The sequence below is a fragment of the Caulobacter sp. GW821-FHT12D05 genome, from assembly GCF_058807295.1.
Window position 1 is genome coordinate 377,717 of record NZ_JBXAQO010000001.1, and the last position, 229,830, is coordinate 607,546.

The 229,830-nt window shown below is 67.4% G+C and carries 188 protein-coding genes, 6 tRNA genes and 2 riboswitches (1 of these 196 running past the window's edge); of the genes, 124 read left to right on the top strand and 70 right to left on the bottom strand.

Going from position 1 to position 229,830, the window contains the following annotated elements:
* Positions 1–232 precede the first annotated feature (232 nt).
* Positions 233–307, top strand: a tRNA-Asn gene (locus AC1RRR_RS01680).
* Positions 308–337: 30 nt separating this feature from the next.
* On the opposite strand, the gene AC1RRR_RS01685 is transcribed toward AC1RRR_RS01680, so the two are convergent.
* The 3 genes from AC1RRR_RS01685 to AC1RRR_RS01695 all read right to left on the bottom strand — a co-directional run bounded on the left by AC1RRR_RS01685 (position 338) and on the right by AC1RRR_RS01695 (position 3,876).
* On the bottom strand, positions 338–2,500 hold the full coding sequence (locus AC1RRR_RS01685) for an amylo-alpha-1,6-glucosidase (protein ID WP_492810012.1): 2,163 nt from the start codon (positions 2,498–2,500) through the stop codon (positions 338–340).
* Between the two features lie 21 nt (positions 2,501–2,521).
* Positions 2,522–3,595, bottom strand: coding sequence for a glycosyltransferase family 4 protein (locus tag AC1RRR_RS01690; protein ID WP_492810014.1), 1,074 nt, complete (start codon positions 3,593–3,595; stop codon positions 2,522–2,524).
* A gap of 101 nt (positions 3,596–3,696) precedes the next feature.
* Positions 3,697–3,876: a hypothetical protein gene (locus AC1RRR_RS01695; protein WP_492810016.1), complete on the bottom strand. Its 180-nt coding sequence runs from the start codon at positions 3,874–3,876 to the stop codon at positions 3,697–3,699.
* 296 nt (positions 3,877–4,172) lie between these two features.
* Here AC1RRR_RS01695 and AC1RRR_RS01700 point away from each other — a divergent pair, with 296 nt between their 5' ends.
* From AC1RRR_RS01700 to AC1RRR_RS01715, 4 genes are all read left to right on the top strand, one after another.
* On the top strand, positions 4,173–4,745 hold the full coding sequence (locus AC1RRR_RS01700) for a protein-L-isoaspartate O-methyltransferase family protein (protein WP_492810018.1): 573 nt from the start codon (positions 4,173–4,175) through the stop codon (positions 4,743–4,745).
* Positions 4,746–4,878: 133 nt separating this feature from the next.
* A complete protein-coding gene (locus tag AC1RRR_RS01705; RefSeq protein WP_492810020.1) occupies positions 4,879–6,360 on the top strand; it encodes a TolC family outer membrane protein in 1,482 nt (493 codons plus the stop codon).
* A gap of 131 nt (positions 6,361–6,491) precedes the next feature.
* Complete coding sequence (gene popZ / locus AC1RRR_RS01710; protein WP_492810022.1) at positions 6,492–7,028, top strand: pole-organizing protein PopZ; 537 nt, start codon at positions 6,492–6,494, stop codon at positions 7,026–7,028.
* A 124-nt stretch (positions 7,029–7,152) separates the two neighbouring features.
* On the top strand, positions 7,153–9,873 hold the full coding sequence (locus AC1RRR_RS01715) for a valine--tRNA ligase (protein ID WP_492810024.1): 2,721 nt from the start codon (positions 7,153–7,155) through the stop codon (positions 9,871–9,873).
* Here AC1RRR_RS01715 and AC1RRR_RS01720 read toward each other — a convergent pair.
* A complete protein-coding gene (locus AC1RRR_RS01720; RefSeq protein ID WP_492810025.1) occupies positions 9,870–10,523 on the bottom strand; it encodes an HAD-IA family hydrolase in 654 nt (217 codons plus the stop codon). The genes AC1RRR_RS01715 and AC1RRR_RS01720 overlap by 4 nt on opposite strands.
* An 87-nt stretch (positions 10,524–10,610) precedes the next feature.
* On the opposite strand from AC1RRR_RS01720, the gene AC1RRR_RS01725 reads away from it, so the two are divergent.
* The 3 genes from AC1RRR_RS01725 to AC1RRR_RS01735 all read left to right on the top strand — a co-directional run bounded on the left by AC1RRR_RS01725 (position 10,611) and on the right by AC1RRR_RS01735 (position 14,255).
* Complete coding sequence (locus AC1RRR_RS01725) at positions 10,611–12,014, top strand: serine hydrolase (RefSeq protein WP_492810027.1); 1,404 nt, start codon at positions 10,611–10,613, stop codon at positions 12,012–12,014.
* A gap of 127 nt (positions 12,015–12,141) precedes the next feature.
* Complete coding sequence (locus AC1RRR_RS01730; protein WP_492810028.1) at positions 12,142–13,893, top strand: class I adenylate-forming enzyme family protein; 1,752 nt, start codon at positions 12,142–12,144, stop codon at positions 13,891–13,893.
* A 5-nt stretch (positions 13,894–13,898) separates the two neighbouring features.
* Positions 13,899–14,255: an iron chaperone gene (locus AC1RRR_RS01735; protein WP_492810030.1), complete on the top strand. Its 357-nt coding sequence runs from the start codon at positions 13,899–13,901 to the stop codon at positions 14,253–14,255.
* On the opposite strand, the gene AC1RRR_RS01740 is transcribed toward AC1RRR_RS01735, so the two are convergent.
* Positions 14,252–15,739 (bottom strand): amidase, encoded by a 1,488-nt coding sequence (locus AC1RRR_RS01740; protein WP_492810032.1) that lies wholly within the window; start codon positions 15,737–15,739, stop codon positions 14,252–14,254. The genes AC1RRR_RS01735 and AC1RRR_RS01740 overlap by 4 nt on opposite strands.
* A 158-nt stretch (positions 15,740–15,897) precedes the next feature.
* On the opposite strand from AC1RRR_RS01740, the gene AC1RRR_RS01745 reads away from it, so the two are divergent.
* Positions 15,898–16,629, top strand: a complete 732-nt coding sequence (locus tag AC1RRR_RS01745) for a TlyA family RNA methyltransferase (protein ID WP_492810034.1) — start codon at positions 15,898–15,900, stop codon at positions 16,627–16,629.
* A 61-nt stretch (positions 16,630–16,690) separates the two neighbouring features.
* On the opposite strand, the gene AC1RRR_RS01750 is transcribed toward AC1RRR_RS01745, so the two are convergent.
* Positions 16,691–17,335, bottom strand: a complete 645-nt coding sequence (locus AC1RRR_RS01750) for a hypothetical protein (RefSeq protein ID WP_492810036.1) — start codon at positions 17,333–17,335, stop codon at positions 16,691–16,693.
* Positions 17,336–17,502: 167 nt separating this feature from the next.
* Here AC1RRR_RS01750 and AC1RRR_RS01755 point away from each other — a divergent pair, with 167 nt between their 5' ends.
* The 6 genes from AC1RRR_RS01755 to AC1RRR_RS01780 all read left to right on the top strand — a co-directional run bounded on the left by AC1RRR_RS01755 (position 17,503) and on the right by AC1RRR_RS01780 (position 23,090).
* Positions 17,503–18,750: a class I SAM-dependent RNA methyltransferase gene (locus AC1RRR_RS01755; protein WP_492810038.1), complete on the top strand. Its 1,248-nt coding sequence runs from the start codon at positions 17,503–17,505 to the stop codon at positions 18,748–18,750.
* Positions 18,751–18,758: 8 nt separating this feature from the next.
* Positions 18,759–19,817, top strand: a complete 1,059-nt coding sequence (locus AC1RRR_RS01760) for a class I SAM-dependent methyltransferase (protein ID WP_492810040.1) — start codon at positions 18,759–18,761, stop codon at positions 19,815–19,817.
* Between the two features lie 28 nt (positions 19,818–19,845).
* The gene (locus AC1RRR_RS01765; protein WP_492810042.1) at positions 19,846–20,847 is read left to right on the top strand and encodes an acyltransferase family protein; all 1,002 of its coding nucleotides are present in this window, start codon (positions 19,846–19,848) and stop codon (positions 20,845–20,847) included.
* A gap of 69 nt (positions 20,848–20,916) precedes the next feature.
* On the top strand, positions 20,917–21,300 hold the full coding sequence (locus AC1RRR_RS01770) for a YciI family protein (protein ID WP_454715703.1): 384 nt from the start codon (positions 20,917–20,919) through the stop codon (positions 21,298–21,300).
* The gene (locus AC1RRR_RS01775) at positions 21,297–22,550 is read left to right on the top strand and encodes an RNA polymerase sigma factor (RefSeq protein ID WP_492810044.1); all 1,254 of its coding nucleotides are present in this window, start codon (positions 21,297–21,299) and stop codon (positions 22,548–22,550) included. The genes AC1RRR_RS01770 and AC1RRR_RS01775 overlap by 4 nt, the downstream gene beginning before the upstream one ends.
* Before the next feature lie 12 nt (positions 22,551–22,562).
* On the top strand, positions 22,563–23,090 hold the full coding sequence (locus AC1RRR_RS01780) for an SRPBCC family protein (RefSeq protein ID WP_492810045.1): 528 nt from the start codon (positions 22,563–22,565) through the stop codon (positions 23,088–23,090).
* 2 nt (positions 23,091–23,092) lie between these two features.
* Here AC1RRR_RS01780 and AC1RRR_RS01785 read toward each other — a convergent pair whose 3' ends face one another.
* Both AC1RRR_RS01785 and AC1RRR_RS01790 read right to left on the bottom strand, forming a co-directional pair.
* A complete protein-coding gene (locus AC1RRR_RS01785) occupies positions 23,093–23,506 on the bottom strand; it encodes a response regulator transcription factor (RefSeq protein ID WP_492810047.1) in 414 nt (137 codons plus the stop codon).
* Positions 23,506–26,697 (bottom strand): PAS domain S-box protein, encoded by a 3,192-nt coding sequence (locus AC1RRR_RS01790; protein WP_492810049.1) that lies wholly within the window; start codon positions 26,695–26,697, stop codon positions 23,506–23,508. Before AC1RRR_RS01790 ends, AC1RRR_RS01785 begins: the two co-directional genes overlap by 1 nt.
* Before the next feature lie 173 nt (positions 26,698–26,870).
* Here AC1RRR_RS01790 and AC1RRR_RS01795 point away from each other — a divergent pair, with 173 nt between their 5' ends.
* Positions 26,871–27,956 (top strand): PA0069 family radical SAM protein, encoded by a 1,086-nt coding sequence (locus AC1RRR_RS01795; protein ID WP_492810051.1) that lies wholly within the window; start codon positions 26,871–26,873, stop codon positions 27,954–27,956.
* Positions 27,957–28,096: 140 nt separating this feature from the next.
* Positions 28,097–28,552 carry a cell wall biosynthesis glycosyltransferase gene (locus tag AC1RRR_RS01800; RefSeq protein ID WP_492810053.1) on the top strand — a complete coding sequence of 152 codons (456 nt, stop codon included), beginning with the start codon at positions 28,097–28,099 and terminating at the stop codon, positions 28,550–28,552.
* Between the two features lie 132 nt (positions 28,553–28,684).
* On the opposite strand, the gene AC1RRR_RS01805 is transcribed toward AC1RRR_RS01800, so the two are convergent.
* Positions 28,685–30,358 carry a lytic transglycosylase domain-containing protein gene (locus AC1RRR_RS01805; protein ID WP_492811740.1) on the bottom strand — a complete coding sequence of 558 codons (1,674 nt, stop codon included), beginning with the start codon at positions 30,356–30,358 and terminating at the stop codon, positions 28,685–28,687.
* Position 30,359: 1 nt separating this feature from the next.
* The gene (locus AC1RRR_RS01810) at positions 30,360–31,172 is read right to left on the bottom strand and encodes a uracil-DNA glycosylase (protein ID WP_492810055.1); all 813 of its coding nucleotides are present in this window, start codon (positions 31,170–31,172) and stop codon (positions 30,360–30,362) included.
* 152 nt (positions 31,173–31,324) lie between these two features.
* Here AC1RRR_RS01810 and AC1RRR_RS01815 point away from each other — a divergent pair, with 152 nt between their 5' ends.
* From AC1RRR_RS01815 to AC1RRR_RS01830, 4 genes are all read left to right on the top strand, one after another.
* Positions 31,325–32,998, top strand: a complete 1,674-nt coding sequence (locus tag AC1RRR_RS01815) for an electron transfer flavoprotein-ubiquinone oxidoreductase (protein WP_492810057.1) — start codon at positions 31,325–31,327, stop codon at positions 32,996–32,998.
* A gap of 75 nt (positions 32,999–33,073) precedes the next feature.
* Positions 33,074–34,807: a tetratricopeptide repeat protein gene (locus AC1RRR_RS01820; RefSeq protein WP_492810059.1), complete on the top strand. Its 1,734-nt coding sequence runs from the start codon at positions 33,074–33,076 to the stop codon at positions 34,805–34,807.
* A gap of 41 nt (positions 34,808–34,848) precedes the next feature.
* Positions 34,849–35,721 (top strand): 4-(cytidine 5'-diphospho)-2-C-methyl-D-erythritol kinase, encoded by an 873-nt coding sequence (locus AC1RRR_RS01825; protein WP_492810061.1) that lies wholly within the window; start codon positions 34,849–34,851, stop codon positions 35,719–35,721.
* 10 nt (positions 35,722–35,731) lie between these two features.
* The gene (locus AC1RRR_RS01830; protein WP_492810063.1) at positions 35,732–36,361 is read left to right on the top strand and encodes a peptidylprolyl isomerase; all 630 of its coding nucleotides are present in this window, start codon (positions 35,732–35,734) and stop codon (positions 36,359–36,361) included.
* Between the two features lie 13 nt (positions 36,362–36,374).
* On the opposite strand, the gene AC1RRR_RS01835 is transcribed toward AC1RRR_RS01830, so the two are convergent.
* The 3 genes from AC1RRR_RS01835 to AC1RRR_RS01845 form a co-directional block, all read right to left on the bottom strand.
* Positions 36,375–37,100, bottom strand: a complete 726-nt coding sequence (locus AC1RRR_RS01835) for a hypothetical protein (protein WP_492810065.1) — start codon at positions 37,098–37,100, stop codon at positions 36,375–36,377.
* 132 nt (positions 37,101–37,232) lie between these two features.
* Entirely contained in the window at positions 37,233–38,768 is a 1,536-nt protein-coding gene (locus AC1RRR_RS01840) for an ammonium transporter (RefSeq protein WP_492810067.1), read from the bottom strand.
* A gap of 25 nt (positions 38,769–38,793) precedes the next feature.
* Entirely contained in the window at positions 38,794–39,132 is a 339-nt protein-coding gene (locus AC1RRR_RS01845) for a P-II family nitrogen regulator (protein ID WP_291879143.1), read from the bottom strand.
* A gap of 330 nt (positions 39,133–39,462) precedes the next feature.
* Between AC1RRR_RS01845 and AC1RRR_RS01850 the strand changes: the two genes are divergently transcribed.
* From AC1RRR_RS01850 to glyS, 4 genes are all read left to right on the top strand, one after another.
* Entirely contained in the window at positions 39,463–39,813 is a 351-nt protein-coding gene (locus tag AC1RRR_RS01850; protein WP_492810069.1) for a DMT family protein, read from the top strand.
* Positions 39,814–39,898: 85 nt separating this feature from the next.
* Positions 39,899–40,810: a fasciclin domain-containing protein gene (locus AC1RRR_RS01855; RefSeq protein WP_492810071.1), complete on the top strand. Its 912-nt coding sequence runs from the start codon at positions 39,899–39,901 to the stop codon at positions 40,808–40,810.
* Between the two features lie 85 nt (positions 40,811–40,895).
* On the top strand, positions 40,896–41,795 hold the full coding sequence (locus tag AC1RRR_RS01860; RefSeq protein WP_223395069.1) for a glycine--tRNA ligase subunit alpha: 900 nt from the start codon (positions 40,896–40,898) through the stop codon (positions 41,793–41,795).
* Between the two features lie 5 nt (positions 41,796–41,800).
* Positions 41,801–43,795, top strand: a complete 1,995-nt coding sequence (gene glyS, locus AC1RRR_RS01865) for a glycine--tRNA ligase subunit beta (protein ID WP_492810074.1) — start codon at positions 41,801–41,803, stop codon at positions 43,793–43,795.
* Positions 43,796–43,836: 41 nt separating this feature from the next.
* On the opposite strand, the gene AC1RRR_RS01870 is transcribed toward glyS, so the two are convergent.
* A complete protein-coding gene (locus AC1RRR_RS01870; protein WP_492810076.1) occupies positions 43,837–44,679 on the bottom strand; it encodes a metal-dependent hydrolase in 843 nt (280 codons plus the stop codon).
* Positions 44,680–44,752: 73 nt separating this feature from the next.
* Between AC1RRR_RS01870 and AC1RRR_RS01875 the strand changes: the two genes are divergently transcribed.
* Both AC1RRR_RS01875 and AC1RRR_RS01880 read left to right on the top strand, forming a co-directional pair.
* Positions 44,753–45,352, top strand: a complete 600-nt coding sequence (locus AC1RRR_RS01875; protein WP_492810078.1) for a TetR/AcrR family transcriptional regulator — start codon at positions 44,753–44,755, stop codon at positions 45,350–45,352.
* A gap of 14 nt (positions 45,353–45,366) precedes the next feature.
* Positions 45,367–46,383 (top strand): proline iminopeptidase-family hydrolase, encoded by a 1,017-nt coding sequence (locus AC1RRR_RS01880; RefSeq protein ID WP_492810080.1) that lies wholly within the window; start codon positions 45,367–45,369, stop codon positions 46,381–46,383.
* Here the strand turns inward: AC1RRR_RS01880 and AC1RRR_RS01885 are convergent.
* From AC1RRR_RS01885 to AC1RRR_RS01905, 5 genes are all read right to left on the bottom strand, one after another.
* A complete protein-coding gene (locus AC1RRR_RS01885; RefSeq protein WP_492810082.1) occupies positions 46,367–46,765 on the bottom strand; it encodes an NUDIX hydrolase in 399 nt (132 codons plus the stop codon). The two genes, AC1RRR_RS01880 and AC1RRR_RS01885, sit on opposite strands and share 17 nt — an antisense overlap.
* A gap of 21 nt (positions 46,766–46,786) precedes the next feature.
* Positions 46,787–47,860 (bottom strand): serine hydrolase domain-containing protein, encoded by a 1,074-nt coding sequence (locus AC1RRR_RS01890; protein ID WP_492810084.1) that lies wholly within the window; start codon positions 47,858–47,860, stop codon positions 46,787–46,789.
* Positions 47,861–47,891: 31 nt separating this feature from the next.
* On the bottom strand, positions 47,892–48,755 hold the full coding sequence (locus AC1RRR_RS01895; RefSeq protein WP_492810085.1) for a helix-turn-helix transcriptional regulator: 864 nt from the start codon (positions 48,753–48,755) through the stop codon (positions 47,892–47,894).
* A gap of 1 nt (position 48,756) precedes the next feature.
* Positions 48,757–49,758, bottom strand: coding sequence for a porphobilinogen synthase (hemB, locus tag AC1RRR_RS01900; RefSeq protein WP_492810087.1), 1,002 nt, complete (start codon positions 49,756–49,758; stop codon positions 48,757–48,759).
* Positions 49,759–49,819: 61 nt separating this feature from the next.
* Entirely contained in the window at positions 49,820–50,278 is a 459-nt protein-coding gene (locus tag AC1RRR_RS01905; RefSeq protein ID WP_492810089.1) for a DUF2147 domain-containing protein, read from the bottom strand.
* Between the two features lie 231 nt (positions 50,279–50,509).
* On the opposite strand from AC1RRR_RS01905, the gene AC1RRR_RS01910 reads away from it, so the two are divergent.
* The 7 genes from AC1RRR_RS01910 (at position 50,510) to hemA (ending at position 56,907) form a co-directional block, all read left to right on the top strand.
* Positions 50,510–51,655: an isobutyryl-CoA dehydrogenase gene (locus tag AC1RRR_RS01910; protein WP_492810091.1), complete on the top strand. Its 1,146-nt coding sequence runs from the start codon at positions 50,510–50,512 to the stop codon at positions 51,653–51,655.
* Positions 51,652–52,014, top strand: a complete 363-nt coding sequence (locus AC1RRR_RS01915; RefSeq protein WP_492810093.1) for a DUF6968 family protein — start codon at positions 51,652–51,654, stop codon at positions 52,012–52,014. Before AC1RRR_RS01910 ends, AC1RRR_RS01915 begins: the two co-directional genes overlap by 4 nt.
* On the top strand, positions 52,011–52,610 hold the full coding sequence (locus tag AC1RRR_RS01920) for a histidine phosphatase family protein (protein WP_492810095.1): 600 nt from the start codon (positions 52,011–52,013) through the stop codon (positions 52,608–52,610). Before AC1RRR_RS01915 ends, AC1RRR_RS01920 begins: the two co-directional genes overlap by 4 nt.
* A gap of 7 nt (positions 52,611–52,617) precedes the next feature.
* Positions 52,618–53,670 carry an enoyl-CoA hydratase/isomerase family protein gene (locus AC1RRR_RS01925; RefSeq protein WP_492810097.1) on the top strand — a complete coding sequence of 351 codons (1,053 nt, stop codon included), beginning with the start codon at positions 52,618–52,620 and terminating at the stop codon, positions 53,668–53,670.
* Between the two features lie 58 nt (positions 53,671–53,728).
* Positions 53,729–54,532 carry a class I SAM-dependent methyltransferase gene (locus tag AC1RRR_RS01930; protein WP_492810099.1) on the top strand — a complete coding sequence of 268 codons (804 nt, stop codon included), beginning with the start codon at positions 53,729–53,731 and terminating at the stop codon, positions 54,530–54,532.
* Positions 54,533–54,543: 11 nt separating this feature from the next.
* Entirely contained in the window at positions 54,544–55,503 is a 960-nt protein-coding gene (gene mmsB, locus AC1RRR_RS01935) for a 3-hydroxyisobutyrate dehydrogenase (protein WP_492811742.1), read from the top strand.
* Positions 55,504–55,680: 177 nt separating this feature from the next.
* The gene (hemA, locus tag AC1RRR_RS01940) at positions 55,681–56,907 is read left to right on the top strand and encodes a 5-aminolevulinate synthase (protein WP_454715736.1); all 1,227 of its coding nucleotides are present in this window, start codon (positions 55,681–55,683) and stop codon (positions 56,905–56,907) included.
* Positions 56,908–57,008: 101 nt separating this feature from the next.
* Here hemA and AC1RRR_RS01945 read toward each other — a convergent pair whose 3' ends face one another.
* On the bottom strand, positions 57,009–57,452 hold the full coding sequence (locus tag AC1RRR_RS01945) for a Ros/MucR family transcriptional regulator (RefSeq protein WP_492810101.1): 444 nt from the start codon (positions 57,450–57,452) through the stop codon (positions 57,009–57,011).
* Between the two features lie 164 nt (positions 57,453–57,616).
* On the opposite strand from AC1RRR_RS01945, the gene glyA reads away from it, so the two are divergent.
* The 7 genes from glyA (at position 57,617) to AC1RRR_RS01980 (ending at position 64,351) form a co-directional block, all read left to right on the top strand.
* Positions 57,617–58,903: a serine hydroxymethyltransferase gene (gene glyA / locus AC1RRR_RS01950; protein WP_492810103.1), complete on the top strand. Its 1,287-nt coding sequence runs from the start codon at positions 57,617–57,619 to the stop codon at positions 58,901–58,903.
* A gap of 31 nt (positions 58,904–58,934) precedes the next feature.
* Complete coding sequence (gene nrdR / locus AC1RRR_RS01955) at positions 58,935–59,408, top strand: transcriptional regulator NrdR (protein ID WP_454715741.1); 474 nt, start codon at positions 58,935–58,937, stop codon at positions 59,406–59,408.
* Between the two features lie 64 nt (positions 59,409–59,472).
* Positions 59,473–59,937 (top strand): 6,7-dimethyl-8-ribityllumazine synthase, encoded by a 465-nt coding sequence (locus AC1RRR_RS01960; RefSeq protein ID WP_454715742.1) that lies wholly within the window; start codon positions 59,473–59,475, stop codon positions 59,935–59,937.
* Positions 59,934–60,383: a transcription antitermination factor NusB gene (nusB, locus tag AC1RRR_RS01965; protein WP_454715743.1), complete on the top strand. Its 450-nt coding sequence runs from the start codon at positions 59,934–59,936 to the stop codon at positions 60,381–60,383. The genes AC1RRR_RS01960 and nusB overlap by 4 nt, the downstream gene beginning before the upstream one ends.
* Positions 60,370–61,401, top strand: coding sequence for a thiamine-phosphate kinase (thiL, locus tag AC1RRR_RS01970; protein ID WP_492810105.1), 1,032 nt, complete (start codon positions 60,370–60,372; stop codon positions 61,399–61,401). Before nusB ends, thiL begins: the two co-directional genes overlap by 14 nt.
* Positions 61,402–61,441: 40 nt before the next feature.
* Entirely contained in the window at positions 61,442–61,936 is a 495-nt protein-coding gene (locus AC1RRR_RS01975; RefSeq protein ID WP_492810106.1) for a hypothetical protein, read from the top strand.
* Positions 61,937–62,197: 261 nt separating this feature from the next.
* A complete protein-coding gene (locus AC1RRR_RS01980; protein ID WP_492810108.1) occupies positions 62,198–64,351 on the top strand; it encodes a sodium-translocating pyrophosphatase in 2,154 nt (717 codons plus the stop codon).
* Between the two features lie 89 nt (positions 64,352–64,440).
* On the opposite strand, the gene AC1RRR_RS01985 is transcribed toward AC1RRR_RS01980, so the two are convergent.
* Positions 64,441–64,983 (bottom strand): response regulator, encoded by a 543-nt coding sequence (locus AC1RRR_RS01985; protein ID WP_492810110.1) that lies wholly within the window; start codon positions 64,981–64,983, stop codon positions 64,441–64,443.
* Between the two features lie 272 nt (positions 64,984–65,255).
* The gene (locus AC1RRR_RS01990; protein ID WP_492810111.1) at positions 65,256–65,741 is read right to left on the bottom strand and encodes an outer membrane protein assembly factor BamE; all 486 of its coding nucleotides are present in this window, start codon (positions 65,739–65,741) and stop codon (positions 65,256–65,258) included.
* Between the two features lie 120 nt (positions 65,742–65,861).
* Here AC1RRR_RS01990 and AC1RRR_RS01995 point away from each other — a divergent pair, with 120 nt between their 5' ends.
* From AC1RRR_RS01995 to AC1RRR_RS02025, 7 genes are all read left to right on the top strand, one after another.
* Positions 65,862–66,392, top strand: coding sequence for a ubiquinol-cytochrome C chaperone family protein (locus AC1RRR_RS01995; protein WP_492810113.1), 531 nt, complete (start codon positions 65,862–65,864; stop codon positions 66,390–66,392).
* On the top strand, positions 66,377–66,919 hold the full coding sequence (locus tag AC1RRR_RS02000; RefSeq protein WP_492810115.1) for a YceD family protein: 543 nt from the start codon (positions 66,377–66,379) through the stop codon (positions 66,917–66,919). The genes AC1RRR_RS01995 and AC1RRR_RS02000 overlap by 16 nt, the downstream gene beginning before the upstream one ends.
* Before the next feature lie 95 nt (positions 66,920–67,014).
* Positions 67,015–68,079, top strand: coding sequence for a phosphate acyltransferase PlsX (gene plsX, locus AC1RRR_RS02005; RefSeq protein ID WP_492810116.1), 1,065 nt, complete (start codon positions 67,015–67,017; stop codon positions 68,077–68,079).
* On the top strand, positions 68,076–69,053 hold the full coding sequence (locus AC1RRR_RS02010) for a beta-ketoacyl-ACP synthase III (protein WP_492810118.1): 978 nt from the start codon (positions 68,076–68,078) through the stop codon (positions 69,051–69,053). The genes plsX and AC1RRR_RS02010 overlap by 4 nt, the downstream gene beginning before the upstream one ends.
* Before the next feature lie 199 nt (positions 69,054–69,252).
* Entirely contained in the window at positions 69,253–69,555 is a 303-nt protein-coding gene (locus AC1RRR_RS02015) for an integration host factor subunit alpha (protein ID WP_291879223.1), read from the top strand.
* A 12-nt stretch (positions 69,556–69,567) separates the two neighbouring features.
* Positions 69,568–69,990 (top strand): MerR family transcriptional regulator, encoded by a 423-nt coding sequence (locus AC1RRR_RS02020; RefSeq protein WP_492810120.1) that lies wholly within the window; start codon positions 69,568–69,570, stop codon positions 69,988–69,990.
* A 61-nt stretch (positions 69,991–70,051) separates the two neighbouring features.
* Positions 70,052–70,128: transfer RNA gene (locus AC1RRR_RS02025), tRNA-Pro, on the top strand.
* Positions 70,129–70,193: 65 nt separating this feature from the next.
* Here the strand turns inward: AC1RRR_RS02025 and AC1RRR_RS02030 are convergent.
* Positions 70,194–70,418 (bottom strand): DUF2842 domain-containing protein, encoded by a 225-nt coding sequence (locus AC1RRR_RS02030; RefSeq protein WP_492811743.1) that lies wholly within the window; start codon positions 70,416–70,418, stop codon positions 70,194–70,196.
* A gap of 8 nt (positions 70,419–70,426) precedes the next feature.
* Positions 70,427–70,678, bottom strand: coding sequence for a GlsB/YeaQ/YmgE family stress response membrane protein (locus tag AC1RRR_RS02035; protein ID WP_492810122.1), 252 nt, complete (start codon positions 70,676–70,678; stop codon positions 70,427–70,429).
* Positions 70,679–70,826: 148 nt separating this feature from the next.
* Here AC1RRR_RS02035 and AC1RRR_RS02040 point away from each other — a divergent pair, with 148 nt between their 5' ends.
* The 5 genes from AC1RRR_RS02040 (at position 70,827) to argC (ending at position 76,319) form a co-directional block, all read left to right on the top strand.
* Positions 70,827–71,858: a COX15/CtaA family protein gene (locus AC1RRR_RS02040; RefSeq protein WP_492810124.1), complete on the top strand. Its 1,032-nt coding sequence runs from the start codon at positions 70,827–70,829 to the stop codon at positions 71,856–71,858.
* Between the two features lie 84 nt (positions 71,859–71,942).
* The gene (locus AC1RRR_RS02045; RefSeq protein WP_492810126.1) at positions 71,943–73,457 is read left to right on the top strand and encodes an alkaline phosphatase; all 1,515 of its coding nucleotides are present in this window, start codon (positions 71,943–71,945) and stop codon (positions 73,455–73,457) included.
* An 839-nt stretch (positions 73,458–74,296) separates the two neighbouring features.
* Positions 74,297–74,770, top strand: coding sequence for a 50S ribosomal protein L13 (rplM, locus tag AC1RRR_RS02050; RefSeq protein ID WP_492810128.1), 474 nt, complete (start codon positions 74,297–74,299; stop codon positions 74,768–74,770).
* A gap of 3 nt (positions 74,771–74,773) precedes the next feature.
* Entirely contained in the window at positions 74,774–75,247 is a 474-nt protein-coding gene (rpsI, locus tag AC1RRR_RS02055; protein ID WP_492810130.1) for a 30S ribosomal protein S9, read from the top strand.
* A gap of 118 nt (positions 75,248–75,365) precedes the next feature.
* Positions 75,366–76,319, top strand: coding sequence for an N-acetyl-gamma-glutamyl-phosphate reductase (gene argC, locus AC1RRR_RS02060; RefSeq protein ID WP_492810132.1), 954 nt, complete (start codon positions 75,366–75,368; stop codon positions 76,317–76,319).
* Between the two features lie 7 nt (positions 76,320–76,326).
* Here the strand turns inward: argC and AC1RRR_RS02065 are convergent, their stop codons facing one another.
* Positions 76,327–76,962 carry a DUF1287 domain-containing protein gene (locus AC1RRR_RS02065; RefSeq protein ID WP_492810134.1) on the bottom strand — a complete coding sequence of 212 codons (636 nt, stop codon included), beginning with the start codon at positions 76,960–76,962 and terminating at the stop codon, positions 76,327–76,329.
* A 60-nt stretch (positions 76,963–77,022) separates the two neighbouring features.
* Positions 77,023–77,475, bottom strand: a complete 453-nt coding sequence (soxR, locus tag AC1RRR_RS02070) for a redox-sensitive transcriptional activator SoxR (RefSeq protein WP_492810136.1) — start codon at positions 77,473–77,475, stop codon at positions 77,023–77,025.
* Positions 77,476–77,550: 75 nt separating this feature from the next.
* Here soxR and AC1RRR_RS02075 point away from each other — a divergent pair, with 75 nt between their 5' ends.
* On the top strand, positions 77,551–77,856 hold the full coding sequence (locus AC1RRR_RS02075) for a putative quinol monooxygenase (protein ID WP_492810138.1): 306 nt from the start codon (positions 77,551–77,553) through the stop codon (positions 77,854–77,856).
* Entirely contained in the window at positions 77,856–78,203 is a 348-nt protein-coding gene (locus AC1RRR_RS02080) for a hypothetical protein (protein WP_492810140.1), read from the top strand. The genes AC1RRR_RS02075 and AC1RRR_RS02080 overlap by 1 nt, the downstream gene beginning before the upstream one ends.
* Before the next feature lie 52 nt (positions 78,204–78,255).
* On the opposite strand, the gene AC1RRR_RS02085 is transcribed toward AC1RRR_RS02080, so the two are convergent.
* Complete coding sequence (locus AC1RRR_RS02085; protein WP_492810142.1) at positions 78,256–80,244, bottom strand: class I poly(R)-hydroxyalkanoic acid synthase; 1,989 nt, start codon at positions 80,242–80,244, stop codon at positions 78,256–78,258.
* Between the two features lie 82 nt (positions 80,245–80,326).
* Here AC1RRR_RS02085 and AC1RRR_RS02090 point away from each other — a divergent pair, with 82 nt between their 5' ends.
* The 13 genes from AC1RRR_RS02090 to AC1RRR_RS02150 all read left to right on the top strand — a co-directional run bounded on the left by AC1RRR_RS02090 (position 80,327) and on the right by AC1RRR_RS02150 (position 89,523).
* Complete coding sequence (locus tag AC1RRR_RS02090) at positions 80,327–80,770, top strand: hypothetical protein (RefSeq protein ID WP_492810144.1); 444 nt, start codon at positions 80,327–80,329, stop codon at positions 80,768–80,770.
* Between the two features lie 109 nt (positions 80,771–80,879).
* Positions 80,880–82,100, top strand: coding sequence for an LL-diaminopimelate aminotransferase (locus AC1RRR_RS02095; protein ID WP_184720050.1), 1,221 nt, complete (start codon positions 80,880–80,882; stop codon positions 82,098–82,100).
* Positions 82,101–82,127: 27 nt separating this feature from the next.
* Positions 82,128–83,417: a homoserine dehydrogenase gene (locus tag AC1RRR_RS02100; protein ID WP_492810146.1), complete on the top strand. Its 1,290-nt coding sequence runs from the start codon at positions 82,128–82,130 to the stop codon at positions 83,415–83,417.
* Between the two features lie 77 nt (positions 83,418–83,494).
* Positions 83,495–84,448 carry a class II fructose-bisphosphatase gene (glpX, locus tag AC1RRR_RS02105; protein WP_492810148.1) on the top strand — a complete coding sequence of 318 codons (954 nt, stop codon included), beginning with the start codon at positions 83,495–83,497 and terminating at the stop codon, positions 84,446–84,448.
* A gap of 62 nt (positions 84,449–84,510) precedes the next feature.
* A complete protein-coding gene (locus AC1RRR_RS02110; RefSeq protein ID WP_492810150.1) occupies positions 84,511–85,488 on the top strand; it encodes a class 1 fructose-bisphosphatase in 978 nt (325 codons plus the stop codon).
* Between the two features lie 67 nt (positions 85,489–85,555).
* Complete coding sequence (gene recJ, locus AC1RRR_RS02115) at positions 85,556–87,376, top strand: single-stranded-DNA-specific exonuclease RecJ (RefSeq protein WP_492810152.1); 1,821 nt, start codon at positions 85,556–85,558, stop codon at positions 87,374–87,376.
* 93 nt (positions 87,377–87,469) lie between these two features.
* Positions 87,470–87,544 (top strand) — tRNA-Glu (locus AC1RRR_RS02120).
* Between the two features lie 46 nt (positions 87,545–87,590).
* A tRNA-Glu gene (locus AC1RRR_RS02125) sits at positions 87,591–87,665 on the top strand.
* Between the two features lie 172 nt (positions 87,666–87,837).
* Positions 87,838–88,428 (top strand): stationary phase survival cold shock domain protein CspD, encoded by a 591-nt coding sequence (cspD, locus tag AC1RRR_RS02130; protein ID WP_492810154.1) that lies wholly within the window; start codon positions 87,838–87,840, stop codon positions 88,426–88,428.
* Positions 88,429–88,500: 72 nt separating this feature from the next.
* Entirely contained in the window at positions 88,501–88,956 is a 456-nt protein-coding gene (locus tag AC1RRR_RS02135; protein WP_492810156.1) for a DUF192 domain-containing protein, read from the top strand.
* Between the two features lie 55 nt (positions 88,957–89,011).
* A tRNA-Pro gene (locus AC1RRR_RS02140) sits at positions 89,012–89,088 on the top strand.
* 26 nt (positions 89,089–89,114) lie between these two features.
* Positions 89,115–89,420 carry an ETC complex I subunit gene (locus AC1RRR_RS02145; protein ID WP_295111623.1) on the top strand — a complete coding sequence of 102 codons (306 nt, stop codon included), beginning with the start codon at positions 89,115–89,117 and terminating at the stop codon, positions 89,418–89,420.
* Positions 89,421–89,446: 26 nt separating this feature from the next.
* A tRNA-Arg gene (locus AC1RRR_RS02150) sits at positions 89,447–89,523 on the top strand.
* Between the two features lie 249 nt (positions 89,524–89,772).
* Here AC1RRR_RS02150 and AC1RRR_RS02155 read toward each other — a convergent pair.
* The 7 genes from AC1RRR_RS02155 to AC1RRR_RS02185 form a co-directional block, all read right to left on the bottom strand.
* Positions 89,773–89,955 (bottom strand): LysR family transcriptional regulator, encoded by a 183-nt coding sequence (locus tag AC1RRR_RS02155; RefSeq protein WP_492810158.1) that lies wholly within the window; start codon positions 89,953–89,955, stop codon positions 89,773–89,775.
* Positions 89,956–90,177: 222 nt separating this feature from the next.
* Positions 90,178–90,702: a DUF6932 family protein gene (locus AC1RRR_RS02160; RefSeq protein ID WP_492810160.1), complete on the bottom strand. Its 525-nt coding sequence runs from the start codon at positions 90,700–90,702 to the stop codon at positions 90,178–90,180.
* Positions 90,699–92,807: a peptidase domain-containing ABC transporter gene (locus tag AC1RRR_RS02165; RefSeq protein ID WP_492810162.1), complete on the bottom strand. Its 2,109-nt coding sequence runs from the start codon at positions 92,805–92,807 to the stop codon at positions 90,699–90,701. Before AC1RRR_RS02165 ends, AC1RRR_RS02160 begins: the two co-directional genes overlap by 4 nt.
* The gene (locus tag AC1RRR_RS02170) at positions 92,807–94,009 is read right to left on the bottom strand and encodes a beta-barrel domain-containing protein (protein WP_492810164.1); all 1,203 of its coding nucleotides are present in this window, start codon (positions 94,007–94,009) and stop codon (positions 92,807–92,809) included. The genes AC1RRR_RS02165 and AC1RRR_RS02170 overlap by 1 nt, the downstream gene beginning before the upstream one ends.
* A 109-nt stretch (positions 94,010–94,118) precedes the next feature.
* Positions 94,119–94,994: a GNAT family N-acetyltransferase gene (locus AC1RRR_RS02175; RefSeq protein WP_492810166.1), complete on the bottom strand. Its 876-nt coding sequence runs from the start codon at positions 94,992–94,994 to the stop codon at positions 94,119–94,121.
* Complete coding sequence (locus AC1RRR_RS02180) at positions 94,991–96,454, bottom strand: radical SAM protein (RefSeq protein WP_492810168.1); 1,464 nt, start codon at positions 96,452–96,454, stop codon at positions 94,991–94,993. Before AC1RRR_RS02180 ends, AC1RRR_RS02175 begins: the two co-directional genes overlap by 4 nt.
* A gap of 45 nt (positions 96,455–96,499) precedes the next feature.
* Entirely contained in the window at positions 96,500–97,408 is a 909-nt protein-coding gene (locus AC1RRR_RS02185; RefSeq protein ID WP_492810170.1) for a hypothetical protein, read from the bottom strand.
* A 396-nt stretch (positions 97,409–97,804) separates the two neighbouring features.
* Between AC1RRR_RS02185 and AC1RRR_RS02190 the strand changes: the two genes are divergently transcribed.
* From AC1RRR_RS02190 to AC1RRR_RS02210, 5 genes are all read left to right on the top strand, one after another.
* A complete protein-coding gene (locus tag AC1RRR_RS02190; protein WP_492810172.1) occupies positions 97,805–98,167 on the top strand; it encodes an Ig-like domain-containing domain in 363 nt (120 codons plus the stop codon).
* Between the two features lie 109 nt (positions 98,168–98,276).
* Positions 98,277–98,546, top strand: coding sequence for a hypothetical protein (locus AC1RRR_RS02195; protein WP_492810174.1), 270 nt, complete (start codon positions 98,277–98,279; stop codon positions 98,544–98,546).
* Positions 98,547–98,645: 99 nt separating this feature from the next.
* A complete protein-coding gene (locus AC1RRR_RS02200; RefSeq protein WP_492810176.1) occupies positions 98,646–99,245 on the top strand; it encodes a hypothetical protein in 600 nt (199 codons plus the stop codon).
* 217 nt (positions 99,246–99,462) lie between these two features.
* On the top strand, positions 99,463–100,500 hold the full coding sequence (locus AC1RRR_RS02205) for a hypothetical protein (protein ID WP_492810178.1): 1,038 nt from the start codon (positions 99,463–99,465) through the stop codon (positions 100,498–100,500).
* Positions 100,501–100,631: 131 nt separating this feature from the next.
* Positions 100,632–101,369 (top strand): hypothetical protein, encoded by a 738-nt coding sequence (locus tag AC1RRR_RS02210; protein ID WP_492810180.1) that lies wholly within the window; start codon positions 100,632–100,634, stop codon positions 101,367–101,369.
* A 246-nt stretch (positions 101,370–101,615) separates the two neighbouring features.
* Here the strand turns inward: AC1RRR_RS02210 and pdxR (AC1RRR_RS02215) are convergent, their stop codons facing one another.
* Entirely contained in the window at positions 101,616–103,103 is a 1,488-nt protein-coding gene (pdxR, locus tag AC1RRR_RS02215) for a MocR-like pyridoxine biosynthesis transcription factor PdxR (protein ID WP_492810182.1), read from the bottom strand.
* 144 nt (positions 103,104–103,247) lie between these two features.
* Here pdxR (AC1RRR_RS02215) and AC1RRR_RS02220 point away from each other — a divergent pair, with 144 nt between their 5' ends.
* The gene (locus AC1RRR_RS02220; protein ID WP_492810184.1) at positions 103,248–103,907 is read left to right on the top strand and encodes a peroxiredoxin; all 660 of its coding nucleotides are present in this window, start codon (positions 103,248–103,250) and stop codon (positions 103,905–103,907) included.
* Positions 103,908–103,931: 24 nt separating this feature from the next.
* On the top strand, positions 103,932–104,966 hold the full coding sequence (locus AC1RRR_RS02225) for an MBL fold metallo-hydrolase (RefSeq protein WP_492810186.1): 1,035 nt from the start codon (positions 103,932–103,934) through the stop codon (positions 104,964–104,966).
* Between the two features lie 147 nt (positions 104,967–105,113).
* On the opposite strand, the gene AC1RRR_RS02230 is transcribed toward AC1RRR_RS02225, so the two are convergent.
* Positions 105,114–108,269, bottom strand: coding sequence for a hypothetical protein (locus tag AC1RRR_RS02230; protein WP_492810188.1), 3,156 nt, complete (start codon positions 108,267–108,269; stop codon positions 105,114–105,116).
* A gap of 595 nt (positions 108,270–108,864) precedes the next feature.
* Between AC1RRR_RS02230 and AC1RRR_RS02235 the strand changes: the two genes are divergently transcribed.
* The 9 genes from AC1RRR_RS02235 (at position 108,865) to AC1RRR_RS02275 (ending at position 122,251) form a co-directional block, all read left to right on the top strand.
* The gene (locus AC1RRR_RS02235; RefSeq protein WP_492810190.1) at positions 108,865–109,455 is read left to right on the top strand and encodes an RNA polymerase sigma factor; all 591 of its coding nucleotides are present in this window, start codon (positions 108,865–108,867) and stop codon (positions 109,453–109,455) included.
* Complete coding sequence (locus AC1RRR_RS02240) at positions 109,419–110,381, top strand: FecR family protein (protein ID WP_492810192.1); 963 nt, start codon at positions 109,419–109,421, stop codon at positions 110,379–110,381. Before AC1RRR_RS02235 ends, AC1RRR_RS02240 begins: the two co-directional genes overlap by 37 nt.
* Positions 110,382–110,473: 92 nt before the next feature.
* On the top strand, positions 110,474–113,581 hold the full coding sequence (locus AC1RRR_RS02245) for a TonB-dependent receptor (RefSeq protein WP_492810194.1): 3,108 nt from the start codon (positions 110,474–110,476) through the stop codon (positions 113,579–113,581).
* 8 nt (positions 113,582–113,589) lie between these two features.
* Positions 113,590–115,488 (top strand): PhoX family protein, encoded by a 1,899-nt coding sequence (locus AC1RRR_RS02250; protein WP_492810196.1) that lies wholly within the window; start codon positions 113,590–113,592, stop codon positions 115,486–115,488.
* A 58-nt stretch (positions 115,489–115,546) separates the two neighbouring features.
* The gene (locus tag AC1RRR_RS02255; protein ID WP_492810198.1) at positions 115,547–116,092 is read left to right on the top strand and encodes an RNA polymerase sigma factor; all 546 of its coding nucleotides are present in this window, start codon (positions 115,547–115,549) and stop codon (positions 116,090–116,092) included.
* On the top strand, positions 116,092–117,036 hold the full coding sequence (locus AC1RRR_RS02260) for a FecR family protein (RefSeq protein ID WP_492810200.1): 945 nt from the start codon (positions 116,092–116,094) through the stop codon (positions 117,034–117,036). Before AC1RRR_RS02255 ends, AC1RRR_RS02260 begins: the two co-directional genes overlap by 1 nt.
* A 118-nt stretch (positions 117,037–117,154) precedes the next feature.
* Entirely contained in the window at positions 117,155–119,653 is a 2,499-nt protein-coding gene (locus AC1RRR_RS02265; RefSeq protein WP_492810202.1) for a TonB-dependent receptor, read from the top strand.
* Between the two features lie 61 nt (positions 119,654–119,714).
* Positions 119,715–121,238: an alkaline phosphatase D family protein gene (locus AC1RRR_RS02270; protein ID WP_492810204.1), complete on the top strand. Its 1,524-nt coding sequence runs from the start codon at positions 119,715–119,717 to the stop codon at positions 121,236–121,238.
* 95 nt (positions 121,239–121,333) lie between these two features.
* The gene (locus AC1RRR_RS02275; RefSeq protein ID WP_492810206.1) at positions 121,334–122,251 is read left to right on the top strand and encodes a LysR substrate-binding domain-containing protein; all 918 of its coding nucleotides are present in this window, start codon (positions 121,334–121,336) and stop codon (positions 122,249–122,251) included.
* Positions 122,252–122,257: 6 nt separating this feature from the next.
* Here AC1RRR_RS02275 and AC1RRR_RS02280 read toward each other — a convergent pair whose 3' ends face one another.
* From AC1RRR_RS02280 to AC1RRR_RS02295, 4 genes are all read right to left on the bottom strand, one after another.
* Positions 122,258–123,226 carry a S1/P1 nuclease gene (locus AC1RRR_RS02280; protein WP_492810208.1) on the bottom strand — a complete coding sequence of 323 codons (969 nt, stop codon included), beginning with the start codon at positions 123,224–123,226 and terminating at the stop codon, positions 122,258–122,260.
* A 2-nt stretch (positions 123,227–123,228) separates the two neighbouring features.
* Positions 123,229–125,376 carry a TonB-dependent receptor plug domain-containing protein gene (locus tag AC1RRR_RS02285; protein WP_492810210.1) on the bottom strand — a complete coding sequence of 716 codons (2,148 nt, stop codon included), beginning with the start codon at positions 125,374–125,376 and terminating at the stop codon, positions 123,229–123,231.
* Positions 125,377–125,692: 316 nt separating this feature from the next.
* The gene (locus tag AC1RRR_RS02290; RefSeq protein WP_492810212.1) at positions 125,693–127,060 is read right to left on the bottom strand and encodes a sensor histidine kinase; all 1,368 of its coding nucleotides are present in this window, start codon (positions 127,058–127,060) and stop codon (positions 125,693–125,695) included.
* On the bottom strand, positions 127,057–127,719 hold the full coding sequence (locus tag AC1RRR_RS02295; RefSeq protein ID WP_492810214.1) for a response regulator transcription factor: 663 nt from the start codon (positions 127,717–127,719) through the stop codon (positions 127,057–127,059). The genes AC1RRR_RS02290 and AC1RRR_RS02295 overlap by 4 nt, the downstream gene beginning before the upstream one ends.
* A gap of 96 nt (positions 127,720–127,815) precedes the next feature.
* On the opposite strand from AC1RRR_RS02295, the gene AC1RRR_RS02300 reads away from it, so the two are divergent.
* The 4 genes from AC1RRR_RS02300 (at position 127,816) to AC1RRR_RS02315 (ending at position 135,189) form a co-directional block, all read left to right on the top strand.
* Positions 127,816–128,838 carry an ABC transporter substrate-binding protein gene (locus AC1RRR_RS02300; RefSeq protein WP_492810216.1) on the top strand — a complete coding sequence of 341 codons (1,023 nt, stop codon included), beginning with the start codon at positions 127,816–127,818 and terminating at the stop codon, positions 128,836–128,838.
* Between the two features lie 267 nt (positions 128,839–129,105).
* Positions 129,106–129,196: riboswitch (glycine riboswitch) on the top strand.
* Positions 129,197–129,199: 3 nt separating this feature from the next.
* Positions 129,200–129,291, top strand: a riboswitch (glycine riboswitch).
* Between the two features lie 126 nt (positions 129,292–129,417).
* Positions 129,418–132,123, top strand: coding sequence for a TonB-dependent receptor domain-containing protein (locus AC1RRR_RS02305; RefSeq protein ID WP_492810218.1), 2,706 nt, complete (start codon positions 129,418–129,420; stop codon positions 132,121–132,123).
* Positions 132,124–132,209: 86 nt separating this feature from the next.
* Positions 132,210–134,150, top strand: a complete 1,941-nt coding sequence (locus AC1RRR_RS02310) for a S9 family peptidase (RefSeq protein WP_492810220.1) — start codon at positions 132,210–132,212, stop codon at positions 134,148–134,150.
* A gap of 73 nt (positions 134,151–134,223) precedes the next feature.
* The gene (locus AC1RRR_RS02315; protein ID WP_492810222.1) at positions 134,224–135,189 is read left to right on the top strand and encodes an amidohydrolase family protein; all 966 of its coding nucleotides are present in this window, start codon (positions 134,224–134,226) and stop codon (positions 135,187–135,189) included.
* 31 nt (positions 135,190–135,220) lie between these two features.
* On the opposite strand, the gene AC1RRR_RS02320 is transcribed toward AC1RRR_RS02315, so the two are convergent.
* The 4 genes from AC1RRR_RS02320 to AC1RRR_RS02335 all read right to left on the bottom strand — a co-directional run bounded on the left by AC1RRR_RS02320 (position 135,221) and on the right by AC1RRR_RS02335 (position 140,829).
* A complete protein-coding gene (locus tag AC1RRR_RS02320; RefSeq protein ID WP_492810224.1) occupies positions 135,221–135,841 on the bottom strand; it encodes a TetR/AcrR family transcriptional regulator in 621 nt (206 codons plus the stop codon).
* 97 nt (positions 135,842–135,938) lie between these two features.
* Positions 135,939–139,034, bottom strand: coding sequence for an efflux RND transporter permease subunit (locus tag AC1RRR_RS02325; protein WP_492810226.1), 3,096 nt, complete (start codon positions 139,032–139,034; stop codon positions 135,939–135,941).
* Entirely contained in the window at positions 139,031–140,113 is a 1,083-nt protein-coding gene (locus AC1RRR_RS02330; RefSeq protein WP_492810228.1) for an efflux RND transporter periplasmic adaptor subunit, read from the bottom strand. Before AC1RRR_RS02330 ends, AC1RRR_RS02325 begins: the two co-directional genes overlap by 4 nt.
* Before the next feature lie 89 nt (positions 140,114–140,202).
* A complete protein-coding gene (locus tag AC1RRR_RS02335; RefSeq protein ID WP_492810230.1) occupies positions 140,203–140,829 on the bottom strand; it encodes a TetR/AcrR family transcriptional regulator in 627 nt (208 codons plus the stop codon).
* Between the two features lie 85 nt (positions 140,830–140,914).
* Between AC1RRR_RS02335 and AC1RRR_RS02340 the strand changes: the two genes are divergently transcribed.
* Positions 140,915–142,363 carry an efflux transporter outer membrane subunit gene (locus AC1RRR_RS02340; RefSeq protein ID WP_492810232.1) on the top strand — a complete coding sequence of 483 codons (1,449 nt, stop codon included), beginning with the start codon at positions 140,915–140,917 and terminating at the stop codon, positions 142,361–142,363.
* Between the two features lie 5 nt (positions 142,364–142,368).
* Here AC1RRR_RS02340 and AC1RRR_RS02345 read toward each other — a convergent pair whose 3' ends face one another.
* The gene (locus AC1RRR_RS02345; protein ID WP_492811745.1) at positions 142,369–144,435 is read right to left on the bottom strand and encodes an ATP-binding protein; all 2,067 of its coding nucleotides are present in this window, start codon (positions 144,433–144,435) and stop codon (positions 142,369–142,371) included.
* Positions 144,436–144,719: 284 nt separating this feature from the next.
* On the opposite strand from AC1RRR_RS02345, the gene AC1RRR_RS02350 reads away from it, so the two are divergent.
* From AC1RRR_RS02350 to AC1RRR_RS02360, 3 genes are all read left to right on the top strand, one after another.
* Positions 144,720–145,304 carry an RNA polymerase sigma factor gene (locus AC1RRR_RS02350; protein ID WP_492810234.1) on the top strand — a complete coding sequence of 195 codons (585 nt, stop codon included), beginning with the start codon at positions 144,720–144,722 and terminating at the stop codon, positions 145,302–145,304.
* Positions 145,270–146,229: a FecR family protein gene (locus tag AC1RRR_RS02355; RefSeq protein ID WP_492810236.1), complete on the top strand. Its 960-nt coding sequence runs from the start codon at positions 145,270–145,272 to the stop codon at positions 146,227–146,229. Before AC1RRR_RS02350 ends, AC1RRR_RS02355 begins: the two co-directional genes overlap by 35 nt.
* A 103-nt stretch (positions 146,230–146,332) precedes the next feature.
* A complete protein-coding gene (locus AC1RRR_RS02360) occupies positions 146,333–149,449 on the top strand; it encodes a TonB-dependent receptor (RefSeq protein WP_492810238.1) in 3,117 nt (1,038 codons plus the stop codon).
* Positions 149,450–149,491: 42 nt separating this feature from the next.
* Here the strand turns inward: AC1RRR_RS02360 and AC1RRR_RS02365 are convergent, their stop codons facing one another.
* Together AC1RRR_RS02365 and AC1RRR_RS02370 are read right to left on the bottom strand one after the other, a co-directional pair.
* Positions 149,492–153,328: a LamG-like jellyroll fold domain-containing protein gene (locus AC1RRR_RS02365; protein WP_492810240.1), complete on the bottom strand. Its 3,837-nt coding sequence runs from the start codon at positions 153,326–153,328 to the stop codon at positions 149,492–149,494.
* An 84-nt stretch (positions 153,329–153,412) separates the two neighbouring features.
* Positions 153,413–156,334 carry a TonB-dependent receptor gene (locus AC1RRR_RS02370; protein WP_492810242.1) on the bottom strand — a complete coding sequence of 974 codons (2,922 nt, stop codon included), beginning with the start codon at positions 156,332–156,334 and terminating at the stop codon, positions 153,413–153,415.
* 434 nt (positions 156,335–156,768) lie between these two features.
* On the opposite strand from AC1RRR_RS02370, the gene AC1RRR_RS02375 reads away from it, so the two are divergent.
* From AC1RRR_RS02375 to AC1RRR_RS02410, 8 genes are all read left to right on the top strand, one after another.
* Positions 156,769–159,186 (top strand): TonB-dependent siderophore receptor, encoded by a 2,418-nt coding sequence (locus tag AC1RRR_RS02375; RefSeq protein ID WP_492810244.1) that lies wholly within the window; start codon positions 156,769–156,771, stop codon positions 159,184–159,186.
* 62 nt (positions 159,187–159,248) lie between these two features.
* On the top strand, positions 159,249–160,553 hold the full coding sequence (locus AC1RRR_RS02380) for an MFS transporter (protein WP_492810246.1): 1,305 nt from the start codon (positions 159,249–159,251) through the stop codon (positions 160,551–160,553).
* A gap of 21 nt (positions 160,554–160,574) precedes the next feature.
* Positions 160,575–161,639, top strand: a complete 1,065-nt coding sequence (locus tag AC1RRR_RS02385) for an LLM class flavin-dependent oxidoreductase (RefSeq protein WP_492810248.1) — start codon at positions 160,575–160,577, stop codon at positions 161,637–161,639.
* A 5-nt stretch (positions 161,640–161,644) separates the two neighbouring features.
* Complete coding sequence (locus AC1RRR_RS02390) at positions 161,645–162,289, top strand: cysteine hydrolase family protein (RefSeq protein WP_492810250.1); 645 nt, start codon at positions 161,645–161,647, stop codon at positions 162,287–162,289.
* A 2-nt stretch (positions 162,290–162,291) separates the two neighbouring features.
* Positions 162,292–163,677: a zinc-binding metallopeptidase family protein gene (locus AC1RRR_RS02395; protein ID WP_492810252.1), complete on the top strand. Its 1,386-nt coding sequence runs from the start codon at positions 162,292–162,294 to the stop codon at positions 163,675–163,677.
* Complete coding sequence (locus AC1RRR_RS02400) at positions 163,677–164,171, top strand: flavin reductase family protein (protein ID WP_492810254.1); 495 nt, start codon at positions 163,677–163,679, stop codon at positions 164,169–164,171. The genes AC1RRR_RS02395 and AC1RRR_RS02400 overlap by 1 nt, the downstream gene beginning before the upstream one ends.
* Before the next feature lie 15 nt (positions 164,172–164,186).
* Positions 164,187–164,999, top strand: a complete 813-nt coding sequence (locus tag AC1RRR_RS02405; protein WP_492810256.1) for a TauD/TfdA dioxygenase family protein — start codon at positions 164,187–164,189, stop codon at positions 164,997–164,999.
* Positions 164,996–165,802: an NAD-dependent epimerase/dehydratase family protein gene (locus AC1RRR_RS02410; protein ID WP_492810258.1), complete on the top strand. Its 807-nt coding sequence runs from the start codon at positions 164,996–164,998 to the stop codon at positions 165,800–165,802. Before AC1RRR_RS02405 ends, AC1RRR_RS02410 begins: the two co-directional genes overlap by 4 nt.
* Here the strand turns inward: AC1RRR_RS02410 and AC1RRR_RS02415 are convergent, their stop codons facing one another.
* From AC1RRR_RS02415 to AC1RRR_RS02425, 3 genes are read right to left on the bottom strand one after another with little or no spacing between them, the layout of a single operon-like run.
* A complete protein-coding gene (locus AC1RRR_RS02415; RefSeq protein WP_492810260.1) occupies positions 165,803–166,288 on the bottom strand; it encodes a VOC family protein in 486 nt (161 codons plus the stop codon). It lies immediately after the preceding gene.
* 17 nt (positions 166,289–166,305) lie between these two features.
* A complete protein-coding gene (locus AC1RRR_RS02420) occupies positions 166,306–167,124 on the bottom strand; it encodes an oxidoreductase (protein ID WP_492810262.1) in 819 nt (272 codons plus the stop codon).
* A gap of 7 nt (positions 167,125–167,131) precedes the next feature.
* Positions 167,132–167,989 (bottom strand): TauD/TfdA dioxygenase family protein, encoded by an 858-nt coding sequence (locus AC1RRR_RS02425; protein WP_492810264.1) that lies wholly within the window; start codon positions 167,987–167,989, stop codon positions 167,132–167,134.
* A 264-nt stretch (positions 167,990–168,253) separates the two neighbouring features.
* On the opposite strand from AC1RRR_RS02425, the gene AC1RRR_RS02430 reads away from it, so the two are divergent.
* From AC1RRR_RS02430 to AC1RRR_RS02445, 4 genes are read left to right on the top strand one after another with little or no spacing between them, the layout of a single operon-like run.
* Positions 168,254–169,477, top strand: a complete 1,224-nt coding sequence (locus AC1RRR_RS02430; RefSeq protein WP_492810265.1) for an aromatic ring-hydroxylating oxygenase subunit alpha — start codon at positions 168,254–168,256, stop codon at positions 169,475–169,477.
* Positions 169,474–170,262, top strand: a complete 789-nt coding sequence (ygiD, locus tag AC1RRR_RS02435; RefSeq protein WP_492810267.1) for a 4,5-DOPA-extradiol-dioxygenase — start codon at positions 169,474–169,476, stop codon at positions 170,260–170,262. Before AC1RRR_RS02430 ends, ygiD begins: the two co-directional genes overlap by 4 nt.
* An 8-nt stretch (positions 170,263–170,270) precedes the next feature.
* The gene (locus AC1RRR_RS02440) at positions 170,271–171,347 is read left to right on the top strand and encodes an acetamidase/formamidase family protein (protein WP_492810268.1); all 1,077 of its coding nucleotides are present in this window, start codon (positions 170,271–170,273) and stop codon (positions 171,345–171,347) included.
* 3 nt (positions 171,348–171,350) lie between these two features.
* Positions 171,351–172,319 carry an AraC family transcriptional regulator gene (locus AC1RRR_RS02445; protein WP_492810270.1) on the top strand — a complete coding sequence of 323 codons (969 nt, stop codon included), beginning with the start codon at positions 171,351–171,353 and terminating at the stop codon, positions 172,317–172,319.
* A gap of 7 nt (positions 172,320–172,326) precedes the next feature.
* Here AC1RRR_RS02445 and AC1RRR_RS02450 read toward each other — a convergent pair whose 3' ends face one another.
* Together AC1RRR_RS02450 and AC1RRR_RS02455 are read right to left on the bottom strand one after the other, a co-directional pair.
* Entirely contained in the window at positions 172,327–172,953 is a 627-nt protein-coding gene (locus AC1RRR_RS02450) for a response regulator (RefSeq protein WP_492810272.1), read from the bottom strand.
* Positions 172,950–176,063, bottom strand: a complete 3,114-nt coding sequence (locus AC1RRR_RS02455; protein ID WP_492810273.1) for a sensor histidine kinase — start codon at positions 176,061–176,063, stop codon at positions 172,950–172,952. Before AC1RRR_RS02455 ends, AC1RRR_RS02450 begins: the two co-directional genes overlap by 4 nt.
* Before the next feature lie 51 nt (positions 176,064–176,114).
* Between AC1RRR_RS02455 and AC1RRR_RS02460 the strand changes: the two genes are divergently transcribed.
* From AC1RRR_RS02460 to AC1RRR_RS02480, 5 genes are all read left to right on the top strand, one after another.
* Positions 176,115–176,468: a hypothetical protein gene (locus AC1RRR_RS02460; protein WP_492810275.1), complete on the top strand. Its 354-nt coding sequence runs from the start codon at positions 176,115–176,117 to the stop codon at positions 176,466–176,468.
* Positions 176,469–176,608: 140 nt separating this feature from the next.
* Positions 176,609–177,421 carry an alpha/beta hydrolase gene (locus AC1RRR_RS02465; protein ID WP_492810277.1) on the top strand — a complete coding sequence of 271 codons (813 nt, stop codon included), beginning with the start codon at positions 176,609–176,611 and terminating at the stop codon, positions 177,419–177,421.
* A 148-nt stretch (positions 177,422–177,569) separates the two neighbouring features.
* A complete protein-coding gene (locus AC1RRR_RS02470; RefSeq protein ID WP_492810279.1) occupies positions 177,570–178,583 on the top strand; it encodes an aldo/keto reductase in 1,014 nt (337 codons plus the stop codon).
* A gap of 87 nt (positions 178,584–178,670) precedes the next feature.
* Positions 178,671–179,519 (top strand): VOC family protein, encoded by an 849-nt coding sequence (locus AC1RRR_RS02475; protein ID WP_492810281.1) that lies wholly within the window; start codon positions 178,671–178,673, stop codon positions 179,517–179,519.
* Positions 179,520–179,545: 26 nt separating this feature from the next.
* A complete protein-coding gene (locus AC1RRR_RS02480) occupies positions 179,546–179,962 on the top strand; it encodes a putative quinol monooxygenase (RefSeq protein WP_492810282.1) in 417 nt (138 codons plus the stop codon).
* 22 nt (positions 179,963–179,984) lie between these two features.
* Here the strand turns inward: AC1RRR_RS02480 and AC1RRR_RS02485 are convergent, their stop codons facing one another.
* The 4 genes from AC1RRR_RS02485 to AC1RRR_RS02500 form a co-directional block, all read right to left on the bottom strand.
* Entirely contained in the window at positions 179,985–180,890 is a 906-nt protein-coding gene (locus AC1RRR_RS02485) for a LysR family transcriptional regulator (protein WP_492810284.1), read from the bottom strand.
* A gap of 106 nt (positions 180,891–180,996) precedes the next feature.
* On the bottom strand, positions 180,997–182,670 hold the full coding sequence (locus tag AC1RRR_RS02490) for a dipeptidase (RefSeq protein WP_492810286.1): 1,674 nt from the start codon (positions 182,668–182,670) through the stop codon (positions 180,997–180,999).
* 15 nt (positions 182,671–182,685) lie between these two features.
* The gene (locus AC1RRR_RS02495) at positions 182,686–184,050 is read right to left on the bottom strand and encodes a phophatidylserine decarboxylase associated domain-containing protein (protein ID WP_492810288.1); all 1,365 of its coding nucleotides are present in this window, start codon (positions 184,048–184,050) and stop codon (positions 182,686–182,688) included.
* A 177-nt stretch (positions 184,051–184,227) separates the two neighbouring features.
* Positions 184,228–184,860 (bottom strand): FMN-binding negative transcriptional regulator, encoded by a 633-nt coding sequence (locus tag AC1RRR_RS02500; protein ID WP_492810289.1) that lies wholly within the window; start codon positions 184,858–184,860, stop codon positions 184,228–184,230.
* A gap of 193 nt (positions 184,861–185,053) precedes the next feature.
* On the opposite strand from AC1RRR_RS02500, the gene pdxR (AC1RRR_RS02505) reads away from it, so the two are divergent.
* The gene (gene pdxR, locus AC1RRR_RS02505) at positions 185,054–186,532 is read left to right on the top strand and encodes a MocR-like pyridoxine biosynthesis transcription factor PdxR (RefSeq protein WP_492810291.1); all 1,479 of its coding nucleotides are present in this window, start codon (positions 185,054–185,056) and stop codon (positions 186,530–186,532) included.
* Here pdxR (AC1RRR_RS02505) and AC1RRR_RS02510 read toward each other — a convergent pair.
* A complete protein-coding gene (locus AC1RRR_RS02510) occupies positions 186,529–188,190 on the bottom strand; it encodes an amidohydrolase (protein WP_492810293.1) in 1,662 nt (553 codons plus the stop codon). The two genes, pdxR (AC1RRR_RS02505) and AC1RRR_RS02510, sit on opposite strands and share 4 nt — an antisense overlap.
* Before the next feature lie 297 nt (positions 188,191–188,487).
* Between AC1RRR_RS02510 and AC1RRR_RS02515 the strand changes: the two genes are divergently transcribed.
* Both AC1RRR_RS02515 and AC1RRR_RS02520 read left to right on the top strand, forming a co-directional pair.
* Complete coding sequence (locus tag AC1RRR_RS02515) at positions 188,488–190,716, top strand: TonB-dependent receptor (protein ID WP_492810295.1); 2,229 nt, start codon at positions 188,488–188,490, stop codon at positions 190,714–190,716.
* A gap of 13 nt (positions 190,717–190,729) precedes the next feature.
* On the top strand, positions 190,730–193,954 hold the full coding sequence (locus tag AC1RRR_RS02520; protein ID WP_492810297.1) for an amidohydrolase family protein: 3,225 nt from the start codon (positions 190,730–190,732) through the stop codon (positions 193,952–193,954).
* On the opposite strand, the gene AC1RRR_RS02525 is transcribed toward AC1RRR_RS02520, so the two are convergent.
* A complete protein-coding gene (locus tag AC1RRR_RS02525) occupies positions 193,951–195,330 on the bottom strand; it encodes a sensor histidine kinase (RefSeq protein ID WP_492810299.1) in 1,380 nt (459 codons plus the stop codon). The two genes, AC1RRR_RS02520 and AC1RRR_RS02525, sit on opposite strands and share 4 nt — an antisense overlap.
* Positions 195,330–195,989, bottom strand: coding sequence for a response regulator transcription factor (locus tag AC1RRR_RS02530; RefSeq protein ID WP_492810300.1), 660 nt, complete (start codon positions 195,987–195,989; stop codon positions 195,330–195,332). Before AC1RRR_RS02530 ends, AC1RRR_RS02525 begins: the two co-directional genes overlap by 1 nt.
* Before the next feature lie 70 nt (positions 195,990–196,059).
* Between AC1RRR_RS02530 and AC1RRR_RS02535 the strand changes: the two genes are divergently transcribed.
* The 4 genes from AC1RRR_RS02535 to AC1RRR_RS02550 all read left to right on the top strand — a co-directional run bounded on the left by AC1RRR_RS02535 (position 196,060) and on the right by AC1RRR_RS02550 (position 203,397).
* Positions 196,060–197,193, top strand: a complete 1,134-nt coding sequence (locus AC1RRR_RS02535) for an ABC transporter substrate-binding protein (protein ID WP_492810302.1) — start codon at positions 196,060–196,062, stop codon at positions 197,191–197,193.
* A 93-nt stretch (positions 197,194–197,286) separates the two neighbouring features.
* Positions 197,287–200,118 carry a TonB-dependent receptor domain-containing protein gene (locus AC1RRR_RS02540; RefSeq protein WP_492810304.1) on the top strand — a complete coding sequence of 944 codons (2,832 nt, stop codon included), beginning with the start codon at positions 197,287–197,289 and terminating at the stop codon, positions 200,116–200,118.
* A gap of 16 nt (positions 200,119–200,134) precedes the next feature.
* A complete protein-coding gene (locus AC1RRR_RS02545) occupies positions 200,135–202,078 on the top strand; it encodes a CocE/NonD family hydrolase (protein ID WP_492810305.1) in 1,944 nt (647 codons plus the stop codon).
* Complete coding sequence (locus tag AC1RRR_RS02550; protein ID WP_492810307.1) at positions 202,075–203,397, top strand: 2-hydroxycarboxylate transporter family protein; 1,323 nt, start codon at positions 202,075–202,077, stop codon at positions 203,395–203,397. The genes AC1RRR_RS02545 and AC1RRR_RS02550 overlap by 4 nt, the downstream gene beginning before the upstream one ends.
* Position 203,398: 1 nt before the next feature.
* Here the strand turns inward: AC1RRR_RS02550 and AC1RRR_RS02555 are convergent, their stop codons facing one another.
* Together AC1RRR_RS02555 and AC1RRR_RS02560 are read right to left on the bottom strand one after the other, a co-directional pair.
* Entirely contained in the window at positions 203,399–204,592 is a 1,194-nt protein-coding gene (locus tag AC1RRR_RS02555; protein WP_492810309.1) for a dipeptidase, read from the bottom strand.
* Entirely contained in the window at positions 204,589–205,932 is a 1,344-nt protein-coding gene (locus AC1RRR_RS02560; protein WP_492810311.1) for an LLM class flavin-dependent oxidoreductase, read from the bottom strand. The genes AC1RRR_RS02555 and AC1RRR_RS02560 overlap by 4 nt, the downstream gene beginning before the upstream one ends.
* Before the next feature lie 86 nt (positions 205,933–206,018).
* Here AC1RRR_RS02560 and AC1RRR_RS02565 point away from each other — a divergent pair, with 86 nt between their 5' ends.
* A complete protein-coding gene (locus AC1RRR_RS02565; protein ID WP_492810313.1) occupies positions 206,019–206,288 on the top strand; it encodes a hypothetical protein in 270 nt (89 codons plus the stop codon).
* A gap of 132 nt (positions 206,289–206,420) precedes the next feature.
* On the opposite strand, the gene AC1RRR_RS02570 is transcribed toward AC1RRR_RS02565, so the two are convergent.
* The 9 genes from AC1RRR_RS02570 to AC1RRR_RS02610 form a co-directional block, all read right to left on the bottom strand.
* Positions 206,421–208,595, bottom strand: a complete 2,175-nt coding sequence (locus tag AC1RRR_RS02570; protein ID WP_492810315.1) for a TonB-dependent receptor — start codon at positions 208,593–208,595, stop codon at positions 206,421–206,423.
* A 131-nt stretch (positions 208,596–208,726) separates the two neighbouring features.
* Positions 208,727–209,710 carry an ABC transporter substrate-binding protein gene (locus AC1RRR_RS02575; protein ID WP_492810317.1) on the bottom strand — a complete coding sequence of 328 codons (984 nt, stop codon included), beginning with the start codon at positions 209,708–209,710 and terminating at the stop codon, positions 208,727–208,729.
* Positions 209,710–210,546 (bottom strand): class II aldolase/adducin family protein, encoded by an 837-nt coding sequence (locus AC1RRR_RS02580; protein ID WP_492810318.1) that lies wholly within the window; start codon positions 210,544–210,546, stop codon positions 209,710–209,712. The genes AC1RRR_RS02575 and AC1RRR_RS02580 overlap by 1 nt, the downstream gene beginning before the upstream one ends.
* A gap of 12 nt (positions 210,547–210,558) precedes the next feature.
* On the bottom strand, positions 210,559–211,509 hold the full coding sequence (locus tag AC1RRR_RS02585; protein WP_492810319.1) for a D-isomer specific 2-hydroxyacid dehydrogenase family protein: 951 nt from the start codon (positions 211,507–211,509) through the stop codon (positions 210,559–210,561).
* On the bottom strand, positions 211,506–212,669 hold the full coding sequence (locus tag AC1RRR_RS02590; RefSeq protein ID WP_492810321.1) for an acyl-CoA dehydrogenase family protein: 1,164 nt from the start codon (positions 212,667–212,669) through the stop codon (positions 211,506–211,508). The genes AC1RRR_RS02585 and AC1RRR_RS02590 overlap by 4 nt, the downstream gene beginning before the upstream one ends.
* A gap of 206 nt (positions 212,670–212,875) precedes the next feature.
* On the bottom strand, positions 212,876–215,914 hold the full coding sequence (locus AC1RRR_RS02595) for a TonB-dependent receptor plug domain-containing protein (RefSeq protein WP_492810323.1): 3,039 nt from the start codon (positions 215,912–215,914) through the stop codon (positions 212,876–212,878).
* A gap of 154 nt (positions 215,915–216,068) precedes the next feature.
* Positions 216,069–217,865 (bottom strand): CIA30 family protein, encoded by a 1,797-nt coding sequence (locus AC1RRR_RS02600; protein WP_492810325.1) that lies wholly within the window; start codon positions 217,863–217,865, stop codon positions 216,069–216,071.
* Between the two features lie 144 nt (positions 217,866–218,009).
* Positions 218,010–220,310 (bottom strand): TonB-dependent receptor, encoded by a 2,301-nt coding sequence (locus tag AC1RRR_RS02605; RefSeq protein ID WP_492810327.1) that lies wholly within the window; start codon positions 220,308–220,310, stop codon positions 218,010–218,012.
* 102 nt (positions 220,311–220,412) lie between these two features.
* Positions 220,413–222,923: a TonB-dependent receptor gene (locus tag AC1RRR_RS02610; protein ID WP_492810329.1), complete on the bottom strand. Its 2,511-nt coding sequence runs from the start codon at positions 222,921–222,923 to the stop codon at positions 220,413–220,415.
* 284 nt (positions 222,924–223,207) lie between these two features.
* Between AC1RRR_RS02610 and AC1RRR_RS02615 the strand changes: the two genes are divergently transcribed.
* The 7 genes from AC1RRR_RS02615 to AC1RRR_RS02645 all read left to right on the top strand — a co-directional run.
* Positions 223,208–223,783 carry an RNA polymerase sigma factor gene (locus AC1RRR_RS02615; RefSeq protein WP_492810331.1) on the top strand — a complete coding sequence of 192 codons (576 nt, stop codon included), beginning with the start codon at positions 223,208–223,210 and terminating at the stop codon, positions 223,781–223,783.
* Positions 223,737–224,774 (top strand): FecR family protein, encoded by a 1,038-nt coding sequence (locus AC1RRR_RS02620; RefSeq protein WP_492810333.1) that lies wholly within the window; start codon positions 223,737–223,739, stop codon positions 224,772–224,774. Before AC1RRR_RS02615 ends, AC1RRR_RS02620 begins: the two co-directional genes overlap by 47 nt.
* A 94-nt stretch (positions 224,775–224,868) precedes the next feature.
* Positions 224,869–226,353, top strand: coding sequence for an amidohydrolase (locus AC1RRR_RS02625; RefSeq protein WP_492810335.1), 1,485 nt, complete (start codon positions 224,869–224,871; stop codon positions 226,351–226,353).
* Between the two features lie 94 nt (positions 226,354–226,447).
* Positions 226,448–226,651, top strand: coding sequence for a hypothetical protein (locus tag AC1RRR_RS02630; protein WP_492810336.1), 204 nt, complete (start codon positions 226,448–226,450; stop codon positions 226,649–226,651).
* A gap of 39 nt (positions 226,652–226,690) precedes the next feature.
* Positions 226,691–228,319, top strand: coding sequence for an ABC-F family ATP-binding cassette domain-containing protein (locus tag AC1RRR_RS02635; RefSeq protein ID WP_492810338.1), 1,629 nt, complete (start codon positions 226,691–226,693; stop codon positions 228,317–228,319).
* 208 nt (positions 228,320–228,527) lie between these two features.
* On the top strand, positions 228,528–229,211 hold the full coding sequence (locus AC1RRR_RS02640; RefSeq protein ID WP_252631712.1) for a heavy metal response regulator transcription factor: 684 nt from the start codon (positions 228,528–228,530) through the stop codon (positions 229,209–229,211).
* On the top strand, positions 229,208–229,830 hold the beginning of the coding sequence (locus AC1RRR_RS02645) for a heavy metal sensor histidine kinase (RefSeq protein WP_492810340.1). The gene runs 808 nt beyond the window's last position; only the first 623 of its 1,431 coding nucleotides appear in the window; its start codon is at positions 229,208–229,210; its stop codon lies off the right edge, out of view. The genes AC1RRR_RS02640 and AC1RRR_RS02645 overlap by 4 nt, the downstream gene beginning before the upstream one ends.

Sequence of the window (229,830 nt, forward strand, 5' to 3'; positions counted from 1 at the left end):
CGGTAGCTCAGTGGTAGAGCAGCCGGCTGTTAACCGGCTGGTCGTAGGTTCGAATCCTACCCGCGGAGCCACTCTTCTTCTCGAGGAATTTCCCAGACTTTTTATGAGTTTGAACGCCCTCGCGGGCGCGCATCCTCGTGCATCGCGGCGTTTCGTCCAAGGCCGATGATCGCCGCTTGCATCGACTCGAGTCGGCGGCTATCACCCGGCCTCTTCTGAAAGAGCGACCTGTTCCGCGGTAGCTCAGTGGTAGAGCAGCCGGCTGTTAACCGGCTGGTCGTAGGTTCGAATCCTACCCGCGGAGCCACTCTTCCCCAGGCGGGGATTCCCCAAAAAATTAGTCCCAGGACGGTCTCGATCGGATCGTCAGCGGCACGCCGCCATCGGCGTGGACCGAGATCTTGTCGCCTTGGCGCTCGAAGGTCAGGTCGACCGTCTCGTCGCCGACCCGGAAGCGATCGACGCGCAGGCGATCGATGCCGATGGGCAGGCGCGGGTCGACCAGCTCGATCTCGCCGCGATTGGCGTCGACGCTGATCCCCAAGCACGCCTGCAGCAGCATGAACACCGAGCCGGCGGCCCAGGCCTGGGGCAGGCAGGCGACCGGATAGGCCACGGGCGGCTCGCCGGGCGAGCGCGGGAAGCCGCAGAACAGCTCGGGCAGGCGCATGCCCATGCGGCTGGCGGTTTCGAACATGTCGGCCGTCAGCTTCACCACCCCGTCACGCTCGCCGTAGCGCGACAGGCCCATGACGCACAGCGCCGAGTCGTGGGGCCAGACCGAGCCGTTGTGATAGCTGATCGGGTTGAAGCGGGCTTCGCCCGTCGCCAGCGTCCGTAGCCCCCAGCCGGAGTTGAACGGGGCCGACAGCAACTGGTCGGTGACCTTGCGGGCCCGTTCGGGCGTGGGCAGGCCGCAGAACAGCAGGTGGCCGGGATTGGACGACAACGGCCGACACAGCTGGCCCTGGCCGTCGACGGCGATGCCGTAGAAGCCGCGCTCCTCCATCCAGAAGAGCTGCTCGACCTTCTCGCGCAGCGTGGCGGCCTTCTGTTTCCAGATGGTCGCCTGGCCGATCTCGCCGCGACGCTCGGCCAGGCGAGCCATGCCGCGATAGGCGGCGAAAGCGTAGCCCTGCACCTCCACGAGGGCGATGGGGCCGGACGGATAGCGGCCGTCGGTGTGGAAGACGCTGTCTTCGCTGTCCTTCCAGCCCTGGTTGGACAGGCCGCTGTCCTGGCCGCGGGCGTAGTCGATCAGGCCATCGCCGTCGCTGTCGCCGTCGTGCTCGATCCAGTGCATCGCGGCGGTCAGGGCTGGCCACAGCTCGTCGATCAGCTTGTCGTCGCCGGTGCGCTGCTGGTAGGCGCCGGCCAAGGCCACGAACAGCGGCGTGGTGTCGACCCCGCCGTAATAGCGGCCGAACGGCACCTCGCCCATGGCCGGCATCTCGCCCTTGCGGGTCTCGTGCATGATCTTGCCGGGCGCGCTGTCGCGGAACGCCGAGCGCTCCGTGGCCTGGTGGGCGGCCAGGTAGCGCAACACGCCCTTGGCCAGGGAGGGTTCGAACCACAGGATCTGCCAGGCGGTGATGATCGCGTCGCGCCCGAAGGCGGTCGAGAACCACGGGATGCCGGCATAGGGGTAGGGCCCGGTCTCCATCTTGGTGGTCAGCAAGGCCAGGTCCGAGCGGGACTTGCCCAGCCACTCGTTGAACAGGCGGCCCGAGCTGTTCAGCCGCGCGCCGTGCCGGCGGCGCGAGCGCATGTCCCAGCGGGCGCGGGCGGCGGCGTCGCGGAAGCGCTCGCGGCTGGGCGTGTGGCCGTCGACGACGCCGATCTCGATATAAAGCTCGGTCTCGCCCTCGGCATGCAGCGAGAACATGAACTCGGCCTTGTGCGCGCTCAGGCGATAGGGCGCGTCCGAGAAGGCGATGAACGAGGCGCGCTCGACGCCGTCCAGGCCGATATAGCTGTAGGCCACGCGGCGGCCGTCGACATGCGGCGGGCCTTTGACGCCGCGTTTGGCGCGATGGCTGCCGCGCACCTCGAACATGTCGCGGAAGTCGGCGTCGAACTCGATCGCCATCGGCAGCAGCACGGTGTCGCGGCTGTAGTTGACGAAGCGGACGCGCTCGAACAATCGCTCGCCCCACAGGAAGCGCTTGCGCTCGATGTGCAGGACGCCCGGCGGCCCCATGCGCTCACCCGGATAGGGCAGGGCCTGGTTGGTGCCGTTGCAGGTGAAGAACACGTTGTCGTGCGCCACGGCCGCTGACAGCAACGACATGGGACGACCGCCCAAGGTCATCCGGTAGAACGACAGGATGCGGGTGTCGTTGTGGAACAGCCCGTCGCCCTGGCCGGCGATATCGCCGAACTCATCGGCGACAATGAACGTGTCCTTGTCCTTCAGGGCATAGAGATTCTGTGGCGCGCGGACCTCCGCCGTCACACCGTAGTCGACGGGGGCGTCCAACGCCGGCGCCAGATTCTCCATGGCCCCTCCTAAAAGCTGTTTCTAAGCACTGGCGGCCAAGTCGACGAGGGATGGGTAGACGGCGGCGCCGTCGCATAGCTTTTCGTAAAGCGCGACGTAGCGTCGGGCCATCGCCTCGGACGAGAACCTTGTGTCGAAACGCCGACGTACGAGGTTCCGATCCAGAGCCGACGCACGAATGATGGCTTCGGCCGCCTGATCGTCATTGTCGACGATGAAGCCGGTCACGCCGTCGTCGATGACTTCCGGCACGGAGCCGCAGCGATAGGCGACGACGGGCGTGCCGCAGGCCATGGCCTCGATCATCACGAGGCCAAAGGGCTCGGGCCAGTCGATCGGGAAGAGCAGGGCGTCCGCCCCGCCCAGGAAGTCCGACTTCTGGTGGTCGCCGATCTCGCCGATGAATTCGATCAGCGGGTCGCCGTTGATCATCGGTTCGATCTTGTCCTCGAAATAGGCGCGGTCGGCGGCGTCGACCTTGGCGGCGATCTTGAGCTTCTTGCCCAGGCGCTTGGCCAGCATGATCGCGCGGTCGGGGCGCTTCTCGGGCGAGATGCGGCCCAGGAACGCCAGGTAGCCCTCGCTCTTTTCCGAGAAGGTATAGAGCTCGGCATTCATGCCGTGATGCACGGTGCCGGCCCAGTTGGCGAAGGGCAGGGGACGGCGCTGGTCGTCGCTGATCGAGACCAGCGGAAACTGCGGGTAGCGCTTGTAGACCGCCGGCAGGTCCTTGAGGTCCAGGCGACCATGCAGGGTGGTGATCGTGCGATCGGCCCGGTCGGCGAAGAACGGGAACTGCACCATGTCGGTGTGGAAGTGGACGACGTCGAACTGGTCGGCCAGGGCGCGGACCTCGGCGATCTGGGCCAGGTGGGCGGCCAGGTCGGACTTCAGCGGCGCGGGATCGAGGCGGATGGCCTGGTCGCGGACGGCGATGAGCTTGGCCTTGGTCTGGGCCTCGGCGCTGGCGAACAGCGTGACCTCATGGCCAAGGTCGACCAGGGCGTCCGTCAGGTGGGCGACGACGCGTTCTGTGCCGCCATACAGGCGCGGCGGGACGGCCTCGTAGAGAGGAGTGACCTGAGCGATCTTCATGGACGGACCTTGGGGACGGGAGGAACTGAAACGCGGCACTGGTCCGCGAGAAATCAGTTCCGTCGGTCGTGTTTGGTTCCGCCGATTGCCCTTTTACGGCCTTATTGGCCTTGGGTGCGTCGTTCCAGTTGTTCCTGGCGCTCGCGCTCCTGCCGCTGGTTGCGCTGGCGGCGGCGGTAACGGCCATAGAACTTGCGGGCCACGCCATCGAGACGGGGCAGGAAATAGATGACGATCAGGGCGCAGATCGCTCCCGCGATCACAACTGGCGCACTCAACATGGCAATTTCCCCACGAAGCCTACAGTTCCGGCTTCCTCCCCCGTCGGCGGCTTTGCCGCCTAAGGCTGCTTATTTACCATAGGTCGAACTTGATCAATCGATGTTCCGTGACATCGACCGTCACTACTTCTGATGACCGTCCTTTGGTCTTTTTTCAGCATGCCAGGGGAAGTCGATGACGCTTTTAAGGCCGTCAGGGGGCGATAGGCGGGCGAGCGCGGCCTCGGATCGCATTGCGTTTCGGCCGGACGCGGACCTATAAGCCTGCTCGAAAGTCCAGTCCTTCGAGGGATTCCATGAGCACCGACTTCGCCGCCGCGCGGCTGAACATGGTCGAGAGCCAAATTCGCACCGCCGACGTCACCGACCTGCCGCTGCAGGACGCCTTGCGGGTGGTGGCGCGCGAAGCCGTCGTGCCGGCGTCGAAGGCCTATCTGGCCTATGCCGACGCCGACATCGAATATGCGCCGGGTCGCTGGCTGCTGCGCCCGCGCGAAGTGGGCAAGCTGCTGCAAGTCCTGAAGCCGCGCGAAGGCGAGAAGGCCCTGGCCATCGCCGCGCCGTACGCGGCCGCCGTGCTGGAAAAGATGGGCCTGGCGGTCACCCGCCTGGACGGCGACGACCTGAAGAGCGTCCCGGCCGGCTCGTACGATGTGATCATCTGCGAAGGCGCCGTGGCCGTGGCCCCGAAGGCCTGGCAGGACGCCCTGGCCGCCGGCGGTCGCCTGGGCGTGATCGAGCGCACCGGCCCGGTGGGTCGCGCGGCCATCTATCTGCGTGCGGAAGACGGCGTGGGCCATCGCCAGGCGTTCGACGCCTCGCCGCCGGTCCTGGCGGGCTTCGAGACGGAGACCGGGTTCAGCTTCTAGATCGCCGACCACCCCGGCCGCCTGCCGCAACGTCTGCGTGAAAAAAGCTTAACTGGCGACGGCTGGCGGTCCGACTTACACGCGATCATATTGTGCAGGGCGCGATCTTCGCGTGATTGGGGATAGAATCTTGATGTCGAACCGTCGACGGGCCGGATTGCTGGCCGCCGCTTGCAGCGCCGGCCTGATGGCCGGGGTGTTTTCAGCGGCTCACGCCGAGTCCCTGGCCGACGCCGCCGCCCTGGCGTATCAGACCAATCCGACGCTGCAGCAGCAGCGCGCCGTCCAGCGCGCGACCGACGAGAGCGTCGTCCGGGCCCGCACGGGCTTTCGCCCGACGGTCAACGCCACGGCTGGCCTGACCAACTCGCGCACCGACCTGGCGCACCCGTCCACCACCCTGGTCGGCGGCGTGCTGGTCACCGGTTCGGACGTCAACAAGGTCGGCACCAGCAGCGCCCAGATCCAGCTGTCGCAGCCGCTCTTTACGGGCGGGCAGGCGACCGCCAACCTCTCGGCCGCCGAGGCCGACGTGCTGGCCGGTCGCGAAGACCTGCGCCGCGTCGAACAGAGCGTGCTGGCCAGTGTGGTCGCCGCCTATGTCGACGTGCGCCGCGGCCAGGAAACCCTGCGCATCGCCAACGAGAACGTCGCGGTGCTGACGCGCCAGCTCGACGAATCGAACGCCCGCTTCGAGGTCGGCGAAATCACCCGCACCGACGTCGCCCAGTCGCAGGCCCGCCTGGCCGCCGCCAAGGCCAGCCAGTCGTCGGCCCAGGGCAACCTGGCCATCGCCCGCGCCACCTACGCCCAGATCGTCGGCCAGAACCCGACCGACCTGGCGCCCGAGCCGTCGCTGGCCAGCGTGCTGCCGGTTTCGGTCGAGCAGGCTTTCGACGCCGCCGAGGGCAGCAATCCAGCCGTGCTGGCCGCCCGCTATGCCGAGCAGGCCGCTACGGCCCGCGTGGCCCTGGCCAAGTCGGCCTATCTGCCGACCGTCTCTGCCGGCGCCAGCCTGGGCTATGACGCCGCCGAGGCCAACGGCAACGGCAAGCAGTTTGGCCAGTACGACCGCCAGATCGCCGGTTCGCTGACCGCCCGCGTGCCGCTGTTCACCGGCGGCCTGAACGCCTCGAACGTCCGCGCCGCCCGCGAGCGCGAGAACGCCGCCCGCGTGGCGGTTGATGGCGCCAAGCGTCAGGTCATCCAGCAGGTCTCGGCCGCCTGGAGCACCTTGTTGGCCACCCGCGCCAACCTGGGCTCCAACGAAGAGCAGGTGCGGGCGACCCGCATCGCCTTCGAAGGCGTGCGCCAGGAACAGCAGGTCGGCCTGCGCACCACGCTGGACGTGCTGAACGCCCAGCTGGAACTGTCGAACGCCGAACTGGCCCTGGTGACGGCTCGCCGCGACGAATACGTCGCCAGCACCTCGCTGCTGCAGGCCATGGGCCAACTGGACGTGACCAAGCTGGCCTCGGGCGCGACCGCCTACGATCCCAAGACCTCGTACGACCGCGTGACGCACAGCGCCGGCTGGGTGCCGTGGGAACCGGTGGTTCAGGCGATCGATAAAGTCGGTGCGCCCTCGACCAAGTCGCAGCCTGCCTCTAAGTAGGTTTCGCGCCCGCGTCGATTCCGCCCAGGCGCGGACTTACGCTTGCTTAACACGCGTAAGTCTGCACCATCGCGGCGAAGCGTGTCCTAGAGCGCGCAAGGATTCGTACCTCTTTACGACGGCCCCGCATCATGTCCGATCAGAGCTCTCAAGAACCGACGATGGAGGAGATCCTCGCCTCCATCCGACGCATCATCTCGGAGGATGACGCGCCGGCGGAGCCTGCGGCCGAGGCGGCTCCGCCTCCGCCGCCCGAGCCCGAGCCCGAGCCGGTCATCGAGGATGATATCCTCGAGCTGACCGACCCGATCGCGCCGGAGCCCGAGCCCGAGCCGCTGGAAACCGTCGGCGACATCGACGTCTATTCGCCGGAGCCCGAGCCGGAGCCGGTGTACACGCCGCCGCCGGCCGCGCCGTCGCCGGTCTTCGATCGTGACGAAGTGGCCGAGACCCTGGTCGGCGCCACCGCATCCTCGGCGGCCGCTAGCGCCTTCGGCAGCCTGAGCTCGGCCCTGCTGATGCCCAAGGACGCTCGCACCCTGGAAGACGTCGTACGCGAGCTGCTGCGCCCGCTGCTGAAAGAGTGGCTGGACCAGAACCTGCCGCGCATCGTCGAGACCAAAGTCGAGGAAGAAGTGCAACGGATCGCCCGCGGTCGCGGCGTCTAAGCTTCTTCCAGCACCTGGAAAATCGAGGCGGTCGCTCCGGCGGCCGCCTTTTTTCGTTTCCAACCGTCAGAAAACCCAGGCCCGCCGGTTTCCCGACCGGGCCGCAGATGGCATATCCCCCGCCATGCTCGAAAAGACCTTCGATCCCAAATCCGTCGAACCCCGCCTGTACGCCGCCTGGGAGGCCTCCGGGGCCTTCAAGCCCAGCGAGGATCCGAACGCCGAGCCGTTCGTCATCGTGATCCCGCCGCCGAACGTGACGGGCAGCTTGCACATCGGCCACGCGCTGAACAACACGCTGCAGGACGTGCTGACCCGCTTCCACCGCATGCGCGGCAAGGCCGCCCTGTGGCTGCCGGGCACTGACCACGCGGGCATCGCTACCCAGATGGTGGTCGAGCGTCAGCTGGCCGCCGCCGGCAACATCGGCCGCCGCGACATGGGCCGGGAAGCCTTCGTCGACAAGGTCTGGGAATGGAAGGCCGAGAGCGGCGGGACCATCACCAACCAGCTGCGCCGCCTGGGCGCCTCGTGCGACTGGTCGCGTGAGCGCTTCACCCTTGATGAAGGCCTGTCAGCCGCCGTCCGCAAGGTGTTCGTCCAGCTCTACAAGCAGAACCTGCTTTATCGCGACAAGCGCCTGGTCAACTGGGACCCGCAGTTCCAGACCGCCATCTCCGACCTCGAGGTCGAGCAGAAGGAAGTCGACGGCGCCTATTGGCACTTCGCCTATCCGCTGGCCGACGGCGTCACCTACCAGCATCCGATCGCCTTCGATGACGACGGCGAGGCGACCGAGTTCGAGACCCGCGACTACATTGTTGTCGCGACGACGCGACCCGAGACCATGCTGGGCGACACCGGCGTCGCGGTTCACCCCGACGACGAGCGCTACAAGGGCCTGGTCGGCAAGTTCGTGACCCTGCCGATCGTCGGCCGCCGTATCCCGATCGTCGCCGACGACTACGCCGACCCGACCAAGGGCTCGGGCGCGGTGAAGATCACCCCGGCCCACGACTTCAACGACTTCGGCGTCGGCAAGCGCGCGGGGCTGGAAGCGATCAACATCCTGACGCCGGAAGCCAAGCTGAACGACAGCGTCCCGGCCGAGTATGTCGGCAAGGACCGCTTCGTCGCGCGCAAGGAGATCGTCGCCCGCGCCGAGGAAGAGGGCTGGCTGAAGGAAATCGAGAAGACCAAGCACATGGTCCCGCACGGCGACCGTTCGGGCGTGGTCATCGAGCCTTTCCTGACCGACCAGTGGTACGTCGACGCCAAGACCTTGGCCCAGCCGGCCCTGAAGGCCGTCGAGACCGGCGAGACGGTCTTCGAGCCCAAGCACTGGGAAAAGACCTACTTCGAATGGCTGCGCAACATCGAGCCGTGGTGCGTCTCGCGCCAGCTCTGGTGGGGCCACCGCATCCCGGCCTGGTTCGGCCCGGACGGTTCGATCTTCGTCGAGGAGACCGAGGAGGAGGCCTATGCCGCCGCCAAGGCTCAGTTCGGCGCCGACGTCGAGCTGAAGCGCGACGAAGACGTCCTCGACACCTGGTTCAGCTCGGCCCTGTGGCCATTTTCGACCCTGGGCTGGCCGGAAAAGACCCCGGACGTCGCGCGCTTCTACCCGACCAGCACCCTGGTCACCGGCTTCGACATCATCTTCTTCTGGGTCGCCCGGATGATGATGATGGGCATCCACTTCATGGGTGAGGCCCCGTTCAAGCAGGTGTTCATCAACGCCCTCGTCCGTGACGAGAAGGGCGCCAAGATGAGCAAGTCCAAGGGCAACGTGATGGATCCGCTGATCCTGATCGACGAACTGGGCTGCGACGCGGTGCGCTTCACCATGACGGCGATGTCTGGCCAGGCGCGCGACATCAAGCTCAGCAAGCAGCGCATCGAGGGCTATCGCAACTTCGGCACCAAGCTGTGGAACGCCTCGCGCTTCGCCCAGATGAACGAGTGCGTCCGCGTCGAGGGCTTCGATCCCGCGACCGTGCAGCAGCCGATCAACAAGTGGATCCGCGGCGAGACGGTCAAGACCGTGGCCGAGGTCACCAAGGCCCTGGAAGGCCCGGCGTTCGACGAGGCCGCCGGCGCCCTGTACCGCTTCGTCTGGAACGTGTTCTGCGACTGGTACCTGGAGCTGGCCAAGCCGATCCTGAACGGCGATGACGCGGCGGCCAAGGCCGAGACCCGCGCTACCGCCGCCTGGGCGCTGGACGTGATCCTCAAGCTCCTGCACCCGGTGATGCCGTTCATCACCGAGGAGCTGTGGGAAAAGACCGCCGAGTTCGGTCCGGCCCGCGACAGCATGCTGATCTCGGCCCAGTGGCCCGAGCTGCCGGAAAGCTGGATCGACGCGGAGGCCGAGGCCGAGATCGGCTGGCTGGTCGGTACGGTCGGCGAGATCCGCTCGATCCGCGCCGAGATGAACGTGCCGCCGTCGGCCAAGCCGGCGCTCAGCATCGTCGGCGCGAGCGCGGAGACTAAGGCCCGTATCGCCCGTCACCGCGACCTGCTGCTGACCCTGGCTCGCCTGGACAGCGCGCGTGAAGCCGATGCGGCCCCGGCCGGCTCGGTTCCGATCGTCATGGGCGAGGCCACCGGCGCGCTCGGCATCGCAGACTTCATCGACCTGGCCGCCGAGAAGGCTCGCCTGACCAAGGAAATCGCCGGCCACGTCGGCGAGATCGAGAAAGTCGGCAAGAAGCTCGGCAATCCGGACTTCCTGGCCCGCGCCAAGGAAGAGGTCATCGAGGAAAACCGCGAACGCCTCGCCGAAGCCGAAGCCGCCAAGGCCAAGCTCGAGGCGGCGCTGAGCCGGCTGGAGTCGGTGGGCTAGAAGCTCAGCACGCCTTCGGGCGTAGCTTTGAGAAGACCATAGCTGGAGACGCCCGGATGCGGTGTCTCCAGCGGATGGCTGTGGGTGGCGGTGATCACCACCACCTTGGCCCCGGCCGCTTCGCCCGCGGCGATGCCGAACGGGGCGTCTTCGAACACCAGGCAGTCTTCGATCGGATGGCCCAGGCGTTGGGCCGCCAGCAGGAAGCAGTCCGGCGCGGGCTTGCCGCGCTCGACGTCCTCGGCCGTGACCAGCACGGCGGGGATGGGCAGGCCGGCCGCTGCTAGGCGGACCTTGGCCAACTCGCGCGGGGCCGAGGTGACGACCGCCCAGCGGTCGGCGGGCAGGGCGTTCAGGAAGGTGGCCGCGCCTTCGATGGCGTCGATGCCGTCCGTGTCGGCGATCTCAGCATTCATCAGCCATTGGACCTCGGCGTCCTCGTCGACATCGGGGATGTTGAAGCTGCGCACCGTCTCGACCGCGCGGCGGCCGTGGATGCATTTGCACACCGCCTCGACATCCAGGCCGTGTTTCCGCGCCCAGGCGCCCCAGACTCGCTCGCTGGCGACGATTGAGGTCAGGACCGTGCCGTCCATGTCGAACAGGAAGGCGGCGAACTGGCGATCGGGGAACAGCAGGGACAGGGACAACGCTACGCTCCGGTTCATGACCAAGGATTAACTGGGCCGGGACAGGCCAGGCTGTTCTCTTGCCGCCCTCGACGAGGGAGTGCGGCGATGAGAGTTCTGAGTCTGGGATTGCTTATACTGGGCTTGGCTGGTGGCAGCGTCCAGGCCGCGCCGGATCCGGTCGAACGCGCCGATGCGATCGTCCGCCGGGCCATGGCCGAGCAGCACATCCCTGGCCTCCAGATCGCCGTCGTCAAGGACGGCAAGATCGTCATGTCCCGCGCCTATGGCGTCGCCGACCTCGCCAAGCAGACGCCGGTGACGCCGGGAACTGTCTTCCCGATCAACTCGATCACCAAGGCCTTCACCGGTGTGGCCGCCATGCGGGAGGTCGAGGCCGGGCGGCTGGACCTGACCAAGCCGATCGGAAGCTATGTCGCCGACTTGCCGGAAGCTTGGCGCGGCATCGAGGTGCGCCGCCTGCTGAGCCACACTTCCGGCTTGCCGGATTTCAAGGACGACGACGGTGACGGCGACGCCGCCTGGACGGCGACCCTGGCCAAGCCGATCCGCTTCCAGCCCGGCCAGCGGTTCGAGTACAACCAGACCAACTACGCCCTGGTGCAGATGGCCATCAACGGCCTGCGCGGGCGCCCGCGCGATGCGACCCTGGCCGGCGAGCAGTTCAGCCTGGCAGGCATGGCCCACAGCGGCTTCGGGGACACCCGCGACCAGGACCCGAACAAGGTGACCTCCTACGGCTATCGGAAGGCCACGCCTGACCAGCCGATCGTGCGGACCGAGATCTTCTCAGCCCTGCACCGCGCCGCGGCGGGCATGAACAGCACCGCTGGCGACATGGCCAAGTGGCTGATCGCCCTGCAGGACGGCAAGCTGCTGAAGCCCGCTGCGCGCGCGAGCATGTGGACCCCGGTCGCCTTCAACGACGGCAAGAAGGGCCAGTGGGGCCTGGGCTGGCTGGTCATGGAACGGCCGACGCACCGCGCCGTGGCCATGACCGGCGGCAGCCGTTCGGCCATGTACCTCTATCCCGACGACAAGGCCGGCGTGGTCATCCTGACCAACCTGGCCGGCTCGACGCCCGAGGATCTGGTCGACGAGATCGCCCAGGGCTTCATCCCCGGCATGACCCTGACAGGCGTCGCCGCGTTGCGCGAAGCGCTGACGGGGCAGGAGAGGGCGGACCCAGCCGCGACCGTCGCCGCTTTCCTCAAGGCCAACCCCGGCTTCGCCGCCGACGAGCACGAGCTGAACGACTGGGGGTATCGCCTTATGGGCTTCGGCAAGCCGCGCTCGGCCCTGGCGGTGTTGAAGCTGACCGCCGATCTTTATCCGGCCAGCGGCAACGCCTTCGACAGCCTGGGCGAGGCCTATGCGGCCAATGGCGACACGGCCTCGGCGATCGTCGCCTACGAACGATCGCTGGCCCTGGATCCCGCCAACAAGAACGCGGCCCAATGGCTGGAGAAGCTGAAAAAGTCGCCCGGCTAGGGTTGTAACTTATCAATGTTCTCCTAGCGTCAAACGGACGTTTGCATCCCGCTTCCGGCTGTGCTCTCTGGTCGTCGAACGTGCTCGATCAAACAGGGCGCGACACCGATACCGAGGGAGTTTCCGTATGACCCAGGCCGCCTCCAAGCCCGCGCCGTGGCCCGCGATGTCCGTCCAGCAGGCCTATGCGCTGATCACCGCGCCCGGCACGCCCGGCGAGATGGAGGAGGTGGAGATCCGGGGCGTGAAGACCCGGACCTGGAAGAACGCTCCCCCCACGCTGCGCGACACCGTCGCCTTCGGCCGCTCGCACGGCGAGAAGATCTTCCTGGTCCACGAGGACGAGCGGGTCAGCTTCGAGGCCTTCTACCGCGCCGTGACCCACATGGCCGCCGAGCTGGAAGCGGCCGGAATCCAGAAGGGCGACCGCGTCGCCATCGTCATGCGCAACCTGCCCGAATGGCCGGTGGCCTTCTATGGCGCGCTGTCGATCGGCGCGATCGTCACGCCGCTGAACGCCTGGTGGACCGGCGCGGAGCTGGAATACGGCCTGGTCGATTCCGGGGCCAAGGTCGCCATCGTGGACGTCGAGCGCTTCGAGCGCCTGGCCGAACACTTCGACCACTGCCCGGCGCTGGAGCGCGTCTATGTCAGCCGCTCGAAGGAAGAGATCGCCCACCCGTATGTGAAGCGCCTGGAGAAGGCGATCGGCTGCCCCAACGACTGGATCAAGCTGGACGAGAAGCCGCTACCGACGGTGGCCATCGCCCCCGATGACGACGCCACGATCTTCTACACCTCGGGCACCACGGGTAAGCCCAAGGGCGCCATCGGCACCCATCGCAACGTCAACAGCAACATCTTCGCCGCCGCCGCCGCCGGCGCTCGCAGCTTCCTGCGCCGAGGCGAGGCGCCGCCCCAGCCCGATCCCAGCCTGCCGCAGAAGGGTTCGCTGATCTCGGTGCCGTTCTTCCACGCCACGGGCTGTTTCGCGGTCCTGAACCCCTCGCTGTTCGGCGGCGCCAAGCTGGCCATGATCCGCAAGTGGGATCCCGACAAGGCCATGCAGCTGATCCAGGACGAGCGCCTGACCCAGATGGGCGGCGTGCCGACCATCGCTTGGCAGATCATCGAGCATCCCAACCGCGAGAAGTACGACCTCTCTTCGATCGAAGCCGTGGCCTATGGCGGCGCGCCGTCGGCTCCGGAGCTGGTGCGCAAGATCAAAGAAATCTGGCCCAAGGCGTCGCCCGGCAACGGCTGGGGCATGACCGAGACCTCGGCGACGGCGACCAGCAACTCAGCCGAGGACTACGAGAACCGCCCCGACAGCTGCGGCCCCGCCGTGCCGGTGACGGACCTCAAGATCATGACCGTCGAGGCCCCGTACCGCGAATTGCCGATCGGCGACGTCGGCGAGCTGTGGTGCAAAGGCCCGCAGGTCGTGCGCGGCTACTGGAACAAGCCCGAGGCCAGCGCCGACACCTTCGTCGACGGCTGGGTGCGCACGGGCGACCTGGCGCGCCTGGACGCCGAAGGCTTCTGCTTCATCATCGACCGCGCCAAGGACATGCTGATCCGCGGCGGCGAGAACATCTACTGCATCGAGGTCGAGAACTGTCTCTACGACCACCCGGCGGTGATGGACGCGGCCCTGGTCGGCATCCCGCACAAGACCCTGGGCGAAGAGCCGGCGGCGGTCGTGACCCTCAAGCCCGGCGCGGAAGCCACCGAGGCCGAGCTGCGCGCCTTCGTCGCTGATCGCCTTGCGGCCTTCAAGGTGCCGGTGAAGGTGGTGTTCTGGCCCGAGACCTTGCCGCGCAACGCCAATGGCAAGATCATGAAGAACGAACTCAAGAAGGTGTTCGTCGAGGGGTAACCGAGATGGTCCAGTCGAAGGCGGCGACGGTCGATGACTTCATGCAGGAGGTTGCGCCCGAGCGCCGCCCGGCGCTGGACCAACTCAGAGCGCTCTGCCTTCAGACCTTCGGGGCCGAGCACGAGCTGATGGCCTTCGGCATGCCGGCCTACGGCCCGCCGAAGCTGCCGTGGATCGCCTTCAATAGCCAGAAGCAGCACATCGCCTTCTATGTCGGACAGACCGCGATGGACGCCTTCGACGCGCGCCTGGTCGGCATCGATCACGGCAAGGGCTGCATCCGCTGGCGCAAGCCGGACAAGATGGACTTCGCGCTGATCGCGGACATGCTGGAGCATGTCCGCGATCGGACGCAGGGCTAGGCGCTGACCGGCGGCTTGCGGTGCGCCCAAGGCTGGGCGGCTTCAAGCTGGTAGGCCAGCTGGAACAGCAGCGCCTCGCCGCCCGCGCGGCCGGCGATCTGGACGCCCACCGGCAGGCCGTCGGCGGTCCAGTGCAGCGGCACGCTCATCGACGGCGCGCCGGCGACGTTGTGCAGCGGGGTGTAGCCGACATAGGTCAGCAGCCGCGCCTGCAGCTCTTGGAACGGAACCCAGCCGGCGACATAACCCAACTCGACCGGCGGCTTGCCCAGCACCGGCGAGAGGATGACATCGTACTTCGTCAGCCAGGCGTCATAGGCCTTGGTGTCGGCGTTCAAGCGCTCGATGGCGGCGGGCAGGGCGCCTGGCGGCAGCTGTCCGACCAGCTCGGCCATCCCCAGGCTGAACGGCTCCAGCACATTGGCGTCGGGCTTGCGGCCCATGGCCTTGCCGACCCCGGCGACCAGCTCGGCCGCGCCGCTGGCCCACAGCACCGTGAAGTCCATGCCGAACTGCCCGCCGTCCATCGGCCAGGTCGTGGGCTCGACCTTGTGGCCCAGGCTTTCCAGCAGCTTGGCGGCGTTGTTGACGGCGGCCTGCACCTCGGGACCGGGCGTCACGCCGGTGCCGGTCTGCATGACCAGGCCGACCTTCAGCTTCTTCTTGAGCGGCTCGGTGACCACGCCCACCGGCTTGAACACCTGATCAGCGCCCGTGCGCTCGGTGGCGGCGAACAGGGCGGCTGAGTCACGAACGCTGTGGCTCAGGGCGTGCGAGACCGAGATGTCGAGGCCACGCGTGCTGGGCCGGCCTTGCAGCATACGGCCGCGCGAAGGCTTCAGGCCAAACAGGCCGCAGTTGGAAGCCGGGATGCGGATCGAGCCGCCGCCGTCGCTAGCGTGGGCGATCGGGACCATGCCCGAAGCCACGGCCGCCGCCGCGCCACCCGAGGAACCGCCCGACGAGTGCGCCGTGTTCCAGGGATTGCGCGTGGGCTGGAAGCCCATCGGCTCGGTGGTCGGCAGGAAGCCGTATTCCGGCGTCGCCGACTTGCCGATGACCACGAAGCCGGCGGCGTCAAAGGCGTCGACATACGGGGTCTGGGTGGTCTCGGGCGGGCTGCGCAGGCCGCTGCGCGAGCCGTTGCGGGTGGGCAGGCCCTTATAGGGGTCCAGGTCCTTGACCATGAACGGCACGCCCGCGAACGGACCTGACAGTTGGCCGGCCTTGGCCTTGTCCAGGGCGCGGTCGAAGTCGGAGGTGACGATCGCGCCGACCTGCGGCTGCAGGGCCTCGGCCTTGCGGATGGCGTCCTCGACCACCTCGGCGGCGCTGACCTCCTTGCGACGGATGCGGCCGGCCAGTTCGGTGGCGTCGGGAGTCCAGGGCGCGGGTGCGGACATGGTCTTGGGCTTTGCCTCCACTGAGGATGCGGCCGCCACGGCGGCGGATGCGGCCATGAGGCCACGACGAGTGAATCGCATCGGTTGTTTCCCCCTCCCGAGCGTGGCGTCGCCACGCTCAGACCTAAAAGTATTTTGGCCGGCGTCTTGCGCGCCGGTGATCGCTGTTCAGTTGATCCCGAAGAGACCTGCGCCGCAACCCCGTGCTAGACGGCGGTTTGAACTTTCGAGGAGGCCGCGTGGCCCGCAAGCGTATCGATCTGTTGCTCGTCGAGCGGGGCGTCGTCGACAGCCGCGCCAAGGCCCGTGCGGCCGTCGAGGCTGGGCTGGTCACGGTCAATGGCAAAGTGATCACCAAGCCCGCCGATACCTTCGACTCGGACGCGGAGATCGTCGCTCAAGCCGCCCATCCGTGGGTCGGGCGCGGCGCACTGAAATTGATCCACGCGCTGGACTTGTGGCCGGTCGCGGTCGAGGGGCGGGTGGCGCTGGACGTTGGCGCGTCGACGGGCGGCTTCACCGAGGTGCTGCTGTCGCGTGGAGCGGAGACGGTGTTCGCGGTCGATGTCGGCCGCGATCAGCTGCACGCCAAGCTCAGGGACGATCCGCGTGTCGTCGACCTGTCCGGCGTCGACGCCCGGGCGCTGGACGAGGATGTGATCCCGACCGCGCCGACCCTGGTGGTCAGCGACGTCAGCTTCATCGCCCTGACCAAGGCCCTGCCGGCGGCCTTGGGTCTGGCCGAGCAGGGCGCGGACCTCGTTGCGCTGATCAAGCCGCAGTTCGAGGCCGGCCGCGACTTCGTCGGCAAGGGCGGTCTGGTGAAGGACCCCGAGATCATCGCCCGCGTCGAGCGCGAGGTGGTCGAGTTCCTGGAAAGCTCGGGCTGGTCGGTGAAGGGCCTGACCGAGAGCCCGATCACCGGCGGTGACGGCCAGGTCGAGCGCCTGGTCTGGGCGATCAAGCGGTAGAAACGAAAACGGCCGCCCGATTAGGGGCGGCCGATCCGTCTTCCACAAGAAAGGTCGGGACCTAGTCGACGACCTGGTACTTGCCGTTGGCGTCCGGGCAGACGCGCACGAAGCGCTTCTGGGTGCGGCCGTCCGGCAGGTAGATCGGGCTCTCGGCCAGGGTGCAGCCGTTGACGTCGGCCTGGCCGCTGCGGTCGTTCACCCGATAGCCTTCGCGACGCTCGTACGAACGCTCGTAGTAGCTGTCGCGATCGGCGTCGCGGCGGGCGTCTTCATACGAGCTGGAGCGGTAGCCGCGGTCGTAGTCGTACGAGTCGTTGTAGGCGGCCGGCGGGGGAGGCGGCGGGGGCGGAGCGCGACCCGAGGTGCAGGCGGCCGAGTTCTTGCCGATGTTCGAGCCGATCACCGCGCCCAGCAGGCCGCCCAGGACCGCGCCCTCGGTCTTGGCGCCGCGCGCGGCGACGCCGCCGCCGATGCCCGCACCGATGGCCGCGCCAGCCAGACCGCCGCCCGTGCCGCGCTGCGTCGTCGAGCGCTGGCAAGGATCGTAGTAGCCTTGGCTGTAGGCGCCGCCGCCATAGGGCGTCGTGCCATAGGCTTGCGCCGAGGCCAGGGTCGGCGTCAGCACGCCACAGACGAGGGCGGCGGTGACGCCCAGAACGGTCTTCATCTTGGAGGTCCTGCTCTTGGAGGCGGTCATGGTCATGAGAGAAGCTTGTCTATTTAAGGGGCGGCCTTTTTGTGACCGCCACGCCCATCCGTTGATCTAGGTATGCGACGGCCAAGATGAATGGCGGCTGACAGCTTTCTTCACCGAACAGAAAATCGTCCGAAGGCCGCGCTCAAGCCCCGGTTTTGGGGTATGGACGGCAGATGCAAGAACTGATGATCAACGCCATCGGCGCCCAGGGCGACGGTCTCGCCCGCTTTGCCGACGGCAAGCCGGCCTTCGTGCCCCTGACCCTGCCGGGCGAAACGATCCTGGCCAAGATGGAGGGCGCACGCGGCGAGGTCGCCGAAATCGTGAAGGCCAGCGCCGAGCGTGTCGCCGCGCCGTGCAAGCACTTTGGCCATTGCGGCGGCTGCGCCCTGCAGCACTGGGCAGCCGCGCCCTACCTCGGCTGGAAGGCCGAGCAGGTCCGTGTGCAGCTGTCGATGGAAGGTCTGGAGACCGAAATCCTGCCGGCCTTCGCCGCGCCGCCGGCTTCGCGTCGCCGCGTGGCGCTGCACGCTCGACGGGGCAGCAAGGGGCAGGGGGCGCTGCTGGGCTTCAAGGAGCGCCGCTCCTGGAACCTGGTGCCGCTCACCGAGTGTCCGGTCACTGACCCGCGCCTGATCGCGGCTCTGCCGGCCCTCGCGCGCCTGGCCGAGCCGTTCCTGGAGCACCCGAAGTCGGCTCCGACTTTGCACGTGACCCTGACCGCCACGGGCCTGGACATCGACGTCACCGGCGTCGAGCGCAAGAGTGGGGGCCTGTCGGCCGACGCCCGCATGCGCGCGGCCATGGCGGCCAGCGACGGCGACTTCGCTCGCGTCACCCTGGCCGGCGAGACCGTCTATGGCGCGCGCCAGCCGATGGTGAAGCTGGGCCCCGCCGTGGTGGCTCTACCGCCGGGCAGCTTCCTGCAGGCCGTGCCGGCCGCCGAGCGGGCCATGGTCGAGTTCGCCGTGGCGGAGTCCCAGGGCGCCAGCCGCATCGCTGACCTCTATTGCGGCGTTGGCACCTTCACCTTCCGCCTGGCCGAGGTCGCGGCGGTGCACGCCGCCGAGATGAGCCCGCAGGCCGTCGCCGCCTTGAAATCCGCGATCGGCGCCGCGCCGGGCCTGAAACCGATCAACGCCGAGGCCCGCGACCTAGTCAAACGTCCGGTGCTCAGCACCGAACTGGCCAAGACCGACGTGGTCCTCATTGACCCGCCACGCGCGGGCGCCGCCGAGCAGACGGTCGAGATCGCCAAGTCCAAGGTCGCCAAGGTGGTCAGCGTCTCGTGCAATCCGGCGACCTTCGCCAAGGACGCCCGCATCCTGGTCGACGCCGGCTTCCGCCTGGAGAAGGTGCTGCCCGTGGACCAGTTCGTCTGGTCGCCGCATATTGAGCTGGTCGGGGTGTTCACGCGCTAGGAGCGGGCATGGACGAACGTCGGTCGAGGGCGGCTTTCACGGTCGACGCCGCCAGCCAGCGCGCCAGGGCGATGGTCAAGGCGGCCTGGTGGACGGCCACCGGTTCGCTGGCCCGCTCGCTGACCCGGCCGACTCAGGGCGAGCAGGTCCGCAGCTTCTCACCCAAGTCCGCACCGGCCGTGAAGGGCAGCCTGCGGAAGGCCTATCTGGAGGCGTTCGAGAAGGACGCCCGCGACGTCGCCGCTGGGCTTTATCCCGTCGTCGAGGATGGTCTGGTCCGCCCCTCGGCCGCCCTGCGCGAGGCCGCTGACTTCATCGCCGACGCCTTCGAGGTCGACCAGCGCCGTCGCCGAGGCGATGGCGTCGAGGTGCGTGACGCGGTCAATAGTTCAGCCTATCCAAATTACTATCGCCAAAACTTCCACTATCAGTCGGGCGGCTGGTTCACCGAAGAAAGCGCCCGGCGCTACGACGCCCAGGTCGAGGCGCTGTTCTCCGGCACGGCCGGAGCGATGCGTCGGCGGGGGCTGTCGCTGCTGGCCAGGCACTGGCGCGGCCGGGATCATCGCGACGCGAAAATCCTCGACGTGGCGTGTGGTTCGGGCGCGTTCCTCAAGGACCTGAAGGCGGCGTTCCCCCGCGCGGCGATCGCCGGCCTGGACCTGTCGGAAGCCTATCTGGCCCAAGCTCGCAAGCGGACGGGCGCGGGCGGTGTCAAAGCTAATGCAGAAGCTTTGCCTTTCGCGAATTCTTCTTTGGACGCGGTGAGTTGCGTCTATCTCTTCCACGAATTGCCGCCGCGCGTTCGACCCGTCGTGGCGGCCAGCCTGGCCCGGGTGCTCAAGCCTGGCGGCGTGCTGGTCTTCGTCGACTCGGTGCAGCCGACCGACACCCCGGATCTGGCCCGGCTGCTCGAAGCCTTCCCGGTCTATTTCCACGAGCCGTACTATGGCAGCTATGCGCAGACCGATCTGGTAGCCCTGTTCTCCGAAGCCGGCCTTCGGGTGGTTGGCGAAGACCGCGCCTTCCTGACCAAGGCCTTGCTGCTGGAGAAACCCGTCGGCTAAGCAAGGGCGGGGCGCGGGGGCGGACAGTTTGCAAGCGTACGAAGCGGGGCGACGATACGAGACGCTGGACGGCCTGCGCGGCGTCGCGGCGGTCGGCGTCATGCTCTACCACATCGGCAGCTGGACCGGTCGACCTTGGGTGGTGGCGCACGGCTATCTGGCCGTCGACTTCTTCTTCTGCCTGTCGGGCTTCGTCCTGGCCCACGCCTATGGGCGACGCGAGATCGGCTGGCTGGGCTTCATGCGTCAGCGCCTGGTGCGGCTGTGGCCGCTGATCGCCGTGACCATGCTGGCCGGCGCGACGGTGATCATTCAGCACCGCGAGCACGTGCCGGGATGGCTGGGCCTGGGCCTGCTGATGATCCCGCGCGTGTGGGTGGACGACACCGGCTTCTCGCCGCTTTTTCCTTTGAATCCGCCGGCCTGGTCGCTGTTCTTCGAGCTGGTCGTCGGCGCGGCCTGGTTCCCGCTGCGGCGGCTGGGCGTGATGGGCCACGTGCTGATGGTCGTGCTGCTGATCCCGGTCATGGCCTATGTCGCGCACGGCATGGGCGGGGTGTTGACCGGCTGGGATCGCGGCACCTTCGTGATCAGTTTCCTACGCACGATCTTCGCCTTCCTGTTGGGCTGGGGCTGCTATCGGGTCCAGCCGTTCACGAGCCTGGCGGTCCCGGCCTGGGTGCTGGCGGTCGTGCTGGCCGTGGTGATGTGCTTGCCGTGGACACCGCTGAACTGGCTCTACGACTTCGCCTGCGTGAGCGTGGTCTTCCCGCTGATGGTGCTGGCCGGACGGCAGGATCCGGAGGGTTTCCAGGGCGCGCTCTGCCGCGTCTCGGGCGTGATCTCATATCCGCTTTACGTCCTGCACTGGCTGGGCTGGGAGCTGATGCTGCGGCTGTTTCGGGCCATCGGCGGCAAAGGGTATCCGCTGGGCTTCGCGGCGGTCGCCATCCCGGTGATCCTGGTCTTCGCCTGGGCGGTGTTGAAGCTCTACGACGAGCCCGTTCGCCGCCGGCTGAGGCGTCTCTAAAAAATTCTCGAGGCGATGTCGGATATGGGCATAGTCCGCCGTCCTAGGGACGGAAGCAAAGGACTGCCCATGCTCTACGCCATACTCTGCTACAATCAGGAAGACGTGATCTGTGGCTGGTCCAAGGACCACGAGGACGAGGTCATGGGCAAGCTGATCGCTGTCCAGGAGAACCTGGCCAAGCAAGGTCGCCTGGGTCCCGTCGCCCGCCTGATGCCGACCACGGCCGCCACGACCCTGCGCAAGGACCGCGAGCCGCCGCTGGTGCTGGACGGCCCGTTCGCCGAGACCAAGGAGCAACTGCTGGGCTTCTACGTCGTCGACTGTGACGACCTAGAAGGCGCGCTCGACATCGCCAAGGACCTGGGCAAGGCCAATCCAGGCGGCTCGTACGAGATCCGTCCGATCGCGCTATTTAACCCGGCGCCCACCCCGGAGGTGGCCCCGGCGTGACCGACCTCGGTTGGATCGAGGGCGCGATCACCGCCGCCCGGCCCCAGGCCATGGCGGCGCTGCTGCGCTACTTCCGCGACATGGACGCGGCGGAAGAGGCGTTCCAGGACGCCTGCCTGCGCGCCCTGAAGAGCTGGCCCAAGAACGGTCCGCCCCGCGATCCGACCGCCTGGCTGATCATGGTCGGTCGCAACGCCGCCATCGACTCGATCCGCAAGACCAGCCGCAACACCGTCCTGCCGCCCGAGGAACTGCTCTCCGACCTCGAAGACGCCGAGGCCGAGGCGGCCGAGCGGCTGGACGGCTCGCACTATCGCGACGACGTCCTGCGGCTGCTGTTCATCTGCTGCCATCCGGACCTGCCGGCGACCCAGCAGATCGCCCTGGCTCTGCGCATCGTCTCCGGCCTGTCGGTCCGCGAGATCGCTCGCGCCTTCGTGGTCGGCGAGGCGGCCATGGAGCAGCGGATCACCCGCGCCAAGGCCCGCATCGGCGCGGGCGACGCGCCGTTCGAGGCGCCAGGGCCGATCGAGCGCGCCGAGCGCTTCGCGGCCGTGGCGGCGATGATCTACCTGGTCTTCAACGAGGGCTATTCGGCCAGCGGCAAGGCGGTCGAGGCCCGGGGCGGCCTGTGCGACGAGGCCATCCGCCTGGCGCGCCTGCTGCTGCGCCTGTTCCCGGCCGAGCCGGAGATGATGGGGCTGACCGCGCTGCTGCTGATCCAGCATGCCCGCTCGGAGGCTCGGTTCACCGCTGACGGTCAGGCGATCCTGCTGGAAGATCAGGACCGAAGCCTCTGGAATCGCGCGATGATCGGGGAGGGGCTGGCGCTGATCGACAAGGCGATGCTGAAGCGCGATCCGGGGCCCTACCAGGTGCAGTCCGCCATCGCCGCCCTGCATGCCCGCGCCGAGACGGCGGCGGACACCGACTGGGCCGGCATCGACGCCCTCTACGCCACGCTGGAGATCATGCAGCCGTCGCCGGTGATCACTCTGAACCGCGCGGTGGCGACGGCTAAGGTGCGTGGGCCCGAGGCGGCGCTGGCGATGATCGAGCCGCTGGGCGCGCGGCTGGAAGGCTACTTCCACTATCACGGCGCGCGGGGCGCCTTCCTGCTGCAGGCGGGCTGCAAGGCCGAGGCCCGCCAGGCGTTCGACCGCGCGATTTCGCTGGCCAACACCGCCGCCGAGGCGGCCAATATCCGGCAATACCTCGATCGGGTGACCGCCGAGGCGGAAAAGAACTAGGGGGAGAGACTCATGCTGAAGACCATTCTGATCGTGATCGTCGTCGCCATCTTGGCGGTGCTGGCCTTCGCCGCCACGCGGCCGGGCGACTTCGTCGTCACGCGCACGGCGCAGATCAACGCGCCGCCGGAAAAGCTGGAGGCCATGGTCTCGGACTTCCACCAGTGGGGTGCCTGGTCGCCGTGGGAGAAGATCGATCCGGGCATGAAGCGCACCTATGGCGGCCCGGCCAGCGGTGTCGGCTCGACCTATGCCTGGGTGGGCAATGACAAGGTCGGTACGGGCGGCATGGAGATCACCAAGGTCACGCCGGCCCGCGAGGTGATCTTCGACCTGCACTTCATCAAGCCGTTCAAGGCCGACAATGTCGGCCGCTTCACCTTCGAGCCGCAGGGCGCGGGCACGAAGGTCACCTGGTCGATGTCGGGCAAGAACCCCTATGTCGCCAAGCTGATGGGGCTAGTCTTCAACATGGACCAGATGATCGGCAAGGACTTCGAGACCGGCCTGGCCAACATGAAGGCCGCCGCCGAAAAGTAGGCCTAGTCCAGGATCAGCTCGTCGTTCGAGGGCTCCGGCGTCTTGGCCGGCGCGGGGCCCTTCAGGACGGTCTCGATGCGCTTGAGCAGGTCCTGCGGCTTGAACGGCTTGGCCAGGTAGCCATCGGCGCCTTGCTCCAGGGCCTTCATGATCGTGGCCGGATCGCGATGGGCGGTCATCATCAGGATCTTCGGCCGGCCGGGGCGGACGCGCATCAGGCGCAGGACGTCCAGGCCGCTCATGCCGGGCATGTTAATGTCCAGCAGCACCAAGGCGAAGCCTTCGCGGCCCAGTAGCTGCATGGCCGTGTCGGACGAGGCGGCGGTGACCACCTTGAAGCCCTGCTGCGTCAGCACCAGGTCGACAAAGTGCCGGATCATGGGGTCGTCGTCGACGATGAGGATCCTGTTCGGCATCAGGCGGCGACCTCGTGCGGAAGAGAGCCCTCCAGCCGGGCGATCCAGGTCGCCAGAACCCGTTCGGCCGCATCCGCCGCCGCGCGGGCCGCGGCGAAGGCGTTGGCGGAGGGCTCGCCGGCGCGCAGACAATCCTCCAGCGCCCGAGCCGCGCCCGACAGTCGCATGAAGCCCAAGAGGCCCGCCGAGCCGGCGGTGGTGTGGGCTTCCTCGCTCAGCGTCCGCGAGGCGGGATCGTGCAGGACAGCGCCCAGCTGGCCGCGCAGCAGGCGGGCCATCTTCAGGCTGGCCTCGGCGCCCATCAGGGCTTCCAGGGCGTCGCGGGCCTGGCGTTCGTCATCGAGCTCGTCGGCCGGCGAGGGGGCGGGCGCGTCGTCGCCCAGCAGGTGCTGGGCCAGGGCCTGTTCCAGCTGCTGCTCCGACAGGGGCTTGAGCAGATAGTCCGTCATGCCGGCGGCCTTGCACGCGGCGATCTGGTCGGGCGTGCCGCCGGCGGTCAGGGCCAGGATCGGCGCGTCGGTCAGGCCGCGGCGGCGGATCTCGCGGGTGGCGGCGCGGCCGTCCATCACCGGCATGTGCACGTCCATCAGGACGAGGTCGTAGCGGGCGGTCTCGAGGGCGGCGACGGCCTCGGCGCCGTCGGCGGCCAGGCCGACCACGCAGCCGCGCCGCTCCAGCAGCGCCTTGAACAGCTCGCGGTTCAGCTCGGTGTCGTCGACCAGCAGGACGCGGCGACCTTCGAACCGGCGCAGGGCCTTGGGCGCACCCACCGACACGATCGGGGCGGCGATCGCGAAGTCGATCTCGAACCAGAAAGTCGAGCCCTCGCCCAGCGTGCTCTCGACGCCGATCACCCCGCCCATCAGCTCGACCAGCTCGCGCGAGATGGCCAGGCCCAGACCCGTGCCGCCGAACTTGCGCGAGATCGAGTCGTCGGCCTGCGAGAAGCGGGTGAACAGGCGGCCCAGGGCGTCGGGCGCGATGCCGACCCCTTCGTCGATCACCGAGACGCGCAGGCGACGACGGCCGGCCGTCGCGTCCAACGGCGTGACCTCGACGCTGACCGCGGCGTCCTTGGTGAACTTCACCGCGTTGGACAGCAGGTTCAGCAGCACCTGGCGCAGGCGGAAGGCGTCGCCCTCGACCCAGCCGGCGGTGCGGCCCGCGCGGCGCAGGGACACGCCGCGTTCCGAGGCCTGAGGCTCGACCATGGCCAGGGTGTCGGAAACCAGGTCGTCCAGGCTGAAGGGCTTGGCCTCCAGCGCCACGGCGCCGGCGTCCAGCTTAGAGTAGTCGAGGATGTCGTTGATCAGGACGTTCAAGCCCTCGCCGGCCGAACGGACCCGCTCGGCGTTGCGGCGATCGGCCGAGGTCAGCTCACGGCTGTCGGTCAGCAGGCGGGCGAAGCCAATGACGCTGTTCAGCGGGGTGCGCAGCTCGTGGCTCATGGTGGCCAGGAACTCGGCCTTGGCGCGGGCGGCGTCCTCGGCGACGTCCTTGGCCACGGCCAGTTGCTCGGCCATGGCCGCTAGGGAGAGGGTCTGGCGCTCTAGGGCGTCCTGGGCCTCGATGCGGGCGGTCTGGTCCTGGACCTGGGCAATGAAGTGCTTGGGCGTACCGTCCGGCCCACGCACCAGCGACACTGACAGGTGCACCCAGACCAGGCGGCCATCCTTGTGCAGGTAGCGCTTGTCCATGCCGTAGGTCGAGATCTCGCCGGCCAGCAGCTGCTGCAGCAGGGTGAGATCCTTCTCCAGGTCGTCCGGATGGGTGATGGTCTGGAAGTCGGTCGCCAGCAGTTCCTCGGCCGAGTAGCCGACGATGCCGCAGAAGGCGTCGTTGATCTTGTGGAAGCCGCCTTCCAGCGTGACCAGGGCCATGCCGACGGCGGCATGGTCGAACGAGGTCTCGAAGATCTCCATCTGCGCCTTGCGGGCCGAGATGTCGTGCATCAGGGCGGTGAAGGCCCAGCCGTCCGGACCCTCGGCGCCGCTGATCGCCAGCTCGATCGGGAAGGCCTCGCCCGACTTGCGCAGGGCCGGCACCTCGATGCGCTGGTCAATGACCGCGCTTTCGCCGGTGCGCAGGAAGCGGGCCATGCCCCGGTTGTGGGCGTTGCGGTGCTCCTCGGGGATGATGAAGTCACTGAGGCGCTTGCCGATCGCTTCCTCGGCCGTCCAGCCGAAGGTCTGCTCGGCGAAGCGGTTCCAGCCGGTGACCTGTCCGGCCTCGTCGATGGTGACGATGGCCTGGTAGGCGTTGGCCACCACCTTGCGGGCATGGGCCTCGCTGGCGCGCAGCTGGTTCTCGCTGCGACGCAGGGCCTCGAAGGCGGCGTTGCGGGCGGTGACATCCTCCAGCACGCCGAAGACGGCCACGACCTTGCCGGTCTCGTCATACTCGCAGGTGGCGCGGCCCAAGCCCTGGCGGACCTCGCCGTCGGCGCGCATCAGGCGCAGCTGGTGCTCGACCAGTGGCTCGCCCTTCACGACCCGGCCGAAGGCGGCGCGCGCGGCGGCGCGATCGTCGGGGTGATAGAGATCCAGCCAGTTGTCGGAGGACGGGGTGAAGGTCTCCGGCGTCAGGCCGTAGATCTTGTAGACCTCGTCCGACCAGTGGATGGCCCCGGTCAGCAGGTTGGCGCGCCAGTGCCCGACACCCGAGATGGTCTCGGTCATCTGCAGCAGGCGGCTTTCCTCCTGCAGGCGGCGCTCGTAGCGGGTCTTTTCCAACTGGGCGACGACGGCGCTGGCCAGGACCCTCAGCTGGGTCTTCTGGGCATCGGTGATGGCCGGGCGAGGCTTGTCGTCGATCACGCACAGCGTGCCCAGATTGTAGCCGTCGGCGGTGGTCAGCACCGCCCCGGCATAGAACCGCACCTTGGGATCACCGGTGACCAGCGGATTGTCGGCGAAGCGGGGGTCCTGGGTCGCGTTCTCGACCACCATGATCTCGTGCGGCGGCAGGCGGATCGCGTGGTCGCAGAAGGCCTGGTCACGCGGGGTCGAGCAGCCGTCCAGGCCGTGCTTGGACTTGAACCACTGCCGCTCACGATCGATCAGCGAGACGGTGGCCATCGGGGTGTCGAACAGCTGGGCGGCCAGGCGCGTGATGTCGTCAAACACCGGCTCGGGCGCGGTATCCAGAACCCGGTAGGAGACGAGCGCGGCGAGGCGTTCGGCTTCAGACATTCGACGCTTCCAACTGGGCCGCGCAAACCTTTGCGCAGTCTGGCTTTCAGGATCGCCCGGAGGAGCTTTCCAAAGGTTGAGCCGGGTGGTGAACGGGCTGCGACGGATTGGCGCAGTTCTGCTTGCTGAAATGAAGTTCTTGTTTTGTTCTGAATGGCGCGCATAATCGCGTCATGGCCGAGGCAGTGAAATCGGCGCCGGCTCCCAGGGGGCGAGGCGCCAAGTCCAATCGAACCGGGCGTTTCGAGGCCCAGGAACGCGAGTCGTTCGACGACGGCTGGGGCGAGGAGGAAGAGCCCAAGCAGCTCAAGACCGAGCTGCAGGCCATGAAATCGCGGACGATCATCGCCCGCAACCAGAGCCCGGACGTCGGCTTCGACCGCTCGATCAATCCGTATCGTGGCTGCAGCCATGGCTGCATCTACTGCTACGCCCGGCCGGCGCATGCGTATCTGGGTCTGTCGCCGGGTCTGGATTTCGAGAGCAAGATCTTCTTCAAGCCGCACGCGGGCGAGTTGCTGGAAAAGGAGCTGGCCAAGCCCAGCTACAAGCCGGCGACGATCCATATCGGCGGCGACACCGATCCTTATCAGCCCGACGAAAAGCACCTGCGGGTGACGCGGCAGGTGATCGAGGTGCTGGAGCGCTACAGCCACCCGTTCACGATCATCACCAAGTCGGCCCTGGTGCTGCGCGACCTCGACATCTACAGCCGGCTGGCCGAGCGCAAGCTGGCGCGGGTGGCGATCTCGATCACCACGTTGGACCGGGCGCTGGCGCGCAGCATGGAGCCGCGCGCGGCCACACCCGGCAAGCGGATCGAGGCGGTGCGGCGACTGACCGAGGCGGGCGTGCCCGTGACGGTGATGTTCGCGCCAGCCATTCCGGGTCTCAACGACCACGAGGTCGAGGCCGTTCTGGAAGCCGCCGCCAAGGCCGGGGCGCGCGGGGCGGGCTATGTGGCCCTGCGCCTGCCGCGCGAGATCGCCCAGCTGTTCGAGGAGTGGCTCCAGACGGATCACCCCGACCGGGCGCGACGGGTGATATCCCTGGTGAGGCAGATCCGTAAGGGCGAGGTGAACAACTCGACCTGGGGCGAGCGGATGGTCGGCGACGGGCCGGTGGCGGAGGTGCTGCGGCAGAGGTTTCATCTGGCGGTGAAGAAGTTCGGGCTGGACCAGCCGTGGACGCCGCTCGATGCGAGCCAGTTCACGCCGCCGCGGTTGGGGGGGAGTGGGCAGATGGATTTGTTCGGCTGAGGGGCCGCAACCTCGTCCTTCGACAGGCTCAGGATGAGGTTTCTACTGAGAGGCTGAATTGGTCCTCATCCTGAGCCTGTCGAAGGACGAGGGCCACGCGAGGCCTTGACCGCATCGCCGCCGCTAGCCCAAGCAGGGCCATGATCTCCGTCGTCCTAATCGCTTCCGAAGACCTGACCGGCCTCGCCGCCCAGATGGCCATGCTGGTGCCCGCCGCCGTGGACGGTCTGGTCAAGGAGGTGATCCTGGTCGCCGATGGCGAGCCTGGCGTGGACGCCCTGGCCGAGGACAGCGGGGCGCGGCTGGTGACGGCCTCTGGCGACCGCCTGGCCGCCGGCGCGGCCGTCGCGCGGGGCGACTGGGTCCTGACGTTGCGGTCGGCTCCAGCGCTGCGCGAGGGATGGCGCGAGCCGATCGAGAAGCACCTGGCCGGCGGGGCAGGGGCGCCGGCGGTTCTGACCGTTCCCGGCGGGATGCTGAGCAAGCTGTCGCCGCGTCTGCACGGGGTGCTGGTGCGGCGGCTGGATTGGCCCACGAGCGGTGGTGACGAGAAGGCGATCGCGAAGGCTCTGCGGGCCAAGCGGTTGGACTACTGAGGCTTTACCCCAATCCGATCATCCCCGCGAAAGCGGGGATCCAAGCTGAGCGGGGGGATGAATTCGAAGCCGTGCCGCTAGGCTGAGAAGCCGCATGGATCCCCGCTTTCGCGGGGATAGTCGGTTAGGGTTTTAAGGCTGAGCCGACGCCAGCGACGTCATCAGCTGATCAATGCTCGTCGGCGCCGCCACCTGCGGATCCAGCCGGAAATCCACCGTCCGGGCCCCCGATGCCACGGCGTCCAGGGTCTTGTTCTCCGCGCCCATCAGCCGGCGATAGGTCCAGTAGCTGGCCATCACCTTCTCGACGTAGTTGCGGGTTTCCTTGAACGGCAGGCTCTCGATCAGCAGCAGGGTGTCGCAATCGGCGCCCAGTTGGGCGGCCGTGCGGTTCAGCGTGGCCGGGCCGCCGTTATAGGCCGCCACGGCGCGCAGCAGGTCGGGACTCTTGACGCCCCGGTCCATCAGCCAGGTGAAGTAGTCCTGGCCGGCCCGCAGGTTGTAGGCCGGGTCGAACAGCGGGCTGTTGTCGGCCAAGAGCTTGTCGTCGCCCACCACGTCGGCGGCCGAGGACGGGCGCACCTGCATCAGGCCCATGGCCCCGGCGGCCGAGACGGCCATGGGGTCGAAGCGGCTTTCCTGGCGGACCAGGGCGTAGACCATGGCCTTGTCGATCGTGAAGCCGCCGACCGGATCCAGCGGGGGCAGGGGATAGTCCTCGCCGCCGACCCGGCGCACGGGGCGGCCGGCGTTCAGCGGGGCGTTGGCGTTCAGGGCCAGGGCCAGGGCGGTCCAGTCGTCGCGCAGTTCCGGGGTGTCGGCCAGCGACAGGCCGGCGCGCAGCTCCATGCCGGCCTCGCGCCAGCGGCCGACCTGGGCCAGGGCGGTGGCGCGGCGGGCGCGGGGATCGTTGCTGACCAGGCGGTCCAGCGAGGCGGTGTCCGGGCCGGCATAGCTGGCGCGGGTCAGCAGGCTGGCGATCGGGTCGAAGCTCTCTTCGGTCGGCGTGACCCCGGCCAGGGCCAACTGGCGCAGAGCGATCATGCCGTAGAAGGTGTGGGGCGAGCGGGCGGCTTCGCTGAGCAGGGTCTGGGCGTCACGGCCGTGACCGGCCTGGCTGGCGGTGCGGGCGGCCCAGAAGGCGCCGGCGGCGCGCAGCCACTCGTCCTCGTTCTGGTCGTGGGCGACCTGCTCGAAATAGGCCTGGGCGGCGCGATAGTCGCCCAGGCGATAGGCCGAAAGACCAGCGATCCAGGTCTCGCCGCCGGCGATGGCCAGGCTCAGCGCCTTCTGGACATCGCCGGAGTAGTACGCCTCACGCGAGGCGCGGCCCTTGTCGGCGGGCGGCGGCGCGGTGTCGTCGCCGATGAACAGCTCGGGGATCGGCGCGGCGGCGATGCGCTTGCCAGCCGGCTTGCGCTTGATAGCCAGGGCATAGACGCGGTCGGCGCCAGCCTCGTCGCTGTAGCGCTTCAGCCAGCCCGTCAGGTCGTCATAGCTGGCCGAGTAGCGGCTCGGGTGCATGACCTTGGCGAAGGCCAGGCGGCCGACCAGGCTGTGGTCACGGGCGTTGGCCAGGGCGGCTTCGGCGGCGTCGAAGTCACCCCGGTCGGTGGCGGCGAAGGCGGCGCGATAGGCGCGAACGTCTTCCGGAGTCAAGGGGTCGAGGACGCCGGCGCGCGTGACCGAAGCGGTCGCGCACAGCAGAACGGCCGACAAAACGGCCAGAGGGCGAGCCCAAAGCTTCAAAAGTGATCCGCGCTCCCCCGCAGGCGCGCGTCCCCCATTCCCACCAACTGGCGTTATTTTAGTGCGGACGCTCGGGACGATCAAGTCGCTCGGTCAGCGTCAGAAGGTCCTGCCAGGCCTTCTTCTTCTGCGCGGGCGTGCGTAGCAGGAAGGCGGGGTGCAGGGTCGGCATGGCCGGAAGCTCGATCGACTTGTCGTCCGAGACCCATTCGAACCAGCGGCCGCGCATCGACAGGATGCCTTCCTCGCGCTTCAGGACCGACTTGGCCGAGGCCCCGCCGGCCAGCATCAGCATCTTGGGTTTGACCAGGGCAATGGCGCGCTCGACGAACGGGGCGCAGGCGGCCTGCTCCTGAGGCGTGGGCGTGCGGTTGCCGGGCGGACGCCAGAAGACGGTGTTGGTGATGAAAACGCGGTCTTCCAGGCCGGCGGCCTTGAGCATGCGGTCCAGGAGCTTGCCGGCGCGGCCCACGAACGGCTGCCCCTGGGCGTCCTCGTCGGCGCCGGGGCCTTCGCCGATGATCATCAGCGGCGCGTCGGCGGCGCCGCGCGAGAACACGGCCTGCTTGGCGCCCTGGGTTTTCAGCGGGCAGCCGTCGAAGGCGGCGATGGCGGCGGCCAGGGATTCGAGATCGTCACAGGCGGCCGCGGCGGCCTTGGCCATGGCGACGGCCGAGCCGACGTCGGGACCACGCACCATCACCGGCCGGGCGACGGCGACCGGAGGCGGCGGCTGGCTCTTGGCGCGCAGCATGGCCGCGCCCTCGGCCAGGCGGTCGATCGGAGCGTCCGCGTACAGGGCGTCAACGCCCGCATCGGCCCAGAAGGCCAGCAGGCTTTCGACAGCGCGTTGATCGGCGGCGAGGCTCATGAGACCGTCTTAGCGCGGAAAGTTCGTGGCCTCCAACGCTGCGTCGCAGCAAAAAATGCGGATCAGGTGCTTGACCGCCACTGCGTCACGTTTGGATAAGCTGTGATTCAAACAGTCATAAGACAGGCGGCCGAGCCTGATCGGGAGACCCCATGAGCGAAGACCTCGAACGCGAGTCGATGGAGTACGACGTCGTCATCGTCGGCGGCGGTCCCGCCGGGCTCTCCGCCGCGATCCGTCTGAAGCAGCTGGCCGAAAAGGCCGGGACCGAGATTTCGGTGGCCTTGCTGGAGAAGGGCTCGGAAGTCGGCGCCCATATCCTGTCGGGCGCGGTGATCGATCCCAAGGGCCTGGCCGAGCTGTTCCCGAGCTGGAAGGAACTGGGCGCGCCGCTGGAGACCCCGGTCACCAAAGACCGCTTCAAGCTGCTGGGGCCGCAGGGCGAGATGTCCCTGCCGATGTTCGCCATGCCGCCGTTCATGCACAACCACGGCTGCTACATCGCCTCGCTGGGCAACCTGACCCGCTGGCTGGCCGGCAAGGCCGAGGAGCTGGGCGTCGAGATCTATCCGGGCTTCGCGGCCTCGGATCTGGTCTGGAACGAGGACGGTTCGGTGAAGGGCGTCGTCGTCGGCGTGGTCGGCATCGCCAAGGACGGGCACCACAAGCCCGACTTCCAGCCGGGCATGGAACTGCACGGCAAGTACGTCTTCATCGCCGAGGGCGTGCGCGGCTCGCTGGCCAAGCAGCTGATCGAGAAGTTCGACCTGTCGGCCGGCAAGTCGCCGCAGAAGTACGGCATCGGCATCAAGGAGCTGTGGCAGGTCCCGCCCGAGCAGCACCAGCCGGGCCTGGCCGAGCACACCACCGGCTGGCCGCTGGACAACAACACCGGCGGCGGCAGCTTCATGTACCACTTCGGGGACAACTACGTGGCCATCGGCTACGTCGTGCACCTGAACTACAAGAACCCGTGGATCTCGCCCTTCGACGAGTTCCAGCGCTTCAAGCAGCATCCGGGCGTGCGTCCGTACCTGGAAGGCGGCAAGCGGATCGCCTATGGCGCGCGGGCCATCACCGAGGGCGGCTACCAGTCGGTGCCGAAGCTGACCTTCCCGGGCGGCGTGCTGATCGGCTGCTCGGCCGGCTTCGTCAACGTGCCGCGCATCAAGGGCAGCCACAACGCCGTCAAGACCGGCATGCTGGCCGCCGAGGCCGCCTATGAGGCCTTGCAGGCCGGCCGGACCAGCGATGAGCTGACCGCCTACCAGACGGCCTACGACAACTCGTGGGTGGCCAAGGAGCTGAAGGTCGTTCGCAACGCCAAGCCGATGCTGGGCAAGTTCGGCACCGCCCTGGGCGGCGCGGTCAGCATGTTCGACATGTGGTGCACGCACCTCTTCGGCGGCTTCTCGTTCTTCGGCACCATGAAGCACGAGAAGACCGACGCGGCCTCGACGGGCCTGGCCAAAGACTTCGAGCCGATCGTCTATCCCAAGCCCGACGGCGTGATCAGCTTCGATAAGCTGAGCTCGGTGTTCCTGTCGGCCACCAACCACGAGGAAGACCAGCCGGCTCACCTGAAGCTGAAGGATCCGTCGATCCCGATCTCGGTCAACCTGCCCAAGTACGGCGAGCCGGCCCGTCTCTACTGCCCGGCCGGCGTCTACGAGGTGCTCTACAACGAGCAGGGCCAGGACCCGCGCTTCCAGATCAACGCCCAGAACTGCGTCCACTGCAAAACCTGCGACATCAAGGACCCGTCGCAGAACATCGTCTGGACCACGCCGGAAGGCGGCGGCGGACCCAACTATCCGAACATGTAAGAGTCAAGAGCCTCCCGCCCCCAGGTCGGGAGGCTTTTTCTTGCGAGGCGCATCGAAAGCGTCGAGGGTAGGCGGATGACGCGTATCCAAGTCCTTCTCGCCTGCGTTTCCGTCTCGGTCCTGACGGCCTGCTCGACCGCGCCCAGCTCGGTCACCTTGCGCGGCCCGGCCAGCATGAACTCTTCGCTGTTCGACACCCGCAGCTCGTATGGCCAGTTCCTGGCGGGGCAGGCGGCGCTGCGTGACGGCAAGAGCAAGGAAGCCGCTGGCTACTTCGGCACGGCCGCGGTGCTGGGCGAGGATCCGGGCGTGCTGGGCGAGCGCTCGTTCACGGCGCTGCTGCTGGCCGGTGAGATCACCCGCGCCGCCGCCGTCGCCCCGACCGACCCGGACGCCACCGAGGCGGTCAAGCGCCTGGGCGTGCTGACCCGCGTCGTCGAGAACCTCGCCATCGGCAAGGGCAAGGACGCCCAGGTCCTGTTGAAGACCCAGGCTCCGGGCTTCCCGCACCAGCAGGCCGCCGCCCTCCTGGGGCCGTGGGCCGCCGCCGCGGCCGGCGATAGCGAAGGCGCGATCGTCCAGCCGACCCTGCGCACCGACAAGCTGGTCCAATATTTCGGCCAACAGGGCCAGGCCCGCCTGTTCGAGCGCGCCAAGCGCTATGACGAGGCCGAGACCGACTACAAGGCCCTGGTCGCCAACGCCGCCACGGCCAGCATCTTCACCCTGGACTACGGGGCGTTCCTGGAGCGCCGCAAGCGTCACGCCGACGCCTTGGCCCTGTACGACAACGCTCTCCGTACGGCTCCGAGCGACACCGGCCTGCTGCGGGCCCGCGCCCGCGCGGCCGCCAAGGGCGCGCCGCCGGCGCTGCCGACCATCCGCCAGGGCGCGGCCGAGGGCCTGGTGGCCTGCGCCGCCACCTTCGCGGGCGAGCGCCAGACCCAGTTCGCCTTGGCCTATCTGCGCCTGGCCCTGCGCCTGGACCCGGCCCGCGACGAGGCCTGGGTGCTGGTCGGCGACCTGCTGAACCAGGGCGAGGATCCGCAGGGCGCGATCGAGGCCTATGCCCACGTCCAGCCGGGCTCGCCGCACTACGCCTCGGCCCAGAGCAAGACCGCCTGGGCCTGGAACGACATCGGCGACAAGGCCAAGGCGCTGGAGGTGGCCAAGGCCGCCTCGGCCGCCGCCCCCAACGACCGCGACGCCAGCGTGGCCCTGGCCGACCTGTTGCGCGCCGGCGGCCAGTGGAACGAGTCGGTGGCCGTCCTTGACCCGATCATCGCCCGCGAGACCGAGACGCCTGACTGGCGCTTGCTGTATCTGCGCGCCGTGGCCCTGGAGCAGGCCAAGCGCTGGCCCGAGGCCGAGCGCGACCTGAAGTCGGCGCTGAAGGCCAATCCGGACGAGCCGGAGCTCTTGAACTTCCTCGGCTACAGCTGGATCGATCGCAACGAGAACCTGGCCGAGGCTCTGGGCATGGTCCAGAAGGCCGTTGCGGCGCGTCCGCAGTCGGGCGCCATGCTCGACTCTCTCGGCTGGGCCTATTACCGCCTGGGCGACTACAAGACCGCCGTCCAGAAGCTGGAAGCCGCCGTCGAGATGGAGCCGGGCGATCCGGACGTGAACGGCCACCTTGGCGACGCCTACTGGAAGGTCGGGCGCCAGACCGAGGCGCGGTTCCAGTGGCAGCGCGTGCTCAGCCTGGAGCCCGACGACAAGCAGAAGGTCGAGTCCGAGGCCAAGCTGAAGAACGGCCTGGGTCCGACGGGCGCGGCGGCGACCAAGTCGACGGTGGCGCACAACTAGGCTATCCGGCGGTGGTCCTTCGCCATCGAGTTTGAGAGATCATGCGGCTGTCCGCCTTCGCCCCGGCCAAGGTCAATCTGTTCCTGCACGTGGGCGGGCCGGACGCCGAGGGCTATCACCCGATCTCAAGCCTGATGGTCTTCGCCGACGTCGGCGACCAGGTGGCGATCCAGCCCAGCGATGCGCCGGCTTTCGAGACCTCGGGACCGTTCGGCGGGGCGATCCCGGCCGATGGCGACAACCTGGTGATCCGCGCAGCGCGAGCCTTCCACGCCAAGCTGGGCGGGCCGGTTCCGCCGTACCGGCTGATCCTGGACAAGCGCCTGCCGATCGCGGCGGGCCTGGGCGGCGGTTCCAGCGACGCCGGCGCGGCCCTGAAGCTGCTACGTGACGCCCTTGCGCCGCATTTCACTGACGACGAACTGGAGCCCCTGGCCGCCGGCCTCGGCGCGGACGGCGCGGCGTGCCTGCGGGCCACCGCGCTGATGGCGGAGGGGCGAGGGGAGATCCTGTCGCCCGCGCCGGTGCTACCCGAGCTGAACGCCGTGCTGGTCAATCCGGGCGTCCCGTCGCCGACGGGCGCGGTCTATCGCGCCTATGACGCCGCCGTGCATCCGGACGGCGCCGAGCGGCCGTTCATGCCAGTGGACCTGGAGAGCGCCGAAGAAGTCGCCGCCTGGCTCTCCGTGGCGACCCGCAACGACCTGGAGGCGCCGGCCGTGGCGCTGGAGCCCCGCATCGGCGAGGTGCTGGACGTGCTGCGCGAGGAGTCCGAAAGTCTGCTGGTCCGCATGTCCGGTTCGGGGGCGACCTGTTTCGCGCTCTGCGCCAGCGACATCGAGGCCGAGGGCCTGGCCGAGCGCCTGGAAACGATGCGACCCGACTGGTGGGTGCGGCGCTGCCGCCTGAGCTGAGGAGCTACGAATGAAGCGCCGTGACGTTCTCGCCGCCCTTGGAAGTCTCGCCGCCGCGCCGGCGTCCGCCCAGGTGCTAAGCCTGCCGCCGACGCCGATCGTGCCGGGTGCTGGCGATGTCCTAGTCAGCCTGGAGACCAGCCTGGGCGCGATCATCATCGCCCTGAAGGTCAAGCAGGCCCCGCTGACCACGGCCAACTTCCTGCGGTATGTCGACGGCAAGCTCTACGACGGCTCCAGCTTCTGGCGCGCGGCCAAGGCGCCCAGTTCGATCGACTACGGCCTGATCGAAGGCGGCCTGGCTGGTGACCCGAAGAAGGTCCTCAAGCCCGTGGCCCACGAGCCGACCACCCAGACCGGCCTGCGCCATGTCGACGGCACCTTGTCTCTGGCCCGCCGCGAACCCGGCAGCGGCGACAGCGACTTCTTCATCTGCGTGGGCGAAGCGCCTTACCTCGACGCCAATCCGGCGGCGGAAGGCGACAACCTGGGCTTCGCGGCCTTTGGTCAGGTGATCAAGGGCATGGAGATCGTCCGCAAGATCCTGAACCTACCCACGCCCGGCGAGGCGACCAATCCGGTGATGAAGGGCCAGATGCTGATGCCCGTGGTGCCGATCGTCACCGCGCGGCGGATCTAGCCAGTCGATATCTTCAGCGCGCTGGAGATCGAGAACTGGCCGGATCAAAAGCGGACGATTCGATAAGCGCTCTTAGGTTTTCTTTGCGCCGCAACATGTATGAAATCAGTGTGTTGTGCTCAGTGTTGACGGCTTTTTCCCAAAACATGAGTGTGACGCCGCTCGTATCGTCGAAGCGCGTGGCAGCCGTACTACCCATGTTGCGGTCAATCCAACCGCCCGTACGGGTAGCCCACGCATCTGCGGCTTGCTTGTAGGCCGGGAGATCTGCCTCAGTCTTTGGAGGGGAAGCCAGTAGGGCTATTAGTTCAGCATAGAAATTCCCAAGAGGGACGGTGAATTTGGATCGGTCTATGCTGGCCTGAGGTGAACTCTTTGTCTTCGGTGGCGGGGAGGGTTGTGATGTCTTCAGTGAGCTTTCCAGCTGCCTCTTTAGGTTGGCAGCTTCCTCCTTCCAGTATGACTTTTGGCCCAACATGATGCCTGCTGACTGTTCGGCCATGAGCCTAGCTTTGTGCTCCACCTTCCAGGTGTCGTAGCCAGCCCAAAAGATGGCGATAACGAGGAAGGCGATTTCTAGTGCTCGTCTCCGAGATGTCGTCAGCCCGAAGCGATCGGCGTGGTCCTTCCATTTAGGTACGATCTTGTCGGATAAATCAGATGCCATCAAAAGCACGCCGCCGACGATCGCGATCCAATAAAGCCCTACGGTTTTGCTGTATGAGAAGAGCTCTTCCATAGGAGCATCTTGGCCTCAAGCGAAGCTATGCCGCAATACTTGGCTTTTGGGGTCTTTAAGCGCCCAAAGAGAAAGGGCGTGGAGATTGCTCTCCACGCCCTTCCGGTCTTCGACGAGGACCTATCCCCAGCCTTAGCTGTGGTAGGCGCGTTCGCCGTGTTCCGAGATGTCCAGGCCTTCTTCTTCGGCTTCCGGCGAAGCCTTCAGGCCGATGACCAGCTTGATCACGAAGAAGACGATCAGCGAGGCGACCAGCGACCAGACGATGGTGACACCAACGCCCTTCAGCTGGGCCAGCACTTGCGTGCCCATGTTGTAGACGGCGTTGTCGCAGGTCGAGATGTCACCGTCCTTGGCGCAGCTGGTGTAGTCGACGATGCCGGCGCCGCCCCAGGCGGGGTTGACCAGGAAGCCGGTGCCGATGGCGCCGACGATGCCGCCGATGCCGTGGATGCCGAAGGCGTCCAGGCTGTCGTCATACTTCAGGGCGTTCTTCACGACCGAGCAGAAGAAGATGCAGATCGGCGAGACGATCAGGCCCAGGATCACCGAACCCATCGGGCCGGCGAAGCCGGCGGCCGGGGTGACGGCGACGAGGCCGGCCACGATGCCCGAAGCCAGGCCCAGGGCCGACGGCTTCTTGCGGGTGACCCACTCGACGACGATCCACGACAGGCCAGCGGCCGCGGTGGCGACGAAGGTGTTGATCATGGCCAGCGAGGCGTAGCCGTTCGATTCCAGGTTCGAGCCGGCGTTGAAGCCGAACCAGCCCACCCACAGCAGGCCAGCGCCAACCAGGGTCAGGGTCAGCGAGTGCGGGGGCATCGGCTCCTTGCCGTAGCCTTGGCGCTTGCCGAGGATCAGGGCGCCGACCAGGGCGGCGATACCGGCGTTGATGTGGACGACGGTGCCGCCGGCGAAGTCCAGGGCGCCGAAGCTCCAGATCAGGCCCGACTTGACCGGCGCGGTCGGAGCCAGCGCGATCGCGTCAGGACCCGGCCACCACCAGACCATGTGCGCCATCGGATAGTACGACAGCAGCGGCCACAGGACGGCGAAGGCGACGATGGCGGCGAACTTCATGCGCTCGACCAGCGAACCGACCACGAGGGCGGCGGTGATGGCCGCGAAGGTCGCCTGGAACGAGATGAAGGTGAACTCGGGGATCACCACGCCGGTCGAGAACGTCGCGACGTTGCTGGCCGGGGTGACGTCCTTGAGGAACAGGCGGCCAAGACCGCCCACGAAGCTGTCCCAGCTGCCGCCGTCGGTGAAGGCGAAGCTGTAGCCCCACAGCACCCAGGCGACGAAGCCGATCAGGGCGACGGTCGAGACCTGCATCATGACCGACAGCATGTTCTTCGAACGGACCAGGCCGCCGTAGAACAGGGCCAGACCCGGCAGGATCATCAGCAGGACGAGCAGCGCGGAGGTGAGCATCCAAGCGTTGTCGCCCTTGTCGTTCTTGTCGACGATGGCGGGAGCCGGAGCTTCAGCGGCAGCAGGCGCGGCGGCCGGGGCCGGCGCAGCCTCGGCGGGCGCGGCGGTGGCGGCAGCGGCGGCCGGCGCGGGCGCGGCCTCCTGGGCGAAGGCGGTTGCGCCCAGCGGCGCCCCCGCGAGCGTCGCGGCGAGCATGAGCCCGGCCAGCGGTTTGAAGGTGAGTTTCATCGTCGGTATCCCCTTTTCCCGATGCTTACAGAGCGGCCGAGCCGGTTTCGCCGGTGCGGATGCGGACGGCTTCTTCGACGTTCAGGACGAAGATCTTGCCGTCGCCGATCTTGCCGGTGGCCGCGGCGGCCTTGACCGCCTCGACGGCCTTCGCGGCGGACGCGTCGTCCACGACCGCTTCGAGCTTAACTTTCGGCACGAAGTTCACTTGGTACTCCGCGCCACGATAGATCTCGGTCTGGCCCTTCTGGCGGCCGTAGCCCTTCACTTCCGAAACCGTCAGGCCTTCGACGCCGGCGGCGACGAGCGACTCGCGCACCTCGTCCAGCTTGAAGGGTTTGACGACCGCTATGATCAGTTTCATCCGCCTTGCTCCGACCCGCGTCGCCACGGGCTTTCTTTGCTTGGTTGTCGGAAGCGTTAGAGAGATCGCCCCCAGTTTGATCACCGCCGACGCCGCCACTACGCGCTGCATCGTTTCCCCGGCTTGGCCACGCTATCGGCGACGGTTCCGTGACGTGTCTCGCGCACAAGGTTTTGGAAACGAATTGGGCGAGGCGCCTAAATTATGAGCGCTAGACGCTTCATTTGCGTCAGAAACTGGCGATTTTGCCTGACGGGAGGGTGGTGGCGCAGGGGGCGCCCCTTGTCCTAGTTTGCCGGAATCCTACCGCCCAGCTCCGGAGCCCGCGCCATGCCGCCCCTCGTTATGAAGATCGCGCCCTGGGTGCTGCTGGTGATGTCCAACGTCTTCATGACCTACGCCTGGTACGGTCACCTGAAGGGCAAGCCGATGGCGCTGCCGATCGCGATCCTGTCCAGCTGGCTGATCGCGCTGCCAGAATACATGCTGGCGGTTCCGGCCAATCGTATCGGCCATAACGTGTATTCGACAGCGCAGTTGAAGGTGGGACAGGAAGTCATCACCTTATTGGTCTTCATCCTGTTTTCGTATTTCTATCTGGGTGAAGCCATTAAATGGTCGACCCTTGCCGGCTTCTCATTGATCGTCGCCGGGGTGGCGGTCGTGTTCTTCTTCAGGTGAAGCTTTGATGTGATCACGAGCCCGTGATCACGGAACCGAGTCCCTTGTCCGGGCGTACACCGCTCGAACCGAGAGGAACTCGACCATGAACACCAAGCGTCTCCTGACCGCCGCCGCGGCTATCGCCCTGCTGGCCGGCGCCGCCCAAGCTCAAGACATGGCTGCTCCGGCGCCCGCCGCGCAGGCGCCGGCCGCCGCTTCGCCCGTCGTGGCCAAGGGCGACCTGATCGACACCGCCACGGCGTCGGGCCAGTTCACCACCTTCCTGAAGGCCGTCGGGGCGGTGAACCTGACCAGCGTCCTGAAAACCAACCAGAACCTGACCCTTTTCGCCCCGACCGACGCGGCCTTCGCGGCCCTGCCGGCCGGCGAGCTGGACAAGCTGATGCTGCCCGAGAACGGGCCGATGCTTCAAAAGGTGCTCACGTACCACCTGATCAACGCCAAGGTGGACTCCACCAAGATCAAGGGCGCCAAGGGTGAAGTGAAGAGCGTCGAGGGCTCGTCGCTGCTGCTGGACGGCTCGGGGACGACCCCGATGGTCGACAGCGCCACGATTACCCAGACCGACGTCATGGCCAGCAACGGCGTGCTGCACGTGGTCGACAAGGTGCTGATCCCCAAGGACGTGCCCGGCCTGCAGGCCGCCGCCTCGGCGACCGACGCCGGCGCGACCATGAACGTGGCGGCTAACGAGCAGATGGCCCCGGCCGCGCCGCAGACCATGCCGGCCGATCCGAATGCCCCGTCGGCGCCGACCTCGGCCACCGACATGGCCGCCGATCCGGCCGCGTCGCCGACCGCGACCTCGGCGGCCGTGAACACCTCGGGCGTCGTGCCGGTGTCGTCGCAATCGCCGGAAGCCCAGGCCTCGCTGAAGGCCGGCGATCCCAATGTCGTCTCCAACCCGCCGGTGGCCGACACCCCGGAAAACCGCGCCAAGTACGGCAAGCCGATGTCGAACGCCGGCAAGCGCACGGCGCCGAAGGGCAACTAAGCCCTTCTACGCTTCGGACATCGCTTGAAGCAGCAGTCGGCGGGCCCTATGGTCCGCCGACTTTTTTCTAGGCCTGCTTCGATTGATGTCGCGCGAAAAACCCAAGTCCTTCCAAAGCCTGATCCTGACGCTCCATGACTATTGGAGCCGGCAGGGCTGTATCATCCTGCAGCCGCACGACGTGGAAGTGGGGGCGGGCACCCTGCACCCGGCCACCGTGCTGCGCGCCCTGGGCCCCAAGCCCTGGAACGCGGCCTATGTGCAGCCCTCGCGCCGTCCGGGCGATGGTCGATATGGTGAGAACCCCAACCGCCTGCAGCACTATTACCAGTACCAGGTGATCCTGAAGCCGAACCCCGAGAACATGCAGGACCTGTACCTGGGTTCGCTGGAAGCGATCGGTCTGGATCTGCGCACCCACGACATCCGCTTCGTGGAAGATGACTGGGAAAACCCGACTGTCGGCGCCTGGGGCCTGGGGTGGGAAGTCTGGTGCGACGGCATGGAAGTCAGCCAGTACACCTACTTCCAGCAGGTGGGCGGCCTGGACGTCTCGCCGGTCGCCGGCGAGCTGACCTACGGCCTGGAACGCCTGGCCATGTACGTGTTCGGCGTCGACAACGTCTATGACCTGCCGTTCAACGACCCGGACTCGCCGCTGGGCGCGACGACCTATGGCGACGTGTTCCTGGAGAACGAGCGTCAGCAGTCGGAAGCCAATTTCCACGGCTATGACGTCAGCGTGCTCAAGCAGCAGTTCGAGCAGATGGAGGAGCAGGTGCCGCTGATGCTGGCCCGCTCGTACCAGAACAAGGCCCTGGTGCTGCCCGCCTACGACATGGTCCTCAAGGCCAGCCACCTCTTCAACCTGATGAACGCCCGCGGCGCGATCGCCGTCGCCGAGCGCGCCAGCTACATCGGCCGCATCCGCGACCTTTGTAAGATGTGCGCCAGCGCCTGGGTCGATCAGCAGGAAGCCGCGTAAGTACGATGCCCCAACTTCTCCTCGAACTGTTCTCGGAAGAGATCCCCGCCCGCATGCAGGCCCAGGCCGCCAAGGACCTGGAGCGCATGGCGCGCGAGCACCTGGCCGCCGCCGGCTTCCTGCCCGAGGCCCTGAAGACCTTCGCCGGCCCGCGCCGCCTGACCCTGGTGGCCGAAGGCCTGCCGCTGGCCCAGGCCGACCGCAAGGAAGAGCTGAAGGGCCCGCGCGTCGGCGCCCCGCCGCAAGCCATGGAAGGCTTCCTGCGCAAGGCCGGCCTGACGCAAGACCAGCTGGTCGAGCGCGACGGCGTCTACATGGCCTTCATCGAGAAGAAGGGCCGTCCGACCCCGGAGATCGTCGCCGAGATGGTCGAAGCCATCGTGCGGGGCTTCCCGTGGCCCAAGTCGATGATCTGGGGGACCAAGAAGCTGCGCTGGGTGCGTCCGCTGAAGCGGATCCTCTGCGTGCTGGACCGCGAGGTCGTGCCGTTCGCCATCGAGGGCATCCCGAGCGGCGACGTCACCGAGGGTCACCGCTTCATGGGTGACGCCCAGCCGTTCACGGCCAAGGACTTCGACGAGTATGCGGCGGGCCTGGAAGCCCACTTCGTCGTGCTCGACGTCGAGGAACGCAAGGAGCGTATCCTCGAAGGCTGCAAGACCCTGTGCTTCGCCCGTCACCTGGAACTGGTCGAGGACCAGGGCCTGCTGGAGGAAGTCGCCGGTCTCGCCGAATGGCCGACGCCGGTGCTGGGCGACATGGACCCGGTGTTCCTCAGCCTGCCGCCCGAGGTCATCCGCACCTCGATGCGCACGCACCAGAAGTACTTCGCCGTCCGCAAGGCCGGTGAGACGGGCCTGGCTCCGCACTTCATCACCATCGCCAACATCCAGGCGGCCGACGGCGGCGCGGTGATCGCGGCCGGCAACGCCAAGGTGCTGTCCTCGCGCCTGTCCGACGCCCGTTTCTTCTGGGACGAGGACGTCAAGGTCGGCTTCGAGCCGTGGCTGGAAAAGCTGAACGGCGTCACCTTCCACGCCAAGCTGGGCACCATGGCCCAGCGCGTCGAGCGCATCGTCGCCCTGGCCGGCGAGATCGCCCCGCTGGTCGGCGCGGACGTCGCCAAGACCCAGGAAGCCGCGCGCCTGGCCAAGGCGGACCTTGCTTCGCAGATGGTCGGCGAGTTCCCTGAGCTGCAAGGCGTCATGGGCGGCTACTACGCCCGCCAGTTCGGCCTGGACGCCGAGGTCGCCGCCGCGATCGAAGGCCACTACAAGCCGCAAGGCCCCTCGGACGCCGTGCCGACCGCGCCAGTCAGCATCGCCGTGGCGCTGGCCGATAAGCTCGACACCCTGGTGGGCTTCTTCGCCATCGACGAGAAGCCGACGGGTTCCAAGGATCCTTATGCTCTGCGCCGTGCCGCGCTGGGCGTGATCCGGATCATCCTGGAAAATAACCTGCGCCTGTCGCTGGCCAAGTTCGGCAAGGACGACCTGATCGCTTTCTTCGCCGACCGCCTGAAGGTCACCCTGCGCGATCAAGGCAAGCGCCACGACCTCGTCGACGCCGTCTTCGCTCTGGGTGACGACGACCTGGCGCGCATCGTCGCGCGGGTCGAGGCTCTGGACGGCTTCCTGAAGACCGACGACGGCAAGACCCTGATGGCCGGATACAAGCGCGCCTCGAACATCCTCAAGGCCGAGGAGAAGAAGGGCGCTCTGCCGGTCGGAGCTCCCGAGGCGCCGACCGCCGACAGCGATGCGGAGGTGGGGCTCTACAACGCCCTGCGCCTGCTGGATAAGCCGCTGAAGGAAGCCCTCGCCAAGGAAGACTTCACCGGCGCCATGACCCAGCTGGCCGAGCTGCGCGGTCCGGTCGACGCCTATCTGGACGGCGTCTTCGTCAACGAGCCCGAGCATCGCGACAACCGCCTGAAGACCCTGGCCGCCGTGCGTGACGCCATGGGGCAGGTGGCGGACTTCGGTCTCATCGGGGGCTAAACGAAAACGGCGGCCGAGAGGCCGCCGTTCTTGTTTCTGGACTAAGCCACCGCCGCGTCGAACTCGGCCTTCCAGCCGGCGAACGCCTCCCGGTCGTCCTGGTCCCAGGGATGGAAGCCGGGGCGGTACCAGGCGAAATAGGTCTTCCAGCCGCGGCGGAAGAGGCCGGGATTGCCCCACACGAACGCGTTCACCGCCTTCAGCGCCGCCTTGGGCGTGTAGCCGTCGGTCTCCAACAGGCGGGCGGCGTAGCGGCAGATGTTGCGGGTGAACATGATGGTCACGAAGAACATCGCCCGGCAGCGCATGAAATAGCGGCGGCGCGCCGTCCAATCCTTGGTCGCGACCATGAAGACGTCATAGGCGACGGCCTTGTGCTCGGTCTCCTCCATGGCGTGCCAGCGCCACAGCTTCTCGACCTCGGGATGGGCGCGATCGAACAGGTCCTGATGACGCACGTGCATCTCGGCCATCATCGCCGTGAAGTGCTCCAGCGCGATGGTCGACAGCAGCATGCCCATCTTGCCGCGCTCGCGGGCCATCTTCACGCGGCCCTTCACCGTCTCCTCGATCTCGGCGACCGGATAGCGCTCGCGGTCGATCAGGCTGTTCAGCTGATGATGCTCGCGCGAGTGGATGGCTTCCTGGGCGATGAAGTTCTTGGCGTCGTCCAAGAGCTTGCCAGTCAGCAGGTGGCGGTAGTTGCGCACCGCGTCCATGAACAGGCGCTCGCCGTCGGGGAAGGTCAGGGACAGGGCGTTGAACACCGCCGTGCCAACGGGATCGCCGCCCAGCCAGTGACCCTTTTGGGCGTCGGCCAGGTCGAAGCGGATGTCGCGCGGGGTGACATCGAGGTCCGCCGGCGTGGTTTTGGTGTCGATCATGGCGTTCTGCGCTCCGCCGGTTTAGGGCTGTCTCAGCCTCTTGATAGGCGCAGAGTGAGTTGTACTGACAAAAATGTCAATAGCGCCAACCGTCGCTCCGAAGACCCGTGTCCGCCGCACGCCCGAGGCCGCGCGAGAGAACATCCTGGCCGCCGCTGAGGCGCTGCTGGTCGAGCACGGCCCGCAGGCCATCAAGCTGGCCGATGTGGCCAAGGCCGCGGGTGTCGTCCACGCCAACGTCATCCACCACTTCGGCTCGATCGCCGGGGTCGAGACGGCGCTGATGGAGCGGATGATCCGGCAGCTGACCGACAAGGTGCTGGCGGCGCTGGACCGACCCGATGCGGTGCTGGGCGTCGGGGCCCAGGCCCTGTTCGACGCCTTCGAGGCCAAGGGCGCGGCAAGGCTGGCGGCCTGGCTGGAGCTGACGGGCGAGGGCGCGCGCATGACCCTGGTGCGCGAGGTGGTCGACGAGATCGTCCAGACCCGCCTGGCGCGCGACAGCGGCGTCGACCGTGAGGCGGCGGTGGACTTCATCCTGCTGAACATCATTCTGGCGGTGGGGGTGGGCCTGTTTGGCCCGACGCTCAGCGCCCTGCTGGGCCGTCCGCCGGAGCGGGCGCGGGAACTGGCGCTGGAACTGATCGAAGGCCGGCTGACCGGCGCGCGTTGATCCTGGAGGGGACCATGAAAGCTCTGTTCGCTTGCGTCGCGGCGGCCTTGACGCTGATCGCCGCGCCGGCCCTGGCGCAACAAGCGCCGCCGGCCAGCTACTACGACAACACCGGCCATCCGGACGCCTGGGCGGGCGGTGTGAAGATGGTCGACATCGACACGCCCAAGGGCAAGTTCCGGGTCTGGACCAAGCGCGTCGGCAATAATCCGAAGCTGAAGCTGCTGTTGCTGCACGGCGGGCCGGGCGCGACGCACGACTATTTCGAGGCGTTCGACAGCTACCTGCCGCGCGAGGGCGTCGAGTACATCTATTACGACCAGCTGGGCTCGGGAAACAGCGACAAGCCGACCGACACCGACCTCTGGACCACCGAGCGTTTCGTGGAAGAGGTGGAGCAGGTCCGCAAGAGCCTGGGCCTGACCAAGGACGACTTCTGCCTGCTGGGCCACAGCTGGGGCGGCATCCTGGCGATCGAGTACGCGCTGAAATACCAGGCCAACGTCAAATGTCTGGTCATCTCGAACATGATGGCCTCGATCCCGGCCTACAACGCCTACGCTCAGAAGACCCTGATGCCGGCCATGGACCAGAAGCTGCTGGCCGAGGTCAAGGCGCTGGAGGCGGCGGGCAAGACCAGCGACCCCCGCTACATGGAGATCCTGGTGCCGCTGCACTACGAAAAGCACATCCTGCGGCGGCCGCAGGCGCAGTGGCCCGAGCCGGTCGTGCGCTCGTTCGCGCACCTGAACGGCGAGCTCTACACCCTAATGCAGGGCCCCAGCGAACTGGGCGCCAGCGGGCGGCTGGAAAAGTGGGATCGGTTCGAGGACCTGGGCAAGATCAACGTCCCGACCCTGGTGATCGCCGGGACGTACGACACCATGGATCCGGCCTATATGGCGTCGATGGCCAAGAAGCTGCCCAAGGGCCAGTACGCCCTGATGCCGAACGGCTCGCACATGTCGATGTACGACGACCAAGCCAACTACTTCACGGCGCTGACCAAGTTCCTCAAGCCGCTCGATTGAGCAGGGCGGGCAGCACCTGCTCGGTCAGCAGCGGCGCCAGGCGCAGGTCGCCCGGCGCTGCCGGATCGATCCAGGCCAGTTCCTCGATCTCGGCGCGGGCGGCGATCTCGCCCTCGACGGTGGCGAGGTAGGTCGCCGACTGCACCGTGAACCCGGCCTCGTTGGCGGCCGGAGCCGAGAAGTTGCCCAGCAGCTCGGCGTGGACCAGCCGGCAGCCCAGCTCTTCGTCGAGCTCACGGGTGAGGGTGGTCAGGTCGTCCTCGCCGCCGTCGCGCTTGCCGCCAGGTTTCATGAAGGTCGTCGTCCCACGCTTGCGGACCAGCAGCATGCGGCCGTCCGCGTCGCGGATCACGGCGGTGACGATGTCGAGGACGCGGCTCATGCGGGGAGGGTAGCCGAGTCGCTACTTCTCGACCGCCGCCAGGATGTGCTCGGCCAGCAGCTTCTCGGAGATGGCGTGCGGCTGGCGGACGCCGAAGTTGGTCGTGGTGATCACCGCCACCAGATCCAGGTCCGGGACGATCGCCACCTTCTGGCCGCCCGAACCGCTCATCAGCCAGGCCTTGTGACCGGCCAAGCTCTGCAGCCAGACCAGATAGCCGTAGTCGGTGTTCTCCCGCGCATTGGCGTGCGGCGTGACCGAGGCCTTGACGAAGTCGGCCGGCAGGACCTGCTTGCCCTTCCACTGGCCGCCATTGGCGTACAGCTGACCCAGCTTCAGCAGGTCGCGGCTACGCAGGCCCAGGCCGCCGCCGCCCATGGCCAGGCCGGTGGGCGACATCTGCCACTTCGGGTTCTCGATGCCGAGCGGCTTGAACAGCACCTCGTCGGCGAAGGCGGGCAGGGGCGTCTTCACCGCGTTCTGGACGACCTGGCCCAGGGTCACGACGCCGGCGGTGCAGTAGCTGAAGCTGCGGCCATAGGGCGAAGCCTCGGGCTTGGGGCTCCAGTCCGGGAAGCCGCGCACCGGCAGGTCCAGATAGAAGCCGACCCAATCCTCGATCAGATACATCCGCTCCTCGTTGCCGCGCGAGAAGGTGTTGTCGTCATCGCACTCGGCGATGGAGCTCATGGTCAGCAGGTCCTTGACCGTGACCTTGTCCTTGCGCGGATCGGGATTGGCGGCCGGCGGGCGGCCCTTGAGGTAGGTCTTGATCGGCGCGTCAACGCTAGGCAGGGCGCCACGGGCGATCGCGGCTCCGGCCAGCATGGCGGTGACGGTTTTGGTGGCCGAGCGGGTGTTGCGGCGGGCCTCGGCGCCGTCCTGGTCGTAATAGGCCTCGAACACCAGCTTGCCGTGGCGGGCGACCAGGACGCTGGTGATCTTCTGGAACTCGCCGGCCTTGATGGCGGCCGACATCGCGTCGAGCTTGGCGGCCGAAACGCCTTCGGTGGCCGGCGCGGCGGTGGTCCAGTCGGCGGCCTGGGCGGAGAGCGGGGCGAGCACGAGGGCGGCGGCGAACGCGAAGGCTTTCAAGGCGAAAACTCCAGGGGCTGAGCTTGGCCGTCTAGGCCGCGCTGGCAGCCTCGTCTTGGACGCTTGCAACAATCGGCCGGCGGCCGCACAGGCGCACGAACTCGCCGGGGGTGACGCCATAAGCCTTCACGAACTGGCGATTGAGGTGGCTCTGGTCGCAGAAGCCCGAGGCCAGGGCGATCTCGCCGATCGGGTCGCGGCCACGCATCAGCAAGTCGGCGGCGCGCTCCAGCCGGCGCGTGCGCAGGCGATCACCCGGCGCCGCGCCCAGCCAGCGGCGATAGCCGCGCGCCAGGTGGACCGGATGGACGCCGGCGATCTGCGCGAGATCCGCGACATTGATCGGCTGGTCGAACGTGTCGGCCAGATAGGTCTCGGCGCGATCCAGCCAGGACGGGCGCTTGTCGCCATCCGATACGGGGGTGATCGCTTGCGAGGCCAACTCCAGGCTCAGGCCTTCTAGCGACAGCGCCTCGTTGTCCTGAGCCAGCAGCGAGCGGGTCAGGCGAAGGGCCGCGCGACGGGCGGGCGGACCGGTCAGCCGCAAGGCGTCGATCGCCGCGCCCCTCCCGGCGTCGGCCAGGGCGCGCCAGTCGGTGGGGCTGAAGCTGACGGCCAGGAAAAAGCCGCCGCCGTCTACGAAGCGATCGCGGTGCACGACGCCGGGCGGGTTGTAGACCAGCACCGGGCCTTCGGTTTCAGGCCCTGCGGCGGTGGTGATGTAGCGGCCATGGGTGGCCAGCACAAAGTGGGTGTCGTCGTGGCTGTGCTCGTCGACATCGTCGGCGCGCTTGGTGGCTTCCAGGTGCGCCAGGCGTACGCCCGTCAGCTGGCGCTCGACGGTCGGCGCGCCGTAGAACCGGCCCTGGCTGAAGGCGGTCCTCGGCGCGGCCATGTCAGCCCAGCTTCTCGGCGGCCCAGGGCGCGAAATAGGTGATGATCCCCGCCGCGCCGGCCCGCTTGAAGGCGGTCAGGCTTTCCAGGATGGCGCGATCCTGGTCGATCCAGCCGTTCTGGGCGGCGGCCATGATCATCGCGTACTCGCCCGACACCTGGAAGGCGTAGGTGGGCATGCGGAATTCGTCGACCAGGCGGCGCAGGATGTCCAGGTAGGGCATGCCCGGCTTGACCATGACCATGTCGGCGCCCTCGGCGATGTCGAGCGCGACCTCGCGGATGGCCTCTTCCGTGTTGGCCGGGTCCATCTGGTAGGTCTTCTTGTCACCCTGGCCGCCGGCCAGCTTGGCCGAGCCGATGGCGTCGCGGTACGGGCCGTAGAAGGCCGAGGCGTATTTGGCGGCGTAGGACATGATCATCACGTCCTGGTGGTTGGCGCCCTCCAGCGCGGCCCGCAGCTTGCCGATGCGGCCGTCCATCATGTCGGACGGGGCCAGGATGTCGGCGCCGGCCTCGGCTTGCATGATGCCTTGTTCGATCAGGCGCTCGATGGTCGGGTCGTTGAGGATCTTGCCGCCCTCGATCACGCCGTCGTGGCCATGGTCGGTGAAGGGGTCCAGGGCGACGTCGCACATGATGCCGACTTCGGGGGCGGCGTCCTTCATGGCCTTCACGGCGCGGGGGATGACGCCGTCCGGATCGGCGGCGATCGAGCCGGTGGCGTCTTTGCGGCTGCCGTCGATGTGCGGGAAGATGGCGATGGCCGGGATGCCCAGGTCACGGGCGCGGACGGCGGCCTTGGCGGCTTCTTTCACCGACAGGCGTTCGACGCCCGGCATCGAAGCCACCGGGATCACGCCTTCGCCCTCGTGCACCACCATCGACCAGATCAGGTCGGACGGTCGGACTTCGCTCTCGCGGACGAGGCGGCGGGTCCAGTCGGCCTGGCGCACGCGGCGCAGACGGGTGTGCGGATAGGGGGCGAGGGGCGGAACGGTCATGCGCCTGATGTCGCGCGGGAGGCCGCGCGAGGCAAGACGCATGCGTCCTTAAGTGGGTGGATTAGGGGGCAGCCCGCGAGGCCAGCACCGACGGACCTTCGATACGGGTCCACAGCTGCGACTTGCACAGGAAGTTGCCCAGCACGCAGCCCTTGGCGCGCATGGTGCGGGTGTCGACGATGTCGGCCGAGCCCACCAGGGTGACCTTCAGGGTCGGAACCCAGACGCGCCCCTTCAGGGTGCCGTTGTCCTGGGCCTCGAAGTCACGCAGCAGCTGCTTGCCGATCAGGGTGTCCGTGCCGGACTTGCGCGCATCGGCCTCGGCCTTGGCGCTCGCCCACACCACGACACCGCAGGTGCTGGGGCCGCAGTCCTTGATCTCCAGATGCACGGAGTTCTTCGGATTGCGCCAGACGCCATACGAGCGCGAGATATCGCCGCCGGCATAGGCCGGTGCGGTGGCCGCAGCCATTCCAAGAGCCACCGTGACGGCGGCAAGAGCAAGTTTCAGGAAACGCATAGTCGTTGATGCAGTTTTTTGTGTTTGAGAACGCCCAGACTCGAGACTGGCCATTTGGAGTGAAAGACGATGGTTATCAAGGGGGAGCGGGGTCACAGACGGTACACACCGTGTAACGGAGGATTTCAGGTCACACTAAACGGCGGCTGTGACACGCGTTGACAGCAGGCTTTAGGCGCGGCACGTCAGCGGCTAAGAAGCTGAGGGCGGTTCTGCCCCAAACGGGAGGAAGTGCGCATGGATTTCGCGCTGAATGAAGATCAAGTCGCAATCCAGGATGCGGCCCGTTCGTTCGCCGAGGGACAGCTTGCCCCGTTCTCGGCGCAGTGGGACGAGCAGAAACACTTCCCCGTCGACACGCTGCGCCAGGCCGCCGAGCTGGGCTTCGCCGGTATTTATGTAACAGAAGACGTCGGCGGCAGTGGCCTGTCGCGCCTGGACGCTTCGATCATCTTTGAAGCCCTGAGCTACGGCGACGTGCCGACGGCGGCCTACCTGACCATCCACAACATGGCCTCGTGGATGATCGATCGGTTCGGCTCCGATGAGCTGCGCCAGCGCTATCTGCCCCGCCTGACCACGATGCAGCTGATCGCCAGCTACTGCCTGACCGAGCCGGGCTCGGGCTCGGACGCGGCCAACATGCGCACCACGGCCAAGCTGGACGGCGACCACTATGTCCTGAACGGCGGCAAGGCCTTCATCTCGGGCGGCGGCGTGTCGGATGTCTATGTCGTCATGGCCCGCACGGGCGGCGACGGCGCCAAGGGCGTGTCGGCCTTCGTGATCGAGAAGGGGACGGAAGGGCTCAGCTTCGGGGCCAATGAGCGCAAGATGGGCTGGAACGCTCAGCCGACCGCCCAGGTGAACTTCGACAACTGCCGCGTGCCGGTCGCCAATCGCATTGGCCAGGAAGGCGAGGGCTTCCGCTTCGCCATGATGGGCCTGGACGGCGGGCGCCTGAACATCGCCTCGTGCTCGCTGGGCGGCGCGCAGTTCGCCCTCGACACGGCCAAGGCCTACATGGAAACGCGCAACCAGTTCGGCAAAGCGCTGAAGGACTTCCAGGCGCTGCAGTTCAAGCTGGCCGACATGGCCACCGAGCTGGAGGCCGCCCGCCTGATGGTGCGCCGCGCCGCCCACGCGCTGGACAACAAGCACCCCGAAGCGACCAAGCTGTGCGCCATGGCCAAGCGTTTCGCGACCGACGCCGGCTTCCAGGTGGCCAATGACGCCTTGCAGCTGCACGGCGGCTACGGCTACCTCCAGGACTATCCGCTGGAGCGCATCGTGCGCGACCTGCGGGTGCACCAGATCCTGGAAGGGACCAACGAAATCATGCGTGTCATCATCGCCCGCGAGATGTTCCGGCAGTGAGTGACGCACCGGAGGTTCCGCTGGCCGAGCGCGTCGCCTGCGAGCGGAGCTTCTGGATCGTCGTCGACGACAAGCCGCAACCCCTGTTGATCCGCTGGTTCCAGCCCGAGCCGATAGACGTAGGTTGGGAGTGCCCGGTCGAGACCGTCTGGTCCGACGGCCGAAAGCGGATACGGCGGGTGGGCCGCGGAGATTCTACGCAGGCCCTGTTCCTGGCGCTCTCGATAGTCGGCTCCGAGCTTCTCGCATCGCAGAGCCCGGTCTATTGGTTCGCGCCGGAAGACGATCTGGGGTTGCCGGTCCTGCCGGCGATGGCGGACATCGCCGCCGAGCGAAAAGCGCGTTTCGAGGCCAAATGATTTATCTCTGTCGCCACGGCCAGACCTTCCATAACCGCGAAGGCCGCATGCAGGGCCAGACCGAGTCCGATCTGACCCCGTTGGGCCGCGCCCAGGCGGCGGCGATGGGCGATCTGCTGTTCGACCTGATCCAGCGCGATCCGCCGGCGGACTGGCGCATCGTCGCCAGCCCGCTGCGCCGGGCGCGCGACACGGCGCAGACGATCGGCGCGCGCCTGGGCCTGCCGGTGGCCTTCGAGGATCGCCTGATGGAGATCAGCGTCGGCGACTGGTCCAACCGCCTGCGCGACGAGGTCAAGGCCGAGAACCCCGCGCTGCTCACCGACCCGGAATGGGCGTTCAAGTCGCCGAATGGCGAGACCTATGACGACATCATGGGCCGCATCTCCGGCTGGCTGGCCGAGCAGGCCGCGGAGCCCGAACGCAAGCTAATCGTGGTCAGCCATGGCATCGCCGGCTGGATGCTGCGCGGCGCCTATGCGGGCTTGCCCCGCGAGCAGGTGATCCGCCTGGATACGCCGCAAGACGCCATCTTCCGTCTCAGCAACGGCCAGATCGATCGCCTGGCCTGCGCGCCTGTCGTCGAGCCCGTCTAGGATTCCCATGACCGACGAACCCGAAGTCCTGATCAGCGTCGAGAAGAACGTCGGTCGCATCACCCTGAACCGTCCCAAGGCCCTGCATGCCCTGACCCAGGGCATGTGCGAGACCATGATCGGCGCGTTGCTGGACTGGCAGGAGGACCCCGAGATCTACATGGTCATGATCGACCATGCGGGCGAGCGGGGCTTCTGCGCCGGCGGCGACATCCGCATGCTGGCCGAGAGCGGGGCCAAGGACGGCGTCGAGGCGCGGGCCTTCTTCCACACCGAGTACCAACTGAACCACCTGCTGTTCACTTATGACACCCCGGTGGTGGCGGTGATGGACGGCATCGTCATGGGCGGCGGCGTCGGCATCTCGATGCCGGCCCACGTGCGCATCGCCACCGAGCGCACGACCTTCGCCATGCCCGAGACGGGCATCGGCCTGTTTCCGGATGTCGGCGGCGGCTGGTACCTGCCGCGCCTGCCGGGCAAGGCGGGGCTGTGGCTGGCCCTGACCGGCGCGCGGATCAAAGGCGCGGACTGCATGCGCTTAGGGATCGCCACCCACCACGTGGAGTTCGGCGCCATCGCGGGGCTGAAGAAGGCGATCATCGCCGATCCGCGCCGCATCGAGGAGATCCTGAAAAAGTACCGCGCCGACGCCGGCAAGGCTGCGCTGCTGGGCTTCGAGCAGGACCTGAACCGCCTGTTCGTCGGCGAGACTGTCGAGGAGATCTTCGAGTTCCTGACCCTCGACTCCAGCGACTGGGGCAAGGCTCAACTGGAAGTCCTGAAGACCAAGTCGCCCCAGACGCTGAAGGTGGCCTTCGAACAATTGAAGCGCGGCGAGGCCATGACCGACTTCGCCGAGAACATGGCCATGGAATACCGGATCGGCTCGCGGGTGGTGATGAAGCACGACTTCATCGAGGGCGTTCGGGCCGTGATCGTCGACAAGGACAACGCGCCCAAGTGGAACCCGGCGACCCTGGAAGAGGTCACCGACGCGATGATCGAAGAGATTTTCGCGCCGCTTCCCGCAGCGGAAGAATGGGTACCGCTGACGTAACCGATTGCGTAGGCTAACGTCGCTTCAATTAAGAACACGTCGGTTCGGAAGGATTGCCATGCGTAAGCCGCTTCTCAGTCTCATCGCGGTGCTGGGCCTCGCCGCCTGCGCCACGCAACCGATGCTGGGCCCGCCGCCTCCGCCGCCTTCGGGCCCCGTCGCCGCCAGCATTCCGGCTAACATCGCCGCCGCCACGAGCGATCCGTCGCGTCCGGCCGCCGACATGATCCGGGACAACGATCGCCGTCCGGCCGAAGTGCTGGCCTTCGCCGGCGTGCGCCAGGGCGCCAAGGTCGCCGACCTGATTCCCGGCGGCGGCTACTTCACCCGCATTCTCTCCAAGGCCGTCGGCCCGCGCGGGGCTGTCTACGCCTATGTGCCCGACGAGCTGACCAAGCTGGCCAAGCGCGAGCCGGCGGTGAGCGCCATCGCCCGCGATCCGGAATATTCGAACGTGAAGGTAGTCCTGAACACGCTGCCCAACTTCTCGGCCCCCGAGAAGCTGGACCTAGTGTTCACGGCGCTGAACTATCACGACATGCACGACAAGTTCATGGGCCCGGCCGACCTGTCGGTCGTGAACCGCCAGATCTTCCGCTCGCTAAAGCCGGGCGGCGTCTACATGGTCATCGACCACTCGGCGGAAGCGGGTTCGGGCCTGCGCAACACCGAGGACCTGCACCGCATCGACGCCGCCGTCGTCCGCGCCGAGGTCACGGCCGCCGGCTTCATCTTCGAGGGCGAAAGCAAGGTCCTGCGTCACCCCGCCGACAACCGCAAGACCAACGTCTACGACGCCTCGATCCGCGGCAAGACCGACCAGTTCGTCTACAAGTTCCGCAAGCCGTCGACGGCGCGCTAAGCGGAAAACGCATAAAATACAACGATAAGAACCGCGCCCATGAGGCGCGGTTCGCATTTGCAGGGAGCTTCACGATGACGCGCATCGCCTTTATCGGCCTGGGCAACATGGGCGGCGGCATGGCCGCAAACCAGGCCAAGGCCCAGAACCATGTCCGCGCCTTCGACCTGTCCTCGGCGGCGGTCGAGCGGGCCGTGGCGGCCGGCTGTCACGCGGCGACGTCGGTGGCCGAGGCGGTGACCGACGCCGAGGTGGTGATCACCATGCTGCCGGCCGGTCCGCACGTCCGTTCGGTCTATGCCGAGCAGGTGTTGGCCCATGCGCCGAAGTCGGCCCTGCTGATCGACTGCTCGACCATCGACGTCGAGAGCGCCCGCGTCGTGGCCAAGCAGGCCGCCGAGGCGGGTTTCCGCTTCGCCGACGCGCCGGTGTCGGGCGGGATCATGGCCGCCGAGGCCGGAACCCTGGCCTTCATGGTCGGCTGCGACACCGCCGATTTCCCGGCCATCGAGGCCGCGCTGGCGCCGATGTCGCGGGTGACGATCCACGCCGGCGACCACGGGGCAGGGCAGGCGGCCAAGATCTGCAACAACATGCTACTGGGCGTCTCGATGCTGGGGACGTGTGAAGCCTTCGCCCTGGCCGAGAAGTTGGGCCTCGGCGCCGACCGGTTCTTCGAGATCGCCAGCAAGTCGTCGGGCCAGTGCTGGTCGGTGACCAGCTATTGCCCGGTGCCGGACGTCGGGCCGCAGACCCCGGCCGACCGCCACTATGAGGGCGGTTTCGCTACGGCCATGATGCTGAAGGACCTGAAACTGGCCCAGGACGCGGCGGCCAAGGCCGGGGCCTCCACGCCGATGGGCGCCCAGGCCGAGGCGCTTTATGCCCTGTTCGACGGCAACGGCTTTGGGGGCAAGGACTTCTCGGCCGTGATCCAGATGTTGCGCGGCAGGCTGGCGGACTTGAACTGAATCGACCAAAACGCTGCGTTCGTCGCAGAGCTATCGGTTTCGTCTATGCGTCCAATCGCGCAATTCTATTTGCTAGGTAAACGCCCTTAGATGGACACTAACGATGCTTGGTGCGAAAAGCCGAGCCTGGAATTAAGGGGACCGTCGGACGATCGCCCGGCGGTTTGAAAGATCGACATGGACTACAAAGCCGCGTTCCGCAGCGCCGTCGACCAGATCCGCGAAGAAGGCCGTTACCGCGTCTTCGCCGACCTGAAGCGTCAGCGTGGGCAGTTCCCGCGGGCCACCTGGACCCGCCAGGACGGCTCGGAACGCGAAGTCGTGGTCTGGTGCAGCAACGACTATCTGGGCCAAGGCCAGAACCCGATCGTGCTGGACGCCATGAAGGCGGCCGTCGACGAACACGGCTCGGGCTCGGGCGGCACCCGCAACATCTCGGGCACCAATCACGACCACGTCCTGCTGGAGCAGGAACTGGCTGATCTGCACGGCAAGGAAGCCGGCCTGCTGTTCACCTCGGGCTATGTCTCGAACGAGGCGACCCTGTCGGTGGTGCAGAAGATCCTGCCCGGCCTGATCATCTTCTCGGACGAGCTGAACCACGCCTCGATGATCGCCGGCATCCGCAACGGCGGTGGTCCGCGCAAGGTGTTCCGTCACAACGACCTTGAGCACCTCGAGGAACTGCTGGCGGCCGCTCCGGCCGACGCGCCCAAGATGGTCGCGTTCGAGAGCGTCTATTCGATGGATGGCGACATCGCCGACATCCGCGCCACGGCCGCCCTGGCCAAGAAATACGGCGCCATGACCTATCTGGACGAGGTCCACGCGGTCGGCATGTATGGCCCGCGCGGCGGCGGCGTCGCCGAGCGCGAAGGCCTGATGGGCGAGATCGACATCATCGAGGGCACGCTGGGCAAGGCGTTCGGCGTGATGGGCGGCTACATCACCGGCGACGCCGTGGTGATCGACGCTATCCGCCTGATGGCCTCGGGCTTCATCTTCACGACCTCGCTGCCGCCCGCCCTGGTGGCCGGCGCCCTGGCCAGCGTCCGCTGGCTGAAGCAGCACCCGGAAGTGCGCGAGATCCATCAGGAGCGCGCCGCGACCCTGAAGGCCATGTTCAAGGCCGCCGGTCTGCCGGTCATGGACAACGAGAGCCACATCGTCCCCGTGCTGGTCGGCGATCCGGTCCACACCAAGCTGATCAGCGACATGCTGCTGGCCGATCACGGCGTCTATGTGCAGCCGATCAACTACCCGACCGTGCCGCGCGGCACCGAGCGTCTGCGCTTCACGCCCACGCCGTTCCACTCCGACGACATGATGCGCAAGCTGGTGTCGGCGATGGAAAAGCTGTGGGCTCACTGCAACGTCGCCCGCATGGGCGGCCACGCGGCCTAAGGAACAGTCCAGACTTCTACTTCGACCGAACCCCACAACGTCGAAACGAAAAACGCCGCCGGAGCCCGGCGGCGTTCGCGTGCCTGGTAGGCGGAGTGCAGCTAGCTGCCGCGCCGCACGCCCTTGCCCAGGCCGATCTTCTTGGCGAAGTCCGAGCGACGGGCCGCATAGGCCGGCGCCACCATCGGATAGTCCGGCGGCAAGCCCCACTTGCGGCGGTATTCCTCGGGGCTCATGTCGTAGTGCGAGCGCAGGTAGCGCTTCAGCATCTTCAGCTTCTTGCCGTCTTCCAGGCAGATGATGAAGTCGTGCTGCACCGAGCGGCCCACCGGCACGGCCGGCTTGGCCTTCTCGACCGGGCGCGGAGCCTCGCCGCCATTGTTCAGCGAGGTCAGGGCCTCGTGAACCGTGCGGATAAGGTCGGGAATGGCCGTCTGGGACACTGTGTTCTGGCCGACATAGGCCGCTACGATCTCGGCGCTGAGCCCCAGGATGTCGACGTCGTTGTCGTTCGCCGTGTCCGTGCCGCCGCCCTGAGACGCCATGAGAAACCCCACTACTGTTGTTGCAGATGTTTTGTCGCGGGCGGTCAGCGCCGCCCTACGCGACTGCAACGCACAGCTTTGCATGTGGTTCCGAGATTGATCGCCGCGCCTTACCCGTTAAAGAGGGCGCCTCTGCTGACTCCCCCAAACGCCTGGAGAGCGTCATGACCCAATCCACCACCAGCGCCTTTTTCGGCGCGGACCTCGCCACCGCGGACCGTGATATCTTCGACCGCATCGGTCGCGAGCTGGACCGTCAGCAGAACCAGATCGAACTGATCGCTTCGGAAAACATCGTCTCGAAGGCGGTGCTGGAAGCTCAGGGCTCGATCCTGACCAACAAGTACGCCGAGGGTTATCCCGGCAAGCGCTACTACGGTGGCTGCGAGTTCGTCGACGAGATCGAGACGATCGCCATCGAGCGCGCCAAGAAGCTGTTCGGCGCGGCTTTCGCCAACGTCCAGCCGCACTCGGGCTCGCAGGCCAACCAGTCGGTGTTCATGTCGCTGCTGCAGCCGGGCGACACCTTCCTGGGCATGGACCTGGCCGCCGGCGGTCACCTGACCCACGGCTCGCCCGCCAACCAGTCGGGCAAGTGGTTCAAGCCGATCAGCTACACCGTCCGCCAACAGGACCAGCTGATCGACTATGACGGCGTGGCCGAGATCGCCCAGCGCGAGAAGCCCAAGCTGATCATCGCCGGCGGCAGCGCCTACAGCCGCGAGATCGACTTCGCCAAGTTCCGCGAGATCGCCGACTCGATCGGCGCCTATCTGATGGTCGACATGGCCCACTTCGCGGGCCTGGTGGCCGGCGGCGTGTTCCCCAACCCCGTCCCGCACGCCCACGTCGTCACCACCACCACCCACAAGACCCTGCGTGGTCCGCGTGGCGGCATGGTGCTGACCAATGACGAGGCGATCATCAAGAAGGTCAACTCGGCGGTCTTCCCGGGCCTGCAAGGCGGTCCGCTTGAGCATGTCATCGCCGCCAAGGCAGTGGCCTTCGGTGAGGCGCTGCAGCCGTCCTTCCAGGAATACGCCAAGCAGATCATCGCCAACGCCAAAGCGCTGTCGGAAGCCCTGCTGAAGTCGGGCGTCAACATCGTCTCGGGCGGCACCGACAGCCACCTGATGCTGGTCGACCTGCGTCCCAAGGGCGTGACCGGCCGCGACGCCGAGCACAGCCTCGAGCGCGCCCACATGACCTGCAACAAGAACGGCGTGCCGTTCGACACCGCGCCGTTCACGATCACCTCGGGCATCCGCCTGGGCACGCCGGCCGGCACGACCCGTGGCTTCAAGGAAGCCGAGTTCACCCGCGTGGGCGAACTGATCGGCGAAGTGATCAACGGCCTGGCCGCCAATGGCCCGGACGGCAACGCCGATGCCGAAGCCAAGGTGCGCGAGGAAGTGCTGGCCTTGACGGCCCGGTTCCCGATCTACAACTAATGGCATCAGGCGCCGCGGGAGGGGCCACATCATGCGTTGTCCCTTCTGCGGCCATGCCGAAAGCCAGGTCAAGGACAGCCGCCCGTCGGAAGACGGCGCGGCTATCCGCCGTCGTCGCATGTGCCCCGAATGCGGTGGCCGGTTCACGACCTTCGAACGGGTCCAGCTGCGCGAGCTGATCATCCTGAAGCGTTCGGGCCGTCGTTCGCCGTTCGATCGTGACAAGCTGGTCCGCTCGATCGCCCTGGCGACTCAGAAGCGGCCGGTCGAGGCCGAGCGGATCGATCGGATGATCAACGGCATCGTCCGCCAGCTGGAAAGCATGGGCGAGACCGAGCTTCCGTCGTCGGCGGTGGGCGAAATGGTCATGAAGGCGCTGAAATCGCTCGATGACGTGGCCTATGTCCGCTACGCCTCGGTCTACCGGGATTTCAAGGAAACGAGCGACTTCGCGAAATTCCTGACCGAAGAAGGTCTGAGCGACGTCGCCGAAGACGAGCTATAGTTCGTTAATCCCTGATGTGTGCTTTTGGTCGCGCGGCGAGCGTGGCCGTGGAGATTCGAGCTAGATGGTTGAAGACAACATCCGCCTGTTGATCGTGGAGGGCCGAAGCCATTCGGGGATCTCCGACGAACTGCTGCGCGGAGCCGCCCAGGCCATCGAGGCTCAGGGCGCCGAATATGACGTGATCACGGTCTCCAGCGCGCTGCAGATTCCGACCGCCATCGCCATGGCCGAAGAGGCCGGTCACCGGCCCGTCGGCGTGCGCTATGACGGCTATGTCGCCCTGGGCCTGGTCATTCGCGGCGAGACCTATCATTTCGAGCTTGTGGCTCACGAGACCGCTCGCGGCCTGCAGGACCTGGGCGTGGGCAAGCGTCTGCCGATCGGTTTCGGCGTGCTGGCCGTCGACGACGAGGCTCAGGCCTGGACCCGCGCGCGGGTCAGCGAAGGCGACCGGGGCGGCGCGGCCGCCAAGGCGTGCCTCGAAACCATCGCTCTGAAGCGTCAACTGCTGGGACAGGCCCGATGAGCGGCAACCGCATCCAACCGCGCTCGGTGGCGCGCCTCGCCGCCGTCCAGGCCCTGTACCAGATGGAAGTCTCGGGCGCCGGCGTCGACTCCGTGGTTCGCGAGTTCGGCGAGCACCGCTTCGACCGCGACGTCGAGGGCGAGCGCCTGGCCGCCGCCGACGAAAAGTTCTTCGAAGAGCTGGCCAAGGGCGTGGTGAGCAACCAGGCCAAGGTCGACCAGGGCATCGTCAAGCGTCTGGCCTCGGGCTGGCGACTGGAGCGCCTGGACGCCACGGCCCGCGCCGTCCTGCGCGCCGGGGCCTTCGAACTGATGTTCCGGCCGGATGTTCCGACCGAAGTCGTCATCAATGAGTACGTCGAGATCGCGAAATCCTTTTTCGAAGGACCCGAGTCAGGCTTCATCAATGGCGCCCTCGACGCGATAGCCCGTGATGCACGAGACTGACGAAGACGACTGGTTCGCAGAAGACGACGCTCCGCCCACGGCGGCAGCGCCTGCGACCGAATTCGACCATATCGAACGCCTTCTTCGTCCGCTGACGCGCGGCGATCCCGTGGCGCTGGACCTGCTGGACGACGCGGCCGTGCTGCCGTCACGTCCGGGCTACGACCTGGTGGTCACCAAGGACGCCATGGTCGCCGGCGTGCACTTCCTGGCCGACGAGGCCCTGGACGTCGTCGCGCGCAAGCTGCTGCGCACCAATCTCTCGGACCTGGCCGCCAAGGCCGCCGAGCCCTACGGCTATTTCCTGGCCGTCGGCTGGCCTTCGGGCTCCGACGTCGCCTCGCGCGAGACCTTCGCCCGAGGCCTGGCCGAGGACGGGGCCGCCTTCGACATCTCGCTGCTGGGCGGCGACACCGTCACCACCTCGGGTCCGCTGGTCGTTTCGGCGACCCTGCTGGGCTGGGTGCCGCAAGGCGCGGCCGTCCTGCGCCGGGGCGCCAAGCCGGGTGACCGCCTGATGGTCTCGGGCACCATCGGCGACGGCTGGCTGGGCCTGCTGGCCCAGTGGGGCGAGGTCATGGACGCCGACGGCGCCATGCTGCGTCGTTATCGCCAGCCCGAGCCCCGCGTGACCCTGCGCGACGCCATGCGTGTCCACGCCAAGGCCGCCGCCGACGTCTCCGACGGCCTGCTGGCCGACAGCGCCCACATCGCCAAGGCCAGTGGTTGCCGCGTCCGGGTCGACCTGGAGCGCCTGCCGCTGTCGCCCGGCGGTCAGGCCTGGCTGGACCAGCAGCCCGAGCAGGTCGAGGGTCGCATCTCCCTGGCCTCCGGTGGCGACGACTACGAAATCATCTGCGCCGTCGATCCCAACGAAGCCTGGAACTTCCGCATCGCCGCCGCCGCCGCGGGCGTGAAGGTCAGCGAGATCGGCGAGTTCGTGGAAGGCGAGGGGGTCTCGGCCTACTATAAGGGCCGCGACGTCACGCCATCCCGCCTGGGCTGGTTGCACGGCTAGTTAGGTTAATCTCAAGGCCTGTCGGTTATGGGAAAGACCCATGACCCGTCTCGTCACGCCCTCGCGCCGCCTCCTGCTCGCCGCCGCCTTCAGCGTTGTGGCCGCCCCTGCCTTCGCCAGCAGCGGTAAGAAGGAAAAGAAGGAAGGCGAGGGCCAGGCGCTCGATCCCACCTACAAGCTGGGTTCGATGACCATTCCGCTGATCGCCAACGGCCGGATCGTCAACTACGTCTTCGTGGCCATGACCCTGAAGCTGACCTCCGGAACCGAGGTCGAGTCCTTCAAGGACCAGGAGCCGGTGCTGCGCGACGCCATCGTCCGCGCGGCCTACAAGACCCCCTTCACCCGCACCGATACCTGGAAGGAAGTCGACGGTCCGCGCCTGACCGGCTTCGTCCTCAGCCAGTGCAATACCTTGTTCGGCAAGGGCAAGGTCGCCTCGGTCGAGATCGTCAAGCAGATCCCCCGTCAGCAGCTGATGCCGCCCAAGGCTGGCGCCGCCTCGGCGAGCAATACGGGCCCTTTGAACCCCTGATTCCGCCGCAGCGGCCAAGCTTTGCCTCGCCAAACGCTTGCGCCGACACGGGTTGCGCGCCCCCCGGCCATCTGACAGTCTCATTTGGATGACGCCGTTCGGCGGTCATTCAGGGAGCATCGAGGGGGCACGAGGCCAAAGGCCCGCCCGTCGATCCGGGCGGCGGTTTAGCGTTCGTCATATTTGGCGCTCGCTTTAGCCTCCAGCCGCCGGGATTGGCGCACCCCTCGTGATTGGAAGCGCGAAGGGGCGAAGAACCTAATGAGTCTTTGGCTTAATCTGGCCATCGGGGCCGGGCTGCTGGCGGTGCTTTACGGCGCCGTACAATCAGCCAGTCTGATGCGGGCCTCGGCCGGCAATGCACGAATGCAGGAGATCGCCGCGGCGATCCAGGAAGGGGCCCAGGCCTATCTGAACCGCCAATACACGACGATCGGCATCGTCGGCGTGGTGGTGATCGCCATTCTGGCGTTCTTCTTCAAATCTTGGGAGCAGCCCGTCGGCTTCGCTCTGGGCGCCATCCTGTCGGGCGCCGCCGGTTTCGCCGGCATGCTGATCTCGGTCCGCGCCAACGTCCGCACGGCACAGGCCTCGTCCGAGAGCCTGGCCAAGGGCCTGTCGATGGCCTTCACCTCCGGCGCCGTCACCGGCATGCTGGTGGCCGGCTTCGCCCTGATCGGCGTAGCGGGCTACTACGCCCTGCTGCTGTCGACTGGCCACGCCGGCACCGACCGCGTGGTGGTCGACTCGCTGGTGGCCCTGGGCTTCGGCGCCTCGCTGATCTCGATCTTCGCCCGTCTGGGCGGCGGCATCTTCACCAAGGGCGCTGACGTTGGCGGCGACCTGGTGGGCAAGGTGGAAGCTGGCATCCCGGAAGATGACCCCCGCAACGCCGCGACCATCGCCGACAACGTCGGCGACAATGTCGGCGACTGCGCCGGCATGGCCGCCGACCTGTTCGAGACCTACGCGGTGACCACGGTCGCCACCATGGTCCTGGCGGCGATCTTCTTCCGCGGCACCGAAGCGGTGTCGTCGATGATGCTGCTGCCGCTGGCGATCTGCGCCATCTGCATCGTGACCTCGATCATCGGCTCGTTCGCCGTGCGTCTGGGCAAGAGCCAGAACATCATGGGCGCCCTGTATCAGGGCCTGATCGTCACCGGCGTCCTGTCGATCCCGGCCGTCTGGTATGTGATCCACCAGCTGGTGCCGGCCGCCGTCACCGTCGGCCTGGGCACCGCGACCGAAAAGACCTTCGACGCCGACAGCCTGTTCTATTGCGGTCTGGCCGGTCTGGCCGTCACCGCGCTGATCGTGGTGATCACCGAGTACTACACCGGCACCAACTTCCGCCCGGTGAAGTCGGTGGCTCAGGCCAGCGTCTCGGGTCACGGCACCAACGTGATCCAGGGCCTGGCCATGTCGCTGGAATCCACGGCCCTGCCGGCCCTGACCATCATCGTCGGCATCGTGGTGACCTATAACCTGGCGGGCCTGTTCGGCATCGCCATCGCCACCACGACCATGCTGTCGCTGGCCGGTTTCATCGTCGCCCTGGACGCCTTCGGTCCGGTCACCGACAACGCCGGCGGCATCGCCGAGATGGCCGGCCTGCCGCCGGAAGTCCGCGTCACCACCGACGCCCTGGACGCGGTTGGCAACACCACCAAGGCCGTCACCAAGGGCTACGCCATCGGTTCGGCGGGCCTAGGCGCCCTGGTGCTGTTCGCCGCCTATACCGAGGACCTGAAGTTCTTCTCGGCCAACGCTGCGCCGGGCAGCTTCTTCGACGGCATGGGCGCGGTGACCTTTGACCTGTCGAACCCGTACGTCGTGGTCGGTCTGCTGTTCGGCGGCCTGCTGCCGTTCCTGTTCGGCGGCCTGTCGATGACCGCCGTCGGTCGCGCGGCCGAGTCGGTCGTCGCCGAGGTGCGTCGCCAGTTCCGTGAGAACCCGGGCATCATGACCGGCGAGGTCAAGCCCGAGTACGGCAAGGCCGTCGACATCCTGACCAAGGCCGCCATCCGCGAGATGATCGTGCCCAGCCTGCTGCCGGTCGTTTCGCCGGTGGTGCTGTTCTTCGTGATCAACGCCATCGCCGGCAAGGTCGACGCGTTCGCCGCGCTCGGCGCCATGCTGATGGGCGTGATCGTCACCGGCCTGTTCGTCGCCATCTCGATGACCAGCGGCGGCGGCGCCTGGGACAACGCCAAGAAGGTGATCGAGGAAGGCTTCACCGACAAGAACGGCGTCCTGCACAAGAAGGGCGGCGAGACCCACAAGGCCGCCGTCACCGGCGACACCGTCGGCGACCCCTACAAGGACACGTCCGGTCCGGCCGTGAACCCGATGATCAAGATCACCAACATCGTGGCCCTGCTGCTGCTGGCGGTGCTGGCCCACGGCGTCTGATCTTTAGTCAGAGCCTGAAAAAGGAAACGCCCCGGAGGAAACTCCGGGGCGTTTTGCTGAGGACGGTGTTTTCGGGGACTGAGAAGAACTCAGTAGACGTCCTCATGGTCCATCTCGGCCAGGGCGTCCTGAACCTCGACCTGCGGCGCGCCACGGCGGTCCACGCCCTGGAAGTCGTGGTCGATCCGCCGACGCCGGCAGGGGCCGAAATATTCGCTCGCCCGGATGAAGGGGCGAGGGTTGTTCACGATCTCATTGATCCGGTGCATGACCCCGCGCGCCGTCAGCGGCTTGGCCAGGAACTCGGTGACGCCCGCCATCCGCGCGTCGTTCAGCGAGCGCTGCGTCGCGTGCCCCGTCATCATGATGACCGGCACATAAGGGTTGGGGCTGGCCGTCGATGTACGGATCCAGCGGATGAACGCCAGGCCATCGACCGGCGACATCATCAGGTCGGTGAAGATCAGGTCGATCTCTTGCGACTGAAAGATTTTCAGCGCTTCGAGGCCATCGCTGGCTTCACGAATTTTGCGCACGCCGGCAGCCTTCAGAATCTGGCTGATCACCTTGCGCATGTTGGCGTTGTCGTCGACCAGCAGAATGGCGACGTCACGAAGATCCATGCCCTCCATAGTGCGCCTCCCACCGCCGCTATGAATTCGTTCTCCAAAACCTTGGAGATCAGAGGCCGCAGTTGACCCGTTTCGGGTTTATGAAGTGTTGAGAGCGCGGTTACTTACTTGAATTAAGAAGGTGAACACCGAATTCAGAATGAATGGCGCTCTTCTACTCACGCCTGTGAGTAGGTCGTGGCGGCGCGCCACACTCCACGCGCGAAAAAGCCGTCCACCTTGCGGTGAACGGCTTTTCTAATCTGTCGAGTTGTCGACTTTTTCTGGAACGTCTAGCGGCGGTCGCCCGGACGCTGGCCCGGAGCCTCGTCGTCCTGCGGGAGCATGCCGCCACGGCCGACGTTGCCCAGCAGCTGTTCCAGGATGGTCATCTCGCGGCCGCGGGTCGGGGTCTCACGGCCGTTATAGGCGATGACCTTGCCGTCCTTCAGCGTGTAGGTGTTCACCGAGGCGACCTTTTCGTCGGCCGCGTTGAACTTGATGGCCACGACGTCGCGCTTGATCACGCGCGGCATGTAGAAGGCCACGCGGTCGGTGGTCTGCGAGATGTAGTACCAGGTGTTCTGGTCGAAGGTCGAAACGACCGACGGCGAACCCAGCTTTTCCATCAGCGTCGACTTGGAGTCCTCGCCGACCTTCATGTCGGCCGGACGGGCCTCGATGGCCTGGAAGCCGGAGTAGCTGGTCAGCGGCGTGCAGGCCGAAGTGGCGATCGCCAGGCCGAGAATAGCGGCGGCGAAAACGGCGGGGCGAGACATCAAGGCTCCGAACCGGAAAAATGCAGACTTTGACCTATCGCCCGCGGGAGCTTAGTTCAATGCCCGCGTGAAAGCGGACCCCGCGTCTAGCGGGATGTCGCGGCGAAATCGAGGCGTTTCATGTTTCTGGATCGGTGGCTCAAGCCCAGGCCCGCCAAGGCGGCGGGGGCCAAGCTCTATGCTGGCGCTGTGGCGCAGGCCCGTTCCGCGGCTTTTTATCGTGACTTCGGCGTTCGCGACTCGATGGAGGGCCGTTTCGAGCTTTTCAGCCTGCACGTCATCTTCCTGGTCGAGCGACTGAAGGGGCAGGGCGACGCCGCGGCCGAGACCTCGCAGGCCGTGTTTGATTCTTACGTGAAGGGCCTGGACGACGCCTTCCGCCAGATCGGGGTGTCGGACACCTCGGTCGGCAAGAAGATGAAGAAGCTGGCCGGCGCCTTCTATGGCCGGCTGAAGGCCTATGACGATGCGGTCGCGACCCTGCCGGACGAGGCCGCCGTGAGCGCCTTCCTGGCCCGCAACGCTTTCGAAGAGCGCGGGGAGGGTGATGTCGCCGCCCTGACCGCCTATGTGATCAAGACGCGCGCGGCGCTGGCGGAACAGCCGCTGGAGACCGTGCTGCAAGGAGACGTGACTTGGCCGAACCCGTGACCGCTGCCTGGCCTTGCGAAATTCCGCTGGCCCAGGTCGACCGTGGCGCCGTGAAGCTGAAGCTCGAGCCCTCGGCCGACCAGCGCAAGGCGATCGCCAAGCAGCTGGACCTGGTCAGCCTGGAAGCATTGACCGCCGAGGTGTTCCTGACTTCGTGGCTGGACGGGGCCGAGATCTCCGGGGTCCTGCGCGCCCGTGTCGTCCAGACCTGCAGCGCCACGGCCGACGACTTCGAAACGCCGATCGATGCGCGCTTTGACCTGCGCGTGCTGCCGGCCAACAGCAAGAACGCGCCGCAGGGCGAAGACAGCGGTGACCTGGGCGTCGATCCGGACGCCGACGATCCGCCGGACGTGCTGGAAGGCGAGAAGGTCGACGTCTCGGGCTATGTGATCGAGCACCTGGCGCTGGAGCTGGATCCGTTCCCCCGCAAGCCGGGTGCGGTCTTCGTTCAACCGCCCGAACCGGTCGAACTTTCTCCGTTCGCGGCGCTCAAGAGCCTCAAATCAACGGATGACGAGGCCTAAACAGCCCGACTCGACCGCTTGCGTGATATTCACGCGGATGTATCGTCCGCCGCCTTGAGGGCGGCCGGGCCGCCTGCCGGAGCTCTAAGCGCCACGTGTCCCAATCCGTAGTCATCTCCGTCGACGCCATGGGCGGCGACCATGGCCCTTCCATCGTCGTGCCCGGCATCGCCCAGGCGAGCCAGGCCCTGCCGGGCGTGCGGTTCCTGCTGCACGGCGACGGGGCGGCGATCGAGGCGGAGCTGGCCAAGAACCCTGCGGCCAAGGCGGTCAGCGAAGTCCGTCACTGCGACAAGGCCATCGGCATGGACGAAAAGCCCGCCCAGGCCATGCGCCGGGGCAAGGGCTCGTCGATGTGGAATGCGGTCGAGGCGCTCAAGTCCGGTGACGCCCACGCTTGCGTCTCGGCCGGTAACACCGGCGCGCTGATGGCGATCTCCAAGCTGATCCTGCGCATGGGCGCGGACCTAGAGCGTCCGGCCATCGTCGCCAACTGGCCCAACATGAAGGGCGTGACCACGGTCCTGGACGTCGGGGCCAATGTCGAGAGCGACGCCGAGCAGCTGGTCGAGTTCGCCATCATGGGCGCGGCCTACCACCACGCCGTGCACGGGGCCAAGCGCCCGACTGTGGGCCTGTTGAACGTCGGTTCCGAGGACCAGAAGGGCCACGAGGAAGTCCGCGAGGCCCACGCCATCCTACGCGAGACCAAGCTGGACTTCGACTATCACGGCTTCGTCGAGGGCAACGACATCGCCTATGGCACGGTGGACGTCGTGGTCACCGACGGCTTCACCGGCAATGTGGCCTTGAAGACCGCCGAGGGCCTGGCGCGGTTCTTCACCAACGAGATCAAGTCCACCCTGACCTCGGGCCCGCTGGCCATGCTGGGCGCGGTGATCGCTTCGGGCGCGCTCTCCAAGATGCGCAAGCGCCTGGACCCCAGCCGGGTGAACGGCGCGCCGCTGCTGGGCCTGAACGGCATCGTGGTCAAGAGCCACGGGGGCGCGGACGCCAACGGCTTCGACTCGGCCATCCGGGTCGCCACCAACCTCGCGCGCAGCGACTTCCGCGCCGAGATCGACAGAAATCTGAAGCGTCTGACCGCTGTCGCGGCCAAGGACGAAGCTCCGGCTTCGGAGCAGGGAGCGGCCGAGTGAGCGTAGTTCGCAGCGTAGTGACCGGCGTCGGCGCGTATCTGCCGCCCAAGGTCGTGACCAATGACGACCTGGCCAAGTTCGTCGACACCAGCGACGAGTGGATCGTCGAGCGCACCGGCATCCGCCAGCGCCACCAGGCGGCCGACGACCAACCGGTCTCGGACCTGGCCGCCGAGGCCGCCAAGGAAGCGCTGGCCGCGGCCGGCAAGACCGCCGCCGATGTCGACCTGATCATCGTCGCCACCACCACGGCGGACCTGACCTTTCCGGCCGTCGCCACCATCGTGCAGCGCAAGCTGGGCGCGCCGGTCGGCATCGCCTTCGACGTCCAGGCCGTGTGCTCGGGCTTCGTCTACGCCTTGAGCGTCGCCGACGGTTTCGTTGCGCGTGGTCATGCCAAGTGCGCGCTGGTCATCGGCGCCGAGACCATGACCCGCCTGATGGACTGGAGCGATCGCGGCACCTGCGTGCTGTTCGGCGACGGCGCCGGCGCGATCGTGCTGGAGCCGAAGAAAGGCGAGGGGACCACGGCCGACCAAGGCATGCTGGGCTTCGCTCTGCGCGCCGACGGGACCAAGCAGGACCTGCTGTACGTGGACGGCGGCGTCTCGACGACCGGCACGGTCGGCAAGCTGCGCATGCTGGGCAACCAGGTCTTCAAGCACGCCGTGGTCAATATCTCCGAAGCCATCCACGCGTCGGCGGCCAATGCGGGCGTTCAGGTGGCCGATGTCGACTGGTTCATTCCGCACCAGGCCAACCAGCGCATCCTGGCCGGCGTGGCCCATCGCTGCGGCATCGACGAGGAGAAGGTGATCTCGACGGTCGCCATCCACGCCAACACCTCGGCCGCCTCGATCCCGCTGGCCTTCGCGCACGGCGTGAAGGACGGTCGAATCAAGAAGGGTGACCTTCTGCTGCTCGAAGCCATGGGCGGCGGCCTGACCTGGGGCGCCTGCGTTCTGCGCCTTTAACGGCAAAGCTGCGCATGGTTGCGCACGGGCATGAACTCCTGACGTTGAGCCTTTGACTTCATGCGATAATCACGGCATGAGGTCGTCGGTGAATTTGGGCGCGGTCCGTTGAGGGCGGTCGCGACAAGCCTGGATTTACCGCGAGTGCACCATCGTAGGTGGTTCTTCGAACCGCCAGGATACGCGTGAAGGGGGTTGCATGAAGGGCGCTACTTTGACCCGGGCCGACCTGTGCGAGGCGGTCCATGAAGAGGTCGGATTGACCCGTCAGGACTGCGCCGGCCTCGTCGAGCGCACCCTGGATCTCGTGGCCGAGGCGCTCGAAGAGGGCGAGACGGTCAAGCTTTCCGGATTCGGCGTCTTCCAGGTCCGCGCCAAGCGGGCGCGCATGGGACGTAATCCCAAGACCGGCGAGCCGGCCGAGATCGAACCCCGTCGGGTGATCGGCTTCCGCGCCTCCCAGGTCATGAAGGCGCGAATCGACCGCGCGCTCGGCGGCTAGGGAATCAATGCGGTGGCGAAGGGGCCCAACGCCTTCCGCACGATTTCCGAGGCAGCCGACGAGCTGGGCGTGCCGCAGCACGTCCTGCGTTTCTGGGAAACCAAGTTCTCCTTCATTCGCCCGATGAAACGGGCGGGCGGGCGGCGCTTCTATCGCCCGCAGGATGTGGCCGTGCTGAACGGCGTCCGCACGCTGCTGCACAGCGAAGGCTTGACCATCAAGGGCGTGCAGAAACTGCATCGCGACCAGGGCCTGGCGCAGGTGATCGCCGCCGGCATCGGCTCGAATGGCTCGGCCACGCTTGATCCCGACTTCGACTACGACGCCCCTGTCGCGCAGCGGCTGGACGGCGAGGCGCGCGATCGCCTGGCCTTCGCGCTGGACGATCTGACGGCCATCAAGTCCCGCCTCGACGGGCTTTTGACCCGCGCTTAAATTCGTCCGAAATCGCTGTTGCCCAACGGGGGAGCGGCGCCTATAAGAGCGCCTCTTCCGTCGGAGCGTGGCGCAGCCTGGTAGCGCACTTGACTGGGGGTCAAGGGGTCGCAGGTTCGAATCCTGTCGCTCCGACCATTTCCTTCGGGGAATAAACGGAAGACGAAAGGCCGCCCTTCGGGGCGGCCTTTTTCATTTCCGGCTCAGCGCTGACCGACATCCAGCGGCTTGTCGGCCTTGCCCATCCACGAGATCAGCGGGATCACCGGCAGGATCCAGCCCATGCCCAGCGCCACGAAATAGATCAGGTGCACGAAGCGGTTCGACGGCAGGCGGTCGTACAGGCTGGTGAAGGCCCAGATCCAGGCGAACAGGACGACCATCACGGCCAGCGAACCGAGCAGCTTGCGCAGGCGCGCCGGAATCATAGGAGCGCTCACGCGGTTCTCCGGAATAGGCCCAGAACGGCCAGGAACAGGATCGCGCCCACGCTGGACACCAGCAGCTCACCGGCGAAGCCGTCCAGGTGCAGATCGATGCGCGAGGCGATGAACGCTCCGATGAACGAGCCGATCACGCCGATCAAGAGCTTGATGAACAGCGAGTGCCGGCGGCCCAGCACGATGTCGGCGATCCAGCCGGCCAGGATGCCGATCACCGCCGCCGCGAATACGCCCATGCCGCTCATCGTCTTCTCCGCCCCCGTAAGACCAGCGTTTCTCGCATGAACGCGCGGCGCCGTCATGCTGAGCCACAGAAACATTGATGCGGGCAAGCGGCGGGCGTAGGGAAGTCTCGCCGCATTTCGGCCCACTAGTGACGCTTTTCAGGCCCGTATGACGTCTTTCCTGCGTTCCGACCGTTCGCGCCCCGTCGCGATCTGGCTTTTCATCGTCGCCGCCATGGTCTTCGGCATGGTCGTCGTCGGCGGCGCGACCCGCCTGACCGACTCGGGCCTCTCGATCACCCAATGGAAGCCGATCATGGGCGCGCTGCCGCCCCTGTCCGAGCAGGCCTGGCGCGAGAGTTTCGAGCTCTACAAGAAGATCCCCCAGTTCCAGCTGGTGAACCCCGACATGACCCTGGAAGGGTACAAGGGCATCTTCTGGTGGGAGTGGGCGCACCGCCTGCTGGGCCGCACGGTGGGCGTGGTCTTCGCCATTCCCTTCATCGTCTTCCTGATCCGCCGCGACATCCCGCGCCGCCTGATCGCGCGCTGCGCCGTCATGCTGGGCTTAGGCGGCCTGCAGGGCCTGGTCGGCTGGTGGATGGTGTCCAGCGGCCTCTCGGAGCGCGTCTCGGTCGCGCCTGAGCGGCTGATGATCCACCTGGGCCTGGCCCTGGCCTTGTTCGTCGTCCTGATCTGGACCGCGCTGGACGCCTGGAGCGGCTCGCCGCGGGTCGAGGAGCGTTCGGCCTGGCGCGGCTGGGCCCTGGCCTTCCTGGGCGCGGTGTTCTTCCAGAGCCTGCTGGGCGCCCTGGTGGCCGGCAACGACGCGGGCCTCGTCTATAACGACTGGCCGCTGATGAACGGGGCCTTCTTCCCCGCCGAGTATGTCGGCAAGGGCTTCTGGGGCACGCTGGCCCACAGCCAGGGCGCGGTGCAGCTGCATCACCGCCTGGTGGCCTACGCCCTGTTCGCCGCCGGCATCGCCATCGGCATCCTGGCGCGCCGCGACCGTCCGCTGGCGGAGGGCAGCAAGGCCACGGGCCTGGCGGTGGCGATCGTCGTCACCCTGCAGGCGGGCCTGGGCATCTGGACCCTGATGGCCTCGGTGCCGATCGCCCTGGGCGTGCTGCACCAGGCCGGGGCGGCGCTGCTGCTGGCCACGGCCACGGCCTTCGCCTGGCGCGTGCGCAGGCCCTGATTTTCCAGAGGACTGCAACAAAGAGCCGGAACAACTGTCACACGCCGGGCGCAAACGAAGGCCGATTCCTCATGGAGCTTGGCCTTGATCCGCTCGCTTGTTCTCGCCCTTGTCGCGACCGCCGCCGTTCCCGCCATCGCCTTGGCCCAGACGCCGGCCTCGGCTAGCGCCAACGACCCGTACTACAAGGCCGGCGAGGCCGCTCTGGCGCGCCAGATCGCCGTGGTCCCGAACACCGGCAAGGCCAAGAACGTCATCCTGTTCCTGGGCGACGGCATGGGCATTTCGACGGTCACGGCCGGCCGCATCTATGACGGCCAGCTGAAGGGCGTGGACGGCGAGTCGAACTCGCTGGCCTTCGAGAAGCTGTCCTATTCGGCGCTCTCCAAGACCTACAGCCACGACACCCAGGTCACCGATAGCGCCGCCGGCATCACGGCGATCATGAGCGGCGTGAAGACCCGGAACAAGATCATCGGCCTGACCGGCGCGGCGCTGGGCGAGAAGTGCGAGACCGAGAAGGGCAATAGCGTCGCGTCGGTCGCCGAGCTGGCCAAGGCCAACGGCCGCGCCGCCGGCGTCGTCACCACCACCCGCGTCACCCACGCCACTCCGGCCGGCGCCTACGCCCACACCGCCTATCGCGACTGGGAAGGCGACGGCGACATGCCGGTCGAGGCCCTGCAGGCCGGCTGCAAGGACATCGCCCGCCAGCTGATCGAGGCTCCCGACGCCCTGCGCCTGGACGTCGTCATGGGCGGCGGCCGTTCGCGCTTCCTGCCGGACGGCAAGGACGTGGGCAAGCGCGCCGACGGCCGCGACCTGACCGCCGAGTGGCTGAAGGCCGAAGGCGCAGGTTCGGCCTACGTCACCACGGTGGATCAGCTGAAGGCGATCCCGGCCGACACCAAGCATGTGCTGGGCCTCTTCGCCGGCGAGCACCTGCCGTACGAGGTGGAGCGTCCGGTGCTGGGGCAGGGCGTCCCGACCCTGTCGCAAATGGCCCTGTCGGCCATCGACGTGCTGTCCAAGAACCCGAACGGCTACTTCCTGCTGGTCGAGGGCGGCAAGATCGACATGGGCAGCCATCTGGGCAACGCCAAGCGCACCCTGACCGAGACCGTCGAGTTCTCGAAGGCGATCGAGGCGGTGCTGGGCAAGGTCGATCTGAAGGACACCCTGGTCGTCGTCACCGCCGACCACAGCCACGGGCTGGTGATCTCGGGCTACGCCGCCCGCAACGCGCCGATCCTGGGCCTGGCCGGTAACGAGGGCGAACCGATCCTGGCCGGCGACGGCAAGGCCTATACGACCCTGACGTTCGCCACGGGGCCCGGCGGTCCGGAAGGCAACGACACTCGCAAGGACCCGGCCAAGGAAGACACCGACGACATCGACTACCACCAGCAGGCCACGATCAACCTGGGCAGCGCCGCACACGCCGGCGAGGACGTGGGCGTCTTCGCCGACGGCCCGCAGGCCTTCCTGCTGCGCGGCGTGGTGGAAGAGAGCTACATCTTCCAGGTCATGCGTCATGCGTTCGGGTTTGACGCGAAGGCGGACGCGGCGGCGGCGACCAAAGAAACGAAGAAGCGCTAGATCCTCCCTCGCGATGCGGGGGAGGTGGCCCAGAGGGCCGGAGGGGGCTAGCACTGCCGCCTTCCAGCTAGCCCCCTCAGTCGCTCCGCGACAGCTCCCCCGCAACGCGGGGGAGCATCTTATGGGCATTGAGCCGCCTCAATCCCCGGCATTCGCAAGATCGACCTCAGCGAAATCAATCGCTTGTCGATTTTACACACCCCTGAATGATCCGCGTTCAAATCCACCCCCATACTCTTCCTCACCCGATGGCGCGGAAGGGACGTCCGGCCGGCGATCGTGACGGCTGTCGGGTGTGGTCGAGCGGGTAGCGCTCGCCGGTCTTCTTTCGGGAAGGCGTCTTCGCGGCGGATCCAGGCGCAGGCTCCCTGAAACATCGGGACGAAGCTCTGGCGGCGAAGGCTTGGCGAGCGCAACAGGCATGGGCTGAAATCGCCCGAGCATTCCGGAGGGGAGCCAATCCCTCCGCCCGTCGGGGGCCTCTTTCGGAAGCGGGTTAAAACCCCGCGCGCTGAAGGCTCACCGGATAACGGCTGCGCGGAGCGTGCGGCCCTCGTCGAAACGGTACTTCCAAACTCACACTCCGGACGTTGTCCGGCGCTCCGCAGTCCCCTCCAACCTTCAGCGGCTGACCGCATGAAGGCGACGACGCATGACCTTGATTTCAAAAATGCGGTATTATAATACCGCAACATCTATATCATTGTATTCTATAGCTTTTGTAACTTTCTCGCCTCGCCATCGTTGACACCGCGCGAACCCTCCCGTACATGCCGCGCCTCATACGGACGAAACCGGGTTTCTCGGGTTCGAACGCCCAGAAATTACGGATCAATCCCATGCAGAAGATCACGGCTTCCTTGAAGCCAGCCGAGGTCGAGAAGAAGTGGATCGTGGTCGACGCCGAGAACGCCGTTGTCGGTCGTCTGGCGACGTTCATCGCCATGCGTCTTCGCGGCAAGCATCGCCCTGACTACACCCCGCACGTCGATTGCGGCGACTTCGTCGTCGTCATCAACGCCGACAAGGTGAAGTTCACCGGCAAGAAGATGGACGACAAGGTTTACTATCGCCACACCGGTCACCCGGGCGGCATCAAGGAAACCACCCCGCGCAAGGTTCTGGGCGGCAAGTTCCCGGAACGCGTCCTGGAAAAGGCCGTCGAGCGCATGCTGCCCAAGGAGAGCCCGCTGGCTCGCAAGCAGCTGACCCACCTGCTCATCTACAACGCCGGTGAGCACCCGCACCAAGCGCAAAACCCCGAAGTCGTCGACTTCGCGGCGCGCAACACCAAGAACACCCGGAGCCTCTAAGTCATGACCGACGCACAAGGCTTTGAAGCGCTGGCCTCGCTGTCCAGCAACCCGGAAACCGCCGTTCCGGCGGAACCGAAGATCGACGCCCAAGGCCGCGCCTACGCGACCGGCAAGCGCAAGAACGCGATCGCTCGCGTCTGGATCAAGCCGGGCAAGGGCTCGATCACCATCAACGGCCGCGACCAAGAAGTTTACTTCGCCCGTCCGGTGCTGCGCATGATGATCGCCCAGCCGCTGGAAGTGACCGACCGTCTGGGCCAATTCGACGTCATCGTGACCGTCGAAGGCTCGGGTCTGTCGGGTCAAGCCGGCGCCATCCGCCACGGCCTGTCCAAGGCCCTGACGCACTACGAGCCCGGCCTGCGCCCGGTCCTGAAGCCGCACGGCTTCCTGACCCGCGACAGCCGCGTCGTTGAGCGTAAGAAGTACGGCAAGGCCAAGGCCCGCCGCAGCTTCCAGTTCTCGAAGCGCTAATCGCGACGATTACGTTTTTGGGAAAGGGCGCTTCGGTCAGGCCGAAGCGCCCTTTTTCATTTCTGTCTCTGTTTTCTGCTTCTTCTACTGGCGTTCGTAGCCAGGTTCGGAGTCCGCCATGTCCAGCGCCCCCAAGGTCTTCATCGACGGCGAAGCCGGCACCACCGGCCTGCAGATCCGCGAGCGCCTGGTCGACCGCAAGGACCTGCAGCTGGTCTCGATCGATCCGGACAAGCGCAAGGACGCCGACGCCCGCGCCGAGATGCTGAACGGCGCAGACGCCGTGATCCTATGCCTGCCCGATGACGCGGCCAAGGAAGCCGTGTCGCTGGTGACCAATCCGAACACGGTGATCATCGACGCCTCGACCGCCTATCGCACCGCCGAGGGTTGGGCCTATGGCTTCGCCGAGCTGGACAAGGAACAGCGCGGCAAGATCGCCGCGTCCAAGCGCATCTCGAACCCGGGCTGCTATCCGACCGGCGCCATCGCCCTGACGCGGCCGCTGGTCTCGGCGGGCATCCTGCCGGCCGAGCTGCCGGTCTCGTACAACGCCGTCTCGGGCTACACCGGCGGCGGCAAGGCCATGATCGCCGAGTTCGAGGACGAGAGCGCGGCGAACTTCACCAAGGTCCCGTACCGGATCTACGGCCTGTCGCTGACCCACAAGCACGTGGCCGAGATGCAGAAGCACGGCGGCCTGCTGACCCGTCCTATCTTCATGCCAGCCGTGGGTCGCTACGCTCAGGGCATGCTCGTCGAGATGCCGCTGCACTTCTCGACCCTGGACGGCGCGCCGTCGCTGGGCGACATCCACGCAGCCCTGGCCAAGCACTACAAGGGCGAGAAGTTCGTCGAGGTTGCTTCGCTGGACGAGGCCAAGAGCCTGACGACCCTGGACCCGGAAGGCCTGAACGGCACCAACCGCCTGAAGCTGTTCGTGTTTGGCTCCGACACCAGCGGCCAGGCCCGCCTGGTGGCGCTGCTGGACAACCTGGGCAAGGGCGCTTCGGGCGCGGCGGTCCAGAACATGAATATCGCCCTGGGCCTCAAGGAAGACGCGGGCCTCTAAGGCCCCGTCACACCCGCCAGCGATAGTGGCCGGCGGGCTTGTGCAGCTTGAACATCCACAGCGGCTCCTCGCGGACGCCGGCGCCGATGTTGTGCGCCACCCGCACGGTGCCGAAGTCGTCGACCACGACGCCCAGGTGCGGACGACTGCCGCCGGCCAGCCGCCAGGTCAGCACGTCGCCGGCCTGCGGGCTCTTGAAGGCGTCGCCGCCCAGCAGGCCGGCCGAGGGCAGGGCGAGGCTGGCGCTCTGGCGGGCCAGGAAAGTCTCGAGGTTCAGCACCCGCCGGTGGTCGATATTGGCGTCCGGCTTCTTCAGGCCCCAGGTGCGGCGCGAGGGATAGGCCTCGAAGGCGCGGACCATGTCCTCGTGCACTCGCCGCTGCAGGTCGATGTCCCAGGCGTCGCGGGCGGCGCGGATCAGCACGTCCGAGCAGACGCCGCTGGTGCGCAACACGTCGCCGTTGGGATAGCCGATCGCGCGATAGCTGGGATCGTAGTCGACCGTGACGCCGATCTGCTCGCGGGCGGCGGCGGCCAGCTTCACGCCGGCATTCTGGATCAGGGCAAGGCTCGACCCCGCACCCGCCATCAGGGGCGAGGCGGCGAACATCCCCAGGGCTGTCCGGCGGTCGAGCGTGAGCATGGCGCGGAAGCTCCGCCGTGCTGGTGGCGGGATTTGGGCGAACGTGGGTCGCTCGTGTGTTCAGTCGTCGATAAGCACCCGCGGACCGGCGCCGGCGCTGGCCATGACGTCGCCGGGATTGCGCAATGGGCATTCCTTGAGCGACAGGCAGCCGCAGCCGATGCAACTGTCGATCTGGTCGCGCAGGCCGGTCAGGTGGCGGATGCGCTGGTCCAGCTCGGCTCGCCACGACTCTGACAGGGCGCGCCAGTCGTCGGCGCTGGGCGCGCGATCCTGGGGCAGGTGATCCAGGGCGGTCTTGATCTCGACCAGCGAGATGCCTGTGCGCTGGGCGATCCGGATCAGCGCCACGCGGCGTAGCACCGCGCGGGGATAACGCCGCTGGTTGCCTTCGGTCCGCAGGCTGCGGATCAGGCCCTTGGCCTCGTAGAAGTGCAGGGTGGAGACCGCCACGCCGCTGCGCTTGGCCACCTCGCCGACGCTCAAGGTCGGAGGCGAAGGAGATGTCGACATCGGTGCTTGACCTCAACTTTGGTTGAGGTTGTACGGGGAAGGCTCCCTTACAGGCAACAGCGCTAAGGAGCCCGCATGGATACCGCCCCCGTCATCAGCATCAGCGTCATCCGCCCCAAGGCCGGACGGCTGGAGGACTTCATGGCGCTGCAGCTGGAGCAACACCAGCGTGTGCGGGGCAAGGTCGACGGCCTGCGCGGCGCGCGGCTGTTCCGCTCGGACGACGGCGTGGTGCTGATCTCGGTGTTCGACAGCGCCGAGCAGGCTGACGCCTTCCGCCGCGATCCGATGTTCACCGACCACATCGCCCGCGTCCGACCGCTGATCGAGACCTCCGAGGCCGGCGCCTTCACGCAGGCCTATGCGGTGGGGGAAATCTGATGGCGGCGCGCGCTTCCGCCATCCGCCTGGTCGAGGTGCTGGAGCCGGCCGCGCCGGCCGTCTCCATCAGCGTGATCCATCCCAGGCCGGGCATGTTCGACGCGTTGCTGGCGGCGCAGGCGGCCCAGCATCACCGCCTGGAGGGCCGTGTCGCCGGCCTGCGCGGCGTGCGCTGTCTGCGGGCCGGGGAGGTCGTCGTGGTGATCACCACCTTCGACGACCCGCTGGACGTGCTGGCGTTTGCCCGCGACCCCCGCCGGCTGGCCCACCTGGAGCGTATCCGGCCGCTGGTCGAGCGGGTCGAGACCGACGTCTTTGAGGAGGTCTATGCCAGCGGGACGCTCTAGAGCGCGTTAGGCGAAGTGTGTGCGGTTCGCCGCCCGAACGCGCTCCTAAGCATTAAGCCTGCGACTTGACCATCACGAAGCTGCCGGGGGCGTTCTCCAGCGGCTTCAGCTTGCCCTTGGCTGGATCGCGCGCCGGGACCTCGTCGCCCGAGCGCGAGCGCAGCCATTCGGCCCAGTGCGGCCACCACGAGCCCGGATGCTCGGTCGCGCCGGCGATCCACTGGCCGACGTCCGACGGCAGGCCCTCGTTGGTCCAGTGCTGGTACTTCTTGGCGTCCGGATGGTTGATCACCCCGGCGATGTGGCCCGAGCCGGCCATGGTGAAGGTCACCGGCCCGCCGAACGCCTTGGCCCCGCGATAAACGCTGCGGAACGGGGCGATGTGGTCGTCCTTGGACGACTGGACATAGATCGGCGTCTTGACCTTCGACAGGTCCAGATGCTCGCCGCCCAGGCTGAGCTGGCCCGTGGTCAGGGCGTTGTCCTTGTAGAAATTGCGCAGATAGAACAGGTGCAGCGACTTGGGCATACGGGTCTGGTCGGCGTTCCAGAACAGCAGGTCGAAGGGGCGGGGCTCCTTGCCCATCAGGTAGTTGCTGACGAAGAACGACCAGATCAGGTCGTTGCCGCGCAGGGCGTTGAAGGTGTCGGCCATCGACTGGCTGGGCAGGAAACCGCCGGCGGCGTCCATCTGCTGCTCGATCGACTGCAGCCATTCCTCATTGGTGAACAGCAGCAGGTCGCCGGCCTCGGCGAAGTCCTGCTGGGCGGCGAAGAAGGTGGCCGAGTTGATCCGCTTGTCGCCGCGCGCGGCCATATGGGCCAGGGCGACCGACAGCAGGGTGCCGCCGATGCAGTAGCCGACCGTGTTGACCCGATCGACGCCGCACTGGGTCATGACCTGCTGGGTGGCGTCATAGATGCCTTCGAGCATGTAGTCTTCGAAGGTCTTGGCCGCGAGCTTCTGGTCCGGATTGACCCACGAGGCGACGAACACCGTGAAGCCCTGACCCGTCAGCCAGCGGATCATCGAGTTCTCGGGCCGCAGGTCCATGATGTAGAACTTGTTGATCCACGGCGGGAAGATCAGCAGCGGGATCTCGCTGACCTTGTCGGTGCTGGGATCAAACTGCAGCAGCTGCAGGATGTCGTTCTGGTAGACGACCTTGCCCGGCGCGGTGGCGACGTTCTCGCCGACCTTGAACTTGGCGAGATCCGTCTGGCTGATCGCCAGCTGGCCGCCGCCGCGCTCCAGGTCGGCGGCGAAGTTCTCCATGCCGCGCACCAGGCTCTGGCCCTGGGTCTGCACCACCTCGCGCAGGGCGGCGGGGTTGGAGATCAGGAAGTTCGACGGCGAGAAGGCGTCGGTCAGCATCTTGGTGAAGAACTCGACCCGGCGCTTGGCGCCCGGATCGACGCCGTCGACCTCGGCGATCAAGCCGTTCAGCCAGTTGGACGACAGCAGGTACGACTGCTTCATCAGGTCGAACATCGGGTTCGACGCCCAGTCCGGATCATTGAAGCGCTTGTCGCCGGCGGCCGGGGCGACCACGGGCGTGACCTCTTCGCCGGCGGCGCGGCGGGCGGTCGACTGCCACAGCTCCATGTACTGGCTGAAGAGATCGGCCTGGGCCCGCATTAACCGATCGGGCTGGGCGGCCAGGCGGGTCATCACCTCGTTCAGGGCCGGGGCGACGTGGAAGGGATCCGGGGTGAGGGCGGCCGGGCGGTCGGCCTGGCGCAGCGCCGCCTCGGCGATCGCGCCCTGGGCGGTGACAGCCGCGCGGGCCAGGTTCGCCGACAAGGTCTCGACCATCTTCAGTTGGTCGGTCGACAGCACGCTCTCGAACGGCGGGAAGGGCGGGGGCGTCTGGCCGCCGCCTTTCGAGCCTGCCGATTCGGTCTTCGGCGGCGGCTCGACGGTTTCAGGCTTGGGCTCGGCCTTCGCCTTCTTGGGCGCGCTCTTGGCCTTCGCTTCGGCAGTCTCGACCTTGGGGGAAGCCTTCTTCCGGGCCTTGGGAGCCGCCTTCGCCGTGGCCATGAGTTCCTCCGCCTAATGTGTTCGCGAAAAGCGGCGTCGAACGCCTTTCGCTCGCCGCGATCATCGCATAAGACCAGAACCAATGAACGGCGAAACCCGCAAAATCGTACGTGTCGCTCTGATCGTCGGCCTGGCCGCCGGTGCGGCCGCATGCGTGGCCAGTCCGTTCACGACCGCGCAGGTCGATCCCAGTTCGCCGATCGCGGCGCGGGCGACCGCCGCCGCCAAGGCCAAGGCGCCTAGCCGCAAGTTCTCGGACATTCCGGTGATCCCGACCGACGTGCCGAACGCCGACCAGGTTCGCGCCGCCGTCGTCGACCAGCAACGCGCCGGCGACGCCCTGACCAAGGCCGTCGCGCCGGGCACCTGGGAACTCAAGGACACCGAAGGCTACGCCGACAAGGCGCGCCGCGACGTCAAGCCGGGCGACTTCCAAGCGCCGACCGACGCCGACCGCGCCGCAACCGAAGCCTTCGCCCGCGCAGCCCGCGGCCGAGCTAGCGCGCCTCCGTCCCAGCCCCAATAGGGCGACGGAGGCATAATCTTCCTTGAACTGGCTTGGCTTGACCCCGCTCGGGGTCTATCCATGCCCGACTTTTCGCTCCCAGAGCGCCGAAGCGGCGCACAGAGCCCTCATGAGCACCGATTTTCACCGTATCCGCCGTCTGCCGCCCTACGTTTTCGAAGAGGTCAACAAGATCAAGGCGCGCCTCCGCGCCGAGGGGACCGACATCATCGACTTCGGCATGGGCAATCCGGACATGCCCACGCCCCAGCACATCGTCGACAAGCTGATCGAGACGGCGCGTGACCCCAAGGCGGGGCGCTACTCCGCCTCCAAGGGCGTGCCCGGCCTGCGCAAGGCCATGGCCAATTACTATGGCCGCCGTTTCGGCGTGAAGCTGAACCCTGACACCGAGGTCATCGCGACCCTGGGTTCGAAGGAAGGCTTCGCCAACCTGGCCCAGGCCCTGACCGGTCCCGGCGACGTCATCATCTGCCCGAACCCGGCTTATCCGATCCACGCGTTCGGCTTCATCATGGCCGGCGGCATCATCCGCCACGTGCCGGCCCTGTCGCCGGAAGAGTACCTGTCCAACATCAGCCGCGCGGTGAAGCACTCGGTGCCGCCGCCCTCGGTGCTGATCCTCTCCTATCCGTCGAACCCGACGGCGCAGTGGGTGGACCTGGACTTCTACAAGGACGCCGTGGCGCTCGCGAAGAAGCACGATCTGCTGGTCATCAGCGACGTGGCCTATGGCGAGATCTATTTCGACAACAACCCGCCGCCGTCGATCCTGCAGGTCGATGGCGCCAAGGACATCGCCGTCGAGGTCAACTCGCTGTCGAAGACCTACGCCATGGCCGGCTGGCGCGTGGGCATGGTGGTCGGCAACGCCCGCATCTGCGCGGCCCTGGCCCGCGTGAAGTCGTATCTGGACTACGGCGCCTACACCCCGGTGCAGGTGGCAGCGGCCGCGGCGCTGAACGGTCCGCAGGACTGCGTCGACGAGATCCGCGGCATCTACAAGAGCCGCCGCGACACCCTGATCAAGTCGATGAAGGGCGCGGGCTGGGACATCCCCAACCCGCCGGCCTCGATGTTCGCCTGGGCCAAGATCCCGGAACAGTACCGCGAGGCTGGCTCGATGCTGTTCTCGCGCCTGCTGATCGAGGAGGCCGGCGTCGCCGTGGCTCCGGGCATCGGCTTCGGCGAGTACGGCGAGGGCTATGTGCGGATCGGTCTGGTCGAGAACGAGCACCGCATCCGCCAGGCGGCGCGCAACGTGAAGAAATTCATCGCCAACGCCGACTCCATCCTGGCCAAGGCCCACAACAAGATGGAACAGGCCTGAGGGCTGAGTTCGACTAAGGATTCGAAGATGACGAACAAGACCTGGCGCGTCGGCGTCGCGGGCCTGGGCACCGTTGGCGGTGGCCTCCTGCAGTTCCTGGCCGACCGTCCGGACTTCGCGCCGGCCGGCGACAAGGCGGTCGTCACGGCTGTCTCGGCTCGGTCGAAGTCGCGTCCGCGCACGGTCGACATCTCGAACCTGGCCTGGTTCGACGATCCGGTGGCCCTGGCCGCCTCGCCGGACATCGACCTCTTCGTCGAGCTGGTCGGCGGTTCGGACGGGCCGGCCAAGGTCGCCGTCGAGACGGCCCTGAAGGCCGGCAAGCCGGTGGTCACGGCCAACAAGGCCCTGATCGCCGAGCATGGCGCCGAGCTGGCTGCTCTGGCCGAAGCCAACAACGTCCCGCTGCTGTTCGAAGCCGCGGTCATGGGTGGCGTGCCCGCCGTGAAGATGATGCGCGAAGCCCTGGTGGGCGACGACATCGTTTCGGTGGCCGGCATTCTCAATGGCACCTGCAACTTCATCCTCTCGGAGATGGAGAAGACCGGCCGCTCGTTCGCCGACGTGCTGCGCGAAGCGCAAGGCCTGGGCTATGCCGAGGCCGACCCGACCATGGACGTCGGCGGTTTCGACGCCGGTCACAAGGTCAGCATCCTGGCCGCCCTAGCCTTCGGCTGCGCCCCGAACTTCGCGGCCGCCGAGATCGAGGGCATCAGCGAAGTCGACCTGCTCGATATCAAGTTGGCCAAGGATCTGGGCTATCGCATCAAGCTGATCGCCAGCGCCGCCAAGTCCGAGGACGGCGTTGCGGTGAAGGTGCATCCGTCGCTGGTGCCGCTGGACCATCCGCTGGCCCAGGCCGGCGGCGCCCTGAACGCGCTCTTCATCGAGGGCAAGCGCATCGGCCGGATCTTCGTGCAAGGTCCGGGCGCGGGCGCGGGTCCGACCGCCGCCGCTGTCGCCGCCGACATCGCCGACGTGATGACCAAGGCCGTGCGGCCTGTTTTCCAGGCGCCGGCCGGCGATCTCACCTCGTTCACGCCGATCGATCCGGCCCGCGCCGTGGGCAAGGCCTATCTGCGCGTGATGGTGAAAGACGAGCCCGGCGTGATCGCCGCGATCTCGGAAACCCTGGCCGAATGCGGCGTCTCGATCGACAGTTTCCTGCAAAAGCCCGTCGATGGCGCGGGCGGCGTGCCGATCGTGCTCGTTACGCATGCGACGCCGGAATCGAAGCTTCTGGACGCGATTAGCCGCATCGAAAAGCTGCAGACCGTGCTAGAGCGTCCCCGCCTTCTGCGTGTCGCGCGCATCTAAAACGACCGGGAAAACTCGGCGTCGAGGGCACATTGGGAACTAGGCCGCTCTTTTCCGGGAGTGGTCGGGAGAGACGGATGAGTTCGAACACCCTGGACCGCTCGCTGGTCCTGGACGCCGTTCGCGTCACCGAAGCCGCCGCCATCGCCTCGTGGACGATGCTGGGCCGCGGCGACGAGATGGCCGCCGACCAGGCGGCCGTCGACGCGATGCGCAACGCCCTCAATGAGCTGAACATCGACGGCGAGATCGTCATCGGCGAGGGCGAGCGCGACGAGGCGCCGATGCTCTACATCGGCGAGAAGGTCGGCACGGGGAAGGGCCCCAAGGTCGACATCGCGCTCGACCCGCTCGAAGGCACGACCCTGGCCGCCAAGGCTCAGCCCAACGCCCTGACGGTGATGGCCTGGGCCCCGAAGGGCACGCTGCTGAACGCGCCTGACACCTATATGGACAAGATCGCCTGTGGTCCGGGCCTGCCCGCCGGGGTGATCGACCTGGACAAGTCGCCGGCCGAGAACATCCAGGCCCTGGCCGAGGCCAAGGGCGTCGCTGCGACCGAGATCACGGTCTGCGTGCTGGATCGTCCGCGCCATGCCGACATCATCGCCAAGGTCCGCGCCGCCGGCGCCCGCATCCATCTGATCACGGACGGCGACGTCGCCGGGGTGATCAACACCACCGATCCCTCGACGGGCATCGACCTCTATCTCGGCTCGGGCGGCGCGCCGGAAGGCGTGCTGGCCTGCGCGGCGCTGAAGTGCGTCGGCGGCCAGTTCCAGGGCCGCTTGCTGTTCCGCAACGGCGACGAGCGCGCCCGCGCCGCCCGCTGGGGCATCACCGAGCTGGACAAGAAGTACGACCTGCACGAGATCGTCCGCGACGAAGCGATCTTCGCCGCCACGGGTGTGACGCGCGGCGGACTGGTGGACGGCGTCGTCTTCCGGGACGGCTGCGTCCACACCCACACCCTGGTGATGAACTCGTCGACGGGCACCGTCCGCGAAGTTCGCATGAAGCGGAAGGTCTGAGACCTTCCTGTCACGGTCGCCCTGTAGGAGCGGCCGTTCTGCTTTCTGGTTTTGAGGTTCCTATGACCACCTTTGTCGACTTGGCCGCCTGGCTCGCGGCGGAGCCGGCGGACGCCGCCCTCAAGGACGTCGTCCAGACGGTCGCCCAGACCTGCGCGCAGATCAGCCGCGTGGTCGCCTCCGGCGCTCTGTCGGGCAGCCTGGGCGCGGCGGGCAGCACCAACGTCCAGGACGAGGAGCAGAAGAAGCTCGACGTCATCACCAACGACATGCTGAGCGACGCCCTGAAGGGCTGCGCCGCTGTCGCGGGCCTGGCCTCGGAAGAGCTGGAAGAGGTCGAGCCCACGGGTCGCGTCGGCGGTTATCTGGTGACCTTCGACCCGCTGGACGGCTCCAGCAACATCGACGTCAACGTCTCGGTCGGGACGATCTTCTCGGTGCTGCCGGCCCCGGCCGATCATGCGCCGGCCGAGGCCGACTTCCTGCAGACCGGCCGCAATCAGGTCGCAGCCGGCTATGCCGTCTATGGCCCGCAGACCATGCTGGTCCTGACGCTGTCTGGTGGCGTCAACGGCTTCACCCTGAATGCCGACGGCCAGTGGCTGCTGACCCACCCGGCCATCGCCATCAAGGCCGACACCGCCGAGTTCGCCATCAACATGTCGAACCAGCGCCACTGGGCCGCGCCGGTGCGCCGCTATATCGACGGCTGCCTGCAGGGCAAGGACGGCCCGCGCGCTAAGAACTTCAACATGCGCTGGGTGGCCTCGATGGTCGCCGACGTTCACCGCATCATGATGCGCGGCGGCGTCTTCATGTATCCTTGGGACGCCCGCGAGCCCGACAAGCCCGGCAAGTTGCGCCTGATGTACGAGGCCAATCCGATGAGCCTGCTGGTCGAGCGGGCCGGCGGCAAGTCGACCGAGGCCGTCATCGACATCCTCGACATCCAGCCGACCAAGCTGCACCAGCGCGTGCCGGTGGTGCTGGGCTCGGCGAACGAGGTGGAAGTGATCCGGGCGGAGGCGAAAGCGGGCTAACCCACGTCCGGGACTGTCGTTTCGGCGCCGCATGGTCCGAATCCGCCTTAACCGATAGTCTGCCGCGATGGCCGCTGATGGTGCTTCCAATTTCGACCCCGCCGCCTTCCTGGGCGTCGAACGCTCGCTGAGCGGCCGCGCCTGGCGCGAGCGGCCGGCCGATATGGCCGTGGTGCGCGACATCCAGCAGCGCCACGGCCTGACCGAGCCCCTGGCGCGCGCCCTGGTCTCGCGCGGCGTCACCCTGGATCATGCCGAACACTATCTGCGCCCGACCTTGAAGGCGCTGTTCCCTGACCCGTCCAGCTTCACCGACATGGACCGGGCCGCCGAGATCCTGATCGATGCCCTGGAGCGGGGGCGCCCAACCATGGTCTTCGCCGACTATGACGTCGACGGGGCCACCAGCGCCGCTCAGCTGGTCCGCTGGTTCCGCTACATGGGCGTCGAGCTGCCCATCTACATTCCCGACCGCCTGACCGAGGGCTATGGCCCCAGCCCGGCGGCCTTCAAGACCATCCGCGACAGCGGAGCCGAACTGGTCGTGACGCTCGACTGCGGCGCAGCGGCCTATGACGCCATCACCAGCGCCGGCGAGATCGGCCTGGAGGTCGTGGTCATCGACCACCACCTGATGCGCGAGGACCCGCCGGCCGCCGCCGCCGTGGTCAATCCCAACCGTCCGGGGTGCCAGAGCGGGCAGGGGGTTTTGGCCGCCGCCGGCGTCACCTTCGTGCTGCTGGCCGCCCTGAACCGCGAAGCCCGCAAGCGCGGCCTGTTCACCGACGATCGTCCGCAGCCGGACCTTCGCCAGTGGCTGGACCTGGTGGCCCTGGGCGAGGTCTGCGACGTCACCCAGCTGGTCGGCTTCAACCGCGCCCTGACGGCGCTGGGTCTCCGGGCGATGGGCGCCTGGGCCAATCCGGGGCTGAAGGCCCTGTTCGAGGTCGGCAAGGGTTCGGGCGAGCCGTCCGTGTTCCACGCCGGCTTCATCCTGGGGCCGCGCATCAACGCCGGCGGCCGCATCGGCCGCTCGGACCTCGGCGCCAAGTTGCTGTCGACCGACGACCCGTTGGAGGCCGCCGCCCTGGCCGAGGAGCTCGATAGCCTCAACACCGAACGCAAGGCCGTCGAGGCCGCCGTGGTCGAAGAGGCCGCGGCCCTGCTGGAGCGTGGCAGCAACTTCAATCCCGACGCTCCGGTGATCGTCGTGGCCGGCGACGACTGGCATCCGGGCGTCATCGGCATCGTCGCGGGCCGCCTGCGCGAGCGCTATCGCAAGCCGGTGGTGGTGATCGGCGTCGATCGCGCCGCCAATGTCGGCAAGGGCTCGGGCCGCTCGCAGCCGGGTGTGAACCTGGGCAAGGCGATCCAGGAGGCCTTCGAGGCGGGCCTGCTGATGGCGGGCGGCGGCCACGCCATGGCGGCGGGCCTGTCGATCCGTCCCGACGCGATCCCCGAGTTCCGCGCCTTCCTGGAAGAGCGCCTGGCCGGCGAGATGGAGGCGGTGGGTATCGAGTCGGTCGAGATCGACGCCCTGCTGCAACCGCGCGCGGCGAATCGCGCGCTGCTAGACGACTTCCAGCGCCTGGCGCCGTTCGGTCCCGGCAATCCCGAGCCGATGTTCGCCCTCAGCCAGGTGCGGCCCGATCGCGTCTCGGCGCTGAAGGGCGGTCACGTGCGGATGGACCTGGTCGGCCCGACCGGCGACCGCATCAAGGCGATCAGCTGGCGCAGCGCCGAAACCCCGCTGGGCCAGCGCCTGCTGGCTGGCGGCGGGGCCCTGGACGTCGTCGGCAAGCTGAAGCCGGACGACTATATGGGGCGCAATGGTGTCCAGCTGGAGATCGAAGACGCCAACGATCCTCGGGCTCGCTACACGTCCTGAGGTCGGGATGTGGGCGGACTGAAAAAATCCGTTTTCGGCGGCTTGCGCACCCCAAAGGTCGCGGCTATACACCCGCTTCCTCGCGGGGCCGCTGGTCCCTTCGTCTATCGGTTAGGACGCCAGATTTTCAATCTGGAGAGAGGGGTTCGACTCCCCTAGGGACTGCCACCCGCGAGGACTACATATCGGCTATGTTCCGCTTCGGCGGTTATGTGGTCCCTTCGTCTATCGGTTAGGACGCCAGATTTTCAATCTGGAGAGAGGGGTTCGACTCCCCTAGGGACTGCCATCTCTGGCTGTATTTCAGGATTGTTACTGTGTTGTATCTGCGACGAAATGTCGCGGAACGCACCCACACGCGGTTTTGACGTGATTTCGTCATTGACGGCTCTCGTCACGCGAGAACACTGTTCTCGTAGTGCTTGCTCCGATGGGCTGATTGGGCAAGCCAGAGGGGTGGGATGTCTGGTTTCGATTTTGAGGACGCTGCGGCGCACGAAGAGTTCGTGCGCATCAGCGGGAGGGTGAAGTGGTTCGACGCCGGTAAGGGCTATGGGTTCATCGTACCCGATGATCCCGGCCAGACCGGGCTGAAGGACGTACTTCTACATGTGACGTCGCTGCGTAACTGCGGCCGCGAAACCGCCATGGAGGGGGCGGTGATCGTGTGTGACGTCGTGAAAAGGCCCAAGGGCTGGCAGGTCTGCGAGGTGGTCAATCTCGACGAGACCTCGGCGCCCGCGCCGCTGGAGCGCCAGAGGCGGACCTTCGCCGACGGGCCGCCGCGGCGGGACCCCCTGCGGGAAGGTCACGGACGCCATGCTCTGGAGCCCGAGGGGCCGCCCGAGCACGCCAAGGTCAAGTGGTTCAACCGCACCAAGGGCTATGGCTTCGTGATCCGCGACGCCGAGCCGGGCGACATCTTCGTGCATATCGAGACGCTCCGCCGGGGCGGGCTCGAGGACCTGCAGCCGGGCGATGACGTCCTGGTGCGGTTCGCGCGCGGGCCCAAGGGCCTGGTCGTCGCGGAGATCACGGCCGGAGACGTCTGACTTCCGCCGCCCGACTCCGAAAGCTAGTCTGATGGGGACTAGCTTTCGGCGAGGTGGCGCGTGGCGGAACGGATGATCGACAGGCGGGCCTTGTTAGCCGCGCTGGGGTTTGGCCTCGGCGCGGGCGGCGAAGTCTTGGCCGCGCCCAAGCTGGAGACGGTCGAGATCGTCACCGGCCGTGGCCGCGCCCGTTTCCAGGTCGAGATCGCCGCCACAATGGCCCAGCAGAAGCAGGGGCTGATGTTCCGCAAGTCCCTGGCGCCCGACCGGGGCATGCTCTTCACCTACAAGCGGCCGCAGCCGGCGGCCTACTGGATGAAGAATACGCTGATCCCGCTGGACATCATCTACATCGCGCCCAACGGGACGATCCTGTCGCTGGTCCGCAATGCTCGTCCGCACGACGAGACGCCGCTGCCCTCGGGCGGCATGGTGCTGGGCGTGCTGGAGATCGCCGGCGGCCGCGCGGCGCAGCTCGGAATCCTGCCGGGAGATCGCGTCTTGCACAGGATCTTTCCAAAGGCGTGACGCTTTCGTTGATCCGCACGCCAAACGCCTGTAGAGCAGCCGCCTGCCGGTGTTTCGGAGCGTAGCGCAGTCTGGTAGCGCGCCTGGTTTGGGACCAGGATGTCGCAGGTTCAAATCCTGCCGCTCCGACCACCGGCAAGGTACTTTGGAGAAGGTCCATGCTGGCCCGCATCTATCGCCCCGCCAAGAACGCCATGCAGTCCGGCAAGGCCAAGACCAAGGACTGGGTGCTGGAGTTCGAACCGGCCTCGGCCCGCAAGCCTGACCCGCTGATGGGCTGGACCACGTCCAGCGACATGAACGGCCAGATTCGCCTGACCTTCGAGACCCGCGACGAGGCCGTGGCCTACGCCCAGCGTCACGAGATCGCCTTCCAGCTCTTCGAGCCGAAGGCCCCCAAGAAGATTATCAAAGCCTACGCCGACAATTTCGCGGCCAACCGCAAGCAGCCCTGGACCCACTAGGGCTCTCGCGGGGCTAGCCGGCATGCGCGCCCTTAGCTCAGCTGGATAGAGCACTCGCCTTCTAAGCGAGCGGTCGCTGGTTCGAATCCAGCAGGGCGCGCCAGCTCCCCGGCTGGTCGCGGACGTGCGCGCGCATTCCCAAAGGTTCCCTAAGTTTCCTTTTCCTCCTTAAGGCGGAGCGGAGGAGGGGTATTCGTTGCGCCCTGGAAGCGGGCCTAGGAGTTCGTCGAGAGCGTCCGCCAGGTGAATCTCGAACAGGGCTAACATCTGTTCCGTAGCAGGTCGCGTCTCTGGCCAGTCGCCTGCCTCCACCATCTGCATGGGTGGTAGAGCGCGTTTGGGCCTTCCCGCGTCAGCACAGTCCTCGGCCAGCCTTGCGCAGGATGGGAGTACCGAGCTGAGCCTCGAGTTTTTGCATCTGCATGCTGATGGTCGAGGGCGAGCGGCCAACCATGGCGGCAGCCTTGGAGAACGCGCCAAGCGAAACGCCGGCGACCAAGGATCTGAGGCTGTCGAGGTCAAGCGTGTTGCGCATCCGGCGGCCCCGTCATGAAAATCATGACCGACCTATTCTGGTGGTGTTCCAATTGTTCGGAAAAACCGAAGTGTCGTCTTGTGGCGCAGCGCGCGCCCTTGACGCGGAGGTCAAGAACGATCGAGCCCTCGGCAGCAACAGTTAAACTGGATCAGCGTGGTCTAGTGAGCCCGGCGCTCGTGTGGTCAGGGCGGGTTGGCTCGGCGCTCCGCGCTTAACGGGCTAGCCGTGAGCCCCGGACGCGGCGCGGTCCGTAAGCAAGAAAATGGCCCGCTGCACACCGTCCCGCCGGTGCGAATAGTAAGCCGCCGTGCGCATCAGCACGATGCTGTCGCGCACGGCGTCGCCGGTCAGATTAGTGGTCGACATATCCACGCCGAACACAGAGCGTGTGAAGTCACGGTCATAATAGAGCGCTAGAGCCTCAGGACCGAGATCGCCCGACACAATATTCGAAAGGTCCACGTCGCCTGGATAGTCCTTGTCATCAAAAAAGCTTCCGCCCAGCACCTGCAGGAGGGGAGGCCGGTCAAGCGCCCTTACTGCGGCGACATAGGCGCATAGGCCATCAAAGAGACCACGTCGACGCGCGTTGTAAGCAAAGCGCCGTCCGATCTGGTCCAAGGATAGCTCGAAGGGCGCGTTGAAGACGGTGTGAAACTCCGGCCTCTTCTGAACAGGGTCGACTGAGCCATTGACGAAGGCAAGGTCCGGCGCGCGATGAAGAATTTTGCGGTCGGAAGTCATTGTAGCGGCCTCAAGGTTCCATTCTCCAGAACCAACACGCGATCGGCGGCGCGGATCGTGTCGGGGCGATGGGCGACCACCACGCGGGTGATGTTCAGAGACTTCAGCGCGCGATTGATCCTCGTCTCGCGCTCGAGATCCAGGTGCGAGGTTCCCTCGTCCATGATCAGTATCTGCGGGCGGCGATAGAGAGCGCGGGCGATCAGCAGGCGCTGGCGCTGGCCGCCCGACAGCATCGAACCCATGTCGCCCACCAGGCTGGCATAGCCCATCGGCAGATTGGCGATGTCCTCGTCGATGGCCGAGGCCTCGGCCGCCCAGCGGACCTGGTCCATATCGGGTTCGGGCGCAAATAGGGTGATGTTGTCCAGCACCGTGCCGGCGAAGAGCTGATCATCCTGCATCACAAAACTGGCGCGCCGGCGGATCAGGTGCGCCCCTAGCGACTGCAACGGTTGGCCATCGATGAGGACCTGGCCCGATGTCGGCGCGCTCAAGCCTACCAGCAGCCTCAAAAGGGTGGATTTGCCGCCACCCGAACGACCGGTGATCGCGACAAACTCGCCCGCGGCCACCTTGAAGTTGACGTCGTCAAGCACGTGGCGGTCGAACGGCGAATACTGGAAGGCGACGTTCTTGAACTCGATTTCGCCCTGCAGCCGTTGGTCGGCCTTGTCGGAGGCTTCCAGGTTCTGCTCGGTCGTCGTTGTCACGATGTCGGCGACCCGCTCGAGCTGAACGTCGAGCAGCGCAAAGACGATGATCTGGTCGACCAGAGCCCCGACGCGCGAGAGGAACTGCGACTTGTAGGCCAGGAACGCGGTCAGCACCCCAACGGTGAGCTCGCCGCCGAGCGCCATCTTTGCGCCCAGGAAGATGACCAGGGCGTCGCTGACGCCGGAAATGGCCTGGTTGAGGGTTACGACGGCGAGGTTGACGTTTCCGCGGCGGATCTGGGCGTTGACCGTCGCGGCCGCGTTGCTGCGCCAGACATCCTCGCGCTCGCGCTCCGCGCCATTGACCTTGATCGTCGCGATCGTTCGCAGGGTTTCGAGGAAGCGGGTCTGCTCGCGCGCCTCGGCGGCCAGCGCCGCGCCCGCGACATTCCGGTTTGTTTGAATGGTCGCCACACGAAGACCCACCGAGATCAGCACGAAGACGAAGACGATGAGGGTCAGCTTCAAGCTGTAGGCCAGCATGATGGCTGTGGCGGCCACCGACAGCAGGCCGTCGATCAGCGCCGTCACGGCGCCCGAGCCGATCGCTTGCTGGATCGGGGCCAGGGCGCGAAACCGCTGCTGCAGGTCGCCGACCTGCCGCTTCTGGAAATAGCTCAGCGGCAACCGGATCAGATGTTGGAACACAGCCGACATCATGTCGAACGACAGGACTTGGGTGATGAACTGGGTGGCGTAGCCGCGCATCAGCGACACGACCGCCGAGAAGATGTTCACCGCGACCACCCCGCAAAACAGCAGCGTGAGAATGTCGACATCGCCCTTCTGCAGGCCCTCGTCGATCACCATCTGCATGTAGAGGGGGATCGCCAGCACCGCTGCTTGCAGGACCAGCGAGAGCAGGAAGCACTGGGCGAAGGCCATGGAGAGCGCGGGCGTAAGGCGCACCAGCTTGTCGACGCTTAAGGGGCGCTGGGCGGCCTTGCGCTCGAAGCGGGGCGTGGGCGCCAGCTCCATGGCGATGCCGGTAAAGTGGGGCGAGGCTTCCGCCAGACTCATGCCCACCAGGCCAGCGGACGGATCGGCGATGAATAGCCGCTTGCGGCCGACCTTGTAGAGCACGACGAAATGGCCAAGATTCCAATGCAGGATCGCGGGCAGGCGCAACTTCAGAAGATCGTCCATCTCGCAGCGAACGATACGGCTGCTCAGGCCCATGCCATCGCTGGTCATGGCCAGGTCCCTGGCCGTGGAGCCGCGTGCGGAAACCTCATAGTCGCGTCGAAGGCTGGCGATGTCGATGCGCATGCCATGGTGATTGGCCACCATGGCCAGGCACGCCAGTCCGCACTCCGAGGTCTCGGCCTGCCGGATCAGCTTGAAGTCTGGCACGATGCTGAAATCCAGCCAGGGAAGCTGCTGCGACATCACATGCGACCGGCGCTGGAAATCATCGGTTCGAAAAGCCACTCGAACAAAGTTCTCTTCTCCAGGATCAGGTCGGCTTTCAGGCTCATGCCGGGCCGCAGACGGTTCTCGGCGCCAAAGCCGTAGACCGTCTGTGTGTCGAGCCGGACGCGGACGGCGTAGACGGGCTCGGCGGCGGCGTTGGTGGTGATCGGCTCGACACGGACCGGGCTGCGCGAAACGCTGATCACCGTCCCTCGGCCGGCCCCGAACTTCTGATAGGGAAAGGCGTCGTAGAGCAGCCGCGCTTGGTCGCCTGGACGCACGAAGCCGATGGCGCGCGAGGGAACATAGAGCTCGGCGATGAGCGGGACATCCTCGGGGACCAGCGAAAGCACGGTTTCGCCCGACTGGATCTTGGCGCCCGTGGTGATGCGCAGGCCACTGACCACGCCCGCGATCGGCGCGCGGGTGCGATAGCCGCTTTCCTGCGCCACGGACAGGCGTCGCTCCTTCAGTTGCGAGGCGGCCGCGGCATTGCGCTGGCGTTCGATCTGCGCTTGCGCCTGCAGCCGGCTGATTTCCAGCGGCTGGCCCCTGACGTCCGCCTTGGCCGTGGTGAGCTCGGCCATGAGCTGCTGCTCCTGAAGCTGCGCGGCCAGGACCGCATCGGCGCGCCGGCGCGCTTCCTCGGCCGCCACCAGTCCCTGCTTGAAAAGCTTGTCGCCGATCAAGGCGCGTTCCTCGGCGATACGTCGACGCGAGGCAGCCGTGGCGATCTGCCCCGAAAGGTTTTCGATCTTGGCGCGGGCGACGTCGCCTCTCTGATGGACGAGGGCGAGCTCGGTGGCCAGGTTGCGATCGGCGCTGGCTTGCTGAGCCGCCAGAAGCCCATCCTGCTCGTTCAGCAGGCTAAGTTCCTCGAGCCGCTGGGAGGCCCCGCCGATGAGCGCGGCCTCGGTGCGCACCTCGAACAACGGCGCTCCGGCGGCGACCGTCTGGCCTTCCTTGACGAACAGCGCCGACAGCACCCCGCCGCGTTCGCCGGTCATGACGACTTCGCCTGATATCGGCCGCAGTAGGCCCATGGCCATTTCCTTGCGGGCGAACCGGCCCGCGAACAGGAACACCAGCGCCGTCAGGAACATCAGCAGCAGGCAGCCGGTAACCAAATGCCACCCGAGCGGCACGATCGCCACGGGGCGGGGCTTGAGAATGTCCAATCGCCGCTGCAGCGCTTCTTGGCGGAAGAGGCTGGTCGGCTCCTCCGGTTGGCCTTCGCGCGGCGCGATCCGGCGGCGGGCCAGGATGGTCGGTTCCTTGGCTACCGGTTCAACCATCGGCCTGGATCCGATGTTCCGCCGCCAGGCCGCACCATTCGAAGTGACGGGGGCCGCGAACCTTGCAGAAGGCGAACATCCGCGGGTAGCGCTCGTCGGTGCTGAAGGTCACGGAAGGCCAGCCGCGGCCGGCGGCGCGCAGAAAGACTGTGCGCCAAGCCGACAGGATGGCGCGGTCAGCGCCCTGCTGAGACCTGACATAGCTCGAGGTCGCTCGCAGCCAGCCGTCCTCGATCGCGTGGCAGATGATCCATCCTGCCAGGTCGCCGGCGTGGGTCAGCGCCAGACTGAACTCGGGGATCCAGGGTTTTGCGTCCGGCGCGGCCGGAATGAAGCGGTGCGGCGCCAAGGCGGTCGGGGCCCAGTCCGGCGAGGCCCGATCCTCGCGCCAGGCCTCCAGGCCCCAGGGCGGGGTCAGGCGCGCGCCGCCCAGGTCGGCGGAGAGTTGGGCGGGGTCCCCTTTGACGGTCACGGTGGTCGGGCCCACGCGCCGCCACCCCGATCGCACCGCCGCATCGCCAAGGTCGCGTTCAGCGCGCGCCGACAGCGGCACTTCGGCCGATATTGTCGCCACGCCTTGGCGCGCGGCGGCGCTTCTAAAGGCGTCGACCAGGGCGCGACCCAGGCCTTGGCCCCGGAGCGAGGGCGCGATGGAGACCGAGAGCAGGCGCGCCTGGTCGGCGCTGCGTCTACCCAGGGCCAGGCCCGCCGCCACGGGCTCGCCTTCGATCGTGGCGACCAGACCGACGGCCAGGACGCCCCCCGGCGCGGGACGGCGCAGGAGGGCGGCCATGCTCGGATAGGTCAGGCACGTGAAGTCGAGGGCGGGTAGGCTATGAGGATCGGCGAAGAGGACCGAAGGCGTCATGCGGGCTGCAGGGACAGGACCTCTTCCAGGCGCTGGGCGGCGGCCGAGACGCTGTCCAGGCTATGGCGCTCGCCGGTGATGCGGCGACCGTTGCGAGAGGTGCCCGACACGCCCTCGATCCAGTCGTCGCGCGTGACCAGCCCCTTCTGTTCGGCGCGCATGAACATGCGTTCGGCGAAGTTGAACTTCCAGCTGGGGCAGGGAAGGCCGGATTCACCGGATTGCTGGTCGTTGTGCACCGTCTTGAACGCGCAGGCGCCAGCGCACATCGGCAGGATTTTGCAGTCCGAGCAGACCGGATTGTTGAACGGCGACCAGGCGGCCCATCGTTGAGCCGGCTTGCTCTTCTCGGCCTTGGCCATGTCGAAGATCGTGCCGTGGCGCAGTTCGGGCTGGTTGACCGTGTCCCAGCACTTGTGAACGTCGCCGGTTGGGGTGACGACGATGCTCTTGGGGCGAACCGCCTGGCACAGGCCCAGATACTTGCCGCCAGGCGGAGCGGAAGCCAAGCCGAGCCTGGCCGCCTCGCGCTGCACCTCGATCTCGAACTTGGCGTAGGTTTCCTTCTGAAGGTTGGAGGATTCGCAGCTGGCGCAGTCCACCGTGCTGGCCTCGACAGGCGCGAAATAGACTGAGACGCGCTTCTTCTGGCTCAGGCCGCGGTCGTGGAGGTCCTGCAGCATCTCGTAGACCGCCGCCTGGTTGGTCATGTCGACATTGACTCGGATGACGATATTGATCGGCGGCGCGTCCGCGGCCACGGCGCAGATATTCTCCAGGATGCGCTCATAGGACCCGCGCCCCGACAGCAGGGGGCGGCGGACGTCGTGCACCTCGGCGGGACCATCCAGCGTGATCTGGGCGACCGAGACGCCGGTTTCGGCTAGGCGGCGCGCGACTTCAGGCGTGAAGAGGTAGCCGTTGGTGACGATTGAGCCGCTCTTGCTGGCGCGCTTTTCCAGGCGAACCTGGTCCAGGCGTTCGGCTAGGTCGAAGAGTGCTTCCTGGCCCATCAAGGGCTCGCCGCCATACCAGCAGAGCGAGAGGTTGCCGCCGGGCGGCAGGGCTTCGCGGACATAGTCGACGATGGCGTCGCGCACCTTGACGCCCATCTTGGTCGAAGGCTTGACCATGCCCTGGAAGCAGTAGCCGCAGGCGAGGTTGCAGTAGAGCGTCGTGCAGACCGTGATCTGCAGGCTCCGCTCCGACTGGCGGTTCTTGTCGTAGTCGGCCCGGACCATGCCCAGCTCGTCGACCATGTCGGGCATGACGAACCGGGCCGTTGCGAAGCCCTCGGCGGCAGGGTCCAGACTGTCCAGCCCGTCCTCTTGCGCCCGCTCCCAGACGGCGATGTCTTCGCGATCCCAAAGGGCGAAGGCCTGGGAGACGCTGCTATAGGCCAGCATTCGATCATCCCGCAGCGGGATGGTCAGCGTGTATTTCGACGGAACAAGCCGCATGTGTCCCACTTTCTGAACTAAGGAATTTGACCGGCGATGCGCGCGCTAGACGCCCGGCACGCCGGGCAGGACATTGACGAGGCAGGCGTCAGCCGCGCACAGGTCGCCCGGCGCAATGTCAACGACGCAGGCCGCCGCCATGCAGAGGTCAGCCGCGCAGGCGGCGACGTAGCAGGCCGCTGCGCCGCAGCCGTCGACCCCGCAGCCCGCGATCGCACAGGCGTCGCCGGCGCACATCGCGCCGACGCAGCCGTCGGCAACGCAGCCGGTCGCGCCGCCGCCCGGATCGACCCCCGCGCCCGCCGTGCCGCAATAGTCCGTCGTGCAGTAACCCTCGGTCCAGCAGCCTTCGGAGCCGCAAGTATTGCCCTGCGTCGTGCAGGCCACGACCAGCACCGAGCAGTGGCCGTCATCGGTGTCGTTCATCGTGCAGCCTTCCCAGCTGCCGTCGTCGCCGACGCACATGTAGTCGTCGTTGCAGGGAAGGTTGTTCATGCAGCCGTCGTCGGAGTTCTTGCCGCCGGCCACCTGGCTGAGCTGGTAGTCGTTGAGCTCGCGGCCGACGCTCTTGGCGAGCTGTTCGCGGGTCTGGTTCGACGCGTGCGAAGCCATCTGCGACTTGAAATAGATGATCTGGCCGAAGGTCTCGCGGTTGGTCCGGACCCGCGCCGTCGCCGCGTCGCTGCGCCCTTGGGAGACCTCCATTTCGACGCCATCGAACGTGACCGTGTACGCGCCGACGCCGGCGATCTCGAACTGGATCACCTCGCGCCCTTGGACGCCGCCGGTGAAGGCGCGGTCGAGCAGATACTCGAACACGAACGGAACCGCATCGCCGGTGAAGACCGAACGCGCGCCGGTTTTGACTTCGCGCGCGGCGCGGGCCTCTTCCAGGGCCGGGGCGTCAAAACGGAAAGCCTTGTCGAACTTTTCCAGCGCGATGAGGTTGTCCACCCGGATGTCACCGGAGGCGATGGCGGAGCGGGGGTCGCGCAGCTTCGTTGAAGCAATTCTCGGCGCGTCAATAATTTTCATGTCATCCTCGGCATTGGGTTATCTTTCGGCGCGCGGACTCCGCTTCGCCAGCCAAGAGGTGGGCGAGTTTGTTCGAGCTAAACCTTCGTAAATACGTCACTATTACTTTATAACATCGCGCATCGCCATGAACGCCCGCTCATGTCGCTTCATCTATGCTTGAAAATGCACCCTTGAGATGATTTCGATGTCGATACACCTCGACACAACGGCCTAGCTCGTGTCAAGGTGGAAAGCAACTTTAGATCGCATAACGATCGCGCTAAGATAGAGGTGGCATTTATCATGACGGTTGAGGCGCAAGCAGATTGGATCGTGTCCACGCCGGCCGACGGCGGCGCGGAACTCCGGGCGCGCCTGCCCCCGGTCGTGATCTCGACCTCGATCCCCACCGGGGCGACCGAGGTCGCGCCAGGCCCTTGCGAGCTGCGCGTCACCTTCAGTGAAGCCATGGCCGACCATGCCTGGTCGGTCGTGGAATGGGCGCCGGGTTCGGCTCCGAAGCTGGCTGGCGCGCCGCGCCTGATCGATGGGGGACGCGTCGCGGTGCTGCCGTTGGTGCTCGCGCCGAGCAGCCTCTACGCCTTCTGGCTCAACACGCCCGCCCACCACCACTTCACCGACCAGCAGGGCTATCCGCTGGTCCCGTATCTGATCGGCTTCCATACCGGGGCTTGAGGACCATGCGCCGCTCCAAACCCGCGCGCTGGAATATCCGGGACCTACGGGGCGAACCGGCTCAGAGCCATGTCGCCGCGTTCAGCACCGCCACGCAGGAGGCGAGGCGATGACCGCGCCAGACAAGGCCTCGAACGCCTGGTTCAGGTATATGGTCATGACGGGGCGGATCACGGCGTTCCCTGCCAACTGGAAGGGCTGGATCGCCTTTCTGTTGATCATCGCCGCGCCGGCCGGAACCGTCTTTCTGATCTCGCGTGTCTTGCCGGCCATGCCGAAGGATCAGCGTTTTCTCGTGTTCTTCGCCGTCTTCTTCCTGGCGTTCGCCGTGCTTGCCCTGCTGGTCTTCTTCAAGGGTGAACGCGTCCCGATAAAATGAGGCGCTGAGGATAATAAATTTAAGATTGCAAATATCATTGATTCAAACCTAGGTGTAGTTGCCGCCAAACTTGGTGGCTTTCATGTAGGGGATTGAGTGATGAAGCTGATCGATGCGCCCAAGTTCGGGACGAGCGAAATGCGCGATCCGCGCGCGGCGCTCGCGACGGGGGATATCCGCGTCGACAACATCTTCGCTCTGGAGAAGTTCGAGCGCGCCTTCCTCTTCGATGACGATGCGCTCGAAGATGGCGGCTTCAACCACGCCCTCAAGCAAAAGGCCGGTTCAGCGGCGGTGATGAAGGCCTTCTTCGGCGGCGTGCTTCAGGCCGCGTTCGTCGGGGGTGTCGTCGGCCGTGAGGTGATGCACATCTATCTCGAGGACGAAGGGGCCTACACGGTGGCTTTCGATGGCGAGGACCTGGAAGTTTCCGAAGGCCATAACGGCTCGGCCACCGCCCACCTGTCGACCGATGGCGCCACCCTGGCGGCGGTCGCCGTGTTCAAGGCCAAGATGAATTCAAGCGCGGCGCGCGCCTTCAAGGCCGACACCGCCCTGCGGGTGGGCGCGGAACTGAAGGATCACCAGCTGGGGCAGGTCGCCGGCGGGAAAGGGTCCGACTACAGCTGCGGGGTCGCCTCGTGCGGGGCCGACTCGCCACCTCCCGTTGAGAACTGCGTCACCCAGTTTATCGTCTGAGCCGTACCGCGCGGTGAGCCTGCGCCCTCGCCAACTCGCCGATCAGGCGGCTGCGAATAGGCGCGGCCGCCCATGGCGCGCGCCCCAAGGACGTCCCGCAGCCCTGGATCGAATGTCGCGACGTCCCGGCCCAGCGATCAGCGCCCTGGTCGCCTTGGCCCTCCTGGCGGTCCACGGACGGGCGTGGGCGGATCCGTCGGGGGTGGATTGGGTGTCGTTGACGCGCCGCGACGTCGAGGCGGCCACGACGTTGCTGGCCGACAATCACCCGGCTGCCGCGACCGATCTGGGCGACACAGCCTTCGTGGAGACTTTGCGAGACGCGGGGCGGGAGGCGCTGGCTGCCGCCGCCACCGCGCGCGACCGGAGCGATCATGATCGCGCGCTCAAACGGCTAGCGGGGCGCTTCGCCGATCCGCATATCGCCTGGCGCGCTTTCGATCGGACGCCGAGATTGCAAAGCTCGCCAGGCGCGGAGGCCGGCTATGGCGTGGGCGTCTCGGCGGAGGCGGCATGGATCTCGCTCGGCGGATTGGATGCTCGGGCGGCTGGGGTCGTCCGCGACCTCCAGGGGAATCTGCCGCGGGTGCTCGCCGCGCCTCGCGTGATCATCGATCTGCGCGGCAATGCCGGAGGAGACTCCTATTACGGCGACGCGATCATCACGTTGATCTTCGGTCGCCCCGCGATCGAGGCGCTTCATGCCGCGCCCAGCGGAGGATGCGGTTCGGTCTGGCGCGCTTCGCCGGGCAATCTCGAAACCTTGCAGACCTATCGCGCGCGCCTGGCGTCTTCGCGACCCAACGCGGCGCGCGGGCTTGGCGAGGAGGCGGCTCTGATGCAGGCCGCGCTGAACGCGGGCAGCGCCTTCAACAGGCCTATTCCGGCTCGGTGCCTGACCGCGCGACCGCCAGAGCCTTCGATCGCCAAGGTCGCGGCCGCGGACAAGGTGCTGGTTCTGACCGACGAGGCCTGTTTCAGCTCCTGCCTGCTGTTTGTCGCTTCCCTGCGTCGGCTTGGCGTGCGGCAGGCGGGGTGGCCGACCGGAGCGATGAACCACTACATGGAGGTTCGGGCCGTCACACTGCCGTCCGGTCTGGGGACCTTTAGCACCCTGCAGAAGGTCGCGCTCGATCGCCCGGCCGCGATCGGCCCCTTCACCCCGGACTTTCCGCTTCCACGTGAGCTTGCCGGCGCGCAGCTGGAGGCGCGCGTTCGAGCCCTTGATGTCTCGCGAGACGGCCGGCCGCGGTAACGAGGTCGCCGGCAGCCGTGACGCGCGACCGCCTCCTCGTAATAAATTTTAGATTGCATATCTGCGATATTCAAACTTAAGTTTATCTTGGCGGTCAAGCTTGACGAGCCCTGATATAGGAGGATTGAGCGGTGAAACTGATTGATGCGCCCAAGCTTCGGACGGGCGAGGTGCGCGATCCACGCGCCGCGATCGCGACAGGGGATATCCGCGTCGATAACATCTTCGCGCTCGAGAAGTTCGAGCGCGCCTTCCGCTTTGACGAGGAGGTGCTGGAAGAGGGCGGTTTCAACCAGGCGCTCAAGCAGAAGGCAGGCCCGGCGGCCGTGATGAAGGCCTTCTTCGGCGAGGTCCTGCAGGCCGCGTTCGTGGGCGGCGTTGTCGGGCGTGAAGTAATCCACTTTCGCCTGGACGGGGCGCAGGCCTTCACGGTGGCCTTCGATAGCGAGGCCCTGGAGGTCTCCGAAGGCCACAACGGTTCGGCCAGCGCCCAACTGTCGACCGACAGCGACACCTTGGCGGCTGTCGCGGTGTTTAAGGCTAGGCTGAATTCGCGCGCGGCGCATGCGTTCCGCACCGATATGGCGCTCCGTGTTGGCGCGGAGTTGAAGGATTATCAGCTCGGGCAGGTTGCGGGCGGGAAACCGTCGGATGCCGGATGCTACGACGATGCTCCCTGCGTCTTCGATTTCTACGACGATCCGTGCCCAGGCGATTACATTCCCTGCAATACGGATGGCTGGATTTGTACGGCCGAGAACGGCAGTGGCATCGACCCCTGTCCCACTGCCAGTTGCGGTGTCGACAGCGGTGGCGAGACCTGCCCAACCGCTAGCTGCGTTGTTGATGCCTGCGGCGTTAACAGCTGACGTCCGGCTTAGACCAGCCCGTAAAGCGCGGTAGCGCTTTACGGGCTGGCGCACCCTCCATACCCGAACGGTTAGAAGGCGAAGGGATCGTCGCTCCATCGAGCGGGCGGCAATTGAAGGTCGCGTTTATGGCGATGCGTAAATGTCTGTAAATGGCGTCCGCTCGACCTCGAAGCAGGCCGCCTGGCCCTCGAACGGGGGCAACAGGCGCAGTCATGGAAACTTCGGTTCCGCTGGCGGAAACATTCAAAGTGGCCTGGTCGCCGCGGGCTCGTGTCCTTCAGCCAGGAGGCCCGCTAGGGTTTCCACGCCGGCGGCCAGGCTTTCCTCATCCCAAGCGGCATAGCCCAGGAGAAAGCCTTGGCGTCCTTCCGTCGAGCCGGCGTGAGTCGAGAGCGGGTCCAAACTAAGGCCTCGCGACGCGGCGAAGGCCGCGAAGGCCACGTCCGACTCCCAGCCTTGCAGGGGGGCGTTCAGAACCGCAGCCAGGTGTGTACCAACCTCTTGAGGCGCGACGGTCAGCACATCGCCCAGCCGCGCGTCCAACGCCTGGGCCAGCGCCAGGCGACGCGCGCCCAGGCGCTGTCGCAACTCACGCAGATGTCGGGCCAGGCCGCCGCCGGCGATGAACTCGGCCAAGGCGGGCTGAGCGGCGGTGGCGACCGGAGCCCCTTCGCGCGCTCGCGCCTGCGCCAGACGGTCGATCAGGGAGGGCGCGCCGACCACGTAGCCCAGTCGCAGCCCCGGGAACGTGACCTTCGAGAAGCCGCCGATCGCCAGGACGCTGCCGCTGCGGTCAAGGCTGGACAGGGTCTCCATCGGGCGTCCGGAAAAACGCAGCTCACTGTCGTAGTCGTCGGCCAGGATGATCGCGCCGGTCTCGGCGGCCCAGTCGATCAGCGCCACGCGGCGGGGCAGGCTGAGCGGCGCGCCCGAAGGAAACTGGCGCGATGGCGTGACCAGCGCGAAGCGGGCGCTTGGCGCCAGTCGGCGGCCGATCGACACTTTCAGCCCCTGCGAGTCGACAGGGACCGGCACCACATCAAGGCCCTCGCGGCTTAGGGTCCGTCGCGCGCCCACATGGCCGGGATCCTCGACCCAGATCTGGGCGCCGGGCGAACCCAGGGCGCGGGTGATGACCTGCAACGCGTCGCCAGTGCCGCCGGTCACCAGAATATGCTCGGCGGTGCAGTTCAGCCCCTGTAGCGCGTGCAGATGCCCGGCGATCGCCGCGCGGAGGGACGGCAAGCCCGCCCAGTGATCGAAACCAATCGCCGCCTCGGCTTCCCGCCGCCAACCTCGCGCCGTCAGGCGGGCCCAGGTACGGATCGGAAATAGGTCGTTGGCTGGCGCGTCGGAATCGAAGGGACGACCGCGCGGCGCCTCGGTGCGTTGCTCAGGCGGACGGGAGGAGGGCTTCACGCGGGGCGGGGAAGGCGGCTTGCGGTCCAGCGTTCGGACATAGTGGCCCGACCCGTGCCGGGAGGCGAGATAGCCTTCCACGCCCAGCTGCTCGTAGGCCGCCAGCGTGACCGTGCGCGAAACGCCCAGGTCGAGGGCCAGTTTGCGGCTGGAGGGTAGCTTTGCGCCCGACTCCAACTGTCCCGACAAGACCAGGTCACGGATCCTGAGATAAAGCTGACGTCCCATCGGCTCGCGCGCGTCGCGGTCCAGCACCACCGACAACAGGGAGGTCGCCGCGTCGCTTTTGCCCGTGGGTGTCGAAGTGGTCATCCGCATTGGACCAAAAGTGGATATTTCGCATGGCCACGCAAGCGACTAAGCGTGGCCTGGCTAAACGTTGAGGCGAAGCGGCTCGCTTGCTCAACGTTTCGTCGCCCGAGCCCGCACCGCATTTCTGGAATGGACACACGTATCATGTCGCTGAGGATCAATTCCGAGGCGCCGAACTTCACGGCGCAGACCACCCAGGGTGAGATCACCTTCCATGACTGGATCGGCGACAGCTGGGCGATCCTGTTCTCGCACCCCAAGGACTTCACCCCGGTCTGCACGACCGAGCTGGGCTACATGGCCGGCCTGAAGCCCGAGTTCGACAAGCGCAACACCAAGGTCATCGGCCTCAGCGTCGACCCGGTCGAGAACCACGCCAAGTGGGCGGCCGACATCGAGGAGACGCAAGGCCACGCGGTCAACTACCCGATGATCGGCGACACTGACCTGAACGTCGCCAAGCTCTACGACATGCTGCCCGAGGGCGCGGGCGACACCTCGGATGGTCGCACGGCCGCCGACAACGCCACGGTGCGGGCGGTGTTCATCATCGGGCCGGACAAGAAGATCAAGGCGATGCTGATCTATCCGATGACCTCGGGCCGCGACTTCGACGAAGTGCTGCGCCTGCTGGACTCGGTGCAGCTGTCGGCCAAGCATACGGTGGCCACGCCGGTGAACTGGCGGCCGGGCCAGGACGTCATCATCCCGCCGTCGATCAGCGACGAGGCCGCACGCGAGAAGTATCCGGACGGCTTCAAGACCCTGAAGCCTTACCTGCGCGTGGTCGCCCAGCCCAAGTAAGACGACAAGCTCGGGGGAGCCGACATGATCTTCGAACAAATCGCTACCGGCGGCTGTCGTTCGTATCTGGTCGGCTGCCCCGACACGTTCAGCGCCGTGCTGATCGATCCCGAGATCAGCCAGGTCGACCGCTACCGGGCCCTGGCCCTTCGTGATGGCCTGCGCGTGCGCTACGTGATCGACACTCACACCCACGCCGACCATTTCTCGGCCGCGCAGCAGACGGCCGAGCTGTTCGAAGCGACGACGGTGATGCACCTCTCCAGCCCCGCGCCGCACGCCAGGCTGCGATTGGACGACGGCGACCAGCTGAATGTCGGAACCTTGCGCATTCGGGCCATGCACACGCCCGGTCATACGCGGGACTCGATGTGCCTGATGGTCGGCGACCGGGTCTTCACCGGCGATACCCTGCTGATCGGCGGCACGGGTCGTACCGACCTGCCGACCGGCGACCCGGAGCAGCTGTACGACAGCCTGTTCGGCAAGCTGCTGACCCTCGACCCATCGACGCTCGTCTTCCCGGCTCACGAGTACAAGGGCCGCTCGCACAGTACGATCGGCGACGAGATCGCCGAGAACCCGCGCCTTCAGAAGCGTGACCGCGCCGAGTTCGTGCAGATGATGCGCGACCTGAACCTGGCCGCGCCCACCCACCTGACCGAGGCCCTGCGCACGAACATGAGCGGTGGCAAGACGGTCAGCCAGTTGCTGGCCGAGGCCGCCGCCGACGTGCCGTTCATCGGCCTGGACGAACTGAGCAGCCGCCTGGCCAACCGACCCAACGATCTGCTGATCCTGGATGTGCGTGAAGAGAGCGCCTTCAACGCCGGCCACATCCCCGGGGCCATGCACCTGCCGCGCGGTCAGCTGGAACTCAGGGTCAACGAGGCGATTCCGGACCCGACGATGCGCATCGTCACCTGCTGCGAGTTCGGCAAGATATCGACCCTGGCGGCTGCGACCCTGCGCAGCCTGGGCTTCACAAGGGCCACCGCTCTGGACGGCGGCATGAAGACCTGGCGCGAGAGCGGCTACGGTCTGGACACGTCCGGATAAGATCTTCGCCGCAAATCGGCGCGCCCCAACGCGCGCTGTGCGAAGAGGACTTGGCCCGTGTCGAACGGTATTCGTCGACGGGGCGAGAAAAAAGAGGAGGCGAGCGCGTGGCCCGCCTCCCTTGAAAGTCCTTCTCGTCTACCCGGACTAGAAGGTCAGGACCGAGCCGGCCATGGTGGCCGTCGACAGGTCGAGCACGCCGGCCAGTTTGACCACGTAGTCCGAGCCCGCGACGAAGACGTTGCTGTTGCTGGCGTCGATGACGACATAGGTGTCAACGCCGTCGGTGAACCAGTGGGCGACGGCCGTGGCGGCGCCGGTGGTGCTGGCGGCGGCCGCGTCCAGGGCGTTGGTGTAGGACCCGCCGTAGGTGATCGCCGCGCCCAGGGCGCCCGCGGTCGGTGCGCCGCCGACCAGTGCGAAGCTGATGCTGTCGCCGTGCGCGAAGTCGGTGATGGTCGTGGGGCTGATCGCGCTGGCCGGCGCGAACTGCAGGTTCACCCGGTCATTGCCGCCGCCCAGGGTCACGATGTTGTGGCCGTCCGACAGGGTGATGGTGTCGACGCCCGAGCCGCCCACATAGGTGACGTCGGCGGTCAGGGCCGAGGCGACCAGGGTGTTCGCGCCGGTGGCGCTGCCCTTGACCGTGACGGCGGACGACGAGGCGCCCAGGGTCACGTTCAGGCCGCCCAGGGTCAGGCCGCTGGCGTCCAGCGTGGTCAGGTGCGTGCTGTTCAGGGTCCCGAGATCCAGACCGGCGTTGCCGCTGACGTTGAGGACCTTGAGCGCCGAGTCGGTGATGGGCGCCTTGTCGAAATAGGCCCCCGTCGGCGACGCCGAGGTGTCCTTGGTGGTGATGTTGATGGTCTCGACACCTGAGGTGAGCAGGGCGCCGATATCCTGGATCCCGGCCTTCGACAGGGTCAGGTTGATCGTGTCGTTGGTCCCGCCCGCGAAGGCGCTGTTGGTCAGCACGACGGAGCCGCCGGCCGCCAAGTCGCCCATCAGCGTCAGGCTGCCGCCGGACGCGAAATTGGTCAGCTCGAAATTGTGAGCGCCCATGATGAGGAGATCGTCGGTGACCACCACGGACGCGAAGTTGCCCAGCATGCCGACATCGATGGTGTAGTCCCCGGCAAAGAGAAAGTTGAGGTCGATCCGGAGGACTTCGAAGCCGGTGACCAGGCCGGCGAACGCGTTGCTGCCCGAGAGGGTTTGAGCCACGTTGATGTCTAACGCCACCGTATCGGTCCCGCTGCCGCCGCTGATCGAACCGGTCCCGGAGACGCCGTTGAGGAAGATCAGGGTGTCGTCGCCGCCACCCAGGGCGCTGTTGGTGTTGATGATGCCGTTGACCGTCGTGAGCGTGTCCGCGCCCGAGCCGCCGAGGAAGGTGGCGTGGTCCGGCCGGAACGTCAGGATGTTGGAGCCGGACGAGCCGCTGGCGTCGATCGCGGTGATCGCGGTCGAGCTCAGGGTGGCGGTCAGGCTGGCCGCGCCGGTGATGTTGATCGTGCTCAGCGAGCTCATGCCGCTGGCCGAGGTCAGGGTCAGCCGGCTGGCGCCGCCGAGGTTCAGCGCGGTCAAGGCCGTGTCGTTGATGTTGGCCAGGGTCGAGGCCGTGGCCCCGGTGGTGACGTTCAGCGTCGTGTACTTGTTGTTGGTGTCGGTCAGCGCGCCGCCGGTGACGCCGTTCAGCGTCAGGTTCAGGGTAGTGGCAGGGCTGGTCGCGCCCGTGCTGTTGATGTTCACCGCGCCCGAGCCGTGGGCCAGTTTCAGCGTGGTCAGGGCGCTGTCGCCGATGCTGGCGGTCGTGTAGCCGTCCAGGTCGACCGAGGTGATCTTGCCCAGCGCGGCCGCGCCGGCGTTGACGTCGGTGATGGCGATGGCGCCCGGCGTGCCGGTGGTCTTGACCTTGACCGCGGTGGTCAGGGCCGAGCCGTTGATCGTCACCGCGCCGTCGGTCTGGGTGACGTCGACGCTGGTCCCGCCGGTGATGGTCAGCTGGCCCGCCGAGCCGGCGGCGGTGCGGTTGACGATGATCGCGCCGGTCGGGGCGGTGGTCCCGCCGATGTCGATCGTGCCCGTGGTGACGCCGTTGGCGGTCAGGCTGACGTTCGCGCCGCCATTGAGGACGACGGGCAGGGCGCCCTGGCCGTTGACCGTCGCGGTGACGTTGGTGGTCGTCGCCGTGGTCAGCACGGTCGAGCCGCTGGAGGTGGCGTTCAGCTTGGTCAGGCCGGTCCAGCTGGTCGTGTTGGCTGAGGTGTCGCCGGTATTGACGAGGTTGAAGGTCTCGACGCCGCTGACGCTCGCGCCCGGCATGATGTACGAGCCGCCGCCCGTGGCGTTGACGGTCAGGGTGTCATTGCCGGCGCCGCCGTTGATCACGTCGGTCCCGTTGAAGGTCAGGTGCGTGCCGGTGATCGTGTCGTTGGCCTCGCCGCCCTGGGCTTTGTCGACCCCGGTGGTCAGGACGAGGCTGAGGGGCGTCGGCGCCGTGGGCGAATCTGGTGTGGGATAGGGCAGGGTGGCGCCCTGGTCGATCGCATGACCGGTGCCGTGAGAGGCCGATCCGACGACGGGCGCGTAAGCATAGACCATATTGGTGTTGTAGACGGCCGTGCCTTGGGCCATGGCGACCATGAAGTTGTTGGCCGCGGCGGCGTAAAGGCCGACATCGGCCTTGATCGCCTCGGCCAGTAGGTACCCGGCCGTCGCGGCCTTCAAGGCGATGTCGATCTGGGCGGCGGTCATGTTCGGGTTGATCAGGCCGGCGCTGGTTGCCGTGGCGAGGATAGCGTCCTTGCGGGACACGATGTCGACGATGGCCTTGGCGCTGTCGATACCGGCGGCGGCCGCGTAAGAGCCGCCGATGATGGTCTGATAGATGGACGCCACGTAGTCGCCGAAGCTCATGGCGCCATACTTGGCCGAGAAGGCAACGGCCCCTTCGCCCGCGACGCCCAGGTTGGCGGCGAAGTTGATGTAGCGGTTCTCGAGATTGAAACGCGCATAGTATGCGTCGTTAAGGTCGGTCGGGTTCGCGGTCGAGTTGACGAGGTAGGCCAGGCCCGCCGCCGTCGGGCTCTTGCCCGTGAAGAACTGATAGCTCAACAGCGCCAGGGCGGTGGAGTTGTCGGCGCTGTTGACGATGTTGCCTAGCAGCTGCGAGTCGGCCAACTGGCCGTTGGCGCTGAGTATCGCCTGGGCCTGGAAGAGGCCCTGCGTGGCCGCGTCTGGCGCGATCCCTACGTGCACGGCCTTGTAGGCCAGGGACAGCTGTTCGAGCGTGTAGGACATTCGGTCAAATCTCTGGTTTCAAGGCGCTGGTCCACGGTCGCGGCACGGCCCCGCGGACCGACCACTTCAAGGCGAGACCTACGCCCTGACGTTGCACTCTCCTGCGCTTTAGGAGCTTATCTGGATATGGGAAATATCCACTTTTGAAAATTTGGAGGTGACCACTTTTGTCCGATAGTCACCAAGCCTGGCCCCGCAAGGCCTTATGGCGCTTGGGGATGGTTCGTAGAGCCGTATTTGTTGTTGTGATGAGATCTCAGTGACAGAGACGTGGCGCGTCCGCTGGCGCGCATTGCTACCCTGGATTACCTTGTCGCTGATCACTCAGGGCGGTCGGCATTTGCGGTGAGGCGATACCGCCGCTAGCCGGATCGCCAGTTCGAGACTTACGCGCGGCGACAACCGCCGCCAGCTTCACCAGTGGCTTAGCGACCCGCCTCTTCTGCGCCCGCGCTACGCGCCCCACATGGCGGACTTATCGAGGTGCGCCATGATCCGCCATCATCCACGCTTGCGGTATCGCTGTCGCGATACTGTCTCAGCTCGACCTTAAGCACGGCGGCGACCAAGCTTTGGAAACGTCGGGTGCGACCCAATGATATGGCTCAGGGAGTTCGATCATTGGTTCATCGATCAGGTCCTGCCGTATGAGCGGCAATATCTGAAGCTGGCGAGGAAGCTCACCGGCGATTTCGATGAAGCCGCCGACCTGGTGCACGACGCCTATGCCCGGATGTTCGCCCACGAAGGCGCGGGGCAGGCGGCCAATCCGCGGGCCTATGTGCTGCAGATCATCCGCAATCTGGGCATCCAGAAAATCCGTCGCGCCCGCATCGTCTCGTTCGAGAGCGTCGCGGCCGTGGAGGACCTGCAGCATGCGGACGTGGGCGTCGACGCCCTGGGTCAGCTGTCGGATCGCGACGAATTGCGGCGGCTGATCGCGGCGATCCAAAAGCTTCCCCCACAGGCGCGGCGGGTCGTGATAATGCGACGGTTCGACGAGATGTCGCCCAAGGACGTAGCGGCGCGGCTCGGCATAAGCGTCTCTACTATGGAGAAGCACCTCGCCAAGGGCCTCAGCCTGCTGGCGCAGATGCTAGACGCGGCGGAAATGGCGGAGGAACCCGTCCAAGGAGAACGTGAGACCGGATGGAGCCGCAGGACCAAGTCGACCACAAGGCGATAAGGGACCAGGCCAGTCTCTGGCTGTCGCGGCTCGACTCCGGTTCGGCTGATCTCGAAGCCTTCGAACGCTGGCGCGACGCTCATCCCGCCCATGCCGCGGCCTTCGCCAAGATGAGCCAGCTGTGGTCGAAACTCGGCGACGCCGGGACGCTGACCGATCCGCAGCACGCGGAGCCCGCGCCGGCGCAGCCTTCGCGCCGGGCGTTCCTGCGCGCCGCCGGCGTGGTCGGCGCGGCGGCGGTGGTCGGAGCGGGCGCGTTCGCCACCAAGACCTTCGCCCGCTCGACCGCCAGCACCCTGCCAGGAGAGCGCCGCCGCGTGTCGCTGGGCGACGGCATGGCCGTGGAGCTCAACACCGACAGCAAGATCTCGTGGCGGCGCGGCGCGCGCGCGACCGAGGTCTGGCTGGAGCGCGGCGAGGCGGCCTTGATCGTGCCGCCGTCCGCCGCCCGTCCGTGCACGTTGAACGCCGGAGCCGTCACCGCCGACCTGGGGACGGGTGAGTTCAACGCCCGCCTGCGCGGTGGTTCGCTGAACCTGCTGGTGCTGCGCGGGGCCGGGGCCTTGCACGCCTCGGGAGGGCAGGGCGCCGCGGCGACCCGCTTCAGCCAGGGCCAAAGCGTCTTGGCCACCGCCTCGCGCACCCTCGTCCAGGCCGCGTCCGCGGAGTCGGTGGACGATGTTTCGGCCTGGCGGCGCGGTGAGATCGTCTTCCAGGGGGCCCCGCTGGGCGCGGTCGTCGAGGAATATAATCGCTACCTGACCAAGAAGATGGTCATCGCCGATCCCGAGCTGAGCAAGCTGCGGCTGGGCGGCCGTTTCATCAATTCCGACCCGACCGATTTCCTGGCCACGCTGCGCTCCAGCTTCGATATCGATGCGGTGGACGCGGGTGGCGACACTATCATGTTGACCCGCTCCGAATAAAAATCGCGATCGGCATAGAGCCGGCGCCAAGCTCGAGCGTCTCTATGACGCAGCCTGCCCAGTCGGGGGTGAGCGGCTGACCGGAGCGACCTATGACCTTGAAGCGTTCTTCGAGCGCGCGCCTTCTGGCTGCGCTGCTGGCGACGACCTGCGCCGTTTCGGCGCCCGCCGCCTGGGCCCAGACGGCCGAGATCACGTTCGACATTCCTGCCCAAGGCCTGGCCTCGGCGCTCAACGAATTCTCGCGTCAGGCCGGGGTGCAGATCCTGTTTCCGTATGACGCGATCGACGGCCGCGCCAGCAAGGCGCTGAAGGGCCGCTACACCGCGCGCGCTGCTCTCACCATCCTGCTGGCCGGCTCGCCGCTGGTCGTCGACAGCGACAACGGCCGCACCATCGGCCTGGTGGCCGCCAAGCGGGCGGGGCAGGGACAGTTCTCGGGTCTCGTCCGTCAGGCCGAGGGCCAGGCTCCGCTCTCCGGCGTGCTGGTGCGTGTCGATGGCGACGGCCAGACCGCCGTCACCGACTCCGAGGGCCGCTACCGCTTCGGCAACCTGACGTCCGGCGCCCATAGCCTGACGTTTCAGTATCTCGGCTTTCCCGATCACAGCGAGGACGTCCAGGTCGCGCCCGGCGAGAATGCGCCGCGCACCACCGTCCTGGGCCAGGTCTCGGAAGTGATCGTCACCGGCCAGCGCGCCGGCCAGGCCCGCGCCCTCAGCCGCCAACGCAACGCCGACAACCTCAGCAACGTCGTCGCCGCCGACCAGGCTGGTCGCTTTCCCGACCTGAACGCCGCCGAGGCCCTGCGCCGCATGCCCGGCGTCTCGGTGCAGCGCGAAGTGGTCGCCGGCGAAGGTCGCTACGTCTCGATCCGTGGCTTAGACAGCGGCCTGAACAACACCCAGATCAACGGCATGAACGCCGCCCAGCCGGAGAAGGAAAACCGCCGGGTGCCGCTGGACATGATCCAGACCAGCGCCCTGTCGTCGATCACCGTGCACAAGACCCTGCTGCCCGACCAGGACGCCGACGGCATCGGCGGCGCGGTGGTGCTGGAGACGGCCACGGCCTTTGATTTCGCCAAGCCCGTGCTGGACCTGACGTTCAGCGGCTTCCACCACGACCTGGCCGGCAAGACCAGCCCGATGTTCCAGGGTACGGCGGCGCGCCGCTTCGGCGATCACGACCAGTTCGGCGTGCTGGTCTCGGGCGGCTATTCCAAGCGCAAGACCAAGGGCTTCGTCTTCTACCAGGACGAGGATTATCTGAGCTTCGTCGAGGACGATCCGACCAGCGGCGTCACGCCGCTGCAGTACCACGTCGCCCAGTACGAGGATAAGCGCGAGAACATCTCGGCCAATGTCGCCCTGAACTGGGCGGTGTCGGACAACACCGAGCTGACTTTCAAGGGCAGCTACAATCGCCTGTACGATCAGGAGCTTAGCCGCGAGATCTATTTCGAGGGCGGCACCGACGAGTACGACGACAACGGCAAGCTGATCCTGACCGAACCCGGCTCGGCCGAGATCTTCAACCAGTACGAAGAGACCGAGCTGACCCAGCAGTCCTACGTGCTGACCGGCAAGACCCGGAAGGGCGCCTTCACCTTCAACTACGGCCTGGGCTATTCGGCCGGCGTCCGCAACGAGCCGTTCGACAACGAGGTCGCCTTCAAGGTCGACCTGGACAGCAACCTGTTCGGCTACGACTTCTCGGGCCGGTTCCCGCGGCCCAACCTGACGGCGGCCGACAGGGCGCGCATCGCCGATCCTTCGCAGTACGAGCTCGGCTACAACGACATCGACATCGACGACCAGAAGAACACCCGCGCCGCCGCCCACATCGACGTCACCTACGAGCCCAATTCCAGCTGGCTGCGCTCGGTGAAGTTCGGGGCCAAGGCCGAGCGCTCCAAGCGCGAACTGGTCGAGGGCAATGTCATGGAGCTGGAAGGCCCGCTGACCATGAAGGCCTTCGGCGTCGGGCCGCTGGTCGACGTCTCCAAGACCGGCGCGCCCTACGCCCCGTTCCTGTCGCTGGACATCGCCCAGGTGAAGGCCTGGCGGACCTATTCGCAGAAGCTGGTCGACACCAATCCGGACTTCGAGAACGCCTATGTCGAGGACGGCGTGATCCCCCGTGACGAGGACAGCTACAAGAGCCGCGAGGACATCTATGCCGGCTACCTGATGGCCAAGGGCGTCTGGGGTCCGTGGGAGGCGATCGGCGGTCTGCGCGTCGACCACACTCGCGTCGCTTCGGACAACTGGGAAGCCGTCGCGCTGGAGGGCCAGGAGCCGACCTTCACCCCGGTCACCGGCAAGGCCAGCTACACCAGCTGGCTGCCCCGCCTGCAGCTCAACTATCGGCCCAGCGACGACACCGTGGTGCGCGGCGCGTTCTTCACCTCGATCGCCCGGCCCGAGCCTTTGTTCATCTCCGGCGCGACCACGATCGAGGAAGAGGACGGCGAGGTCGATGTCACCGTCGGCAATCCGGGCCTGAAGCCGGCCTATTCCTACAATTTCGACCTGGGCTTCGAGCACTATTTCGGCTCGATCGGCACGGTCTCGGCCGGCGTCTACTACAAGCGCATCGACCGCTTCATCTTCAGCGGCGTGGCCGGCGAGACCGAGGGCGATCGGGCGCGCTTCGAGAACGATCCGCGCCTGGTGGGCAAGGATATCGACGACGTCACCACCTACACCAACGGCAAGCGCGCGACGGTCTACGGTCTGGAGCTGAACCTGGTCCGCCAGTTCACCGACCTGCCGGGGGCGTGGGGTGGTCTGGGCGTCTACGCCAACGCCACCTTGCAGCACAGCAAGGCCGATCCGGGCGTCGACGACATCGCCAAGGGGGTGTTCTTCAACGCGCCGAAGCAGATCTACACCGTCGCGGCGACCTACCAGAAGTACGGCCTCGAAGGGACCCTGGCCTATGGCTGGCGCTCGCGTCAGGCCGTGCGTTTCTCCAGCTACGGCACGCGAATCACCGAGGAGGCCTATGGCTCGCTGGACGGTCAGCTGCGCTACGCGATCAACAAGCGCGCCAAGGTCTTCGTCAACGCCGTGGACATCCTCAACGACGGCGATAAGCCGATCGTCGACGAGCGCTACGGCTCGGGCGCGCGCTACCTGGAAGGGGCGACCTACAGCGATCGCACCGTCACCTTCGGCCTCAATCTGAGCTTCTGAGGCTGGCGATGACCTGGACCTGGCCCTCGCGCGTCCACAACGACAAAGGCCGCGCCGCCCGCGGCCGGCCGCGCGGGGGCGAGCCGATCGGCGCGCTGATCGACCGGCGAGGCCTGCTGCTGGCGGGCCTCGCCACCGGGATCGCCGCGCCGTTCGGGGGGCAGGCTGAGTCCTCGACGACCTTCGGCTTTAAGCCGTTGTCACCCTCGATCGGCCCGGTCGAGGCCTTGCCCGAGGGCTTCAAGCGCACCGTCGTGCTGAGGTGGGGCGATCCCTTGTGGTCGGACGCTCCGCCGTTCGATCCGTCCGCCCTGACGGCCTTCGCCGCCGAGCGGCAGTTCGGTTACAACAACGACTTCACCGCTTTCCTGCCCCTGCCGTCGAACGACCCGGACGGCGGCCTGCTAGTGGTCAATCACGAATACCCCGTGCCGTTCCTGATGTTCCCGGGCGTAGCGCGCGAGGCCGGGGCCAGGGCCCTGACCGACGAGCAGCTCAGGGTCTGCATGGCCGTCGTGGGCATGAGTGTCGCCGAGGTCCGGCGGGAGGCGGGGGCCTGGCGGCTGGTTCCCGACAGCCCGTTCAACCGCCGGGTCACGGCCACGACGCCCATTCGCATCTCAGGCCCGGCCGCCGGCCATCCGAAGATGCGGACCAAGGCCGACCCTACCGGCCGCCTGGTGCTGGGCACGCACGACAACTGCAACGGCGGCGTCACGCCCTGGGGCACGGTGCTGTCGGGCGAAGAGGGCTCGGCCGACTTCTTCGGCGGCGACTGGCGTCACCATCCCGAGCCCGAGCGGATGAAGCGCGGCTATTACACCGACCTGGAACCCGACGGCCGCTATGGCTGGGCCAGGGTCGACAAGCGCTTCGACCTCGGTGTCGAGCCCAACGAATCCAACCGCTTCGAATGGGTGGTCGAGATCGATCCGCTCGATCCCACTGCGCCGCCGGTCAAGCGCACGGCCCTGGGTCGCTTCGCCCACGAGGGCGCCCACAGCGTGGTCGCGCCGGAGGGTCGGGTGGTGGTCTATCTCGGCGACGACTGGGAGTACGAGTACTGCTACCGGTTCGTCAGCAATGGCGTCTTCAACCCGCACGATCGCGCCGCCAACCGCGACCTGCTCGACGACGGCGTGCTGAGCGTGGCGAGGTTCCATGTCGATGGAACGATGGACTGGGCGCCGCTGGTGTTCGGGACGGGTCCATTGACCCCCGCCAACGGCTTTCACAGCCAGGGCGACGTGCTGATCGAGACCCGCCGCGCGGCCGACCTCGTGGGCGCCACGCCGATGGACTCGCCGGAGGGCTACGAGCCCAATCCGAAGACGGGCCGCGTCTATATCGTGTTGACCGGTGTTGACGATCGCACGGCGGCGCCCAACCCGGCCAATCCTCGCGCCCAGAACAGTGGCGGTCACATTCTCGAGCTCGCACCGCCCGATCATGGCAAGGGCCCGGATCACACCGCTGACCGGTTCGCCTGGAGCGTCTTCGCTCTTTGCGGAAACCCCGCCGTCGCAGGGAGCGGCGCTCGTTTCCATCCCGACGCCGGGCCAGAAGACTGGTTCGAGGCCCCCGACAACATCGCTTTCGATCCCCAGGGGCGGATGTGGGTTTGCACCGACGGTCCCGGCGCGCGCGATCACGACGGCCTGTGGATGATGCAGGTCTCCGGACCCCAGGCGGCGTGGCCGCGCCTGTTCTATTCGCCGCCACCTGGCGCCGAGTGCTGCAGCCCGGCCTTCACGCGCGACGGCAAGGCCATGTTCCTGTCGGTGCAGCATCCCGCCGAACGCTCGGTGTCGCTCGAACAGGCGGCGACCCGCTGGCCGGACTTCGTCGAGGGTCATCCGCCCCGGCCTTCGGTGATTGTCATCGAGGGGACGGCCGAGAAAGGCTAGGCAATTGCCGCCTCGCGACATTCACATGATTGTCGCGAGGCGCTGGCATGGGCGCTTCATGTCCATGCTAGCCTCCGATCGTGGCGCAGCGTCCGGTGCGACCGGACCCGAACGCTTCGAGGCGCTGACCCGCCGCCTTCGACTTCCCCTGCTGCGCTACTTCACACAGCGCACCGGCTCGCAGCCTGACAGTGAGGAACTGGTGCAGGATCTGTTTCTGCGCCTGCTGCGCCGTCCCGGCTTGATGACCCTGGAAAGCGTCGACGGTTACGTGTTCGAGGCGGCGGCCAACCTGCTTCGCGACAAGGTCAAACGGGAGCGCAAGCGGCCCATGCTGAACGCCGTGGATTTGGACCGAATCGACCTGGCCGATGATCTCCCGGGAGCGGAGGACGTCGTTGGCGGCCGGCAGAACCTCGAACGTATCCACGCGGCCCTGAAGGGCCTTTCGCCACGGGCGCGCACCATCGTCATCCTTCGCCGCTTCGAGGACATGAGCCACGCCCAGATCGCCGCCCGGCTGAACATCTCCGTCAGCGCCGTCGAGAAGCATCTGGTGCGGTCGATGGCCGTCCTGCGCGACGCCTTGCGGGAGCAGGGCTGATGGCCGGAAACACTTCCCATGAGGACGCCGCCATCTGGTTCGCCAAGGCCGATCGCGGACCGCTGAGCGCCGAGGATCGCCGCGCGTTTCTCGAATGGCTCGAGACCCCCGGCAATGCCGACGCCTATCAGGAGACCGCCGACGCCTGGTCGACCCTGGGCGCGGCCAAGGGCGCGCCCAGCCTGATGGCGATGCGCGCGGCCGCGTTGCGCGACGCCTCGGGCGTCAATCGCCGGCGAGCGATCTTCGGCCTGGCCGGCGCGTTCGCGACGGCGGGGGCAGGGGGCGTGGCGCTGGTCATGGCCAGCGCCGCCGGCGCGACCATCCGCACCGGCGCCGGCGAGCGTTTGACCGCGCCCTTGCCGGACGGATCCAGCGTGACCCTGGCGCCGCTGTCGCTCGTCCGTGTCCAGTACAACAAGGCGTTTCGCCGGGTGAAGCTGGTCGAGGGTCAGGCTTATTTCGACGCGCGCACCGCGCCTGAGCGGCCGTTCCAGGTGATCGTCGGCGACCGGAGCGCACAAGGCAGCGGCGGGCGCTTTCAGGTGACCTTGCAAGGCGAGGCCGCGCAGATCCTCATCGAGGACGGCGCGCTCGACGTCGTCGCGGACGGGCAGGGCGCCAGCCGGCGCCTGACGACCGGCCAGATGATCTCAGGGCCGGCCGGCGCCCAGCGCGTGGCGAGCGCCGAGCTGGACGAGCTCACCGCTTGGCGCGATGGCCGCCTGGTGTTCAGCGACGCCTCGCTGGCGCAGGTTACGGCGGCCTTCAATCGCTATTCCAGCGATCGGCTCTCCCTGGCCCCCGACGCCCGGCTGGACAGCATCCACATCTCGGGATCGTTCCGCTACGACGGCACGCGCGAGTTCGCCAACGCGCTGCGCGCGGGCTTTGGCCTGCGGGTCCGCCAAGTCGACGAGACCACCTGGGAGATCGCCGAGTAAGCGTCGCGGCTCGCCCGGCCGTCGATGAAATTTTCAAGACAAGGTGAGGCTTTCGGCGCCGCCGCAGTTCCTGGGGGTGATCGGTCGACGGGGGCCGGCGATTGCCTAGGAAAGTACGATGACGAACCGAGTTTCCCACGCTGCCGGTCTTCGCCGCGGCCTGATGGCCTGCTGCGCCATCGCCGTCCTGGGCGCCGCCGCGCCGGCCCTGGCCCGCCAGACGAGCGCGCCGGCCGTGGCCTTCACCTTGCCGACCCAGCCGCTGGAACTGGCCCTGCCGGCCTTCGCCAAGCAGGCTGACGTGCAGGTGCTGTATGCGTCGAACCTGGTGAAGGGCAAGCGCGCCAACGCCGTGGTCGGGACCCGTGCGCCGGCCGAGGCGCTGCGGGACCTGCTGGCCGGTTCGGGCCTGAAAGCGACCCTGACCGGCCCGCGCACCTTCGTGATCTCGGTGGAGGAAAATCCGGTCGTCGCCGAGCTGGAAGAAGTCGTGGTCACCGCCCAGAAGCGCTCGGCGCGGATCGAGAACGTTCCCATCGCCGTGACCGTCGTCGAGGGCGGCGACGCCCAGCGACGCGGCATCACCAACGTCGCCGACCTGGTCGACCAGGTGGCCGGCGTGTCAGTCAATTACGCGTTCGGCGGCACCAACTATGGCCTGATCAGCATCCGCGGCATCGGCGGCGCCGACGACTACAAGCCCAACGGCAACCCCTCGGTCGCGATGCATGTCGACGGCGTCTACCAGACCTCGAACGCCTATCTGGGCATGCCGTTGTTCGACCTCGACCGCATCGAGGTGCTGAAGGGTCCGCAAGGCACGCTGTACGGCCGCAACACCACAGCAGGCGTCATCAACGCGATCACCCGGGGGGCGGGCCAGATTCTCGAAGGCTCGGGCCGCGTCGAGTACGGCAGCTACGACTACACCGAGATGGAAGCCTCGGTCGGCGGGCCGGTCAGCGACAACCTCGGCGTCCGCCTGGCCGTCCTGGCCCAGAACGGCGGCGGCTTCATGACCGGCGCCGGCGCGGGCCTCCTGGCCGGTTTCCGTCCCTCGGTGCGCGGCGTGGTCCAGACCCAGGTGCCGGCGCTGGTGGATCCGGGCCGCCGCGAAGGTTTCGGCGACAAGGACCTGGTCGCCGGCCGCGCGACCTTTGACTTCAAGATGGCGCCCGAGAGCGATCTGGTCGTGAAGCTGTTCGGCAGCCGCGACCGTGGCGACACTCGCCAGTATGACCGCATCGCCCGCTCGCTGGACGCCACGGTCGCCAACGCCGGCGAGAACGCCGACCCGTACGAGTTCTATTCGGTAGGCTATCCCACCCAGGCCATCGACATCTACGGCGGCTCGGCCAGCTTCAGCCACAAGGTCCGCGAGAACCTGAACTTCACCGCCATCGGCGGCTGGCAGGGCAGCAAGCGTTCGGTGCAGGGCAATGGCGACGGCTCGCCGTATCCGGCCTCGTATTTCGACGCCAAGGAGAAGCTTAGCCAGTCGTCGCTGGAGCTGCGGCTGGCCGACGATACCGGCGGCAAGCTGGACTGGATCGCCGGCGCCTTTTACGTGACCGACGACGTCAAGTTCGACACCAACTGGATCAGCTATTCGGCGCTGACCAACTACGACAACCTGCACCGCCAGGAGCGCAACAGCTTCGCCCTGTTCGGCCAGGTCGACTACCGCCTGATCGAGCGCCTGCAGATCTCGGCAGGCCTGCGCTACACGCGCGACAACGCCCACTATGTCGGCCGCAACGTCGATCATAATCCGTGGGGCATCAGCACCTTCACGACCACCTTCGCCACCACCAACCCGTTCTCGTGGGACGAGAAGTTCGAGGACGACAACGTCTCGGGCCGCCTGATGGTGAAGTACGACGTCACCTCCAACCTGAATGTCTTCGTCTCGGGCGGCACCGGCTATCGCGGCGGCGGCTTCGACGGCACCTCGATCTTCACCGTGGCCGAGACCAAGCCGTTCGCCTCCGAGACCGTGCGCGCCTACGAGGCCGGCCTGCGCTGGAGCACGCCGCGCCTGCGCCTGTCGCTGGACGCGTTCGACTATCGCTTCAGCGAACTGCAGGCGACGACGCGTCTGGCCAACGACACCAACGGCCGCGCCAATGTCGGCAAGGCCAGCAGCAAGGGCATCGAGGTCGCGCTCAGCGCCCAGTTGTTGCGCACGCAGCGCCAGGGCCTGACCTTCGATGTCAACGCCGCCTGGCTTGATACGGAGGTCCTGTCGTTCTCGTCGAACCGCGTGGCCGACGTGCTGCAGACGGTCGGCGACCCGCTGCCCGGCGCGCCGGACGTGTCGGCCACCGCCAGCCTGAACCACAGCGTCACCCTGAAGGACGGTTGGTCGCTGCGCAGCCGCCTGGGCGTCACGCACCACGGCGAGGAGTCCAACCGCCTCAACGCCACGCCGGGCAACACGGCCAAGGCCTACACCCTGGTCAACGCCCGGGTGGACCTGGCGACCCCGTCGAACTGGACGGTCTATGCCTATGGCCGCAACATCACCGACAAGGTCTATTTCCCCGAGCTGAACGGCGCGGCCCGCCTGGTCGGCGCGCCGGCCACCTACGGGATCGGCGCGCGGTTCGACTTCTGATCCTAAGGCGATCCAGTCCGTCCGGGCCGGGTCGCCTCCTATCTCTGATTGGACCCTCGCGATGTCCCTGCTGACGCGCCGCGCCGTGATGGCGGCTTCGACCGGCCTTTTCCTGGCGCGCGCGACGGCGGCGGACGGGCTGGAGATCCGTGGCGCCGCGCCCGCCGAGCCGTTCGCGCTAGGCGTGGCCAGTGGCGATCCGTCGACCGACGGCTTTGTCTTGTGGACCCGCCTCAGCGCGGGCGGCGCGCCACTGGACGCCCCGGCCGTGCCGGTCGCCTATGAGGTCGCCGAGGATGAGGCGTTCCGACACATCGTGCGACGCGGCCGCCGGGCGGCCAGCCCCGCCCTGGGCCACGCCGTACACGTCGAGATCCAGGGCCTGCGTCCGGGGCGGGCCTATTGGTATCGTTTCCACGCCCTGGGCGCGGTCAGCCCGGTCGGGCGCACCGCCACCGCGCCGGAACGCGCCGAACGCGCGCGGATCGCGGTCAGTTCCTGCCAGCACTTCGAGTTGGGCTGGTTTACCGCCTATCGCGACATGGTCGCCGCCCAGCCCGACCTGATCGTGCAGTTGGGCGACTACATCTACGAGAATAGCTACGCCCAGTTCCCGAAGGTCCGCGCCTTCGACGCGCCCGAACCCACGGACCTGGATGGCTATCGCCGCCGGCACGCGATCTACAAGTCCGACCCCGACCTACGCGAGGCTCATCGGCTGGCGCCCTGGGTCGTGACCTGGGACGATCACGAGGTCGAGAACGACTATGCGGACCTGGCCAATCTGAAGGCGCTGGATCCGGCCGTCTTCGCGCGCCGGCGGGCGGCGGCCTATCAGGCCTATTTCGAGCACCTGCCCGTGCGGCCCAGCCTGTGGGCCCAACCCGACGGGCCGAGGCTCTATCGACGTCTGTCCTGGGGCGATCTGGTCAGCCTGCCGGTGTTGGACGGGCGGCAGTATCGCTCGGTCCAGGCCTGCAATCCGCCGGGCCAGAGCGGCAACCGTCCGCGCCGCGATTGTTCCGCGCTAACCGCGCCCGACCGCACCATGCTCGGCGCGGCCCAGGAGACCTGGCTGGACGAGACCCTGCGGGCCGAGCAAGGGCGCTGGACCCTGCTGGCCCAGCAGACTGTGGTCGCGCCGATCGAGACGCCGGACGGCGTGATGTCCGACCAGTGGGACGGCTATGCCGCCGCCCGTGACCGCTTGATGCGAAGCCTGACACGCCCATCCGTCCGCAACGCCGTGGTCCTCAGCGGCGACATCCACGCCTACATGGTCAACGACCTGCGTCGTGGCGGACCCGACACGCCGCCCGTGGCGACCGAGCTGGTGACCACCTGCCTGGCCGCCAGCCATGCCCCGAGGGCCCGCTATGGCGACGTCCGCGCCCGCAACGCCGACGTCCGCTTCGCTGACATCGAGCGCTCGGGCTACACCCTGATCGACGCCACGCCCGAGCGACTGGAGGTCGATCTGCGCACCGTCGCCGATCAGGCCGATCCTGCAGGCGCCGCCGCGAGCCTGGCGCGGGTTTTGATCGAGGATCAGCGCCCCGGTGCGCAGATCGCCGTCGGCGGATAGCCGAACGTCCGGATCATGATCCGTTGTCGACGCTGTCGTAAATCGGTTACCGCCCCGACCTAGTCCTCCGGCGACATTCACCGAAGGGGCCTGGCATGTCCCGGCGCATTCCAAGGCTCGAGGTGATCGAGGCCTTTGTCGAGGCGGCCCGCGCGCCCAGTTTCCGCATCGCCGCGGACCGCTGCGCCTTGAGCCCGGCGGCGTTTTCCCGGCGCATCCAGGCCTTTACCGCCTTTATCGGTCATGAGGTCTTCGTGCGCTATCCGGGCGGCATGCGCCTGACCGAGGCCGGGCAGGCGTGCCTGGACACCCTGGAGCCGACCTATCGCGCCATCCTCGGCGCCGCACGCGATCTCGAGGCCAAGCCGGCCTCGCAGAAGATCAGCATTTCGTTGTCGCACTCGCTGGCGGTCGGGTGGCTGATCCCGCGTATCGAGCGCTTCTACGCCCTTCACCCCCACATCGAAGTGGTCATCGTCACCGCCCGCACCGCGGAGGCGATCCGCACTGGCGTCGCGGACCTTGGCCTTTGCGCCGGGGATATCGACGTGACGGACCTGCATGCCGAGATCCTTCTGCAAGGGTGCATCACGCCCGTCGCCTCGCCCGAGGTCGCTCGTCGCCTGCGCGACGGGACCCGCCGATTGGCCGACGAGCGCCTGCTGACCTTCTCCCAACACCAGGACATGTGGGCCTGGTGGTCGCGCGAGGCCGGGGTCGACTGCGGCCTGCCGCGCGAGGCCAGCACGTTCGACATGGCCCAGGCGCTGTACGAGGCCGCCGCCGCCGGGCTCGGTGTCGCGCCAGGTATCGACGTGATCATGGCTGGCCACCTGAGCTCGGGCCGACTGGTCGAGCTGGGCCTGCCGGCGGTGCGGTATCCCGGCGCCTACCGGCTCGTCGCCAAGCCCAGCCGCCTGCTGAGCAACCAGGTCGCGCCATTGTGGGCCTGGCTGAAGGACGAGGCCGCCCGCGACCGGCGCCCGCAAGCGCCGGTCCGAGCCGTGGCCTGAGCGCGCCTACTTTGGCGCATCCAAGGCGGCGATGACCAAGTCGGCCATCCGATAACCCGCGATCGCCACCCGTCGCTCGGCGACTGTGCGCACCTTGGTCCAGTAGGCGTCCGAGGTAGGCTTGGCGCCGACCGCCGTCGGGCTGGTGGGTGAGCGCGCCGGCAGGGCGAACGACAGGGCCAGGACGTGGCTCTCGTCATGGGCCCAGGCTTTGAAGTCCGGCCCGGAGTTTGCGGGGACGGTCGGGGCCTTCAGTTCCTCCAGCGCCGCGCGCGGATGCAGGGTCTCGATCTCGCGGGCCCGCATATCGGCGTCGGCGGGCAGGCCCGAACGGCTGATCGCGTCGTCCCACAACCAGTGCAGGGCGATCGGCTCGTGGGGCGGCAGCGGGTCGATCACGAACTGCCGGCCCGCGCCGGCGTCGCCAGCGGGATAGGCGGCCGAGAACAGCTCGGTCGTGTGGAACGGCTGGTGGATGTCGCCGGTCACGTGCAGCAGCCAGCACATCGCCGACGCCTTCTCCGCCGGCGTGGCCGAGGGATCGCCCAGGGTGCGGTAGTTCAGGGGCAGGCCCTCCAGCGCCTCGCCGGTCGGACGCCCGGCCCGCGCCGCCACCTTGGCCTTGGTCGCCGCTGGGGCGTCGGGCTCGACCGCCGGCCACAGGGTGATGTGCCAGGTGGGGTGGTCATAGGCCGTCTGTCGCGCATCGTCTGGCCAGCGGGCGCATTCCAGGAACATCCGCCGCACCCGCTCGCGGCCCGTGGTGCGGTCGACCGCCACCTGGAAGGCGCCCCGGTCGGGATGGGCGTCCAGGATCGCGCCGATGGCGTCGATCAAGTCGGGGCGGCGCTTCTCGATCTCGTCATAGGCGATGGCGGCGGTGACCATGTGCCCTGGCCGCGTCCAGGCGCCGGCGGGACCGGCGGCAAGCGCGAGGGCGACGAGCGAGCAGGCGGCTTTGCGTAGCAGGGTCATGGTCAGAACTCCGCCGACAGACGCAGGAAAAATTCACGGCCGTTGAAGCCCATCGGATCGAACTCGCTGTAGGGGCGGCCGGTGGCCTCGCCGGGCACGCGGTTGGGATAGGTGTCGCCGGCGTTGATCACCCCGGCCGTCACGGTCAGGGCCTGGGTCACGCTCCAGACGGCCGAGAGGTCCACCGAGGTCTTGCCCGGCATCCGCATCGAGCCGGTCCCGAACGGGATCGACGTCGAGCCGAAGTCGGTGACGTCGGCGGTGAACCGCCAGGCGCGCCAGGAAAGCTCGGCATTGACCAGGGCCTTCAGGTGCGGCTGGGCGTCGGCCACGGCGTCGATCGAGGCCGGGCCCAGCAGCGGTATCGACGGCAGCACAGGGTTGGTCCGGATGCGCAGCGGATCGGTGTCGAAGGCGCCATAGCCCACCGTCAGGGCCAGGCGCGTATCCGACGCCAGGCGCTTGTCCCAGCGCAGGGTGGCTTCCCAGCCCTGGGTGCGGGTGTCGGAGGCGTTGGTGAAGAACCGCGCCACCGCCGCGTTGGTCACCCCGTGCGCGGCCAGGATCGCCGCCACCTGTGGGCCCTGCAGGTTCTCGGTCATCGCGATGCGATCGTCGATGTCGATGCGGAAGGCGTCGAGGCTGAAGGTCAGGCCGTGGCCCGGCGTCAGGACGATGCCGGCCGAATAGTTCTTGGACTTCTCCGGACGTAGCGGGCTGGATCCGAGGGCCACCGAGACCGGGTCGGTGACCGCGAAATTGCCGACGTTCTGCAGCACGCCGTTGTTGAGCTGGCTGGTCACCGTCGAGAAGTATTGCTGCTGCAGCGACGGGGCGCGGATGCCGGTGCTGACGGCCGCGCGCAGGGCGATCAGCGGTGCGGGTCGCCAGAAGGCGGTCAGCTTGCCGGTCGTCGCGTCGCCGAAGTCGCTGTAGTCCTCGAAACGGGCGGCCGCGCCCAGGTCCAGGCCCTCGATCGGGCTCAGCTCGGCGTCGATGAAGGCGCTACGGCCCGTGCGGTCCACATCGACCGGGGAGGGCGGGTGGAAGCCCGGGAAGCCCTGGGCGCCCGAGAGCGTGTAGGAGCCCGGTTCGCCCGGGACCAGCTCATAGGCCTCGAACCGATGCTCGACGCCGGCCGCCAGATTGGCCCCCGCCATGACGTCCAGCGCCCGGCGGACCGTCAGGTTGACCAGGTTCTGGCGGTAGCGCGCGCCGCCGCCGTAGAACGCCTTCGGGCTGCTGGCGCCCAGCGAGGTATTGACGGTGTTGGAGACGTCGTAGTCGCCGTTGGAATAGCCGTAGGTGTCGGTCAGCTCCCAACCCCAGCCGGCCAAGGTCCCGCGCACGCCGACATTGGCGCCCAGGTCCTTGAGGTCGAGATTGACGATCGGCAGGAAGCCATTGGGGTAGAAGGCCGGGAACACGGTCGGCGCCCGGAAGAGGGGGCTCATCTCCGACTCGCGTCGGCCCAGGGTCAGATAGCCGAACACGGCCGCGCCGCCCTTCAGCGGCAGCTCGGCGTTGGCGACGGCCTGGATGTCGGTGCTCTGGGGATCGCCCAGGGTCGAGGTGACGCGGCCGAAGCGCGGATCGATCTCGGCGGCGTTGGTGTCGCCCCGGTCACGCACCTCGGTCGACAGGGTGACGAAGCCGCCATCGCCCAGGGCGAAGCCCTGGCGCGCCGTGGCGATGAAGGTCTTGCCCTCACCGCGCTCGGTCTGGCCGTACTGCACCGAGCCGTGCGTACCGCCGGGCTCGTCGCGCAGCACCAGATTGATGACCCCGGCGATGGCGTCCGAACCGTACTGGGCGGCGGCCCCGTCGCGCAGGATCTCGACCCGCTTGATCGCCGTCAGCGGGATCATGTTGAGGTCAACAGGCACCGAGCCGCGGAAGGCGCCGTTGTTGAAGGTGATGATCGAAGACGCGTGCCGACGCTGGCCGTTGACCAGCACCAGGGTCTGGTCGGGAATGAGGCCGCGCAGCGTGAACGAGCGCGCGCCGGTCGAGGACGGTCCCGACGAGGTGCGCGGATAGTTGAACGACGGCGACATGAATTCCAGCGTCTTGGTCAGGTCGTTCTGGCCGCGGGCGGCCAGGGACTCCGCGCTCAACACGTCGACCGGTACGGCCGTGTCGGTCGCCAACCTCGGCGCCCCGCGACTGCCGATCACCACCAGTTCCGAAACCTGGCCGCTCGTCTCCGTCGAAGTCGATTGCGCCCAGGCGGGTCCTGCCGCCAGGAGCGCCGTTGCGCCCATAAGCCACTGTCGTCGCATAGCTCGAAAACCCCCGTTTTGCTGTCGGCGGGGGGCTTATCGATCGGGGATCTTCGATCGTCGAACGCAATGATTGCAACGGCGATTGCTTGCCACGCAACGGCTTGCCGGTCTGGCCGCGGCTCATCACGCAAGGCGAAGATGACGGTTCGTGAAGGGCAAAGCGCCTTCTTGTGTCGCTTCGTCAAAGACCCAACATGGTGAAGGTGATCTCGGCGACCAAGCCTGGCTTCGATGTCCGACGGCGAAGCGAGACGCCGATCTCCAGGCGCTCAGTGATGGCGCGGACGATGGCCAGGCCCAGCCCCGCACCCTGGGCGACACTGCTGGCGCTACCACGACTGAAGGGGGCGAAAAGGCGTTCCAGATCCGCTTCGCTGACGCCCGGGCCGTGGTCCCAGATGACGACGTTCAGGGTGTCGGCCTTGGCGAAGGCGACGATGCGGGTCTTTCCGCCGCCATAGGCGCAGGCGTTGAAGATCAGGTTCCGCAGCACCTCGCCGACTAGCACCGGATTGCCACGGGCGAGGGGAAGGCCTGGGGGCAGGCGCGCCAGAACCTCGACATCGGGAAAGGCCCGCACGGCCTCCAGCTGGATCGTGATCAGCAGGGCGGCGAGGTCAGCCTCGCCCTCGGCCGCCGTGGCTTCCGAACGGGCCAGGGCCAGGAACTGTGACAGCACTTGGCGCAGGTTGGCCGCCGCCTGGCGAGAGTCGCCCAATAGGGCCTTGTCGCGCGGCGTGGCGGCGGTGCGCTCTAGCAGGGCCAGATTGGCGACGATCACCGACAGTGGCGTGCGCAACTGGTGCGAGGCGTCGGCCGAGAACCGCTCCAGCGCCCGGGTGAAACGCTCCAGGCTACCCATCAGGTGGTTGAAGGCTCCGACCACCGGCGACAGCTCGGCCGGCGCGCCGGTGGCGTCAACCGGCGCCAGGTCGGGGCGCGAGGCTTGGGCGCGAGTCGTCAGGTCGGCCGTGAGGCGGCGCAATGGCGCCAGGCCCCAGCCGACGGCGGGAATGACCAGGACGCCGGCGACCACGACCAGCAGCACCGGCAGGCCGATCAGGCTGGACAGCAGCTCGCGCTCGCTGGCCTTGCGCGAATCCAGGCTCTGAGCCACGGCCACGACGACGGGCTCGCGCACGCCTGGCACCAGCACCGTCGACTGGGCGATGCGCACCTCATAGCCGCGCATCCTGGCGTAGTTGAAGTTGGTCTCGTTCGGCGCGGGCGCGGGCAGACGGGGCAGGTCGCCATAGCCGGTGACCAGGCGCGGGCCCTGGCGCACAGCGTAGAACACCGCGTCGCGCTCGGGGCTGTCCAGCAAGCCCAGCGCCCAAGGCGGCAGGGCCACCTGGGCCTGGCCCTCGCGCACGCCGATCTGAGCGACGATCGAGGCCGCCGAGCCGGCCAGCAGGCGGTCCGACGACTTCTCGACGACGGCGTGGGCGGCCAGGGCGCCGGCCAGGGCGAGCGCCGCGCCCAGTAGGGCCAGGGGCGCGACCTGGGCCAGCAGCAGACGGCCAACCAGGCTGGGATGGGTGCGGCTCACGGGTCGAGCCGGTAGCCCACGCCGCGCAGGGTGCTGAGGCGCGGACCGTCCGGCGCCAGCTTGCGCCGCAGGCGGCCGACATGGATGTCCAGGGCGTTGGGCGAGGGATCCTGCTCGTCGGGAAAGACCTCTGCGGCCAGGCGTCCGCGCTCGACCACGCGGCCGGGGCGCGAAGCCAGCACCTTCAGCGCCGCCCACTCGCGCGGACGCAGGTCCAGCCGCCGCTCGCCGATCCAGGCCGCGCCGGCCTCCCAGTCGCAGGCCAGGGTCCCGACATGGATAGTGCGGGCCGCATAGCCGCTTTTGCGCCGGACCACGGCGCGCACGCGGGCCACCAGCTCGAACGGGTCGAAGGGCTTCAGCACATAGTCATCCGCGCCCATGTCCAGGCCGGCGATGCGGTCGTGCACGGCGTCGCGGGCCGTCAGCATGACAATCGGCGTCAGCACGCCTTCGCGGCGCAGCTGGCCCAGGATCTCGAAGCCGTCGATGTCGGGCAGGCCGATGTCCAGGACAATGGCCTCGAAGTCGCCGCCGGCGGCCAGGGCCAGGGCGGCTTCGCCGGTCTCGGCGCAGATCGCCTGGTGCCCCTCGCTCTCCAGCGTCGCGGTCAGCGAACGGCGTAGAGGCGGATCATCCTCGACAACGAGTATCTTCATCGGGGATGTAGGGACCGAACGCGGGAAGGAGAAAGCGCCATCCGACGCCGATTGCCACGAGCGGTCAAGAGACGCGGGCTGCTGGCCGCCGCGCTGATGCTCGCCTCGGCGCTGGCGGGCTGCGCGCCCAAGCATCCTGGGCAGGAGACGAGCGGCTGGGACGTACGCGCCGCCGAGCGCGAGGGCGAGGTCGTCGTCTACGCCAATACCGACGTCCACCAGGCGATCGGCGAAGGCTTCCAGCAGCGCTTCCCCAAGATCAAGGTCCGGTTCGTCGAACTGGCCGCCACGCCGATGCGCACGCGCCTGATCGCCGAGATCGACGCCAACAAGCCCGTCGGCGACGTCGCCTGGAGCTCGTCGATGGACATCCAGGTCAAGCTGATCAATGACGGCTACGCTCAGACCTATCGCAGTCCCGAGGCGAAGGGCCTGCCGGCCTGGGCGGTCTGGCGCGACCAGGGCTATGGCGTCACGGCCGAGCCGATCGTTTTCGCCTACAACAAGAAGGTGCTGAAGGCGTCGGAGGTCCCGCGCAGCCACGCGGCTCTGCTGGCGGCGTTGCGCGCTGACCCGGCGCGCTGGCGCGGCCGCATCGCCATGTACGATCCCGAAAAGAGCGGGGTCGGGTTCATGTACTTGTCCAGCGACCTGCAAGCCTATCCGGACGCTTGGGCGCTGTACGAGGAACTGGCCAAGTCGAAGCCGCACCTGTTCGTGCCGGGCGCGGCGCTGCTGAACGAGCTGTCGGGGCCGGGGTTGCTGGTGTTCAATATGAACGGCTTCTACGCTGACTGGTGGGCGCGCCATCGCAACCCTGACGTCGGCTATGTGGTGCCGACCGATTATCACCTGTCGATTTCGCGGGTGGCCTTCATCACCCGCTCGGCGCCGCATCCCAAGGCCGCGCGCGTTTTCCTGGATTATCTGATGTCCGAGGACGGCCAGAAGCGCCTGGCCGAGGCGCGGCTGACGCCGATCCGGCCGGTCGGCGGCGCGGCGACTCTTGGCCCCGGCGGACGGCCGATCCGCGTCGGGCCGGCCTTGCTGGCCAATTTCGACCAAGGCCGTCGAGCTGAATTGCTGGCCCGTTGGCGCAACGCCGCCGCCGGTCGGTGATATATGTGCAAATATTGGGCTTTTGGCGCCTATAGTTTGTGCATTCGTGGGCGAAACGCCTAAGCGTCGCTGTTTCTCGGGGGTCATGCCAAACGGTCCAAACTGTCACGGACCTGTCACGGCCACGAACCTGGGCGAGAGCCGACGAGCGAACCGCGTGGCCTCGGGTTGAGCTTGGGAATTTCCATCTCTCCGTTCATAAACCTGGTGGGCGTTTATGCCGCGCGAGCGGCTTTTGACGGGATCAAACGAAGCGTTCGTATTGCCCGGGTTCTCGCGGAAGAGATCGGGTTTCGGCCCGACGCCGAAGGCGCAACCGCCCCGGAAACGCTCAGGCACCAAGGACCGCAGAACACGAGGACGCTGGAAAGCAGGACCGCTCCATAAGCGAGCGGCCTCGCCGAAGGAGCAAGGGCGCACATGCGCCTGAATCTCTCAGGCCACGGGACAGCGGGGGCAGAGGAACGCCTGTGACGCCTGGAGGTGCTGACCTTCCGGCGACGCGCAACCGAACGCGGCCGAGCAACGGCCGTGGCGGGAGAGGGCGACTGTCGACTGCTGAAACAGAGGGGATCTCTTTTGAATTCTTCGCGTCAAACCCGTCGGAACCTGCTGCTGGGTTGCAGCCTCGTTCCCGCCGTCCTGGTCCTGCACGGCGCAGCCTTCGCTCAAGACGCGGCGGCTAAGGCCGACGACACGAGCGTTGGTGAGATCGTCGTCACCGCCTCGCGCATCGACCGCGCCGGCTTCCAGGCCCCGACCCCGACCGTGCGCGTCACCGCCCAGGACCTCGCCGTCGGCGCCCGTCCGAACGTGGCCGCCGCCCTGAACGACCTGCCGCAGTTCCGCGCCACCACCTCGCCGCAGACCACCGGCACCAACACCGGCGCTGGCAACGCTCCGGTCGACCTGCGTGGCCTCGGCATCAACCGCACCCTGGTGCTGCTGGATGGCCGTCGCTTCTCGGGCGAGAACGACCTCAACATGATCCCCAGCGTGCTGCTGAAGGGCGTGGACGTCGTGACCGGCGGCGCCTCGGCCGCCTGGGGTTCGGGCGCCGTCGCCGGCGTCGTCAACCTGTCCATCGACCGCACCTTCACCGGCTTCAAGTTCGGCATCGAAGGCGGCGAGTCGTCCTTTGACGACGCCAAGCAGATCCGCGTCGAAGGCGCGGCCGGCACGACCTTCGCCAATGGCCGCGGCCACTTCGTCATCGGCGGCGAATATCTCGACAACGACGGCGTCATTCCGAAGAACAGTCGCCCGAACATCGGCCGCTGGGCCACCATCTCGAACGGCGCGGGCCGCTTCATCCTGGCGCCCGACGTCGGCTTCGCGAATGCGGCCCCGGGCGGCCTGATCATGTCGGGCGTGCTGCGCGGCCAGACCTTCAATCCGGACGGCACCCTGCGCGCCTTCGACTACGGTACGGTGCAGGGCACGAACTCGATCGGTGGCGAAGGCCCCTCGAACGACGACCTGTCGCCGCTGGTCACGCCGCAGAAGCGCTACGCCACCATGGCCAGCGCCACCTACGACCTGACCGACAAGGTCAAGCTGACGGCCGAGCTGCGTCGCTCGCGGATGTGGAACAACTACATCTGGTTCGGCGACCACAACCGCGGCAACCTGACGATCAAGTCGGACAACGCCTTCCTGCCGACGGCGGTGAAGACGGCGATGGCCGCTGCGGGCCAGACCACCTTCACGATGGGTCGCTTCAACACCGAGGCCTATCCGACGATCGACTTCGAGCGCGTCTCGACCCAGGGCACGATCGCCCTGGACGGCGAGCTCGACGGTGGCTGGCGCTGGAGCGCCTACTACAGCCACGGCGAGCAGGAAAACAACATCGACACCCCTGGGTTCTTCCTGACCCAGAACTACGCCAACGCCGTCGACTCGGTGATCAGCCCGACCACCGGCCAGGCGGTCTGCCGGATCGCCCTGAGCAACCCGACGACCAACTGCGTGCCGATCAACCTGTTCGGACAGGGCGCGCCCTCGCAGGCGGCGCTGGCTTACGTCACCGGCACGCCGTCGATGCGTGAAACCAGCAAGCTGGACGTCGGCGGCTTCAGCCTGCGCGGCGAGCCCTTCTCGCTGCCGGCCGGTCCGGTCTCGATCGCTGTCGGCGCCGAGGCCCGCAAGGAGTCTGTCGATCGCACGGTCGGCGCTCTGGACACCGCCAAGGCCTTCACCTCGTTCAGCTTCTCGGCCATGGCCGGCAGCTTCAGCGTCAAGGAAGCCTTCGCCGAAGTGCTGGTGCCGGTCGTTCGTGACGTCCCGGTCTTCAACAAGCTGGAAATCAACGCCGCCGCGCGCATCTCGGACTACGACACCACCGGTTCGATCTGGTCGTGGAAGCTGGGCGCCACCAACGAGTTCTTCCCGGGCTTCCGTGGTCGCATCACCAAGTCGCGTGACATCCGTTCGGCCAACCTGACCGAGCTCTTCACGTCGTCGACGACCGGCTACAACACCCTGACCGACCCGACGAACAACTCCAGCGTCTATGTGCTGACCAACGGCGGCGGCAACCCGAACCTGAACCCTGAGACGGCCAAGACCTTCACTACGGGCTTCGTCTATTCGCCGCCGGCGATCTCGGGCCTGAGCATGTCGGTCGACTACTTCAACATCAACATCGACAACGTGATCACCACGATCGCGGCCCAGGACATCGTCACCCGGTGCGCCAACGGCAACCAGGACCTGTGCTCGCGGATCACCCGTGACTCTGCCGGCACGATCACCCGGATCGTCTCGACCTACGTCAACCTGGCCAACTACAAGACCGACGGCTTCGACGCCGAGATCTCGTACTCGACCGCGTTCGACCGCCTGATCCCGGGCGCTCCGGGCCGTATCCGCGCCCGCCTGCTGGGCACCTGGATCAACAGCCTGACCACCAACGACGGCGTCAGCAAGATCGAGTACGTCAAGTCGCAGGGCTATTCGTTCGGTCTGGGCGCGCCCAAGACCCGCGCGAACGCCTCGATCGACTGGGCCGGCGACGTCTTCAGCGCCAACCTTCGCGCCCGCTACATCTCGGCGGGCAACTACAACAGCACCGTCGATCTGGTGAACAACCACATCAAGGCCTACACCTATTACGACCTGGGCCTTGCGGCGAAGCTGCCCGAGATCCGCGGCAACGCGATCGAGCTCTACGCCAACGCCACCAACCTGTTCGACAAGAAACCTCCGGTCAGCTCGCTGTACTCGCCGTACTACGACGTGATCGGTCGCTATGTGACCGTCGGCGCGCGGATGCGTTTCTAAGCCCGCCCGACACCGCGCCGCCGGCTGCTTCCCCCCAAGCCCCTCCCGCCGGCGGCGCTCCCCCTTTCTTCCGAGGCGTTCCTCACATGATTTCTCGCCACTCCCTGGCGCTGGCCCTGCTGGCCTGCGCCGCCGCGACTCCCTTGGCGGCGCAGACCGTCGCGCCGCCTGCCGCCGTCGTCATCGACGGCGCGCCGGCCATTCCACAAGAGCTGGCGGCCGCGACCGCGCCGTATCTGCAGTCCCGTCACGCTGACTTCCTGGGCTGGAACACGGCTGACCGTTCGATGCTGATCAAGACCCGCTTCGGCGGCTCGAACCAGATCCACATCGTGGCCAAGCCCGACGGCGACCGTCGTCAGATCAGCTTCGAGAACGAGCCGATCCTGGCCGCGGCCCTCTCGCCCAAGGGCGACACCCTGGTGATCCAGAAGGACAAGGGCGGCGACGAGTTCTACCAACTCTACGCCCTTGAAGCCGGTCGCCCGCGCCTGATCACCGACGGCAAAAGCCGCAACTGGTTTGGCGCCTGGTCGCCGGATGGCAAGCAGGTCGGCTACGCCTCGTCGCGCCGCAATGGCGCGGACATGGACCTCTACGTCGTCGACCCGAAGGACCCCAAGACCGATCGCCTGGTCGCCCAGGTCACCGGCGGCGGCTGGAACATCGCCGACTTCTCCGCCGATGGCGCCAAGGCCCTGGTCCTGAACCGCATGTCGGTCAACGAGGCCATGGTCTACGAACTGGATTTGGCGACCGGCAAGATGAAGCCCCTGACCGATCCCAAGGCCAAGGCGTCCTACGTCGATCCCAAATACGGCCATGACGGCTCGGTGTGGCTGACCTCGAACAAGGGTTCTGACTTCCAGCGCCTGGGCAAGCTGGACGCCAAGGGCGGCTTTACGCCGGTTTCCAAGGAGCCGCGCTGGGACGTCAGCGATTTCGCCGTCTCACCGGATGGCGCGTTCGCGGTCTACGCCATCAACGAGGCCGGCGTGTCGCGCGTGCGGGTGCTGGATATCGCCACTGGCGCCGTGCGTCCGGTCACTGGCCTGCCGGCAGGCGTGATCCCTTACGCCATCGGCGCGGCCATCGAGATCTCGCCCTGGGGCCAGATCGGACTTTCCATGTCCAGCGCCAAGGTGCCGGGCGACGCCTTCTCGATCGACGCCAAGACCCTGGCCGTCACCCAGTGGACGCACAGCGAAACCGGCGGTTTGGACCCGAACCTGAACGTCGAGCCCAAGCTGGTGGAGGTCGCCAGCTTCGATGGCGAGAAGGTGTCGGGCTTCCTCTACCAGCCCGACCCGGCCAAGTTCCCCGGCAAGCGTCCGCTGATCGTCGACATCCACGGGGGGCCGGAAGGCCAGACCCGTCCCGACTTCCTCGGCGGAAACAACTATTTGCTCAATGAGCTGGGCATCGCGCTGTTTTTCCCGAACGTGCGCGGCTCCACCGGCTATGGCGCGCGGTTCGTCAATCTCGACAACGGGCCGTTCAAGCGCGAGGACTCGGTCAAGGACATCGGCGCCTTCCTCGACACGCTCGAGAAGGATCCGGCCCTGGACGCTAGCCGCTTCGCGGTCAACGGCGTCTCGTACGGGGGCTACATGTGCTACGCCTCGGCCACGCACTACAGCCCCCGTCTCAAGGGAGCCAACTGCTACGTCGCGATCTCCAACTTCGTCACCTTCCTCGAGAACACCCAGTCCTACCGCCGCGACCTGCGCCGGGTGGAGTATGGCGACGAGCGCGATCCCAAGCAGCGCGAGCAACTGATGAAGATCTCGCCGCTGACCAGCGTGGACAAGATCACCATCCCGCTGCTGGTGGCCACGGGCGGGACCGACCCGCGCGTTCCGGCCACCGAGGCTGACCAGATGATCAAGGCTGTCCGCGCCAAGGGCGGCGAGGCCTGGCACGTGCTGGCCAAGAACGACGGCCACGTTTTCCGCAAGAAGGAGAACGAGGACTACTACTTCTGGACCAGCATCATGTTCTGGCGAAAGACGCTGCTGGGTCAGTAGAGCCGGCAGGCAAGGGCGCGGACCAGCAAGTCCGCGCCCGTTCTCATGAGAGCCCCGGGGGAGGATATCGGACATGACGTCTCTGCGATGTGGGGCGCTGTTGGCCCTCACCCTGCTCGCCGGCCCGGTCTGGGCAGGGCCGGCGGTCGACCATCATATGCATGTCCATTCGCCGGCGATCCTGACCATCCTGCCGGCCTATTGCGCCAGCCCGAAGCGCAAGAGCCCCTGCGATCCCCGCTTCACCGCGCCGCTGACGGCGCAGGACGCGCTCAAGGCCATGGACGCGGCGGGCATCCGGCGGGGCTGGTTGATGTCGACGGCCTACCTTGCCGAAAGCCCATTGGCCGAGCCCAGGCCGGACGCGACCGAGGTCATGCGCGAGGCCAACGACTTCACCGTCGACTTGGCCCGGCAATATCCCGATCGCTTCGCCGCCTTCGTCAGTGTCAATCCGGTCGCGCCAGACGCCTTGGGCGAGATCGCGCGCTGGAAGGGCGATCGCGCCGTCACGGGGCTGAAGCTGCACCTGACCAATTCCGGTGTCGACCTGCGTGACCCTGGCCAGGTCGCCAAGCTGGCGGCGGTGTTCAAGGCTGCTTCGGCCAACGGCTGGACGATCATGATCCACATGCGCACCGGCGCGGCCGACTACGGCGCGCGCGACGTGCGGGTGTTCCTGGAAGAGGTGCTGCCGGCCGCCGGCGATGCGCCGGTGGTCATTGCCCACGCCGCCGGCTGGGGACGCATAGACGCCGTGACGCTTGACGCCCTGGGGGCCTTCGCCGAGGCGTTCGAGAAGAATCCAGCGCGCGTGCGCAACGTCCATTTCGATCTGGCCCAGGTTTTCACCGAGGTGACGACGGCCAACGACCGCGCCAGGATGGCCGCCCTGATCCGTCGGATCGGACCCGAACGGTTCGTGGCCGGCTCCGACTGGCCGTTCTCCGGAGACCTCAAGACCTATTTTGCGCATGCCTACGGCGGCCCCGAGTTGTCGGCAGCTGAATGGGCTTTACTGTTAAAGTCGCAGCCCTAGGCCTTGTCGCGCTTGGTCTGGCCGCAGTCACCTACTCTGGAAGCTGCGTGATGATGCCCTCGAGGCTTTCCACAAGTTGCTCGCATGCCAGCGCGCCCAGGGCTTGGCAGGCGGCGCTCGCGCCGAAGATCAGCAAGGCCAGCTTTCGCGTGACAGTGGGCATTTCGCCAGACGCCTCAGGAGCGAGCAGCAGAGCAAGCTGGTCCTGCCATCGTTCGATCTCAGCGTGGATCGCCTGATGCACCGGCGTTTCGGGTTGAGAATACTCCACCGCCAAGTTGAGGGCGAAGAGCCCACGGCTCGGCGCCTTGGTGAACTGCACGACGAAGTGGGCGCCAATCGCGCGGATGCGCTGACGGTGTTCTCCAGGCGTAGGCGCGACGGCTTCGATCAAGGCGAGCCTTGCTTGGCGTCCTTCTTCGCGGAGGCATGCGATGACCAGCGCCTCCTTGCTGGGAAAATGCCGATAGAGGGTGGGTTTGGTGAGGTTGGCCGCCGCGACGACGTCGCCGATCGAGGTCGCGTGCGCGCCGAAGCGACGGAAGAGATCGATGGCCGCCTCGATCAGGCTGGCGTGCGTGCTGTCCCAGCGCGCTGCCGCCCGGGTCGGGCGGTTTGGCCGTGGAGGACCTGACGGCAGGGATTGAGTCATCGGGTCATCGTTCGTGAAGAGGATCGCGGCAGCTGGGGAGGGGACAGCCGCCGCGATCGGAGTCCCGGCGGGACAAGCCACGCCGGGAGCGACGGTCCTAGGCGGGAGACGCGTCCAGGACCGGAGCCATCGAAGGATCGGTGCGCGATCCCTCGTGGATCTTGAACCACAGCGCATAGAGCGCTGGCAGGAACACCAGGGTCAGGACCGTTCCGCCGATCGTCCCGCCGATCAGGGTGTAGGCCAGCGACGACCAGAACACCGAGAAGGTCAGCGGCACGAAGGCCAGCACCGCCGCCAGGGCGGTCAGGATCACCGGCCGGGCCCGCTGGACCGTGGCCTCGACCACGGCGTGGAACGGGTCCAGGCCGTCCTTCTCGTTGGTGTGGATCTGGCCGATCAGGATCAGGCCGTTGCGCATGATGATCCCCGCCAGGCCGATCAGGCCCAGGATGGCGTTGAAGCCGAACGGCTGGTGGAAGATCAGCAGCGTCGGCACCACTCCGACCAGGGCCAGCGGCGCGGTCAGCAGCACCATCCACATCGCCGACAGCGAGCGCACCTGGAAGATGATCACGATCATCATCAGGATGAACATCAGCGGGAAGACCGCCGCCAGGGCCGCATTGGCCTTGCCGGCTTCCTCGATGTCGGCCCCGGCTTCGATCCGGTAGCCGGCCGGCAGCTTGGCCTGGATCGGCGCCAGCGCCTTGATCACCTCGGCCGAGGCGGCGGGCGGCTGGAACTCGGCCCCGACATCGGCGCGGACGGTGATCGTCGGCAGCCGGTCGCGGCGGCGCAGGATGGGATCCTCCATGCGGATCTCGGCCTTGCCGATCTGGTCGAGCGGCACGCGCTGGCCTTCCGAGCCCAGCAGGGTGAAGGCGCCCAGCTTGGCCGGGTCCAGGCGGTCGGCGCCGCTGGTGCGGGCGATGACCTCGACGGTGCGGATGTCCTCGCGGACCTGGGTCACGGGCGCGCCGGTCAGCAGGAACTGCAGCTGCTCGGAGGCGTCGTGGCTGGACAGGCCCATGGCGCGCAGGCGGTCCTGGTCGAGCACGAAGTGGATGCTCGGCACGCGCTCGCCCCAGTCGGTGTTGATCTGGCGCAGGGACGTGTTGGCCTGCATGACGCCCCGAACCTGCTCGGCGATCTCGCGCACCTTGGCCTGGTCGGGTCCCATGACGCGGAAGGCCACGGGCCAGGGCGAGGGCGGGCCAAAGACGATCTGGGTGGCGCGGATGCGCGCGCCCGCGACCGTGCCTTGTTGAGCGAACTGGCGAACCCGGCTCTTGAGGGCGTCGCGCGCCTTTTCGTTGGGGGTCAGCACCACGATCTTGGCGAAGGACGGATCGGGCAGCTCGGGCGACATGGCCAGGAAGAAGCGCGGCGCGCCCTGGCCGATATAGCTGGTGACGATCTTGGCCTCCGGCTGCTTGCTCAGCCACGCCTCGACCTTGGCCGTCGCCTGGCTGGTGGTCTCGATGCTGGAGCCCTCGGGCGTCTGCACCTCGATCAGCACTTCGGGGCGGTCGGAGATCGGGAAGAACTGCTGCTTGACCATGCCCATCATCAGGAAGGACACGACCAGCGCCGCCACCACGCCCAGCACCACCTTCAGCCGGTTGGTCACCGTCCAGCCGATCAGGCCGCGGAACTGGCGATAGCGCGGGGTGTCGTAGATGGCCGCGTGGCCGCCCTCGACCGGCTTGATCTTCGGCAGCAGCATCACGCCCAGATAGGGGGTGAAGATCACCGCCACGAACCACGAGGTGATCAGGGCGAAGGCCACGACCCAGAAGATGTTGCCGGCATATTCGCCGGCGCTGGACTTGGCGAAGCCCACCGGCATCAGGCCGATGATCGTCACCAGGGTGCCCGCCAGCATCGGCGCGGCCGTGTGGCCCCAGGCGTAGGTCGAGGCGAAGATGCGGTCGCGGCCTTCCTCCATCTTCACCACGATGGTCTCGATGATGATGATGGCGTCGTCGACCAGCAGGCCCAGCGACAGGATCAGGGCGCCCAGGGTGATGCGATCGAAGTCGCGGCCGGTGGCTAGCATGATCACGAACACTGCCGCCAGGGTCAGCGGCACGGCCAGGGCCACGACGACCCCGACGCGGAAGCCCAGGCTCAGCAGGCTGACAGCGATCACGACCGCCAGGGCCACGAAGAACTTCAGCATGAACTCGTCATAGGCCTCGGTGATGTTCACCGCCTGGTCGGTGACCTTGGCGAAGGTCAGGCCCAGCGGCAGTTCGCCGGCGATGGCCTTGGCTTCCTTCTCCAGGTCCTTGCCCAGCTGCAGGCCGTTGTAGCGCTCCTTCATCACCACCCCGAGCTCCAGGGCCGGCTCGCCGCCGTTGCGGATGAAGAAGGTGGCGGGGTCCTCGTAGCCGCGCTTGACCTCGGCCAGGTCGGACAGCTTCAGGGTCTTGCCGCCGACCACGATCGGCGTGTCCTTGATCGTCTGCAGGTCGTCCAGCGCGCCGTCCAGGCGCATCTGCACCTGCGGGCCGTCGGTCTCGATCGAGCCGGCCGGCGTGACCAGGTTGCGCTCGTTCAGGGCGGCGAAGATCTCGCGCGGGCTGACGCCCAGGTTCGACAGGCGATCCTGCGAGAACTCGACGAAGATGCGCTCGGGCCGCTCGCCGATGATGTTGACCTTCTTGACGCCCGGCACGTGCAACAGGCGCTGGCGCAGGGTCTCTGCTTGGCGCACCAGCTGGCGGTGAGGCTCGCCCTTGGCCTTCAGCGCATAGAGCGCGAAGGTCACGTCGCCATATTCGTCGTTGATGAACGGGCCCAGCACGCCGCGCGGCAGGTTGGCGGCCTCGTCGCCCAGCTTCTTGCGGGCCTGGTAGAACTGCTCCTGCACCTCCTTGGGCGGGATCGGGTCCTTCAGGGTCAGGGTGGTGAAGGCCAGGCCCGGACGGGTGAAGGTCTCGGCGCGGTCGTACCACTTCAGCTCCTGCAGCCGCTTTTCCAGCGGCTCGGCCACCTGGTCCTGCATTTCCTGGGCGGTGGCGCCCGGCCAGGCGGTGACCACGGTCATCACCTTGATGGTGAAGCTGGGATCCTCGGCCCGGCCCAGCTTGAAGAAGGCGAAGGTCCCGGCCAGCACGACGGCGATGATCAGGAACAGGGTGACGGCGCGCTCGCGCACCGCCAGGGCGGAGAGGTTGAAGCTCATTGCGCCGCTCCGGCTTGCAGGCTGACGCGCTCGCCCTGGTGCAGCATGTGCGCGCCAAGGGCCACGAAGCGTTCGCCGGCGGCCAGGCCGGCGGAGACCGTGGCGGTCTCTTCGCCGACGGCGGCCAGTTGCACGGCCCGCCAGCTGACGGTCGAGGTCTTGGCGTCGACGATCCAGACGCCCGGACCCTTGCCCGAGTCATAGAGGGCGCCCAGCGGCACGGCGCGGCCGCTGGTCTTGCTCGCGCCAGGCAGGGCGATGGTCACCGTCGCGCCCAGCGGGGCCGAGGCCAGGGCGCCGTCCAGGACGTAGCGGGCCTCGAAGGTGCGGGTGCGGGGATCGGCGGCGTCGGAGATCTGGCGAAGGCGGGCAGGGGCGGCGGCGGCGTTGCCGAACACCGAGGCGGTGGCGGTCGAGCCGACGGCGGGACGCAGGGTCTCGGGCAGGGCGATCGTCGCCTCGCGCGGACCGGCATGGGCCAGGCGCACAACGGTCTGGCCGGCGGCGACCACCTGGCCGGGCTCGCCCAGGGTCTCGACCACCACGCCGTCGGCGTCGGCGACCAGCACGGCGTAGCCGGCGGCGTTGCGCGACACCCGGGCCTGGGCCTCGGCGGCTTGCAGCTGGGCGCGTGCGGCCAGGGCGGCGGCCTTGATCTGGTCGTAGGTCGAGCCCGACACCGCGCCGGCCCCGACCAGGTCACGATAGCGGGCCTCGTCGGCCTCGGCCTGGACGGCGCGGGCGCGAGCGGCGGCCACGGTCTGGTCCTGAGCGGCCTGGGCCAGGGCGTAGTCGGCGGCGTCGATGCGCATCAGGGGCTGGCCCCGGCGCACCGTCTGGCCGGTGTCGACCAGGCGCTCGACGATCTTGCCCGGGACGCGGAAGCCCAGCTGGCTCTCGATGCGGGCGGAGACGACGCCTGTGAACTGGCGCTCGCCGTCGATCGCGGCCGGGGCGGTGGCGACTCGCACCACTGGCGGCTGGGTGCGGGGATCGACGGCGGCGTCGTGACCGCCACAGGCGGCGAGGGGCGCGGTCAGGCCGCCGATGACGGCGGCGAGAAGCAAGCGATGCGACATGGCGAAAGGGTCCTGCCTTGAGCGGTGACCCTCATCTCGTGTCCAGTGACCAATTTGTCAATTGGTCACTATTGATTTTTTAGCGACGGTTACGGGGCCAGGCTACGCAGGATCATGTTGATGACCATGGTCTGGGTCTCGGGCAGGCCGTCCAGATTGAACTCCAGCAGCAGCGGATGCATGAATGGCTGCATGGCCAGCATGATCGCCGAGCAGGTCTCGTCGATCGGCGTCTTGCGCTCGAACTCGCCGGCCTCGCGGCCCAGCAGAATGATCTCGCGCAGGGCCGCTTCCATCCGCTCCAGATAGCCCAGCGCCGAGGGCCATTGCTCGGTCGCCGAGTTGGCGGCCAGGTCGTAGAGCAGCTTTTCCTGGAACAGGAGTTCGGTGCTTTTCGCGGTTATGGTGCTGAAAAGTCGCCGAAACTTCTCGGTCGGCGTTCGCGCCTCGGCCACGCTGGCCAGGGCGGCCGTCATGATCTTCTCCAGGCACTGGGCGCAGATCGCCTCGCCGATGGCCTGCTTGGAGTCGAAGAACTTGTAGATGTAGGCCTTCGAGAAGCCGATGGCCTTGGCCAGGTCCGCGACCGTCGTCTTGCCGTAGCCGAAGCGCGCGAAGTGGGCGTCGGCGGCGTCGATGATCTGCTGGCGGATGGCGTGGTCGGCCGGCCCGCGGCGACCCGCGGCGGCGTCTGGGGGCGTGGTGTCGGTGATCATGCCCAAATAGGTAGCATCGAGGGTCGTGATTGACAACGAGTGACCAGATTAGCATATGGTCACTACAAATCACGAGGAGGTCGCGATGCGATCGGTATCGAGCTTGGCTCTGCTGGCCCTCGCCGGCGTCACCCTTAGCGCCTGCGCCGTGGGCCCCAACTATGTCGCGCCGCCGTCGGCGGTGTCCGGGACGTTCATCGGCGCGAACGCCGTGGCCCAGCGCGCGGCCCCGCCCGCGCCGGTCGACCAGGCGGCCTGGTGGAAGGGCTTCGACGATCCCGTGCTCGACGGCCTGGTCGACCGCGCCCTGGCCCAGAACCTGGACTTGGCCCAGGCCACCGCGCGGGTGACCCAGGCGCGCGCCAGGCTGACCGCCGCCACCGCCGCCCTGCTGCCGTCGGGTGGCGTCCAGGCCAGCGCGGCCAGAGCTCACAGCTCGACCCAGACCCCCACCGGACGGCTGGGCTCCGCCATGCCGGGCTTTGATCGCGACGGCTCGCTCTACGAGGCCAATGTCACCGGCGGGTGGGAGATCGACGTCTTCGGCGGCCTGCGCCGGGACCGTGAAGCCGCCGTCGCCGACTACCAGGCCGCCCAGGTCGGCGTCGCGGCCGCCCGCCTGTCGGTCGCGGCCCAGACCGCCGACACCTATCTGGTCATCCGGGGCCTGCAGGCGCGACTGGCCGTCGCCCGCGGGCAGGTCGAGACCCAATCCAAACTGGTCGAGACGGTGCGTCTGCAACAGAGCCGGCAAGTAGCCTCCGAACTGCAGCTGCATCAGGCCGAAGGCGCGCTGGCTCAGACCCGCGCCCAGGTGCCGGTGCTAGAGGAGGGGCTCGAGGCGGCGATGAACGCGCTGGACGTGCTGCTGGGCGCCCAGCCCGGCGCCACCCGCGCGCAGCTGGCCGCCGCCACGCCCGTGCCACGCGCGCCGGCCATCGCCGACGCCGTCGGCCCGGCCGACCTGATCCGCCGCCGTCCCGACCTGGCGGTCGCCGAGTGGCGGCTGAAGGCGTCGAACGCCGCGATCGGCTCGGCGGTCTCCGAATACTATCCTAAGTTCTCGCTGACCGGCCTGATCGGCACGGCCTCGACCGCCAGCGGCTCATTGTTCCAGGGCTCGGCCAACCAGGCCCAGGGCGTCTTGGGCCTGCGCTGGCGCCTGTTCGACTTCGGCCGCGTCGACGCCGAGATCAAGGCCGCCAAGGGCCGCAACGCCGAGGTCCTGGCCGCCTACCAGCAGTCGGTGCTGCGGGCGACGGCCGATGTGGAGGACTCGTTCTCCAGCCTGGTCAAACGCGAGGACGAGGCGCGGATCCTGGTCGGCGGCGAGCAGTCGCTGTCCAAGGCTCGGGCCTCTTCCGAACTGGCCTACAAGGCCGGCGCGGTCAGCCTGATCGAGGTGCTGGACGCCGACGCCCGCCTGCTGGCGGCCAGCGACGCCCGCGCCCAGGCCGACACCGAGGCCGCCCGCGCGGCGGTGCGATCGTTCCGTGCCCTGGGCGGTGGCTGGAGGCCGGCGGCCGGAAGCTGATCGCGCTAAGCCGCTTGCGGACTGCGCAGCCAGGTCTCCACCGTGGCGTAGAGGACTTCCTTCTGAATAGGCTTGGCGACGTGGTCGACCATTCCCGCCTCACGGCAGCGCGCGATATGTTGGGGCAGGGCGTCGGCGCTCATGGCGATGATCGGTACGGTCGCGGCGGTTCCGGGCAGGGCGCGAATGGCGCGTGTGGCGGCCAAGCCGTCCATGCCGGGCATATGGATGTCCATCAAGACGATGTCGAAACCGCCGTCCTTCGCCAGGGCCACGGCTTCGTGGCCGTTCTGCGCGGTGACCACCTCGCAGCCGATGAGGGTCAGCAGGGCGTCGCCGATCTCGCGATTGAGGGGATGGTCGTCGACCAGCAGGATCCGGGCCGAGCCGGCCCTGTCCCACGCCAAATTCGCGGTCGGGGCGGCCGGCTCGACACGCCGCGTCACGAGCGAGAACCAGAAGGTCGAACCCTGTCCGGCGTTGGCGCTCATGCCGATCTGTCCGCCCATCAGTTCGATCAGCGCCTTGCTGATCGCCAGGCCCAGGCCCGTGCCGCCAAAGGCGCGGGTTACTGAGCCGTCGCCTTGCGAGAAGCGCTCGAAAAGCCGGTCGCGCAGCTCGACCGGTACGCCGATCCCCGTGTCGCTGATCTCGACCTTCAGCAGGTCGCCGTGCTCACCCGGATCGATCGTCAACCGCGCCGAGACACGTCCGGCCGGCGTGAACTTCACCGCATTGTTCAGCAGATTGAGCGCCACTTGGCGCAGCCGGGCCGCGTCCAGGTCGTGGTGGAGATCGCCTTCGCCGATCACCGTGACGTCCAGCGCCAGGCCCTTGGCCTGAGCCTCCAGGGCGACGATCTCGGCCGCCTCGCGCAAGACCGCCTCGGCCCGCGTTGGCGCCAGATCAAGGTCGACCCGTCCGGCCTCGACCCGTGAAAAGTCGAGGACGTCGTTGACCAGCGTCAGCAAGGCGCCGCCAGCGCCGTCAATGAGTCCCACCTGCCGGCGAGCGTCCGGCGCCAGATCGTCGCGCTCAGCCAGTAGGCGGGTAAAGCCCAGCACGCTGTTGAGCGGGGTGCGGATCTCGTGGCTCATCGTCGCCAGGAAGTCGGTCTTGGCTTGGCTGGCGGCCTGGGCGCGCGCCTGGGCGCGTCTTGCCAGAGCCTGGCGATGGACCAGCAGCCGCTTCAACCTTTGTTGGGTCGCCAGGGCCAAGGCGGCCGCCAGGCAGGTGACGAAGAGGGCGCCGACAAAGAGCTGCAAGGTGTGCATGCGTTCGGAGGCTTGCGCGCGCGACGCCGCCTCCGAGGCCAGGCCCAGCACGCTGAGCGGCGCGGCGATGGCCGTCACCAGCAGGGTCGTCCACGCGGCGCCCTTTGGCCCCAGTCTGAAGGCGGCGAGCACGCCGGCCGGGAAGGCCAGAAAGGGCAGGCTGTGCTCGGGCCTGCCGAAGGCGAACAACGCCGTGGCGGCCACAATCAGGTAGCACAGGAGCTTCTCGCGTCCCGAGCGCTCGAAGCCATGCTGAATGGTGGGATCGAACAGGATCAAGGCGGCCGGCAGGCTGACGGCCATGCCCAAGCCGTTGATGAACAACCAGTTGGCGATAAGGCTTCCCAGGCTCAGGTGAAGGATGGGCGCGCAGGCCAGGGCGCCGACAAGCGCCATGATCGCCGTGGCCGGCATGGCGAGGCCCACGGTCTTCAACGCGCGACCCAGGTTCTTTAGTCGGGGCGCGCCGCCGAACGCGCGATGCAAGACCAGAGCAACCAGGATCGCCTCGGCCGCGTCCAGGACGCTGAACAGGGCGCTCATCAGCAGCGGCGAGGCGCCGGCGCCGTCCAGTACGAGGTGAGCGGCGAAACTGACGGCCAGGAGGACCAAACGCCGGCCCGCCGTTAGCAGCAGCAGACCGACGGCCAGCAGGCCATTGCATGGCCACACCGTGGCCAGGCCCGACGGGCCTCGCGTGAGGAGGTCGCAGTAGGCGATCACGATCAGGTAGGCCGCGCTCAGGACCAGGAGCAGCCGCGTCTGCCGCCTGTCCCCGTCGAACCGCTTGTCCGTCATCACGCCAACTTCCTGATACGCTTAGTCTCGAGACTACGCATAAGGTCACCGGCAACTGCCGCCATAAGGTTAAAGTTCGAAGGTTTTGCGCGGATCGCGGCGGCCACGGGGCCCGTAGGCGCATGTTCAGCCACCAGCCGCAGCGGTCGAAATTCCAAAATAGAGGATCGCGATCCATTATTTGGGATTGCGGTGCGCCGGAAAAATGTTTCGCATCCGGGATGACGGAACCGCGTCGGCGGCGTGTCCTAATGTCTAAGATATGAGGGAAAGGCCTCAGCGGGGTGGAACGGCTCAGGCAGGACGTCGTCGTCTGGATCGGACGTGAGATCATTCCTCACGAACCGGCCGTACGCGCCTGGCTCAAACGCAACGCCCCGGCTTCGATCGAGGCGGAAGACATTCTACAGGAAGCCTATTGTCGTCTGTCCGATCTCGAGACCGTGGAGCAGATTTCCAATCCGCGGGCCTACTTCTTCAGCGTCGCGCGAAACCTGCTGCTGAACGCCATTCGCCATGCCCGCGTGATCCGCATCAGCAGCATTACCGATCTGGAACTGAACACCCTCGACGATGGCCAACCCTCGCCCGAGCGTGTGGTGGCCGGGCGCCGGGAGCTGGAGCGGGTGCGGACCCTGCTGGCGAGCTTGCCCGAGCGTTGCCGGCGCATCATCGAGATGCGCAAGGTCGAGGGGTTGTCCCAGCGCGAGATCGCCGAACGCCTGAACATCACGGAGAATGTCGTCGAAAACAACGTATCGAGGGGGCTTCGTTTCCTGAGCAAGGCCGTCAGCGAGGATCCGCTCGCGACGTCCAGAGCGCCTGGCAAAGACCATGACCGAACGAAAAACCGCCAAAGCCATCCATAAGGAAGCGGCCCAATGGGCCGCCCGCGTCGATCGCGGCGACCTGACGCCGCAGGAGGCGCAGGCCCTGGACGCGTGGCTCGCTGCCGACCCGCGCCAGCGGGGCGCCTATGTGCGCGCCACGGCGATCTGGAGCACGCTCGATCGCGCCAAGGCTCTCGGCACGCCCGTTTCGCCGAGCGTGGCGCGATCGCGGTGGGGTTGGCGGCTAGCTGTGGGCGCAGTAGGGATCGCGGCGGCTTTGCTCGTCGCCGTGCAGGTTTTCCCGCGTTCGAGCGCGGCCTATGAGACCGTGGTCGGCGAGCTGAAACATGTCGCCCTGGTCGATGGATCCTCGGCCGACATCAACACCAACAGCGCCCTGACGGTGTCGATGACGCCGCGTGGGCGGGCCGTCGAACTGAGCCGCGGCGAGGCCTGGTTCAAGGTGGCCAAGAACCCGTCCAGGCCCTTCGTCGTCTCGGCCGGAGATATTCGTGTTCGCGCCGTGGGCACGGCCTTCGCCGTGCGTCGGATGAACGGCGGCGCCGAGGTCCAGATTACCGAGGGGGTCGTCGAGATCTGGAGCGCGGCGGCGCCGGGTGTGCGCACGCGGGCGCCGGCGGGTGGGCGTCTTTATGTGCCGGCGAGCGGCGAGGGGCCACGGTCTCTGGCCGGACGCGGCGGTGTAGACGAGGGGCTGGCCTGGCGTCAGGGACGGCTGGCCCTGGAGGGCATGTCGGTCGCCGAGGCCGCCGTCGAATTCAATCGTTACAACAAGCGACGCATCGTCGTGGCCGATCCCGCCCTGGGCCGAAAGGGCTTGGTGGGCTGGTTCAGGACCAACCAGCCGGAGCATTTCGCAGAGGTGGTCGGCCAGACCTTCGGCGCGCCGGTGACGACAGACGCAACGACCATCAGACTGGGCGCGCCGCCACACGAACGATGAGTTCCGGCGGACGCTAGAACGACCGAGCGCGCCAAGATCGCGCCGGCGAGGGGAAGGGGAGGAAAGGCTGACCAACGGCGCGGGGCGAACGCCGTGGGCCTGGATGACGGGTGCGACGCTCGCACTCGTGGCCGGGACCGCGACTGCCCAGACCCTGAGCTTCGATATCGCCGCCCAACCCGCCTCCAGCGGGGTGCCCGCGTTCGGCCGTCAGGCTGACCTGCAGATCCTGCTCGACCAGAGCGCCGCGATGGGGCGGCGGGTCAACGCCGTGCGGGGACGTTTCAGCGCCCGCGAGGGCCTGGCGCGCCTGCTGGCCGGTACGGGCCTTTCGGTTCGCGCCGACTATGGCCACACCATCCTCCTGGCGGCGACGCCGGCGCCGCGCCCTCAGCCGACTCCACCGATCCAGGCCTCCGCCGCGCCGGAACCCGACGTCGCCGTCGAAGCGGTGATCGTCGCCGGGTACCGCGCCAGTCTGGCCAGCGCCATGGCGATCAAGCGCCAGGCGGCGGGCGTCGTCGAGGCGATCGTCAGCGAGGACGTGGGCGACTTTCCCGACGCCAACCTGGCGGAGTCTCTCCAGCGCCTTTCAGGCGTCTCGATCGAGCGCGACGCTGGCGAAGGTCGCACCCTGTCGGTGCGGGGGCTGGCCGGTGACTTCGTCCGCGTGCGCCTCAACGGGCTCGAGACCCTGGCCACCAGCGGCGGCACCGGCGCGGCGACCAACAGCGCCAACCGCAGCCGGGGTTTCGACTTCAACACCTTCGCGTCGGAACTCTTCTCGACCCTGACGGTCCGCAAGACCGCCTCGGCCGAGATCGAGGAGGGCGGGCTAGGCGCGACGATCGACCTGCAGACCCCAAGGCCTCTCGACACGCCGGGCCTTCACGCCACCGTGGCCAGCCAGGCGGCCTTTTACGAACTGGGCGATCATCGGGCCTATCCGCGCGTGTCGGCCCTGGTGTCGAACACCTTCGCGCAGGACCGTCTGGGCGTCCTGGTCTCGGCAGCCTACAGCCGACGACGCAGCCTCGAGGACAGCTACAACTCCACCGGCGACTACATCGCCAGTTTCAACGGCGGTTTCTGTCCGCCGACCGGCAGCGCGTGTCCGGGTCCCGACGGCGCCAATCAACGCTCGACGGCCGAGGCTTATGGCGTGATCACCGCCGGATCGCCGGTGACCTACATGCCGCTGGTGCCGCGTTATGGCCGCTACTCGCACGACCAGCAGCGCCTCGGCGTCTCGGCCACCCTGCAGGCGCGGCCGCGCGAGGGCACGCTGTTGACCCTCGACTATTTCGCCTCGCGCTACGACGAACAGCGGCTGGATCGGAACATCGAAATCCTGAGCCTCAATCGCGATAACCGGGGCGCCGCCGATCCCCGCTTCGTCGGCCGGCCGGCGATGGCGGTGACGGCCGCGCAGGTCTCGCCGCAAGGCGAGCTGGTCTATGCGCGGTTCGACAATACCGACATCCGCACCGAGGTGTTCGCCGACGACTTCGTCACCCGTTTCGACCAGCTGTCCCTGAAGCTGGATCAGACCCTCTCGTCGCGGCTCAAGGCATCCGTGCTGTTGGGACGCTCGCGGTCCCGGTTCTCGGACCCGAACCAGCGCCTGGTCGGATATGACGCCTTCGACCAGGACGGCGTGGTGTTCGACGCGCGCGGCGCCGGGAACGTGCCGATCCTGCGGTTCGGAAACGGGCTGGACCCCGCCTCGACCGGGGCCTGGAGTTTCGCCGACGGCTATTCGGAAATTCGCCGCTTCAGCAACTTCATCGACAACCGGTATGACGCCGCCCAGGCCGACCTGGTCTTCGACGCGCGGCCGGGCGTGACGATCAAGGGCGGCGTTAGTCTCAGACGTTATGGCTTCGACCAGACTCGCGACCAGCGGTCGGCGCCCTTCACCAGCGTGCCGGCCGTCGGCGACCTGCGCGATCTCAGCGTGCTGGTGGAGCGCTGGGGGGCAAGCCTTCCGCGCGCGCCCGAGGGGATCAGCGCCTGGCTGTCGCCCGATATCGACACGTTCGAGCGGCGGTTTGGCCTGAACTGCAACTGCGTCAACGCCTGGGGCGACTGGCGCATGGCGGCGAATGGCAACTCGCGGCTGGAAAATCGCGGGGTCACCGAGGACGATCTTGGCGGCTATCTCCAGGCCGATCTGGTCGCCCAGGTCGGGGCGGTGCCGGTGCGGCTGGTGGCGGGGCTGCGTTATGCGGCCACCCGCCAGCACGCCTACGGCCTGACGAGCACGGGCGAATGGCAGCACGATCGGCGGCGCTACGACAATCTGCTGCCATCGGCGACCCTGGTGAGCGACGTGACACCGAACACCCGGCTGCGCCTTTCGCTGGCGCGCACCATGGCGCGTCCGGCCCTCAGCGCCCTGACGCCCGCCGGAGTCCTGACCAGCGACTCTTCAGGCCTGAAGTACCTGACCGGTAATCCTTCGGTCTCACCCTATATGGCCACCAATCTGGATCTGTCGGTCGACCATCACCTGGGGCGGGAGGGGCTGATCTCGGCCTCGGTCTTCCACCTGACGATCGACAACTTCCCCCAGGCGCTCAGCCGTATGGGCGCCGTGTCCGACACCGGGCTTCCTAGCGCGGCGATCCCCGCTGGGGCCACGAACCTGACACCGGTGGCGATCACTCAAGTCGTCAATACCAAGGGCGGTTGGCTGCGAGGACTGGAGATCGGCTTCCAGAAGCCCCTGACCTTCCTCCCGGCGCCGTTCGATCGGCTGGGCGTGATGGTCAACTACACGCGGATCCAGTCGGCGCTGGACTATGTGCTGGCCCCGACCACGCCGGACCAGACCTATCGCGCGCCTCTGGTGGGGACGTCGCCGACGGCGATCAACGCCACGGTCTACTACCAGACCTCGCGCTACGCCGTGCGTCTGTCGGCCGCGCGGCGGGGTGAGTATACCCGCACCGTGCCCAGCCGGGGCGGCGTCTGCGGTCCGGAGGCCACGGCCGAATGCCCGACCCCCTATATCGCCGATGTCGACGGCGCCGACGCGACCTTCAATCTCGACGCCTCGGCCAGTCTCAACCTGACGGGACGGCTGCAACTGACCCTGGACGTGCTGAACCTCACCGACCAGGCCCAGTCCTATTGGACGGGCGCGGCGCGGCGAGGGCCGCTGGTCTATGGCCGCACGGGCCGCCAGATCTTCCTCGGCGCGCGCTGGCGCTACTAAAGGGGTGCGGGCCCGCCGGGAGGACGGCGGGCCCGCGTCTCGTCACCGCGTTGGAGGTAGGGACAGGGGGACGAGATTGTTGGCCTGGGTGACCTCGCGGGCGTCGCCCTCGAGTTTCAGGCGTACGCGGTAGTCGCCCGGCGCGGCCTTGGCCGGCAGGGTTAGCCGAACCCGCGCCGTCTTGGGCGTCAGGTCGGCGACCGAGGGCAGGGGCGGGATGGGCGCCGAGGCGATGGTCGCGCCGGCGGCGTTCTCCAGCACAACGGTACCGGCCGGCGTGGCCTTGGCGCCCAGGCTGTGGACCGTGACCGTCAGGTCCTTCTTGGTCAGCGCCAGGTCGTCGGTTCCCACGCCGATGTCGGGGCGGGTGGCGGGGTCCTCCCAGGCGGTGTCCAGCGCCAGGTCCAGCACCGTCGTCTGGCCCGGCGGGAGAACGACCTCGATGCCGGCGCTGCGCTCCAGGACCACGCCGCGCTTCGCGGGCGCGTCGGCGACGTCGTCGCCATTGGCGTCGACGCCTTCGCTCAGGGTCCAGCGGCCCGCCGCCACATCGGCGCCGACGAGCGTGGCGGTGACGGGGCGGTTGGCGAGATTGAACAGCACCGCCTTGAAGGCCTCGGGCGTCGATTGCGGTATCAGGATGGCCACCTGCTCGGCCGCGTCGGGACGATCGAAACGCCAGCTGACCAGATTGCCGGGGAAGTACTGGTTGCGATTGTGCGCGATCCCGCCGAGTCGTGAGCGCTGCAGGATCGACCAGGGCACGTTGACCCGGTCAGACCACAGATGGCCTTCGGTGATCAGGTGCATGCGCTGGCTGTCGAGCGCGATCTCACGGGCGTAGATGTCCGAGAGGATCGCCTTGTCGCCGGTCTCGCGCCAGCGCTCGAAGCGGGCGTAGTCCGCGAGGTCGGCGCCACGTCCGCTCACCGCGGTCCGGTCGGCCGCGAGCGCTGAGAGCTTGGCGCCCCAGCTGTCCTTGCGGTTGGCCAGGCCGAGGACGTCGGCGTTGAGCAGCAGCAGGCTGGACCAGTCGCCCTTGGCGACCTCGCCGTTCAGCGGCCGCAGGTACTTCTCGTCACCCGTCCATTTGTACGCCGCCCAGAACACGTGGGTGGCGCTGGCCACGCCCGCGCCGCGATCGGCGTCGTTGCGCCAATGGATCTCGGACGGGAAGGTCCAGCTGCCGTCGGCGGCCTGCTTGCCGTGGGCCAGATAGCCGTCGGCCAGCTCCAGCACCATCTGCTTGACCTTGGCCGAGCCCCAGTACTCGCCGAGCAGCAGGCCCGGATGCAGGACGAGGTAGGAGTAAGGCTTGCCCCATTCCCACACGCTCTCGCGCACGATGTCGTCGCCGCTGTAGTAGCTGGAAACCGGGTGGCGGTGGCCGGCCGGATTGACCTGGTACAGGCGCTCGTAGTTGCGCGCGGTCTCCATGGCTCGCTCGACGGTCTTGGGATCGCCGAACTGCAGCATCATCCCTTGCGCGACGGCGTTGATGCCTTCCTCGTAGGTGTGGAGTTCGTCGGTGCGGATGCGGCCAAGGCCGTTTGTCCACATGCCGTTGGCGTAGGTCTCGTCCAGCATGCGTCGCTGCGAGCGCGCCAGGCCCTCGGGATCGACACCCATCTCCGCCAGACCCACCCACTGGTTGGTCAGGTCGACGTCGTCGGAAAGACCGCCGCCGAACTCGCCGTTGGCGATCTGGCGGTTGTCGATCCACCAGCGCACGAAGCGGCTGGCCAGCTTCAGGTCCTCGGTCTGGCGGAACGCCCAGAGCGGAACCCCCGCCGGCGGCTGCGGCTGGACGAAGGGCGCGTAGGGCTGCTCGGGGTTCTTCTCGACCCAGTAGCTGCGCGCCACGGCGTTGTCGGGATGGACCTTCAGCACGTCGGAGATGTCGCGCTCGAAGCGGGTCCAGGTCGGATAGAGCCGGATGTTGGGCTGCTCCTCGACCAGGAAGCTGAGGTTGTCGCGCGCCTGCTCGAAGCGGTCGGCGACGTGCTCGGCGGTCGCGGCCTTGCGGTCCTTGAACACCAGGCGCACGCGCAGGCCGTCGACGGAGGCGGGGCCGAAGTCACCACCCGAACCGGCCAGGGTCAGATACAGGCTCTTGCCGTCGGGCAGGATCCGGTCGCGGGTGTCCAGCCACAGCGTCCGCGCCTCGCGCGGCTTGACCGCGACATTGACGTCCAGCAGGTCGCGCTCGGGCCAGTTGGGGTCCTTGACCCGGATGTTGAGCAGGAAGAACTCGCCGTGCGTCGGCTTGACGTCGAGCGCCGGCAGGTCGATCGCCAGGCCGTCCAGGCCCGCGTTCAGGTTCTCCCAGCCGTACGAATAGCGCGCCACTGATCCGCCCGGCGCGACGTCGCGGAAGTCGGCGGGGATCAGCACGTGGACCAGCGGCAGCTGCGGACCCGAGGCCTTGGCGCGCGGCGCGGCCGGCGCCCCGGCCGGCAGCGCGACCACCGTGGCGCGCTCGTCGGCGACATAACGGCCGGCGATGAAGCCGTTCAGCTCGGTCAGGGTCGGATAGGCCACGCCCGCTCCGGCTCGGACCTGATAGCTGAGCTTGAAGGCGTCCTTCGGCTCTTCGCCCGGCGTGACGTTGTACGCGGCGATCTCCTGGATCGGCGTCTCCTGGGCGGTGTTGGCGAAGCGCAGCACGCCGGCGCCGAGTGGGGCGGACAGGCGTGTGGAGGTGCGCTCCTGGCCGGCGGGACGCGCGCCGATCGCGGCCTGACGGCCGCCGGCCGGCGTGAAGCTGAGACCGCCATGGGCCGCGCCGGTGATCTCCAGGGTGTTCCAAGGCTCGTCGGGCAGGGTCAGGTCATAGGCCTTGCCGCCGTCGGCATAGACGTTCCAGTCCGGCAGCTCGAAATAGTCGTGACGGCCGGCCAGGCGCGAGCGGTTGTACACGCCCGGCCAGGTGGTCTCACGGATGCCGTCCGCGCCGCGGAACATGCGCATCTTCAGATCGCGGGTGTCGGCGAACTCGACCTTGCGGATCTTGGTGGCCGCCGCTGTCAGATAGGCGGGCAGGTCGTCGGACCGGTTCCAGCCGTAGCGCGTCCACCATTCCTCACGCCAGCGCGGCTCGGAAAGATCCCGGCGGGGCGCGGGGGAGGCGACCTCGGCCTTGGCGGCCAGGGACGCGACCTCGGTCTCGGCCAGGCGGTGGTCGTAGATCTTCAACTCGTCGATGTCGCCGCCGCGCCGATAGTTGTAGGCGCTCTGGACCTGGTAGGGGCTGATCACCCGGCTGTGCGGGCCAAAGCCGAAAAGACCCGCGTCGAGCACGGTCTTGCCGTCCTTGCGGGCGGCGGGCTTGCCGTTGACGAACAGCTGCACGCCCTGGGTCTCGTCCCAGGCGAAAGCCAGATGCGTCCAGGTTTCGGGCGAGGGCGCCGGCGCGTCGAAGCTGACGCGGGTGCGCGCCAGGTTGGTGTCGGTGACGAAGGCGTCGAAGCCCTTGCCGTTCCAGTCGATGCGCAGCCAGACCATGTCCCAGCTGGTGTGATCGGCGTAGCCGACGCGGAAGATCGGGAAGGCGCTGCGACCGACCGGGGTGCGGGCGCGCCAGAAGAACGAGACGGTGCCGCGCTGGGCGTAGATGTTGGCCGGGCCGGACCACGCCAGAACCTGGTCGTCGGAGGCGCGCAGGCCCGGACCCGCCGCGCCGTCGGCGACGACGTCCACGCCCTCGGCGAAGATCGGACCGGCCATTCCCGCCGCGCGGTCGGCCGTCAGGCCCTTGTCGCCGGAAAGACTGAACAGCAGGCCATCCGATTGGGCCTGGGCCGCGGACGCCATAACCAGCGCCGTAGTGGTGACAAGGGCCAGGCGCAGGGCGCGCGGCGTCGTGAAGCTCGAGGACATCTGGGCCTGCATGGTCAGGATGAAAAAAGTGGGCGCCGGCCGGCGGGTGGCCAGCGCCCAGGGCTAGCGCGTTGGAGAGGGACGCTAGAACTTGTACTGCAGCCCCACGTTGAACTGCCGTCCGGTGTGGGTGTAGACGAACGCGCTGTTGCGCGCGGAGTCCTGGTACTGATCGACGAACTCGTCGGTCAGGTTCAGACCCTCGAAGGTCAGCTTCAGCTTCTTGGTGACGGCGAACGAGGCCGAGGCGTCGACGGTCAGCAGCTCGTTGGTGCCGTTGACGTCGTTGCCGGTGTTGCCGCCCGGAACCGAGGTCAGATACTTGTCGCGATAGGCCGCCGAGACGCGGGCGCTGAAGCGGCTGTCTTCGTAATAGAGCGTGGCGTTGAAGGCGTTCTTCGACAGGCCGACGAGGTCGGCGCTGGTCGAGGCGCCGCCCGTGGCGCTGAGGAAGTAGTCAATCTTGCTGTCGACGTAGGTGTAGTTCAGCAGCGTGCCGAAGTGCTCGGTCCAGCGGGGCAGGAACGGCAGCACGTCCGGCAGGAAGGTGAAGGCCTGCTGGTAGTTGATCTCGAAGCCCTTCAGCGGGCCGCCCTTGGTGTTGGCGGGCGTGCGGAAGGTGAAGATGTCGGTCGGCGCGGTCTGCGAGTTGGCCAGCAGGTCCAGCGGCAGGCCCGAGGTGTTGAACGGGCGGTCTTCCTGCAGGCTTTGGATGTAGGTTTTGATGTCCTTGTAGAAGACCCCGACCGACAGCAGCGAGTCCTTGGCGAAGTACCATTCGACCGCGCCGTCCAGGGTCTTGGCGCGGATGGGATCCAGATCCGGATTGCCCGCGCTGACCGAACGGGCGCCGGTCACCGTGATGCTGCCGCCCGGGGTCAGGTTACCCAGCTCGGGCCGGGCGATAACCTTGGAGGCCGCGAAACGCAGCAGCAGTTCCGGGGTCACTTCCGCCGTCAGGTTCAGCGACGGCAGGATGTCGTCATACTCACGGACGGCGGTGACCTGGACGGGGGCGGAGCCCAGCAGCTGATAGCCGCGTGAGCTCTGCTTGGTTTTGACGTAGCGCACCCCGATGTCGCCGCGCACCGTGAAGGGGAGGGCTTCGGTGCGGAAGTCCAGCTGCGTCCAGGCGGCCTTGGAGACTTCCTCGACGCCGCGGATGTTGCCGCGGGCGCTGGAGTTGGTCACGCCCGTCAGCTCGAACAGCCCGGTGTTGCTGTAGATGCCCAGGGCGTCGGCGAACTTGTCGATGTCGGGCACCACCCAGCTGGTGATGTTCGTGCTCGGCTGGCCCAGGTTCTTGCCAAAGCCGGTGACCAGCTTGGTCAGATCGGCCAGGGTCTTGCCCGGCGGCAGGGCCGGCAGCAGCTGACTGTTGAGACGGCCGGTGCTGCGCGTGTCGAACTCGTACTTGCGGTATTCGACCCCGGCCTTCAGCGTCAGGCCGTCGGTCAGGTCGAGGCCACCGTTCAGATTGGCGGTGTCGAAGGTGTTCTTCACCCACTGCGGCGCCATCCGGATTTCGGAGACGTTGTTGATGAAGGTGAAGTTGTTCGCGTTGGTGGTGTCGAAGCCGTAGTTGATCGTCGGCAGGCGATCGTTCTGGCGCAGGTCGTAGCTGTAGCCATCCGAGTTCAGGCGATCGAGCATGATCGTGGTCTGGATCGGGTTGGCGAACTCAGACGTGGAGTGGCCGACCAGGCCCTCGATCCGGAAGCGGTCGTTGAACCGGTGCTTACCGGTGAGGACGAACTGCTTGAACTCGGTGGTCAGCTCGTCATAGCGCATCTCCGAACGGATCCGCACGCCGTCGAAGGCGCCGTAGACCAAGTCGCCGGTCGGCGAGACCACGGCGCTACGCACGCTGTTGAGCGGCTTGCCCAGGTTGGAGAGCGCCCGGCTGAAGCCGAAGTTCTCGAGCCAGTCCTCCTCGCGCTTGGCCTCGAATTTCGAATAGAGGCCGTCCAGCGTCAGGGTTGTGTTGGGGCTCGGTTCCCACTGCAGCGAGGCCGTCACGCCGGTCCGCTTCTGGTCGTGGGTCAGGCGGCCATAACGCGGCAGGCGCGGCATGTGGACATTGGCGCCGCTGGCGGTGGTGTAGGCGGCGATGTTCTCGGCGGTGCCGGCCGCGCGCGGAACGGTGATCCCCGCGGCGGTGCCGCAGGCCGTGGCGCTGGTGCCGGTCGCGGCGCTGACCGGCGGGTTGGCCGGGGTGACGCCCACCGGGCTGCAGAAGCCGCCGTTGGTGCTGACCAGGTCCCAACCGACGGTGCCGAAGCCGTCCTCATACATGTGGCGGCGGGTATACGCGGCCGAGATCAGCGCGCCGAAGCGACCGACCGGGGTGTCCCAGGTGTTGGAGACCAGGCCCGCCAGGCGCGGGTCCCACTTGCCGCGCAGGTCGTTGTAACCCTGCTGCGCCGACAGGGCGAGGTTGAAGCCCTTATAGTCGAACGGCCGCGAGGTCTGCAGATCGACGGTCGCGCCCAGCGAGCCTTCCTGGACCTCGGCGGCCTGGGTCTTGCGGACCGTGATGCTGTTGAAGAGCTCCGAGGCGAAGGTGTTGAAGTCGAAGCCACGGCCGCGATTGGCCCCGCCGGAGCTGTCGGTGCCGCCGGTGGTGCTTTGCGCTTCCATGCCGTTGATGCGCACCCGCGTGAAGCTGGCGCCAAGGCCGCGCACGGTGATCGAGCGACCTTCGCCCGCGTCGCGCGAGATCGACACGCCCGGCACCCGCTGGATGGACTCGGCAAGGTTGGCGTCGGGGAAGTCGGCGATGTCTTCAGCCTTGATGACATCGACCACGCCGGCGGCGTTGCGCTTCAGGTTGATGGCGTTGGCGAGGCTGGCCCGGAAGCCGGTGACCACGACCTCTTCGACCGTGGCGGCCTGGTCGGCCGGCGGCGCCGATTGCGCCAGGGCCGGCGCGGCCGCCATCAGAACGGCGCCCGCCGTGGCGGTGAACAGATAGTTTTTGAACGTGACCTTGCGCGTGATTTTCACGGTAACCCTCCCTTTTTGTTGTCGCGCCTTGGCGGCGCTTCAAAGAGGAAGACCCGCGAGCGAGCGGTTTCCGTCACGGCTTGATCACGATGATTTCGAGCCCTGCGCGACGCCTGCGCAGGCCTCCAAAGCGCGTCTGTCGGCTGGCTCGAAGTTGAATTTGGCGCATTGCCGTGCGCCGCGGCCGGGCGCGAGCGTCTGCCTTGTGGACGCTTTAAGGGGGCTGTGGTTCGCCTCAAAGCAAGTTTGGCGATCAGCGAGCGGTTTTTACGAGCGATAACGGCTCAACATCCATGCGGCCGCGACATTTTCAGTGAAATGTCACACGCCGAACCTCGATGCCGGCCGAGACGGGCGGATGATCAGTCTCGAGGCGTCGACCTGGGGATAACCGCCGCAGGCGGTGGGCGCGACAGCCTCGGATTGAGGACCGCATGTCGACCTATCGACTTTTGATGGCGGGTTGTTCCGCCCTAGTCCTGCTGGCGCACTCGCAGGCTGCTTTTGCTGACGAAACCACCACGACGCCGTCCGACACCGTCGACGAGGTCGTGGTCAAGGCGCGCGACAAGGCCGGCCTGATCGAGAAGCAGCCCAACAACACCGTGTTCGGCATCGACAAGCCGCTGCTGGAGACGCCGCGTTCGGCCAGCTTCGTCAGCGACGTGACGCTGCAGCGCTACGGCATCGAGACGATCGATGGCCTGACCGCCGTCTCGCCCGGCACCTACACCGCCAGCTTCTATGGCGTGCCCGGCGCGCTGAACATCCGGGGCACCCTGGCCGAGAATTACTTCCGCGGCTTCAAGCGCATCGAGAACCGAGGCACCTACTCGACCCCGATCGGCGCGGCCGACCAGATCCAGATCGTGCGCGGTCCGCCGACCCCGATCTACGGCTCGGGCAAGGTGGGCGGCATGCTCAACTTCATTCCGAAGTCGGGCAAGAACGAGGGCGGTTATCTGACCGAGCCCACGGGCGAGGTCACCCTGACCTACGGCTCGTACAACAAGAAGAACGCCACGGCCCAGCTGGGCCTGCCGGCCAACTTCGGTTCGGTCACCGGCGGCGTCTATCTGTATGGCGAGGTCGAGGACAGCCACAGCTACTACAAAGGTATCTATCCGCGTCGCCAGACGCTGGAGGCCTCGTCGGACTTCGACCTGGGCAATGGTTGGACCACGGCGTTCGGCGGCATGTACTACCACTCGGACGGCGACGTTCAGACGCCGGGCTGGAACCGCCTGACCCAGTCGCTGATCGACAACCAGACCTACATCACCGGCCGCGACACCACGCTGAAGGACACCGACGGCAACGGCCGCCTGACCCCGAACGAGATCGGCTTCTACCCGTACTCCAGCGCCATGTATCTGGCCTACTACGGCTTCCCGGACAGCAACGCCCTGCACACGCTGGACGTCGGCGTGGGCACGACCAAGCTGAACCCGCGCAACGTCTATATCAGCGGCGCGGACTTCTCGAAGACCAACACCAACACCTTCTATTTCGACCTGGCCAAGGAACTGTCGCCCGACAGCGCGCTGAAACTGCAGCTGTTCTACGACGACCAGGAGAATAAGCGCTTCGTCAGCTACGGCTATCCGGCCTGGTTCGACAGCAAGGTGTGGGAAGCGCGCGCGACCTACAACTTCGCCTACGACGCGGGGATCATCACCTCCAAGTCGTTCGTCGGGGCCTCTTACCGCAGCTTCGAGGGCCGTCGCCGCGAGAGCTACAACAGTGGCCTGATCGCCCTGGATCGTCGCGACATCAGCTTCGGCGCCACGCCGACCGACATCATCGACAGCCCGTTCTCGACCGAGACCGCCGCGGGCGTTCAAGGCCTGCTGTGGGAGAACGACAACAAGAGCACGTGGCAGCAGGCCGGCGTCTTCGCGATGACCGACATCATGGTCGGCGAGAAGCTGAACCTGATGCTGGGCGGCCGCTACGACGACTACGACGTCAAGTCGCACGACACGGGCTATCTCAGCTACCAGATCGCCGGCCAGCAGAAGGCCAGCAAGGGCAAGTTTACCTACAGCGCCAGCGCCACCTACAAGGCGCCGGCTGGGATCATGCCCTACATCACCTACGCCAAGGCCTCGGCCCTGGAGATGAGCCAGGCGGGCGACATCGCGCCGGGCCTGGTGGCCGACGCCAGCGACGCCTGGCTGTCGAACAGCGACCTGGCCGAGGCCGGCCTTAAGTTCCAGTGGCTGAAGGGCACGCTGGTCGGTTCGCTGGCGGGCTACCGCCAGAACCGCACCCAGCTGACCGGCATCACCGGCACGCCGACCGGCACCCGGGCCAAAGGCGTGGAGCTGGAAGTGCGCTGGCTGGCCAGCGAGAACTTCAGCTTCACCTTCTCGGGCAACACCCAGCACACGACGGTGAAGGGGCCGGACAACTCGTTCCAGTACATCCCGGCCTATACCGCTGGCGTGCCGGGCGCCCAGGCCTATGGCGGCACCTATGTGGTGTGGGCGTTCAGCAGCCTGCCGGGCCGCGCGGGCGACTACGACTACACCCTGATCCCCAAGTCGGTGGTCAGTCTGTATGGCGCCTATACCAGCGACGAGCATGAGTGGGGCAAGGCCGGCGGCACGTTCGGCGTGACGCATGTCACCAAGACGGCCGGCACCGTCCAGAACGCCGTGACCTATCCCGCCTACTGGGTGGCCAGCGGCAGCGTCTATTACGAATACGGTCCGTACACGGCCACGCTCAATGTCGATAACCTGTTCGACAAGCTCTACTTCACGCCCGACGCCGACAGCTACGCCAACCTCGGCGCGCTGCCCAGCAAGGGCCGCGAGTGGCGCCTGACCCTGTCCCGTAAATTCTAGTTCCCCCGCGCGGCGCCTCCCGCCAGGGAGGCGCCGCGAGCTTGCATGGAGGCTCGATGGCGATGTCGACGATCCAATGGCGCTCCTGGACCCTCCTGGGCGCTCTTTCCCTTCTGTTGTTCCTGATCACGGCCTCGACGTTCTCGTCGCTGGGCGTGGTCCTGCCGGCCATGATCAAGGACCAGCAGTGGAGCTTCGCCTCGGCCTTCCTGGGCTTCACCCTGCTGGGCGCGTTCTGTGGCGGCTCCTCGTGGCTGCCGGCGCTGCTGATCCGCAAGGTCGGCGTGCGGGCGACGATCATCGCCGGCTCGGCCGTGATGATCGCCGGTTTCCTGTGCCTGACCACGGCCCACGGGCTGCCGGTCTATCTGACCGGCACGGCCCTGCTGGGCGTCGGCTACCAGATGATGGCGCTGATCCCGGGCACGCACCTGCTGTCGATGCTGTTCAAGAAGCGGGCGCTGCCGTTCGGGATCTACTTCACGATCGGTTCGCTGGGCGGGGTCGTCGGTCCCTGGATGGCCCTGGTCGGCATGGAGATGGCCGGCGGCGCCTGGCGGCCGTACTGGGCCTGGCAAGCCGTCGCCTCGGCGGTGGTCGGCGCCCTGGCCGCGTCCCTGGTCGGCGGTAAGGCCTGGCTGGAAAGCGCGGCGGTCGAGACCGACAAGGCCGTGGCCGAGGACGCCGCCGCCCAGCCGGCCAACGCCCGCGTCTATCGCACCCAGGTCGACTGGACGATCAAGGAAGCGATCCGTACGCCGCAGTTCTATGTGATCGTCGCGGCCTATTTCGCCCACCTGCTGGGCGGGGTCACCGCCGTCAGCCTGGCGCCCAGCCACTTCAGCGAGCTGGGCGTGGCCTCGGCCGTGGCGGTCGCGGCGCTGAGCCTGGAATCCCTGATGCAGGTCGTGGCGCGGATGAGCGGCGGCCTGCTGGGCGACCGCATCGACCCACGCTGGCTGCTGGCGGGCGCGCAGGGGATGATGGCCGCGGGCCTGCTGGCCCTGGCCAACGCCGCCACCTGGCCGATGATGGTGATCTTCGCCCTCGGGGTCGGCGTCGGCTTTGGCATGACCGTGCTGGCCGTCAGCATTCTGCTGCTCAACTACTACGGCCGGAAGAACAATCTCGAGCTCTTCTCGATGGTCTGCCTGGCTGGCGCGGTCTCGGCGCTGGGCCCGGTGATCGGCGGCGTCATGCGCGACCGTCTGGGCGGTTTCGCGCCGACCTTCCAAGTCTTCGCCGCCGTGATCGGCGTGATCTTCGTGGCGGCGCTGTTCATGCGTCCGCCGCGCAAGAGCACCGAGGAAACCACAGCCGCGCCGGTTCCGGCGCCCACGCCCGTCCTGCTGCGCGACGCGGCCTAAGACAGTTCAGGGAGTAACGCCATGTTTCACCGTCCTTCCCAGCACAAGGATTTCGGGGTGTTCCTGCCGGTCGCCAACGGCGGCTGGATCATCTCCAAGACCGCGCCGGTCCTCGACGGCCTCTATGAAACCAACCGCGCGGCGGCCGTGAAGGCCGACGAGGTCGGCATGGACTTCGTCATGTCGATGGGCAAGTTCCGCGGCTTCGGCGGCGAGACCGACCACTGGGGCACGGCGCTGGAGTCCGTCACCATGATGGCCGGCATCGCCGAGGCCACCAAGAACGTGAAGATCTGGGCGACCATCCATCCGCTCCTGCAGAACCCGGCCGTGGCGGCCAAGATGATCGCCACCCTGGACCACATCAGCGGCGGCCGCGCGGGCCTCAACATCGTGGCCGGCGCCTATCGCGGCGAGTTCGACCAGATGGGTGCCTGGGACGACACGCTGACCCACGACGACCGCTACGCCCTGACCGAGGAATGGACCACGATCGTCAAGCGGCTGTGGTCGGAAGACAGCGTCGACTTCGACGGCAAGTACTTCCAGATGAAGGATTGCCAGTCCAAGCCCAAGCCCTTGTCGAAGCCGCGCCCGGACCTCGTTTGCGCCGGCATGAGCGACCGGGGCTTCCAGTTCTCGGTGCGCGAGGCCGACATCTGCTTCATCGGCGGCCGCACGCCTGACGAGCGCCGTGACGCCTCGCTGCGCGCCAAGCAGGCCGCCGAGGGCATGGGCAAGACCATCAAGACCTTCGCCATGTGCACCGTCGTCCATGGCGATACGGACGCGGACGCCGAGGCCAAGGTCGAGCACTACAAGGACGGCGCCGACATGGGCGCGATCCTGGCCATGCTGGAAAGCTGGGGCGTGCCGGCCGAGAAGCTCTCGACCGTCGCCAAGGCCCAGGGCGCGTTCATGACCCACACCGTGGTCGGCTCGCCCAAGACCTGCAGCGCGCAGATCGAGGAATATCTGCGCTACTGCGAGCTGGACGGCCTGATGATGATCTTCCCAGACTATGTCGAGGGGCTCACCATGTTCGGGGCCGAGATCCTGCCGGGCCTGCGAGCGGTGTTCTCGTGAACGCGATGACCACCCTAGCTGGGGCCGGGGAGGGGCTGGCCGCCTGGATCGCGCCGTCGCGTACGGCGGTGCTGGTCATCGACATCCAGGTGGACTTTGCCTCGCCCGACGGCGCGCTGGGCCAGTATGTCGACATGTCCGCGGTCCAGCCCGCCGTGGTCGCCGCCGAACGTCTGGTCGAGGCGGCGCGCACCGCCGGAACGCCGGTGGTCTTCGTGGGTCTGTTCACCGCGCCGGAGACCGACTCGCCGTCCTGGAAGGAGCGCATGCGTCGTCGCGGCGGCGATCCTGACAACGAGAGCGCCTTGTGCCGCGAGGACGAGGCTGGCTCGGCCTTCTACGGACCCAAGCCGCTGCCCGACGAGCTGGTGGTGAAGAAGGTCCGCTACAGCGGTTTCGTCGGCACGAACCTCGATGCGCGCCTGAATGCCCTGGGCGTCGACACCCTGGTGGTGGCGGGCCTGACCACCGAGTGCTGCGTCGACAGCACCGTCCGCGACGCCTTCAGCCTGGACTATCACGTGTTCGTCGCCGCCGACGCCTGCGCCGCCTACGAGCCCGAGATCCATGCCGCCTCGCTGAAGGTGATGGAATTGAACAGCGCGATCCTGACCGACACGGCCGCGATCGCGCACGCCTGGAGCGCCTGACCATGGCCGATGGATTTCCGAACCTGGGCGCCAGCGCGCCCTACCATGTCACCGATGCTGACCGCGCCGCGATCGCCGCCGCCATCGACGAGGCCGAGATCGTCGAACTGGCCCTGACCCTGGGCAATATTCCCGCGCCGTCCGGCAAGGAGCTGGAAGTCGCCAACTACGTCCACGACTGGATGGCGCGCGAAGGCTTCTCGCCCCGCAAGGTGGGCGCGACGCCCGAGCGGCCCAACATCATCGGCACGCACGGCGGCAAGGGTGTTGGCAAGAACCTGCTGTTCACCGCCCACCTCGACACCGAGGCGCCGACCTGGAACCCCGATCTCGACGCCTACAAATACAGCCCCGAGACCCTGGCCAGTCCCGAATGGGAGAAGTGCTGGCTGGAGGACGGCAAGCTCTACGGCTACCCGATCGCCAACGATCGCGGGCCGATGAGCTGCTTTCTGATCGCGGCCAAGGCGCTGAAGAAGGCCGGCTACGAGCTTGCTGGCAAGATGTACCTGACCGCCTGTCCCGGCGAGATCGGCCCAGAGCCGATCGAGGAGCACCGGGGCGTGGCCTATATGGGCAAGGACATCGGGGCCCACTACCTGTTCCACCACGGCGGCGTCGCACCGGACTACGCCATCGCCGCCGAGGGCTGCGACTTCGGCCTGACCTGGGTCGGCTGTGGCTATGCCGTGTTCCGCTTCCAGGTCTGGGGCGAGGGGGTCTTTACGCCGCTGTTGGAGCATCCGGCAACGGCGGCCCAGCATCCCAACCCGATCTACAAACTGGGCAAGCTGACCGAGGCCATCCATGCCTGGAGCGGCGAGTATGAGAAGAAGAGCCGCTACGACAGCCCGGGCGGCGTGGCCCAACCCAAGTCGCAGATCGGCTCGGTGCGCGGCGGCATCCCGTTCGCGTTCGGGGCCGGGACCGAGCTGGTGAACCTCTATCTGGAGGTCGGCCTGACCCCCAAGCAGCGGGTGGCCGACGTCCAGCACTCGCTGGAGGCCATGGTGCGCGAGGCCGGCCTGGGTCGCATCGACATCGAGCCGGTCGTGGTGCGCCACGGCTTCGAGGCCGAAGCCGCCGAGGTGGCGCCGCTGGTCGGGGCCGTCGACATCGCCACCCAGCTGGGCCTGGGCCATCCGGTCGCCCTGGCCAATCCGGTCTATTCCAGCATGTGGCGCGACCACAACGTCTTCAACATGCACCGGATTCCGGCCATCACCACCGGCTTCCGCCGTTGGCGGCCGACGCCGAAAGACCTGGTCGACAGCGCCCTGATCTACGCTCTGACGGCCTTGGCCATCTGCGGCCGCGCCAGCCCCGAGGAGGGCGCCAAGCGTCCGGCCTCGGCGGTCTATCCCGACAACCCTTTCGGGAACGAGTGATGAGCGCCGCGGCACAAACCCACGCGCCCGAGCCTGCGGACTTCCGCAAGGCCATGGGCAGTTTCGCCGCCGGCGTGACGGTGGTCACCGCCTGTCATGATGGCCGGTTGGTCGGCACGACGGTCAGCGCCTTCAGCTCGGTGTCGATGGACCCGCCGCTGGTCATGATCTGCCTCAAGCGCGACAGCCGCACCCTGGCGGCGCTGAGCCACGCCAAGACCTTCTGCGTCAACATCCTGGCCCAAGAGCAAGGCGACCTGGCCTACCGCTTCGCCAAGAGCGGGGCCGATGACCGCTTCGCCCTGACGGCTGTCGAGGCTGGGGCCTGCGGCGCGCCGCTGTTGGCCGATTGTGTCGCGGCGGTCGAGTGCGAACTGCACGCCGCCCACGACGGCGGCGATCACGAGATCCTGGTCGGGCGCGTCCTGCGCGTCGTGACCGACGAAACCAAGACGCCGCTCGTCTATGTGCGCGGCGGCTTTCTGAACGCTTAGTTGGAGTTGCGCCGCATGGCCTATGACGTGCTCGACGTGAAGCCCATGACCCGCCGGATCGGCGCGGAGATCTTCGGCGTCGACCTGGGCAAGCCCCTCTCGAACCGGCAGTTCGAAGAGATCCACCAGGCCCTGACCCAGCACCAGGTGATCTTCTTCCGCGACCAGGAGATGTCGCACGACGCCCACAAGGACTTCGGTCGCAAGTTCGGCAACCTGGCCATCCACTCAGGCGTGCCGGGCCTGGCCGACCATCCCGAGATCGTGGCCATCCACGCCGACGCCAATTCCAAGTTCGTGGCCGGCGAGAATTGGCACTCGGACCTGACCTGCGATCCCGAGCCGCCGCTGGGCAGCATCCTCTACATGAAGGTCCTGCCCGACGACGGCGGCGACACCTGTTTCGCCAGCATGTACTGGGCCTATGACACCCTGTCGGACCGGATGAAGGCCTATCTGGAAGGCCTGCACGCGGTGCATGACGCCAACCCGGTCTACAAGGCGATCTTCCCGGACATCGACCGCAAGTACAATTGCTCGACCCACCCGATCGTGCGCACCCATCCGGTCAGCGGCAGGAAGAGCCTGTTCGTCAATCCGTCCTACACGACCCACATCGCCGGGGTGTCCAAGGCCGAGAGCCGGGCGATCCTGGAGTTTCTGTACCAGCACGCCAGCAATCCGGACTTCCAGGTGCGCTTCCGTTGGAAGCAGAACTCGGTGGCCTTCTGGGACAACCGCTGCACCTGGCACCAGGCGATCTGGGACTACTTCCCCGACACCCGCACGGGCTACCGGGTGACGGTCGCCGGCGACAAGCCGGTTTGAGGGTCCTCCTGCTGGGCGCGGCCGGCGGCATCGGCGACGCCATCCGCCAAGGCCTGCGCGGTCGCTACGACCTGATGCGGCTGGCCGACATCGCGCCGCTGGAGCCGGCGAGGGCGGGGGAGGAGACGTTAGCCGTCGACCTCCTGGACCTGCCGGGCCTGACGTCGGCGATGGACAGGATCGACTGCGTCGTCCACATGGCTGGCGTGCCAGTCGAGCCCGAAACCAATGCCTGGGAGCAGGTGCTGCCGGCCAATATCGTCGGGGTCCACAACCTGTTCGAGGCCGCGCGGCTCGCCGGCGTCAAACGGGTGCTGTTCGCCTCGTCACATCACGCGGCCGGCTTCCATCGGCGCGAGACGCCGACGGCCGAAACGCTCGTCCCGCGTCCCGACAGCTACTATGGCGTCAGCAAGGTGTTCGGCGAAGCGATGGGCCGGATGTACGCCGACAAGTTTGGCCTGCAGGTGCTGAGCTTGCGCATCGGCGCCTATCGCGAGCGGCCGTCCGATCCGCGCCAGCTGGCGGTGTGGGTCAGCCCGCGCGACATGGTCGAGCTGGTCCGCTGCGGGATCGAGGCGCCGGATTTCGGCTATGCGACCGTGTACGGAGTTTCCGCCAACGCGCGGAACTTCTGGGATAATTCGGCCGCTGCTTTCCTCGGCTATGCGCCGCGCGACAATGCCGAGGATTGGGCGGCCGAGGTGATGGCCGGGCCGCCCGAGGATCCGGTCGCCGCCCCGTTCCAGGGCGGCTGGTATTGCGCGAAGGACTTCGTTGGCGAGCCCTCGCGCGTCGACTGACTATTCCCGCGTGAAGTCCGCCGGGACCTGCGGATCGGCGCCGGCCTTGCCCCACAGCACGATCTCGTTGCCCCAGGGGTCGCGGAAGGCGTGGTTGTAGCCGTTGAATTCCTTCCAGTAGTGGTCCTTCCACAGCACCTTGGCGCCCAACTCTTGCGCCGTGCCGAGGATGCGCTCGGCGCTGTCGTCGTCGCTGATCAGCACCCAGATGCGCGGCTTGCGGCCCTCGGTGCTCAGCGCGCGGGGCTCGACGCCTTCGGGCTCGGGGTGAGGGCGGGCGTTGGCGGCCTTGAAGATCCCCAGATGCAGGTTGCCGATCTGGCTGTCGGTCCCGTCGGGCTGCTTGAAGAAGCCGCCCGGCACCATGCGGTGATAGACGCCTTCGGGGCGGGCGTCGTTCTGCCAGCCGAACACCTTGGCGTAGAAGTCGCCAGCCTTGGACGGGTCTTCGGAGGCCAGGTCGACAAAGATCAGGGTGTTGGTCACGTGAGGTCGCTCGCGTTTCAAAAGCCGATGGAGAGGGAGAGGTCTTTCCAGGCGTCGATGTCGGCCGACAGGCCCTGGGCGGCATAGCCGGCGTACTTGAGGGCGTCATCGCCCAGCAGCAGATGCATCGGCGGGTTCTCTGCGTCGGCGATCGTCAGGATCGCCTGCGCCGCCTTGGCCGGATCGCCGGGCTCCTGGCCCGCGTGGTCGGCCATGATCCGCTCGGCGTCGCGCGCCAGGCCGTCATAGTCGGCGAGTTTGGTGGCCACGATGGTCTTGGAACCCTGGGCGAAGTCGGTGCGCAGGCCGCCGGGGGCGACGTTGATCACCTTGATGCCCAGCTCGGCGACTTCCTGGGCCAGGGTCTGGGTCAAGCCCTCCAGCGCCCACTTGCTGGCGCAGTAGACGCCGGTGCCGGCCCAGACCGCCAGGCCCGAGACCGAGGTGATGTTGATGATCCGGCCGGCGCGGCGGGCGCGCATGGCGGGCAGGGCGGCCTTCAGCACCGCCAGCGGGCCGAAGACATTAGTCTCGAACTGCGCCCGCACCTCGTCCAGCGAGGCTTCCTCGACCGCGCCGACCAGGCCGTAGCCGGCGTTATTGACCAGGACGTCGATCGTCCCGGTCAAGGCCTCGGCCTTGGCGACGGCAGCTTTAACGGCCGCTTCGTCGGTGACGTCGAGCAGCAGGGCGTGACCGCCCAGGGCTTCGAATGCGGTCGCCGCCTCGGGCTTACGCACCGTGCCGACGACGACATCGCCACGCGCCATCGCCGCCAGAGCGATCTCCCGCCCCAGGCCGCCGGAAACGCCAGTGATCATCCAGGTCTTGGTCATGTGGACCTCAGTACGGCTTGTCGCCCTTCACCCACAGGCGGTGCATGGTCCGAACGTACTTGGTGTCGTCGTACAGCGTGCCCGTGTGCAGGGTGCAGCGGTTGTCCCACATCAGGAGGTCGCCGACCTTCCACTTGTGGCGATAGACGAACTGATCCTGGGTCATGAACTCGACCAGCTCATCCAGCAAAGCCAGTCCCGCCGGACCGGGCATGCCGATCACCTCGGTCACCGTGCCGGTCGAGGGCCACAGCGCCTTGCGGCCGTCGGCCGGGTGGGTGCGGATCAGCGGGTGCTCGACATCCGGATTGGCCGCCTCCAGCTCGGGCGACAGGTTCTGCTGCTGACCGAACTGCCGGGTGGCCATGAAGTGCTTGTAGCTGTGGTGCAGCCGCAGCTTCTCCAGCATGGCCTGCTTGTCGGCGGGCAGGGCGTTCCAGGCCGCGCAGCCATCGGCCAGCAGGGTGTCGGAACCCTCATCCGGGACCTCGACCGCATAGAGCATGGTCAGCATGACCGGCTCGGGCTTGTAGCTGTAGTCGGTGTGCCAGCCCACGCCGTCGTTGTGGGCGCCGATCGGCTTGCCGTCCACGACGCGGTTGCTGAGAATAAAGATCTTCGGATAGCCCGGCAGGGTGAAGCGGGTCTGGGTGTGATCCTCAGCGTCGCCGAACCGGCCGATGAAGCGCATCAAGTCGTCGGGCGTCATCTTCTGGTCGCGCAGGGCGATGGCGCCGTGGCGATGGAAGGTGTCGACGACCTGGTCCAGGGCCGCGTCCGGGGCCGAGGCCAGGTCGATGCCGGAGATCTCGGCGCCGAAGCCAGGCTTCAGGTCCTTGATGGCGATGTCTGCGGTCAGCGTCATGGCGTCCTCCGTGGCACGACATGACCGTAGGCGCGGCGACCGTCTCGGTCTTGTCTCAGCGCGCACGACAGCTTTCTCGTCGGCGCCGGCTGTGATCCCAGATTGGGCGCCGGACGCGCCGCCAGGGCGCCCAGCGCCTGCAAATCCGGCGTCGCGCCGCCCGGAGCGATTGCTGACCAACTCTTCGTGCGCGCTGAGGCAAGACCGGCCCACGGTGCGGTCCTAGCGTGATGGTCGACTTCCGCCCTTGCAGAGCGCTTCCCGATGAACCCGCGCCCGCCCTTTCTCAGCGATGTCTTCTTCGAGGGCCTTTCGCGCTCGATGGAGAATGTCGAGACCGCCGAAACCTTACCGCCGTCCTGCTATGTCGACGCCGACTTCTACGAGTTCGAGAAGGAGGCGCTGTTCAATCACGAATGGCTGTGTGTCGGCCGCGTCGACTGGATCAAGGAGCCCGGGGACTTCTTCACGACGAAGATCATCGGCGAGCCGATCATCGTCACGCGTAACCGCGACAATGAGATCAAGGCGATGTCGGCCGTGTGCCAGCACCGCGCCATGCTGGTGGCCGAGGGCAGGGGCAATACGCGCGGCTTCGTCTGCCCCTATCACCACTGGGTCTATTCGCTGAACGGCGACCTGGTGAACGCCCCGGCCATGGAGCGCACCTGCGACTTCAACAAGAAGGCGGTGAAGCTGCCGACCTTCAAGGTCGAGATCTGGCTGGGCTTCATCTTCATCAATTTCGACGAGGCGGCCGCGCCGCTGGCGCCGCGTCTCACCGCCGTGGAAGCGGCCGTCGCCAACTACGACCTCGCCAATGCCGACGGCCTGTCGCCGCCGATGACCGGCCAGTTCGCCTGGAACTGGAAGGTGATGTTCGAGAACAACAACGACGGCTACCACGCCAGCAAGCTGCACCGCGGGCCGCTGCACGACTTCATTCCCAGCGAGCTGTGCAGCTTCCCGGCGGCGGGCGAGGGTGACGCGGGCTTCCTGCGCTACAACGGCACCCTGCACGCTGACGCCAGCTTCAACCCGACCCAGAAGGCGGTGCTGCCGATCTTCCCGAACCTGACGGACGAAGACCGCAACCGCGCCACCTTCGCCAACATCCCGCCGACGCTGTCGCTGGTGATGACCAGCGACATGGTCATTTACCTGATCCTGCGTCCCACGGGTCCCGAGACCATGGAGCAGGACACCGGCATCCTGGTCGCGCCCGGCGCCATCGAGAGCTCCGGCTTCGAGGAGCGCCTCGAGATGATCATGACCTCGGCGGGCAAGATCATCGCCCAGGACATGCATGTCGACGAGCTGGTCCAGCAGGGCCTGCGTTCGCGCTTCGCCATCCGTGGCCGCTACTCCTGGCAGGAGGGGGCGCAGGTGCAGTTCAACCGCTGGTTGGCGCCGCGCTACCAACAGACCTGGGCGGCGATGAAAGGAGCCGGAACGCCGGCCCCCGCCAACGAGGAGGCCGCCGCATGAGCCGCTTGCCTGTCATCTTCTTCGGTCACGGCAGCCCAATGATTGCGCTGGAGACCAACGACACCACGCGCGCATGGAAGGCCATGGGCGACGCGGTCGGCAAGCCCAAGGCCATCCTCTGCATCTCGGCCCACTGGCTGACGCGCGGCGTCGCGGTGACGGCCATGACCAAGCCCCGGACCATCCACGATTTCGGAGCTTCTTTCCCCAAGGCCTTGTTCGACCAGCAGTATTCCGCGCCCGGCTCGCCCGAGCTGGCGGCGCGCGTGGCGGAGGTCCTGGCGCCTACGCCGGTGACGCTGGACGACAACGGCTGGGGCCTGGATCACGGGACCTGGTCGGTGCTGGGCAAGGCCTTCCCGGACGCTGACGTGCCGGTGGTGCAACTGAGCATGGACGCGACCAAGCCGCCGGCCTGGCACTTCGAGATCGGCCAGCGCCTGGCCCCGCTGCGTGATGAAGGCGTGCTGATCGTCGGCACCGGCAACATCGTCCACAACCTGCCGGCCATGGACTGGGGCGATCGCCACTGCGCGCCCTACGACTGGTCGCAGCGGTTCAACGAGCACATCAAGACCGCCATCGCCGAGGACGTCCCACAGCGAGCGGTCGACTTCGAGAGCCAGGGCCAGGACGCAACGCGCTCGGTCCCGACGCCCGAGCACTATTGGCCGCTGCTCTACGTGCTGGGCGCGCGCTTGCCTGGCGACGTCGCCACCTTCGCCCCCGACCACATCGAGCACGGCTCGCTGAGCATGACGTCGGTCACGCTCGCCAGCGCTTGAGGAATCCGATGCCTTTCATCTGCGAACCCGGCCAGACCCGCCCGGACGTCATCCCCGGCGCCCTGCACACCCTGAAGGCCACGCCCCAGACCGTGCACTGGGGCTATTTCGATCCCTCGACGCCGCCGTCGCTGCGCATCAAGAGCGGCGACCTGGTCCAGGCCGAGGCCATCACCCACCACGCCGGCGACGCGCCTGAGCTGATGATGGACGAGGGCGTCACGCGGATCTTCAAGGAGATCCCCGAGGACGACCGTAATCCCGGCGTCCACATCATGACCGGCCCGATCTATGTCGAGGACGCCAAGCCCGGCGACGTGCTGGAGGTGCGTTACCTGCGCATGGTCCCGCGCAACAACTACGGCTCCAACCTCGCGGCCAACTGGGGCTATCTCTACAAGGAGTTCGGCGAGAAGGAGCGGGTGACGATCTACGAGCTGGATCAGAACACCAACACCGCGAGCGCCCTCTATGCCTATGATTTTGAAGGCAAATACCTGATCCCGGGCACGATCACCAACTGCCCCGAATGCGACCGCCAGCCCGCCCTGAAGGGGATCCGGATCCCGGCCCGCCCACACCTGGGCACCGCCGGCGTGGCGCCGGCCGTCAACGGGCGCGTCAGCACCATTCCGCCGGGCGAGCACGGCGGCAACATCGACAACTGGCGCATCGGGGCAGGGGCCACGATGTACTACACGGTGCAGGTCGACGGCGGTCTGTTCTCGATCGGCGACCCCCACGTTAGCCAGGGCGATGGCGAGCTGTCGGGCACGGCCATCGAGAGCTCGCTGAACGTCCTGATGCAGATCGTACTGCGCAAGGACATCCAGACCCCCGGGCCGCTGCTGGAGACACCCAAGTGGTGGATCGTCCACGGCTTCAACGAGGACTTGAACCTGGCCATGCGCGACGCCTCGACCAAGATGCTGAGCCTGCTGAGCGACCAGGTCGGCCTGTCAAAGAACGACGCCTACTCGCTGATGAGCGTGGCGGCCGACTTCGGCGTCACCCAGGTGGTCGACGGCACGCAAGGCTGTCACGTGCGCATCCCGCGCGACATCTTTCCCAAGCTCAAGGTGTGATCCATGAAGGCCTGGTCGTTCAGCACCGAGAGCCACCCCCGCGCTGAACGCGCCGAGGCCTGGCGCGAAGCGATGGGCCGCCTGGGCCTGCCGATCGAGGGGCTTTCGGACCATGAGCCGGCCGCCGCCTCGGTGGCCTGCCTGACCTCGCCGCTCGGGATCGAGTTCGCCCTGGTCGAGGCCGGAGCCCAGACGATCGCCGGCCGCCTCACGTCGCAGCCGGCGGCGATCTGGCTGGCGGTCCTGCTGCACGGCGAGGCGACCCTGGTCACCGACGACCTGGCGGTCAGCGTCGGCGCGGGCGACATCGCCTTCGGGCCCACGGGGCAGGCGGCGGCCCTGCGGTTGGACACCCGTTCGCGCCTGCTGTTCGTGCGCGCCCCGCGCGTGGCGCTGGACCACCGGCTGATCCGGCCGTTCAACCTGCGTGTGGGCTGGCTGGACGGCTCCAAGGGCGTGCCGCGCATCCTCTCCGATCTCCTGCGCGCCACGGCCGAGGAACTCGAGAACCTGTCCGTCGATCAACTGCGTCCCGTCGACCTGGCCTTCACCGAATTCCTGGCCCAGTGCCTGCTCGAGCAAGGGGCGGCCGTCTCCGACGCCTTCGATATCTCGACGCCGACCGCGCACCTGCAGCGCCTCTGCCAGACCATCGAGACCCTGTTGCCGGATGCGGAGCTGTCGCTGCGCCGTGTCGCCAACGAGGAGGGGGTCTCGCCACGCTATGTGCAGAAGCTGTTCGCCTCGGCTAACGAGACCTTCAGCCACTATCTGCGGTCGCGCCGGCTGGAGCGGTGTCGGATCGATCTCGCCAGCCCCCAGCACGCCCGCCTGTCGATCTCGGAAATCTGCTTTCGTTGGGGCTTCAACGGTTCGGCGCACTTCAGCCGGGCCTTTCGCGAGCAGTACGGCCTGTCCCCCCGCGAATTCCGGCAGGGCCGCGAACCCGCGGGCGGCGAGGTCTTGAACTGAGTTCGCGCTACAGCGCGATGATGCCCCGGCGCAGCGCCGTGGTGACCGCCTGGGTTCGATCATTGACGTCGAGCTTGGAGAAGATGCTGCGGATGTGGGCCTTCACCGTCTCTTCCGACAGGGACAGCCGATGGGCGATCGTCTTGTTCGCGCCGCCGGCAGCCATGCATTCCAGCACTTCGATCTCGCGGCCGCTGAGCGGTTCCTCGGCGGCATGCACGGCGATCTCCTGGGCGACCTCCGGCAGGATGAACCGGCGTCCGGCATGGACCAGGCGGATGGTCTCGAGCAGTTCGTGGCGAAGGGAGGACTTCAGCAGATATCCGCTGGCGCCGGCCTTGAGGGCGCGGACGGCCTGAACATCGCCCTGGTAGGTCGTCAGGACGACGATACGGGCGTCGGAGGCGATCTCGCGAATGGCGGCGATGGCCTTGAGACCGCTCATGACGGGCATCTGGAGATCCATCAGGGTCACGTCCGGCCGCAGTTGTCGGAAGGCGTCGACGGCCTGACGACCGTTTTCGCACTCGCCCACGATGACCATGTCCTCCTGCGGTCCGACCAAGGCCGCGATCCCCTCGCGGAGGACGGCGTGATCGTCGACTGAAAGAACGCGGATCAGACGCGCCGTCATTGCAGCCTCCCGCGCCAGACACCCAGATCCCGCAACCAATCCCATCCAAGGGCGGCTTCCACATAGGCCGTGTTGGCGGGGATCTGGATTTCGATCTCGGTTCCGGCCTTCGGTCGGGTCGCGATCGTCAGTCGCCCTCCGGCGCGCTCGGCGCGTTCGCGCATGCCCTTGAGGCCGAAGTGGCCCTCCCGTTCGCCCGCATCCTGCACCGCCGCCGGCAAGCCGATGCCATCGTCTGCGATCGACAGCGTCAGATGGCGACGGGCGAAGGTGAGCCGCACCGAGATGCGCGAGGCCTGGGCGTGAGCGATCGCATTGCGGATCGCCTCTTGCGTGATCCGCAGCATCTCCTCGCTCACCAGCGGGACGACCGCTTTCGCGCCGCCTTCGATGACGAGATCGATGGGCGGCGCCGCGCCTTCGTTGAAACCGCCGACGAGGTCGACGAGCGCCTCGGCGAGGTCCGCGCGCGCGGCCTGGCTCCTCAGGTCGCGGACGCGGGAGCGTCCTTCGGCCAGGACGCCGTCGGCGCGATCGAGGGCCTGATCGATGTCGGTGCGCAGCGGGTCATCGCCGGGCAGCCGGTTCGACACGGCCTGGAACCGCAGCATCAAGCCCTGGAAGCCCTGCAACAACGTGTCGTGCAGTTCCCGCGCGATCCGCTCGCGTTCGGCGGTCCGAACCTGAAAGCGCGCCTCGAACGCGGCGGCGACCTGGCGAACGCGCAGGCTGTAGAGCGCCCAGGCCAGGAGCATCAGCGCGGCGGCGACCAGCAGCTTGAACCAGATCGATTGCAGGAAGGTCGGCGGGATCGTCACCGCCAGGGTCGCGCCGGCGCGGTTCCAGACCCCGTCCTCGTTGGCCGCGATCACCTGGAAACGATACGTCCCCGGGGCCAGGTTCGTATAGAACGCCTGCCGGCGCGAGCCCGGGTCCACCCATTGCCGGTCGTGGCCCTCCAGTCGGTACAGGACCTTGACCCGCTTGGGCATGGTCAGATTGATCACCGAAAAGCCGATGGTGATGTCCGAGGAGCCAGCCTCAAGCCGTATCGTCGTCGGGTCCTTGAGCGTGGCCGTCTCGCTGGTCAGGGAGGTGATCGCGACGCCGGGCGGCACGGAGTTGGAGGGCAGGTGAGCGGGGTCGATCCAGGCGATCCCGTCGATCGTAGCGAGCCACAGCCGACCGTCGCCGCCTCGGGTCATGGTTCGATAATTCTGGGCGTTGGGGCCGTTCGGGAGGCCATCCTCGTAGCTGAAGGTTCGTTCCGGGAGCACGAAGGCGGGCTCGGCGAAGGCCCTCTCCAGATCGGCGGTCTTCACCCTGGAAAGTCCGCCCGCGCCAAACAGCCAGGTGTCGCCTTCGGGCGTCTGGGCCAGGCCGGTCACGTAGCGCAGTGGCTTGGCCTGGGTCTGCGTGATGCCGCGAGCGGACACCAGCGCCGCGCCATCCCGCCCCGACAAGAAGATGCCCCGGGAGATGGCGAGCGCCGCGCGTATCCCGCCCGTCGTCTTCAGGACCGCATCGAGCGACCGCGTCTCGGCGAAGCGGCCTTCAAGGCGGGTCAGGGTCGCGCCGTCGGTCATGGACCACAGCTGGCCCTGGGGATCCTTCACCAGCAAGGCTGGATCGGAGGTCGCCGAAAGGTCCTTGGCCGGGACAGACCGCCAGCGCGCACCGTCGCGCCAGTACATGCCGTTGGTGGACGCGGGCAGCCAGAACCGCCCCGTGGAGTCGGGCCCGCAATCGTAGAAGCTGGTTTCGCTCGGAGGAGCAGGGAACTCCGTCCGCTCGTCGCCGCGGACCCGGATGATCCGATCCAGGGCCGCGACCCAGATCGACCTATCCCGATCCTCGCAGATCGCCTTCGGATCGTGGATCGCGAAGAGGCGCACCGGGGGCTTGCCCGGATCGACCCGGTAGAGCGCGTCGCTCTGGCCGATGTAGACCGCCCCGGAAGAGGCGGTGAGAACCTGATCCCCGTACCGAGCGGTCGCTGTCAGCTCGGGTTCGACGACGATGCTGGGCGTGCTGAAGTGGTCGATGCTGCGGGGACCGCCGTACCACAGCGTCCCGCGTCGATCGACGTACAGCAGGGACGGTCGTGGCGAGGACATCAGGGAGCGCCCGCCCTGTTCGTAGACGGGGTCGCCCCGGCCGGTGCGCTCGGCCTGGACCAGCCCCGCGACCCGTCCAAAATCCCGGCCCTTGGTCCAGAGGTTGCCGTCCTTGTCGAACGCCACGCCGATCCAGGCCGGGTCGTCGCTCTTCCAGCGAAACGGTCTGGAGGGCGGTGCGGGCCAGCGTCCGCCCGGTCCGGTGAGTCTGGCGCCGCTGTCCGGACGGACGACCCAGACGCTCCCGGAAGGATCGATCGCCAGCGCTCCGCCGCCACCCATGGGCGCCTCGACGCGCTCGAACTTGGCGCTATTCGGCGCCCGGCGGAGCACCGACTTGTTGTAGCCGATCCAGAAGGCCCCATCGGCGGACTCCAGGGTGTAGAACAGCATCTGGCGTTCGGGGTTCGGCGAGACCCTGTCCCACCGCCCGTTCTGGTACCGCAGGAACGGCTGGCCGATCTGCGCGATGCCGACCCACAGCGCGCCGTCTCGGGTCAGGGTGAAGGTGATGACTTCGCCCGAGTATTTCGGGGCCTCGACGAGCTGGAGGCGGCCCTGGCGGAACAGGCCCAGCCACCCCTTCGAATACCAGACCCAGATCGTCCCATCGCGTCCGACCTGCAGCTTCCGGGGTTGGCCGTACTTGTCGCGATCGATGTCCGCGTCCATGGGCTCGAACGAGAGGCCGTCGAACCGGTACAATCCTTCACGGCTGGCGATCCAGAGCATGCCGTTCGCGGTTTCGGCCATGGCGTGCGGTACGGATGGCGCGCCGTCGTCGCGCGTCCACACCTCGTGCTTCAGCTGGTTCATGGACAGCGCATAGGGCTGGGCGGCGACCTCGCAGACGCCCATGATCCACAGCAGCGCCGCCAGCGCTGGCCAAAGCCGAACAGGTCCTGACGCCATTCCCACCCCCGTGGTCGCTTCATCGATGAAACACTGTTCTGTGAGGGGTTGGAAGGCATCCCCGATCAGGGGATCGCGCAATCGCTAGATCGGGTGTTCCGAGCGGCGAGCCGAGGGTTCAAGACCTCCTGAATGAGGATCACGGCTCCGGTCTACCCTGGCGGATTGCTTGGCGCGGGTCTGGCGGTGCTGCGGTTGTCGCTGGCCTGGGCCGCCCTGACCTTCGATCCAATCCCGGAACTTGGCGGACCTGGTCCGTGGCTGACAGCGGTTCTCTGCGTGTCCCTGGCGCTGGGCGCTGGAGCACGCTGGAGCGCGTTCGTCTGCGCCTTGGCGCTGATCACCTTGAGTCCACCCATGTCGTTTCCGCGAGACCTGGCGCTGCTGGGCGGCATGGTCGCCTTGGTGCTGGCGGGGCCAGGAGCCTATGCCATCGATGCCCGGATATGGGGGCGGGTCCGCGTGCGGTCGCGCTCTTCACGCTAGCCGTCGGGCTCCTGTTCGAGCGATCGCGCGATACCTCATCAGAGATTTCCATCCATCGCCGCCGCGACATCATGGCCGGGCGGTCGGGAAGAACGGGCATGCGCCGGTTCTGCGGCAAGCGACACAAGGAGAGACCTGTGATGCGTCTGCTTTCCGCCAATCGGCTGATGCTCGTCATGATGCTGTCCGCCGGGGCTGGCGCCGTCGGGCCGGCGACTCCGGCCGTCGCCGCACCGAGCGACAAACCGGGCACGATCGTCCTGGTGCACGGCGCCTTCGTCGATGGTTCCGGCTGGGCCGACGTCTATCGGATCCTGCGGCGAGACGGCTACAAGGTGGTCATCGTCCAGAACCCGACCACCTCGCTGGCCGACGACGTCGCCGCGACCCGGCGCGCGATCGCGGCGGCCGAGGGCAGGGTGGTTCTGGTCGGCCATTCGTACGGCGGCGTGGTCATCACCGAGGCGGGCTCGGACCCCAAGGTCTCGGCCCTGGTCTATGTCGCCGCCTTCGCGCCCGACCAGGGCGAGTCCGTCGCCTCGATCGTCGCCAGCGCGCCGCCCGGCGCGCCGGCCTTGCCCATCCTGCCGCCGGTCGACGGCCTGCTGCTGCTGGATCGCGCCAAGTTCTCCGCGGCCTTCGCCGCCGACGTGAAGCCGGAGATCGCGCGGTTCATGGCCGACTCCCAGCAGCCGTGGGGCGCGCAGGCCCTGGAGGGCAAGGTCACCACCCCGGCTTGGCGCGTGAAGCCCAGTTGGTACCTGATCGCCAAGGACGACCACATGATCCCGCCGCCCGCCCAACGGATGATGGCCAAGCGCGCCGGGGCGACCGTGCGCGACGTCGCCGCCAGCCACGCCGTCTATGTCTCACAGCCCGGCGTGGTCGCCTCGCTGATCGAGGAAGCGGTGACCAAGTCGGCGGCCAAGTCGACGCCAGGTGCGGCCCGATGAGCGCCGTCCGGCCGTCCCTCCCGATCTGTGAATTTGGTTCCAAGGTTCTGGGATCAGCGCCCGGCTACTGGGCGAACGGCCCGCGGAATATTCCAGACGTCGAGCCGGGCGGCCCGCCCGACACGACATCAGACGGAAAGCTAAGACCATGACGATCAAGGATATCCTGCCCGGCAAGCTCGGCTTCGGCGCGGCGCCGCTCGGCAACATGTTTCGCGACATCCCCGAGGACGAGGCCCTGGCGACCGTGGAAGCGGCCTGGGACGACGGCATCCGCTATTTCGACAATGCTCCGTTCTACGGCGCGGGCCTGGCCGAGATCCGCATAGGCCGCGCCCTGGCCGACAAGCCGCGCGACCAGTACGTGATCAGCACCAAGGTCGGCCGGGTGATCTTGGACGAGGTCGAGGACGTCAGCGCCCGCGATCTGGGCGAGAAGGGCGACGTCTTCAAATACGGTCGTCCGAACAAGATCGTGAACGACTACTCCGAGGACGCGACCTACCGCTCGATCGAGGACAGCCTCAAGCGCCTGCAGACCGATCACATCGACATCGCCTTCGTCCACGATGTGGCCCAGGACTTCTATGGCGACGAGTGGCTGAGCCTGTTCGAGAGCGCCCGCAAGGGAGCCTTCAAGGCGCTGGACCGGATGCGCGACGAGGGCGTGATCAAGGCTTGGGGCTTGGGCGTCAACCGCGTCGAACCCATCGAGCTGCTGCTGGATCTCGACGAGCCGCGCCCTGACGCCTTCCTGCTGGCCGGCCGCTATACGCTGCTGGATCACGACCGCGCCCTGCAACGCGTGACCGCCAAGGTCGCCGAGCGCGGGCTGGGGATCGTGGTCGGCGGGCCCTACAGCTCCGGCGCCCTGGTCGGTGGTCCGAACTTCGAATACGCCCCGGCGACCCCGGCCATCCTGGACAAGGTCGCCGGGATCAAGGCCATCGCCGATCGTCACGGGATCAGCATGAAGGCCGCCGGCCTGCAGTTCGCTTTGGCCAACCCGGCTGTGGCGGCGGTCATTCCTGGCGCCAGCCGTCCTGGCCGCATCGCCGAGGACCGCGCCGCTTTGGACGAAACCATTCCGGCTGACTTCTGGCGCGAACTCCGCGCGGCGGGCTTGGTCAATCCGGCGGCTCCGCTACCCGACGCGGCCTAGCCCGACCTCTTCCACTCAAACCGTCGCTCAACGGCCGAGGCTCGCTTCGGCCGAAGGGCTCCTGCACGCCTAAAAAGGAGAAAGATCATGCGTAACTCGAAGACTTCCGACGCGGCCGATCCAGGCCGTCGTGACGTGCTCCGCACCGCCGGCGTGGCCCTGGCCGCCGCCGCCGGGACGGCGATGACCGCTTCAGCGGCCGCCGCCCAGAGCGCTCCTGGCCTCTCGCCCGCCGCCCGCAACGCCGGCCCGCTCGGGGCTCGCCTGCAAGGCGTGCAGCACTTTGGCCTGACCGTCCAGAACATGGAGCGGGCCTACGAGTTCTACACCGAGGTCCTGGGCGGCACGGAAGTGTTCCGCCACGGCGACTTCCAGGGCGACACCGTCCACAACACGCTGCTGGCCGACCAGGACATCCTGGCCAACGAACTGGGCGTCAATCCGCGCACCATCGGCGTTCCAGACCTGCGCGGCGGCGCGCAGCGGCTCGACGTTCGTTTCATCCAGTTCGACAACGTGGTGATCGAGCTCCTGCAATACCGCGACGCCGACCAGCCGATGGGCGGGCCGCGCGCCTTCGCCGAGCCGGTGCAGCACATGAGCCCCGCGTTTCCGCGGATGATGCACATCTGCTTCCACGTGCGCGACGACGTCGACTTCAACAAGTTCATCACCGACCTGGAAGCCGAGTCCGCCCGTCGCGGCATGACCCAGGTGCGGGCCAACCGCATCATCCGCGTCAACACCGAGGCCGAGCGTCGCGCCGCCCCGCAGAGCGCCAACACCAACAAGGTAACCGTCGCCCCGTCGGACGGCTGGGAGCTGATCTACTGCAAGGGACCGGAGGGCGAGCAGCTGGAGTTCGTCAAGGCGCTGGGCCCGGTCAAGCAGCGCTTCGCCAGCACCCTGGCCGCCCGCCAACGCGCCACGCGCTAGGCCATTCCCTCGGAGGAGACATCACGATGCGCAAGACCATCACGACCCTGCTGGCGCTGACCGCCCTGACGGCCGCCGGCGCGCTTTCGACCCCGGCCATGGCGCGCGAGCCGACTGGCGTCCGCTACAACCAGATCCCCGCCGGCGCCTATTCGATCGTCGCCCAAATTCAGGCCAAGCCCGGCCAGGAAGCGGCCCTGCGCGCCGCGACCCTGCCGCTGGTGGAACTGGTCCGGGGCGACCCCAAGAACCTCGTCTATTTCCTGCAGGAGGATCGGGCCAAGCCGGGCCACTTCATCTTCTACGAAGTCTTCGCGACCGTGGAGGACTTCGAGGCCCACAACGCCATGCCCTATGTGAAGGACTGGTTCGCCAAGCTGCCGACGCTCGCCGAGGGCGGGGTGCAGGTGATGCGGATGGAAGTCCTGGGGCATGGGCGGTAGCCGACGCGTCCGCGGCGCTTTCTCACCCTTCGGCGAGGAAGCGCTGCATGCGCGGCGCGGTGAAGTCCAGGAACGCCCGAACCCGCGCCGGCAGGAACTGGGCCCCGCGAAACAGCATGTGGATCTCGTCGGTCTCGCCGATGTCGCTGTCGGGCAGGAGCTCGACCAGCTCGCCCCGCGCGATGGGACCCCGCAGGTGGTAGTCGGCGATGCGCGCGATCCCGACACCGGCCATGGCCATGCGCCGTAGCGTCTCACCATTGTTGGCCAGCAGGGCGCCGCTCAGCATCCGCTCGACGATCCGCCCGCCCTCGCGCATCGGCCAGACCGGATTGGCGCGGCGGAAATTGAAGCCCAGGCAGTTGTGGCCGACCAGATCCTCGGGCGTCCGCGGCGTGCCGTGCTTGGCCAGATAGGCTGGGGAGGCGACGATGCGCCGACGCGTCTCGCCCAGCTTGCGGGCCATCAGGTTGGAGTCCTGCAGCTTGCCGACCCGGATCGCGATGTCGGTGCGGTCCAGATAGAGGTCGACCACGTCGTCCGACAACGACAGGTCGACGACGATCCTGGGATAGGTCTCCAGGAATTCCGGCAGGATCGGCTCCAAGGCCGCGACGCCAAAAGTCACCGACGAGGTGACGCGGATCACACCTTCGGCCTCGGCGCCGCCCAGGGCGATCTGCTGCTCGGTCTCGTCCAGTTGGCCCAGCAAAGCCTGGCTGCGCTCGTAGTAGAACTGGCCCTCACCGGTCAGGACTAGGCGGCGGGTCGACCGCTCGATCAGCCGCACGCCCAGCCGCGCCTCCAGCCGGGCGATCAGCTTCGACACCGTCGACGGCGTCATCAGCAGCAAGCGCGCGGCCTCGGAGAAGCTGCCCGCCTCGACCACCCGCACAAACACCATCATCTCGCCCGCGCGATTGTCCATGCGCCGTCAGCACGCCCCCTTCGGATACTGACACCAGGCTAGCGCAGATCGCGTGTCGTGGCGCGCGTCAGGGGCACATCGTCGTCGCTGCCGCTCAGGCGAAGTTTCAGGCGCGGGCCAGCTTCATGTCGTAGGTCGTCGGGCCGTTCGCATAGTTGGTTTTCCCGAGCCATTCAGACGGATAGCCCAAGGGCGCCGGCGCTGAGTTCTGGGGGCGACCTATCGATCCGTTGACGTAACCGTCCGAGTATTTTGCGATGAGCTGGTCGGACAGCCGCCACCATTGCTGGACCAGGGCTGACGAAAATGTCGTCGCCAGGCGGGTCAAGGCTTCTCGATCCAGGGACGCGCTCGCTTCCTGGTCCCATTGGGCCAGCGCGCTCTCGCCGTCCTTTTCCAGTCTTCCCTGCAACGGCGTGATGTCGGCGTTGCACATGCGCTGGAAGTTCAGCCGCGACCAGTTGGCGACGAAGTCGAAAGCCCACCAGGCGCTGTCGCGGCTGAAGACCTGGGGATCACCCGTCTGATAGGCCTTGGGCAGATCCAGCATCTTGGCCGGGAAGGGCGTGAAGCAGGTCGTGTAGGCGACGTCGGGTCCAAACCAGCAGACGCCCTTGGTGAGGTCCGGCGCATTCGGACGGACCTCGCAGACGGTCAGATAGCCTTGATAGAAAATGGAGATCGAGCGTTCCCACGCCCCGTACAGCGTCTCGTGCGAGACGTTGTTCTGGGCCCCGTCATAAGGCCCGATAAAGCGATGCGGATCGCCGTAGGGGCCGGCCGCGGTCCCCTTGGTCAGATCGAACTCCGTACCCTCGTAGTGATCGCGATAAAGGTCGAAGATCTCGCGACGTTCGAGCGGTCGCTGCGGGGGCGCGGAAAACGGATAGTCGGTGGTGTAGCCGGCTCCGTTGACCCAGGGGCTCAGGCCAAGGTCAGGATTTGCGCGATCGAAGACCCGCCAGACCCGGCGCAATGAATAATAAGGGTGGGAGTACTCGCCGTCGCTGATCGTCGGCAGCCAGTCGATGGGTCCATCGGAAGGCTTCCACCAGCCAGCTTTCTCGGCCCCTGGCTCCAGATGCTTCGACCACATCTGGTCCGGATCGCCTTTCTCCAGCGTGCGGATGCGAAACTCGTTGGCGGCGACGAACAGGTGGCCGTCGGGAACCCTTTGGGCCGCCCAGGCGGAGTGGTTGACCTCGTCGGGCAGGGCGCACATCTCGAACACCCAGGCCTCGTCTTCATCGCCGACCAGCAAGGTCTCGCCGGTCGAGAAGTATCCGTACTCGTCGATCAGCGCGCCCATCAGCTCGACCGCTTCGCGCGCCTTGGTGCAACGCTCCAGGGCGATGCGGGAGAGTTCGGCGCTGTAGAACAGCCTGCACTGTCCTCCGCGCTCCGCGGCGTCCTCCTGCGAGACGTAGTTCGGCTGATATTTGGCGCCGTTGGTGCATTCGCCGAACATCAGATTGTGTTCGTTCATGATCCCATAGCTGCCGTCGAAATAGGCGTAGGTATAGGCAACCTGGGGGATGACGCCGATCGCCGGGGTCTGCGGATAACCCTCGAGCTCGTAGTTGGGCCCGCGCTGGTCGGTGACCAGGCGCGGGTAGGCGTCGTTCGCGCCGGCCACGACCGCGCGCTTGGCGCCCGGCGGATGATGCTGTGCGGGAACGTAGATGATCCTTTGATCCGACAGCTCATTGTCGTCGGAATGGGTCACACGCATGGCGCCATCGGCGCACGCGCCTTTGGTGAAGATCATGGTGGTGCACATGTCGCGCTCCGATACCTAGCGGGAGTACCAGACGCCGATCTGCGCGCCGATGTTGGTCACGTTGCCGCCGGCTCCAGAGCTGCTGGTCGCGGTCTGCGGGCGTTGCGGATAGTGCTTGCCGTCAGCATCCATGAAGATGAGCTGCTTGTCGGGCAGGTTCTCGTAGATGATGGCGAACGACGAGCCGCCATAGTTGAACATGCCCATTTCCTGGCCCTTCGTGACCGAAGCGCCCTGCTTCATCTGTTCATCGAAGGCGATCGTCGAGACTTCGCTCATGCCTAGAGGGATGCAGCATACGCGGCCATAGTCCTCGGTCTCGAAGACGACCAGCCCGCGGGCGTTCACCTCGGTCAGATAGGGCAATGACGCCGTGGTCGCGCCGCCGAAATCCGGCAGGACCAGCTTGTTGAAATAGGCGCCGGGAATACAGATCGGGTCGAACAGGACCTTGCCGTTCACCGGCACCCACCAGCGATGGAAATTGTAAGGGTTCAGGTAGGTCTGGAAAATATAGCCGCCGTCGAACATGTCGACGAGGCCGAACTGGTCGATGACCGCCTGTTGTTCCGGGAGCGGGGAACTCAGGATATCGCGCAGGGAGTAGTTCATGTCCTTGAACCAGAACGTGTTGTCGGCTGCGACATTCCAGTCCCAGCGGAACAGCGATCCGTCGTTCGGGCAGATGACGGTCTGGTTCGACTGAGGATCGGCGATAGGGCGAGCCGATTGCGGATCCTTGAAATTGCGCGTGAAGAAGGAATTCCAGGAATTCCAATAGGGCAGGGTCTCGTTGTCTTTCTGCCAAAGGTCGAACTGGTACGAAGCCTTGGCCTTGGGCGACAGCCACTGCTCACCGTCTTTGGAGAAGCCTGCGCCGGAGGCTGGGGATCCAAGGAACTGGTGCCATTGGTTCAGGACCTGCCCCATCTTTTCATTGAACTGCGGAAGGCCCAGCAGTTGCGATCCGGACAGCGTCGGGTCGATCCCGACCGTGAAGCCCGAGAACGGCAGGCCGACCAGATCGTCATCGATGTAGCGCGGCCACCAGGTCAGGAGAAAGTTGCAGACGGCGGCGAAGAACTGCGCGTCGGGGATGCGGGGGATGGGGACGCCGTCCGTATCCAGGTTCGACGTTCTCAGCATGGTTTCATTCTGCCGGCAGGCGTTCGCCATCAGGTAGGAAACCACCGGATTGGTCGTCAGAAAGTCCAGCAGGTCCTGGACCGCCGGGTCCAGCGGGCCGTCAAAGGCGCGAACCTCATCCGCGACATGTTTGTGGAATTTCGCCCAACTGGCGCTGCCGGGTTCGGGAAGCCATCCCGTGCGATAGCTGCTGGGAAAAGGTTGGGATGTGGCTTTGCTATAGGACAGTTGCACGTTGGCCTCCCTCGCAACAATTGCCATCCAAGGCAGCAAGTGGCGCCACTATAAATACGCATTCTCGATAAATACAACTATGAGATTGATTGATGTCCACGCTCGGCGCGAGCGTGCATCGCGAGATCGCCGCTTCAGCGATGCGCGGAGGTCAGACGCTTGTATCGCCCGGACCTATCAGGCGGGCAGCCGGTGGGCGTTCATGCGGCGCATCCACCGCGTCAGGACCGGGTCGGCATGGCCGGCCAGGATTTCGTTCAGCGCTTGCTCGGTCTCGTCCTGGCCCAGCTTGAACTTGGATGACAGGCCCGTGACCCTGGCTTCGAAGGCGATGATGGCGCGCTCCATGGCCTCGTAGCGTGGCCCCACGTCGCGTGGCCTCCAGCCGGTCTGGTCCTGCGCGTCCATAGCCCGGGTGAGGCGGTCGAGCGCTTCGTGTCCAAGGTCCGGCCGGAAGCGGATCGTCGCCTCGACACGAACCTTGGCGTAGTTCCAGGTCGGGGCCCAGGTCCCGTTCGAGACCAGGCCGGGCGAGACATAGGCCTGAGGGCCGGTGAACAGCAGCACCGCATGAGGCTGGGCCTCCAGCGCGGCATACAGGGGGTTCCGCTTGGCCATGTGGCCCAGCAGCGAGACGACCTGGCCCTGGGCGTCGGTGTCGGCCAGCATCGGCAGCAGCGTCGCGACCTTTCCGGCGTTGTCGTCGCGCGGGGCCACCCAGGCGAGGGGGAACTCGCGGATCAGGTCGATCACGTCGTCGAGGCCGCCCTGATAGGGATCCGGGGCGGCGGACGGCGTCGACTCGGACATGCTTGGGCCTCGCGGTCTTCTAGGCCGACCCCCCGGCCGACGCTGCTTTCCTGGGCACAATCGGGAACGGGCTGGCGCCGAACAAGCACCAAGACTGACAGGGGTACGGGTCCAGCCGGTGGATTGCCGTACCGCTGGCATCGGCGCATGTTGGACCCATAAGAAGAAGACTTTCGTGTATGGGGAGGGGCCAATGGCGCGACCATGGAACATGGCGCTGGGCGAGGTGATCGACGCCTCCAAGTCCATGCCGCTGTATCTGCAGATCGTTCACGGCCTGATCCACGAGGTCGAGCGCGGCCGGCTGGCGTCTGGCGCCTACCTCCCCAGCAGCCGGGGCCTGGCCACGATGCTGGGCGTCAACCGCAAGACCGTGGTGCTGGCCTATGAGGACCTGATCGCCCAGGGCTGGCTGACCTCGCATGGCACGCGCGGGACCATGGTTTCGGACGTGCTGCCCAAGTCGGCGCCGGTCCGCGCCACCCAGGCCGAGATCGTGGTCGAGGCTGTCGACGCCAAGGCTCCGGCGTACGCCTTTAACCCGCCCCCGGCCCGCCCCCTGGCCCTGCCTAGCGACACGCGCATGCGCCTGGACGAGGGCTCGCCCGACGGTCGCCTGTTTCCCGAGGACGTGCTGGGACGAGCCTATCGCTCGGCGATCCAGCGGGCGGCGCGGCACAACCGCATGCTTTATGGCGATCCGCGTGGCTCAGCGGGTTTGCGCGAGGGCATCGCCGAAATGCTGCGCACCGAGCGCGGCCTGGCGGTAGGGGCGGAGAATATCTGCATCACACGCGGCAGTCAGAACGCCATTTTCCTGGCCGCTCGCACCCTGATCGCGCCGGGCGATACGGTGCTGGTCGAGGCCCTGACCTACGAGCCTGCCGTGGCCGCTTTCCGCGCCTGCGGAGCCAAGGTCGAGGCTGTCGGTCTGGATGATCAGGGCGTCGATGTCGAGGACGTCGAGCGCAAATGCCGGGAAGGGGGCGTGAAGGCCATTTTCCTGACCCCGCACCACCAGTTTCCGACCACCGTGGCCCTGCGGCCCGAGCGGCGTCTGCGTCTGCTGCTGCTGGCCCGGCAGTTCAACTTCGCGATCATCGAGGACGACTACGACCACGAGTTCCACTTCGAGTCGCAGCCGCTGCTGCCGATCGCCAGCTATGCGCCGTCGTACGTGATCTATGCCGGGTCTCTATCCAAGCTTCTGCTGCCGGCCCTGCGGATCGGCTACATCGCCGCGCCGAAGGCCTTCATCGACGCGGTGGCGCACACGGTGTCGCTGACCGACGGTATGGGTAACATGCTGACCGAGGACGCCGCCGCCGAGCTGATTGAAAGCGGCGAGTTGCGCCGCCACGCTCGCAAGGCCACCCAGGTCTATGCCGCGCGGCGACTGGCCTTCGCCGAGGCGGCGACCGAGGCGTTCGGCGACCGCGTGCGATTCAAGACGCCGGACGGGGGTCTCGCCTTCTGGTTGACCTTTCCGGACGAGGGCGACCTGGATCGGATCGAGGCGCGGGGGCCGGAGCTGGGCGTGCGCCTGGCCTCGTCCCGCTCGTTCGCCAGCCGCGAGGGCGCCGGCCGAGGCCTGCGCATCGGCTTCGCCAGCCTGCGCGAGGAAGCGTCGCGCAAGGCGCTGCTCACCCTCGCCAAGGCGGCTGGGATCTAGGCCGAGTACCGCGCCTTGCCGCCCACGAAGGTGTGCAGGACCTTCACGCCCTCGATCTTCAGCGGGTCGATGGTGGTCAGGTCGGCGTCCATCACCGTCAGGTCGGCATAGTAGCCGGGCGCGATCTTGCCGGTGCGGTCGTCCATGAAACCGGCGAAAGCGTTGTTGAGCGTGTAGGCGGTCAGGGCCTGCTCGACAGTGACCTTCTGCTCGGGCAGCCAGCCGTCGGGATTGGCCCCGTCGATGGTCCTGCGGGTCACTGCGCCGTAGACGCCGGTCAGCGGGTCCAGCGGGGCCACCGGCCAATCCGAGCCGAAGGTCACTGTGGCGCCGGCGTCCATCAGCGACTTGAAGGCATAGGTGCCCTTTAGGCGCTCGGCCCCGATGCGCTTGATCGCCCAGCGGCCGTCGTCGATGGCGTGATAGGGCTGGACCGAGGCGATCACCTTCTGCTGGGCGAAGCGCGGGATGGCGGCGGCGCTCAGGTGCTGGGCGTGCTCGATGCGGAAACGGCGGTCCTTGACGCCGTTGGTCTTCTCGACGTCGCGATAGATGTCCAGCACGTCGTCATTGGCCTGGTCGCCGATGGCGTGGGTGGTGATGTGCAGACCTCGCGCGTCGGCCGCCGTGATCCATTCGCGCAGGTTGGCCAAGGTGGTGACCCGCACGCCGGTCTGGTCGGGCGCGTCGTCATAGTGGTCGTGGAAGATGGCCGTGCGCGAGCCCAGCGAGCCGTCGGCCAGGGCCTTCAGCCCGCCCCAGCGCACCCAGTCGTCGCCGCGGCCTTCCTTGGCGACGATGGCGGCCATCTTCTCCCAGTCGGGCAGGGGAACGAAGGCGTAGAAGCGCATGTCCGTCTCGCCCTTGGCCCGCAGGCGGCGCAGCGAGTCGTAGGTGCGCCAATCCAGTTCCGGATTGTGGATCTGGGCCACGCCCTTGCTGAGGCCGTGGGCGATGCCCTGGCGCATGATGGCGTCGGTCTCGGCGTCGGTCATCGGCGGGATGACGCGCTCGACCAGGGTCTTGGCGTTGTCCTTCACGACGCCCGTCGGTTCGCCGCTGGCGTCGCGGACGATGACGCCGCCCGGCGGATCGGGCGTGTCGCGGGTGACGCCCGCCAGCTTCATCGCCACTTTGTTGAGCAGGTAGAGGTGAAGATCCGTGCGCGGCACGGCGACGGGGGTGTCTGGCGACACCGCGTCGATCCACTCGTGGGTCGGCAGGGCGCCGCCCAGGCGCTGCTCGTCCCACGAGCCGCCCAGGATCCACTTGCCCGGCCGGGCCTTTGCCACCGCCCCGATGCGGGCGGCGAAGTCGGCGCGGTCCGTGGCGCTGAGCAGGTCGGCCTGGGACAGGGTCGTCGAGCCGATCAGGAAGTGGGTGTGGTTGTCGGTGAAGGCCGGCGTCACGAACGCGCCCTTCAGGTCGATGACCTTGGTCTTGCCGGTCGTCAGCGCCTTGACCTGGTCGGCGCCGACGGCGGCGATCCGCTCGCCCACGATGCCGATGGCCGAGAGGCGCGAGCCGCCAGCGCCGGGCGTCCAAACGCGCGCATTGATCAGGACCACGTCCAGGCCGCGCTCGGCCGCCAGCGCCTGCAGCGGCGCCAGCATCATCAGGCCCGCGCCCGCGCGGATAAGGCTGCGTCGATCGATCATGGACCCCTCGTCGTGTCTATCAGTCGGGCCAGCCTGAGCGCTTCGCTCAGGGGCCGGAACATCCAATCCCTGTCCGGCCAGGGGTCCAGTTGGCAACGGCTTGGTCCCCTCGGCCTGCCGTTTTTGGATGTTTTTGCTCCGCCACGAAAGGACAAGCCTCAGTCTCACGGATGTTGTGACCGGTCGCCGAGCATCGCGAAGCCAGCGAGCCGACCGCCGACGTCCGTGGGGTTTGTGAGGGGTTTGAACAGGGGCGTCGGTCATCTCGCCGTCGACCCCGAATAAGGGGATCGAGATATGCGCAAGACCAAACTGATGGGCGCGGCGTCGCTGTCGGCCTGCATCGTCGCGGCGGGGCTGTCGCTAGGCACGGCGGCCAGCGCCCAGACCACGGCGCAGCCGACGACCGAGCTGGACGCCCTGATCGTCACCGCCACCAAGCGCAGCGAGAGCGTGCGCGATGTCGCCATGCCGATCAGCGCGGTCAGCGGCGCTGACCTGCAGAAGGTCAACGCCAACAGCCTGGCCGACTACATCGTCCGCCTGCCGGGCGTGACCTTCAACGACTACCAGCCCGGCATTTCGGAAGTGGTCGTGCGCGGCATTTCCGCGACGACCTATCACGAGCAGGGCCAGACCACGACGGGCTACTATCTGAACGAAGTGGTGGTGGTGGAACCGGGCTTCCCGATCGGCATCCCCGACGTCGACACATTCGACCTGGAGCGCGTCGAAGTGCTGCGCGGCCCGCAAGGCACGCTGTTCGGCTCCTCGACCCTGGGCGGCCTGGTCAACTACGTGGCCAAGACGGCCAATGTCAGCAAGTACGAGGCCGCCGCCTCGGGCTTGCTGGGGACGACCAAGAACGCGGGCCAGGCCAACTACGCCGCCAAGGCGATGGTCAACATCCCGATCGTCACGGACAAGCTGGGCCTGCGGGTCGTCGCGCTGCAACGCTTCGACGCCGGCTTCCTGGACAATCCGGGTGTGAAGAAGGACGGGGTCAACGACTTCCGCACCCGCGGCGTGCGCGGCTCGCTGGTGTTTGATCCGGGCAACGGGACCAAGCTGACCTTCCTGTCGGCCTATCAGGACAGCCTGCTGGACGACCAGACCTACCTCTCGCACGACTACGTCCGGAACACCCCGCGCGCCGAGCCGCAGGAGACCGACTTCTGGCTCAACAGCCTGCGCCTGGACCAGGACGTCGGCTTCGCGGACCTGACGGTGATCGGCTCGACCAACCACAAGACCAACACCACGACCTATTCCTATCCGTACCCCTATGTGACCGGCGTCACGACCGGCGCGGCCTCGGCCTACAGCATCGGCGCGGCCAAGGCCGATATCGACACCCTGGAAGGCCGCCTGGCCTCCAAGGAGGACGACCGCCTGAAGTGGCTGATCGGCGCCAGCTACATGCGCGCCAAGAAGTCCAGCGCCGACCGCATCTACCAGCCCGGCGCGGCGGCCTACATCAACGCCCACCCGGGTGACTTCGGCGGCTACAGCGGCGCGATCCTGGCCCCCGGCGACGCGATCTACGGCTACATCTCCGACACCCTGAACAAGGACTTCGGGATCTTCGGCGAGGTCTCCTACAAGTTCACCCCGCAGTGGGAGCTCACGGTGGGCGGCCGTTACTACGACACCAAGAACACCGCCGAGATCACCAACGCCGCCGGCAGCCTGGGCGCGGGCAGCTTCTCGCCCAAGGCCTCGTCGTTCGGCACCGGCCAGAAGGAGAACGGCTTCACGCCGAAGGTGACCCTGGCCTTCCGCCCGGAAAAGGGCGTCATGGCCTACGCCACCTATTCGCGCGGCTTCCGCGTCGGCGGTCCGAACCCGAACGCGGCCATCCTGGCGGGCATCCCGACCAGCTACGGCAGCGACACGGTCGACAACTACGAGGCCGGCCTGAAGACCACCCTGCTGGAGAACCGCCTGTCGCTGGACATCTCGGTCTTCCATCTGAAGTGGAAAGACATTCAGGCCCGCCTGTTCACGGCCGCGCCGTACTTCTACTCGTACGTGACCAACGCCGGCTCGGCCAAGGTCGACGGCGTCGAGTTCGCTGGCCAGTTCAAGGTCAGCCAGCACATCACCTTCAGCAACAGCACGACCTATCAGGAAGCCAAGCTGACGACGATGCTGCCAGACAGCTTCGCGGTCGGCGGCGGCTACGCGGCAGGCACGACCCTGCCGGGCTCGTCCAAGTGGTCGACCTCGAACACCCTGTCGTTCGCGTTCCCGGAAGTGAACCTGGCCCCGACCTTCGAGGTGGCGCATCGCTATCTGAGCAAGGCCCCGGTGGCGTTCGGCAACCCGAACACCCGCGGCAACTTCAACATCTTCGACCTGCGGGCCTCGATCGCTCCGACCGACAAGGTTCGGGTGCTGGGCTTCGTCAACAACTTCACCAACGAATATGGCATCCTCAACGCCCCGTTCACGGACCAGGCCGCTCCGGCCTATTCGATCGTGCGTCCGCGCACGGCCGGCGTGCGCGTGGACGTGACCTTCTAAGAGCTTGAGTAGAATGCGGCGGACCCTTCCGAACACTTCGAAAGCGGTTCGCCGCGTCCTCCTGGCGGCGACGATGCTGGCCTCGGCCAGCGTCGCCGCAGCCGACGGCCTTAGCCTGAAGCCGGCCCGGACGCTGGACCTCACGCTCCAGGAAGCCACCTGGATGCAGCCGGACGTCTCGCCCGACGGCAAGACGATCATCTTCAATCTGCTGGGCGACATCTACGCGGTCGATGCCAAGGGCGGAGACGCGCGGCCGGTGCTGACCGGTCAGGCCTTCGAGACCGCGCCGGTCTTCTCGCCGGACGGCAAGTCGATCGCCTTCGTCAGCGACCGCTCGGGCGTGACCAACCTGTGGCTCGCGGCCGCCGACGGCTCCAACCCCCGCCAGGTCAGCCGCGAGGACAAGCTGACCGTCTTCGCCACGCCCGTCTGGGCCCCGGATGGTTCGGCAGTCTACGTCTCGCGCATGAAGCACCCGGTGCTGGCCTTCGAGCTGTGGCGCTTCCCGGTGGATGGCTCCGAGGGCAAGGTCGTCGTGAAGGCGCAGCCGAACGGCGAGGACTGGGACAATCGCATCAACGCCATGGGCGCGGCGATCACGGCCGACGGCCGCTACGCCTACTATGCTCGCAAGACCGGCCACACCTGGACCGAGAAGGCCCCGCCGAACTGGTCCATCGCCCGCCGCGATCTGACGACCGACGTCGAGGACGTGATCATCCAGGGACAGGGCGGCGCCATGAGCCCGGCCTTGTCGCACGACGGCCGTTTCATCGCCTATGCCAGCCGCTGGAAGAACCAGACCGGCCTGCGCCTGCGCGAACTGGCCACCGGCGCCGACCGCTGGCTGGCCTTCCCGATCGACCATGACGGCCAGGAGCAGGGCTATTACGCCGGCCTGACGCCGCGCTTCACCTTCTCCGCCGACGACAAGGCCGTGATTGCAAGCGTCGACGGCAAGCTGCGGCGCATCGAGGTCGCCACCGGCGCGGTGACGCCGATCCCGTTCACGGTCCACGCCAAGGTCGACCTTGGCCCCCTGACCCGCGTCAGCCAGGTCGAGGAAACCGGCCCGGTCCGCGCTCGCCTGATCCAGGCTCCCAGCGTGTCGCCGAACGGCCAGCGCTTCGCCTTCACCGCCCTGGGCGGTCTCTACGTCCAGGACCTGAAGCCCGGCTCCAAACCGACGAAGGTCAAGGGCGCGCCGGACCAGACCTTCCAGCCGCGCTGGTCGCCGGACGGCAAGGCGCTGGTCTTCGTCACCTGGGACCCGCGCGAGGGCGGGGCGATCTGGCGGATGCCCGCCACGGGCGGCAAGGCCGTGCGCCTGACAGAAGACGGCGCCTTCTACACCGAGCCGACCTTCTCGCCGGACGGCGCGAGGGTCGTGGCCCTGAAGTCCAGCCAGTATGACCGCCTGCGCCGCGCCAGCGAAGCCTCGCCTGACTGGCCGACCGACATCGTCCGCCTGCCGGCCGCCGGTGGCGCGCAGGCGCTGGTCGCCCACACCTCGTCGGCCCGGCTGCTGTCGTTTGAGGCCGATCCCAAGCGCGTGGGGTTCTATGCGGGCGCGGTCCAGTCCGTGCCGCTCGAGGGCGATGAGAAGCCGAAGGCCGAGTTCCTCGGCAAGGCCCGCGCCTGGTCGCAGTATGTCGGCGTCCAGACCCCAGTGGAGGACGTGAAGCTCAATCCCGCCGGAGACAAGGCCATCCTCCGCACGGCGGCCGAGCTCTTCCTGGTCGACGTCCCGGCCGCCGCCGAGGGCAAGACGCCCGAGGTCAATCTGGAGACGGCGACGTCCGGCGTCGTGAAGCTCACCAAGATCGGCGCGGACTTCTTCGACTGGGCCGAGGGCGGCAAGTCGATCGTCTGGTCGGTCGGCTCGACTCTGCGCAAGATCGCGCTGGCCGACATCGACCGCGCCACGCCCGGCGCCAGCGAGGCCAAGGCGGTGGCGGTCAACGCCAAGGTCGAGGTCGCCCGCGACGTCCCCGAGGGCGCGATCGTCCTGCACGGCGCCACGGTCGTCACTATGCGCGGCGACGAGGTGATCCCGAACGCCGACGTCGTCGTCTCGAACGGCCGAATCATCTCGGTCGGTAAGGCTGGCGCCGCGCCGCTGCCCAAGGGGGCGGTGGTTCGCGACGTCACCGGCAAGGTGATCACCCCGGGCTTCATCGACGCCCACGCCCACTGGTTCGACATCCGCCGCCAAGTCCAGGACCCGCAGCCTTGGTCGTTCCTGGTCAGTCTGTCGTTCGGCATCACCAGCAGCCTGGACCCGCAGACCTTCACCAATGACCAGTTCGTCTATCAGGACATGGCCGACGCCGGCCTGACCCTGGCCCCGCGCCTCTACTCTACCGGGCCGGGCGTCTTCACGGCCAGCCACATCGACAGCCAGGCGCAGGCGGAAGACGTCCTCAAGCGCTATCGCGACGAATACCGGACGCAGAACATCAAGTCGTACATGGTCGGCGACCGGGCCCAGCGGCAGTACATGGTCGAGGCCGCCAAGGCCCTGGGCATGATGCCGACCACCGAAGGCGCGTCGGACCTGAACCTCAACCTGACCCACGCCCTGGACGGCTTCTCGGGCAACGAGCACGCCTTGCCGGTGTCGCCGCTGCGCGAGGACGTGGTGCAGCTGTTCGCCCAGTCGCGCACCAGCCTGGTGCCGACTCTGAACGTGCTCTACGGCGGCGAGCCGCCCCTGTTCGACCTGATCATCACTCGCCGGCCGCAGGACGAGCCGCGCCTCAAGCGCTTCATGCCGCCGGGCATCCTCGCGTCCAAGCTGGGCGACCGCCATTGGACGCCGCCGGAGAACATGTCCTACGCCAGCTTCGCCAAGGACGCCCTGGCCATCCAGCGCGCCGGCGGCGTGGTGGGCTTGGGCAGCCACAGCGAGGTGCAAGGGCTGGGCTTTGCCTGGGAGATGCAGCTCTTCGCCTCGGGCGGGGCAACGCCGCTGGAGACCATCCGCGCGGCGACCATGGGCTCGGCCGAGGCCATCGGGCGCACCCACGACATCGGTAGCCTGGAGCCCGGCAAGTTCGCCGACCTGCTGATCTTCGACGCCGACCCGCTGGCCGACATCGCCAATGTCGAGAAACTGGGCCAGGTGATGAAGAACGGCCGCCTCTACGAGGCCGCGACCCTGGACGAGGTCTGGCCGGTCAAGCGGGCGCTGCCGACCCAGTGGTTCGAACACGAGGCGCCGACGCGGCCTTAACGCATAGCTTGCGGGAAGCAGACGCGAACGTTCAAACCGCCTTCGGCAAGCTCTTCGAGGACGGCCGTTCCCCCGGCGCGGGCGGCCAGCGCCTTGACGATGGAGAGGCCAAGGCCGCTGCCCTGTCCGGATGTCTGCGGGCCGCGCACGAAGCGTTCGAAGGGGCGTTGCTTCAGCTTGTCCGGCAAGCCCGGTCCGTCGTCCGCGACCCACAGTACGGAGCGGTCGCCATCCTGGCCGACGCCGACCGTGATGGCGCGTCCGCCATAGCGCAGCGCATTGTCGAGGAGGTTCTCAAGGATCTGGTCGACCAGCGGCGCGGCCAGGGCGACAGGCGCGGATGTGGTTTCGATGCGCAGGGTCAGGCGAGCGCCGTCCGTGGCCGCGCGAGCGCTCCAGCGATCAACAAGGCTGCGCGCGCAGGCGACCAGATCTGCGTCCTGCAGGCCGTCGGTCTCCAAGGCCTCAGCGCGGGCGAGGGCCAGCAGCTGTTCGATCAGCCGCTGCAAGCGGTCGACAGCTTCGAGGGCGTCGGTCAGCGAGGCCTGGTCGGCGGTCGAGCGTTTGCCCTTGGCCAGGACCGCCAGGTGGGTCTTCACGATCGCCAGCGGCGTGCGGATCTGGTGCGAGGCGTCGGCCGTGAAGCGGCGCACGCCGTCGACGGATCGCTCCAGCTGGCCCAGCAGACTGTTGAAGGCTACGACGACGGGCTGGAGTTCGCGCGGTACGTCGCCGACAGCGACGGGCGCAAAGTCCGGATCGCGGGCGTCGGAGCGCTCGGCCAGACGCCGGCGCAGGCCATCCAGGGGCTTCAGGCTCCAGGTGGCGGCTGGCCAGATCAGCAGGGCCACCAAGCCGACGAGACCGACCTCGATGGCGCCGACCGTGGTCATCAGCGAGTTGCGGACGGCGGCGCGCGATTCCAGCGTCTGGGCCACCGAGATCACCACCGGGGCCGGCGCGCCGGGGACGCGCAGGCTGGCGGCGGACTGGCGCACGCGGCGGTCCTGATAGACCAGGGTCCGGAACACCGGCTCGCCATTGGCGGCGATCGCCTCGGTGTCGAAGTCGGGAAGGTCGTCATAGCCGGTCAGCGCGCGGCCGGACTGGCGCACGTTGTAGAACACGCTGTCGCGCTGGGGGCTGTCGAGCAGGCCAAAAGCCCAGGGTGGCAGGTCGACCTCGACATGATCGGTCTCGAGCGTCACGGACTCGGCGATGGCGCGCACCGAGGCGGCCAGTAGGCGGTCGGAGGTGTAGTCCACGACCCGTTGCGTGACCCAGGCGTCGCCGATCCCGATCAGCACCGCCGACACGATCAGGGGCGCCACGAGGGCGACCAGCAGGCGGGCGGTGAGGGACTGGATCCGGACCATCAGGGCTCGAGCAGGTATCCCTGGCCGCGCAAGGTGGTGATGCGAGGGCCGTTAGGCTCCAGCTTGCGACGGACGCGGCCGACATAGACGTCCAGGGCGTTGGGGCCGGCCTCGTCGTCGTGGCCGAACACCTCGCCGATCAGGCGCTGGCGGGTCACGATCTTGCCGGCGTTGGCGGCCAAAACGAGCAGTACCGTGTGCTCGCGCCGACGCAGCTCCAGGTCGCGGCCGTCGACATAGGCGCGGGCGCCGTTGCGGTCGATGGTCAGGCTGCCGACCGACAGCGTGGGCGAGGGATCGCCGCCGCGCCTGCGGGCCAGGGCGCGCACACGGGCTGCCAGCTCTTCCGGCTCGAAGGGCTTGAGCATGTAGTCGTCGGCCCCGAGATCCAGGCCGCTGACCCGGTCCTTCAGGGCGTCGCGGGCGGTCAGGATCAGCAGTGGCGTGCGGTTGCCGGCCCGGCGCAGGCGCACCAGGACCTCCAGCCCGCCGATGTCGGGCAGACCCAAGTCCAGCACGATGACGGAGTAGGGCTCGGCCAGTTGCTCAAGCGCGGTTTCGCCGTCGGTGACCCAGTCGACCGTGAAGTTCTCGGACCTGAGGAAGGCCACGACGCCGCGTCCCAACGCTTCGTCGTCCTCCACGAACAGCAGCCGCATGCGGTGGGGTTCCGGGGTTGGACGACTCCGCCCCTATCATGCAACGTCGTTCGAAGTGAACAGGGCGGCCATGCTTCGACGACAGCTTCTCCTCGCGCCGGCGGCCGGTCTGCTGGCCGGTTGCGGACAAACCGGCGCGCCGATCCTGGGCGGGCTTGAGCGCGCCGCGCGTCTGCGCGCGGCCCAGCGGGAAGGGGGCGTGACCGTCTACGCCAACACCGGCGACGCCGAGATCGGTCCCGTCCTGGCCGCCTTCCACGCCGACCACCCCAAGGTCCATATCGACTTCCAGCGGCAGAACTCGGCCGAGCTTTATCAGCGCTATCTGGCCGAGCGCCGCGCGGGCCTGCCCAGCGCCGACCTTGTCTGGAGTTCGGCGATGGACCTGCAGATCAAGTTGATCAACGACGGCTACGCTCAAACTTTCGACACCCCGGCGCGGGCGATGCTGCCGCGCTGGACAATCTGGAAAAGCCAGGGCTTTGGCGTCACGGCCGAGCCGATCGTCTTCGTCTACGACCGCCGCAAGCTGCCCGATGACCAGGCGCCCAGGAGCCACGCCGCCCTGCGTCAGATGCTGGAGGCCGGCGCGCTGAAGGGCTCGGTGGGCCTGTTCGACAACAGCCGCTCCGGCGTGGGCTTCCTCTACTATTCGCAGGATCGGCTGGCCTGGGCCGACACCCAGGCCCTGACGCGGGCGATCGGGACGACCAAGCCGCACCTCTACGAGTCGACGGCGACCTTGCTGGAGGCGATGTCCGACCAGCAGATCGTGTTCGGCTACAACGTGATCGGCTCCTACGCCCTGCAGCACCAGCGGGCGAACCCGAACCTCGGGGTGATCTTCCCCAGCGACTACACCCTGGTGATGTCGCGGATCGCCTTCATCTCGGCCCAGGCGCGCCGTCCCAACGCCGCCAAGCTGTTCCTGGATTTCCTGCTGTCGCTGAAGGGGCAGAAGCTGCTGGCTGACACCAGCATGGCCCCGGTGCGCACCGACATCGCCGGCGGGGCAGGGCGCGCGCCTCAAGCTTCGGCTCGTCCGATCGAGGTCGGGCCGGCCTTGCTGGCCAATCTGGACCAGATGCGCCGCAAGCGCCTGGTCGCCGAATGGCGCGAGGCCCTGGGCCCCAACCACGTGGATGACTACCGCCGTGTCCGTGATGCGTCTCGCGACAGTCTCATGACAGGTAACCGACCCTAGCCTCCAGATAAGCGGCGGGGAGCCGCGTAATGCAGCCGGCGCAAACGCCGGTCAGGAGGGGGATCTCCGGTGACCAGAATTCAGTCTGCTTTCGTGAGCGTTTCGGCTCTGGCTCTGGTGTTCGGTGCGGGCGAAGCGTTCGCCCAGACCGCGCCAGCGGGGCAGGGCGTCGAAGCCACGACGCTCGACGCGGTGATCGTCACGGGTTCGAAGACCCGCCGCCGCGACGCCGACTCGGTCGGCCAGCTGACCAGCATCACCGAGGAGGACCTGCAGCGGGCGGCCGTCGCTTCGGTCGGCGAACTGCTGCAGAAGCTGCCCAGCGCCGGCGTCAGCTACAATTCCAACGGCACGCAAGGCACCTCGTACGGCGGCAGCTCGATCAGCCTGCGTTACCTGGCCAACACCGACGGCGCGGCCGACCGCACCCTGGTGCTGGTCGATGGTCACCGCTGGGTGGACGGGGTCGGCGCGCGCGGCATCCGCGACTTCGTCGACCTGAACACCGTGCCGATCGGCATGATCGGCAGCATGGAGGTGCTGCAGGACGGCGCCTCGGCCATCTACGGCGCCGACGCCATCGCCGGGGTCGTCAACCTGAAGACCAAGCGCAACCTCGACGGCTTCCAGGTCGAGAGCAAATACGGCGTCTCCTCGCGCGGCGACGGCGAGTCGTTCAGCCTGCAGACCAACTGGGGCAAGAAGTTCGAGCGCGGCTCGGTCTTCGTCTCGCTCAGCTACGTCAACGAGGATCCGGTCGAGACCAAGGACCGCGACCTCACCCAGGTGTCGCTGACGGCCGGCCCGAACAACCTGAGCGCCGCGCCGTCCAGCCCGCGCGGTCTGTACATCCTGCCGGGCTTCTCGACGGCGGCCTCGCCCCTGACCCAGAACGTCGGGGTGACCACGGCCACGGGCATCGGCAGCTATCACCGCGCCAGCCTGCCGGATGACTACTACAACACCATGGCCCAGGGCATTTACGCCGTCGGCCCCAGCGAGCGGTACGGCATCTTCGCTCGCGTCGACCAGGATCTGACCGACCACGTCAAGCTGACCCTGGACGTGCTGTGGAACCGCCGCAGCAGCCAGCAGATCTTCTCGCCGACCAACCTGTCGATCGGCGGGACCTCGGGCACCTATCGCGGCTTCGCGATCGCGCCCAACCAGCAGTACAACCCGTTCGGCGTCGGTTTCGCGGCCAACCAGGCCTGGAACATCCAGATCTTCACGACCCCGGTCGGCTACCGGATCAGCAACCAGCAGGTCGACACCTACCGCGTGTCAGGCGAGCTGGCCGGGGATGCCGACCTCTTCTCGCGCAACTGGAACTGGTCGCTGTTCGGCTCGGCCGCGCAGAACCAGATGAAGTTCTCCTCGCCCGGCGGCATCGACCTGGAGCACCTGGCGCTGGGTCTGTCGGCCCCGTCGGTCTGCGCCGCGCAAGCCGGCTGCGTGCCGATCAACATCTTCGGCCAGATGACCCCGCAGCAGGCGGCCTACATCAACTCGACCGCCCGCGAGACCAACCAGACCAAGCTCTACGACCTGACCTTCGACGTGAACGGCGAGCTGATGCAGCTGCCGGGCGGGCCGCTGGCCATGGCCTTCGGTTTCGAGTGGCGCAAGAACGTCGGCGAGGATCATCCGGACGCCTATGTGAACACCGTCTCGACCGGGACCGGCGCGCTGCCGCTGCCGGCGACCACGGCGACCACCACCAACGTCATGCGCACGCCGACCGCCAACGGCTCGTACGACGTCAAGGAAGCGTTCCTTGAGTTCACCGCGCCGATCCTGGCCGACCTGCCGATGGTCAAGAAGCTCGAGCTGGACGTCGCCACCCGCTATTCGGACTACAACACCGCCGGTTCCAAACTGACCTCCAAGGTCGGCGTCGGCTACCGGCCCGTCGATGGCGTCCTCTTCCGAGGCACGTGGTCGCAAGGCTTCCGCGCCCCCTCGCTGATCGAGCTCTACACCGGCTCGCGTCAGTCCAACCTCGCGGGCAGTAATACCGACCCCTGCAACGGCGGCGCGGCCGCGCACCCTAATCTCCCCGGCTGCGCGGGCGTGCCGTCGACCTATAACCAGAGCTCGTACAACGGCGGCCTGCTGCCGCTGACGGTGTCGGGCAACGGCAAGCTCGATCCCGAGACGGCCAAGACCCTGAGCTACGGCGTCGCTCTGCAACCGGCCTTCGCGCCGGGTCTGTCGCTGACGCTGGATGGTTATGAGGTCACCATCAAGAACGCCATCTCGACGCCGTCGGTGGCTAACGCCTTGCAACTGTGCGCCACCCAGGCCGGGGCGTTCTGCGACCAGCTGACCCGCGATGCGGCTACCGGCCAGGTGCTGAACTTCAGCTCGTCGTTCATGAACCTCAATCAGATCAAGACGGCCGGCTACGACGTGGCGGTACGTTACCGTCGCAACACCGACATCGGCCTGATCGAGGGCTCGGTGCAGGGCACGCGCCTGCAGAAGTTCGACGTCACCTCGCCCAACCCGGCCGGCGGCGATCCGATCATCACCCATGCGGTCGGCACCTCGACCGGCGGCACCACGCCGGCCACGGCGCGGGCGACCTATCCGCGCTGGAAGGGCCTGGCCTCGCTGCGCTGGTCGAACGATGACTGGGCGGTGATGTGGCGCGGTCGTTATATCGGCTCGACCAAGGACGGCGCCGCGCCGGCCCTGCCGACGACCCCGGTCAAGGGCGACCGCGTCAAGGCGGTGACCTACCAGGATCTGCAGCTGGAGAAGGCGTTCGAGAAGGTGCGGGCCAATGTGACCGTGGGCGTCAACAACGTCTTCGACACCCAGCCGCCGCTGTCCTACGCCAACGCGCCGATCAACTTCGACATCTACACCTACGACGTCATGGGGCGGTATTATTACGTCCGCTTCGGCAAGTCGTTCTAGGTCGGAGTTCGCGTTCATGGCGACCTCGCCGATCACCCGCCGCGCCTTCGGGGGCGCGGCGGCCTTCCTCGGGCTGCTCGGGTCCAGCCGGACCCTGGCGGCTTCCGCCGAGCCCTATGACATGGTCCTGGAGAGCAATGTCGGCGTGAAGACGCGTGACGGCGTGCGGCTGGCCACCGACATCTACCGGCCCGCCAGAGGCGGCAAGGCCGTCGCCGGCCGCTTCCCGGTGATCATGGAGCGCACGCCGTACGGCCGGAACGTCGCCAGCTTCCGCGACATCACCGCCACCGACCGCTCGCCCAGGAGCCGCGCCGACGTGGCCCGGATCTACGTGTCCCAGGGTTATGTGGTGATCTTCCAGGACTGCCGGGGTCGCTACGACTCCGAAGGCGAGTTCATCAAGTATCTGAGCGAGGGCGCGGACGGCTACGACACCTGCGCCTGGATCGTCCGCCAGCCGTGGAGCGACGGCAAGATCGGCACGATGGGCCTGTCCTACGCCGCCCATACGCAGATGGCATTGGGCTGCCTAAACGCGCCGGGCCTGAAGGCGATGTTCCTGGACTGCGGCGGCTTCTCCAACGCCTATCAGGGCGGCATCCGCCAGGGCGGGGCGTTCGAGCTGAAGCAGGTGACCTGGGCCTACAATCTGGGCCTGGAGAGCAAGGCCGCGCAGAACGATCCGCGCTTGCTGGCGGCGCTGAAGACCGTCGACCTCAAGGCCTGGTTCGCCAGCATGCCGTGGAAGCGCGGCCACACGCCGATCAGCCTGCAGCCCGACTACGAGGCCTATGTCTACGAGCAGTGGGAGCACGGAAACTTCGACGGCTTCTGGAAGCAGGCCGGGATCTATGCCGAGGGCTACTACCCGACCTTCCCGAAGGTCGACATGGTCCATATGTCGGGCTGGTACGATGTCTATTCGCGCACGGCGACCGACAACTATGTCGGCTTGAACAAGGCGGGCCGCTCGCAGCGCCTGATCATGGGCCCCTGGACCCACGGGGCTCGCTCGACCTCTTACTCCGGAGATGTCGAGTTCGGCCCGGCCTCGACCATCGACGCCGATGGCGGCGGCGAGTTCTTCACCCAGCGGCTGAAGTGGTTCGACCGCCACCTGAAGGACCTGCCGGCCAAGGCCGCCGAGCCGCCGGTGCGCCTGTTCATCATGGGCGGTGGTGATGGCCGCAAGACGCCCGAAGGCCGCCTGAACCACGGCGGCGCCTGGCGCAGCGAGACGGCGTGGCCGATCCCGGATCGTCGCGAGACGGCCTTCTATCTCGGCGCCGACGGCGGCCTGCGGACCAAGAAGTCCGCCGCGGACGCTACGCCGCTCACCTATGCTTTCGATCCGTCCGACCCGGTCCCGACCATCGGCGGCGCGGTGACCTCGGGCGAGCCGCTGATGCGGCCCGGCGGTTTCGATCAGCGCGAAACGCCCGAACTCTACGGCGCCCGCGAACCGCTCCTGCCGCTGGAGGCGCGGCCCGACGTGCTGGTCTTCCAGACCGAGCCCCTGACGGAAGATGTCGAAGTCACCGGCGCGATCACCGCTGAGCTGTGGATCTCGTCCGACGCGGTCGACACCGACTTCGTCGTCAAGCTGATCGACCTCTATCCGCCCAGCGAGGACTATCCCGCCGGCTACGCCCTGAACCTGACCGACGGCATCCTGCGCTGCCGCTATCGCGACAGCTGGGAGAAGCCCGAGCTGATGACGCCGGGCCAGGTCTACAGGATCAAGGTCGAGGCCTTTCCGACCTCGAACCTGTTCAAGAAGGGCCATCGGATTCGGCTGGATGTGTCGTCCAGCAACTTCCCCAAGTTCGACGTCAATCCCAATACCGGCGCGCCCGAAGGCGTGGGGCTGACCCGCCAGGTCGCCCGCAACACCATCCACGTTGACGCCGCCCGACCCTCGCACGTCGTGCTGCCGATCATTCCGAGGCGCGCATGAGCACCGTCGAAGACACCACGCCTGGGCCGATCCTGACCCGCTGGTGGGCGCTGATGGAGATGCGCCTGGGCGTCGCGCCCGTGCCGTTGTTGGTGATCGTCATGGGCCTGGCGGCCGCCTATGTCGTCATGGGTAAGGCGCCGTCCGACATCCTGGCCAACATCGCCTTCCTAATCACCGGTGGCTTCCTGTGCGCGGAGATCGGCAAGCGGATCCCGATCCTCAACCGCCTGGGCTTCGCGGCCATCTTCGCCACCTTCGCGCCGTCCTATCTGGAATATGCCGGCCTGCTGCCGGAGGTGCTGGTCAAGTCGATCTCGGACTTCACCGAGAGCTCCAACTTCCTCTACCTGTTCATCGCGTCGATCGTGGTCGGCAGCATCCTGGGGATGGACCGCAAGTCTCTGATCACGGGCTTTGGCAAGATCTTCATCCCGCTGATCCTGGGCTCGATCGTCGCCTTCGTGGTCGGCTGCTCGACCGGTGTGGCGCTAGGCCTGGGCTTCAAGCACACCCTGTTCAAGATCGTCGCGCCGATCATGGCCGGCGGGGTGGGCGAGGGGGCGATCCCGCTGTCGATCGGCTACGCCCACTTCTCGGGCCAGCCGCAGGGCGAGGCCTTCGCCGAGGTCTTGCCGCCGGTCATGCTGGGCAGTCTCAGCGCGATCATCCTGTCGGGTGGTCTCAACTTCCTGGGGCGTCGCTACCCGAAGCTGACCGGCGAAGGCCGCCTGCAGCCGGGCGAGGAGACCGTGTCTCCGGCCGCCCACGCTTCGGTCGGCGGCGCGTCCTCGCCCCAGACCCTGGGCGCGGCCCTGCTGATGGTGGCGGTGCTGTATCTGCTGGGCGGCCTGACCCAGAGCCTGTTCCACTGGCCGGGGCCGGTGGTGATGCTGGGCCTGGCGGTGCTGATCAAGGTGGCCCGCCTGGCGCCGCCATCGCTGGAGCAGGGGGCCTATGCCAACTACCGCTTCTTCCAGGTTTGCGTGACCTATCCGCTGCTGTTCGCCATCGGCGTGGCCAAGACGCCGTGGGAGAAGCTGATGGAGGCGTTCAACCTGCCGACCTTGGTGACGATCTTCGTCACGGTCGTCTCGCTGATCGCCACGGGTTTCGTCACCTCGCGCTGGGTGGGCCTCCATCCGATCGAGGCAGCCATCGTGAACGCCACCCATTCGGGCCAGGGCGGCACGGGCGACGTGGCGATCCTGACGGCGGCCAATCGCATGCAGCTGATGCCGTTCGCCCAGATCGCCACGCGGATCGGCGGCGCGATCACGGTGACCGTCATCCTCGCCGCCTTCGCCCGCTGGCACTGACCTATCGGCGGGCGGCCTCGACCTTGCGGAAGACGCGCAGCCAGTTGCCGCCCCACAGCTTGTCGATGTCGGCCTCGGAATAGCCGTGGCGGACCAGTTCGGCGGTGACGTTCGCGGCCTCGCCCTCGTTGGCCCAGCCGACGACGCCGCCGCCGTGGTTGAAGTCCGAGGCGATGCCGACATGGTCGACGCCGATCCGCTTCACCGCGTAGTCGATCGAGTCCACGAAGTCCTTCACCGTTGCCTTGGGCAGCAGCGCGTTGACCGCGTGGCTATAGTCCGTCCGCTGGGCGGGCGAGAGCGCCTCGGTCCCGTCCGCCGGCTTGGCGAAGGCGGCGGGCAGGCCAAACTGCGCGCGGATCGGTGCGACCTTGGCGGCGAAGTCGGGGCCGGGGTTCACGAGGTAAGGCCCGAAGGCGACCACCTGGACCACGCCGCCATTGGCCTTGATCGCGTCCAGCTCCGCGTCCGACAGGTTGCGCGGCGCGTCGACCACGCCCCGGACGCCGGAGTGACTGGCGACGACCGGCGCGCGGCTCAGCTTCAGGGTCTGGAAGACGCCGTCCGGCGTCAGCTGCGAAACGTCGATGATCACGCCCAGGTCGTTGAGCTTACCGACGGCGGCCTTGCCCAGGGGCGAGAGGCCGTTCCACTCCGTCTTGGTCCCGCCGCTGGGCCGCGAGGAGTCGGCATAGGCGTTGTTGCCGGCATGGACGAAGCCGAAGCTGCGGACCCCGGCGCGGTAGTAGGCGTCGATCGGCTCCAGGCTCTCGCCGAACGGATAGGCGTTGAGGAAACCAACGACGATGGCGCGCTTGCCGACCTTGGCGGCGGCCTCGACATCGTTGGCGCTGAGCGCCAGCACGGCGCGGTCGGGGTGGCGCTCAGCCACGGCCCGGATCGCCGCCAGCTTGGCGTCGGCGTCGCTCTTGGCCTTGGCGTAGCCTTCCGGCGTACGCGGGCCTTGCGAGACAAACACCGCCAGCACGGCGGCGTCGACTTGGCCGCGCTCCAGCTTGGGCAGATCGACCTGGCCGTCGCCATCGACGGCGGCGTCGAAGGTCACCGGCACGTCGACATGGCTGTCCAGCACCAGGGCGCGGGCGTGAATGGCCGCCGCGTCCGGTTCGGCGGCCATCGCGGTGGTGGCCAACAGCAGGCTGGCCGAGGCGAGGGCGATAAGGCGCAGGCTCATTCGGCGGCGACCTTTTCCGGCGCGACGTTCCAGCGGTTCTCGGGGACCGGCAGGCCCAGGTGTCCGCGCAGGGTGTCGTGCTCGTATTCGGTGCGGAACAGGCCCCGCGCCTGCAGGATCGGCACGACCTTCTCGCGGAACAGGGCGTAGTCGCCGGGGCGGGTGACGTGCAGGATGAAGCCGTCGGCGGCGCGACCGTCGAACCAGCGCTGAATCTCGTCGGCGATGGTCTGGGGCGAGCCGACGAAGCCCGAGCGCCACGCCCCGAACCGCTCCGCCGCCTGGCGCAGGGTCAGGTTCTGCTCGCGCGAAACGCGGACGATCCGCTCGGCATGGCCCTTGTAGGCGTTGAGGCTGAGGTTGCTGACGTCCGGGAAAGGGCCATCCAGCGGATACTGCTTGAAGTCGTGATAGCCGAAGGCGCGGCCCAGCTGGACCAGCAGCTTGTCGATGCTGACCTCGCCGCGCTGGGCTTTGTCGATCGCCTGGGCCTCCTCGTCGGTCTCGGCGATGGTCGGGAACAGGCCCGGCAGGACGCTGATGTGGTCGGGATCACGGCCTTGCGCGACCGCGCGGGCCTTCAGGTCGGCATAGTACTCGACCGCGTCCTCGAAGGTGTCGACACCGGCGAAGACCCCCTCGGCGATGCGGGCGCCCAGGTCGCGGCCAGGACCGCTGACGCCGGCCTGGAAGATCACTGGTTGACCCTGGGGCGAACGCGACAGGGCCAGCGGTCCGGCGACGGAGAAGTGCTTGCCCTTATGGTTCAGGGCGTGCTGCTTGGCCTTGTCTAGGAAGACGCCGGCGGTCTTGTCGCGCGGGAAGGCGTCGTCCTCGTAGCTGTCCCACAGGCCTTGGACGACATCGACGAACTCGCCGGCCCGCTCGTAGCGCTCGCCGTGCTCGAAGTGCTCGTCGCGACCGTAGTTCTTCGAGGCGCCTTCCAGGCCCGTGGTCACCACGTTCCAGCCGGCGCGACCCTTGCTGATGTGATCCAGCGAGCCGAACTGGCGGGCCACATTGTAGGGCTCCCAGTACGAGGTGGTCAGGGTGCCGACGAGGCCGATCTTCGAGGTCGAGACCGCCAGGGCCGACAGCAGGGTCAGCGGCTCCAGGCGGTTAAGGAAGTGCGGGGCGGTGTCGGGGGTGATGAACGGGCTGTCGACGATGAACACCAGGTCGAACTTGGCCGCCTCGGCCAGCCTGGCGTTGTCGATGTACCAGTTGATGTCGATGCTGGCGTCGCTGGCCAGGGCGGGGTCGCGCCAACTGGCGTGATCGGTGCCGACGCCGGCCAGAATGGCGCCCAGTTTCAATTGACGTTGCGAGCCTTGGGTCACGTCGACCTCCTGATGAGACAGGTCGGCTCTATCGAAGTGCGCGGGGCTCCAATAATTGCGTCTTCTGAAGTGCTTTATTCGGCATCGTGAAGTTTGCCGATTTTTCTGAGGAAATTGGCGGTGGACTTGGAATTGCTGGAAAGGGCCGCAGGATTTCTTGCAGGGGCGCGATCGGGTCTGAGACGGCGCCGCGCGCTTATACCGACATCTGCAGCTATCACGCTCACATCTATTTCGACTTCGACGAGGATGCGGCCGACAAGGCGGCCCTGCTGCATCCGAACACGGACGATCCTCGCTCGGACCACCTGCACTACACCGCCTGGATCAACCGCTCGCAGCCGGTGAACGCCTAGGGGATGAAGAAGCCCGGCGCGGACGAGCCGCCGGTCGAGCTGATCTGTCCCAACACCAAGCCGCACGTGCCGATCGAGCGCGCCTGAAACGAAGAGCGCCGCCGTCCGGATCGGGCGGCGGCGCTGTTGGCTCTAGAGCGCGTATTTCAGCGTGACCAGGAAGGTCCGCGGGTCCGGGTAGTTGCGGTAGAAGACCCCGGTGGCTGGCGTGTAGGTCGAGGTCACCGGCTTGTCGGAGTTGAGCAGGTTGCGGCCCGACAGCTGCACGGCCCAGTGCGGATCCGGCGCGGTCCAGGTGATCGAGCCGTTCAGGAAGCCTTGGCTGGGAGCCGAGTCCTGCGGGCGTTGCAGGGCGTTGTAGTAGGTCTTGCTCTGCCATTGGGCGTTCAGGCCAACGCGGACGCTGCCGGGCACTTCGATCGGCACATCGTAAGTCAGGCCGCCGGCCAGGCTCCAGCGCGGCGAGTTCAGCAGGCGGTGGCCATCGGCATTGACGCCCACGCCGCCCGCGTTGCGATAGCGGTCATAGACGGCGAACAGATAGCCGACCGAGGCTTGCAGCCCCACCCGCTCGGTTGGGCGGATGTCACTCTCCAGCTCGACGCCGTAGGTGTGGGCCTTGCCGGCGTTGCCGCGGATCGAATTGCCCGGATAGGCCGGGTCGCTGTAGCTGACCTGCAAGTCCTTGTAGTCGTTGTAGAACACCGCCAGGTTCAGCCGCGCGCGGCGGTCGAACAGTTCGGTCTTCAGGCCCGTCTCGTAGCTGTCGACATTCTCGGGCGCGAAGGGGCGGGTGGCCAGGTCGATGCGAGTGGCGCGGTTGTCGAAGCCGCCCGACTTGAAGCCCTTGGAATAGCTCACATACTGCAGGATGTCCGACGTCCACTGGTACTGGGCCGAGAGCTTGGGCGTGATCGACGAGAAGATCTTGTCGGCCTTGCCGGCGATCGACTGGCCCACGACCTGGCCGGCCAGGTTCAGCACCTGGTTGTCGAAGACGAATTCCTTCTCCTCGTTGGTCCAGCGCAGGCCGCCGGTCAGGGAGAGGCGCTCGGTCGCCTTCCACGTCGCTTCGCCGAACACGGCATAGGCATCGGTGTTGGTGATGTTGTGGGCGCGGGCAAAGCCGTAATTACCGGGCGTCGTCACCGGGTCGGTGTTCTGGGCGTTGCGGCGGCTGAAGCCGTCGCGCTGCACGAAGAACCGCTCGTGCAGATAGAACAGGCCGCTGGTGAAGGTGACATCGCCGAAGTCGCCGTTCAGCTGCAGTTCCTGGGTGACGTACTGATCATTGTAGTGGATCAGGTTCTTCTGGATCAGCGCCGCCTCGCCGTCGTTCTCGTAATAGACGGGGTTGAGGTTGAAGCCGCCATAGGCGGTGATCGACTTTAGCTTCAGGCGTTCGCTGAGCTCGTACTGGACGCGCAGCGAGCCGCTGATCTGGTCCAGGTCCTGGGTCGGCTCGACCTCGGAGTAGGAGCGGTCGTTGCGGAACACGCCGCCGGGCTGGTTCACGGGGATGTAGCTGCGGGTGTCGCTGCGGTCACGCAGCGCGTTGATGGTCAGCAGGGCGTCCAGGCGCTCGCTGGGCGTCCAGCGCAGCTTGGCGCGGAAGGCGTCCAGGTCGATGCGGTTGACGTCGTGGTTCAATGTCGGGTCGAAGGTGACGCCGTCGCGGCTGTGATGGATGTACGAGAAGCTGCCCGATAGCTTGTCGGCGACCAGCGGCCCTTCGATCAGCGCACGGACATCGACCGCGCCGTAGTTGCCTAGGCCGACCTCGGCCTTGGCGCGCAGGGTCTGGCCCGGATCGCGGGTGATGATCCGCAGGGCGCCGGCGCTGGAGTTGCGGCCGTACAGCGTGCCTTGCGGGCCGCGCAGAACCTCGATCCGTTCCAGGTCGTTGAACTCGACCATCGAGCCGATCTGGCGCGGGATGTAGACGTCGTCGACATAGACGGCCAGCACCGGCTCCTGGATCGGATCGGCCTCGCCAACCCCGCGCAGGGCGTAGGTCTGGGTGGTGTGGCTGATCGTGACCCGGCTGATGGACAGGTTCGGAATCTGACCCGACAGGTCGCGGATGTTGTCGATCTTGCGGTCGGCCAGGACTTGCTGACCGAAGGCCGAGATGGCGATGGCGGTCTTCTGCAGGTCGGTGGCGCGGCGTTCGGCGGTGACGATCACCTGCTCGACGGCGGGCGCGGCGCTGTCGGCGGCGGGCGCCGGCTCGGCGGCCTGGGCCGTGCCAGCGATCGCCAGGCTGGAGCTGAAGAGCAAAAGCTCGCGCAGGTAAAGTTTAGGCATTTGATTTCATCCCCATCTGTTGAGTAGGGATTTGTCATCTGCACGATCTGTGCTCAATGAATATAAAGTTCAGAACGGGATAGATTTGCTCATATCGCGAAAGCTGAAATTCTATATTCGAAATTCTAAATCTATTTCAGGAAGGGTGTCAGCCGATCGTCCCAGAGCGATTTAACCTGAACAGCTCCGGGAATGATCTTGGCGGCGGCGAAGGTGTCGGCCACAGCCTGCTGCGAGGCGATCGCCGCGTCGCTGATCGGCCCCAGGATCGAGGGCGAGCTACGCTCCTGGAATTCCTGCTCGTAGTAGGCCTGCTTGACGCCGGTGGCGGCGGTGCGGACCTTGGCCCAGCGCACGCCGTCCGCGTTGATCCAGTCGAAGACCCGCTTGTAGCGCTGGACGTAGTCGCCGATCGCCTTCAGCCGCGCGGGATCATCCAGGGCTTCCTGCGAGGCGGCGATCAGGTAGTTGCCCGACAGGATGCCTTGAGCGGTGGTCAGCACCCGCGCCCCGGCCTCGCGGGCCTGGTAGACGATGACGCCATAGATGATCCAAGCGTCCAGCGCGCCGCTCTGGAAGGCGGCCAGGCCATCCTGCGGTGACAGCGCCACCGGCGTGATGTCGGCCCAGGTCAGGCCGGCTTTTTCCAGAAGACGCAGCAGGATGTAGTGCGAAGTCGTGGCCTTCACATAGCCGATCCGCTTGCCCTTCAGCTGGGCGAAGTCCTGGACCGGCGAGCCCTTGGGCACGAGCACCACCTGGTTGTTCACATCGCCCTGCAGCACGCCGACGATGCGGACCAAGTTGCCCGGATGGCCGGCGATGAAGATCGGCGGGATCTCGCTCATGCCGCCGAAATCCAGCGCCTTGGCGTTGATGGCCTCGGCGATCAGGTTGCCGCCAGCGAACTGGGTGCGGGCCAGCTTGTAGGGCGGCTCGCCGGCGCCGGCTTCCTTGAAGAAGCTCTCGGGATTGCCGCGATAGGTCGCCACTCGCAGAGTCAGGTCGGAGAGGTCGCCTGGCCCGGCGGGGGCCTTCGGCGAGCACGCCGCGAGACCGGCCAGCGAGAGGCCGCCGAGCATCAAGCCTCGGCGCGAGACGGAAAGATCGGGCATCAGTCGAACAGGTCCGGCTCTTCTTCGGTGACGATGTCCCAATAGGCTTGGAAGGCCCAGAAGCCGCCGGTCTCGGTTCCGACTTGGCCGGCGGTGTGCTTGGCGACCTCGGATGGCATAGGCTTGGTGGGGCCGGCGGCCTCGGCCAGCAGCTGAGCCTGACAGGCGTTCTCCATGGCCAGGTAGCGCCAGACTGCGGCCTCGACCGATTGGCCGACGGTCAGGATGCCGTGGTTCTGGAGGATCACCGCCTTCTTGGCGCCCAGCGCCCGGGCGATCTTCTGGCCCTCGCTGATATCCAGCACGACGCCGGAGAACTCTTCGAACAGCGCATGGTCGTCGTAGAAAGCGGCCGAGTCCTGGGTCAGCGGATCCAGCAGGCGGCCCAGGGCCGACCAAGCCTTGCCATACAGCGAATGCGAGTGGGCGGCGGCGACCACGTCGGGGCGCGCCTCGTGCAGCTGGCTGTGGATGGCGAAGGCGGCGCGGTTCAGGCGGGCGGGGACCTTGGCTGGCGGCTCGACGATGACGCCGCCATGGCTGACCAGCATCAGGTCCGAAACCTTGATCCGCGAGAAGTGGACGCCGAACGGATTGACCCAGAAGTGGTCGGTCAGCTCCGGGTCGCGGGCGGTGATGTGACCGGCCCCGCCCATGTCGAAGCCATGGCGGCCGAACAGGCGATACGAGGCGGCCAGGCGCTGCTTGCGATAAAGGCGTTCGGCCTCGACCGTCGGCTGGCGGGGGATCTCGCGCGAGCCGAACTCGGGCAGCACGGTCTCGATCTTGGCGGGGTGCGGCCCGGCAAAGGCGCGCGCCGAAGGATAGGCGGTCATGGCGGGTGTCCTTCAGTAGCCGCGCGACAGGTCGACGACGTCGGCCAGCGGCGCGCCGGACCGGAAGCGGGCCAGGTTCTCGGCGAACTGGGTCGCCAGGTTGATGCGGGTGTCTGGCGTATGCACCGAGGTGTGCGGCGACAGGCGCACCTTGGGGTGGCCATAGAACGGATGGCCGTCGGGCAGGGGCTCGGGGAAGGTGACGTCCAGGCTGGCGCGGCCGACGTGGCCTTCGTCCAGCGCCGTCAGCAGGGCCTCGTCGTCGATCAGGGCGCCGCGGGCGATGTTGATCAGGTGCAGGCCGGGCTTGGCATGCAGCAAGAGGTCGCGGTTGATGATCCGTTCGGTCTGTGGTGTGGCCGGAGCGGCCAGCACGACGTGGTCGCTGCGCTCGAACAGGGTCTTGAGATCGGCGACGCGCTCGACGCCTGGCACGGGGATGGGCGCATCCGAGCGGCGGACGGCCAGCACGTTGATCCCCAAGGCCTGGGCGCGCGGCGCCAGGGCCTCGCCGATCGCGCCGAAGCCGACCAGGCCCAGCGTCGAGCCGGCGACCAGCTTCAGCTGCTGCGGCGCCCAGCGGTTGGCCTGGTCGATCCAGATGTCGGGCAGGCGCTTGGCCTCGGCCAGGATGGCGGCCAGAGCGAACTCGGCCAGCGCCACCGCGGAAGAGCCGCGCGCCGAGGTGACGACCGGGCCCTCGAACAGCCAGTCCGGATAGAAGTCGATGCCGACCGAGACCAGCTGCACCCAGCGCACATCGAACGGCCAGCCCGGCGGGGCGCGCTCGGGCAGGATGCCGCCGGCTTTGCGGAAGGGCGCGGCGACCAGGACATTGGCCTTGGGCGGCAAGGGCGTGGTCAGGCCGGGCGGCACGGCGATGATCTCGGCGTCGGCCGCGTGCTGGGCGAAGACGCTGTTGAAGACCTCAGGCAGTTGGCTGGCGACGACGACACGGCTCATGCGGAAACCTTCGCGAAGGCGGCGCGGCCGGCCGCGGTCAGGGCGACGTCGGCCTGGGGCGTGTGCACCCGGCCGCACAGAACGTCGCGATGGTGGCGCTCCAGCGGATTGGCGCGGGTCAGGCCCGGATTGCCGGTCAGCTTCAGGGCCTTCTCGACGACGGTGATGGCGTTCTCGGTGACCAGGTGCTTGACCAGGCTGGCCTCGACGCCGTCGACTTCGCCGCGCGCGGCGGCGTCCAGCAGGACACGGTTGGACAGCAGCAGGCCGTCGATCTCGCCGACGGCTTCCTGGAAGCGGGGCAGGGTGGATAACGCCGCGCCCAGATTGGCCGGCTTGCGATGGGTCAGGAACTCGATCAGCCAGTCGCGCGCCGCCCGGGCGACAGCGTCGTAGATGGCCGAGGTCAGCACCGCCGACCAGGCCGCGAAGCTGGCCGGGTAGGGCGGCGGCGCGCCCGGCGGCTGTGGGTCCAGGGCGTGGTCCAGCGGGACCAGCACGTCCTCAAATACCACGTCATGGCTGGCGCTGGCGCGCAGGCCCAGATGGTCCCAGCTTTCTTCGATGACCACGCCGGGCGTGTCGGCACGAACCAGCCAACCGCCGACCAGGGGTTCAGCGTCGTCGCTGCGGGCCCAGACCACGAACCAGGTCAGGTTGGTCGAGCCGGTCGAGTAGATCTTGCGGCCGCTGATCCGCCAGCCTTCGGGCGTGCGGCGGGCGATGGTCGCCGGCAGGCCGCCCCGTGCGGGCGTGCCCAAGTCCGGCTCGACCCGCAGGGCGTTGATCAGGGCGCCGTGCTCGATCGCCTCGCCGATCACGCGGGTCTTGAGGTGTTCAGGCCAGCCCGAGCGGCCCTCGACCGAAGCGTGAAACAGGTACTGCATGACCAGCACCAGCGCCGTGGCCGGTTCGCCGCGCGCCACGGCCGAGACGACCTTCAGCGCCGTCGGCAGGTCGGCTTCCAGTCCGCCCAGACGCGCCGGCGCGGTGAGAGCCAGCAGGCCGGCTTCATGCAGAAGGCGGAAGTTCTCGGCCGGGAAGCTGGCCTCGCGGTCGTGCTGGCCGGCGGTCTCGGCGAAGGCCCGGGTCAGGCCGGGCAGGATCGTGTCGAGGTCAGGCAATCGCGGCGATTGCAGGCGGCGGACCGGGGCGTTCACGGCGTGATCCCGTGAAACGGATTGCGCGAGGTCATCGCCACGCCTTTCTCCAAAATCTCGTGGCGCGCTGGCCAGAGCCTCGAAGTAGGCGCTTAATTCCTATCTATTCAATAGACTTTTACTCAGGGCTCTTATCAGCAAATCTCGAGTGTCAGCCGCTGAGCGGTGGGTGTCCGCGCTCCCCGAAGGGAGCGCGGACGATCGGGTTAGAAGGTCTTGCGGATGCTGGCGTAGAAGTACCGGCCGTAGGGCTGGTACACGGTGCCCAGATAGCCGTTCGAGGACAGCGGCGGGGCCTCGTTGGTCACGTTGCGCACGCCCAGCTTCAGGCGGGTGTTGGCCGCCCAGCCCTTGGTGAACTCGTACTGACCGTAGACGTTGGTCGTGACCTGGGAGTCGATGATCCACGGCGCGCCGGCCGAGTCGATCAGGCCGGTGTCGTCGATGTCCGAGACGTACTGGGTGAACACCCCGGCCGAGAACTGGTCGAGGCTCCAGCTCAGGGCGGCGGTCCACTTCCAGTCCGGCTTGCTGTTCTGGCGGATGTAGCTGCCGCCGCCGGTGATGGTGGTGCCGGCGTTGATCGTGCCGGCCGCGCGGGCCGCCATCAGCGCCGCGATCTGCGGCGAGGGCTGCTGGTAGAACTTGATCAGGTGGGCGCCGTTGACGTTCAGGTCGAAGTCACCGATCGGCGTGCCGTGCTTGCGCCACATCAGGCCGATGTCGATGCCGCGGGCTTCCTGCGGCAGGGTGTTGACGTACTGGTCCTTGACGTACAGCACCGTGCCGACCGGGGTCAGGCCAGTGCCGGCGAAGGCGGCGATGTCGTCGGCCGTCGCGGCGGCGCGGACGACGTTGGCGTTTGAGCCGCCGCCGACGCGCTGCAGGTAGTCCAGGATCAGGGCGTTGCCCTCGCCGAACAGGCCGACGATGCCCTTCTGCTTCACGCGCCAATAGTCGGTGGTCAGGGTGAACTGACCGAACTCCGACGGGATGAACTTCGGCTCGAACACGAAGCCGAAGCCCATGGTCTCGGAATCTTCCGGCTTCAGGTCGGGGTTACCCGAGCGCTGCGCCTGGACGCTGAGCGTACGGGTGCAGTTGCTGAAGCTGGTGATCCGGCCCGCGCGCAGGTCGGCCTCGCAGCGGACGTAGTCGGTGCGGGTGTTGGCGCGGGTGACAACCGTGGCGTTGATCTGTTCCAGGTTCGGGGCCTTGAAGCCCTGGGCCCACGAACCGCGGACGCGGAAGCCGTCGACCAGGTCCCAAGCCAGCGCGACCTTGGGTTTGGCCACCGAGCCGACGTCGCTGTACTTCTCGGCGCGGCCGGCCAGTTGCAGCTCGACGCTGCGGACCAGAGGGATGCCCATCTCGGGCGAGATCACCGGCACGGCGAACTCGATATAGGCCGAGCTGACCTTGCGCGAGCCCTTGGTGTCGGGCGACGGGCTGGTGCCGACCATGTCGCTGCCATAGACGATGCCCGTCACCGAGTTGGTGTAGGTGATCGTGCCGTCGACGTGGGCGTCGCGGTCGTCGTGCTGGGTCTCGCGACGCCATTCGACACCGGCCGCCACGCCGACATCGCCGCCGGGCAGGGCGAACAGGTCAGCCTTCGAAACGCGGAAATCCCACGACGCCAGCGAGCTGGTGCTCTCGCGCTTGGACTTGAAGCGGATCGCGTCGATCGCCGCCTGGCTGCTGGGCGTGGCGTCACCGACGCTGGGGTTGGACACCGTGCCGCCGTTGAACGGGTTGTAGGCGTCGGCGGTCGACAGGCCGATCTGCTTTTGGGCCGCCGTGGCGCTGATGCCGTCCGAGACGTCCTTGACCTTGGATTGCGAGTACAGCAGCGCCGACTCCCACTTCCAGCCCATGGCGTCGCCGCGCAGGCCGGCCAGGAAGCGGTTCTGGTCGTTGGTGACGTCGACCTGCTGCTTGCCGGCGTCGACGAAGTCGTAGCTGGTCAGGGTGACGGCCAGGCCGCCGGCCGGGGCGTTGATGCCCGCCAGGCGGTTGGGATTGGCCACGCCATTGAAGGTCGTCGGACCGAAGGGGTTCCAGTAGCTGGTGGTCGGGGCGGTGATCACCTGGGCCGAGGTGGTCGTCGCCGGGGCTTGGTAGGCGCGGGTCTTGGCGTGATAGACGCCGACTTCGCCGAAGGCCGTGATGGTGTCGGTCACGTCGTAGTGGCCGGTGACGAAGACGTTCAGGCGCTTGAGCGCCGGCATCACCGTCAAGCCGCTGGCGGCCCCGTCATAACGCAGGTTGCGGTCGTCGCCCGAGGTGGCCGGCGCGCCGTCGTCGATGCTGATGCCGTTGCCGACGGTGGCCAGGCTGCCCGGATAGGTCGTCGGCTGGACGTGGAAGGCGCCGGCCGAGCTGGTGATCAGGGTCGTGCCGACCCGCACCGCCGAGGCGGCCGTGAAGCTGCCCCACGGCGTGACCGTGCCGCGGCCGTCCAGGGAGGCCGCGCCGTCGAACCGGGTGCCGGTGAACAGGCCGCGCTTGTCGGCCGAGGCGGTGTAGTCCTGGTCCGTGGTCCGCAGTTCGGTGCGTTTGTCGTAGCTGACGAGGGCGGTCAGGTTGCCGCGCTCGAAATTGTGGCCGAACAGGCCGTTGAACTCATATTCCTTGAGGTTCGTGCCCTCGGCCGCGCCGTACTGGGCCTCGACGTCGACGCCGTTGAAATTGTCCTTCAGCACGGTGTTGACCACGCCGGCCACGGCGTCGGTGCCGTAGATGGCGGCGGCGCCGTCACGCAGGACTTCCAGTCGCTTGAGGCCCGAGGTCGGGATGGCGTTGGTGTTGTAGGTGATGGTTGGGACCAGGCTGTTGCCGTCGGCCTGGCTGGTCGGGTGGGCGACCACGCGGCGGCCGTTCAGCAGCACCAGGGTGTTGCCCGAACCCAGGTTGCGCAGGTTCACCGAACCGATGTCGCCGCGGGCCGAGTTGCTGCTGCCGGGCAGGTAGCTGGAGTTGTAGTTCACGTCGCCCATCTGCGGGATGGCGCGGAACAGGTCATCGCCCGAGCTGGCGGCCACGGCGTCCAGCTGCTTGCCGTCGACGACGGTGACGGGCAGGGCGGCGGTAGCCTTGGCGCCTTCGATGCGCGAGCCGACGACGACGATTTCCTCGACGGTGCTCTCTGGCGCGCCGGTCTGGGCGGCGGCTTGGCCGGCCCAGGCGACGCAGAGCGCCGAGGTGGCGAACATGGCGGCGCGTAGCGCCTTCGTGTTGGTCATGCGAGTTCCCCTACTTGATGCCTCCGCCCCCCAAGAGCGGAGTTACGCGTTGTTGTCCGACCCACTCACTTCCTCCCGCCGGCTCCCCTTGGGGGAGCGCGACGCCCCGGGCGCGGTCTTGACGCCGCGCGCCGGGTGACCTCGTTTGGCAGCCCTAGAAGAAGACGACGTTGTCGACTTCCAGCCAGAACTTCTCGCCGCCCTTGCGGCCGCCCATGAACTCGACCTCGGTCAGGTCCGAAGCGGTCCATTCGCCCTTCGCGCCGCGCTCGCTGGCGGGCTTGAGGGCGGAGAACGGAACTTCGACGGTCTGCCAGGTCGAACCCGCCTTGAACGGCGCGGCCCAGCGGCCGCTCGACGCGGTGACGCCCAGGGCGTAGTCGCCGTCGCCGCGCACCTCGAAGCGCACGCCCTTGAAGGCGCGGGCGTCGACGGGCTGGATCGAGCCCACGGTCAGCGGGATGATCACCCCGGCGGAGGGTTTGGCCTTCATCGCCATGCGGGCGTTGATCGACAGAGCGTGACCGTCGGCGCCGCGCGGGATGCGCTGGCTGATCTCGACCGTGCGGTCCAGGCCGCCGTCGGGATCGTCGGTGCGCAGGGTGTTGAGGCTGGAGCGGCCGTCGGCGCGCTCGAAGTCGTCGATCTGGGCCTTGGCCGGAACCGAAGGCATCGTCGTGGCCTGGTTGGCGGTCGTGGGCGGCGCGCCCGGACCGAAGACCAGCTTGCCGTCGATGAAGACGCGGTCGGTCTTGCGCACGTCGCTGATCGTCTTCCAGGGTTCGCCCTTGATCAGCACGAGGTCGGCGCGCTTGCCCACCTCGATCGTGCCGCGATCGCTCAGCTGGTTGATGACCTTGGCGCTCAGCGCCGTGCCGGCCATCAGGGCCTCGGACGGCGTCAGGCCCGCGCGGACCATCAGCTCCATCTCGTGGAGGGTCGAGACGCCGTGCGGCGTGCCCGGCATGCCCGCGTCGGTCCCCAGCGCGATGATCACGCCGGCGTCGTGCAGCGCCTTGGCGTTGCCCAGGGCGTAGTCGAACTTCTTGAAGCTCTGCTTGGCGTTCGGGCTCTCGTCCGGATCGCGGGCTGGCTGGCCCGGCTTCACCGGCTCGTACACAGCGAGGGTCGGGGTGTCGGCCGTGCCGCCCGCCTTCAGAATCTCGATCGCCTCGGCGTCCAGCGGACGATCCTGCAGGCTGTGGGTGATGACGTCGACCTTGGACCGGCCAGCGACCTCGCCGCGATCGACGCTGACGGTGTGGGTGAAGACCTTCAGATTGTTCTTGTGGGCCTCGTCGACCAGGGCGGTCAGGGTCCACTCATCCATGCTGGTGTTGTCGGGCGCGACGCCGTAGCGCCAGCCGTCAGTGAAGGCCTTGATCAGGTCGGGCTTGTAGGGGACCAGCGCCTTGACCGCCGCGCGGGCGGCTTCAGGGGTGTTGACCCACTTGGTGGTGGCGGTGTCGGCCCAGTCGGCGCCGTGGCCGCCTGGCGTGCTCATGCGCGCGGCGAAGTTCACATGCGGCGCGACCAGGGTCGACAGCCACTGGCGGCGCGGCGCGAACGATTCCGGCGCGGCGTTGAAGTCGCTGACCGTGGTGACGCCCGCCGACACATAGGCTGTGGCGATCTGCGGCGTGGTGGCGGGAATGCCGCCCGGCGTCCAGTGGGTGTGCAGGTCGAAGAAGCCCGGCAACAGGGCCTGGCCCTTGGCGTCGATCACCTTGGCGCCGCGCGGCGCCTTCACGGTCGGGCCGACCTCGGCGATGCGGCCGTCGCGGATGATGACATTGGCCAGATGAGGGGCGGCGCCCGTGGCGTCGAAGACCGTCGCGCCCATGATCGCGACGACGGGCGTTTCCGCCGCCTGGGCGATCCCGAAGGCTGCGAGCCCAAGGCTCCCGGCTAGGGCGGTGGCCGCCAGAGCGGTCTTACGGATAGGCTTCATGACAATGAGATCCCGACCTTGCCGATGCTACTGCTTGATCGACGAATGGGATTTTCGTTTCCGCCACTCAGCTGTGTTCGAGACCTCAATAACTGTAATTGGTAAAGATGACGGGTGGGCGAGGGGCCCACCCGTCGGTCTTCTCTAGAAGCGCTTGCGGACCTGGAAACCGGCCGTGCGCGGGTTGATGCTGACGACCTGCTTGGGGTTGTTCACCGCCGAGGTCACGCTCATCAGCCCGACTTCGTCGGTGACGTTGTTGACGAAGACATAGGCGCCCCAGTCGGCGCCTTCGACGCCGGCGCGCAGGTTGGCGTAGCCGTAGTCGCCCTGCTTTTCATAGTAGACGTAGGTCGGGCGGAACTGCGAAGCGGACTGGCCGACATAGGCGTAGTCGGCGCGCAGCAGGCCGTTCAGGTCGCCCTTCAGCGGCCAGGTATATTCGACCGCAGCCGAACCGCTGTACTTGGCCACGTTCGGGAACTCGTCGCCGCGCAGGCCGGTCGAGCCGGTGATCAGGATGGTCGAGTTGGCCTGGTCTTCCGTCAGCTTAGCGTCGACGATGGCGGCGGTGCCGCTGATCGTCAGGCCGGAGATCGGACGCGCCACCGCCTCGACTTCGAAGCCCTTGATCTTGGCTTTGCCGGCGTTGGTCAGGTAGCTGAAGGCGCCGTTGGCGCTGGTCGCCGAGATCTGCATGTTCGACCAGTCGATCTGGTAGACGGCTGCATTCAGCGTCAGGCGACGGTCGAACCACTGGCTCTTCACGCCACCTTCGTAGTTCCAGAGGCTGTCGGGCGCATAGCCCAGCAGCGCGCTGGCCAGGCCCGGCACGTTGTTGGCGCCGCCGGGGCGGAAGCCCTTAGCCGCCACGGCATAGAACATGACGTCCGACGTGACCTGGTAGGAGGCGTTCAGCTTGCTGACCCAGCCGTCGGCGCCGGCGTCGACCTGGGCGGCCGGACCGACATAGGACTGGGTGATGAAGTTGCTGATCAGGACCTGGCCCGAGACCGTCTTGTCGTACTTGAAACGACGCAGGCCGCCGGTCAGGGTCAGCTTGTCGACCGGCTTCCACGAGACTTCACCGAAGAAGGCGGTCTGCTTGGTGTCGGTGCCGACATGGCGCCAGGCGGTCAGGTCGTTGGGGTTGATGATGCCGGTGACGGCGTCGCCCTTGGCCACCTTGCTCTCGATGTAGTCTTCGCGCTTTTCCAGATAGACGCCGGCCGTCCAGTCGACCTTGTCGTCGAACAGCGAGCCGGTCATGCGCAGCTCGTGGTTCCACGAGGTCAGGCCCATCGGCTGATAGAGCGCGCCGGGCGTGCGGCTGTCGGCATAGGCGGTGTAGGCCGCCAGCTGCGTGGCGTTACAAGCCGGGTTGGTCGCGCCCGCCGCGGCGGGACCGCCGGCGATGTAGTTGCGGCACGAGGTGGCGTTGGCGCGGCTGCCCGACAGGGTGGGGCTGTAGTCGGAGTTCCGCAGCAGCGTCCACTTGTAGTAGGACGAGGTCGCCGTGACCGTGGCGAAGTCCAGGTCCCACTTGCCCGTGACGTTGTACATCCGCAGGTTATCGCTGGTCGGGGCGATGACGCGGGCGTTGGTCGAATAGGCGTCCTTGCCCAGCGCCGGATACCAGCTGTTCTGACCGTCCAGGGTGGTCTTCTGGTACAGGCCCGAGGCGTTGATCGTCAGGTTCTCGGTGGGCGTGAAGCCCAGCATCAGGCGACCGCCGCTGGAGTGCTGGTCGTTGATGTCCTTCTTGTTCAGCAGAACGTCATCGACATAGCCGCCGCCCTCGGTCTTGTAGAGCACCAAGCGCGCGGCCAGCTTGTCCTCGATCAGCGGCACGTTGACCATGCCCTTCACCGAGTAGCCGCTGCTGCCGCCCTTGGTGCTGGTGCCCTGGGCCTCGACGGCGCCGGCATAGCGGCTGGTGTCGGGCTTGTTGAGGATCACCCGCAGGGTGCCGCCCATCGAGCCCGAGCCGTACAGCGTGCCTTGCGGGCCGCGCAGGACTTCGATGCGCTCGGCGTCGAACAGGTTGACGTCGGCGCTGGTCGAGCTGGCGTCGGCGGTCGTGCCGGCCGGACCCGTCAGCGGGGTTTCGTCGTAATAAAGGCCGACGGTGGCTTCACCGGCGCTGCGCACGCCGCGCAGGGTCAGGCGGCGGCTGGTGGGCGAGTTGCCGTCGACCTGCAGGTTCGGAACGGTGCGGAAGTAGTCCTGGATGCCTTGTGCGCCCAGCGCCTGCAGCGACTTCTCGGTGACCGCGCTGACGCTGATCGGGGTGGTCTGGACGGTGGTGGAGCGCTTCAGCGCGGTGACGACCACTTCTTCGATCGTGCCGGCGTCATTGGACTGGGCGAAAGCCTGGCCGGCCATCAGGCTGGTCAGGGCGCTGGCGCCCAGGGCCAGGGTGCGAAGGCCTCGAAACTGCATCATTGTTGATCCCCTCTTTGCGGCGCGCTCGACGGCGGCCTGTAGGATCAGACGCAAGGTGGCGGGGCTCCCTCACCTGAGCGACGCGAAAAAGACGCGTCCGGATCAGAAGCGACGTTCGATGCTCACGCGCAGCATGCGCGGCGCCACGCCAAAGTACTCGATCGGACCCGAGGTGTTGCGCGCGGCGTTGGCATGGCCGGCCCGGTCCAGCAGGTTGTCGACCGTCAGGTCCAGGGTCCAATCGCGCCGTTCCAGGCTGAAACTGGCGCCAAAGACCGCGTAACCGCCCATCTTCAGATAGTCGCCATTGCCGGCGTTGAAGGCAGACCGGGCGATGCCGGCATAGGAACCGTCGAAGCGCAGCCGCCCGACAAGGTCGCCGGGCAAGGTCCAGTGGCGCTCCATCGAGGCCGCGGCGGTCATCCGGGGGACGATCGGCAGGCGGTCGCCCTCCAGGCCCAGGCCGATCGCGGTGTTGGTCAGCTGGTCGGCGGTCAGGCGCGCATCGGTCACGGTCAGGTTGGCCGCGAAGTCCCACCCGATCACGCGCTGGGCAGTCGCCTCGACTTCCAGCCCGTGGATGCGCGCGGCGCCGATATTGGTGACATAGGTGAAGGCGCGGTTCTGGGTCTGAGCGGCGTACTGCATGTCCCGCCAGGCGATCCGGTAGACCGCGACATTGCCCGTAAAGCGGCGATCTGCGCTCTGGACCTTCAGGCCCAGCTCATAGTTGTTCAGCCGATCCGAGCGATAGACCGCCAGGCTCTCGGGCAGTCCGGGCACGACGTTGACGCCGCCGGGACGGAAGCCCTGCGAGACCTGGGCATAGCCAAACACGCCCGGCCCGAACTGGCGGCTGGCCAGGGCCTTCAGGCTCCAGCCCTGCTCCTCGGTCCGGGCGTCGATGGCGTAGTCGGCCCAGGTCCCGGAAACGACATTGGCGATCTGCACCGCCCCTCGGTCGCGCTTGACGTAGTCGAAGCGCCTTGCGCCCAGGGTCAGCTCGGTTTCCGGTGCGATCAGATAGGAGATCTCGCCGAAGATGGCGCTTTGGGAGAGGTGGTTCTCGATGTCGCGACGGCCGATCAGCACCGGCGGCTCGGTCAGGGCGCCGGTGGCCAGGTCCACGTGCCGGACCTGGCTGTCGATCGAGTCGCCGCGCACCTCGCGATAGGCGCCCAGCGTCCAGGTCAGCGGACCATCGCCCACGGACGCGGCGCGGATCTCATGGATCTGGGCTGTCAGTTCGGCGGGCTGGTTCAGGATCGCCGGATAGACGCTGTCGACATAGGCCGAGTAGCTGGCCATCTGCGTGGCGTCGCAGGTCACGGTGAACATCCGCATGCAGCCGGCCGCATTGGTCCGCTCGCCCAGCAGCACGCCGCTGTAGTCGGAGCGGCGGGTCAGTCGCCAGCGGTACCAGGACGACACCGCCGTCAGGTCCACGGCGTCGCCGCGCCACTTCACGGTCGCCGCCGCCAGGTCGATCTCGCCGTCGAACGGCGCGCGGCCCGCATGGACGGTCCGCCACGGGCCGGCCGTGTCGTTCCAGGCCGAGATGTCGTCGCGGTGGCTGTTCTGGTGGGTGGCCGAGACCAGGGCCGTCAGCCGCGATCCTGGCGCCCACAACGCCGCCAGGCGCACGCCCCGCACGCTGGAGGCGTCGACGTCCTTCAGTCCCAGCCGGACATTGTCGATCACGCCCGGTTGCCGCTGGTCATAGGCCGTCAGGCGCACGGCCAGGGTGTCGGGGATCACGACGGTGTTCAGCACGACGTTCGCCCCGCCGCCTTGCCCGCCGTGGGCGGCGGAGGACAGCGAGGCGCCGACGGAAGCGGCGTCCTCCGCGAGGTCCGGGCGGGTGAACAGGATCCGCAGCGCCCCACCCATCGCGCCGGAACCGTAAAGCGTGCCCTGCGGTCCGCGCAGTAACTCGATGCGGTCGACATCGACTAGCGCCAGCTCCGGCGTCATCACGCCTGGGTCGGCCGTGGTGCCGACCGGCCCGGTCATCGGCGTCTCGTCGTAATAGAGGCCAGTCGTGGCTTCGCCGGCGCCATAGACGCCGCGCAGCACCAGGCGGCGACCAAAGGCGGTGGACACCAGCTTCAATCCTGGCAGCAGCGGCGCGGCCTTCTCCAGGTCGAGGAACCCCAGGCGCGACAGCTGCTCGCCGGAGACCACGGTCATGCTGATCGGCGTCTGCTGCACCAGGCTTGAGCGCTTCAGCGCCGTGACGACGACTGAATCGATGGCGACCGGCTGCTGGGGAGGCGGAGCCGGCGGCGCGTCTGGGGCAGGGGCCTTGGCGGGTCTCGGAGCCGGCACCACGAGAAAGCTGCGCCCCTCGAGCTGGACCGTCAGGCCTGAGCCCTCCAGCAGGCGCTCGAGAGCCGCCTCGGCCGTGAACGTGCCTGACAGGCCGGGGCTGCGCTTGCCTTGGGTCAGGGCCGGGGAGAACAGGATCTCGCGGTCGCTGCGCAGGGCCAGCTGGTTCAACGCCTGGCTCAGCGGCTGCGCGGCAATCTCGAAACGGAAGGCGGCCTCGGGACGTCCAGGCGCGGCGATCGCCGCCGACGCCGTGGTCAGGGCCGTGGCGCAAAGCAGGGCCAAGACGGCGCCGCGTCTCCTGGACGCTTCCGAGCCTCTGGGCCTGAACAACAACGAATCCCGATCTCCCCTGGCGGCCTGGAACGTCACGCCGTCGAGGGCGCGCACCATGCCTTTATTTCGTCGGCCGCCATGCTTCGCAGCGTGCCCTGACGCCCTAAGATCGCGTGTTGCATAGGCATTAGGCAACCGGCCATGGGTTGCGTCGCCGCACCCCCACCTCCGCAGCGTCCCTTGACGGGGGCGAGAAAGCGATTTCACCTGACTGTCATGTCGGGGCGTAAACAATGATCTGGGGTCGCAAGCCCGCCAAATCTTCCGAGCAGGTTCGTGACCTGTCGGACAGCGGCGCGCGCTTCACGCCGGCCTTACGGGCCTTCTTCTCCCGCCGCGCGCACGCCAATGACGTCGAGGACCTGGTGCAGGAGGTTCTGCTTCGGATCCAGAAGCGCCAGCCGGACGCGGTCGTGAACAATGTCGAGGGCTACCTGTTCGAGGTCGCCGCCAATGTTCTGATCGATCGCGGGCGTCGCGATAAAACCCGCCGACGTTCCGATCACTGCGAACTGCAAGAAATTCATCATCCTGTTGATGAAGTATCGCCCGAACGCGTCTTACAGGGACGTGAGCAGATGGCGCGCGCCATGGCGGCCCTCAACGAGCTGCCGGAACGCACGCGACGGGTTTTCATTCTCGTGCGCTTCGAGGAGATGAGTTACAAGCTCGTCGCCCAGCGCCTGGGGGTCTCCGTCAGCGCTGTCGAGAAACATGTGATGAAGGCGCTGCGTCACCTGCACGCACGTCTGCGAGACCAGGATGACGTCGACCACGTCGGGCAACGAGATACACGACGACCCGGATAGCGCGGCCGCCCAGTGGTTCGCGCGACTGCAAGGTGATGACGTGTCGCCGCGTGACCGGCGGGAGTTCGAGCGCTGGCTGAAGGCCGACGCCCGCAACGCCTCTGCGTGGGAAGATCTCAACAGCACCTGGAACGGCGTCGCTTCGCTCGAGGATGATCCGGCCTTCGCGGCCTTGCGCGCTGATGCGCTGGGCGCCGGCGACAAGCGCCCGCACCTGAACCGCCGCACCCTGGGCCTGGCGGCCGCCGGCCTGGTCGCCGCGGTGGGCGGTGCGATCGCCGGCAAGCGCTGGCTGGGTGGCGACGCTTCGCCCGTCCTGCCCGCCGAAGAGCCGGTGTTCAGCACCGCCGTGGGCGAGCACACCACCTTCCGCCTGGCCGACAACTCGGTCGTGACGCTCAGCACCGACTCCGCCGTGCGGGTGAACCATTGGGGGCAAGAGCGCCGGCTGACGCTTATGCGCGGCCAGGCCTTCTTCCAGGTCGCCAAGGACGCCTCGCGCCCCTTCGTGGTCGCGGCGGGCGACAAGCGCGTCACGGCCATCGGCACGGCCTTCGACGTGCGCATGGATCCGGGCAAGCTGTCGGTGACGCTGGTCGAGGGCCGCGTGCGCATCGCCGCCGATGCATCCCAGGGTGAGCGCCGTGTCGAGATGTCGGCCGGCTCGCGCTTCGTGGCCGCGGAACCCGCCGACTGGGCGATCACGACCGTCGACACCGCCAAGGAATCCGCCTGGCTGAAGGGCCGGCTGGTCTTTGACGGCGAGCCGCTGTCGGCCGTCGTCGCCGAGATGAACCGTTTCTCGGATCGCAAGCTGTCGCTGTCCGATCCCGCCCTGGGCGCCACGCCGGTCAGCGGCGTCTTCAGGACCGGCCAGATCGACGCCTTCGTCGCCGCGCTCAAGACCTATGGCCTCGCCGATGTCGGCCACGCCGACGACAAGCGGGTTGAGTTGGTGCGCCCCCACCAGACGCGCGGCGCGGCCGAATAAAATTTTCCACCCCAGGTGAGGTGGGGCCGTCGCCCTACGTCATACAGATGGGCGCCCGTTTGGCGTCGTCTTCGCCACCGGGGAAACCGTTCCAATGAAGCTTTCCGCTCTGAAGCTCGCCCTCCTGTCCGCCAGCATGGCGACGGGCGTGCTCGCGACCCAGGCCCACGCCGCGCCGCTCACCGAGGCCGCCCGCGCCCAGATCCTCAAGGCCGTCGACGCCGACGCCCCGCAGATCCAGGACGCGGCGCTGAAGATCTGGGGCTTCGCCGAGGTCGGCTATCAGGAAGTGAAGAGCTCGACCCTGCTGCAGGGCCAGTTGAAGACCGCCGGCTTTGACGTGAAGGCCGGCGTCGCCGGTGAGCCGACCGCCTTCGTGGCCAGCTTCAAGAACGGCGCGGGCCCGGTCATCGCCATCCTCGCCGAGTTCGACGCCCTGCCGGGCCTGGCCCAGACGGCCGAGCCGGTGAAGACCGGCATCCCCGGTCAGGTCGCTGGCCACGGCTGCGGCCACAACCTGTTCGGCGCCGCCTCGGTCGGCGCGGCCGTCGCCATCAAGGACTGGATGGTCAAGAACAACATCAAGGGTGAGCTGCGCGTGTTCGGCACGCCCGCCGAGGAAGGCGGCTCAGGCAAGGTCTATCTGGTCCGCGATGGCCTGTTCAACGACGTCGACGCCACGCTGCACTGGCACCCGGCCAACGAAAACTCGGCCGTCCAGGGCGTGTCGATGGCCAATATCAGCGGCAAGTTCCGCTTCCATGGCGTCTCGGCCCACGCCGCCGGCGCGCCGGAAAAGGGCCGCTCGGCGCTGGACGGCGTCGAGGTCATGGACGTCGCCACCAACTTCCTGCGCGAGCACACCCCGGACAAGACGCGCATCCACTACGTGATCACCGCCGGCGGCACCGCGCCCAACGTCGTGCCCGACTTCGCCGAGGTCTATTACTATGTCCGCCATCCGGATCCGGCCGTGGTCAAGGACGTCTGGTCGCGGGTCGAGAAGGCCGCCGACGGCGCGGCCCTGGCCACTGGCACGACGGTCGACAAGGAAATCACCGGCGGCGTCTACGCCCTGCTGCCCAACGACACCCTGGGCCGCGTGATGGACGCCAACCTGCGCAAGGTCGGCGGCATCACCTGGACGCCGGAAGAAATCGCCTTCGCCAAGAAGATCCAGACCAGCTTCCCCAGCGCGCCGTCGATCGACAGCGTCAAGACCATCGAGCCCTACAAGGTCGAGCTGGAAGGCGGCGGTGGTTCGACCGACGTGTCGGACATCAGCTGGGTCACCCCGACCGTGGGCCTTGGCACCGCGACCTTCGTGCCGGGCTCGGCTGGCCACAGCTGGCAGAACGTGGCCGCCGCCGGTTCGTCGATCGGCGTCAAGGGCGCGGTAAACGCCGCCAAGACCCTGGCCCTGACCGGCGCGGACCTGTTCTCCAATCCCGACGTCGTCAAGAAGGCCAAGGCCGAGCTGGACCAGCGTCGCGGGCCCAACTTCGCCTACAAGGCCATGCTGGGCGATCGCCCGCCGGCCCTGGACTACCGCAAGCCCGCCTCGGCGGCGCGCGAGTAACGATCGCCACACTTCCCCGGCGATCGTCAGCGGCCGGCGCCTTCCCCCCTTTGAGCGCCGGCCGCGCCTTATTTCACGACCCTTGGAGTGCGGCGTGGTCCAGACCATCACCATCAGCCACGAGCGGTTCAACGCGCTCAAGACCGCCTTGCCGGCGGTCACGCGCGAACATCTGACCGACGTCTACGGGATCAGCGAGACGACCTGGACCAAGCTGCGCAAGGGCGAGCCCATCAAGCTCAAGACCTGGGAGCGGATCCAGGCGCGGCTGGCGCGTCTGGAATTGATATCGCTCTAAGGCTGGCGTTCTGCTGCGACCCGCGATAGCAGACCGCCCATGATCCGCCTCGACAATATCTCCAAGCAAAACGGCCACCAGCTCCTGTTCATCGACGCCTCGATGGGCGTCCAGAAGGGCGAGAAGGCTGGGCTGGTCGGCCCGAACGGCGCCGGCAAGACGACCCTGTTCCGCATGATCACCGGCCAGGAGCAGCCCGACGACGGGCTGGTCGTGATCGATCCCGGCATGAAGATCGGCTATTTCAGCCAGGACGTCGGCGAGATGTCGGGCCAGAGCGCGGTCGCCGCAGTGATGGACGGCGTCGGCCCCGTCAGCGCGCTGGCCGCCGAGATGGCCACGCTCGAGGCCGACATGGTGGATCCGGACAAGGCGGACCAACTCGACGCCATCATGGAGCGCTATGGCGAGGTGCTGGAGCGCTTCCAGGAACTGGACGGCTATGCGCTGGAGGCGCGGGCCCGCGAGGTTCTGGCGGGCCTGAGCTTCAGCCAGGAACGCATGGACGGTGACGTCGGCCAACTGTCCGGCGGCTGGAAGATGCGCGTGGCCCTGGCCCGCATCCTGCTGATGCGGCCCGACGGCATGCTGCTGGACGAACCCTCCAACCACTTGGATCTGGAGAGCCTGATCTGGCTGGAGGCGTTCCTCAAGAACTACGACGGCGCCCTGCTGATGACGTCGCACGACCGCGCCTTCATGAACCGCATCATCGGCAAGGTGGTCGAGATCGACGGCGGCCAGCTGATCACCTATTCGGGCGATCTGGACTTCTACGACCAGCAGCGGGCGTTGGGCGAGGCGCAGCGTCAGGCGCAGTACGAGCGCCAGCAGGCCATGCTGGCCAAGGAAATCAAGTTCATCGAGAAGTTCAAGGCGCGCGCCTCGCACGCCGCCCAGGTGCAAAGCCGGGTCAAGAAGCTCGACAAGATCGACCGCGTCGAGGCTCCGCGCCGCCGCCAGGCGGTGCAGTTCGAGTTCCAGACCCCGGCGCGGTCGGGCGAGGACGTGATCAGCCTGCGCGGCGTCCATAAGGGCTATGGCGACAAGCCGATCTATGACGGCCTGGATTTCCTGGTCCGCCGCAAGGAGCGCTGGTGCGTCCTGGGCGCGAACGGCGCCGGCAAGTCGACCCTGCTGAAACTCGTGGCCGGCGACACCAAGCCTGATCAAGGCGCGGTCCACATCGGCGCCAGCGTGAAGATGGGCTATTTCGCTCAGCACTCGATGGACCTGCTGGAAGGCGAAGAGACGATCTTCGAGTCCCTGGAGCGCTCGTTCCCGCAAGCCGGGCAGGGCGCGCTACGCACCCTGGCGGGCTGCTTTGGCTTCTCCGGCGACGATGTCGAAAAGCCCTGCCGAGTCCTGTCGGGCGGCGAGAAGGCGCGTCTGGTCATGGCCAAGATGCTGTTCGATCCGCCCAACCTGCTGGTCCTCGACGAACCGACCAACCACTTGGACATGGCGACCAAGGAGATGCTGGTGGCGGCCCTGGCGGATTTCGAGGGCACCATGCTGTTCGTCTCGCACGATCGCCACTTCCTGGGCGCTCTGTCGAACCGCGTGCTGGAACTGACGCCCGAGGGCGTCCACCAATACGGCGGCGGCTACACCGAATATGTCGCCCGCACGGGCCAGGAAGCGCCGGGGCTGCACCCGGGCGGGTAACCTTCCACCGGGGCCCTACGTTTCGGGTCAGAAATGTCATCCGGCGGTCAGCGTGATGACCGGGCAGGGGCAGCAGGATGCGTTGTCCTTGCCCCGCCGCCTGTCCATCACCCCCCCACCCCCATGGCGACGGGCGCAAGGACGCTCTATCTTGCCGGCCTGGAGCGCGCCTGCGTTCCGGGCTGCTGGTCGTGAGACGCCTCGCTCTATGAAGATCCTGATCGTCGAGGACGAACCCAAGACCGTCGCCTACCTGCGCAAGGGGCTGACGGAGCAGGGTTACGCGGTGGATTTCGCCAGCAATGGCGAGGATGGGCTGCACTTGGCCCAGACCCTCGACTACGACGCCGTGGTGCTGGACGGCATGCTGCCAGGCCTGGATGGGGTCGAGGTGCTGGGGCAGTTGCGTCAGACGCGTCAGACGCCGGTGATCATGCTGACCGCCCGCGACAGCGTCGAAGATCGTCTGAAAGGCCTGGGCGCTGGCGCCGACGACTATCTGGTCAAGCCGTTCTCGTTCCTGGAGCTGCTGGCCCGGCTGCAGGCGATCACCCGCCGCGGGCGCAGCGAGTCCACCACCATCACGGTCGGCGACCTGCACCTGGACCTGATGGCGCGGCGCGCCACGCGGGCGGGCAAGCGGCTGAACCTGACGGCCAAGGAGTTCGCCCTGCTGGTCGTGCTGGGCCGCCGCCAGTCGCAGATCGTCTCCAAGACCATCATCACCGAGCTGGTCTGGGACATCAATTTCGACACCAACACCAATGTGGTCGAGGTCGCGATCAAGCGCCTGCGGGCCAAGATCGACGGGATGTTCGAAACCAAACTGCTGCATACCGTGCGCGGCATGGGCTACGTCCTGGAGCATCGCCCCGAGGGGAGTTCGACATGATCGCCGCCCCCAAATCCATCGCGGGCCGTCTGGCCCTGATGTTCGCCATCGCCACCGGCGCGGTGTCGATCCTTGCCGGCGTGACCCTGTTCAGCTTCCAGAGCCTGGAACTGAAGCGCCACCAGGCCGAGGAACTGAACGCCCGCTCCGAGATCATTGTGGCGATGATCCACAAGCTGGAGGACCCTGGCCGTTGGCCGTTGATGACCGACAAGCTGAAGTCGTTCACCCCTGCCGACGGGTCCATCCGCTACCGCATCGAGAGCGCCGATCCGCGCTTCCAGTTCATGCCGGGGAAGGCGCTGGAGCCGGCCCGCAACGGTTTCGGGGTCATCCACGTCGACGGCAAGCGGTTCATGACCCTGTCGCGTACGGTGCCCGCCTTCGGCCGCCGTCCCGACGTGCGCCTGGTGATCGCCGCCGACACCGCCCCGTTCGACGCTTCGCGCTACGTGCTGGGCGTCGGGGCCCTGGGCATGTCGGTGCTGATCACGGCGCTGGTCAGCTTGCTGGGCTGGTGGATCGCGCGCCGGGGCTTGGCCCCCGTCGACCGCCTGTCGCAGCGCGCCGGGGCGCTGAACCCCGCTGACCTCAGTCTGCGCATGCCGACCCAGGACCT

Bases quoted from the DNA above. Each gene is read 5' to 3' on its own strand.
- AC1RRR_RS01685 (WP_492810012.1), bottom strand. From the start codon at position 2,500: ATGGAGAATCTGGCGCCGGCGTTGGACGCCCCCGTCGACTACGGTGTG.
- AC1RRR_RS01690 (WP_492810014.1), bottom strand. From the start codon at position 3,595: ATGAAGATCGCTCAGGTCACTCCTCTCTACGAGGCCGTCCCGCCGCGC.
- AC1RRR_RS01695 (WP_492810016.1), bottom strand. From the start codon at position 3,876: ATGTTGAGTGCGCCAGTTGTGATCGCGGGAGCGATCTGCGCCCTGATC.
- AC1RRR_RS01700 (WP_492810018.1), top strand. From the start codon at position 4,173: ATGAGCACCGACTTCGCCGCCGCGCGGCTGAACATGGTCGAGAGCCAA.
- AC1RRR_RS01705 (WP_492810020.1), top strand. From the start codon at position 4,879: ATGTCGAACCGTCGACGGGCCGGATTGCTGGCCGCCGCTTGCAGCGCC.
- popZ (WP_492810022.1), top strand. From the start codon at position 6,492: ATGTCCGATCAGAGCTCTCAAGAACCGACGATGGAGGAGATCCTCGCC.
- AC1RRR_RS01715 (WP_492810024.1), top strand. From the start codon at position 7,153: ATGCTCGAAAAGACCTTCGATCCCAAATCCGTCGAACCCCGCCTGTAC.
- AC1RRR_RS01725 (WP_492810027.1), top strand. From the start codon at position 10,611: ATGAGAGTTCTGAGTCTGGGATTGCTTATACTGGGCTTGGCTGGTGGC.
- AC1RRR_RS01730 (WP_492810028.1), top strand. From the start codon at position 12,142: ATGACCCAGGCCGCCTCCAAGCCCGCGCCGTGGCCCGCGATGTCCGTC.
- AC1RRR_RS01735 (WP_492810030.1), top strand. From the start codon at position 13,899: ATGGTCCAGTCGAAGGCGGCGACGGTCGATGACTTCATGCAGGAGGTT.
- AC1RRR_RS01740 (WP_492810032.1), bottom strand. From the start codon at position 15,739: ATGCGATTCACTCGTCGTGGCCTCATGGCCGCATCCGCCGCCGTGGCG.
- AC1RRR_RS01750 (WP_492810036.1), bottom strand. From the start codon at position 17,335: ATGACCATGACCGCCTCCAAGAGCAGGACCTCCAAGATGAAGACCGTT.
- AC1RRR_RS01755 (WP_492810038.1), top strand. From the start codon at position 17,503: ATGCAAGAACTGATGATCAACGCCATCGGCGCCCAGGGCGACGGTCTC.
- AC1RRR_RS01760 (WP_492810040.1), top strand. From the start codon at position 18,759: ATGGACGAACGTCGGTCGAGGGCGGCTTTCACGGTCGACGCCGCCAGC.
- AC1RRR_RS01770 (WP_454715703.1), top strand. From the start codon at position 20,917: ATGCTCTACGCCATACTCTGCTACAATCAGGAAGACGTGATCTGTGGC.
- AC1RRR_RS01780 (WP_492810045.1), top strand. From the start codon at position 22,563: ATGCTGAAGACCATTCTGATCGTGATCGTCGTCGCCATCTTGGCGGTG.
- AC1RRR_RS01785 (WP_492810047.1), bottom strand. From the start codon at position 23,506: ATGCCGAACAGGATCCTCATCGTCGACGACGACCCCATGATCCGGCAC.
- AC1RRR_RS01790 (WP_492810049.1), bottom strand. From the start codon at position 26,697: ATGTCTGAAGCCGAACGCCTCGCCGCGCTCGTCTCCTACCGGGTTCTG.
- AC1RRR_RS01795 (WP_492810051.1), top strand. From the start codon at position 26,871: ATGGCCGAGGCAGTGAAATCGGCGCCGGCTCCCAGGGGGCGAGGCGCC.
- AC1RRR_RS01800 (WP_492810053.1), top strand. From the start codon at position 28,097: ATGATCTCCGTCGTCCTAATCGCTTCCGAAGACCTGACCGGCCTCGCC.
- AC1RRR_RS01810 (WP_492810055.1), bottom strand. From the start codon at position 31,172: ATGAGCCTCGCCGCCGATCAACGCGCTGTCGAAAGCCTGCTGGCCTTC.
- AC1RRR_RS01815 (WP_492810057.1), top strand. From the start codon at position 31,325: ATGAGCGAAGACCTCGAACGCGAGTCGATGGAGTACGACGTCGTCATC.
- AC1RRR_RS01820 (WP_492810059.1), top strand. From the start codon at position 33,074: ATGACGCGTATCCAAGTCCTTCTCGCCTGCGTTTCCGTCTCGGTCCTG.
- AC1RRR_RS01825 (WP_492810061.1), top strand. From the start codon at position 34,849: ATGCGGCTGTCCGCCTTCGCCCCGGCCAAGGTCAATCTGTTCCTGCAC.
- AC1RRR_RS01830 (WP_492810063.1), top strand. From the start codon at position 35,732: ATGAAGCGCCGTGACGTTCTCGCCGCCCTTGGAAGTCTCGCCGCCGCG.
- AC1RRR_RS01835 (WP_492810065.1), bottom strand. From the start codon at position 37,100: ATGGAAGAGCTCTTCTCATACAGCAAAACCGTAGGGCTTTATTGGATC.
- AC1RRR_RS01840 (WP_492810067.1), bottom strand. From the start codon at position 38,768: ATGAAACTCACCTTCAAACCGCTGGCCGGGCTCATGCTCGCCGCGACG.
- AC1RRR_RS01845 (WP_291879143.1), bottom strand. From the start codon at position 39,132: ATGAAACTGATCATAGCGGTCGTCAAACCCTTCAAGCTGGACGAGGTG.
- AC1RRR_RS01850 (WP_492810069.1), top strand. From the start codon at position 39,463: ATGCCGCCCCTCGTTATGAAGATCGCGCCCTGGGTGCTGCTGGTGATG.
- AC1RRR_RS01855 (WP_492810071.1), top strand. From the start codon at position 39,899: ATGAACACCAAGCGTCTCCTGACCGCCGCCGCGGCTATCGCCCTGCTG.
- AC1RRR_RS01860 (WP_223395069.1), top strand. From the start codon at position 40,896: ATGTCGCGCGAAAAACCCAAGTCCTTCCAAAGCCTGATCCTGACGCTC.
- glyS (WP_492810074.1), top strand. From the start codon at position 41,801: ATGCCCCAACTTCTCCTCGAACTGTTCTCGGAAGAGATCCCCGCCCGC.
- AC1RRR_RS01870 (WP_492810076.1), bottom strand. From the start codon at position 44,679: ATGATCGACACCAAAACCACGCCGGCGGACCTCGATGTCACCCCGCGC.
- AC1RRR_RS01875 (WP_492810078.1), top strand. From the start codon at position 44,753: ATGTCAATAGCGCCAACCGTCGCTCCGAAGACCCGTGTCCGCCGCACG.
- AC1RRR_RS01880 (WP_492810080.1), top strand. From the start codon at position 45,367: ATGAAAGCTCTGTTCGCTTGCGTCGCGGCGGCCTTGACGCTGATCGCC.
- AC1RRR_RS01885 (WP_492810082.1), bottom strand. From the start codon at position 46,765: ATGAGCCGCGTCCTCGACATCGTCACCGCCGTGATCCGCGACGCGGAC.
- AC1RRR_RS01895 (WP_492810085.1), bottom strand. From the start codon at position 48,755: ATGGCCGCGCCGAGGACCGCCTTCAGCCAGGGCCGGTTCTACGGCGCG.
- hemB (WP_492810087.1), bottom strand. From the start codon at position 49,758: ATGACCGTTCCGCCCCTCGCCCCCTATCCGCACACCCGTCTGCGCCGC.
- AC1RRR_RS01905 (WP_492810089.1), bottom strand. From the start codon at position 50,278: ATGCGTTTCCTGAAACTTGCTCTTGCCGCCGTCACGGTGGCTCTTGGA.
- AC1RRR_RS01920 (WP_492810095.1), top strand. From the start codon at position 52,011: ATGATTTATCTCTGTCGCCACGGCCAGACCTTCCATAACCGCGAAGGC.
- AC1RRR_RS01925 (WP_492810097.1), top strand. From the start codon at position 52,618: ATGACCGACGAACCCGAAGTCCTGATCAGCGTCGAGAAGAACGTCGGT.
- AC1RRR_RS01930 (WP_492810099.1), top strand. From the start codon at position 53,729: ATGCGTAAGCCGCTTCTCAGTCTCATCGCGGTGCTGGGCCTCGCCGCC.
- hemA (WP_454715736.1), top strand. From the start codon at position 55,681: ATGGACTACAAAGCCGCGTTCCGCAGCGCCGTCGACCAGATCCGCGAA.
- AC1RRR_RS01945 (WP_492810101.1), bottom strand. From the start codon at position 57,452: ATGGCGTCTCAGGGCGGCGGCACGGACACGGCGAACGACAACGACGTC.
- glyA (WP_492810103.1), top strand. From the start codon at position 57,617: ATGACCCAATCCACCACCAGCGCCTTTTTCGGCGCGGACCTCGCCACC.
- nrdR (WP_454715741.1), top strand. From the start codon at position 58,935: ATGCGTTGTCCCTTCTGCGGCCATGCCGAAAGCCAGGTCAAGGACAGC.
- AC1RRR_RS01960 (WP_454715742.1), top strand. From the start codon at position 59,473: ATGGTTGAAGACAACATCCGCCTGTTGATCGTGGAGGGCCGAAGCCAT.
- nusB (WP_454715743.1), top strand. From the start codon at position 59,934: ATGAGCGGCAACCGCATCCAACCGCGCTCGGTGGCGCGCCTCGCCGCC.
- thiL (WP_492810105.1), top strand. From the start codon at position 60,370: ATGCACGAGACTGACGAAGACGACTGGTTCGCAGAAGACGACGCTCCG.
- AC1RRR_RS01975 (WP_492810106.1), top strand. From the start codon at position 61,442: ATGACCCGTCTCGTCACGCCCTCGCGCCGCCTCCTGCTCGCCGCCGCC.
- AC1RRR_RS01980 (WP_492810108.1), top strand. From the start codon at position 62,198: ATGAGTCTTTGGCTTAATCTGGCCATCGGGGCCGGGCTGCTGGCGGTG.
- AC1RRR_RS01985 (WP_492810110.1), bottom strand. From the start codon at position 64,983: ATGGAGGGCATGGATCTTCGTGACGTCGCCATTCTGCTGGTCGACGAC.
- AC1RRR_RS01990 (WP_492810111.1), bottom strand. From the start codon at position 65,741: ATGTCTCGCCCCGCCGTTTTCGCCGCCGCTATTCTCGGCCTGGCGATC.
- AC1RRR_RS01995 (WP_492810113.1), top strand. From the start codon at position 65,862: ATGTTTCTGGATCGGTGGCTCAAGCCCAGGCCCGCCAAGGCGGCGGGG.
- AC1RRR_RS02015 (WP_291879223.1), top strand. From the start codon at position 69,253: ATGAAGGGCGCTACTTTGACCCGGGCCGACCTGTGCGAGGCGGTCCAT.
- AC1RRR_RS02030 (WP_492811743.1), bottom strand. From the start codon at position 70,418: ATGATTCCGGCGCGCCTGCGCAAGCTGCTCGGTTCGCTGGCCGTGATG.
- AC1RRR_RS02035 (WP_492810122.1), bottom strand. From the start codon at position 70,678: ATGAGCGGCATGGGCGTATTCGCGGCGGCGGTGATCGGCATCCTGGCC.
- AC1RRR_RS02040 (WP_492810124.1), top strand. From the start codon at position 70,827: ATGACGTCTTTCCTGCGTTCCGACCGTTCGCGCCCCGTCGCGATCTGG.
- rplM (WP_492810128.1), top strand. From the start codon at position 74,297: ATGCAGAAGATCACGGCTTCCTTGAAGCCAGCCGAGGTCGAGAAGAAG.
- rpsI (WP_492810130.1), top strand. From the start codon at position 74,774: ATGACCGACGCACAAGGCTTTGAAGCGCTGGCCTCGCTGTCCAGCAAC.
- argC (WP_492810132.1), top strand. From the start codon at position 75,366: ATGTCCAGCGCCCCCAAGGTCTTCATCGACGGCGAAGCCGGCACCACC.
- AC1RRR_RS02065 (WP_492810134.1), bottom strand. From the start codon at position 76,962: ATGCTCACGCTCGACCGCCGGACAGCCCTGGGGATGTTCGCCGCCTCG.
- soxR (WP_492810136.1), bottom strand. From the start codon at position 77,475: ATGTCGACATCTCCTTCGCCTCCGACCTTGAGCGTCGGCGAGGTGGCC.
- AC1RRR_RS02075 (WP_492810138.1), top strand. From the start codon at position 77,551: ATGGATACCGCCCCCGTCATCAGCATCAGCGTCATCCGCCCCAAGGCC.
- AC1RRR_RS02080 (WP_492810140.1), top strand. From the start codon at position 77,856: ATGGCGGCGCGCGCTTCCGCCATCCGCCTGGTCGAGGTGCTGGAGCCG.
- AC1RRR_RS02085 (WP_492810142.1), bottom strand. From the start codon at position 80,244: ATGGCCACGGCGAAGGCGGCTCCCAAGGCCCGGAAGAAGGCTTCCCCC.
- AC1RRR_RS02090 (WP_492810144.1), top strand. From the start codon at position 80,327: ATGAACGGCGAAACCCGCAAAATCGTACGTGTCGCTCTGATCGTCGGC.
- AC1RRR_RS02095 (WP_184720050.1), top strand. From the start codon at position 80,880: ATGAGCACCGATTTTCACCGTATCCGCCGTCTGCCGCCCTACGTTTTC.
- AC1RRR_RS02100 (WP_492810146.1), top strand. From the start codon at position 82,128: ATGACGAACAAGACCTGGCGCGTCGGCGTCGCGGGCCTGGGCACCGTT.
- glpX (WP_492810148.1), top strand. From the start codon at position 83,495: ATGAGTTCGAACACCCTGGACCGCTCGCTGGTCCTGGACGCCGTTCGC.
- AC1RRR_RS02110 (WP_492810150.1), top strand. From the start codon at position 84,511: ATGACCACCTTTGTCGACTTGGCCGCCTGGCTCGCGGCGGAGCCGGCG.
- recJ (WP_492810152.1), top strand. From the start codon at position 85,556: ATGGCCGCTGATGGTGCTTCCAATTTCGACCCCGCCGCCTTCCTGGGC.
- cspD (WP_492810154.1), top strand. From the start codon at position 87,838: ATGTCTGGTTTCGATTTTGAGGACGCTGCGGCGCACGAAGAGTTCGTG.
- AC1RRR_RS02135 (WP_492810156.1), top strand. From the start codon at position 88,501: ATGATCGACAGGCGGGCCTTGTTAGCCGCGCTGGGGTTTGGCCTCGGC.
- AC1RRR_RS02145 (WP_295111623.1), top strand. From the start codon at position 89,115: ATGCTGGCCCGCATCTATCGCCCCGCCAAGAACGCCATGCAGTCCGGC.
- AC1RRR_RS02155 (WP_492810158.1), bottom strand. From the start codon at position 89,955: ATGCGCAACACGCTTGACCTCGACAGCCTCAGATCCTTGGTCGCCGGC.
- AC1RRR_RS02160 (WP_492810160.1), bottom strand. From the start codon at position 90,702: ATGACTTCCGACCGCAAAATTCTTCATCGCGCGCCGGACCTTGCCTTC.
- AC1RRR_RS02165 (WP_492810162.1), bottom strand. From the start codon at position 92,807: ATGTCGCAGCAGCTTCCCTGGCTGGATTTCAGCATCGTGCCAGACTTC.
- AC1RRR_RS02175 (WP_492810166.1), bottom strand. From the start codon at position 94,994: ATGACGCCTTCGGTCCTCTTCGCCGATCCTCATAGCCTACCCGCCCTC.
- AC1RRR_RS02180 (WP_492810168.1), bottom strand. From the start codon at position 96,454: ATGCGGCTTGTTCCGTCGAAATACACGCTGACCATCCCGCTGCGGGAT.
- AC1RRR_RS02195 (WP_492810174.1), top strand. From the start codon at position 98,277: ATGACCGCGCCAGACAAGGCCTCGAACGCCTGGTTCAGGTATATGGTC.
- AC1RRR_RS02200 (WP_492810176.1), top strand. From the start codon at position 98,646: ATGAAGCTGATCGATGCGCCCAAGTTCGGGACGAGCGAAATGCGCGAT.
- pdxR (WP_492810182.1), bottom strand. From the start codon at position 103,103: ATGACCACTTCGACACCCACGGGCAAAAGCGACGCGGCGACCTCCCTG.
- AC1RRR_RS02220 (WP_492810184.1), top strand. From the start codon at position 103,248: ATGTCGCTGAGGATCAATTCCGAGGCGCCGAACTTCACGGCGCAGACC.
- AC1RRR_RS02225 (WP_492810186.1), top strand. From the start codon at position 103,932: ATGATCTTCGAACAAATCGCTACCGGCGGCTGTCGTTCGTATCTGGTC.
- AC1RRR_RS02230 (WP_492810188.1), bottom strand. From the start codon at position 108,269: ATGTCCTACACGCTCGAACAGCTGTCCCTGGCCTACAAGGCCGTGCAC.
- AC1RRR_RS02235 (WP_492810190.1), top strand. From the start codon at position 108,865: ATGATATGGCTCAGGGAGTTCGATCATTGGTTCATCGATCAGGTCCTG.
- AC1RRR_RS02240 (WP_492810192.1), top strand. From the start codon at position 109,419: ATGGAGCCGCAGGACCAAGTCGACCACAAGGCGATAAGGGACCAGGCC.
- AC1RRR_RS02245 (WP_492810194.1), top strand. From the start codon at position 110,474: ATGACCTTGAAGCGTTCTTCGAGCGCGCGCCTTCTGGCTGCGCTGCTG.
- AC1RRR_RS02250 (WP_492810196.1), top strand. From the start codon at position 113,590: ATGACCTGGACCTGGCCCTCGCGCGTCCACAACGACAAAGGCCGCGCC.
- AC1RRR_RS02255 (WP_492810198.1), top strand. From the start codon at position 115,547: ATGTCCATGCTAGCCTCCGATCGTGGCGCAGCGTCCGGTGCGACCGGA.
- AC1RRR_RS02260 (WP_492810200.1), top strand. From the start codon at position 116,092: ATGGCCGGAAACACTTCCCATGAGGACGCCGCCATCTGGTTCGCCAAG.
- AC1RRR_RS02265 (WP_492810202.1), top strand. From the start codon at position 117,155: ATGACGAACCGAGTTTCCCACGCTGCCGGTCTTCGCCGCGGCCTGATG.
- AC1RRR_RS02270 (WP_492810204.1), top strand. From the start codon at position 119,715: ATGTCCCTGCTGACGCGCCGCGCCGTGATGGCGGCTTCGACCGGCCTT.
- AC1RRR_RS02275 (WP_492810206.1), top strand. From the start codon at position 121,334: ATGTCCCGGCGCATTCCAAGGCTCGAGGTGATCGAGGCCTTTGTCGAG.
- AC1RRR_RS02280 (WP_492810208.1), bottom strand. From the start codon at position 123,226: ATGACCCTGCTACGCAAAGCCGCCTGCTCGCTCGTCGCCCTCGCGCTT.
- AC1RRR_RS02295 (WP_492810214.1), bottom strand. From the start codon at position 127,719: ATGAAGATACTCGTTGTCGAGGATGATCCGCCTCTACGCCGTTCGCTG.
- AC1RRR_RS02300 (WP_492810216.1), top strand. From the start codon at position 127,816: ATGCTCGCCTCGGCGCTGGCGGGCTGCGCGCCCAAGCATCCTGGGCAG.
- AC1RRR_RS02310 (WP_492810220.1), top strand. From the start codon at position 132,210: ATGATTTCTCGCCACTCCCTGGCGCTGGCCCTGCTGGCCTGCGCCGCC.
- AC1RRR_RS02315 (WP_492810222.1), top strand. From the start codon at position 134,224: ATGACGTCTCTGCGATGTGGGGCGCTGTTGGCCCTCACCCTGCTCGCC.
- AC1RRR_RS02320 (WP_492810224.1), bottom strand. From the start codon at position 135,841: ATGACTCAATCCCTGCCGTCAGGTCCTCCACGGCCAAACCGCCCGACC.
- AC1RRR_RS02325 (WP_492810226.1), bottom strand. From the start codon at position 139,034: ATGAGCTTCAACCTCTCCGCCCTGGCGGTGCGCGAGCGCGCCGTCACC.
- AC1RRR_RS02330 (WP_492810228.1), bottom strand. From the start codon at position 140,113: ATGTCGCATCGCTTGCTTCTCGCCGCCGTCATCGGCGGCCTGACCGCG.
- AC1RRR_RS02335 (WP_492810230.1), bottom strand. From the start codon at position 140,829: ATGATCACCGACACCACGCCCCCAGACGCCGCCGCGGGTCGCCGCGGG.
- AC1RRR_RS02340 (WP_492810232.1), top strand. From the start codon at position 140,915: ATGCGATCGGTATCGAGCTTGGCTCTGCTGGCCCTCGCCGGCGTCACC.
- AC1RRR_RS02345 (WP_492811745.1), bottom strand. From the start codon at position 144,435: ATGACGGACAAGCGGTTCGACGGGGACAGGCGGCAGACGCGGCTGCTC.
- AC1RRR_RS02355 (WP_492810236.1), top strand. From the start codon at position 145,270: ATGACCGAACGAAAAACCGCCAAAGCCATCCATAAGGAAGCGGCCCAA.
- AC1RRR_RS02360 (WP_492810238.1), top strand. From the start codon at position 146,333: ATGACGGGTGCGACGCTCGCACTCGTGGCCGGGACCGCGACTGCCCAG.
- AC1RRR_RS02365 (WP_492810240.1), bottom strand. From the start codon at position 153,328: ATGTCCTCGAGCTTCACGACGCCGCGCGCCCTGCGCCTGGCCCTTGTC.
- AC1RRR_RS02375 (WP_492810244.1), top strand. From the start codon at position 156,769: ATGTCGACCTATCGACTTTTGATGGCGGGTTGTTCCGCCCTAGTCCTG.
- AC1RRR_RS02380 (WP_492810246.1), top strand. From the start codon at position 159,249: ATGTCGACGATCCAATGGCGCTCCTGGACCCTCCTGGGCGCTCTTTCC.
- AC1RRR_RS02385 (WP_492810248.1), top strand. From the start codon at position 160,575: ATGTTTCACCGTCCTTCCCAGCACAAGGATTTCGGGGTGTTCCTGCCG.
- AC1RRR_RS02390 (WP_492810250.1), top strand. From the start codon at position 161,645: ATGACCACCCTAGCTGGGGCCGGGGAGGGGCTGGCCGCCTGGATCGCG.
- AC1RRR_RS02395 (WP_492810252.1), top strand. From the start codon at position 162,292: ATGGCCGATGGATTTCCGAACCTGGGCGCCAGCGCGCCCTACCATGTC.
- AC1RRR_RS02400 (WP_492810254.1), top strand. From the start codon at position 163,677: ATGAGCGCCGCGGCACAAACCCACGCGCCCGAGCCTGCGGACTTCCGC.
- AC1RRR_RS02405 (WP_492810256.1), top strand. From the start codon at position 164,187: ATGGCCTATGACGTGCTCGACGTGAAGCCCATGACCCGCCGGATCGGC.
- AC1RRR_RS02420 (WP_492810262.1), bottom strand. From the start codon at position 167,124: ATGACCAAGACCTGGATGATCACTGGCGTTTCCGGCGGCCTGGGGCGG.
- AC1RRR_RS02425 (WP_492810264.1), bottom strand. From the start codon at position 167,989: ATGACGCTGACCGCAGACATCGCCATCAAGGACCTGAAGCCTGGCTTC.
- AC1RRR_RS02430 (WP_492810265.1), top strand. From the start codon at position 168,254: ATGAACCCGCGCCCGCCCTTTCTCAGCGATGTCTTCTTCGAGGGCCTT.
- ygiD (WP_492810267.1), top strand. From the start codon at position 169,474: ATGAGCCGCTTGCCTGTCATCTTCTTCGGTCACGGCAGCCCAATGATT.
- AC1RRR_RS02440 (WP_492810268.1), top strand. From the start codon at position 170,271: ATGCCTTTCATCTGCGAACCCGGCCAGACCCGCCCGGACGTCATCCCC.
- AC1RRR_RS02445 (WP_492810270.1), top strand. From the start codon at position 171,351: ATGAAGGCCTGGTCGTTCAGCACCGAGAGCCACCCCCGCGCTGAACGC.
- AC1RRR_RS02450 (WP_492810272.1), bottom strand. From the start codon at position 172,953: ATGACGGCGCGTCTGATCCGCGTTCTTTCAGTCGACGATCACGCCGTC.
- AC1RRR_RS02460 (WP_492810275.1), top strand. From the start codon at position 176,115: ATGAGGATCACGGCTCCGGTCTACCCTGGCGGATTGCTTGGCGCGGGT.
- AC1RRR_RS02465 (WP_492810277.1), top strand. From the start codon at position 176,609: ATGCGTCTGCTTTCCGCCAATCGGCTGATGCTCGTCATGATGCTGTCC.
- AC1RRR_RS02470 (WP_492810279.1), top strand. From the start codon at position 177,570: ATGACGATCAAGGATATCCTGCCCGGCAAGCTCGGCTTCGGCGCGGCG.
- AC1RRR_RS02475 (WP_492810281.1), top strand. From the start codon at position 178,671: ATGCGTAACTCGAAGACTTCCGACGCGGCCGATCCAGGCCGTCGTGAC.
- AC1RRR_RS02480 (WP_492810282.1), top strand. From the start codon at position 179,546: ATGCGCAAGACCATCACGACCCTGCTGGCGCTGACCGCCCTGACGGCC.
- AC1RRR_RS02485 (WP_492810284.1), bottom strand. From the start codon at position 180,890: ATGGACAATCGCGCGGGCGAGATGATGGTGTTTGTGCGGGTGGTCGAG.
- AC1RRR_RS02490 (WP_492810286.1), bottom strand. From the start codon at position 182,670: ATGTGCACCACCATGATCTTCACCAAAGGCGCGTGCGCCGATGGCGCC.
- AC1RRR_RS02500 (WP_492810289.1), bottom strand. From the start codon at position 184,860: ATGTCCGAGTCGACGCCGTCCGCCGCCCCGGATCCCTATCAGGGCGGC.
- pdxR (WP_492810291.1), top strand. From the start codon at position 185,054: ATGGCGCGACCATGGAACATGGCGCTGGGCGAGGTGATCGACGCCTCC.
- AC1RRR_RS02510 (WP_492810293.1), bottom strand. From the start codon at position 188,190: ATGATCGATCGACGCAGCCTTATCCGCGCGGGCGCGGGCCTGATGATG.
- AC1RRR_RS02515 (WP_492810295.1), top strand. From the start codon at position 188,488: ATGCGCAAGACCAAACTGATGGGCGCGGCGTCGCTGTCGGCCTGCATC.
- AC1RRR_RS02520 (WP_492810297.1), top strand. From the start codon at position 190,730: ATGCGGCGGACCCTTCCGAACACTTCGAAAGCGGTTCGCCGCGTCCTC.
- AC1RRR_RS02525 (WP_492810299.1), bottom strand. From the start codon at position 195,330: ATGGTCCGGATCCAGTCCCTCACCGCCCGCCTGCTGGTCGCCCTCGTG.
- AC1RRR_RS02530 (WP_492810300.1), bottom strand. From the start codon at position 195,989: ATGCGGCTGCTGTTCGTGGAGGACGACGAAGCGTTGGGACGCGGCGTC.
- AC1RRR_RS02535 (WP_492810302.1), top strand. From the start codon at position 196,060: ATGCTTCGACGACAGCTTCTCCTCGCGCCGGCGGCCGGTCTGCTGGCC.
- AC1RRR_RS02545 (WP_492810305.1), top strand. From the start codon at position 200,135: ATGGCGACCTCGCCGATCACCCGCCGCGCCTTCGGGGGCGCGGCGGCC.
- AC1RRR_RS02550 (WP_492810307.1), top strand. From the start codon at position 202,075: ATGAGCACCGTCGAAGACACCACGCCTGGGCCGATCCTGACCCGCTGG.
- AC1RRR_RS02555 (WP_492810309.1), bottom strand. From the start codon at position 204,592: ATGAGCCTGCGCCTTATCGCCCTCGCCTCGGCCAGCCTGCTGTTGGCC.
- AC1RRR_RS02570 (WP_492810315.1), bottom strand. From the start codon at position 208,595: ATGCCTAAACTTTACCTGCGCGAGCTTTTGCTCTTCAGCTCCAGCCTG.
- AC1RRR_RS02575 (WP_492810317.1), bottom strand. From the start codon at position 209,710: ATGCCCGATCTTTCCGTCTCGCGCCGAGGCTTGATGCTCGGCGGCCTC.
- AC1RRR_RS02580 (WP_492810318.1), bottom strand. From the start codon at position 210,546: ATGACCGCCTATCCTTCGGCGCGCGCCTTTGCCGGGCCGCACCCCGCC.
- AC1RRR_RS02585 (WP_492810319.1), bottom strand. From the start codon at position 211,509: ATGAGCCGTGTCGTCGTCGCCAGCCAACTGCCTGAGGTCTTCAACAGC.
- AC1RRR_RS02595 (WP_492810323.1), bottom strand. From the start codon at position 215,914: ATGACCAACACGAAGGCGCTACGCGCCGCCATGTTCGCCACCTCGGCG.
- AC1RRR_RS02600 (WP_492810325.1), bottom strand. From the start codon at position 217,865: ATGAAGCCTATCCGTAAGACCGCTCTGGCGGCCACCGCCCTAGCCGGG.
- AC1RRR_RS02605 (WP_492810327.1), bottom strand. From the start codon at position 220,310: ATGATGCAGTTTCGAGGCCTTCGCACCCTGGCCCTGGGCGCCAGCGCC.
- AC1RRR_RS02615 (WP_492810331.1), top strand. From the start codon at position 223,208: ATGATCTGGGGTCGCAAGCCCGCCAAATCTTCCGAGCAGGTTCGTGAC.
- AC1RRR_RS02620 (WP_492810333.1), top strand. From the start codon at position 223,737: ATGACGTCGACCACGTCGGGCAACGAGATACACGACGACCCGGATAGC.
- AC1RRR_RS02625 (WP_492810335.1), top strand. From the start codon at position 224,869: ATGAAGCTTTCCGCTCTGAAGCTCGCCCTCCTGTCCGCCAGCATGGCG.
- AC1RRR_RS02635 (WP_492810338.1), top strand. From the start codon at position 226,691: ATGATCCGCCTCGACAATATCTCCAAGCAAAACGGCCACCAGCTCCTG.
- AC1RRR_RS02640 (WP_252631712.1), top strand. From the start codon at position 228,528: ATGAAGATCCTGATCGTCGAGGACGAACCCAAGACCGTCGCCTACCTG.